The organism is Variovorax glacialis (genome assembly GCF_051216375.1).
Lineage (GTDB): Bacteria > Pseudomonadota > Gammaproteobacteria > Burkholderiales > Burkholderiaceae_C > Variovorax.
The window spans coordinates 275,944-497,855 of record NZ_JBPJZT010000003.1 but is presented as its reverse complement, the minus strand read 5'-3'; the positions used below and the strand labels follow the sequence as shown (position 1 = coordinate 497,855).

Below are 221,912 nucleotides of genomic sequence, written 5' to 3'. Positions count from 1 at the left end.
TCGGCGGCTTGCATGGGTTCAAGTTCTCACTAGATGGCGCGGCGCACCATGAGTTCCTTGATCTTGCCGATCGCGCGGGTCGGGTTCAATCCCTTGGGGCACACGTCCACGCAGTTCATGATCGTATGGCAGCGGAAGAGCCGGTACGGGTCTTCCAGGTTGTCCAGGCGCTCGCCGGTGGCTTCGTCGCGGCTGTCGGCGATGAAGCGGTAGGCCTGCAGCAGGCCGGCCGGGCCGACGAACTTGTCCGGGTTCCACCAGAAGCTCGGGCAACTCGTCGAGCAGCTCGCGCACAGGATGCACTCGTAGAGGCCGTTGAGCTCATCGCGTTCCTCGGGCGACTGCAGGCGCTCCTTCTCGGGCGGCACCGTGTCGTTCTGCAGGTACGGCTTGATCGAGTTGTACTGCTTGAAGAACTGCGTCATGTCGACGATCAAGTCGCGGATCACCGGCAGGCCGGGCAGCGGCTTCAGCACGATCGTGCCCTTGAGCGTGAGCATGTTGGTCAGGCAGGCCAGGCCGTTCTTGCCGTTGATGTTCATCGCGTCCGAGCCGCAGACGCCTTCGCGGCAGGAGCGGCGGAACGACAGCGTCGGGTCCTGCGCCTTGAGCTTCATCAGGGCGTCGAGCAGCATGCGCTCGTGACCGTCGAGTTCGATCTCGATGGTCTGCATGTAGGGCTTGGCGTCCTTGTCCGGGTCGTAGCGGTAGATCTGAAATGTGCGCTTCATCGTGTTGACCTTGTGATGCTTTATCTTGGGCTTAGAACGTGCGAACCTTGGGCGGAACGGACGCGACCGTCAGCGGCTGCAGCTTGACGGGCTTGTACGAGAGGCGGTTGTCCTGGCTGTACCAAAGCGTGTGCTTCATCCAGTTGGCGTCGTCACGGCCGAGCGGCGCGACGGGGTCGTCGGCCGGGCGTTCGTAGTCCTCCACGGTGTGGGCACCACGACATTCCTTGCGGGCGGCGGCCGACACCATCGTGGCCTGTGCCACTTCGATCAGGTTGTCGACTTCCAGGGCCTCGATGCGCGCGGTGTTGAACACGCGCGACTTGTCCTTGAGCGTGACGGCTGCGACGCGCTCGCGCACCGCGGCGATCTTCTGGACGCCTTCGTCCATCGACGCCTGCTTGCGGAACACGGCGGCATGCTGCTGCATGACGGCGCGGATCTCGTTGGCCACGTCCTGCGCGTATTCGCCGCTCGTCGAGCGTTCGAGCTGGTTGAGGCGCTCCAGCGTGCGGTCGGCGGCATCGGCCGGGAGTTCCTTGTGCTCCTTGAGCTTGTCGTTGAACTCGACGATGTGGTTGCCGGCCGCGCGGCCGAACACCAGCAGGTCGAGCAGCGAGTTGGTGCCCAGGCGGTTGGCGCCGTGCACGCTCACGCAGGAGCATTCGCCGACGGCGTAGAGGCCATTGACGATGGCGCTGTTTTCCTCGCCCTTCTGGATCACGACCTGGCCGTTGATGTTGGTGGGGATGCCGCCCATCTGGTAATGGATGGTGGGCACGACCGGGATCGGTTCCTTGGTGATGTCGACGTTGGCGAAGTTGACGCCGATCTCGTACACCGAAGGCAGGCGCTTGTGGATCGTCTCGGCACCGAGGTGATCGAGCTTCAGCAGCACGTAGTCCTTGTTCGGGCCGCAGCCGCGGCCTTCCTTGATTTCCTGGTCCATCGAACGCGAGACGAAGTCACGCGGTGCGAGGTCCTTCAGCGTGGGGGCGTAGCGCTCCATGAAGCGCTCGCCGTTGCTGTTCAGCAGGATCGCGCCTTCGCCGCGGCAACCTTCGGTCAGCAGCACGCCGGCGCCGGCCACGCCGGTCGGGTGGAACTGCCAGAACTCCATGTCCTGCAGAGGAATGCCTGCGCGGGCGGCCATGCCGAGCCCGTCGCCGGTGTTGATGAAGGCGTTGGTCGAAGCGGCGAAGATGCGGCCCGCGCCGCCGGTGGCCAGCAGCACGGTCTTGGCCTGCAGGATGTGCAGGTCGCCGGTTTCCATTTCGAGGGCGGTCACGCCGACCACGTCGCCTTCGGCGTCGCGGATCAGGTCGAGGGCCATCCACTCGACAAAGAACTGCGTGCGGGCCTCGACGTTCTTCTGATAGAGCGTGTGCAGCATCGCGTGGCCGGTACGGTCGGCCGCTGCGCAAGCGCGCTGGACCGGCTTCTCGCCGTAGTTGGCCGTGTGGCCGCCGAAGGGACGCTGATAGATGGTGCCGTCCGGATTGCGGTCGAAGGGCATGCCGAAGTGTTCGAGCTCGTACACGACCTTCGGTGCTTCGCGGCACATGAACTCGATCGCATCCTGGTCGCCGAGCCAGTCGGAGCCCTTGATCGTGTCGTAGAAGTGGAAGTGCCAGTTGTCCTCGCTCATGTTGCCGAGGGACGCGCCGACGCCGCCTTGTGCAGCAACCGTGTGCGAGCGTGTCGGAAACACTTTGGACAGCACGGCCACGTTGAGGCCGGCACGTGCGAGTTGCAGCGAGGCGCGCATGCCGGAGCCGCCGGCGCCGACGATGACGACGTCGAACTTCCGCTTGGTGATTTGTTCTTTGGTATAGGTCATGGGGTCAGGACTCCTGAAACGAAAAGCCTGGGGGCATCACAGCCTCCAGAGCACTTGAATGGCCCAACCCGCGCACGCTACAAGCCAGACGATCGTGAAAACTTGGCAGACGAGTCGGATGCCGACCGGCTGGACGTAGTCCATCCAGATGTCACGCATGCCGACCCAGACGTGATAGAGAAGCGACGCAATCACCACGAAGGTGAGGACCTTCATCCATTGCGCGGCGAAGATGCCGGCCCACGCGTCGTAGCCGATCGGCCCGCGCGTGAAGATCACCTGGGCGAGCAGGATGAGGGTGAATAGCGCCATCAGGGCGCCGGTGATGCGCTGGCTGAGCCAGTCGCGCATGCCGTAGTGCGCGCCGACGACGGTGCGCTTGGAGCCGTAGTTCACAGACATTTCGTGCTCCCTCTTCTCAATACAGGCCGAACAGCTTGGCGCCGAGGACGATGGTCAGCAGGATGCTGATCGCCAGCGTTGCGAGGGCCGAACTGTGGCCGAATTCCTTGCTCACCGCGGCGTGGCTCACGTCCATCCACAGGTGGCGCAGTCCGGCGATGAAGTGATGAAGGTAGGCCCAGATCAATGCGAGGGCGACCAGCTTCAGGAACCAGCCCGGAACGAAACCAAGGCCGCTGTTGAAGGCGGCCTTGAAGCGGGCATAGGAGATCTCGGAGGACACGGAGGTGTCGAACATCCAGATGATGAAGGGCAGCAGCAGGAACATCAGGGCGCCGCTCACGCGGTGCAGGATCGACACGAGACCGGCCGGTGGAAGCCGATAGGTGGTCAGGTCGGTGAAGGCGTTGATGTTGCGGAACTCTCGCCGCGTGGTTCGTGGTGGTGTGGCCATCTCTGTCATGGGGACTTTCGGTTTTTTTCGAGGGGCGGCTTGATCTGTAGCAGAAATGCAAACAACTCAAAATTCTATTGCAACGCAACACGGTTGTTGCTCGCCCCCAGGCTTGCCCACTTCGTGTGGCCGCCTACCCCCTGCCGGGGGCGCTGCCGGCGGTCCGGCGAAGCCGGGTCCGCGGCAGCCCTGGAACAGCGCCGACCTTTTTTAAGGCGTAGGTTCATCCGAGTTCGTTTCTGTAGTGGTGGGTGTCGGTGCGGTAGAGGCCGCGGCGCAGTTCCATGGGGGTGTCGTGATAGGTGTGCGCGACTCTTTCGACGCTGAGGAGTGGTGTCGCGGTGGAGACGGCGAGCAATGCGGCTTGCGCCTCGTCGGGCAGGACGGCGCGGATCTTTTCTTCGGCGCGGACCATGCGCACGCCGAATTCGGTTTCGAACAGCGAGTACATCGGGCCGTGCCATGCGGTGAGGCGCTCTGCGGTCAGGCCCTTGAACTGGGCGCCGGGGAGCCAGAGGTCTTCGAGGATGGTCGGCGTGCCGCGGTATGCCAGCACGCGCCGGACTTGAAGCACCGGGTCGCCGGTGCGCAGTGCAAGCGCGCGTGCCACGTCGGCGGAGGCACGCTGGCGGCGGCAATCGACGATCTCCCGCTCGGCAGGGCCTTCGCTGTCGACGTCACCGCTGTCGGGGACCAGCTTCAGGAATCTGTACTGCACGTGCTGCTCGGCATGGGTCGCGACGAAGGTGCCCTTGCCCTGGCGGCGGACCACGAGGTTTTCGGCAGCGAGTTCATCGATCGCCTTGCGCACGGTGCCCTGGCTCACGCGGAAGCGGGCGGCCAAGTCGATTTCGCTGGGGATCGGCTCTCCCGGCTTCCATTCACCGGCATGCAGGCTCTGCAGGATCAACGACTTGATCTGCTGATAAAGCGGACTGAATGACGGTGTCGAGGGCTCCGCGATGGCGGTGGGGGAGGTGGTCATGGCGTGCAGGGACGCACCGCGAAGGTGCCTTCAGGTCGACATCTTATATAAGACATAAGACAGGCGCCATCGAATCCGCAAATCGGCATAAAATCGAAGACGGCCTGAAGCCCGGGCCACTGTCCCGGGCCGACCTCGTGGCCGCACTCCGCGGCTGTGCACCGTTTCCCATCATTTCCTGGAGTTTTCCCATGAGCAAAAAGCCTGTTCGCGTTGCCGTCACCGGTGCCGCTGGCCAAATCGGTTACGCCCTGCTGTTCCGCATCGCCTCCGGCGAAATGCTTGGCAAGGACCAGCCGGTCATCCTGCAACTGCTCGAGATCCCCGACGAGAAGGCCCAGAAGGCGCTCAAGGGCGTGATCATGGAACTCGAGGACTGCGCCTTCCCGCTGCTCGCAGGCGTGATCCCCACCGGTGACCCGCTGGTCGCCTTCAAGGATGCCGACTACGCGCTGCTCGTCGGTGCCCGTCCGCGTGGCCCCGGCATGGAGCGCGCCGACCTGCTCGCTGCCAACGCACAGATCTTCACGGCACAGGGCAAGGCGCTCGACCAGGTCGCCAGCCGCAACGTCAAGGTGCTGGTGGTCGGCAACCCCGCCAATACCAACGCCTACATCGCGATGAAGAGCGCGCCGAGCCTGCCGCGCAAGAACTTCACCGCCATGCTGCGTCTCGACCACAACCGCGCCGCCAGCCAGATCGCCGCAAAGACCGGCACGGCCGTGGGCGACATCGAGAAGCTCACCGTCTGGGGCAATCACTCGCCCACCATGTACGCCGACTACCGCTTTGCCACTGTCGGCGGCAAGGGCGTCAAGGACCTCATCAACGATCAGGTCTGGAACGCCGATGTGTTCCTGCCGACCGTCGGCAAGCGCGGCGCGGCGATCATCGAGGCGCGCGGCCTGTCGTCGGCCGCCTCGGCCGCCAATGCAGCCATCGACCACATGCGCGACTGGGCCCTGGGCTCCAACGGCAAGTGGGTCACGATGGGCATCCCGTCGGACGGCCAGTACGGCATTCCGAAGGACGTGATCTTCGGCTTCCCCGTCACCACGGAAAACGGCGAGTACAAGTTGGTCGAAGGCCTCGAGATCGACGCATTCAGCCAGGAGCGCATCAACAAGACGCTGAAAGAGCTGCAAGACGAACAAGCCGGTGTAGCCCACTTGCTGTAAACCCCCAGGCTTCGCGCACTGCGTGTCGCTTCGCCAACCCCCTTGCAGGGGGCAACACCTGCGGCCCGGCAAAGCCGGGTCCGCGGTGTTTCACGAAGGGCGCCGTTGCGCAGCCTGCAGACATTGCCCAACCTGACCATGCTCGACTGGAATCCCGCGCTTTATCGTCGCTTCGAGGATGAGCGCACGCGCCCGGCAGCAGAACTGCTGGCGCGGGTACCGCTGACCGAGGCGGCCCATGTGGTCGATCTCGGTTGCGGGCCGGGTAACTCCACCGAGCTGCTCGTGCAGCGCTTCGCCGGCGCTGCCGTTGTCGGCACCGACAACTCCGAGGCCATGCTGGCGAGCGCGCGGGAACGCCTGCCGCAAGCCCGCTTTGAATTCAGCGACATCGCGACCTGGCAGCCCGAGCAGCCGCCCGATCTCATCTACGCCAATGCCGCCCTTCAATGGGTGCCCGACCACGAAGCGCTGATTCCCAGGCTCTTCGCCGCGCTGGCACCGGGCGGCGTGCTGGCGATCCAGATGCCCGACAACCGCCAGGAGCCCACGCATCGCCTGATGCGCGAGGTCGCGGCCGAGGCGCCCTGGGCGATCGCCATCGGCAACGCCGACAAGCTGCGCACGCAACTCTTGTCGATCGACGGCTACTACGACCTGCTCGCTGCCGATGCAGCCAAGGTCGATGTGTGGCGCACGGCATACCAACATCCCATGGCCTCCGCAGCCGCCATCGTCGAATGGGTCAGCGGCACCGGCCTGAAGCCCTTCGTCGATCGCCTGACGCCCGAATTGCGCAGCAGCTACCTCGCCGAGTACGAAAAGCGCATCGCGACGGCCTATCCGCCGCGCAGCGACGGCCGCCTGCTGCTGGCCTTCCCGCGCATGTTCATCGTGGCGCAGCGGAAGGCGTGAGCACCGAATGAGCGCATCCACCTCCCCCAGCCTGCATCCCCGCGAGGTGCTGCTCGGCGCGCGGGCCGGTACCGTCGTGCTGCCCGTCTGCGACCACTACAGCGGCGTCGAAGCACGAATGCGCAAGAGCCTCGCGCTGCAGGCCGAGATGGCGGCCGAGTTCGGCGCCTGCGTCTTCGATGTGACGCTCGACTGCGAGGATGGCGCCCCGGTCGGTGGTGAGGCCGAGCATGCGGCGCTGGTCACCGAACTCGCGCTGTCCGCGGCATCCGGCATGCGCGTCGGCGTGCGGGTCCATCCGGTCGACCATCCCAGCTTTGCCGGGGACGTGATCACGATCGCAGGTCGCGCGGGCCACCGCCTGAGCCATCTGATGGTCCCGAAGGTGGAGTCTATCGACGACGTTCGCGAGGCGGCCGAAGCGCTCGACGCCGCCGGCGCCGAGGCGCTTCCCTTGCATGTGCTGATCGAATCGCCGCTGGCTGTTCATCGCGCCTTCGAGATCGCCGCGCACCCGCGCGTGCAGTCGCTCAGTTTCGGTTTGATGGACTTCGTGTCGTCCCACGGTGGTGCGATTCCCGCCGACGGCATGGGCGCCGCGGGACAGTTTTCGCACCCCTTGGTGGTGCGCGCCAAGCTGGACATCGCTTCCGCCGCCCACGCCCACGGCAAGGTGCCCTCGCACTGCGTGGTGACAGAGTTCAACGACATCGACGCGATGCGCGCCGCGGCACGAAGAGCGGCCAGCGAATTCGGCTACACGCGCATGTGGAGCATCCACCCCAACCAGATCCGCCCCATCCTCGAGGCTTTTGCGCCCGACGACCGGCAGATTCAAATCGCTACAAAAATCACCGCTGCTGCCGCTTCGGCCGCGTGGGCGCCGGTGAGCATCGATGGCACATTGCATGACCGCGCCAGTTACCGCCATTTCTGGCAGGTCCTGGAGCGGGCGCACGCCACGGGCCGCACTTTGCCTCCCGAAGCGCAAGCGTGGTTTGCCCCCTCTTCATCCTGAAACCCAACCCTCGAAAGAACTCCACCATGAAGACAATTGCGCTGATCGCCGCCGCTGCCTTGGCAATCCCGCTGGCAGCAACGGCCCAGACCGCCACGCCGCCCCAGGGCAACAAGCCGAAGGTCACCCACAAGGTGCTGCCCAAGAAGATCGTCAAGAAGCTGGAAGAAAAGCAGCCGATCGTCGAGGAAACCGACGTCACCCTGACGGCCGAGGACCTGAAGGTCGCGGAACGTGTCTACACGGGCATGATCAAGTGCGAGCTCGGTGCGAGCGTCGACATCGTGGCCGACGACAAGAAGCCCGGCTTCTTCACGCTGACGCACGCCAACGTTCGCTATCGCCTGCACCCGGTTGAAAGCCGCACGGGCGCGATCCGTCTCGAGGACCCCCGTCAAGGCGCCATGTGGCTGCAGCTGGGCAACAAGTCCATGCTGATGAGCCAGAAGCAGGGCCTGCGTCTTGCCGACGAATGCCAGGCCGCCAAGCAGGCCGAGTTCGCCGAGGACATGAAGAAGAACCCGCCCAAGAGCCTGTTCGACGATTCGGCGTCCACGACCAAGCAGTAAGTCAAGGCGCGGCTCTTGCTTGTCGCGGGAGCCGCCCGCCCATTTGTGTTTCCGGAGAAAAGAAGATGTTGCAAGCCTACGTTGACCATGTCGCCGAGCGCGCCGCGCTCGGCATCCCGCCCCTGCCGCTCACTGCCAAGCAGACTGCCGAGCTGATCGAGCTCATGAAGTCGCCGGCCGCTGCCGACGCCGAGTTCCTGCTCAACCTGCTGACGCACCGCGTGCCTGCGGGTGTGGACGACGCGGCCAAGGTCAAGGCGAGCTACCTCGCCGCCGTGGCACATGGCACCGAGAAGAGCCTGCTGCTGACGCGCGCCCGCGCGACCGAACTGCTCGGCACCATGCTCGGCGGCTACAACATCGGACCGCTGGTCGACCTGCTTGACGATGCCGAAGTCGGCGCCGTCGCGGCCGAAGGCCTCAAGAAGACGCTGCTGATGTTCGACCAGTTCCACGACGTCAAGGAAAAGGCCGACGCGAACAACGCCAATGCCAAGGCCGTGCTGCAAAGCTGGGCCGATGCCGAGTGGTTCACCAGCCGCCCCGAAGTGCCCCAGAGCATCACCGTCAGCATCTTCAAGGTGGCCGGTGAAATCAACACCGACGACCTGTCGCCCGCGCCCGACGCGACGACGCGTCCGGACATCCCGATGCACGCACTCGCGATGCACAAGAACGCACGTCCCGGCATCGTCCCCGAGGAAGACGGCAAGCGCGGCCCGGTGAAGTTCATCGAAGACCTGCGCGCCCGCGGCCACCTGGTGGCCTATGCCGGCGACGTGGTCGGTACAGGCTCGTCGCGCAAGAGCGCAACCAACTCGGTGCTGTGGTTCACCGGCGAAGACATCCCCTACGTGCCGAACAAGCGTTTCGGCGGCGTCTGCCTCGGCGGCAAGATCGCCCCCATCTTCTACAACACGATGGAAGACTCCGGCGCGCTCCCTATCGAGCTCGACGTCAGCCAGATGAACATGGGCGACGTCGTCGAACTGCGTCCCTATGAAGGCAAGGCGCTGAAGGACGGCAAGGTCATCGCCGAGTTCTCCGTCAAGAGCGATGTGCTGTTCGACGAAGTGCGCGCCGGCGGCCGCATTCCGCTGATCATCGGCCGTGGCCTCACGGCCAAGGCACGCGAAGCGCTGGGCCTGCCGGCTTCGACGCTGTTCCGCCTGCCGGTCAGCCCGGTCGATACCAAGAAGGGCTTCTCGCTCGCGCAGAAGATGGTCGGCCGCGCCTGCGGCCTGCCGGAAGGCCAGGGCGTTCGCCCCGGTACCTACTGCGAGCCCAAGATGACCTCGGTCGGCAGCCAGGACACCACCGGCCCGATGACCCGCGACGAACTGAAGGACCTGGCCTGCCTGGGCTTCAGCGCCGACCTCGTGATGCAGTCCTTCTGCCACACGGCGGCCTACCCGAAGAAGGTCGACGTCAAGATGCACCACGAACTGCCAGATTTCATGGCAACGCGCGGCGGCGTCTCGCTGCGTCCGGGCGACGGCGTGATCCACAGCTGGCTCAATCGCCTGCTGACCCCCGACACCGTGGGCACGGGCGGCGACAGCCACACCCGCTTCCCGATCGGCATCAGCTTCCCCGCGGGTTCGGGCCTCGTGGCCTTCGCGGCCGCCACCGGCGTGATGCCGCTCGACATGCCCGAATCGGTGCTGGTGCGCTTCAAGGGCAAGATGCAGCCCGGCGTGACGCTGCGCGACCTGGTCAATGCGATCCCCCTGTACGCCATCAAGCAGGGCCTGCTGACCGTCGAGAAGAAGGGCAAGAAGAACATCTTCTCCGGCCGCATCCTCGAAATCGAAGGCCTGCCGGACCTCAAGGTCGAACAGGCGTTCGAGCTCAGCGACGCTTCGGCCGAACGCTCGGCCGCCGGTTGCACGGTGCACCTGAACAAGGAACCGATCATCGAGTACATCAACAGCAACATCACGCTGATGCGGTGGATGATTGCCGAAGGCTACGCCGATGGCCGCACGCTGGCCCGCCGGATCGCCGCGCAGGAAGCCTGGTTGAAGGATCCGCAACTGCTCAAGGGCGATGACGACGCCGACTACGCCGCCGTGATCGAGATCGACCTGGCCGACATCCACGAGCCGATCGTGGCCTGCCCGAACGACCCCGACGACGTGAAGACGCTGTCGGACGTGGCCGGCGCCGCGATCGACGAAGTGTTCATCGGCTCGTGCATGACCAACATCGGCCACTTCCGCGCCGCATCGAAGCTGCTCGAAGGCAAGCGCGACATTCCGGTCAAGCTGTGGATCGCGCCCCCGACCAAGATGGATGCACAGCAACTCACCGAGGAAGGCCACTACGGCGTCTTCGGCAATGCCGGCGCACGCACCGAGATGCCCGGCTGCTCGCTGTGCATGGGCAACCAGGCGCAGGTGCGCGAGGGTGCGACAGTGATGTCGACCAGCACGCGGAACTTTCCCAACCGTCTGGGCAAGAACACCAATGTGTACTTGGGCAGCGCCGAACTCGCGGCCATCTGCTCGCGCCTCGGTCGCATTCCGACCCGCGAGGAGTACATGACCAACGTCGGCGTGATCGATGCTTCCAGTGAACAGATCTACCAGTACCTGAACTTCGACAAGATCGACGAGTACAAGGACATTGCTGCGACAGTGGCAGCCTGATCGACTTCCGGCATCCTTCTAAGGCCCCGCCTCGGCGGGGCTTTTTCATGGGCGCTCGCAGCCCACGTTCAGACCACGTCGAGCTTCTTATGCTCTGCCAGGTGCGTCGGCGGCTTGCCGGTGACCGCCGCCGTTGCCATCTTAAGAAGCTGGACCATCTTGCTGTCCTTCACGTCCCAGTATTCGGCGTCGACGATGCGAACGGCGAGCAGACCCAGGTTCGGGTCACTGGCGCCCTTGGGGAACCACGCTTTTGCCATCGCAGTGAAGAGCGCATCCTTCCTGGCCTGGTCTTCGACCAGCGCGGCTTCGCCCGAGATCGAGACATAGCTGTCCGCGTCGGTGTCCGCATAGGACACGTTGACACTCGGGTCGTCGACCACGTGACGGGCGATGTCCCCATCCTTCGGCACGAAGAAGTAGAGCGTGGCGCCTTCGTCGAATTTCTTGTTCTGCGTGGTCAGGGGATGGCTGTGGAGTCGCCCGTCGTCATGGCGATGGGTCAGCATGCCGTAGCGGGTGTCCTTGATCAGGTCCCAGAGCTTGGATTGTTCGTCGGTGGTACTCATGTGCGTTCTCCATGGATGGGATTGGGTTGAAGACTTCAACCTAGGCCCATCGATGCGATGCCAGCGCGCTGGCATGGCGCGTTCGCGTGTCGTCCTGCACCGACGCCGCGGCGTCACGCCGGCGGTTGCGCAGCCAGCGCGGCCAGCGCCTTCGCCGTCTGCGCATCGGCGGGAAAGAACGACTCCACCGCGAGTTCCTGCAGGGTGACGTCGACCGGCGTGCCGAAGATCGTGGTGGTGCTGATGAAACTCAGGAGGCCGCTGGGTGTGACGAGTTGAAAGGGCACGACCACGTTGGCGAGTTCGCCGCCGGCCGCTGGCGCGTCGTGGCTGACGCTCGGCGTCGGATAGGCGGCAAGCTCGTCGTGCAACGCGGACAGCGCGGCATCGCCCGTGGCGGCGATCTGCTGCTGCAGCCGTTCGAGCAGGTGCGCACGCCATTGCGCCAGGTTGGCGATCCGCGAAGCCAGGCCGTCCGGGTGCAGGCTGAGCCGGAGGACGTTGATCGGCGGCTTGACCAGTTCCGGTGCGGCCCCGGCCATCAGCAAGGGAACCAGCGCGTTGTGCGCCACCAGGTTCCAGTGGCGATCCACGGCCAGCGCCGGAAAAGGCTCGTGACCCTTGAGCACGAGATCGACCGCCCGCCGTGCCGACGCCAATGCCGGATCGTCCAGCGAGCGCTGGCGGTACATCGGCGCGTAACCCGCCGCGACGAGCAGCGCATTGCGTTCCCGCAGTGGCACCTCCAGCCGCTCGGCGAGGCGCAGCACCATCTCGCGGCTGGGCTCGGCGCGGCCGGTTTCCACATAGCTGAGGTGCCGCGTCGAAACCTGTGCTTCGTTCGCCAGGTCGAGCTGGCTGAGCCGGCGATGCTGGCGCCAATGGCGAAGATGGGTGCCGAACGGATCGGCCGCGGTCGGCGGGCTGCTTGGGATGCTCATGGCCGCCATCCTAGTGAAGGCCGGCGGAAAGGCCATGACCTCTCACGTCATGCCTGTACCGATGTCATCGATCCCTGCTAATCTTTGAGAAGCTTCCCCGAACCAAAAAGGAGTTTCCTCATGGCCAAAGAACCGGCACACGCCTTTGCCCCCACGCTGAAGACTTTCAAGACCGCATCGGGCAAGTCCGGGAAGTACTGGTCGCTCAAGGAACTCGCCAAGCAATATCCCAATGTCGACAAGCTGCCGGTGTCGATCCGCATCGTGCTCGAATCCGTGCTGCGCAACTGCGACGGCCAGAAGGTCACCGCGGAGCACGTCGAGCAGCTGGCGAACTGGTCGCCCAATGCCGAGCGCACGGACGAGGTGCCTTTCGTCGTCACGCGCGTGGTGCTGCAGGACTTCACCGGCGTGCCGCTCCTGGCCGACCTGGCCGCGATGCGCAGCGTGGCGCAGTCGCTCGGCAAGTCGCCCAAGACGATCGAGCCGCTGGTGCCGGTCGACCTCGTCGTCGACCACTCGGTGATGGTCGACTACTACGGCACGCCGAAGGCGCTCGACCTCAACATGAAGCTGGAGTTCCAGCGCAACAACGAGCGCTACCAGTTCATGAAATGGGGCATGCAGGCCTTCGACACCTTCGGCGTGGTGCCGCCGGGCTTCGGCATCGTCCACCAGGTCAACCTCGAATACTTCGCACGCGGCGTGTACAAGAGCCCGCACGACAATGGCGACCCGCCGGTCTACTACCCCGATTCGCTGGTCGGCACCGACAGCCACACGACGATGATCAACGGCATCGGCGTGGTGGGCTGGGGCGTGGGCGGCATCGAGGCCGAGGCGGCGATGCTGGGGCAGCCGGTCTACATGCTGACGCCCGACGTGGTGGGTTTCGAACTCACCGGCAAGCTGCGCGAAGGCGTCACCGCCACCGACCTGGTGCTGTACGTCACGGCCATCCTGCGGGGCGAGAAGGTGGTGGGCAAGTTCGTCGAGTTCTTCGGCCCTGGGGCGGCCTCGATCGCCGTGCCCGACCGCGCGACCATCGGCAACATGGCGCCCGAGTACGGTGCGACCATGGGCTTCTTCCCGGTCGACGAGATGACGGTCGCCTACTTCAAGGGCACGGGCCGCACCGATGCCGAGATCGAGCGCTTCGAGGCCTACTACAAGGCGCAGGGCTTGTTCGGCATGCCGGCGCCCGGCGAGTTGGAATACACCAAGGTCGTCAAGCTCGACCTGGGCACGGTCTCGCCGAGCCTGGCCGGCCCGAAGCGGCCGCAGGACCGCATCGACCTGGGGCACCTGGCGACCAAGTTCTCGGAGCTGTACAGCAAGCCGAACGAGGCCAACGGCTTCAACCAGCCGGCCGATACGCTGAAGCTGCGCTACCCGCTGACTCAGAGTGGCAGCGCCGGTGAGCAGGAAGCCGCACCCCCGCCGCCCGGTGCGCCCCGGCAGGTCGTCGAGATGGTCGCCAATCGCTCGACCAAGGCTGCGGCGCACGTGGGAGCGACCGCGCCCCCTGCGCCCAAGGGAGAGGTGACCATCGGCAACGGCGACGTGCTGATCGCCGCCATCACTTCCTGCACCAACACCTCGAACCCCAGCGTGATGCTGGCCGCGGGCCTGCTGGCGAAGAAGGCGGTCGAGGCCGGCCTCACGGTGAAGCCGCACGTCAAGACCTCGCTGGCGCCCGGATCGCGCATCGTGACCGAGTACCTGGAGAAGGCCGGCCTGCTGCCGTACCTCGAGAAGCTGGGCTTCTACCTGGCCGGCTATGGCTGCACGACCTGCATCGGCAATGCGGGCGATCTCACGGCCGAGATCAACGAAGTCATTACCAGGAACAACCTGATCGGCGCCGCGGTGCTCTCGGGCAACCGCAATTTCGAGGCCCGCATCCATCCCAACCTGAAGGCGAACTTCCTGGCCTCGCCGCCGCTGGTGGTGGCGTTTGCGATCGCCGGCAATGTGATGGTCGACCTGATGACCCAGCCGGTGGGCAAGGGCAAGAAGGGCCAGGACGTCTATCTGGGCGACATCTGGCCCACGATGAAGGAGATCGACGACAACCTGCGCTTCGCGATGAACGCGAAGGTCTTCCGCCAGAACTATGAGCAGATCAAGGACAACCCGGGCAAGCTCTGGAGCAGCATCAAGGGCACGGCCGGCCAGGTCTACGACTGGCCGAAGTCCACCTACATCGCCGAGCCGCCGTTCTTCGAGGGCTTCAAGATGAAGCCGCACGCAACGGATGCCGGCTTTACCGGTGCGCGCATCATGGCGCTGTTCGGCGACTCGATCACGACCGACCACATCTCGCCCGCGGGCTCCATCAAGGAAAGCTCCCCGGCCGGCATCTGGCTCAAGGCGCACGGCGTATCCAAGGCGGACTTCAACAGCTACGGCTCGCGCCGAGGCAACCATGACGTGATGATGCGCGGCACCTTCGCCAATGTGCGCATCAAGAACCTCATGATCCCCGCCGGGCCGGACGGCTCGCGCGAGGAGGGCGGCCTGACGCTCTTCCAGCCCGGCAACGAGAAGATGTTCATCTACGACGCCGCCATGAAGTACATGAAGCAGGGCGTTCCGACGGTGGTCTTCGGCGGCGAGGAATACGGCACGGGCTCCTCGCGCGACTGGGCGGCCAAGGGCACGCAATTGCTGGGCATCAAGGCCGTGGTCGCCCGCAGCTTCGAACGTATCCACCGCGCGAACCTGGTCGGCATGGGCGTGTTGCCGTTGCAGTTCCGTGGCGCGGATTCATGGGAAAGTCTCGGCCTTACGGGCGACGAGAAAGTCGATGTGGTCATCGGCGGTGAACTCAAGCCGCAGATGGACGTGAAGATCGTCGTCCATCGCCCGGACGGCACCCACCAGGAAGTGACGGTCCGATTGCGCATCGACACGCCCATCGAGGTCGACTACTACAAGCACGGCGGGATCCTGCCCTTTGTGCTGCGGCAGCTGCTTGCTGCGTGAGCCTGCAGGTGCCTTCTTAAAGGCATGGTTTTACCGCCCATTTGCGCTGATTTGCCCGCGGCGCCCAGTTTTCGAGAATAATTCTCATTTTGTCGATCTGGATACGCGGGTGACCACAATGACCGGCGCGGCCTTGGCCGCCATCAGCCTCCATCAGCTTCCCAATCATCAGTGGGCCACCGTGCTTGACGTCGTTCGGCCCGATGCGCCCGAGGATCGCGAACTGGTGCTTCGGCTGACCGAAATCGGGTTCGTTCCGGGCGAGGCGGTGTGCATCGTCGCGAATGGCGTGCCTGGCCGCGAGCCATTGGCCGTGCGCCTCGGGCACACCACGTTCGCCCTGCGCCGCCACGAGGCATCGCTGATTCGCGTAACGCCAGGAGCCGCAGGCCATGGTTGAAGCGACGCTGAACTTCCAGCCCGGCGCCGCCAGCTCGAAAAGCCCGCCGGAGCGCATCGCGTTGCTGGGCAATCCCAATTGCGGCAAGACCGCGCTGTTCAACCTGCTCACCGGCAGTCGCCAGAAGGTCGCGAACTATGCCGGCGTGACGGTCGAGCGCAAGGAGGGCACCTTTCGAACGGCCGCGGGCCGGCGTGTCTTCGTGCTTGACCTGCCGGGCGCCTACAGCCTCAACGCGCTGTCGGCCGACGAGGCGGTCACGCGCGACGTGGTCACCGGCAAGAGCACCGAGGCGCCGCCCGAACTGCTGGTTTGCGTGACCGACGCGACCAACCTGCGCCTCAATCTCCGGCTGGTGCTCGAGGCCAAGCGTCTGGGACTGCCGATGGTCGTGGCGCTCAACATGACCGACATGGCGAAGAAGCAGGGCATCGTGGTCGATGCGAAAGTGCTCGCGCGCGAACTCGGCGTGCCGGTGATCGAGACGGTCGGCGTGCACAGCGGCGGCGCCCGAGGCCTGCTCGAAGCGCTCGATGCGCCTGTCGCCGCCATGGCGCCGAAGCCCTGGCATGCGCCGGGCCTGGAGGATGTGCTCGACACGCAGCGGGAAGTGCGCCGCATCCTCGGACTCGCGGTTCACGAGCCAGTCGGCAGCCTCGCCACCAGCGACCGCATCGACCGCGTCGTGATGCACCCGCTGTGGGGCATGTTGGTGCTGGCAATCACGATGTTCCTGATGTTCCAGGCCGTGTTCAGCTGGGCCGAGGTGCCGATGGACGCCATCAAGGACGCCACCGCCGCGTTCGGCGAACTCATCAAGCGCGTCGTTCCCGAGGGCATGCTGCAGAGCCTGCTGGTCGACGGCATCATCGCCGGCGTCGGCGGCGTCATCGTCTTTCTGCCGCAGATCCTGATCCTCTTCTTGTTCATCCTGGCGCTGGAAGACTCGGGCTACCTGCCGCGCGCGGCCTTCCTGCTCGATCGCGTCATGAGCACCGTGGGGCTCTCCGGCCGCTCCTTCATTCCGCTGCTGTCGAGCTTCGCCTGCGCGATTCCCGGTGTGATGGCCACGCGAACCATCAGCAACTGGCGTGACCGGATCACCACGATCATGATCGCGCCGCTCATGACCTGTTCGGCGCGCCTGCCGGTGTATGCGTTGCTGATTGCCGCCTTCATCCCGGCGCGCACGGTTGGCGGCGTGTTCAACCTGCAGGGCGTGGTGCTGTTCGCGCTGTACGTCTTCGGCATCGTCTCGGCGATGGCCGTGGCCTGGGTCATGAAGCGCTTCCGCGACAGCAAGCAGCATTCGCCGCTCATGATGGAACTGCCAGCCTACCGCTGGCCCAATCTGCGCAACCTCGCGCTGGGGCTCTACGAGCGGGCATGGATCTTCATCCAGCGCGTGGGGACGATCATCCTCACGCTCACGATCCTGCTGTGGTTTCTCTCGACCTTCCCGTCACCCCCGGAAGGCGCGACCGGCCCGGCCATCCAGCACAGCCTGGCGGGCATGATCGGCCGCGGCCTCGAGCACATCTTCGCGCCGATTGGCTTCAACTGGCAGATCTCGATCGCGCTGGTGCCCGGGATGGCGGCGCGCGAGGTGGCGGTGGGCGCCCTCGGGACGGTCTACGCGCTTTCCGCGACCGGCGACGACGTGGCGGGCCAGCTCCAACCCCTGATCGCGAGCAGCTGGTCGCTGGCGACGGCGCTGTCGCTGCTCGTCTGGTACGTGTTCGCGCCGCAGTGCATTTCGACGCTGGCCACGGTCAAGCGGGAGACCGGCTCCTGGCGCTACGTGTGGATCATGGCTGGCTATTTGTTCGGGCTCGCCTACATTGCGTGCTGGATCACCTATCGGGTGACGCTGGCGCTCACAGGAGGATGAGATGACACAACAGATCGTCGTTGCGCTGATCGTCGTGCTGGCTGCGGTCTACGCCGTCTGGCGCTGGATGCCGGGCAATTGGCGCCGCGCGGCGGCCGCCCGCCTTGCCGCGGGTTCGCAACGTGCGGGACTGGTCGACGCGGAGCGCGCGCAGCAACTGGCGGCTTCGCTGGGCAAGACTTCGGGTTGCGGGTCCTGCGACACCTGCGGCAGTTGCTCGACCGGCGCAGGTTCCAGAAAAGACACAGACCGCGAACCGCCCCTGACGCGCTCGCACTGAGAGTGCGCGCTCGATGTCAGCTCACATCCTGATTGCAGGCGGGGGCATCGCGGGCCTGGCAACGGCGCTCGCGCTGGCCCGCCGGCGTCATCGCATCGACCTGCTCGAACAGGCCGTCGCCTTCGGCGAGGTCGGGGCAGGGATCCAGCTCGGCCCCAACGTCACGCGGCGCCTGCAGGCGCTCGGTGTGTCGGAGGGCCTGTTGCGCGTTGCGGCGCGGCCTGAAGCGCTGGTCGTCCTCGGTGCGACCGATGGCCGCGAGTTGGCGCGCATGCCGCTCGGCAATGCGATGCTGCACAGCTACGCCGCGCCTTATCTTTGCGTCCACCGCGCGGACCTGCACGCGCTGATGCTGGCTGCCGTCCGTGGAACGGGCGCCGTCACGCTCACCACCGGCGCCCGCGTGACCCAGGTGGTGGCGCGGGGCGACCTCGTCTGCGCATCGAGCACCGGCACGCGCGCCTGGGAAGGCGATGCGCTCATCGGGGCGGATGGGCTCTGGAGCACGGTGCGTCCCTCCGTGGTCGAAGATCCGACGCCGCCCCGTGCGACGGGCCACACGGCGTGGCGGGCGCTGGTCGAGCAATCGGCATTGCCGGCATCGCTGCGCAGCACGCAGATCCGTGTCTGGCTCGGGCCCCGTCTGCATGCCGTGGCCTATCCCGTGCGTCGAGGGGATGCGCTCAACATTGTCGTTCTCGCCGAATCGGCACCCGTCGGCGATGCGCGGGACTGGGACCAGTCGACGAGCCTCGGCGCCCTCCAGGCCGCGACGGGCCGCACGTGTAGCGGACTTCAGGCGCTGCTCGAAGCGGTGCCCTCATGGCGCGCGTGGACGCTCAGTGATCGACTGCCGCTGACTGGCCCGGAGCAGATGGCCGGCGAGCGCGTGGCGCTGGTGGGCGATGCCGCGCACCCGATGCTTCCCTACCTCGCGCAGGGCGCGGGCATGGCGATCGAGGACGCAGTTGCGCTGGCGGACGCACTCGATGGCGGGGACGCGGCCCAGGTGCCGGACGCGCTGTCGCGCTACGCTGCCGCCCGCTGGGAGCGCAACGCCCAGGTGCAGGCCCGTGCCCGACGCAACGGCGAGATCTTCCACGCGACCGGATTGGTCCGCGTGGGGCGTGATGCCGCGCTGCGGCTGATGGGCACCCGCCTGCTCGACGTGCCCTGGCTCTACGACGCCTGATTCAGAGGCTGAAGCTCCGGAGGTGGTCGACGCGCTTGGTCAACCCGGCGAGGCCCAGGTAGTGCGTCAGCCGGCCCTCGCGCACTTCGATCAGCGAGGATTCGAGGTCGGTCAGGAGCCCGTCGCGGACGGACGCGTAGGCCGTCGGCAGGTCGTCATGGGATTGCGCGTAGGCACTGGCGATCAGTCGTGCGGCTGCGGGCGCGCCACAGGCAACGCATTCGGCAATGGCCGTGGCGCTGGGCTGGGCACCGTGCGCCAGAAGCAGGCTGACGAGTTCGGGCGACACGGCGTTGTCGATGTAGTCCAGGGCATCGGGTGCCACCGGCGCACCGGCCAGGACGAGCGCCGCCGCCGCGGCGTGCGCGCCGTGGCTCAGGGCCAGGTCGGTCGCGATCGCGCTGCCATGCAGTGGACCGTCCAGCGTCACGCCCGCCCCGACCAACCGTCCGATCAGCTCCGCATCATCCGTCGCGACCGCGTGGCGCAGCGCGATGCGCGAGAGCGGGCCATCCTGACCCAGCGTTCCATCGGCCAGCGGGGTCCGCCAGTCGACCATCGCGCGGCGATAGAACGCGACGAGCTTGTCCATCAACTCGATGGTCAGTCCGTGCGCCTGGTGCCGATCGTCGAGATATTCGAGCAGCGTCTGTCCGGTGAAGTACTCGCCCGCCGGGTCCAGCGGGTCCTCGTCGAGATGCAGGGTGTCGAACGCGGCGCACAGGTCGTGCGCGACCGTGGTCATGCCGTCCTCGTGCATCTCGTGGGCCCAGGCCGTCGGCAGGCCTTGTTTCCAGGCGAGGATGTGCCCGTAGTCCGGCCCGGATTCGACGACGGCGTAGATGCGGTCGCAGTCTTCGAGGCCACCGAAAGGCAGGAGGGTCAGCTTGCCGTCCCAGGCTTCATCGCTTTCCTCGGCGGCTTCCTTCGCGCCTTGCAATTCGTGGTCGATCCAGCCTTGCAGGTCGAGGTAGGCGTCGCTGCCGTTCCAGAAGAGTTCGCTCCAGCCGACCGATTCCTCGGTGCCGTTCATGCGCAGGTGGAGGTCGTAGTCGAGGCGGCCGCCCGCGGTAAGCCGCCACAGCGCGAGCAGCTCGGGTGGCAGGGGGCCCGCGCAAACGGCCTGCACCGCCGCGATCTGTTCCGGTGTCATCGGCGGCTGCGCGTCGAAGATGACGCGCCGCGCGAACAGCACGACACCGTGGGCGCGCAGCAGCGCGAGTTCGTCATCGCCGAAGTAGTCGTTGTCCATCGTCGTCTCCTCTTGTCGTGATGGAAGCGGCCCGGCCGGGTGCGGTCTAGAGATCGGTCCGAAGCTTCCAGATCTCGGGAAAGAGCACCACGTCGAGCATCTTTCGCAGGTAGCTTACGCCGCCGGTGCCGCCCGTGCCACGCTTGAAGCCGATCACCCGCTCGACCGTCGTCACGTGGCGGAAGCGCCAGAGGCGAAAGGCGTCTTCCAGATCCATGAGTTCCTCGCCGAGCTGATAGAGCTCCCAGTACTTCTTCGGATCGCGGTAGACCACCAGCCAGGCCTGCTCGACGCCATCGCTGGATTCGTAGGGCCTTGACCAGTCCCGTTCCAGGTGATCGGGCGGCACGTCCAGGCCGCGGCGCGCAAGGAGTCGCAGCGCTTCGTCGTACAGCGAGGGCGAACGCCAGGCGGCTTCGACCTCGGCCAGCAGTTCGGGGCGGTGCGCGTGTGGCTTGAGCATCGCGGCGTTCTTGTTGCCCAGTGCGAATTCGATGCAGCGGTACTGCCAGCTCTGGAAGCCGCTGGAGGCGCCGAGGTAGGGGCGCATCGCGCTGTACTCGGGTGGCGTCATGGTGGCCAGCACATCCCAGGCGTGCACCAGCTGCTCCATGATGCGTGAGACGCGCGCCAGCATCTTGAAGGCGCTGGACAGGTCGTCCTCCGCGACGCAGCGGATCGCGGCGCGCAGTTCGTGGAGCATGAGCTTCATCCAGAGCTCGCTGGTCTGGTGCTGCACGATGAACAGCAGTTCGTCGTGCGCCGGCGAACGTGGGTGCTGCGCGTTGAGGATGGTGTCGAGGCTGAGGTAGTCGGTGTAGCTCATCGAGGCGCTGAAATCGAGCTGCGCCTTTTCGTCTTGGACGATCTGTTCGGTGCTCATCGGGCCATCCCTCAGGTGACTGCCTGTTTCTGATTGAATTCGGCTCGCTTCCATTCCTCGTTCTCCAGCACTTGCACGAGGTGCTCGACCGCGTGCCACACGTCCTCGAAACCGAGGTAGAGCGGAGTGAAGCCGAAGCGAAGGATGTCGGGCATCTGGGCGTCGCCGGCGCGGTAGTCACCGATCACGCCGCGTGCGATCAGGGCCTGCACGATGGCATATGCGCCCGGGCCGCCATCGCTCAGCGCGAGGCAGACCTGCGAGCCGCGCCGTGCGTGATCACGCGGCGTCACGAGCGTGAAGCGGCCGGCGCAACGTGCCTCCACGAGCGTGATGAAAGCATCGGTCAGCGCGAGCGACTTGGTGCGGAGCACCGCCATGCTGCCTTGTCCGCCTGCGAGTGGCTCGGCGGCGAGCACGGTGTCGATCCCGCATTCGAGACCCGCCAGCGCAATGATCGGCTGGGTGCCGCAGAGATAGCGCGCCACGCCGGGAGCAGGCCGGTAGTGCGGCGTGAACTCGAAGGGCGCCGCATGGCCCCACCATCCCGACAGGGGCTGCTGGAACTGTCCGGCGTGGCGCGTATGTACCCAGACGAACGCCGGCGCGCCGGGGCCGCCGTTCAGGTACTTGTAGCCGCAGCCGATCGCGAAGTCGGCATCGCTGTCGTTGAGCGCGACGGGCACCGCGCCCGCGCTGTGCGCAAGGTCCCATACCGTGAGCGCCCCGGCCGCGTGGGCGGCGGCCGTGAGCGCCTTCATGTCGTGCATGGCGCCGGTGCGGTAGTTGACGTGGGTCAGCATCAGCACCGCCACTTCTGCGGTGAGGGCGGCGGGCAACTCGCTCGCATCGATCAGCTTCAGCGTGAAGCCACGCTCGCGGCACAGCGATTCCGCGATGTAGAGATCGGTGGGGAAATTGCTGCGTTCGCTGAGCACCACGCGGCGTCCCGTGCTTGCCGTGGCCTGCAGGACTTGGCTGAGGGCTGCGAACAGGACCTTGTAGAGGTTGATCGAGGTGCTGTCGGTGCAGACGACCTCGCCGGGCGCGGCGCCGATCAGGCGTGCGACCTTGTCGCCGAGGCGCTGCGGCAGGTCGAACCAGCCGGCGGTGTTCCAGGAACGGATGAGGCCCTCGCCCCATTCGCTGGCGACGACGTCCGCGATGCGCGCGGGCGCCGCCTTCGGCAGCACGCCCAGCGAGTTGCCGTCGAGGTAGATGACGCCTTGGGGGAGGATGAACTGGTCGCGCAGGCCGGCCAGGGGGTCTTGCGCGTCGAGGCGCTTGCAATCGTCGAGTGTCATGGTCGTGAAGGGGGGAGTTCACGCAGGATCGCGCGAACGGGGGAGGCATCGGCGCTCACCAGTTTGAGGGGCAGGGCGATGAGTTCGTAGTCGCCCTCGGGCACGTCGTCGAGCACGAGGTTTTCGAGGACGCGCAGGTCGAGGCGGCGGATGACCTGGTGACTGTCGAGCGTCTTGCTGTCGGCCGGGTCGATGCTCGCGGTGTCGATGCCGACCAGCCTGACGCCCAGCGCTGCCAGGCGTTCGATGGTGGCGGGGGCATAGGCTGCGAGCCCGCCGTCCCAGCGGTCGACGGGCGCGCGCTCGTAGGTGCGCACCAGCACGCGCGGCGGAAGGCCATCGACGGCATGTGCGATGTGGTCCCATTCGATCAGCGGACCGGTCGCGATGGCGTGGATCACGCGGCAGGGGCCGAGGTAGGGCGTCAGGTCGACGTCGCCGATGGTCGCGCCCGAAGGGTCGTAGTGCAGGGGCGCGTCGGCGTGTGCGCCGACATGCGGCGACAGGGTGATCTCGCTGACGTTGACGGGACAGCCCGGTGCGATGGTGGCCGCCCAGCGCTGGCGGTAAGGCGTGTCGCCGGGAAAAACCGGCGCGCCTTCATGCACCGGCGGCGATATATCCCAGAGTCGTTGGTTCATGGCGCGAAGTTAGCGCCGCGAACGGGGTCGTGGTGTCGGTTATTTCCAACAGAAAGGAAACACCCCTCCAGGGCTCAGGCCTGGCGGCCCAGCAGGAGGAATTCCATCAACGCCTTCTGCACGTGCATTCGGTTCTCCGCCTCGTCCCAGACGACCGATTGCGGTCCGTCGATCACGTCCGCTTCGACTTCCTCGCCGCGATGCGCCGGCAGGCAGTGCATGAAAAGGGCGTCCGGCCGCGCCACGCGCATCATCTCGGTGTCGACGCACCAGTCGGCGAAGGCCGCGCGGCGGGCCTCGTTCTCGGCCTCGTAGCCCATGCTGGTCCAGACGTCGGTGGTCACCAGGTCGGCGTCGCGGCACGCTTCCATCGGGTCCTTGAACACTTTGTAGCTGTCGGAGGACCGGATGCCCGCGATCGACTGGTCGACCTCGTAGCCGCTGGGCGTGCTAACGTGCACCTTGAAACCGAGGATCTCGCTGGCCTGCAGCCAGGTGTTCGCCATGTTGTTGCCGTCGCCCACCCAGGCCACGGTCTTGCCCGCGATCGAGCCGCGGTGCTCGATGTAGGTGAAGATGTCCGCAAGGATCTGGCAGGGGTGGAACTCGTTGGTCAGCCCGTTGATGACCGGCACGCGCGAGTGCGCCGCGAAGGCCTCGATCTTGGTCTGCTCGAAGGTGCGGATCATCACCAGGTCGACCATGCGGCTGATGACCTTGGCGCTGTCCTCGATGGGTTCCGCGCGGCCCAGCTGGCTGTCGCCCGTGGTGAGGTGCACCACGCTGCCGCCCAGCTGGTACATGCCGGCCTCGAAGCTCACGCGCGTGCGGGTCGACGCCTTCTCGAAGATCATCGCCAACGTGCGGTCCACCAGGGGCTGGTGCTTTTCGTAGGCCTTGAATTTCTTCTTGATCAGCGCCGCGCGCGCGAGGACGTGCGCGTACTCGTCGGCCGTGAAGTCCGAGAACTGCAGGTAGTGCCGGATGGCGGGCGAATCACTCATGGCTGCGGCTCCGCAAGAAAGGCCTTCACCAGCGGTACCAGAATGGCCACGATCTCGTCCGCTTCGGCGATGCTGAGGATCAGCGGCGGCACCAGGCGGATCACGCTGTCTGCCGTCACGCTGAGCAGCAGGCCGGCATCGCAGGCGCGGTTCAGGATCACGCCACAGGGCCGGTCGAGTTCGATGCCGAGCATCAGGCCCTGGCCGCGGATTTCCTTGACGCCCGGCAGGCTGCCGAGTTCGCGCTCCAGGGCCGACTTGAGATGCGTGCCGACGTTGGCCGCGTTGTCGAGCAGCTTGTGCTCTTCCATGATGCGGATCGTCTCGATGCCGGCGCGCATGGCGAGCGGATTGCCGCCGAAGGTCGTGCCGTGGTTGCCGGGGCCGAAGATGTGGGCGGCGCGGGGTCCGGCGACGACGGCGCCGATCGGCACGCCCGAACCCAGCCCCTTGGCGAGCGGCATCACGTCCGGCTTGATGCCCGCCCACTGGTGGGCGAACCACTTGCCCGTGCGGCCCATGCCGCACTGGACTTCGTCGATCATCATGAGCCAGTCGCGATCGTCGCAGAGCTGGCGCACCTGGCGCAGGTACTCCCACCGCATCGGGTGGATGCCACCTTCGCCCTGGATGGTCTCGAAGAACACCGCCACCACGTTCGGATTGCCTTCGGTCGCCTTCTTCAGCGCCTCGATGTCGTTCAGCGGAACGCGGATGAAGCCTTCGACGAGCGGCCCGAATCCCTTCTGGACCTTGGGATTGCCGGTAGCCGACAGCGTCGCGATGCTGCGGCCGTGGAAGGCGGCCTCGTAGACCACGATTTCCGGCCGCTCGATGCCCTTGTCATGGCCGAACTTGCGCGCGAGCTTGAGGGCGGCTTCGTTGGCTTCCAGGCCGGTGCAGCAGAAAAAGGCGTTGGTCAGCCCGGAAAGCTCCGTCAGCTTCGCCGCCAGTTGCTCCTGGCCGGGCACGTAGTAGTAGTTGGAGCTGTGGATCAGCTTGGCGATCTGGTCCTGCAGCGCCGGCACCAGCTCCGGATGGTTGTGGCCCAGCGTATTGACGGCGATGCCGCCGAGCCCATCCAGATAAGCGCGCCCTTCGGTGTCCCAGACTCGGCAGCCCTGGCCGTGCGACAGCGCAATCGGCAGGCGGCCGTAGGTGTTCATGACATGGGGCGAGGAGGGGGCGGCGGTGGCGCTCATGCGGTTCTCCGGAAAAGGGAACGCGGATTCTAGGCGTGTGATTTGACGCCTTCAGTGAGGATTGCGCATCACAGCAATGCCCCTGCGAATGTCGCCCGCGGGACCCCCGGATAGAATCGTTGTGCGCCGCAGCAAGAGCCTGCGCACTCCCCTCGCCAACTGATGGTTTCTCCCAACGCCAAAGAAGTTTTCATCCAGGGCATCACCCAGGATGGCCGGACATTTCGCCCCAGCGACTGGGCAGAACGACTGGCGGGCGTCATGTGCTCGTTCCGTCCGGGCGGCCCGCAACCGGGAAGCCACCTGAACTATTCGCCCTGGTGCGTGCCGACCATCATCAACGGCGTGAAGTGCGTGGTGGTGAACCGCGAACTGCGTGATGCCGAGCCGATGGCCTGGGATTTCTGCCTGAATTTCGCCAAGGACAACGGGTTGCAGGTCGCCGAAGCCTGCCTCGTCCCGGACGCGCCGGTGCTCCCCGTTCCCAGCAAGAAATAGCGCCCCGTCCAAAGCGGCCGCCCATGAAAAAACCGCCCGAAGGCGGTTTTTTCTCTTTGCTGCAGCGCACCCCGATCAAACGGCGGACTGGCGAACCGGTCCGGGCTGTTTGCCTGAAAACGTCAGGCGGCGGCCTTTTCAGGGGCGAGGGCCAGGTTCTTGACCTTGGCCGACAGGCGGCTCTTGTCGCGAGCAGCCTTGTTCTTGTGGAAGATGCCCTTGTCGGCGACGGTGTCGACGATGCTCTGGGCCTTCGCGAAGGCTTCTGCAGCCTTGGTCTTGTCGCCAGCGAGAACAGCCTTTTCGACGTTCTTCACTGCAGTGCGGTATTTGGAACGCAGCGAGGTGTTTGCGGCGTTGAGCTTGACGTCCTGGCGGACGCGTTTACGGCCCGACGCGAGGCGCGGGTTCTTTTTCTTGGGCTTGGTGGATGCCATGGAGGTGATTCCTAAGGTGTCTGGGGATGATGCAGCAAAGCCCTCCATTATAGGGGAAGGGTGACTGGCCGTCTCGGCCGTCCAAGAGAGGGCGCGCGGCCACATACACTTCCGGCCTGTGTCCCTGCTCAAATCCGCCTCCACTGTCTCGCTCCTGACGCTCGCTTCCCGGGTGACCGGGCTCATCCGCGATCTCCTCATGGCATCGGTGTTCGGGGTGAGCGCGCTGACCGACGCCTTCAACGTCGCCTTCCGTATTCCCAACCTCTTCCGGCGCGTGTTCGGCGAAGGCGCGTTCAGCCAGGCCTTCGTACCGGTGCTGGCGGCCACCCGCACGGAAAGCGGCGACGAGGGGGCTCGTCAGCTCGTCGACCACGTCGCGACGCTGTTGACCTGGACGCTGGTCGTGTTGTGCGTGGCAGGCGTGGTCGGCGCGCCGTTGATGGTCTGGGCGATGGCCAGTGGCCTGAAGCAGACCGCGCAGGGCTTCGATGCGGCCGTGGTGATGACGCGCTGGATGTTTCCGTACATCGGATTCATGTCCCTGGTGGCGCTGGCCGGCGGCATCCTCAACACATGGCGCAAGTTCGCGGTGCCGGCGGCCTCACCGGTGCTGCTGAACGTCTCGCTGATCCTCTCGATCCTCATCGGCGCGCCCTGGTTCAGGCGCCACGGCATCGAGCCGATCTATGCGCAGTGCGTGGGCGTGATGGTCGGTGGTGTCCTGCAACTGGCCCTGCAACTGCCGGCCCTGCATGGCCTGGGAATGCTGCCGCGAATCGGCGCGAGCGTGCGTGCCATCCGCTCGGCCTGGGCCGATCCGATCACGCGCAAGATCGTGAAATTGATGTTGCCCGCGCTGATCGGCGTCAGCGCCGCGCAGATCTCGTTGCTCATCAACACGCAGATCGCCTCGCACCTCGCGCCCGGCAGCGTGACGTGGGTCACCTACGCCGACCGCCTGATGGAGTTCCCGACCGCGCTCCTGGGCGTGGCGCTCGGTGTGGTGCTGATGCCCCAACTCGCAGGCGCACGCGCGGCGAAGGACGAGGAACGCTATTCCTCCTTGCTCGACTGGGGACTGCGACTCGTGGTGCTGCTCTCCGCGCCGTGCGCCGTGGCGCTGCTCGTTTTCTCCAAGCCGCTCGTCGCCGTGCTTTTCCACAACGGCGCGTTCAGCGACGTCGACGTGCAGCGGACCACCTCGGCGCTGATGGGCTATGGCGTCGGCCTGATCGGTACCGTCGCCATCAAGGTCTTGGCCCCCGGCTACTACGCGAAGCACGACATGCGCACGCCGATGCTGATCGCCGTCGGCGTGCTGGTCATGACGCAGGTGCTCAACTTCTTCCTCGTACCGGTGCTCCAGCACGCCGCGTTGACGCTCACGATCGGCATCGGCGCAATGGTCAATGCCACCTGGCTGCTGGTCGGGTTGATCCGGCGCGGCAGCTACAAGCCCGTGGCGGGCTGGGGCAAGTTCGTCCTTCAAGTGCTGGTCGCCACGCTGGTGCTGGCCGCGATGCTCGTCTGGGGTGCACAGCACTTCGACTGGATCGCCCTGCGCGCCGCACGTTTGCAACGTATCGGCCTGCTGGCCGGATTGATCGCGGGCGCCGCCTTCGTCTATTTCGCGGTGCTTGCCCTGACGGGTGTCAGGCTGCGAAGTTTCGTACGGCGCTGAACACCGCAGCCTTGACGCTCCGCGTCCGCTCCTCTACAAAGCCACATGACGTTCAGCTTCTCGACGCCCACTGCTCTCGAGTACTTCAATTCACTCGTGGAGAGCGACGAGCAGTTCCCGTTGCTCGAAGCTGCGGCCAGCCTTGCGCAGGACGAATACCCCGAACTCGACGTGCAGCAGGTGCTGGGCGATGTCGACCAGTTGCTCGCACGGCTCAAGCGCCGTTTGCCGGCCGATGCGGCGCCCTTGCAACGGCTGCGGGCGCTCAACCAGTTCTTTTTCCATGACTTGAGCTTCGGCGGGAACGTCAACGACTACTACGATCCCGACAACAGCTACCTCAACGCGGTGTTGCGCACCCGGCGGGGCATTCCGATCTCGCTCGCGGTGCTCTGGATCGAACTCGCGCAAGGACTGGGGCTCCAGGCGCGCGGCGTGGGATTTCCGGGCCATTTCATGCTCAAGGTCACCCTCCCCAAGGGGCAGGTGGTGATCGACCCCTTCACCGGCAAATCGCTTTCGCGAGAAGAACTCAGCGAGCGGCTGGAGCCGTACAAGCGCAGCAATGGGCTGGTCGGCGAGTTCGACGTGCCGCTCGGCCTCTACCTCCAGCCCGCGACGCCGCGTGAAATCATCGGGCGGATGCTGCGCAACCTGAAGGAAATCCACCACGCCCAGGAAGACTGGCAGCGTGCCATTGCTGTGCAGGATCGACTGATCGCCTTGTTGCCCGAAGCCTGGGGCGAGCACCGCGACCGGGGCCTGGCGCATGCGGAGCAGGGCAACTGCGCGCAGGCAGTGCGCGATCTCGAGACCTATCTGGCACACATCGAGGACGCCCTCGACATCGATGCGATCGCCGAGCGCGTGGCTGCGCTTCGCCGGGCAGAGAGCTGATGGAGCCTGTAAAGGCTCCGGCGGTGGACCTCGGTACGCTGCACGAATTCCATGGCATCCAACCCGTGCTGCCGGTCGCGGACGTCACGCGAGCAGCACGCTATTTCCGGGATGTCCTTGGCTTCGAGCTCGACTTCATCGCCGGCGAGCCGCCGAGTTACGCGCGGGTGAAGAAAGGCGACCGGAGCTACGGAGACCCGGTCTACCTGCGTCTGTGGCAATGCGGCCGGCGCGAGGCGAGTCCTTGGCGTGGCGAGATCGTGATCCATGTCGGGCGCGATATCGACGGATTGCACGCGGCCTACGCCAAGCGCGGCGTCACCGTGATCGAGCCGCCCACCTCCCAGCCCTGGGGCTTGCGCGAGTTCGCGATCCGCGAGCCTGACGGCCACATCCTTCGCTTCTGCGGATATCTGTAGCTCGCCCCCAGGCTTGCCCACTTCGTGTGGCCGCCTACCCCCGGCCGGGGGCAACACCGGTGGACCGGCGGAGCCGGATCCTCGGTGTTTCGCGAATTGGCACGTCGGGCTGGTGATTTTCCTGAGTGGAGGGTGAGCCTGGGAGGCCGAACTGGCGCCAGGCTCTGCGGAGTTGCGTGTCGGAGCCGAAACCGGAGATGTCCGCGGCGCGGGTGACGTTGGCACCTGATTGCAGGGCGAGTTGCGCGGTAGCCAGGCGCAGGCGGCGGAGGTAGGCGAGGGGGGCGACGCCGGCATGTTCGACGAACAGGCGCGTCAGGTGCCGGGGCGATGTGTGCGCGACCTCGGCCATTCGGGGGACTGTCCAGTCGGCTTGGGGGTGCTCGCTGACCGCATCCTGTACGCGGTGCAATGCGCCATGCAGGTGGTTGCGGTAGGTCAGAAAAGGGGACAACTCCGGGTCGTGCGGGCCCCTTCGCATCGCGACGACCATGGTTTGCGCCACCCGGGCCGCGAGCGATTCGCCGCAGGTTTCTGCGATGCGATGCAGCATGAGGTCGATGCCCGTCGTCACGCCGGCGCTGCTGTAGATCGGTGGATCGAGGACGAAGACGCGGTTGGCGACCACTTCGCAAAGCGGAGCGGTGCGTTGCAACTCACTCAGGTGATGGTGGTGCGTTGTCGCACGCCGGCCACCCAGCAGCCCGGCGTGCGCCGCGAGCAGGGTGCCGGCGCACACGGTAACGAGTTCCAGTCGGCCGCTTTCCAGCCGCAGCGCGCGCAGCCATTGGAGCAGCTCTTGCGCGGGCGGGTTGTCGACCCCAACGGTGTCTCCCGGAAGGCCCACCAGCACCACCCAGGTGGGACGCTCCCACGCGGACGGCAAGGGTTGCAGGCCTGCGAGTGCGACGCCGACTGAACTCGCCAGCGTCGGTTCGGGGCTTGCGAACACAAGTTCGAAGCGCGCCGGCCGGCCGCCGGCGATCAGCAGTTGGTTTGCGATCCGGAGGGCTTCAGCCGGGCCGGCCCAGTCGAGGACCAGGCTGTGTGGCAGGAGCGCAAAGACGACGCGGATGGGAGCGTCGGACGCTAGGCGGTCCTGGTCCATGCGAAATCCATCTGCCTTGCCGTGCGAAGCGCCAGAGGCTCGCCGGCCAGCCGGGCGACCAGGTGCAGGCTCATGTCGATGCCGGCGGTGATGCCGGCGGACGTGACGATCCGGCCCTCGTCGACCCAGCGCACCCCTTCGTGCACGTCGAGCGATGGGAAGCGGGCGCGCAGGTCCGCAATGTCCTCCCAGTGGGTCGTGACACGCTCGTCGCGCAGCACCCCGCTGGCCGCCACCAGGAAGGCGCCGGTGCAGACCGAACCGGTGATGCGGGCGGCGCGGCTGGCAAGCGCGATCCATTCGAGCGTGGCGGCGCATTGCATCGCGGCGTCAACCACGCCGCCGGGAACGACCAGGACGTCCGCCGGCGGTGCGTCGTCGAACGAATGTCCTGGCAACACGGAGAGTCCGGCGCGCATGCGCACCGGCGCGAGGCTGCGCGCGACGCAAGTCACGTCGAAGGGCGGAGGCTCGTCCGGCGCGGCTCGCAGTCCCATGCGGCTGGCTGTCGTGAAGACCTCATAGGGGCCCGCGAGATCCAGCGCCTCGACATCGTCAAATGCCAGGATCGCGACGCGCAGCGTGGGGTTCATGCCGGTGCCTTCGCGCTTTCCTCAAAGCGCTCGAGTGCCTCGTCAACGCTGCAGACCTTCGCGAACCGGCCATCGAGCACCGTCGCCGTCCGGGCCTTGATATCGGCCGCGGACAGAGGCCTGCCGTCGGGCTGGACCATGTCGAAAGTGAGCGTGGCATCGGGAACAAAGTCGACCTGCCAGCCCAGGTCCGAAGCGTGGCGTGCCGTTGTCTCGCAGCATTGTTCGGTGCGGATGCCGCTGATGACGAGACGGTCGACGCCGTTTTGCGTCAGCCAGTCGTCCAGTCCGGTACCTACGAGGGCGCTGTGGCGACGCTTCGTGAAGGTTGCTGCTGCGGTGAAATCGGCCAGGCCGTCGAGCGGCCGCACGTGGCCCGATTCCACGGCGAACGAATTGCTCGCCACCGCGGGTCCGTCAGTGTGGAAGACGCGGACGATCGGAGCGCCGGCCGCTGCGAATCCGGACACCAGGGCGTTCTGGGCGGCCAGATAGGCGGGAAGCCCGCGCTCGTCGAAATAGGGGCGATGACGGAACGACTCCTGCACGTCGATCACAATCAGACAGGTCTTCATGATGCGCAACTCCTGCGGAAGGATGGATGATGCGCCCGATTTTCAACACAAGCAGCCCGGTTGTCCGTGCCGCCCCGGACCGGATTCGATCAATTCAGGACATGCCGTCGCCTAGACCAGCCCGGCCGCCTTCAGCTCTTTCTTGAGATAGGCGTAGAACAGCGGCGCGGCGACCAGCCCCGCCGGGCCGAATACCGCCTCGGCCACGAACATCACGGCCAGAAGCTCCCAGACCGACATCTGCGTGCGGCTGCCGACCACTTTCGCGTTGATCAGGTATTCGGCCTTGTGGATCAGGATCAGGAATGCGAGGCAGGCCAGCGCGACGAGCGGCGACACCGAAAGACCTACCAGCGCGATCACGGTGTTGCAGACGAGGTTGCCGACGATCGGCACCAGGCCGGCCACGAAGGTCAGCGTGATCAGCGCCGGCGTATAGGGCAATTCCATTTGCCAGGCGGGGAGCAGGAACAGCAGGAAGATGGCGGTCAGAAGGGTGTTGAAGGCGGCAATCCAGAACTGCGCTGCCACGATCTGCCCGAAGGCTTCGCCGAACAGGACGACGCGTTCCTTGAGCAGCTGTGCCAGAGGGCGCCGCGAGGGCACCTGGGTGGCGATGGCGGCCAGCGATCCGATGATCAGGCCGACGTAGGCGAACAGCAGCCCGCCCAGCCACGCCCGGCCGGTCAGTGCGAGCGACCCGGCCTGCGCACGCAGGAAGCCGGCAATGGTCCGTTGGACCTCCGCCGCGCCTTCCGGGAGGTAGGCGGCGATGTCGGGCGGGAGCTTGAGCCGGAACTCCAGCACCGTCCGCGCAACGAAATCGAGCAGTTCCTTGTACTGCTCGGGCGCGTTGAGCACAAACTCGCGCGCCTCGGAAAAGCCCAGGATGAGGAGCCCGATCGGCGCGGCCATCACAAAGGTCGCGGCGGTGATCCGTGGCAACGACGGCACCATGGTCCATGCCGGGTCGTTCGCGCTGACCTTCTGCGATCGGCGAAGGCCCGAATGCAGCACCCGGGCGATCCAGCGCGTGCCGAGGAAGCCGATGCACACGCACAGCAGGCCCGGCAGCAGCCCATGCCACATCACCAGCAGCAGGGTTCCGGCAATGAGCAGGTAGCTCGCCGTGACCAAGGATCGCGACGAAGGGCGGGTGGGCTCGCTCACGCGGCGCAGGCTGTTCAGGCGACGACGACAGCCGCGCCCGCTCCACGTTCGGCGATGACCCCGATCTCGTGCACGGTCTCGCCCTCCGCGCGGAGCGTGGCGGCACAGGCTGCGGCTTCGGCCGCGTCGATCACGACCACCATGCCGATGCCGTTGTTGAAGGTGCGGTTCATCTCGATGTCATCGATGCCGGCGATTTTCTGCAGCCATGCGAAGAGTTCGGTCTGCGGCCAGCTGCCCTTGCGCAGGTGGGCTGCGGTTCCGTCGGGCAGCACGCGCGGGATGTTCTCGAGCAGGCCGCCGCCGGTGATGTGGGCCAGGGCCTTGATCGGATGCTTCGCGAGTGCGGCCAGCACGGGCTTGACGTAGAGACGGGTCGGCGCCATCACCGCTTCGCGGAAGGGCTTGGCGTCCAGCGCGGCCGGTAGGGCGTCACCTGCGCGCTCGATCACCTTGCGCACGAGGCTGAAGCCGTTGGAATGCACGCCGGACGAGGCCAGGCCCAGCACCATGTCGCCGGGCTTGACGTTCTGCCCCGTGAGGATCAGCGCCTTCTCGACGGCGCCGACCGCGAAGCCGGCAAGGTCGTACTCGCCGGCGGGGTACATGCCGGGCATCTCGGCCGTCTCGCCGCCGATCAGGGCGCAGCCGCTGAGCTCACAGCCCCGGGCAATGCCGCCGACCACCGCCGCGGCCGTGTCGACATCGAGCTTGCCGCAGGCGAAATAGTCCAGGAAGAAGAGGGGTTCGGCGCCTTGCACCAGCACGTCGTTCACGCTCATGGCGACCAGGTCGATGCCGACCGTGTCGTGCATGTTCCATTCGAAGGCCAGCTTGAGCTTGGTTCCCACGCCGTCGGTGCCGCTCACCAGCACAGGCTCCTTGTACCGCTTGGGCACCTCGAACAGGGCGCCGAAGCCGCCGATGCCGGCCAGCACGCCTTCGCGCATCGTCTTCTTCGCGAGGGGCTTGATCCGGTCGACCAGCGCATCGCCGGCATCGATGTCGACGCCCGCGTCCTTGTAGCTGAGCGGAGAGGAGGAGTTGGAGTTCATGGCAGGGCCGGACTGAAGGAGGGGAGGGCGGAAGGAGGACAATGAGGCCGGCAACCGATACGGTCGGGCCGATAGAATTCGCGACGATTTTAAGGGCGCTCATCGGCTCCCCCTCCCTCAGGCTTCCTAGTCCTGCCCCATGAACCCTCCTTTCGCGTCCCACGCGTCTCCCCTGCTGCTGCCGGCGGCCATGGCATGAAGCAGCTTGCGCTCGATATCGGCCTGGCCACCGGTCCGACGCTCGCGGGCTTTTTCGCCGGGCCGAACGAGCCTGCGTTGCGGCACCTGACGCTGTGGGTCGGCGATGCGCGCGCGCCCACGCTCCATTCGCCGGTGCCGACCTATCTCTGGGGGGAGAGCGGAAGCGGCAAGTCCCATCTGCTCGAAGCCGTGCGCAGCGCGCTGCGCGAGCAGGGCGCCAGCGTCGGCTGGTTGAGCCCCGCAGTGGCGAACCCGCCCGAGTTCGACGAGCGCTGGGGTGCCGTGCTCCTCGACGACGTGCATCTCTTCACCGCGGTCCAGCAGCACGCCGCATTCAACTGGTTCGTCAACGCGCAGAGCCTGCAGCGCGGTGTCGTCGCGGCCGGCGCCTTGCCGCCGGCCGACCTGCCGCTGCGCGAAGACTTGCGCACACGCCTGGGCTGGGGCCATGTGTTCCACTTGCAGGTCCTGAGCGAGACCGAGCGGCGCGCGGTCCTGCGTCAGGCCGCGGACAGCCGCGGCGTGATGCTTTCGGACGACGTGCTCGACTACATGCTGCATCGATTCAGCCGTGATCTCGGCAGCCTGATGGAACTGCTCACGCAACTCGACGGCTACGCCTTGCAGACGCAGCGCGCGATCACCATCCCGCTGATCCGGTCGATGCTGGAAAATGAATAAGGCGCCGTAGCGCCGTACCCTCCCTCCCAATGATCAAGAAATTCATCGACAAACTCCTCGGCAAATCGGGCGACGCGCCGCTCGGCAAGGCTCGTTTCGGTAAGCGCCAGGAGGTCGCCGCCTCGGTGCACGGCATCGATTCGGCCCTGGTCGATGAGCGCGCCAGGAACGTGGTCACCACCCTGCAGGAAGCGGGCTTCGAGGCCTATGTGGTCGGTGGCGCGGTGCGCGATCTGCTGCTGGGGCTGCGTCCGAAGGACTTCGACGTCGCGACCAACGCCACGCCCGAGCAGGTGAAAGGCCTGTTCCGCCGCGCTTTCATCATCGGGCGGCGTTTCCGGATCGTTCACGTGGTGTACGGCCGCGGCCGCGACCATGAAGTGATCGAGGTTTCGACCTTCCGCGCCTACATGGACAGCGCCGGCGCCGAGCAGGTGGCAGGCAACGAGCGCACCAGCAAGGGCGAACTCGCGGGCATGAAGCACGCGGTGGACGCCAGCGGCCGGGTGCTGCGCGACAACGTCTGGGGCCCCCAGGAAGAAGACGCCGCGCGCCGCGACTTCACGGTCAATGCGATGTACTACGACCCGGCCAGCCAGATCGTGGTCGACTATCACAACGGCATCAAGGACGCGAAGAAGCTCACGCTGCGCATGATCGGCGACCCGATCACGCGCTACCGCGAGGACCCGGTACGCATCATTCGCGCGATCCGCTTCTCGGCCAAGCTGGCTGCGCTGGGTTTCAAGCTGGAGCCGAAGACGGCTGCGCCGCTGGTCGAGTCAAGTCGGCTCCTCGCGGACGTGCCGCAGAGCCGCCTGTTCGACGAGATGCTCAAGCTGCTCCAGACCGGCCATGCGGTCGCGACCGTGGCGCAGCTGCGCAAGCTCGGCCTCGCGACCGGCATCTATCCGCTGCTCGACGTGGTCGTGGAGCGCGCCGAGCAGCCCTTCGTCAATGCCGCCTTGCAGGACACGGATCGCCGCGTGGGCGAGGGCAAACCGGTGGCACCGAGCTTCCTGCTGGCCTGCGTGCTGTGGGCGGACGTGCGCGACGGCTGGGCACAGCGCATCGAAGGTCGGCATGGCCAGCGGCCGCAGGCGTCGTTTCCGGCGCTGCAGGATGCGATCGACGACGTGTTCAACGCCCGCATCGGCGACGTCTCGGGTCGCGGCAAGCTGGCGGCGGACATGCGCGAGATCTGGATGATGCAGCCGCGCTTCGACAAGCGCAGCGGAGCCACGCCGTACAGCCTGGTCGAGCAGGCCCGCTTCCGCGCCGCCTTCGACTTCATGCGGCTGCGTGCCGACGTCGGCGAAGTTGGCGAGGCGATCGCGGAGTGGTGGCAGGAATTCAGCACCGCCGACGACGTGCGTCGGCAGGACTTGATGGACCAGGTGCGCGACGAGCAGCAGAAGCGGACGCGCCAGCGCGTGCCGGCGCGCCCGCCGGCGGAGCCGTCGTCCGGACATCGGACGACGGCGCCCAGGGAGGATACGGAGTCGGACGCGCCGCCGGACGGCGAAGTGACCACCGCGCCGCGCAAGCGTCGCCGCCGGCGCAAGCCGCGCAGCGGCGGGGGTGAGGCCGGAAGCGTCGCTGCGGAATGACCGTCCGGGCCTACGTCGCGATCGGCGCCAACCTTGGCGACGCGCGCGGGACCGTTGAGCAGGCCATGGTCGATCTGCACGCATTGCCCGCAACGCGGGTTAGGGCGCGCTCCTCGCTCTACCGGACGGCCCCCGTCGATGCGACGGGGCCTGACTTCATCAATGCCGTCGTCGAGTTGGAGACGACGCTGGAACCGCATGCGCTGCTGGCGGAACTCCAGCGGTTGGAGGTCGTTGCGGGCCGCGAGCGACCCTATCGGAACGCGCCCCGCACGCTCGATCTCGATTTGTTGCGATATGCCGACGTCGCCTTGGACACCGAAACGCTCACGCTCCCGCATCCCCGGATGAACGAACGGGCCTTCGTCCTCCTTCCACTCGCCGAAATCGCGCCGGATCAGGTCACGCGCGAACAGATCGCCAGCGTCGCGGACCAGCGGATCGAGCGGCTCTGACGGCCCATTCAGGTCCGCCCATTACACTTGCGCGGTTTTTCACGAAGGTGTCACAGACCTGTGCTGTGACGGCCGCGAACCCAGGAGAGCGCCATGTTCGGCAAGCTGCTGCCCCGCGAGGGGAATTTTTTCGAGATGTTCAATCAGCACGCCGATCGCATCGTCGAAGCTGCGCGCGCCTTCGAACATCTGGTCGCCAACTACAACGACCTGCACCTGCGCGAGCAATACAACCGCGATGTCGACAACGCCGAGCGGGCCGCCGATCGCGTGACGCATGACGTCAACCGCCTGATCCACAAGACCTTCATCACGCCGATCGATCGCGAGCAGATCCACAAGCTGATCAACACGATGGACGACGTGGCCGACCTGATCCAGGATTCGGCCGAAACCATGGCGCTCTATGACGTGCGCCACATGACCGAGGAAATCACGCGCCTCACCATGCTCAGTGTGAAGTGCTGCGAACGGGTGAAGGACGCGGTCAAGTTCCTCGGCAAGATCACCGATCCGGCCACCGCCGAAGCCACGCTGAAGACCTGCGAGGAGATCGACCGACTCGAGTCCGACGCCGACCGCGTGATGCGCAGCGCGATGAGCAAGCTGTTCCGCGAGGAGCCGGATGTGCGCGAGGTCATCAAGCTCAAGGCCATCTACGAGCTGCTCGAGACCATCACCGACAAGTGCGAAGACGTCGCCAACGTGATCGAGGGCATCGTCCTCGAGAACTCCTGATCGCACGGGCTTCGAATGGCAACGGTTCAGGTCGCCCTCTGGGTGGTGGTGGTGCTGGTCGCGTTGGCCATCGCATTCGATTTCATGAACGGATTCCACGACGCGGCGAATTCGATCGCCACCGTCGTGTCGACCGGTGTCCTGAAGCCCGGCCAGGCGGTCGTGTTCGCGGCCTTCTTCAACCTGATCGCGATCTTCGTATTCCACCTGAGCGTGGCGGCAACGATCGGGAAGGGCATCGTTCAGCCCGGCATCGTGGACGTGCACGTCGTCTTCGGTGCACTGGTGGGGGCCATCAGCTGGAACCTCGTCACCTGGTACTACGGCATTCCCAGCAGTTCGTCGCATGCGCTCATCGGCGGCATCGTGGGTGCGGTGATCGCCAAGGCGGGCTCGGGCTCGCTGATTGCGTCGGGCATCTGGAAGACCGTGGCATTCATCTTCGTTTCGCCGCTGCTCGGCTTCCTGCTGGGGTCGATGATGATGGTCGTGGTCGCCTGGACGTTCAGGCGTTCCACACCTTCGCGGGTGGATCGATGGTTCCGGCGGCTGCAGCTGGTCTCGGCCGGCGCCTACAGTCTGGGCCACGGCGGCAACGATGCACAGAAGACCATCGGCATCATCTGGATGTTGCTGATCGCCACGGGCTACGCCGCCCCGGATGCGGATACGCCGCCGACCTGGACGATCGTGAGCTGCTACACCGCCATCGCACTCGGCACGATGTTCGGAGGCTGGCGCATCGTCAAGACAATGGGACAGAAGATCACGAAGCTCAAGCCCGTCGGCGGTTTTTGCGCTGAAACCGGCGGGGCTTTGACGCTGTTCCTGGCGACGGCGCTGGGCATCCCGGTGTCGACGACGCACACGATCACGGGCGCCATCGTCGGGGTGGGCGCGGCACAGCGCATGAGCGCGGTGCGTTGGGGTGTCGCCGGCAACATCGTGTGGGCATGGATCTTCACGATCCCGGCGTCGGCTTTCGTGGCTGCGATCGCTTACTGGATCGGCTTCCAGGTGTTTTAGCTCGCCCCCAGGCTGCGCGCACTTCGTGTCGCTTCGCCTTCCCCCGGCCGGTGGCGGGCCGGCCGCTTCGGGCGGCCGGGCGCGGCGGCCCCCTTGCCGGGGTACCTTCGCCCCGGATGGCTTGGTCTTCCTATTGCGAGATTTTTCGGCCGGCTTCGATTTCGTGTTCGAAGTAGCGCTGGAAGCTGAAGGCCAGGCTGGCCATGAGAATGGTGCTGCCGAAGAACAGGGCGAGGACGACGGCGCCGATGGTGAGCCAGTTGGTGTTGCCGGCCGCGGTGTCGGAGCGCCCGGCGTTGTAGCGGGCGTTCCACTTTTCCGGGGTCATCAGGCCGTAGACGATGGCTGTAAGAGCGCAGCCGGAGATCGTGAAGCCGAGCAGGGGGATCAGGGCCCAACTGATGCCGTCGTCGAGGCCGTAGAGCCGCACGCGCTCGACGCCGTAGAGGCCGAGCGCGGTCGGGATCAGCAGAAGCCAGCCGAGGACGCTGGAGCGGCCGCGAAGATAGAAGCAGTGCAGGCCCAGTGGGCCGCCGAGGAAGGCCAGCCACGCGGCCACGGTCTTGTTCTTCATTCGGGCTTGGTGGCGCTGCCTTCGCCCAGCACCTTTTCCATCAGCACGATATCGCGCCACTCGCCGAACTTCCATCCGCAATCCTTGAAGACGCCCACGTGGCTGAACCCTTGCGCACGATGGACGCCGATGGAGCCCGCGTTGGCCGAATCGCCGATGACGGCGATCAACTTGCGCACGCCGACGGATTCGGCCGCCTCGGACAGTGCGGCCAGCAACCTGGCTCCGAGACCCTGTCCGCGGGCGCTGTCGGCGAGATAGATCGAGTCCTCGGCTGAAAAGCGATAGGCAGGGCGTGGCTTGAACCAGTTGCAGTAGGCGAAGCCGAGCAGTTCGCCATCGCGCTCCGCGACGAGGTAGGGGAGCTTCTTCGAAAGGACGTCGGCCCGGCGCTGGGCCATGTCGCTGGCAGTCGGCGGTTCGGTTTCGAAGCTGCCGGTGCCGTGCAGCACGTGGTGGGCGTAGATGGCGGTGATGGCCGCGACGTCTTCGTCGCGGCTGGGTCGGATGAGGGTCATTCGGGAAAGCTTGGCGCGGCCAAGGGATTGGAAATGAGACTGCGGGCTATAATCGAGGGCTTTTCAGCGTGTCGCTGGCCGGGTGGCCATGTCGCGTGTCTCGACGCTGGAAGAACACTGTGGGCGAACCTTGCGGGTTTGCTGCACCACCCGAAGGATAAATCATGGTCGTCATTCGACTCTCCCGCGGCGGTTCCAAAGGCCGTCCGTTTTTCAACATCGTCGTGTCGGACAAGCGCGTTCGTCGCGATGGCCGTTTCATCGAACGCCTGGGTTTCTACAACCCGACCGCCAAGGAAAATGAAGAAAGCATCCGCATCGCGCAGGATCGCCTGACCTATTGGAAGAGCGTCGGCGCGCAAGCTTCCCCCACCGTGACCCGCCTCATCAAGCAGGCCGCGGCTGCGGCTCCCAAAGCGGCTGCCTAAACCGCGGCCGGCGATGCTGCCCACCCTCGAAACCGCCGAATTGCCGGCGGATGCGATCGAAGTGGCGCGCATCGCCGACGCCTGGGGCATCAAGGGCTGGTTCAAGGTCCTGCCCCACAGCGCCCGACCCGAGGCGCTTTTCTCATCCAAGCGCTGGTTCCTGCAGCCCCCGGGCGCATCGAAGGGCCACGCGTTCAGGCTCGCGATCCGTGAAGCCAAGGAACACTCCGATTGCATCGTCGCCTCTTCCGAGGACGTGCCGGACCGCAATGCGGCCGAAGCACTTCGCGGTGCGCGCGTCTTCGTACCCCGGTCGAGCTTTCCGACTGCGGGTGACGACGAGTACTACTGGGTCGACCTGATCGGCCTCGCGGTCGTGAATCGCGAGGGCGTTTCGCTCGGCAGCGTGCGTGAATTGCTCGCCACGGGCCCGCAGACGACGCTGGTCCTGGACGCCCAAGAAGATGGCAAGCCGGTCGAACGAATGGTTCCCTTCGTGTCGGCCTTCATCGACAAGGTCGATCTGCCAGGTCGCCTGATCACGGTCGACTGGCAGCCCGACTACTGATCCGGGCCGAACCGGCGCCTTCATGCGCTTCGACGTCCTCACACTGTTTCCCGAGCTGTTTGCGCCATTCTTCTTGAGTGGCGTGACGCGTCGTGCGTACGAATCGAATCAGGTCGAAGTCGTCCTCTGGAATCCTCGCGACTACGCCGAAGGTAACTATCGGCGAGTCGACGATCGGCCTTTCGGGGGTGGCCCGGGCATGGTCATGATGGCGGAGCCGCTGTCGGCTTGCCTCGATGCGGCACTGTCGGCGCGCGGGGCATCGGCGCCGGTCGTGCTGTTCTCGCCCATCGGCGAGACCTTGCGTCACGACGCGGTCGAAAGGTGGTCCGCTGGCGAGGGCGCGGTTCTAATCTGCGGACGCTACGAGGGCATCGATCAGCGCTTCGTCGATTCAAGAGTCACGCACCAGATCAGCCTCGGTGATTTCGTGCTGTCGGGTGGCGAGATTGCAGCCATGGCGCTGCTGGATGCGGTTGCGCGTCTCCAGCCCGGCGTGCTGGGCGATCAGGCCAGTCACGCGCAGGACAGCTTCAACCCCGCACTCGATGGGTTGCTTGACTGTCCCCACTACACGCGTCCTGAACATTGGCAGGGCGAGGGCGTGCCGCCGGTCCTGATGTCAGGCCACCACGTCCAGATCGAACGCTGGCGTCGGGACCAACGCTTGCTGATCACCCGGGAGAAGCGGCCGGATCTGATTGACGCGGCGCGAGGTGCAGGCCGGCTGACTCCAGCGGACGAGAAAACGCTTCAGAAAAAGCTATAATCTCTGGTTCCCCGATCCTCTGCCCAGCCGCGCCGGCACGCCACGTGCCATCGAAGGCGCCTTTTGTGTAGCGTGGACAAGATCGAAATCAGGAAATCATGAACCTCATCCAGACCCTCGAGCAGGAAGAAATCGCCCGGCTCGGCAAGAAGATCCCCGATTTCATGCCCGGTGACACGGTCATCGTCAGCGTGAACGTCGTCGAAGGCAACCGCAAGCGTGTGCAGGCCTACGAAGGCGTCGTGATTGCCAAGCGCAATCGCGGCCTCAACAGCGGCTTCACGGTGCGCAAGATCTCCAGCGGTGAAGGCGTGGAACGCACGTTCCAGACCTACAGCCCGCTGATCGCCAGCATCGAAGTCAAGCGTCGTGGCGACGTTCGCCGCGCCAAGCTGTACTACCTTCGCGAGCGCAGCGGCCGTTCGGCCCGCATCAAGGAAAAGCTGCCGGGCAAGTCGTCGGCAGCGTCGGCCGCTCAATAAGCAGCGTCCGCTTGTCGCGCAAGAAGCCGCCACTCAGGCGGCTTTTTTCATTGGGGCCTCGATAACGAGGCGTTCGTGATTTTGTTTTGGCGCCGCGTGTCATCCGCATGCCGTCCCTGCATCGTTAACTCAGTAAGCATCTACTTGACTACCCCACCATCGGCCATGAGCGCTTCTCCTGTCGAAACCATCAATGCCGTCCTCCAGCCGGTGTTGCCGTCCTTCGATCCACGCGAGGTGCCGGTGAGCGGAATCGACGTCAATTTGCCGGCTGTCTCCCCTGCCGAGCTCAGCGCGCGCGCGCTGCGCGCACGGTTTGCCACCCCGCCGGAATGGACACCTGAGATGCGCCGGGAGCCGCGGATGTTGGATCGACCGCCGGCGCAGGCTGCCGTACTCATCCCCATCGTGATGAGAGACGAGCCCACGGTCCTGCTGACGGAGCGCACCACGAACCTGTCGAACCACTCGGGCCAGGTTGCATTTCCGGGCGGCCGCGTCGATCCCGAGGACGCCAACATCGCTGCTGCCGCACTGCGGGAAGCATGGGAAGAGGTCGGCCTGTCGGCGGCATACATCGAAGTGCTGGGCGGCCTCCCGACATACACGACCGTCACATCGTTCATCGTGACGCCGATCGTCGCGCTCGTGCAGCCTGACTTCGAGCTGTCGATCAATCCGCATGAAGTCGCGGAGGCATTCGAGGTGCCCCTCGGCTTCCTGATGAACCCGGCGAATCATCGCCGCCACACGTTGGTCGACGACCAGATGTCGCGCGAATGGCTGTCGATGCCGTACCAGGACGGACCCCATGAGCGTTACGTCTGGGGCGCAACGGCGGGCATGCTGCGCAATCTCTATCGCTTCCTCAGCGCCTGACCGGACCCGTGGGTTTCCCTAGGGAGTTCCTCGAAATCGTGCGATCCCGGGGTTCTAGAATCTTCCGATGAGCTTCTTTGCCATCCTGTGTGCGTTGCTGATCGAGCAGGTGCGTCCGCTGGCGTATCACAACCCGGTGTATGGCGGTGTGCTAGCCTGGACCCGCTGGACCAGTCGCAACTTCGATGCAGGCAAGCCCAACCACGGATGGGTCGCATGGTCGCTGGCGGTCTTCGTGCCGACTGTGCTCGTGCTGGCGGTGCACTGGCTCCTGATCCTCACGATCGGGCTGCCCTTCGCGGTGCTATGGAGCATCGCCATCCTCTATGTCACGCTGGGCTTCAGACAGTTCAGTCACCATTTCACCGGGATTCGCGACGCGCTCGATGAGGGGGACGAGGCGCTCGCGCGCTCGTTGCTGGCCCACTGGCAGCATGTCGACGCCGCCGACCTGCCTCGCAGCGAGATCGTGCGGCACGTCATCGAGCACTCGGTGATCGCAGCGCATCGGCATGTGTTCGGCGTGCTCGCCTGGTTTTCGATTCTTGCCGCGGTCGGGCTGGGGCCTGCTGGCGCGGTGTTCTACCGGATGAGCGAATTCGTGTCCCGCTATTGGGCCCACAAGAGCGGCGCATCGACGCAGCCTTCGAGCATCTGGGTTCAGCAAGCCGCGGATCGTTCGTGGAGCGTGATCGACTGGCTGCCTGCTCGCATTACCGCGCTCGGCTTCGCCGTCGTCGGCAGCTTCGAAGAGGCGATCGATTGCTGGCGCAATGACGCCCGGCGCTTCCCCAACGAGAACGATGGCGTCATCCTCGCGGCGACTTCCGGTGCGGTCAACGTCAGGCTCGGCGGCGGCACGCTGAGTGCCGTCCCGGTCACGGACCCGCTGCCGCGCGCGCAGGCCGGCGATTCGTTTGCCGGTGGTCGTGGCCCCGACAGCGGCAGCACCCCCGGACGCGAACCCGAGCCCGCGCACCTGCGCAGCGTGGTCGGCCTCGTGTGGCGTTCGGTCGTGATGTGGATGGTGTTGCTGGCGCTGCTCACCTTGGCGCGCTTGCTGGGCTGAGCCGTCAGGCAGGATCGGACTTGTCCAGCGTTCCAAGGTTCTGCAGTCCACGCATAGCGGCGCTGGAGCCCTATGTGCCCGGCGAACAGCCGCGTATCGCGAACCTGGTCAAGCTCAACACCAACGAGAACCCGTATCCGCCGTCGCCGCGCGTGGTCGATGCCATCTGCAGTGCCGCCGAGACTGCCCTGGAGCGCTATCCGGACCCTGAGTCCACCGCGCTACGCGAGGCGATTGCCGCGCGATACGGCTTGCAAAGCAATCAAGTGTTCGCGGGCAACGGCTCGGACGAAGTGCTCGCCCATGCGTTCTTCGCCTTCTTCCAGCATGCCGAGCCGCTGCTGATCCCGGACGTCACGTACAGCTTCTATCGCGTCTATGCCCAGCTCTACGGCATCGCTTGCGAACTTCAGCCTGTCGATAACGCGCTGCGCATCGATGACGGGGCGCTGGCCGCGCGCGCAGCCGCCGGCTGTGCGGGCATCGTGATAGCCAACCCGAATGCGCCGACCGGCATCGGGATGCCGCTGTCCTGTATCGAGGCATTGGTCGAGGCCTGCCCCGACCGCGTCGTTCTGGTCGATGAAGCCTATGTCGATTTCGGCGGCGAGAGCGCCCTGCCCCTGATCGCCGCTTATCCGAATCTTCTGGTCGTCCAGACACTGTCCAAGTCGCGCTCACTCGCCGGCTTGCGCGTCGGATTCGCCTGCGGGCAAGAACACCTGATCGACGCGCTCGAGCGCGTCAAGAACAGCTTCAATTCCTACCCCCTCGATCGACTCGCCTCGGCGGGCGCGATCGCTGCGTTCGAAGACGAAGTATGGTTTGCCAAAACGCGCGACAGCATCGTCGACACCCGCGAAGGCCTGGCGCTGCAACTGGAGGACCTGGGTTTCGAAGTGCTCCCGTCGCAGGCCAACTTCCTTTTCGTCCGGCATCCAGCGTACGACGCTGGCGAGCTTGCCGCCTCATTGCGCGCGCGGGCAGTTCTCGTACGTCATTTCAGGCAGCCCCGCATTGCGCAGTACCTGCGCATCACAGTCGGCACGCGAGACCAGTGCACGGCACTGGTCGAAGCGCTGACTGAAATCACCGCCGCGCGCTAGGGGCCCTCAAGAAATCGCGCATCCGCATTAGAAATCCCGCGGAGCCGGCTCCGCCGGGCCGCAGGGGTTGCCCCCGGAAGGGGTGCCCGAGCCACACGAAGTGGGCGAGGCTGGGGGCGAACTCAATACTTTGACTCGCTGAGTTCGGCAAACAGCTCGCCGTAGATCCGGTACCGCGAAGCGCTGATCGCGCCCGGACGGGAGGGCGAATCCACCTGCGAAATCACGCCGCACCCCGGTTCGTGAAGGTGCGTGCAGTTGTAGAACTTGCAGTCCGTGGCGTGCGCGGCGATGTCGGGCATCAGGTGCGCCAATTGCATGGGCGCGATGTGATGCAGCCCGAATTCCTGGAAGCCGGGCGAGTCGATCAGCCCCGTGCTTCTCGCCGCGTCGACCCAGTACCAGGTCGTGCTGGTCGTGGTGTGCTTGCCCGAGTTGAGTGCCTGCGAGATCTCGCCCGTCAGCGCGGTCGCGCCGGGCACGAGAAGGTTGATCAATGTGCTCTTTCCCGCGCCCGAGGGGCCGAGCACCAGCGTGGTCTTTCCGGACAGCAGGGTCGTCAGCGTCGCGCGATTCGCCTGGCCGGCGGCCGTGAGGGCCAGAGGCACCACGGTGTAGTCCATGCGACGGTAGGGCGCGAGGCGCGCCCACGCACGCTCGAAAGGGATCGCGAGGTCGCTCTTGTTGAGCGCGATGATGGGTGTGATGCGCTCCGCCGAGGCAGCGATGAGCGCCCGTGTCAGTTGCGTCTCGGAAAACTCGGGCTCTGCCGCAACCAGGATGAGCACCTGGTCGAGATTGGCTGCGAACGACTTCGTTCGTATCTCGTCCTGCCGATAGAACAGGTTCTTTCGCGGCAGGACCTTTTCAATCGTGCCCTCGTCCTCGCTCGCCTGCCACTGGATGCGGTCGCCCACCACGGCATGGCTCTTCTTGCCGCGAGGATGGCAAATCAGCCGGTCCCCCTCTGGTGTCTCGACGAGGCAGTGACGACCGTGGCTGGCGACGACGAGCCCGTCGCGCAGCGCCACGCCGCTGGCCGTGCCGCCGCGCTGCTTAGCCAAGGGCGCGTTCCATCGGTTCAGTCCGCAATCAATGCGTCCGCTTGCGCGGCGCACTCGAAGTCGGTCAACGAAATGCCGCCTACATCGTGCGTGTTGAAGCGCACCACACAGCGGTCGTAGTGCACCGAGAGGTCGGGGTGGTGGTCCTGCCGATGCGCGACCCACGCGAGCGCGTTCACGAAGGCGATGGTCTCGAAGTAGTCGGCGAAGGTGAAAGTCTTCTCGATGGCGACGTTCGCCCCATCACCTGCGAGCTTCCAGCCTTCGAGCCTTGCCAGGCTTGCCACGATCTCGGTGGCGCTCATTGCGCGGCGCGCCTGGGTTTTCCAGTCCTTGGGGTTGAACATGCTAGTCATCGTCGGGCTTCAGGATGAGGCTGCCGTGGCCATGCGCGCCAGGCGCTCGGAGGCGGGGGGATGGGAGTAGTAGAACTTGACGAACACCGGGTCGGGCGTGAGCGTCGACGCGTTGTCCTTGTAGAGCTTGAGCAGTGCCGCCCTCAGGTCGGCGCCACTGGTCTGCGCGATTGCGTAGGCGTCGGCCTCGAACTCATGCTTGCGCGAGATCAACACCGGCAACGGAGCGACGAAGAAGCCGAAGACCGGTACCGCCAGCATGAAGAGCAGGATCGCGAGCGCGTCGTTGGGCGCCGACATGTTGGGTTGCACGCCCAGGCCCGTATAGAACCACAAGTGGGTCGACAGCCAACCCAGCAGGGCAAAGCCGGCCAGGCTCAGCGCGAACATCGCAGCCATGCGCTTCATGACATGCCGGTGCTTGAAATGACCCAATTCGTGGGCCAGCACCGCCTCCACCTCGCCGGCGTTGAGTTGGCGCAGCAGCGTGTCGTAGAACACTACGCGCTTGCTGGCGCCAAAGCCGGTGAAGTACGCATTCGCGTGCGCACTGCGCGTGCTCCCGTCCATGACGAAGAGGCCCTTGGCCGCAAAGCCGCAGCGCTGCATGAGCGCGTTGACGCGTTCCTTGAGCGCAGCATCGTCCAACGGCTGGAACTTGTTGAAGATCGGCGCAATGAATGTCGGGTAGACGAGCATCAGAAGCAGATTGAACGCCATCCATGCGCCCCACGCCCACACCCACCACAAGGCACCGGCCGCACCCATGAGCCACAGGATCAGCGCCGCGATCGGAAGTCCGATCAGCGCACCCAGCAGCACGCCCTTGATCGCGTCGGCCAACCAGAGCCGCCAGGTCATCTTGTTGAACCCGAAGCGCTCCTCCAGCCTGAAGGTCTGCCAGAGCGTGAACGGCAGTTCCAGCAAGCCACCGATCAGCGCGAAAGCGCCGAGCAGGGCGAGTTGCTGCCACATGCCGCCGCCCATCCAGCCGAGCAGCAGGTTGTTGAGGAGGCCCAGTCCGCCGAGCAACGTCCATCCCAGCAGTACCGCTGCGCTCCAGGCCATTTCGACAAGGCCGAAGCGGCTCTTGGCCATCGTGTAGTCGGCGGCCTTCTGGTGGGCGGCGAGCGTGATGGCCTGCTCGAAGACCGCGGGCACCGAATCGCGATGGCGCGCCACGTGGCGAACCTGTCGACTGGCAAGCCAGAACTTCACCACCAGGCCGGCCACCAGCGCGACGGCAAAGGCCAGGGTGAAGGCGAGGGAGGCAGAGAAGGGTGGGGACATGGCGGTCGAGTTTAGCCCGCGGTCCTGGCGCCCGGCGGTCGCCCTGTCGCCGTCAAGGGCGCTTGGAGCGTCGGAAGCCCAGTTGTCCGGAGGGTCATCGACGACAATCCATGAATGCCTGAATCCACCGAACCCGCAGCGCCCGCCCCTGCAGCCACCTTGAAGAAGAGCGACCAGAACCTTGTCTGGCTGGACTGCGAGATGAGCGGCCTCGATCCCGAAAAGGAACGCCTGCTGGAAATTGCCGTGGTCGTGACCGGTCCCGACCTGACACCGCGCATCGATGGCCCCGTGCTGGTCATCCACCAGAGCGACCAGGTGCTCGACGGGATGGACGCCTGGAACAAGGGCACGCACGGCCGCAGCGGGCTGATCGACAAGGTGAAGGCTTCCTCGCTCGATGAAGCGACGGCCGAGCAGGAGTTGCTCCAGTTCATCTCTCGCTACATCCCGAAGAGCGGCTCACCGATGTGCGGAAACACGATCGGCCAGGACCGGCGCTTCCTCGTGAAGTACATGCCCAAGTTGGAAGCGTATTTCCACTACCGCAACCTTGATGTCAGCACGCTCAAGGAGTTGGCCAAGCGCTGGAAGCCGTCGGCCTACAACGCATTCAAGAAGCAGCAGGCGCACACGGCGCTGGCCGACGTCCATGAATCGATCGAGGAACTCGAGCATTACCGCGAGACCTTTCTTCGCATTCAGGATTAGGTAAAACCCCAGGGTCATGCGATAATCGACGGCTTCGCTGTATTGCACAGCGTTTTCTTGCATCTCCCTATCTTGCACATCGCGCCCGAATAACGGGCCGCGGCAAAGACGAAAGTCCTTGCTGAACGTCGTTGGATGGTTGATGTTTTTCACCACCCGACGGAGCACCGCCCACGGCAGTGCTCGCGTATGAGATTTTCCAATGACCGACGCTTTTGAAGCGCAGGGCGAGTTCGCGCCTGTGCAATCCGATGAATTCGCTGTTTCGGGCGAACTCCACACCTCTTCCAACGCTGCGCCGGCTTTCGAGGCACTCGATGCCGTCGAGCCCGTTCAGCCCAAGCTGCCGAATGGCTTCATCAAGCTGGGCCTCGCACCCGAGCTGATCGCCGCGGTCGAAGACCTCGGCTTCACGCAACCCACGACCGTGCAGGAACAGGTGATTCCGCGCGCCATGACCGCCAGCGGCACCGCCGACGGCCCCACGCGTTTTGTCGACCTGATGGTGTCGAGCCAGACCGGCAGCGGCAAGACCGCCGCCTTCCTGCTGCCCGTGCTGCACACCTTGCTGCAACGCCAGGCCGAAGCCGAAGCGGCAGCCAAGGCCGAATTCCAGCGTCTGGCCGCCGAGGCCGCCGCCCGTGGCGAAGCGCCCCCGAAGAAGCCGAAGCGCAAGGACCCGACCAACGCGCGCCACTTCAAGGCAGCGACGCCCGGTGCGCTGATCCTGTGCCCGACGCGCGAACTGGCGCAACAGGTCGCGCACGACGCCATCGATCTGGTCAAGCACTGCCGCGGCCTGCGCATCGCCAATGTGGTGGGCGGCATGCCGTACCAGTTGCAGATCGCCCGTCTCCAGAACGCCGACCTGGTCGTCGCGACGCCCGGCCGCCTGCTCGACCTGCAGCGCTCGATGCAGATCAAGCTCGACCAGGTCAAGTTCCTCGTCGTGGACGAGGCCGACCGCATGCTCGACCTCGGCTTCTCGGATGACCTCGCCGAAGTCAACCAGCTCACCATCGAGCGCCAGCAGACCATGATGTTCAGCGCGACCTTCGCGCCCCGCATCCAGCAACTGGCGACCCGCGTGATGCGCGAGCCGCAGCGCGTGACGATCGACAGCCCGCAGGAAAAGCACGCCAACATCAAGCAGGTGCTGTTCTGGGCCGACAACATGCAGCACAAGCGCAAGCTGCTTGACCACTGGCTGCGTGACACCACCATCAACCAGGCCATCGTGTTCGCAAGCACGCAGGTCGAGTGCGACGGTCTCGCCAACGACCTGCAGCAGGACGGCTTCAGCGCCGTGGCGCTCCACGGCGCGCTGAGCCAGGGCCTGCGCAACCGCCGCCTGATGGCATTGCGCCAGGGCCAGGTCCAGATCCTCGTCGCCACCGACGTGGCTGCGCGCGGCATCGACGTGCCGACCATCACGCACGTGTTCAACTTCGGTCTTCCGATGAAGGCCGAGGACTACACCCACCGCATCGGCCGCACCGGCCGGGCAGGGCGTGACGGCATCGCCGTGACCTTCGCCGAGTTCCGCGATCGCCGCAGGATCTTCGACATCGAGTCGTACAGCCGCCAGCAATTCAAGTCGGAAGTGATTCCGGGCCTCGAGCCGCAACAGCGTTCGCCGCAATCGCGTCCGCAAGGCGACTTTGGTGGCCGTGGACGTGACAGCCATTCGCGCGATCGAAAGTTCGGCGGTGCTGGCGGTCATCGCGGCGGCAATGGCGGTGGCTTCGGTGGTGGCAATGGCGGCGGGTATGCCGGCGCCAGCGGCTTCAACGATCGCAATTCGCGCGGCCCGGGCGCCGGTGCGCCGCGTGGCTTCCAGACGCAGGGCAATGCCAATTTCGGCGGTGGCCGTGATGAAGCCGGCTACGGTCGCAAGCCGGGTTGGGGCGACAGCGCTCCGCGCGGCGGCGCTGGCGGTGGTGCCGGCCGAGGCGACGGTTTTGCGCCTCGCGGCTACGCCGGCGGCGGCAAGGTCTTCGTGCCTCGCGACGCGCAGAAGCGCGGCTTAAAGCCGAGCCGTTGAACGTGAGCGGCCTTGAGCCGCATCCCTATCGAAAGCCCGCATTTCCCAGGAAATGCGGGCTTTGTTCGTTGGGGGCATGGCTCGCGCAGCCCGGCCGGTCTCTAATGGGAAACGCGAATAGGCCTCCTTTTTAGTTGACACCTGAACAGTTGAAAAGTAATGTATTGATGACTCGAGTCCCCCTGGCCCATGCTGGTGGCCGGTTCATCCACTTCACTCTTTCCACTGTCGACCTATGAAAATCGCAATTCTCGGCGGCGGCCACGGCGCCTACGCGGCTGCCGCGGATCTGTCCGAAGCTGATCATGAAGTGCGTCTCTGGCGCCGTGACGCGGCCGCGTTGGAACCGCTCGCCCAGGCCGGTGCCATCACGTTGAAAGATGCTGCCGGCGCGCGCGACGTGCGGATTGCACTCGCGACTGCCGACATCGGCGCCGCGATGCGGGGCGCCGAGTTGATCGTCATCCCGACGCCGGCGATCGCGCAGGAGGACATCGCCCGCGCGATGGCTCCGCACCTGGTCGACGGCCAGGTCGTCTTCCTGCCGCCCGGCACCTTCGGCAGCTATGTCATGGCCCGGATCGTGAAGGACGCCGGCAACCACGCCGACGTCGCATGGGCCGAGACGGGGACGCTGCCGTACCTCGCCCGCAAGCACGGCGAGCGCGAAGTCAACGTGACCATCCGCGCCATCCGGCTGCCGACCGGCGTCTATCCGGCGCGCAAGGAGCGCGAGGCGATCGAGGTCATCCGCAAGGCCTACCCCAGCGTGCATGGCTGCGGCGATGCGCTGTCGGGCGCGCTGATGAATGCCGGCCCCGTCATCCATCCCCCGTTGATGGTGATGAATGCCGCGCCGCTGCAGCATTTCGAGCGCTGGGACATCCATAACGAAGGCACCCAGCGCGCCGTCCGCGACGTCACCGACCGGCTGGATCAGGAGCGCATCGCGGTGCGCGAGGCACTGGGGCAGGGCGCGCCGCACTACCCGCTGGCCGACCACTACAACAACGACCAGTGGATGTATGGCGACGCTCACAAGCAGCTGGTCAAGTCGGGTGACTGGCGCGAGAACATCGACCTCTACGCGCACAGGTACATCACCGAGGACACCGAACTCGGGCTCGCCTTCCTCGCCTCGGCCGCGCGCTATGTCGGTGTGGACGCGCCGATTGCGCATGGCTTGCTGGCCATCGTCGGCGGCTTCCTCGGCCGCGACCTTCGCAAAGGGCCGCGCACGCTGGAAACGCTCGGCCTCGCCGGCCTGACGCCCGCACAGCTCAAGCAGAGGCTGCACGATGGGGAATGAGCTTCCCCGCTTCGCGGCGGTCGGCGCGGGCCGCATGGGGCGCGGAATCGCGATTGCCTTCGCCTACGCGGGGCACCGGATCTCGCTCGTCGACCTCCGCCCGCGCACCGACGAGGCATGGCAGAAGCTGCACGGAGAAGCACTGGCCGAAATCGAAGCCAGCCTCTCAGGCCTTGCCCAACTCGGCGTGATCGATTCCGCGCAAGTACAAGCGATCGCCCGGCGCGTCGACTTCGTGAAGGCAGACGATGCACCCGCCGCGCTGGCCGCCGCGGAACTGGTCTTCGAAGGCGTCCCCGAGACGCTCGAAGCGAAGCGCGACGCGTTCGAGCACATCAACCGCCATTGCCGCGAAGACGCGATCCTCACCTCGACCACCAGCAGCATCCTCGTGACGCAACTGGCCGCGCTGGTGCACCGGCCGGAGCGATTCCTCAACATGCATTGGCTCAATCCGGCGTACGTGATTCCGGTGGTCGAACTCAGCTGCCATCCCGGCACCGATCCCGCGGTCCTCGAACGCACCAAGACCCTGATGGAGTCGATCGGCAAGTTGCCCGTGGTGTGCGGCGCGTCGCCCGGCTACATCGTGCCGCGCCTGCAGGCGCTGGTGATGAACGAAGCCGCCCGCATGATCGAGGAGGGCGCCGCCACCGCGGAAGAGATCGACAAGGCCACGCGCTACGGCCTCGGCCTGCGATTCGCGGCACTGGGGGTGGTCGAGTTCATCGATTTCGGCGGCTGCGACATCCTGCATCACGCAAGCCGCGAGATGGCAGCTTCCATCGATCGCGCACGCTACACCGCGCCCGCCATCGTCGATCGCATGGTCGAAGAAGGCCGGTTGGGGCTGAAGAGCGGCAGCGGCTTCTACGAGTACGAGGGGCGCGACGTCGGCGCCTACAGGCGCGACGTGCTGTCCCGCACGCTGGGCATGCTCAAGCATGCGGGCCTCTGGCAGCCGCCGGCCGACGAGACCCGCAAATGAAGATCCGGCGCGCGTTCGCCGACCTGTCGGTGGGGCAGGTCCACTACGCAGAGTGCGGCGATGTGAACGCGCCGGCCGTCCTGCTGCTGCACCAGTCGCCGCGCAGTTGGGCCGAGTACCGTGAAGTGCTTCCCCTGCTGGGCGCGCACTACCGCGCGATCGCGATGGACACGGCCGGATTCGGTGACTCCGACGCCGGCGATGTCCCGGCCAGCATCGAACAATGGGCCCGCGTGGCCTGCGAACTGCTCGACGCCTTGGGTATCGAGCGCGCGGACGTGGTGGGTCATCACACCGGCGGCGTCATCGCCGTCGAGTTGGCCGCGAGCTTTCCCGATCGCGTGCGGGGACTGGTGCTGTCGTCCACGCCCTTCACCGACGAAGCGTTCCGGCGCGCCCGCGCAGGGCGCCCGCCCATCGACGAGGTCGATCCCCGCAGCGACGGCAGCCATCTGGCGGCCCTGTGGCAGCGCCGCCAGGGGTTCTACCCCGCGGATCGGCCGGACCTGCTCGAAGCCTTCGTTCTCGATGCGCTCAAAGCCAGCGGCGGGCCCGAAGACGGTCATCGCGCCGTCGCGGCGTACCGAATGGAAGACAGCATCCATCGGGTCACGCATCCCACACTCATCCTGCGCGCCCCCGAAGACCCCTTCGCCTCGCCCCATGCCGCCGAACTGTGCGCCCACCTCTCGAACGCGCGCATCGTCGACATCGAGGGCGGCATGGTTCCGTTGCCCGACCAGCTACCCGGTCCCTTCGCGCATGCCGTGCTCGCGTTCCTGGGGACCCTCTCGTGAAAGCCGTGCGTGTCCACGCCTTCGACGCGCCGCCCGTGCTGGAAGAAATCGTCGAGCCCCAGCGCCGTGCGGGCCGCACCCTCGTTCGCATGGAGGCGGCCACCGTCGGGCACATCGACCGCACCGTTTGGCGCGGCAGCTTCCTGAAGCATCCTCCGTTCCCCTATACGCCGGGCGTGGAGGCCGCCGGCGTCGTCGTTGCCAGCGCGAGTCATGCGGAGGGCCAGCGTGTATGGCTTCGCGGCAGCGGACTCGGCACGCTGTTCGACGGTACATGGTGCGAACTCGTCGATGCACCCGACGAAGCACTCGGCTTGCTGCCCGATGCGGTGCCCGCAACCCTCGGCTCGGCCTTCTTCTCGCCGTGCACTTCCGCCTGGGTCGCATTGAACGACGTCGCCCGGCTTCGAGCCGGTGAAAGCATCCTGGTGACGGGCGCCACCGGCGCGGTCGGATCGCTGGTCGTGCAACTCGCGCTCGATGCCGGTGCCGAGGTGACCGTGGCCGTGAGCCACGTCGAGCAGGCCGCCACCGTCCCGGCGTCCGCCAAGGTCGTCGTCCTGCAGGGTGACCTGTCGGCAGCGCTGGAACCCGTGTCTGTCGATTTGCTGATCGATACGGTCGGCGGACCGATCCTCGCCGCTGCGCTCACCCGTGTTCGTCCCGGCGGCCGGGCAGTGCTGGTCGGCTACACCGCGGGCAATTCGCTCGCGCTGGACCTCGCCCACTTCCTGCAGCGGGACGTCGCCTTGCTGCCGCTGAACATGTTCCGTCGTGAAGCGGCGGGCCGCGCAGCCGCGCCCGACCTGCTGGCCCGCCTGGCCGATGGCGGGTTGAAGCTCGACGTGCAACCCTTCGCGCTGGAGGACGCCGCCACCGCCATGGACTGGATCAGCCAGCGCGGCCATCGGGGCCGTGCCGTGCTGGTGCCGTCGCGCTGAGCTCAGGCTTCCGCGTCCAACGCCTCGTCCGGCGCTTCTCCCGGCGCGCGCGCGTGCAACTGGATGATGTGGCGCAGCGTGCTCTTGAGCTCCTCCGCCCGCTGAAGCCCGAAGGGTTCGAGCACCCGCATCTCGTGCTCGCGCGCCAGTTCCATCAGGTGTTCCACCGCCTTCGCGCCCTTGCGCGTGATGCGCACCAGAGTGACGCGGCGATCACTTTCGTGGGGCAGCCGCTCGACCTGTTCGCGCGCCTCCATGCGGTCCAGCAAGCGCGTCACCGTGGGCTGCTTGGTCACCGTGATCTGCGCCAACTGGCCGATGCTGATGGGCTCGCCGCCCGCCAGCGATGCCATCACCCGCCATTCGGACACTGAAAACCCGTGCTGGCGTGCGACCCTGTGGAACTCGGAAGAAATGAGTTGACTGGCCTGCGCGAGCAGCGCGGGCAGGTAGTCGTCGACGAAGCGGAGCGTTCCGTCCGGCGTTTCGTCGGAAAACGGCCCCGGACTCTCGACGGGCACGCTGCTTGCTTGTCTAGGGTTATTCATGATTGTGAATACATTCAGTACTAAACATTATAGAGGCCGAGGTTTCGAGAGGAACCCCACGATTCCTGACAAGAAAGGGCCGCCATGGCTGAGCGATCATTCGTTGAAGAAGTCAAGAAGCTGCGCCTGAAGGGTGGCGAGGTTTTCCGGGGAGAGGGCATTCTGGCAGTCACCAAGGCATTGCTGGAGTCCGGGGTTTCCTATGTGGCCGGCTACCAGGGCGCGCCGATCTCGCACCTGATGGACGTTCTGGCCGACGCGCAGGACATCCTCGCCGAACACGGCATCCGCTTCGAGAACAGCGCGAGCGAAGCCACGGCGGCTGCCACGCTGGCGGCCTCGGTCAACTATCCGCTGCGCGGCGCGGTGACCTTCAAGGCCACCGTGGGCACCAACGTGGCCTCCGATGCCCTCGCCAACCTGGCCTCGGGCGGCGTGACCGGCGGCGCGCTCATCATCGTCGGCGAGGACTACGGCGAAGGCTCTTCGATCATGCAGGAGCGCAGCCACGCCTTCGCGATGAAGTCGCAGATGTGGCTGCTCGACCCGCGCCCGAACCTGCCGAGCATCGTCGACGCGGTGAAACAGGGCTTCGATCTGTCGGAGGCCAGCCACACGCCGGTGATGCTGCAGTTGCGCATCCGTGCCTGCCACGTCCACGGCCAATTCATCACCGGCGACAACCGCCGTCCGAAGTTCACGATCAAGGAAGCGCTGGAGAATCCGCAACGCGACGTCAGCCGTATCGTGCTGCCGCCCGCGAGCTTCCTGCACGAGCAGGAGAAGGTGAAGGACCGCTGGCCCGCCGCGGTGCGCTTCATCGAAGAGCGCCAACTCAACGAGTTCTTCTCGGAAGACGCCGACGACATCGGCATCATCGTGCAGGGCGGCAGCTACAACACGCTCATCCGCGCACTCGAACGGCTGGATCTGGCCGACGTGTACGGCAACACCAAGGTGCCGCTCTACGTGATGAACGTCGCCTACCCGGTGATCGAGAGCGAAGTTCTTCGCTTCTGCGAGGGCAAGCGCGCGGTGATGATCGTGGAAGAAGGCCAGCCCAACTTCGTCGAGCAGAACCTCGCGACCATCCTGCGCCAGGCCGGCTCGACGACCGCCTTGCACGGCAAGGACATGCTCCCGGTCGCTGGCGAGTACACCGCTGCCGAACTGCTCAAGGGCGCGCGCAGCTTCGGCGAGCGCTACGGCCGACTCCAGCCACTCCCGGTGCCCGCCGCGGTGCGCAAGGTCATCCCCCTCACCGAAGTGGCCGAGATCGGCGTCGATGCCGCGCCGGAGCCCGCCAGGCCGCTGGGCGACAGCGTGCACGCCCGCCCGCCCGGCTTCTGCACCGGCTGCCCGGAGCGCCCGATCTTCAGCGCGATGAAGCTGGTGGAGCGCGAACTCGGCCCGCACCACGTCAGCGCGGACATCGGCTGCCACCTCTTCTCGATCCTGCCGCCCTTCAACATCGGCAACACGACCATGGGCTACGGCCTCGGTGGCGCGGGCGCCGCGGCGCTGAACGTGGCCGCGGGCAAGCGGGCGATCTCGATGATGGGCGACGGCGGCTTCTGGCACAACGGCCTGACGAGCGGCGTCGCGAACGCGGTGTTCAACCGCAGCGACAACCTCACGATCGTGGTCGACAACAACTACACCTCGGCGACCGGCGGCCAGGACATCCTCTCGTCCAACGCGATCAACGCGACGCGCAGCACCGGCCACGAGATCGAGCGCGCGGTGCGCGGCGTCGGCGTCAAGTGGGTGAAGACCATGCGCCGCACCTACGACGTCGCCGGCATGCGCGATGCGCTCAAGGATGCGCTGACCACGCAGGAGAAGGGCCCCAAGGTCCTCATCGCGCAATCCGAATGCATGCTCAATAAGCAGCGCCGAGAGAAGCCGATGGTGCGCAACGCCATTGCGAGCGGCAAGCGCATGGTGCGCGAGAAGTTCGGCGTCGATTCCGACACTTGCACCGGCGATCACTCGTGCATCCGGCTGTCGGGCTGCCCGTCGCTGTCGATCAAGCCGAATCCCGATCCGCTGCGCACCGATCCGGTCGCGGCAGTGCTCGACAGCTGCGTCGGCTGCGGCGTGTGCGGCGAGGTCTCGCACGCCGCCGTGCTGTGCCCTTCGTTCTACAAGGCACAGATCGTCAGCAATCCGAACCGCTGGGACCTGATGCGCGAACGCTTCCGCACGCGGATCATCGGCTGGCTCCAACGCGGCGAGGCAAAGCGCCGCGCGGCCTATGCGTTCTGAAAGTTGATTCCGATGCGACAACAACCCATCAAGATTGCCATCCTCGCCATGGGCGGCGAGGGCGGCGGCGTACTTGCCGACTGGATCGTGGAGATGGGCGAGGCCAATGGCTACTTCGCCCAGACCACCTCGGTGCCCGGCGTGGCCCAACGTACCGGCGCCACGATCTACTACGTCGAGCTCTACCCCGAGGCGCAGGCCGAGGCCGACGGCGGCAAGCCGGTGCTGGCACTCATGCCGCTTCCGGGCGACGTCGACGTCGTCCTCGCTTCGGAGCTGATGGAGGCCGGTCGCGCCGTGCAGCGCGGTCTGGTCACGCGTGACCGTACGACGCTCATCGCATCGACGCACCGCGTCTATTCCATCGCCGAGAAGAGCGCGATGGGCGACGGCCGTGTCGACAGCACCGAACTGCTGGTGCATGCCGAGCGCGCCGCCAAGCGCTTCATCCGCTTCGACATGGCGCAGGCGGCGGAAGCCTCCGGCAGCGTGATCAGTGCCGTGCTCTTCGGTGCGCTCGCCGGTTCCGGCGTGCTGCCCTTCGGTCGCGCGCAGTTCGAGGCGACCATCGAGCACGGCGGCGTCGGCGTCAAGCCGAGCCTGAAGGCCTTCGCCGGGGCCTTCGCGCGTGCGCAGGGCGCCCTGGAGCCGGAAGCCCCCGTGGTCGAGACGCCGGCGCCGCAGCCGCGCCATCCGGCCGTGCGTGCGCTGGTGGAGCGCGTGCAGCGCGACTTCCCGGCCTCCGCGCATTACCTGCTGCTCGAAGGCGTGCGCCGGTTGATCGACTACCAGGACGTCGACTACGCCGGCCTCTACCTCGACCGCGCGGCCGCAATCGCCGCATTGCCGGCGCGCGACGAAGGTCGACTGCTGCGCGAGACCGCGCGCCACATGGCGCTGTGGATGTCTTACGAGGACACCGCCCGCGTCGCCGCGCTCAAGACCCGCTCGTCGCGCTTCGAGCGCGTGCGCGGCGAGGCGCGCGTACAGGACGACCAGGTGCTCGCCATCAACGAATACATGCACCCGCGCCTGCAGGAAATCTGCGAGACCTTGCCGGCCGGCTTCGGCCGCTGGCTGATGGATTCGACCTTGCCGCGCAAGCTCGTCGAACGCCTGACCCAGAAAGGCCGCGTGATCCAGACCAGCTCGCTGCGGGGCTACCTGATGCTCAGCACCGTCGCCGCGATGAAGCGCTGGCGCCGGTCGACCTTGCGCTACGCCGAGGAAAACCGCCGCATCGAGGAATGGCTGAAGCGCATCGCCGACACGGCCGCCGGCAACCCTGCGCTCGCAGTCGAAATCGCGCAATGCCAGCGACTCGTCAAGGGCTACAGCGACACCCACGAGCGCGGCCTGCGCAACTACGACACCGTGATGGACGCCGTGCAGCGTGCAGGCTCGGCCATCGCACCCGCCACGCTGCGCGAGCTGCGTGACGCCGCACTCGCCGACGAACACGGCGACAAACTGCGCGCCGCGCTCGCCCAGCACGCGCTCGCCTGAACCGGAACCGCCCATGTCCGCCCAGCCCGCCACCCTGCAATTGCGCGTCGTCGAGGCGCGCGAGCTGAATCCGCTGATCAAGACCTTCCGCCTCGCCGCGGCCGACGGCAGCGTGCTCCCCGGCTATACCGCCGGCGCGCACATCCGCGTCCAGGTCGAACTGCCCGACGGCAAGAAGGATTGGCGCCACTATTCGCTGATCAATTTCACCGCGCAGGCCGACGCCACCGACGCCCCGACGGCCTACGCCATCGCGGTGCGCAAGGAAGACGACGGCCGAGGCGGCTCGCGCTTCATGCACGAGCGCTTGCGCGAAGGCGATCTCGTCACCATCGAAGTGCCGAAGAACGACTTTCCCCTGCACACCGGGCCCGGCGGCACGGTGCTGCTGGCAGGCGGCATCGGCGTGACGCCGCTCGCCAGCATGGCGACGCGCCGCCGCGCCGAAAGCCTGCCCGTGCGCATGCACTACGCGGGACGCAGCCGCGAGCTGATGGCCTTCCTGCCCGAACTGCAATCAGTGCTGGGCGACGACCTGCTCGTTCATTCGGATGCCGAGCGGGGCAGCCCCTTCGACATCGGCGCGCTGCTCGACGGCATCCCCGCGGGCGATCGGCTCTACGTCTGCGGCCCCAAGGTCATGCTCGACGCGGTGCTGGCGCAAACCCAGGCGCGCGGCTGGACGCACGATCGCGTGCACTTCGAACTCTTCACCACGCCCGTCGTGGAGGAGGGCGACCACCCCTTCGAGGTCGAACTCGCCCAGTCCGGCCAGCGCTTCACCGTGCCGGCCGACCAGAGCGTCCTGGACTGCCTGATCGAGCACGGCTGCGACCCGATGTTCGACTGCAAGCGCGGCGAATGCGGCGTGTGCGCGACGCCGGTGCTCGAAGGCGACATCGACCACCGCGACTACGTGCTGACCGCCCGCGAGAAGGCCGAAGGCAACGTGATGCAGATCTGCATCTCGCGCATCAAGGGCCAGCGGCTGGTGCTGGACATCTGAAGGAGACACCCGACATGACTTCGTACCGAGGCAACCCCGAAGCCGTTCGCGCGCTGGTGCAGCCCGACCGCGTGCACCGCGACCTCTACACGAGCGCCGAGCTGTTCGAACTGGAGCAGGAACACTTTTTTGCGAACACCTGGAACTACGCCGGCCACGAAAGCCAGATCCCGAAGTCCGGCGACTACCTCAACACAGAGATCGCCGGCCGTCCGCTGATCATCGTGCGCCACACCGACGGCTCGGTGCGCGCGATGATGAACCGCTGCGCCCACAAGGGCTCGCGCCTGGTGAGCGCTCCCTGCGGCAACACCGGCAAGTTCTTTCGCTGCCCGTACCACGCCTGGACCTTCAAGACCGACGGTTCGCTGCTCTCGATCCCGCTGAAGAACGGCTACGAAGGCACGCAACTGCACGAATGCGAATCGGCCAAGGGCCTGACCACGCTGAAGAACGTGCGCAGCCATCGCGGCCTCATCTTCGTCAAGATCAACGACGTCGGGCCGGACTTCGAGGAGTTCTTCGGCGATTCGCTGAGTTCCATCGACAACATGGCGGACCGCTCGCCGGAAGGCGAACTCGAGATCGCCGGCGGCTGCCTGCGCTTCATGCACCAGTGCAACTGGAAGATGTTCGTCGAGAACCTCAACGACACCATGCATCCGATGGTGGCGCACGAATCCTCCGCCGGCACCGCCAAGACCATGTGGGCCGACAAGCCGACGGACGAACCGAAGCCGATGGCCATCGAGCAGTTCGTGCCCTTCATGTCGGACTACAAGTTCTTCGAGGACATGGGGGTCCGCACCTACGACAACGGCCACAGCTTCACGGGCGTCAACTTCAGCATCCACAGCAAGTACAAGGCGATCCCCGAGTACGACAACGCGATGAAGGCGACCTACGGCGAGGAGCGCACCGCGCAGATCCTCGGCATGGCGCGGCACAACACCGTGTACTACCCGAACCTCACCATCAAGGGCGCCATCCAGGCGATCCGCGTGGTGCGGCCGATCTCCGTCGACAAGACCCTGATCGAGAGCTGGACGTTCCGCCTCAAGGGTGCGCCGCCGGAACTGCTCCAGCGAACGACCATGTACAACCGGCTCATCAACTCGCCGTTCTCGGTCGTCGGTCATGACGACCTGCAGGCCTATCGCGGCATCCAGGCTGGCCTGCATGCGAGCGGCAACGAATGGGTCAGCCTCCATCGCAACTACGACCCTGCCGAGACCGCTGGGGGCGAGATCACGACGGTCGGCACCAGCGAACTCCCGATGCGCAACCAATACCGCACCTGGGCCCGCTACATGACGGAGACGATGTGATGCAGGCCGCCGTGACCCGCCAGGATCTGATCGACTTCGTGGTGAAGGAATCGCGTCTGCTGGACGGGAAGCGCTACGAAGAATGGAACGCACTCTTCACCGACGAGGCCTTCTATTGGGTGCCGCTCGTTCCCGACCAGGAAGACGGCATCAACCACACCTCGCACCTCTATGAAGACAAGCTGTTGCGCGACCTGCGCATCGAGCGCCTCAAGAGCCCGCGCGCGTTCTCGCAGCAGCCGCCCAGCCGCTGCCACCATCTGCTGCAGACGCCGACGGTCGAGGAATTCGACCTGGAGGCGAATTGCTTCGTGGTGCGCACCGAGTTCCACTACACCGAGTCGCAGGGCGACGAACTGCAGTTCTACGTCGGCACCTTCTTTCATCACCTCACGGTGGACGGCGGTGCACTGCGCATGACGCTGAAGCGCGTGAACCTGCTCAACTGCGACGCGGCGCTGCCGGCCGTGCAGCTCTTCATCTAGGCCCAGCATGAACGCATCCGTTCACGACGCCTTCACCGCGAGCGCGCGGCGCACGCCGGGGGCCGAGTTCCTCTTCACCGAGTCGGTCACCGCCGCCGCCTACGGCATCGAGCCCGGCGCCATCGCGTGGGGCGAGGCTGCGGCCGAGGTCGAGCGCCTCCGGCTCGCCTACGCCCAGGCGGGCTACGGCCATGGTCACCGCGTCGGCCTCCTGCTGGAGAACCGGCCGGCCTTTCTCTTCCACTGGTTCGCGCTCAATGCGCTCGGGGTGAGCGTGGTGCCGATCAATGCGGAAATGCGCGCCGCCGAACTGAGCTATCTCATCGGCCACAGCGAGATCGGCCTGGCCGTGACGCTGCCACATCGCGCGGCCGATCTGCGCGCCGCCGCCGAAACGGCAGGCATCGCCTTCGAGACCATGGGCCCGGACGATGCGGTGCCTGCCTCGAAGACCGTCGCGCCCCGTGCCGCGGAGCCGGTCGGGCTCGCGACCGAATGCGCGCTGCTCTACACCTCGGGGACCACCGGCCGCCCGAAGGGCTGCATGCTGAGCAACGAGTACTTCCTGCGTGCCGGGCAGTGGTACGCGGAACTCGGCGACCTCTGCCCCGTGCGCCCGGATGCCGAGCGCATCATCACGCCGCTGCCGCTCAACCATGTGAACGCGATGGCGTTCTCGACCATGGTGGTGCTCCTCGCTGGCGGATGCCTGGTGCAACTCGACCGTTTCCATCCGAAGTCGTGGCTGCAAAGCGCGCGGGAGAGCGGCGCCACCATCGCGCACTACCTGGGCGTGATGCCCGCCATGCTGCTGTCCGCGCCCGCGATGGCGTCGGACCGCGAACACGCCATCCGCTGGGGCTTCGGCGCCGGCGTGGACCGCAAGAACCACGCGCCCTTCGAGGCACGCTTCGGTTTTCCGCTGGTCGAGGCCTGGGCCATGACCGAGACCGGTGCCGCCGCATGCGTGATGGCGAACCACGAACCACGTCATGTCGGCACGAGTTGCTTCGGCCGCCGCGAGGATTTCGTAGAGATCCGCCTCGTCGACGACGAGGGCCGCGATGCCGCCGACGGCACGCCGGGCGAACTGCTGGTGCGCTCGTCGGGATCCGACCCGAAGCGCTACTTCTTCTCGGGTTACCTGAAGGACGAGGACGCCACGCGCGAAGCCTGGGCCGGCGGTTGGTTCCACACCGGCGACATGGTGCGGCGCGACGCGGACGGCAACTACTTCTTCGTCGATCGCAAGAAGAACGTGATTCGCCGCAGCGGCGAGAACATCTCGGCGGTCGAGGTCGAGAGCGTGCTGAACCAGCATCCGGCGGTGAAGACGTCCGCCGTCGCGGCCACGCCCGACAGCGTGCGTGGTGACGAAGTGCTGGCCTGCATCGTGATGCGGGACGACGCCGATGCATCGGCGCCCGAGCAGGTCGCCGCCAGCATCGTCGAGCATGCGCTGGCGCAGCTGGCCTACTACAAGGCACCGGGCTACGTCGCCTTTGTCGATGCACTGCCGCTCACCGCATCGCAGAAGATCCAGCGTGGCCAGTTGCGTGAACTGGCGCATGCGTTGCCGGGGCAGCCGCACTGCATCGACACGCGCTCGATGAAGAAGAGGCAGGGATGACCAGGAAACGGCTTTCCTACGAAGGCGTGGCAGTCGCCGTGCCCGTCACCGTGCCCTACGTGCGCTATTCGACGCGCACCGCGCACTGGTTCCTCGGCCAGGCGATCGAGGCGCTGGTGAAGGCCAGCGGCGTGAAGAAGGAACAGATCGACGGCCTCTGCGTCAGCAGTTTCTCGCTCGCGCCCGACACGGCCGTCGGCGTGACGCAGCATCTCGGCCTGTCGCCGCGCTGGCTCGACCACATGCCTACCGGCGGGGCCTCGGGCGTGATGTGCCTGCGGCGCGCGGCGCGTGCGGTGCAGTCGGGCGATGCCGACGTAGTCGCTTGCGTCGCGGCCGACACCAACCACGTCGACTCCTTCCGGCAGACGCTGGGCAGCTTCAGCAACTTTGCCCGCGACGCGACCTACCCCTACGGATCGGGCGGACCCAACTCCATCTTCGCCTTCATCACCGCGCACTACATGCGGACCTTCGGCGCCACCCGCGAGGACTTCGGCCGCATCTGCGTCGACCAGCGCAGCAATGCGCTCAAGAATCCGAACGCGATGTTCAGGAAGCCGCTCACGCTCGATGAATACATCGATGCCCGGCCCATCTCGGACCCGATCCACCTGTTCGACTGCGTGATGCCCTGCGCCGGCGCGGAAGCCTTCCTCGTGATGAGCGAGGAGCGCGCGCGCGACCTCGGGCTGGCCCACGTGGTGATCCGCGGTGCGATCGAGCGGCACAACGCCTATTCCGAGGATCCGGTGATGATCCGCGGCGGCTGGCGCATGGACCGCGACGACCTCTACGCCCAGGCCGGCGTCGCGCCCGCCGACGTCGACTTCGTGCAGACCTACGACGACTATCCCGTCATCGTGATGATGCAGTTCGAGGATCTCGGCTTCTGCGAGAAGGGCGAGGGCTCGGCCTTCGTGCAGTCGCACACGATGACCAACGACGGCAGTTTCCCCAACAACACCAGCGGCGGCCAGCTCTCGGCCGGACAGGCCGGCGCGGCGGGAGGCTTCCTCGGCATGACCGAGGCCATCCGCCAGCTCACCGACACCGCGGGACCACGTACCGTGCCCGATGCGCAACTGGGCTTGGTCGCCGGCTTCGGCATGGTCACCTACGACCGCTGCCTGTGCACCGGCGCCGTAGTTCTAGGAAGGCCTGAACGATGAACCCCCACGTTTGCCGCATCGCGGCTGCACTGGCCCCCGAGGGGGCCGCGCGCCTGCCTTGGGGCGGCCCGGCGGAGGCGCCATGACCATGCCCCTGATGCGCCCCAAGCGCAAGAACCCGGTCCTTCGCACCCGGCAGATGAACCTGCCGCCGTGGGCGCGTGGACGCGTGGCGCTCGGCATCACCGCCGCCGCCGCCGAAGGCCGCTTCGAACTGCAGACCTGCGAGGACTGCGGCACCGTGCAGTACCCGCCGCGCGAGGCCTGCCACAAGTGCCTGTCGCCCCGCTTGCACTGGCGCGAGCAGAACGGCGAAGGCGAACTGCTCAGCAGCACCACGCTGCATCACAGCAACGACCTGTTCTTCCGCGAACGGCTGCCCTGGCGGCTGGGCCTGGTCCATCTCGATGCTGGCCCGACGCTGATGGTCCACCTCCACGGCGAGGTCGGCGATGCGCCGGCACGCGTGCGCGTCGGCGCGAGGCTCGACCGCGCGGGCCAGGCCGTACTCATTGGATTTCCGAACGAAGGGAGCCCCCACATGGCTGACGACAAGATGCTGAGAGAAATGACGAGCGACCCCAAGTTCCGGAAAGTCCTCGTGACCGACGGCAAGACCGAAGTGGGGCAGGCCATCGTGCGTGCGCTGGTCAAGGCCGGCGCCGACATCGTGTGGGTCGGCCATGCCGAGCCATGGAAGAAGATCGGTGGTCTCGATGACATCGCGGCCCTGCCGCAGGTCACGCTGGTGCCGCTCGACCTGACCAACGGGCGCTCCGTGAGCGAGCTGGCCGGCGAGATCGGCGGCAAGGTGGACATCGTGATCAACAACGCCGAAGTGCATCGCAGCTTCGGCATCGGCGGGCGGCGCGGCACCGACGTGGCCAAGGCCGAGATGGACATCAACTACTTCGGCCTGCTGCGGCTCGCGCAGGAGTTCGGTCCGGCGCTCAAGGGGCGCTCGGCCGACGGCGTGACCGGTGCCACAGCCTGGGTCAACCTGCTGTCGATCTACGCGCTCAGCAACTTCCCGCCGCACGGCACCTTCAGCGCGTCGAAGGCCGCGGCCCATTCGCTTGCCCAGTGCCTGCGTGCGGAGATGCGGCCGGCCGGCATCCGCGTGATCAACCTGTTTCCAGGCCCGATCGACGATGAATGGAACCAGCACACGCCGCCGCCCAAGCTGGGTGCAAGCACCTTGGCCAACGCGATCGTCAAGGCGCTGCGCGATGGCGTCGAAGACGTGTATCCGGGCGACGTAGCTCAGGAGTGGTTGGAACGCTGGCGCGACAACCCAAAAATTCTCGAACGCGAACTCGCAGCCGGCGGGGGCTAGTTGCACACCCCCAGGCTTGCCCACTTCGTGTGGCAGCCCACCCCCTCGCCGGGGGCAACACCGGTGGTCCGGCAAAGCCGGTTCCGCGGTGTTTCTGAATTGAGATCTGGAGCAATGCAATGACGACGACGACTGAACTGATGTCTACCGCGGAGATCCTCGGCGGTTTGGTGAGCGCCATGGCGACGGGCCGTATCCGCGTCATCGACCTCACGCAGACCCTGACGCCCGAGTTTCCGCAGATCGCGCTGCCGCCCGAGATGGGGCAGTGCTGGCCCTTTCGCATCGAGGAAGTCTCGAAGTACGACGAGCGTGGGCCGGGCTGGTACTGGAACAACTTCTCCTGCGGCGAGCACACAGGTACGCACTTCGACGCGCCGATCCACTGGATCTCGGGGCGCGACCTGCCGAACAATTCGGTGGACACCATTCCCGTGCAGCATTTCGTCGCGCCCGCCTGCGTGATCGATTGCTCGCCGCAGGTGAAGGACGATCCCGACTACCTGCTCACCATCGAAGACATAGAGGACTACGAAGCGAAGCATGGCCGCATTCCGAAGGGCGCCTGGGTGCTGATGCGCACCGATTGGTCGAAGCGGCATGACCCCGAGGCCTACCAGAACTTCGACGAGACCGGCCAGCACACGCCCGGCCCGAGCACCGAGGCCGTGCGCTTCCTGGTCGAGCAGCGCGATGTGCTCGGCTTCGGCTCGGAGGCCATCGGCACCGATGCCGGCCAGGGCTACCACCTGCGGCCGCCGTACCCGTGCCACTACTACATGCACGGCGCGGGTCGCTATGGCCTGCAGTGCCTCAGCAACCTCGACCTGCTCCCGCCCTCGGGTGCGGTGCTGATCTGCCCGCCGCTCAAGATCGAGAAGGGCAGCGGCAGTCCCTTGCGTGTGCTGGCGCTGGTTGGAGCCACCGCATGAGCGCCCCGTCGAAGGTCGCCGCCGTCACCGGCGGCAGCGCGGGCATCGGCAAGGCGATCTGCGAAGACCTGCTGGCGCAGGGCTACGAGGTGGTGTCGCTCGCGCGGCGTCCGTCCGACATCGATCATCCGAAGCTGCACAGCATCGAGGTCGATCTGGCGGATCGCGCAGCCACGGCCCAGGCGGTGGCGGAGCTCGTGCGCCGCTTCGACGTGACGACCGTGGTCCACAACGCCGGCGTGATTCGTCCCGCGCTACTGGCAGACGTGAAGCTCGACGACCTCGATGCACTGGTCGATCTGCATCTGGGCTGCGCCATCCAGCTCGTGCAGGCCGCCTTGCCAACGATGCGCGCGCAGCGCTTCGGTCGCGTCGTGCTGCTGTCGTCGCGCGCCGCGCTCGGCCTTGCGACGCGCACCAGCTACTCCGCGACCAAGGCCGGCATGCTCGGCATGGCGCGCACCTGGGCGCTCGAACTGGCGGGTGATGGCATCACGGTCAACGTCGTCGCGCCGGGGCCGATTCGCACCGACATGTTCTACGACGTCGTCGAAGCGGGCAGCGAGAAGGAACGCGCACTCGCCGCATCGGTGCCGGTCAAGCGGCTTGGCGAGTCGGCGGACGTGGCACGGGCCGTGCGTTTCTTTGCCGATCCTGCGAGCAGCTTCATCACCGGGCAAGTCCTCTACGTGTGCGGCGGCACCAGCGTGGGCAGCCTGGCCCTCTAGCGCTCCATCGCATTCATCTCCTCAACTCATCGTTCTCTCCCTTGTCACTGCGCCAAGGTCTCGCTAGCATTCTTGACATCTAAATAGTTCACAAATCATGTGCTTGTTCACCCCCTGGAGGTTTGCATGAAAGTCCTGACCCGAATCTGTGCCCTGGCGGGCATTGCCGCTGGCCTCAGCGTCCTGTCCACCGCGAGCGCATGGGCGGCCGACCTCAAGGTGGGCTTCATCACCTCGCTGTCGGGCCCGGTGTCCTCGCTGGGCATTCCCTATGACAAGGGCATCAAGGCCGCGGTCGCCTACAAGTCGGAGTTGAACGGTCGCAAGATCCAGCTGGTTCAGCTCGACGACGCGTCGGATCCGTCGACGGCCGCGCGCAACGCCCGCAAGCTCATCGACGAGGACAAGGTCGACGTGATCATCGGCACGGCGGGTTCGCCGGGTGCGCTCGCCATCGCTGCCGTTGCGCGCGAAACCAAGACGCCGCTGATCTCCATCGCCAATGCCAACCTGCCGGGCGAAGAAGGCGCGTGGATGGTCACGCTGCCGCAACCCGCGCCGCTGATGGTGAGTGCGGTGGTCGAGCGCATGAAGCAGTCGGGCGTGAAGACGGTCGGCTACATCGGCTTCTCCGACGCCTGGGGCGACCTCGTCTACGACGCACTGCAGAAGAGCGCGGAGCCGGCCGGCATCAAGATCGTCTCGAACGAACGCTATGCGCGCGGCGATTCCTCGGTCACCGGCCAGGTGCTGAAGATCGTCGCGCTGCGTCCCGATGCGGTGATCACCGGCACCTCCGGAACGCCCGGCGCCTTGCCTTACCTCGCATTGGCGGAGCGTGGCTACAAGGGCCAGATCTACGGCATGCACGCGCTCATCAACCCGGACTTCGTGCGCGTCGGTGGTACCTCCGTCGAAGGCCTGCTGGCACCCACGGGCCCGGTCATCGTGGCCGAGCAGTTGCCCGACTCCAACCCGATCCGCAAGGTCTCGATGGACTTCCGGGCGGCCTATCAAAAGGCGAACGGTGCGCCGCCGACCGATGCGTTCTCCGCGTATTCATTCGACGCATGGCTGCTGTTCCTCGATGCGGCTGCACGCACGAAGGGTGAGCCCGGCACGCCGGCCTACCGCGTTGCGCTGCGCGATTCGATCGTCTCCACCAAAGAGCTGGTCGGCACGCACAGCGTCTACAACTTCAAACCCGACAACCGCTATGGCTCGGACGAACGCTCGCGCGTCATCGTCAAGCTCGAAAAGGGCCAATGGAAACTTGTTCCCTGACCCCCAGGCTCGCGCACTTCGTGTCGCTCTCCACCCCCTTCCAGGGGGCGATACCTGCGGACCGGCGCAGCCGGTTCCGCGGTATCCCTGAAAAACCCATGCACAAATCTCGACAATGAAAAAACTCATCGCTTTCCTCGGCGTGTCTGCCGTTGCCATTGCAGCCACACAGGCGCTTGCGGCGGACCTCAAAGTCGGCTTCATCAGCTCGCTCTCCGGGCCGGTGTCGGCGCTGGGCATTCCCTACGAGAAGGGCATCCGCGCGGCCGTCGCCGAGCATCCGGTGCTGGCTGGCCACAAGGTCGAGCTGATCGTGCTCGACGACGCTTCCGACCCGACGACGGCCGGGCGCAATGCGCGCAAGCTCGTGGTCGAGGACAAGGTCGACGTGCTCATCGGCACCTCGGGCGTCCCGGGCGCGATGGCCATCGCGGCGGTGGCGCGTGAACTCAACACGCCGCTGATCTCGCCCACGCCCGTCACCATTCCCGGTCCCGAGGGTGCGTGGACCGTGACGGTGTCACAGCCTTTCCCGCTGATGGTCGCCGCGGTCGTGGATCGCATGAAGAAGTCGGGCGTCAAGACGGTCGCCTTCATCGGCTTCTCCGATGCGCTGGGCGATCTCGCCTACGACTCCCTCATGAAGAGCGCCGAAGGCGCCGGCATCAAGGTCGTTGCGAACGAGCGCTATGCGCGCAGCGATTCGTCCGTCGCCGGCCAGGTGCTGAAGATCATCTCGGCCCGCCCCGACGCGGTGTTCGCCGGCAACTCCGGCACGCCGGGCGCGCTGCCTTACCTGGCGCTTGCCGAGCGCGGGTACAAGGGCCAGATCTACGGCACGCACGGCCTCATCAACGCCGACTTCGTGCGCGTGGGGGGTGCCTCGATCGAAGGGCTGCAAGTGCCCAGCGGACCCGTGCTGGTGGCCGACCAGTTGCCCGACAGCAACCCGATCAAGAAGGTCTCGATGGCGTTCCGCGATGCCTACAAGAAGGCCAACGGCGCGTTGCCGAACGATGCCTTCTCCTCGTACACCTACGACGCCTACCTGCTTCTCGCCGATGCGGCCTCGCGTACCAAGGGCGAGCCGGGCACGCCCCAGTACCGCACGGCGCTGCGTGACGCGATCGTGAGCACGAAGGAGCTGACGGGTACGCACGGCATCTACAACTTCAAGCCTGACAACCGCTACGGCTCCGACCAGCGCGCCGTCGTCATCGTGCGCAGCGAAAAGGGCCAGTGGAAGCTGGTTCCCTGACCTGACTCGATGCCAGGCAGACCCGCGATGAACACCTACAGAAACCGTCCCGACGCCATCCGTGCGCTGGTGCAGGACGACCGCGTCCATCGCGACGTCTACCTGAGCGATGAGCTCTTCGCGCTGGAGCAGGAGCAGTTCTTCGCCAACACCTGGCTCTACGTCGGCCACGCGAGCCAGGTGCCCAACGTGGGCGACTACTGGTCGCTCGACTTCGCAGGCCGCCCGGTGATGATGGTCCGCCAGCCCGACGGTGCGGTCCGCGTGTTCTACAACCGCTGTGCCCACAAGGGCAGCCGGCTCGTCACCGACGAGAGCGGCAACGCCGGCAAGTTCTTCCGCTGCCCGTACCACGCCTGGACCTACAAGCTCGACGGCGCACCGCTCGCCATTCCCCTCAAGAGCGGCTACGAGGGCACGCGTCTGAAGGAGTGCGAGTCGGGACAGGGGCTCACGCCGATCCGGAACGTCCACGTCTACCGCGACTTCGTCTTTGCGCGGCTGTCCGATGAAGGCCCGGACTTCGAGCGCTACTTCGGCGAGGTGCTGCGCGCCATCGACAACATGGTCGATCGCTCGCCCGAGGGCCGCCTGACCGTCGGCGGCGGCGTGATGCGCAACATCATCCATTGCAACTGGAAGATGTACCTCGAGAACATCAACGACACGGTGCATCCGATGTCGACGCACGAGTCGGCCACGCAGGCCGCCGATGCGCTGTGGCAAGGCCGCGCGCCCGACGCGCACAAGCCGATGGCCATGGAGCAGATCCTGCCCTTCGGTTCCGGCTACGACTTCTTCGACAAGATGGGTGGCCGCGTCTTCGCCAACGGGCACAGCGTGCTCGGCGTGAACTTCAGCATCCACTCGAATTACGCGCAGTTGCCGGACTACGAGGAAGCGATGCGCGCCGCGCACGGCGCCGAGCGCGCGGCGGAGATCCTGCAGCGCTCGCCGCAGAACTCGGTGTTCTTCCCCAGCCTGTCGGTGAAGGGCTCGCCGCAGGCGATCCGCGTGATCCGTCCGCTGGCTGCCAACCGCACGTTGATCGAGGCCTGGAGCTTTCGCGCCGCCGGTGCGCCCGATCTGCTCTTCGAGCGTGCGATGAACTACAACCGCCTCGTCTTCTCCCCGATGTCGGTCGTGGCCCATGACGATGTGCATCTGTTCGAAAGCATGCAGCAGGGCCTGCGCGCCGAAGGCAACGAATGGGTGAGCCTGCATCGCAACTTCGATCCGGCCGAACTCACGCAGGACGCCATCACGACCAACGGCACCAACGAACTGCTGATGCGCAACCAGTTCCGCGCCTGGGCGAAATTCATGACCTCGGGCATGGAGACGGTCGCGTGATGGCGCCGGAAGACTTCATCGCCGCCGAGGCTGCACTGCTCGATGCCCGTCGTTTCGACGACTGGCTGGCGCTGTTCACCGAAGACGGCCACTACTGGGTGCCATTGCTCGGCGCCGCACAGGCCGATCCCTACTCACACAATTCTCTGGCGTACGAAGACCGGCTGTTGCTGCAATTGCGCGTCGACCGTCTGAAGAATCCGCGCGCGCATTCGCAGCATCCCGCGAGCCACTGCCAGCACGTGCTGCAGCGTTCGGTCGTCGAAGGCGAAGACGAGGCCAGCGGCGAACTCGTGCTGCGCACGCCGTTCATCTATGTCGAGGCGCGCGGCGAGGACCAGGTCCTGCTCGCCGGTACCTGCCGTCATCGCCTCGTGCGCGCTGCGCAAGGCTGGGCCATCCGGCAGAAACGCGTCGATCTTCTCAACGCCGGGCGTGCACTGCCCGCCATTCAGTTGTTCATCTGAGCGACCCGCTCAACCATTCCACCCCCACCAGGAGCTAAGACATGAAGAGCTTGATGCAGACCTTGACGCGCACCGCGCTGGCGGCCGCACTGGGCGCCGGTTTCGCGATGACCGCGTTCGCTGCCGACCTCAAGGTCGGCCTGAGCGTTTCGCTCTCCGGCCCCAACTCCTCCCTCGGCGTGCCCTACGCCAAGGGCATGCAGGCCGCGCTGGCGTACAAGCCCGAGGTCAATGGCCGCAAGATCCAGCTCATCGTGCTCGACGATGGTTCCGACCCGACCACCGCCGGCCGCAATGCGCGCAAGCTGGTCGAGGAAGACAAGGTCGACATCCTGATGGGCACCTCCGGCGTTCCCGCCGCCATCGCGATGGCGCAGGTCGGCCGCGATGCGAAAGTGCCGATGATCGGCCTCACGCCGATCCAGCTCGACCCGGCCGAGAACGCATGGGTCTTCACCGTCGCGCAGCCGACGCAGCTCATGATCGACGCGGTCGTCCAGCGGATGAAGAAGGACGGCATCAAGACCGTCGGCTACATCGGCTTCTCCGACGCCTGGGGCGACCTGGTCTACAACGCGCTGATGAAGTCCGCGCCCGAGGCCGGCATCAAGGTGCTGGGCAACGAGCGCTATGCACGCGCCGATGCCTCCGTCACCGGCCAGGTGCTCAAGCTCGTCGCGATGAAGCCCGACGCGGTCATGACCGGCGGTGCCGGCACGCCGGGCGCGCTGCCCTTCCTCGCGCTGACCGAGCGCGGCTTCAAGGGACCTGTGTACGGGCAGCATGGCCTCATCAACCCCGACTTCGTGCGCGTGGTCGGTGCCTCCGGCCAAGGTGCGCTGATGCCGACCGGCCCGGTGATCGTGGCCGAGCAACTGCCCGCCGAATACCCGACCAAGAAGATCGCGATGGACTTCCGCGCGGTGTTCCAGAAGGTCAACAACGCGCCGACCAGCGATGCCTTCTCGGCCTACTCCTTCGACGGCTGGCTGGTGTTCACCGATGCAGCCGCGCGCGCCAAGGGCGAGCCGGGCACGCCCGAATTCAGGCTGTCGCTGCGCGACGCGATCGCGAGCACCAAGGAAGTCGTCGGCACGCACGGCGTCTACAACTTCAAGCCCGGCAACCTGTACGGCGTGGATGAACGCGCACGCGTGATCGTCAAGCTCGACAACGGCCAGTGGAAGCTGGCGCCGTGACCCACCCCCAGGCTTGCCCACTGCGTGTGGCCGCCTCCCCCCTGCGAGGGGGCGACGCCTGCGGCCCGGCGGAGCCGGTTCCGCGGCATCCCACGGCCCGCAGCGCCTTGCAAACGGCCTTTTACAACCCCAGAGGAATTCTTCAATGACATGGGACGTGGCGCTCATCCTGGGCATCGACGGGCTCGCCAATGGCGCGGTCTATCTGCTTGCCGGGCTGGGACTGGTGCTGATCTTTTCCGTCACGCGGGTGGTGTTCGTGCCCTTCGGCGACATCGCGGCCTTTGCCGCGCTGACGCTGGCGGCTTTCGAGACCGGGCGTCTTCCGCCCACGATCGGGCTGGTGATCGTGCTGGCCGCGCTGGCGGTGCTGACCGAGGTCGGCAGCCTGATCCGGCGCGGCGAGGCGAAGAAGGTGCCGAAGGCCATCCTGGCCTGGGGCGTGCTGCCGTTGTTGCCTTGCGTGCTGGCGTGGGCCGCCTCGCGCCCCGGCATGCCGGCGGCCGTGCAGATCGCGGTGACGGTGTTGCTGGTGGTGCCGATCGCGCCGCTGCTCGCACGCGTCGTGTTCCAGCCGATCGCCGATGCGTCGGTGCTGGTGTTGCTCATCGTCTCGCTCGCACTGCACTTCCTGCTGTCGGGCCTCGGCCTGCTGTTCTTCGGCCCGGAAGGCTCGCGCACCGCGCCGCTCGCGAGCGGCACCATCGCGCTGGGTGACGGCTTCTCGGTCAGCGGCCAGATCGTCCTGATGGTCGGCTCGGCGATCGTGCTGAGCGGGCTCTTCTTCCTGGTGTTCGAGCGCACCGTGGCAGGCAAGGCACTGCGCGCGACGGCCGTGAATCGCGTGGGTGCGCGGCTGGTCGGCATCCGGCCGGCACGCACCGCACTGCTGGCCTACGGCAGCGCATCGCTGCTTGCAGGTTTGATCGGCGTGCTCATCGCACCCGTGACCACCATGTACTACGACTCGGGCTTCATCATCGGCCTCAAGGCCTTTGTCGCCGCGATCATCGGCGGCCTCGTGAGTTACCCGATGACGGCGGTCGGCGCCCTCGCTGTGGGCGTGGTCGAGAGCTTCGCCTCGTTCTATAGCGGAGCGCTGAAGGACGTGATCGTGTTCAGTCTGCTGATACCGGTGCTGATGCTGAGGTCCTACCTCAGCGTGCACTCCGAAGAGGAAGAAGACGAGGTGGATCAATGAGCACGGCCCGGCCGCCCGAAGTGGCTCGCACCGCAGTGCCTAAGCACGGAGGTTATTCGATGAGCCCGCTCGTCCAACGCAAGCTCTGGATCGGCCTCGTCGTGCTGGCGCTGGCCATCGCGCCGGCGCTGGCCGGCAACTTCACCGTCTCGCTGCTCAACGACATCGGCATCGGCGCGCTGGTCGCGCTCGGACTGGTCCTGCTCACCGGCATCGGCGGCGCCACCTCCTTCGGGCAGGCGGCCTTCGTCGGCATCGCCGCTTATGCGACGGCGTGGCTCACCACGACGCAGGGCCTGTCGCCGTGGCTCGGGCTGTTGTTCGCCTTGCTGCTGACCGGGGTGTCGGCGCTCGCCATCGGCATGCTGACGCTGCGCCTGGGTGGGCACTTCCTGCCGCTCAGCACCATCGCTTGGGGGCTGTCGATCGCGATGCTTTTCGGCAATGTCGACGCACTGGGCCGGCACACAGGTCTTTCCAACATCCCGGCACTGACGATCGGCGGGTGGTCGCTTGCCGACCCGCGCGCGATCTACTACCTGATCTGGGTACTGGTCGGCCTGGCCTTCCTGTTCAGCCGCAACCTGCTCGAATCGCGACCGGGGCGTGCCATCCGCAGCTTGCGCGGTGGCGCGACGCTGCTCGCCAGCGTGGGCGAGGACGCCTACCGCGTGCGGCTGTCGCTCTTCGTCACGGCCGCGCTGTTCGCCGGCCTGGCGGGCTGGCTCTATGCGCACATGAACCGCTTCGTGAGCCCGTCGCCCTTCGACGTGCGCGCGAGCATCGAATACCTGCTGATGGCGGTGGCCGGCGGGCTCGGCCAACTCGCGGGCGCACTGGTCGGCTCGGCCCTGGTGCTGATCCTCAAGAATGGCCTGCAGGACGTGCTGCCAATGCTGACGCAGCGCGCCGGCCAGCTCGAGGCCGTGGCGTTCGCGACGATCTTCATCCTGCTGCTGCACTTTGCGCGCGGCGGCCTGATGGGCTTCGTGCGGCGCTGGACGCGCGGTCGCTTCGCGGCACCGCCATCGCGCGAGCCTTCGACGCCGGTGGAACAGCTGCCGCATCGCACGCTGCCGGACCGCGGGTCGCCGATCCTGTCGGTGACGGGCGCAGTGAAGCGCTTCGGCGGACTGGTCGCAGTCAACGACGTGAGTTTCGACGTGAAGGCCGGCGAGATCATCGGCCTGATCGGGCCGAATGGCGCCGGCAAGTCGACCATGTTTAACCTGCTGACCTGCACGTTGCCGATGACGGCGGGCCAGGTGCGCTTTCTCGGGCAGGACATCGCCGGCCTGCCGCAGCGCAAGGTCGCGCGGCTGGGCCTGGCGCGCACCTTCCAGCACGTGAAGCTGCGGCCGCACATGAGCCTGCTCGACAACGTGGCGCTCGGCGCGCATTCGCGGACCACGACCGGCGTGCTCAAGGCCGGCCTGCGGCTGGACCGCACGGAGGAGCGCCAGATCCTCCAGGAGGCGCAGCGCCAGCTCGACCGCATCGGCCTCGGCGACCGTGCCCACGAGCTGGCGGGCAGCCTGCCGCTCGGCACGCAACGCATCCTGGAAATCGCCCGCGCGCTGGCCGCCGACCCGGTGCTGCTGGTGCTGGACGAACCCGCCGCCGGGCTGCGCCGCAAGGAAAAGATGGCGCTCGGCGACCTGCTGCGCAAACTGCGGGAGGAGGGCGTGACCATCCTCATCGTCGAACATGACATGGACTTCGTGATGAAACTGGTGGATCGGCTGGTGGTGATGAACTTCGGTTCGAAGCTCGTCGAGGGCGTGCCTTCGGCTGTGCGTGCGGATGAGCGCGTGCAGGCTGCGTACCTTGGGAGTGTTGTATGACCGCCATGTTGGAGATCGGCGATCTGCACGTCTCCTATGGGCAGGTCGACGCCGTGCGCGGCGTCACCCTCAACCTGGAGCATGGCCAGATCATCTCGGTGATCGGCCCGAACGGCGCTGGCAAGACCACCTTGCTGGCTGCTGCGATGGGGCTGCTGCCGTGCAAGGGCGTCCTGCGCTTCGAGGGCGAGGATCTGCACGGCCTCGACGTCGAGGCCCGTGTGGAGCGCGGCCTGTGCCTCGTCCCCGAGAAGCGCGAACTCTTCGGCGAGCTCAGCGTGCTCGACAACCTGCAACTCGGCGCATTCTCGCGCCGCCTGCGCAGCGATGCATTGAAGCGCCGCCTGCAATCCGTCTACGACCGCTTTCCCCGCCTGGCCGAACGCCGGGCGCAGCGTGCCGACACGCTCTCCGGCGGCGAGCGCCAGATGCTCGCCGTCGGACGCGCGCTGATGTCCGCGCCCCGGCTGCTGATGCTCGACGAGCCGAGCCTGGGGCTCGCGCCGCTGATCGTGCGCGACATCCTCACCATCGTTCGCAAGCTGCGCGAAGACGGCGTGTCGATCCTGCTCGTCGAGCAGAACGCCCGCGCCGCGCTCGAAAGTTCGGACCATGGCTACGTGCTGGAGACGGGCGAGATCGCCTTGTCCGGCGCATCGCAGGACCTCGCCAGCGATCCGCGCGTCCAGGCCACCTACCTCGGCGGAGGCACCCACGATGACGACTGAAGCCCGCGCGATCCCGCCCGCGCAGCGCACACTGCCCGCACTGCTCCAGCGCCAGGCTGCGCTGTTCGCGGGGCGTCCGCTGCTTCGGATCGCGGGGCGCGCGTGGTCGCATGGCGATGCGGCCGAGGCGGCGGGCGTGCGCGCCGCGGCGCTGGCGCAGGCAGGTGTCGAACGCGGCGACCGGGTTGCCCTGATGTGCGGCAATCGCATCGAGTTTCTCGAGGTGTTCTTCGGTGCAGGCTGGCTCGGTGCGGCGGTGGTGCCGATCAACACCGCGTCGATGGGCCCGCAGATCGAATACTTCCTCGCCAACAGCGAGGCGAAACTGCTGGTGATCGAGGCCGCATTCCTGGATCGATTGCAGACCGCCGACTTCAGTCGCACCCAACTGCGTGAAGTCTGGATCGTCGGCGAAGCGCAGGATGCGTCGGTCTGGCGAGTGCCCGAAGGCCTGCGCTCGACGCCGTATCCGGCCGGCAGTGCGGCGATCCCGCCCGCCACGGTGCAGCCCGGCGAAGCGCTCGCAATCCTCTACACCTCGGGCACCACCGGGCCGGCCAAGGGCGTGATCTGCCCGCACGCGCAGTATTTCTGGTGGGGCGTGAACAGCGCGGAAGTGCTCGGCGTCGGCGCCGACGATGTGCTGTGCACCACGCTGCCGCTTTTCCACATCAACGCACTCAACACCTTCGCGCAGGCCGCGGTCACCGGATGCGAAGTCGTGTTCGAGTCGCGCTTCTCGGCATCGGGCTTCTGGCCTTCGATGCGTGCGAGCGGCGCGACGGTCGTCTACCTGCTCGGCGCCATGGTGCCGATCCTGCTGGCGCAGCCCGAGGGGCCGGGCGAGCGCGATCACCGCGTGCGCATCGGCCTCGGCCCCGGTGTTCCCGCGGCGGCGGGCCAGGCCTTCATGGAGCGCACCGGCGTGCGCCTGCTCGAAGGCTATGGCTCCACCGAGACCAACTTCGCCATTGCCACCGCACCCGATTCGCCGCGCGGTGGTGTGATGGGCTGGCTGCGGCCCGGCTTCGACGCGCGTGTCGCGGACGAGGACGACCTCGAACTCCCGCCCGGCGAGGCCGGCGAACTGCTGCTTCGCGCGGACGAGCCCTACGCCTTCGCGAGCGGCTACTTCAACATGCCGGAAAAGACCGTCGAGGCCTGGCGCAATCTCTGGTTCCACACCGGCGATCGCGTGGTGCGGGATTCGGATGGGGCTTTCCGCTTCATCGACCGGATCAAGGATGCGATCCGGCGTCGCGGCGAGAACATCTCGTCTTTCGAGGTCGAGCAGGTGCTGCTGAGCCATCCGTGCGTGGCTTCGTGCGCGGTCTACCCGGTGCGCTCCGAACTGGCCGAAGACGAGGTGATGGCCGCGCTCGTGGCCCGGCCCGATCGTCGCATCGAGCCGGACGAACTCACGCGGTTCTGCGAGGCGCGCCTGCCTTACTTCGCGGTGCCGCGCTACCTCGACGTGCTTGTCGACCTGCCGCGCACCGAGAACGGCAAGGTGCAGAAATACAAGCTGCGCGAGCGCGGCGTGACGTCCGCAACTTGGGATCGCGGCCCCGCGGGCCGCACGGCGAAAGGCTAGCCATGTTCACGCTGTCCGGACGAACGGCCTTCGTGACGGGCGCGGGGCAGGGCCTGGGCGCGGCCATCGGGCGCGGACTGGCCGAGGCCGGTGCGCGCGTGGCGCTGGCCGATATCGATGGCGCGGCCGTCGAGGCCGTCGCAGCGTCGCTTCGGTCCGCCGGTCACGACTGCATCGCCATGCAACTCGACGTGCGTGACGAAGCAGCCTTTGCATCGTGCTTTGACGCGGCCATGCAGCGCTTCGGCGCCGTCGACGTGATGGTGACCAACGCGGCCCTGACGCCGTCGACTTCGCTCTGGGAGATCCCGGCCGACGAATGGGACCAGGTCATGGCGGTGAACCTGCGCGGCAGTTTCTTCGGCTGCCGCATCGCCGGACGCCACATGCGCGACCGGAAGAGCGGGCGGATCATCAACCTGTCGTCGATCGCCGGGCAACAGGCCAGCGCGGCGACGGGAGTCCACTATGCCGCGTCGAAGGCGGCCATCCTCGCGGTCACGCGGTCCTTCGCGCAGGAACTCGCACCGCACGGCGTCACGGTGAATGCGATCGCACCGGCCGCGATCCGCAGCCCGGTGCTCGATGCAATGGACGAGGACCGTCAGCGCACGGTGAAGGCGGGCATCCCGCTCGGACGCTTCGGCGAGGCGCAGGAGGTGGCCGCTGCCGTGGTCTACCTCGCATCGGACGCCGGTGCCTACACGACGGGTACGACGCTCGACCTCAACGGGGGACGGCTGATGCGGTGAAGTCCGACACGGCCCGTCAGATTCACGCGGATAAAATTATTTAGTTGTCAACCAATTCCAGAACCATGAGACAAGCATTGAACGGGCGGCATGCCGTCGTCACGGGCGCCGCACGCGGCATCGGCGCCGAGATCGCGCGGACCCTGGCCGCTGAGGGCGCGAAGGTCAGCTTGCTCGGCCGCGACCGCGCGGCCCTGCAGCGCGTGCAGGACGAACTGGCCGGCACCGGCCACGGGGTGGTCGTCGCCGATGTGAGCGACGCCGAATCGGTGCGTGCGGCCTTCGAAGGCGCACGCGCGGCCTCGGGCCCGGTCTCGATCCTGGTCAACAACGCGGGCCAGGCGGAGAGCGCGCCTTTCCTGAAGACCTCGGTGGAGCTCTGGCAGCGCATGCTCGCGGTCAACCTCACCGGCAGCTTTTTGTGCGCGCAGGCAGCCTTGCCCGACATGCTGGAACTGGGATGGGGCCGCATCGTCAACGTCGCGAGCACCGCGGGCCAGAAGGGCTACGCCTACGTGGCGGCCTACACGGCGGCGAAGCATGGCGTGATCGGCCTCACGCGCTCGCTGGCGCTCGAAGTGGCGCGCAAGGGCATCACCGTCAATGCAGTGTGCCCGGGCTACACCGACACCGACATCCTCCGCAACAGCGTGGCCAACGTGGTCGGCAAGACGGGGCGCAGCGACGCCGATGCGCTGGCGGAATTCGCCGTCGTCAATCCGCAGAAGCGCATCGTGCAGCCGTCCGAGGTGGCTGACGCGGTGCGCTGGCTGTGCGGCGAGGGGGCCGCTTCGATGAACGGCCAGTCGATCTCGGTCTCGGGGGGAGAAGTCACATGACGGACATCGGCAACGACCCTTCGCACGCGGTGCTGAGCGACGCCGAGGAACTCGGCCACGAGGCCCGTGCCGGCCATGACGACCATGCGGTCCTCAAGCTCTGGCTGCGCATGCTGGCGAGCACGACGCAGATCGAGGCGGAGATCCGCAAGCGTCTGCGCGAGCGATTCGGCATCACGCTGGCGCGCTTCGACTACATGGCGCAGCTCTACCGCTACCGCGACGGTCTCAAGATGCGCGTGCTGTCGCGCTACCTGATGGTGACCGGTGGCAACGTCACCGGCCTCACCGACGAGCTGGAGCGCGAAGGCGTGGTGACGCGGGCGCCGAGCCCCGACGATCGCCGAGCGTGGATCGTGAGCCTGACGGCCAAGGGCCGCCGCTGCTTCGAGGCGATGGCCAAGGAGCACGAGCAATGGATCATGGAAATGTTCTCCGGGCTCGACATGAAGACCGTGCGACAGTTGCACAGCCAGCTCGGCCAGCTCCGCGTGCATGTCATGCGCAGCGAGCCGCCGGCGGAGGAGACGCCGTGAGCGAGCCACAGGCGAAAGAATTCCGCCGCGAGCGGCTGATCCGCTTCTCCGACTGCGATCCCGCGGGCATCGTCTTCTACCCGCAGTACTTCGTCATGTTCAACGGCCTGGTCGAAGACTGGGTGAACGAGGATCTCGGTATCGGCTATCACAAGCTCATCGCCGAACAGCGCATCGGCCTGCCGACCGTGCGGCTGGAGGCCGACTTCCGCGCAGTGAGCCGGATGGGCGACCGGGTGATCCTCGGGCTCACTGTCGAGCGACTGGGCACGCGCTCCCTGACTCTCAGCCTGCACTGCTTCGACCATCAGGGCGAAACGCGCATGCGCATGCAGCAGGTGCTTGTCACAACCTCGCTCGAGAGCCATCGGGCCGTGGAGATCCCGGAGGCGCTGCGCCAGGCGATCGTGCGAGAAGGAGCCAAGTAAATCCGAGCTTGACTGCCCTCCAGGAGCTTGGAGCAAGCGAGCGTCGCAAGGTGCAAGAATATGCACTTGACGGAATATTATTCAGGGGGAATAATTTTGGCTCAATGGGAGATTGAGTACACCGATGAACTCGGCAAATGGTGGGTCGAACTTTCAGAAGCGGAACAGGAATCCATCGACGCGTCTGTGCGACTTCTGGAGGAGCGGGGTCCCAACCTCGGTTTCCCTCACACATCAGGGATAGGCGGATCCAGGCACGCCCACATGAGGGAGTTGCGGATACAGCATGAAGGAAGACCGTATCGGATCCTCTATGCGTTCGATCCGCGTCGATGCGCCATTCTGTTGATCGGTGGCGACAAGACAGGCAACGATCGCTGGTACCACGAGCACGTGCCGGTCGCGGACAAGCTCTACGACGTACACGTCGAGGTGTTGAGAAAGGAAGGGCTCATCGATGGCTAGGAAATTCGGCGAACTGCGCGCCAGGATGTCGTCAGAGGCGCAAGCGCGCGCGGCGGCTCGTGCCGAGGCCATGCTGCTCGAAATGCAGTTGCGGGAACTGCGCAAGTCGCGGCACGTGACGCAGGTGGAGGTGGCCAAGGCCATGAGCGTCGAGCAAGCAGCGGTCTCCAAGCTGGAGCGTCGCGACGACATGTACGTCAGCACACTTCGCGAATACGTCAGAGCGCTCGGCGGCGAACTCAAGCTGGTGGCGTCTTTTCCGGACGCCGAGATCCTGGTGCATCCATTCGTCGTGGCGCGCTGATCGGTAGTTCAGGCCACGACTGTCTCGCGAACGCCCGCAGCCGTATCGGCCGGCGCTGCGGCATCGACGCTGGCGGATACCACATCCGCCTGCCCGTGCACCACCACCGGCTCCCGCCGTGTCTTGTTCAGCCACAGCCGCGTGACATCCGGCCGCGCGTAGTGCCCCGCCGGATCGCCCGCCGCCTTGGCGAGTGAAATCATCCCCAGATCGATGTCAGCGACGACCAGCCCTTCCTGGCCCTCCGGCAGATTGGTTCCGAGCGGCGACCCGTCCGGCCCGTAGATCCGCGCAAAGCCACCGCCCGCGAGCAGCATCTGCTGCTTGCCCGGATCGGTGCACAGCATCTCGTGCATGGCCTTGGACACAGTGGCGCACGGCGCGATCACGAAGCATTGGCCTTCGGCGGCATACACCTGGCTCGCGGCGTTGTTGACCTCCGCACCGAGGGCATAGGCCGCGCCACGATAGAGCGAGAAGCTCGGCCAGGCGCCGCAATGGATCTGCTCGTTCTGCGAGTACATCGCGTACTTGCTGAGCGGCTGCAGGTGCTCCCAGCACGACAAAGAGCCGACGTTGCCGATGGCCGTCTCGATCACGCTGAGGTCGGAGCCATCGCCTTCGCCGAAGACGGTGCGTTCGACGTGCGTCGGCTTGAGCTTGCGCCGTGTCTGCAGCGTGTTGCCCTGGTCGTCGATCAGCGCCTGCGCGATGTAGAGGCTCCCGGCGGCCTTTTCGCTGTAGCCGAGCGAGACCCAGATCCTGTGCTTGCGGGCGGCGTCGCGAATGCGATCGAACTCCGCCGAGCCGACGACCAGCGAGTTGTCGTGGTAGCGCTGCACGTACTGCATGCCCCACGCCGGTGAATCCAGCCAGATCCACCAGGGATAGCCGGGCACCCACGTTTCCGGAAAGGCGATCAGCTGCACGCCCTGGCCGGCGGCCTGCGCCATGAGGTCGATGGTCTTGTCGATGGTGCCGTCGAGGTCGAGAAAGACGGGCGCGGCCTGCACGGCGGCGACGCGCAGGCGGGGATGTGACTTGCTGGGCATGTTGAACTCCTTCGGGTTAGCGCGGTGGCACGCGGGTTGCTTGAAGCGTAAGTTCGCCGCCTGAAAGCGCCTTGTCCGGATTTCGCGGCGTTCTTGATCCAGCGTTGCAAGCCGCGCAACCGCACCTCCAGAGGATCCGCATGGCCCAAGTGCTCAGCACTGACTTCGTTCCGCGCGAGCAGCGGCTCGCCTACTGGACGGACATGATCTGCAATGTCTACGTGCAGCTCGGATGCGATCCGGTGCAGACGGGCCGCACGGGCGATTTCGACGGCAGCATCCAGCAGCACACGCTGCCCAGCCTCGACGTGTCGGTGGTCACCTCGGGGCCGCAGAAAGTCATCCGGACGCCCAGCCACATTGCGCGCTCGTCCGACGATTACTTCCTGGTCAGCATCCAGGCCCGGGGGCGGGGCGTGGTCCGGCAGGACGGACGCGACGCCGTACTGTCGGTGGGCGATTTCGCGCTCTACGACAGCACGCGGCCCTACCAGTTGCTGTTCGACGATGCCTTCGAGCAGATCGTGCTCAAGCTGCCCGGTGAACGCCTGCGCAGCGAGCTGCGCAAAACACAGACGCTGACCGCCACCACGGTGTCCGGGCGCGAGGGCGCCGGCCATCTGCTGCTCGGCATGATCCGCACGCTGCGCGAGGACATCGACGCGCTGCAGCCCGCATCGGCGCTCGCGGTCGCGAACGGCGTGCTGAGCATCCTCGTGGCCGGCCTGCAGACGCTGCCGGCCGCGCGCTCGCCGGCGCTGAGCAACCTGACAACCTTTCATCTTGCGCGGATCAAGCGGCGCGTCGAGGCGCGGCTGGACGATCCTTCGCTGTCCGTGGGCACGCTCGCCGCGGAACTCGGGATGTCGGTGAGCCAGGTCCATCGCGTGTTCAAGACCGAGCCGCTGACGCCATCGCAATACATCTGGGAGCGGCGGCTCGAGGCCTGCAGCCGCGACCTGCTCGACCCGCGCGTGGCCGGCCGCACGGTCGGCGACGTTGCCTACAGCCGGGGGTTCAGCGACGCGGCGCATTTCAGCCGCGCCTTTCGCGAACGGTTCGGTTGCTCGCCGCGCGAGTGGCGCCAGCAAGCCGCGCATTGATCACCGGCGTGGGCGTGCCTTTCACCGCCATCCACGACGTCCGCTGCCGCACGCTGGCGACCGCCCCGTCCGTCAGCTGAACCCGCTGAGCCCGCGCAATTCCGCCGCCTTTCCCTGGCGTCGAATGCAACCCAGAATGAAGGCCGGCAAGGAAACCGGAGCATTCATGGCACGCACGAAGAAGCCCGAGGCGGAACACGAGGACGCCGCGCGGGCACAGGACCTGTCGAACACGTTCACCGCGCGGAAATCCACTGTCGAAGAGCGCATGGCCGCCGGCAAGGCCCTGCGCGACCGCGTCTCCCGCACGAGCCATGGCGCGTTCGAGCGCCCCTCCGGTGTCGACCCGGTGGGCATCCTGCTCGCCCAGGCCCGGACGCGCCTGCCGCAACTGGTACCGGTCCGACACGCCCGCATGCTGCAGTCGCCGTTCGCGTTCCTTCGGGGCTCGGCCGCGGTGATGGCCGCCGACCTCGCGCCCAGCCCGACGACGGGGCTGCGCGTGCAGGCCTGCGGCGACATGCACGTCGCCAACTTCGGCGTGTTCGCGTCGGCCGAGCGGCAGCTCGTCTTCGCGATCAACGATTTCGACGAGACCCAGCCCGGCCCGTGGGAGTGGGACATGAAGCGGCTCGCGGCCAGCGCGTACCTCGCCTCCAGGCACCTGGGCGGCGATCGGGAGGCGCGCGAAGCCGCGGTGCGCTCCGCGGCAACGTGCTACCGGCAGCGCATGCGGCGCTACGCCGGAATGGGCCTTCTCGAAAGCTGGTACGACACCATCCACAGCGCGCGATTGCTGGAGGCGCTGCCCTACTGGTTGCGCGATGGCGCCTCCAACCTGCTCGACAAGGCACGCAAGCGCAACCACCTGCAGGTGCTCGACAAGTTGACCGACCTGGTGGACGACAAGCACCGGATCGTCGAGCAGCACCCTTTCATCGTGCGCGTGACCCACACCTCTGCTGGCAGGCCGGTGGACGATGCGCTGGGGCACTTCCTCGCTGCCTACCTCGATTCCCTCGCGCCGGAGCGCCGCTATCTGCTGTCGCGCTACACGGTGCTCGATGTGGCCCAGAAGGTGGTTGGGGTGGGCAGCGTCGGCACGCGTTGCTACGTGGTGCTGATGCAGGGCAGGGACGAGGACGACCCGCTCTTCCTGCAGATCAAGGAGGCGCAGCCCTCGGTGCTGTCGCCCTACGTGCCCTGGCCCGGATCGAACGGCGGGCCCCTGAACGAAGGGCAGCGCGTGGTGGTGGGGCAGCGGCTCATCCAGGGCTCGCCCGACATCTTCCTGGGCTGGGGTCACCTCGACGGAACCGATTTCTACGTTCGCCAGTTGCGCGACATGAAGGGCGGCATCGAACTGGAAATGGGCCAGACCTCGCCTTCCGCGTTCTCCGAATACTGCGGGATCTGCGGCTGGGCCCTGGCGCTGGCACACGCCAAGTCGGGCGATGCAGCCATGATCGCCGGCTATCTCGGCAAGTCGGAGTCCTTCGACGACGCGCTGGTGCGGTACGCGAGCGCCTATGCGGAGCAGACCGAGCGCGACCATGAGGCTTTCGCCGCGGCGGCGCGCAGCGGGCGGGTCGAAGTCGCTTCTCCGTGAAGGACACGCGCATGCTGGAAGACGAGGCCAATCAAGTCGAGATGGCGAACCGGAAGGAAGCGCCCGCCACGATCGATGCGTACATCTCCGGATTTCCGCCAGACGTGCAAGCGATTCTTCAGAAGATCCGGCAGACGGTGCGGAACGCGGCGCCCGGTGCAGAGGAAGTCATCAGCTACCGGATGCCGGCATTCAGGCTGAACGGAATCATCGTGTACTTCGCGGCCTTCAAGAAGCACATCGGCATCTATCCGCCAGTCAAGGGCGACGCACGCCTCGAAAAGGCCGTCTCGCCCTACGCGGGGGAAAAGGGCAATCTGCGATTTCCGCTGGACGAGCCGATTCCTTTCAAGCTGATCGAGCGGATCACGCAGTTTCGCCTGAAGCAGAATTTGGCGCGCACCGCCGGTCGGCGCGGTACCAGAAAGCGCGATGAGCACACCCCTTGAAGTCCTCTCTCCGATGACTTAGAGCGTGCGCGAGTCGCTGCCCGACGTCGAAGTGCCCTCGCCGATGCTTTCGATCACCAGGTCCAGGAACGCTCGCAGCCGTGCCAGTCCACGCAGGTCCTGGTGATAGGCGAACCACACGTCCCTACCCGGAGGTGGCGGTTGCACGTCGTGTCTTTCGATACCGGGAAACTCGTCACCCAGCAGCGTCGGCAACACGGCAAAGCCCGCTCCCAACGCGCATGTGCGAGCCTGCACATCGCGGTTGTTGCTACCCAGCGCAAAGGTGGCGCCCGGAAACGTGCTTCGCAGCCAGTGCACGTCCGGAAGGTCCTCGAACGCCGCATCCAGGGTGATGAGCCGGGTGCCCATGCCGTCGCCAACCGCAGGCGGAGGCATGCCGGCCGGGCCGTACAAGGCATAGGTCATGTGCATGAGCTGCCGCTGGACAACCTCCGGACTCTCCGAAGGCCGAATGCGAAACACCAGTTCGGCTTCGCGTCGGGCAAGGTCGCGGAAGCGCGTGTCCGTGATGAGATCGATGCGCACCGCCGGATGCAGCGCAACGAATCGGGCGACGATGGGCGAGAGGACATGCAGTCCGAACCAATCCGAGGACGAGACCCGAAGAAGGCCTTGGAGCTCGCCGCCCTGTCCTGCAAGTTGTCGCTCGATGGCAAGCGCCTCTTCTTCCATCCGCTCGGCATGCAGGAGCACGGACGCGCCTTCATCCGTGAGTTGAAACCCGTCGCGCCCGCGCTGGAACAGCCGTTGGCCGGTCGAGTCTTCCAGCGCGCGAACGCGACGTCCCATCGTCGGCTGGGACATCCCCAACAGCTGTGCCGCACCACTCAGCGAACCCGAGCGAGCGACTGCCAGAAAGATGCGGACATCACTCCAGTCCATGGGTATTCACATATGAATAGCGAGAGTTCATTTTTGTGAATTTACATGCAGGGATGAAGGTCGCAAAGTGGAGGCCTGGATTCAATTCATCTCAAAAAGGACTTTCCCATGCCAGACCCAGTCGTTCCCGCCACCATGCAGGCCGCCGTTGTTCGCGAGACCAACGGCCCCTTCGAGATCGTCGACCGTCCCGTTCCGGATGTCCGTCCAGGGCATGTCCTGGTGCGCATCCACGCCAGCGGCGTCAATCCGCTCGACACCAAGATCCGCGCCGGGATGGCAGCACATGCCAGGCATTCGCTGCCGGCGGTTCTCGGGATGGACTTGGCTGGGGTCGTCGTCGGGGTCGGCGCGGGAGTCGCGCGCTTTCAGGTCGGCGATGAGGTCTACGGTCTCGTCGGCGGCGTGGGCGGCCTGCAAGGGACCCTGGCGACGTACGCCGCGGTCGACGCGGACCTGCTCGCGCACAAGCCGAAGAGCCAGTCCTTCCGGGACGCCGCCGCACTCCCGCTGGTCTCCATCACCGCCTGGGAAGGCTTGATGGACCGCGCTCGCACCGGTGCCGGTCACAAGGTCCTCGTTCATGGCGGAGCGGGCGGCGTCGGGCACGTGGCCATTCAGATTGCGCGCGCAGCGGGCGCCGACGTCTACGCGACGGCGAAGCCCTCGCAGTTCGATGTCGTCCGTTCGTTTGGCGCCACGCCCATCGACTACACGGCGTCGACGCCTGCCGACTATGTGCAGGCGCACACGGAGGGCGAGGGATTCGACGTGGTGTACGACACCGTGGGCGGCGCTACGCTCGATGCGTCCTTCGTTTCCGTGCGTCCGTACACCGGCCACGTCGTGAGCGCCCTGGGGTGGGGTACCCATTCGCTGGCGCCGCTGTCTTTTCGCGGGGCAACTTATTCAGGCGTTTTCACGCTGATGCCGATGCTCAGTGGCAAGGGCCGCGCCCACCACGGAGAAATCCTGGCCCAGGTCGCCAGACTGGTCGATGCGAGTCAACTTCGCCCTCTCGTGGACACCCAGAGATTCACGCTCGGCCAAGCGGGCGACGCGCACGCCCGCGTGACGAGCGGTCAAGCGGTGGGCAAAGTGGTCGTCGACATCGCCTGAAGCGCTCGACTCAACGCGTCTCCGCCAGCGCCTCCGAGAGCTGGCGCAACAAGGATGCGCCGTCGCCTTGCCAGGCGCTTCCGTGCATGCATGCGAATGTGCGGGGCGCCTGCTGCGCCAGCTCGGCCAGAAGTTCGGCCGTGCGCGGTGCATGCGCGTAGTAGTCCATCTGGTGTCGAAAGGCCTCGCTCGGCCCCAGGATGTCGGCGTCGGTGAGCGCCTTCTCGCTGTTGCCGGGCTGGGTGAAGAGGTCGCCGCAGAAGAATGTGCGCGTGCCCGTGTCCATCATCAGGCCGCATTCCCAGCCATGGGGAAGGTGCGGCGTATCGAACCAGCGCATCGTGTGGCTGCCGAGCGCGAGTTCTTCGCCATCTGCCAGCGCGCGCGGCGGACGGTCCGCGAGGTCGCCCATCGAGACCATGGCCGCGATGCTCCCGCACAGCGGCACGGCTTGCGGCGCCGCGGCGAGTAACAGGTTCATCGCACCGCACTCGTCGGCCTCGACATGGGACAACCCGATATACCGGAGGCGATCGACGGGCATCACGCTGGCGATGGCCTCGCTGACCAGCGGGAAGAGCTGGCGCGGCCCCGAGTGGAACAACAGCGGCTCGTCGTCCACCACCAGATACTGATTGAAGCTGAACAGGTTGCCGTCGGGCAGCGGCATCGGCGTATTGATGCGGAATATGCCTGCGGCGATTTCCTGGACGTTGGTGCCGGACTGTGGATTCGTGACCATGCATGCCTCCTTTGCAGACGGGGCGAGACCTGGATACGTGTGCAAGGCGCGACGGTACTCCAAATCGATCTGATCGACATCAGAGTCAACCGCCGTCTTTTGCCGAGAAAGGGTTCGGCAGCATCGAGCAGCGGCGCCGGCAAAGGGATAGATTCAGACGGATCGAAGGAGCATAGATGACCGAAGCCCTGGACCTCGAACACCTGCGCAGCTGGATCGACCAGACCGAGACGCGCGACGATCCGCTATCTCCGTGGACGGCCAGCGCAATGGCCGCCACCGTGCGAAACGACGAACGCGAATGGCAGCCCGGCGAAGTCCTGCCGCCGCTGTGGCACTGGTGCTTCTTCCTGCCGGTCGCGCCGCAGAACGGGCTCGGCCCTGACGGGCATCCCGCGCGCGGCGGATTTCTCCCGCCGGTGCCTTTGCCGCGGCGCATGTGGGCGAGCAGCCAGTTCGAGTTCATGACGCCGCTGCGGCTCGCGACCCCGGCGACCAGGACATCGCGCGTGGCCGATGTCAACCTCAAGCAGGGCAAGGGCGGTGCATTGGTGTTCGTGAAGGTGGCGCACGAGGTCCATGCCGGCGGCACGCTGCTGCTGCGCGAGTTCCATGACATCGTCTACCGCGAGGCACCGAAGCCGGGTGAGTCCGCGCCACCGCAGACCCCGCCGGCCGATGCGACCTGGTCGGTCGAGCACCGGCCCGATGCGACGCTGCTGTTCCGCTATTCGGCGTTGACTTTCAACAGCCACCGCATCCACTACGACTATCCCTACGTCACGCAGGTCGAGGGCTACGACGACCTCGTCGTGCACGGCCCGCTGATCGCCACGCTGCTGCTCGAAGCAGCGCAGCAGCACAACCACGGGCTCGCGGTGCGCTCGTACAGCTTCAGGGCCGTCCGGCCGCTGACCTGTGGCAAATTGCTGCGCGTGTGCGGCCATGCGCCGCAGTTCGACGGCGCCGTCACGCTGGGCCGAGGATGCACAGGGCGCCCTGTTGATGCAGGCCAGTGCCAGATTCGAATGAAGCGTCTGTCCCCTGCGAGCCTAAAGCCATGAGCGATCCCAACCCCCGTCACCAGGACATCCGCGATGCGGTGCGCGACCTGTGCGCGCAGTTTCCTAACGAATACTTCCGCAAGGCCGACGAGGCACGCGCCTATCCGGCCGAGTTCGTCGATGCGTTAACCAGGGCCGGCTGGATGGCCGCGCTGATTCCGCAGGCCTATGGCGGCTCGGGCCTGGGCCTGACCGAGGCCTCGGTGATCATGGAAGAGATCAACCGCGCCGGCGGCAACTCCGGTGCCTGCCACGGCCAGATGTACAACATGGGCACGCTGCTGCGCCATGGCTCCGAAGCGCAGAAGCAGCAGTATCTGCCGAAGATCGCCAGCGGCGATTTGCGATTGCAATCGATGGGCGTGACAGAGCCTTCCACCGGCACCGACACCACCAGGATCAAGACGATGGCGGTGAAGAAGGGTGACCGCTACGTCATCAACGGCCAGAAGGTGTGGATCTCGCGCATCCAGCACTCCGACCTGATGATCCTGCTGGCACGCACCACGGCGCTGGCCGACGTGAAGAAGAAGTCCGAGGGCATGTCGATCTTCATCGTCGACCTGCGCGAGGCCATCGGCAAGGGCCTGACCGTGCGGCCCATCCTGAACATGGTCAACCACGAGACCAACGAGCTGTTCTTCGAGAACCTCGAGATTCCGGCCGAGAACCTCATCGGCGAGGAAGGGCAGGGCTTCAGGTACATCCTCGACGGACTGAACGCCGAGCGCACGCTGATCGCCGCGGAGTGCATCGGCGACGGCTACTGGTTCATCGACAAGGTCACGGCGTACACCAAGGAGCGCGTGGTGTTCGGTCGTCCGATCGGGCAGAACCAGGGCGTGCAGTTCCCCATTGCCGAGGCCTTCATCGAGATCGAGGCGGCCGACCTCATGCGCTACGAGGCCTGCCGCCGCTTCGACGCGCACGAGCCCTGCGGCGCGCAGGCCAACATGGCGAAGTACCTCGCGGCCAAGGCCTCGTGGGAAGCGGCCAACGCCTGCCTGCAGTTCCATGGCGGCTTCGGCTTCGCGGCCGAGTACGACGTGGAGCGCAAGTTCCGCGAGACGCGGCTCTACCAGGTGGCGCCGATCTCGACCAACCTGATCCTGAGCTACGTTGCCGAGCACATGCTCGGGCTGCCGAGGAGTTTCTGATGTGATGGGTGTCGATGTGCGAGGATGGCGGCCGGTGCATTGACGGGGTCCGCAGATGCCGAATCCATGGAAGCGTCGCTTCATCCTGTTCGTCCAGCGTTTCTGGCAGCCGACCAGCGCCTGCATGACCTGCATGCCGGGAAGCCTCGGGGACCTGCTGAGCGCCCCTCACTGGGCGCTCGCTCTGCAGACGGGCCTGTTCACCGGCATCCTCGCGGTGCTCCTGACCTTCACGCCTGCCAGCAAGCTGTTCGCCAATCGCTACGGCAATGCGTTGATCGTCGGCCTCCTCACGATGATCGGCGACACCTTTTCGCATCCGGGCCACTACGGCATCCCGCATCTGGAGGCCGTGGTCACCGGGGTCATCTCGGGGCTGCTGGCGCTGGCTGGCTCGTACGTGTTCGAGGACCGCGCCCGAAGGCTGCGGGCGCTCTGGGCGCGGATCCGCGGGCGCGAGCAGCAAGCCCGCTGACCGATTGGATGCGACGACAATCCCACCGATGAACGACGATCTCGACGCTCGAATCCGCTCGGGCCAGGCCCTGAGCGAATCGATGGGCAATTTCCACGTGACCGGCTGGGATCCCGAGCGGAAGGCCCTGAAGGCGGCCTTCACGGTTCGGCGCGAGTACTGCCACACGAATGGCACGATCGCACAGGGCGGCTTCATCACGGCCTGGCTCGACGCGGCGATGGCGCACGCGGTGATCCACGACACCGGGCACGCGCAGACGGTGTTCAGCCTCGAGATCAAGGTCAGCTTCTACGAGAAGGTCGGTCCCGGCGAGGGATGGGTCGAGGGGCGGGTCATCCGGCGCGGCAAGCGCGTGGCGTTTCTCGAAGGTGCGCTCTACAACGCCGACGGCAAGCTGGCGGCGGAAGCGACGTCGACCGGCATCCTTGCGGATCTCTAGAGGCGCGGCGCAGCAGCCACGCTGGTCTTCGGCCGAGTCGGCCTCGGCCGCGAGCCATGCTTCGAAATCGAGCACCCGCTGGGGCACGGGACGGTCCGCACGCCACGCCATGAAGTAGCCGCCGTCGGTCGGCACGCGCAGATGGAAGGGCGCCACCAGCCGGCCGCTGGCGAGGTCGTCGCGCACGAAAGCCAGCAGCGCCACCATCACGCCCAGTTCTTCGCCAGCCGCCTGGTAGGCCATGGCCGCGTTCTCGAACTTCAGGCCGCGATTGCCGTCGATGCCCTTGGTCCCTGCCGCAGCCAGCCAGGTTGGCCAGTCCTGCGGGCGGTTCAGCGAACACAGGAGCGCATGCTGCGCCAGGTCCGCAGGCTCGCGCAGCGGCGGCTCGCGCTGCAGCAGGCCGGGCGCGCAGACAGGCAGCAGCGTTTCGCGGAACAGCAACCGGAAGCCCGCGCCGGTGGGCGGACGCGGCTCGGAATGGATGCTGACGTCGACGTCGTCGCGGTCGAAGTCGGCGGCTGCGCTACTCGTTCGCGCAACCCGCCCATGCGGAGCGCGTGGAAAGCGCGGTGCGGCGGGTGCTCGCCGACGGCTTGCGCACCGGGGACATCTTTCAGTCCGGTTGCACGCGGGTGGGGACGGAGGAAATGGGGGACGCGGTGGTGGCGGCGCTGGGCCGGAAGTAGTCCCTGCCCCGGAGGGCTTTCGCGGGACAATCGGCCCATGTTCCCGCTCGACATCCTCCTCACCTATCTCGCGGCGTGCCTCGTTGTGGTCCTGGCCCCCGGTCCGGACAACATCCTTGCCATCAGCCGCGGCTTGAGCCAGGGACGGGCCGCCGCGTGCCTCTCGTCCGCCGGGGCCGGGCTCGGCATCATGTTCCATACCGTTGCCGCGGCACTCGGGCTGTCGCTGGTCATCCAGGCATCGCCCGTGGCGTTCTGGGTGGTGAAGGCGGCCGGCGGGCTCTACCTGCTGTGGCTGGGCTACAGGGCGCTCTCGTCCAGGGATCTGATCTCCTTCCAGCCGAGCGCGCTCCAGCCCTTGCGCAAGGTGTTCCTCACCGGCCTGTTGTCCAACGTGCTCAATCCCAAACCGGGGCTTTTCGTGCTCGCGTTCCTGCCCCAGTTCGTGAGTGCGGGGCGCGGGTCCGTGACGATGCAGATGCTGGTCTACGGCGCCATCTTCGCGGTGATGACGGCGATCATCTTCAGCATCCTGGGCGGCATGGCGTCACAGTTGTCCGCGTGGCTTCAGCGGCATCCGCGCTTCGGCACCGGCCTGAACGTCGGTGCGGGCCTGACCTTCATCGCGTCGGGGCTGTCGGTGCTGGCGCTGAAGCAGCGCGCGTGACACCGGGGCTTTCAGCGCGTCAGAAGGCGCTCTTGGTGCAGCCGCCGTCGACCCGCAGCGCCGCGCCCGTCGTTCCCGACGACAGCGGACTGGCGATGTAGGCGACCATCGTGGCGATCTCCTCCGGCGCCTCGAAGCGCTTGATGAGCGAGGTGGGCCGCACCTTCTCGAAGAACTCTTTCTCGAAGGCCTCGAAGGTCTTGCCGTCGGCCTTGGCGAGGGTGTCGACGAACTCGCCGACGCCGCGGGAGCGGGTCGGACCCGGCAGCACGCTGTTGACGGTGATGCCGGTACCCGCCAGCGATTCCGCCAGGCCCCGCGCCACGGCGATCTGCGCGGTCTTGGTCATGCCGTAGTGGATCATCTCCGCCGGTATCTGCAGGGCGCTTTCGCTCGAGATGAAGATGATGCGGCCCCAGTTCGCGCGCTTCATCGCCGGCAGGCACAGGCGCGCGAGCCGCACGCCGCTCAGCACGTTCACGTCGAAGAAGCGCTTCCAGTCCTCGTCTGGGATCTCCTCGAAGGGCTTGGGTTCGAAGATGCCGAGGTTGTTGACGAGGATCTCGATGCCCGGGAACTTCGCCGCGAGCGCCTCGGCGGCATCGGGCGTGCTCAGGTCGCCCGCGAAGCCCAGCACCTCGCCGCCTTCCGCGGCCTTGATGCCTGCCACGGCCTCGTCGACGGAGGACTGCGCCCGCCCGTTGACGATCACACGTGCGCCTTCGCCGGCCAGCGCCGCCGCGATGGCATGACCGATGCCCGCGGTGCTGCCGGAGACCAGTGCCAACTTACCCTTGAGTTTCAAGTCCATGGATGACCACCTTTCTGGAACTACCTAAGAAGCGCCGCGCTCGCGCAGCACCAGCGTCTGGACGGCAACGCCGATCGGGCCTTGCTCGTCGTAGAGGCGAGACAGCGTCGTGCCCGCGCCGCCCGCATCGGCTTGCGTCTCGGAGGCGAGCCCGACCCATTCGCCGGCCGGCGGGCGATGCAGGTGCACGCTGAGGTCGGCATTGGCGAACAGGAAGCGCTCGACCGGGAGGATCCAGCTCAGCCCGTTGCCGAAATCAGCCGCCGCGGCGGCGCGCATGGCGGGCGAGGTGGGCACGCCTTGCACCACCGGCACGATGAGCCGGAACCACGCCGCGGCCGGGCCGGGCCGGGACGCGGCGCCATGCGCGACGCGTGATTCGATCGCCATGCGATGGAAATATTCGCCGTCGGGCAGGCCGGGGATGCGGACCTCGTCGCTGCAGTCCTTCGGCAGCGGCGACAGCGTCGACGGGTACCAGCCGGGCAGGCCGGCGGGCAGGGCGAGCGTCTGTGCGCGCACCAGGAGCGCATGCGCACGGGCCACGAGCGTGTCGCCGGCCAGGAGGTCGATGGTCACGCGCGTGGTCGAACGCGAGGACTGCACCGTATGACGCGCGGTCAGCGGCGCGAGGGGCACCGGCCTCACCAGCTCGACGCTCAGCCGCGCCAGCTGCCAGCCGGGCTCGGGCATGGCGCTTTCCGCGATGTGCGCCAGCAGCGCAGCCGGTGCGCCGCCATGCTGGGCACGCGGGTCCCACGGGCCGCGGGCGAGGCCGCCGGGGAGCCACGTGTCGCCGTCGCGGGTGAATACGGCGGGCGAGGGCTCGGCGGGGCGAAGGCTTGCGGTCATCGGTCTCGGCGCTGCGGATGCATTCGTTGGACGTGGGGCATTCTAGGAACAACAGGCGCGATGAACCGCAGGTAACAAATCGCCGCGACGCGAAGAACGCCATTCGCCATTAGCATCCGCCCATGGCCATCCTCGTCGGCACCGCCTCCTGGACTGACAAGACGCTGATCGACTGCGGGCGCTTCTATCCGAAGGAAGCGAAGACGCCCGAGGCACGGCTGCGCTACTACGCCTCGATCTTTCCGCTGGTGGAGGTCGATTCGAGCTACTACGCGATCCCGGATCCGGTGACCTCGCGCAACTGGGTCGAGCGCACGCCCGACACCTTCACCTTCAACGTGAAAGCCTTCCGGCTCTTCACCGGCCACCAGACCGACCCCAAGGTGATGCACAAGGACATCAAGGAAGCCCTGGGGACCACCAAGACGCTCTACTACCGCGGCACGCCGCCCGAGATCCGCGCCGAGTTGTGGCGGCGCTTCATCGAGGCGCTGTCGCCGCTCAGGACCGCCGGCAAGCTGGGGCTGGTGCACTTCCAGTTCCCGCCCTGGCTGATGTGCAATCCCGAGGGCCACGCGCAGGTGGAGCACTGCGTGGAGATGATGGAGGGCCATACCGTCAGCATCGAATTCCGGCACCAGTCCTGGCTCGCCGAGGCCCACCGCGCCGCGACGCTCGATTTCGTGCGCGAGATGAAGGCCGTGCACACGATCGTCGATGGGCCACAGGGTTTCGCCAACAGCGTGCCGATGCTGCTCGAGACGACGCATCCGGATTACGCGCTGCTGCGTCTGCACGGGCGCAACACCGACACCTACAACATCAAGGGCGCATCATCCGCCGCCGAGCGCTTCGACTACGACTACCCCGACGGCGAGATCCGCGAACTGGTCGTCGAGGCGCTTCGCATTGCGTACAAGGTGCGGAACACGCACATCATCTTCAACAACTGCGACGAGGACAAAGGGCAGCGCAACGGCATCACCTTCCTGAAGATGCTGCTGGCGCACGGGTGACAATCCCTATCGCGCTTTCAGGGCAGGTCGCCGAAGGTTCGAGGCTGCTTTCATCGGAGCTTTCGCATCATGTCTGCCGAGCGGGAGGGCATCTACCTCGACTGCCGCGCCTGGCAGTTCACGCCCGCGCGCTTCGCGTCCGTCTTCTCGGTGCTTTTCGAGATGGGGCTGACGGACCTTGCGCTGGAAGCCGTGTACGACACGACGAAGAACCGGAACGAGTTTTGCGCCGTGCTGAATAAGCGGGAACGGCGCCCATGAAAAAAGCCTGCTGCCGTTTCCGGTAGCAGGCTTTTTAGCGTTGGTACGCTGTGTTAGTGGTGGGCCCTGAGTGACTCGAACACTCGACCTACGGATTAAGAGTCCGCTGCTCTACCAACTGAGCTAAGAGCCCCTGATCGACTGGTGTGTCGATTCAGGCAATCCCACGATTATAGCCACAACTTCCGGGCAGTCTGTCACACGCGTTCAAAAATGCAGGCGATGCCTTGCCCGCCGCCGATGCACATCGTGACCAGCGCATAGCGGCCCTGGATGCGCTCCAGTTCGTACAGGGCCTTGACGGTGATCAACGCACCGGTCGCACCCACTGGGTGCCCCAGCGAGATGCCCGAACCGTTGGGGTTGACCTTGGCGGGATCGAGGTCCAGGTCCTTGCTCACGGCACAGGCCTGCGCCGCGAAGGCCTCGTTGGCCTCGATCACATCCATGTCGGAGGCCTTCAGGCCGGCCTTCTCCAGCGCCTTGCGCGACGCCGGGACCGGCCCGATGCCCATGTACGCCGGATCCACGCCCGCGAAGGCATAGGCCACGACGCGCGCCATCGGCTTGAGGCCGCGGCGGGCGGCTTCTTCCTTCTCCATCAGCACGACCGCGGCGGCCCCGTCGTTCACGCCGGAGGCATTGCCGGCCGTCACGGTGCCGTTCTCCTTGAGGAAGGCGGGCTTGAGCTTGCTCATGTCCTCGAGCTTCGCGTTGAAGCGCACATGCTCGTCGGTGTCGAACTGCGTCGGGCCCTTGCGGCTTTCCAGCGTCACCGGAACGATCTGCGACTTGAAATAGCCGGACTCGATGGCTTTCTGCGCGCGCTGGTGGCTGGTGAGCGCGGTCTGGTCCTGCGTCTCGCGGCTGATGCCCCACTTCTTCGCGACGTTTTCCGCCGTGATGCCCATGTGGACGGTCTGGAAGGGGTCGTGCAATGCGCCGAGCATCATGTCGACCATCTTCGTGTCGCCCATGCGCGCACCCCAGCGCGCGGTGAGCGACGCGAAGGGTGCGCGGCTCATGTTCTCGGCGCCGCCGCCCACCGCGACCTTGGCGTCGCCGAGCTGGATGCTCTGGGCCGCAGTCACGATGGCCTGCAGGCCCGATCCGCACAGCCGGTTGACGGTCAGGGCCGGCGTTTCCTGGGCGCAGCCACCTTCGATGGCGGCCACGCGCGCCATGTACATGTCGCGCGGCTCGGTGTTGATGACGTGGCCGAAGACGACGTTCTCCACGTCCTTTCCGTCCACCTTGGCGCGCGCCAGCGCCTCCCGGGTGACGAGCGCCGCGAGCTTGGTCGGCGGGACGTCCTTGAGGGCGCCGCCAAAAGTTCCGATGGCGGTGCGCACGCCGCTGACTACAACCACTTCCTTCATGACAGTCTCCGATGCAAAAAACGAAGCGCCGATCATGCCAGCCAGAGGCCCTTCCGAGTGACGCCGGCGTTACCATCCGTGCCCGAACAAGGAGCCTCTGATGATCGATGCCAACACATTCCGTCACGTGGTTGTGACAGGCGCGGCCGGCGCGCTGGGCCGTGCCGTCGTGCAGCACTTTCTCGACCAGGGCGCCCGCGTGGCCCTGATCGACCATCGGATGGACCACCTCGCGAGCACCTTCCCGGGGCTGGACAACTCGCAGCACCTGCTGATCGAGGCCGATGTGACGTCCGTTCCGGCCATGGCCGAGGCGGCAAAGGGCATCCTCACGGCCTTCAAGCAGGTCGACGCGCTGGTGCACATCGCGGGCGGCTTCGAGATGGGCGAGCCGGTGCACGCCCTGAGCCGCGAGGCGTGGGACCGGATGATGACGCTGAACGCCTGGTCCTTCGTGGCCGTCTCGCAGGCGCTGGTGCCCTCGATGATCGAGCGCAAGGCCGGCAGCGTGGTCGCGGTCACCGCGAAGACCGCCTCACGCGGCGCGGCGGCCATGTCGGCCTATATCGCGTCCAAGAGTGCGCTGCAGCGGCTGGTCGAGGCCTCGGCGGCCGAACTGGCGCCGCACCGCATCAACGTCAACAGCGTCGCGCCGAGCGTGCTCGACACGCCGGCCAACCGGCAGGCCATGCCCGACGCCAATCCTGATTCGTGGGTGTCGACCGGCGTCGCCGCGCAGACCATCGGCTTCCTGACATCCCCTGCCGCCGCGGCGCTGCACGGGCAGCACCTGACGCTCGACGCCTGATCCCCGGCGAAGACCTTCCCTGCTGACAGGTCTTGCGGCGTCCGCTTGCACCAAGGTGCATGCGGCCTTTCACCTTTGGACAAGTGCGCTTTGGCCTCGGCGTGCGCATGCTAGCGGTACGCCTCGACGCGTCGCCCGCATGCGGGCGCGTCTTCGCCCCTGTGCGTCGACGTTGCCGTGCATGAGGCGAATCCACCGTGCACCAACCAAGGAGCTTGATATGGCATCGAAGAAACCGGCGGCAGCCAAGCAGCCCAACATTCTCGTGATCTGGGGCGACGACATCGGCATCACGAACCTGAGCTGCTACTCGGACGGCCTGATGGGCTATCGGACGCCGAACATCGACCGCATCGCCAAAGAGGGCATGAAGTTCACCGATTCGTACGGCGAACAGTCCTGCACCGCCGGGCGCTCGTCGTTCATCACCGGGCAGAGTGTGTACCGCACGGGGCTTTCGAAGGTCGGAATTCCGGGCGCGCCCATCGGCATGAACACCGAGATCCTCACCATCGCTGCGCTGCTCAAGAACCAGGGCTACGCGACTGGCCAGTTCGGCAAGAACCACCTCGGCGATCGCAACGCCATGTTGCCCACCAATCACGGCTTCGACGAATTCTTCGGCAACCTGTATCACCTGAATGCCGAGGAAGAGCCCGAGATGTACGACTACTACCCCGAGAAGGACTTCCCGGATTTCCGGAAGAAGGTCGGCCCGCGCGGCGTCGTCCATTCCTGGGCGACCGACAAGGACGACCCCACAGAGGAGCCGCGCTGGGGCCGTGTCGGCAAGCAGAAGATCGATGACACCGGCCCGCTCACCACGAAGCGCATGGAGACCTGCGACGACGAGTTCGCGGCCGCGGCCAAGGACTTCATCGGGCGCCAGCACAAGGACGGCAAGCCCTTCTTCGTGTGGCTGAACTTCACCCACATGCACCTCTTCACGCACACGAAGAAGGAAAGCCTCGGCCAGGCGGGCCGCTGGCAGTCGCCCTACCACGACACGATGATCGACCACGACAAGAACGTGGGCGAGCTGCTCGACTACCTCGACGAACTGGGCATCACCGAAGACACCTTCGTGATGTATTCGACCGACAACGGCCCGCACATGAACAGCTGGCCCGACGGCGCGATGACGCCGTTCCGCAGCGAGAAGAACAGCAACTGGGAAGGCGCCTTCCGCATCCCGATGGTCGTGCGCTGGCCCGGCAAGATCGCTGCCGGCACCGTCTCGAACGGCATCGTGCAGCATCACGACTGGCTGCCCACCTTCCTCGCGATGGCCGGCGAACCCGACATCGTCGAGAAGGCGAAGAAGGGCATCGACGCGATAGGACGCAAGTACAAGAACCACATCGACGGCATCAACCTGCTGCCCTACCTCACGGGGAAGGAGAAGGAGAGTCCGCGCAAGCTCTTCGTCTACATCAGCGACGACGGGGACGTGCTTGGCATCCGCTACGACAACTGGAAGGTCGTGTTCATGGAGCAGCGCGTCACCGGAACGATGCGGATCTGGGGCGAGCCCTTCGTGGCGCTGCGGCTGCCGAAGATCTTCAACCTTCGAACCGATCCGTTCGAGCGCGCCGACGTGACTTCGAACAGCTACTACGAGTGGTTTTTGTATCACGCGTACATCCTCTACGGCGCCTACACCATCGCGGACCAGTTCGCGGCGACCTTCAAGGAGTTCCCGCCGATCCAGAAGCCCAACACCTTCACGATCGACGACGCGCTCTCGAAGATGGCCGAGGCCGCGGCTGGCGGAAGCAACTGAAGGCTGCATTGCCTTCGAGGAGGACGTCATGACCACCGACGCAGCACTGGCCTCGTGGAACGACGGAGCGGCCAGGCGGACCCTGCTCGACTTCGTCGCCCGGGTGACGAAGGAGGGCGGGCCCGATTTCGTGCCCCCCGCCCAGCGCATCGCCACCTTCGACAACGACGGCACCTTGTGGTGCGAGCAACCGATGCAGGCGCAGCTGTTCTTCGCCGACGATCGTCTCAAGGCCTTGGCGGCGAAGGATCCGACCCTGAAGGACCGCCAGCCCTACAAGGCCTTCCTCGAGCACGACCTCAAGACCATCATGAGCCTTGGCAAGCAGGGCGCCTTCGAGGTCGCGTTCGCCACCCATGCGGGCCTGACGGAGGGCGAGTTCATGGACGCTGCGCGCGCCTGGCTGGCCTCGGCCCGGCACCCCAAGCTGGGCCTGCCCTTCACGCAGTGCGTCTACCAGCCGCAGATCGAACTGCTCGACTACCTGCGCGCCCATGAATTCAAGAACTACATAGTGTCCGGCGGCGGCATCGACCTGATGCGCGCCTTTGCGGAAGAGGTCTACGGCATTCCACCCGAGCAGGTGATCGGCAGCAGCGTGAAGACGCGATTCGAGATGCGTGACGGGCGCGCCGAACTCTTCAAGCTCTCGGAACTGGGCACTTTCGACGACCGCGACGTCAAGCCGCAGAACATCGGCCTGCACATTGGCCGTCGGCCGATCCTTGCGTTCGGCAATTCCGACGGCGACCTGTCGATGCTGCGCTACGTCAAGACGGGCAGCGGCGCGCGGCTGGCACTGTTGCTGCATCACGACGATGCGGACCGCGAATACGCGTACGACCGCGACTTCCGCATCAGCCCGCTGGTCGAGGCGCTCGACAAGGCCGGCGAGTACGGGATCGACGTCGTGAGCATGAAGCGCGACTGGAACAAGGTGTTCGCGGCCTGAGCGTCGCGGCCCCCCAAGAACACCACGAGGAGATGACGATGGCGCACGTGATCCCCCGACCCGACACCCAGATGAAGCTGACCGACGACTATGTGCGTCACGTCGCGCGGGACGCCTTCTTCTGGGCATGGCCGATCGTCAATGTCTACAGCCGCCGCGTCACCTTCGGGCCGCTGCCGCATCCGATGCTGCTCGGTGGCGTTCTGCCGGTCGGGCCGCTCAACTCGGTGACCATGCTCACCGACTACATCGACCCTGCGGAGCGCGCAGTGGCGTGTCCGAACCAGGATGTGGTCTACGGCAACAGCATCCTGGCGCTGGACGTGTCGCCGGTCGTGGTGCAGGTGCCGGATTTCGGCGATCGCTTCTGGGTGTACCAGGTGGTGGATTCGCGCACCGACAGCTTTGCCGAACTGGGCCGGATGTACGGCACCCGACCCGGCTTCTATCTGCTGGCCGGACCGAACTGGGTGGGCACCGTGCCGCAGGGCATCGCGAAGGTGTTCGTGGCGCAGACATGCACCGGCGTGGTCGTGCCCCGCGTCTTTCGCGAAGACACGGCGCAGGACCTGCAGGCGGTGCAGGCGGCCCTCAACCAGATCGGGCTGTACCCGGTGGCCGACTTCGACGGGAGGATGAAAGTCACCGACTGGCGCAAGGTGCCGGTGGTGAAAAAATCTTCGGAGAGTGGCGACGACGCGGAGACCAAGTGGGTCAAGCCGGAGAAGTTCCTGGACATGCTGCCGGGCGCCCTGGCCGATGCAAAGCCGCTGGCGGGGGAATCGGCGCGCTATGCGCAAGTGTTGGCAGTAGTGGATGCGGCCAGCAAGGATGCGCGCGTCAGGGGCGTCTTCAACCAGGCCCTGGCCGCGGCGGAGAAGGAACTGGTCGAGCCCCTCTTCCAGTTTCGCAACTACGGCCGGCAGCTGCCGCACCATTGGTCCACCATCGCCAACGGCGCGAGCTTCGGCAGCGACTACTTCACGCGCACGGCCGTGGCGAAGTCGAACATCTTCGTCAACAAGCAGAACGAGACCAAGTACTTCTACCAGGACCTCGACGCCGACGGCGCGCGGCTCAACAGCGCCAACCGCTACACGGTCACCTTCGCGAAGGGCGCGACGCCGCCGGTCCAGGGATTCTGGTCGCTCACGCTCTACAACCGGCACCACTTCTTCGAGCCGAATCCGCTGGGACGGTACTCGGTCGGCACCAAGAGCAAGTCGCTGAAGTACGAGGCGGACGGCTCGCTCACGATCTACGTGCAGGGCGAGTCACCTGGCGCCGACAAGGAGAGCAACTGGCTTCCGGCGCCCACCGGCGACGCGAGCGAGTTCTCCCTCTACATACGCTCCTACTGGCCGGAGCAGGCCGTGCTCGACGGCCGGTGGACGCCGCCGCCGGTCATGCGCGCCATCCAGGAGGCTTGAATGGCTTACGAAACACCACTGAAGGGCCCGGGGTCGGAGTCCGAACGCATCTCGGTCGAACTGTCCTCGCGGCGGACCGGGATGTCGTTCCAGCGCACCCGCATGAGCGCGGAGCGCACGCTGATGTCCGTGATCCGCACCTCGCTGTCGTTGATCGGCTTCGGCTTCACCATCTTCCAGGTGTTCCAGAAGCTGCACGATGCCCAGGTTCTCAAGAGCAGCGAGGCCGCGCGGCATTTCGGCATCGCCCTGGTCTTGCTGGGCATCGGCATGCTGGTCTCGGGGATCGGCTACCACCTCTCCTTCATGGTCGGACTGCGACGGGAACGCAAGGCGATGAAGGCAGAGGGGCTCGTCCACGCCGAAAGCCAGTTTCCGGTGTCGCTGACCCTGCTGGTCGCACTTCTGCTGCTGCTCATCGGCTTCATGGCGATCGCGAGCATGGTGTTCAACATCGGCCCCTTCGGTTGATGCGGTCGAGGATGGCCCGTCCAAGGAAGGCAAACAGTTGGAATGAGCGCAGATCCTTCGTCATCGAGCGTGCCGTCCGCCACGCTGCAAGAAGCGAATACCGACCGCTCGGTGGCGGAGCGCCGGCAACTGCTTCGCTTCATGTTGCGCCTCGGCCACCTGATGCTGGCCACTGGCGGACCTGTGGGGCTGGTCGAGACGAGCCTGCGGCGCGTCGCCCGCGTCAACCGTGTCGAGCACTTCAACGTGCTGGCACTGCCCACCGTGGTCTTCGTCAATTTCGCGGAAGAGGACTCGCTGCAGATCGAGTTCACGGCGGAGCAGGGGCTCGTGCTGCGATTCGACCAGATCGAGGCCACGCACGAACTCGCGCGCGACGCGGAGCGCGATCCGATCGACCCGGGTGAGGGTTTGAAACGCATCTACGCGATCCTGTCGATGCCGCCCCGGCTCGGGCTGCTCTGGGGCGTGCTCGGGCATGTGCTGGTCACCGTCGGGATCGCCCTGGTGCTGAGGCCCGCGTCCGACGTGGTGGGTGCGGCGGCCTTCTTCGGGCTGGTGGTGGGCGTGCTCAAGGTGCTTGCGCGGAACCGCGGCATCATCACGACGCTGTTGCCGACGGTCGCGGCCTTCGTCGTCGCGCTGGTGTCTTTACTGGCTGCGCAGCATGGCTTCGCGGCCAGTCCTATCTATGTGCTCGTCGCGTCGCTGGTGACCTTCCTGCCCGGCGGAACGCTCGCGATTGCGACGGTCGAGCTCGCCTACGGCGATGTTGTTTCGGGCGGGACCCGGTTCGTGTACGGCTTGCTGCAACTGGTGTTCCTGGTGCTCGGCATGCTGGCTGCGGCATCGCTGGTCGGGCTGCCGCCGGACCGGTTGCTCACGGCGCCGCCGGAAGCCGCCGTGCGTGCCTGGGCGCCCTGGCTGGGCGTTCTGTTGTTCGGCGTGGGGCACGTGCTGCATTACGCCGCGCGTCTGCGGACCTTGCCCTGGATGCTTGCGCTGCTGTGTGTTGCCCAGGCAGGCCAGTTGGTCGGCAATGCGGTATTCGGCGGCTACATGAGCGGCTTCTTCGCCGCGATGCTGATCACGCCCGCCTCGTATTTCGTTCAGTACCGTCTCGGCGGTCCGCCCGCGATGGTGACCTTCACGCCGGCGCTGTGGCTGCTGGTGCCCGGATCGCTGGGCCTGATCGGGATGGCCGAACTCGTCGGCAGCGACCGGCTCGCCGGTGCGGAGAACTTCGTTGCGACGCTGTTCACCATCGTCGCGATCGGCCTGGGCTCGGTGATCGGCACCGGTGTCTACAACGCACTATTCGAGCCGGTTTTCCAGCGGGCCGGCACGATGGCGAACGTCATGCTTCGCTACTTCCGGCTGCGTCGCTGACGTCCGATGCCGTGTTTGGCTGGCTCGGCACGAGGAAGATCCCAGGCAGGCTGGCCTTCTCAATTTTCGGCAAGGAGCCGCACCGTGAAGAAAACCTTAGGTTTGTGCTTGAACGCGATGCTGATCGTCAGCGCAGTAGTGGGGGCGGCCAACGCGTGGTCGGCCGACGACGCTGCGTCCTGCAACGACCCCCGCGTGGATCGGGCGGCCTGCATGCGCGAAGCCGGGGCGGCCAGGCAGGCAAAGCAGCAGGGCAACCTGACGAGCACCGGAGGCTACGAAGAGAACGCCCTGGCCCGCTGCCAGCGCCAGCCGGCGGACGCGCGCGCCGCATGCGAGGAACGTGTGCGTGGGACCGGCAACTCGGAAATCAGGGGCAGCGTGCCAGGTGGGGGCAAGATCCGCAGTACGGAAACGCCGGTGCCGGCGCCTGCCAACTAAAGTCTGAAGATCGAGCCGATGCCTTCAGGCCATCGAGGCCGGACGGTGGCAATGCGACAGGTGTCTTCGGAGGAGATAGGCCACCATTGCCGGGCTCTTGGCCTCGGCGCCCTACAGTCGCCCGGCCTCCAGATCGGCGCGCAGCGCGTCGTTGGCGCGCGTCTGCCAGCCCGGCCCGGTGGCCTTGAGGGCGGCCAACACTTCGGCATCAAAGCGAATCGTGGTGGACACCTTCGTGCGCTCCGATCGCGGACGCCCGCGCTGCGCGACCCGGGCGGCTGCCGCGTATTCGTCGCGCGAGACCTCACGCTCGCCCACGGTCGGCGTGGCGCGATCGAAAAACTCGTCCGTCAGTTCCGGCGCATCGTCAGGGTCAACGGAACCTGCTGGTGTGCCGGGCAATTTCGCGCTCATTGGCATTCCTCATGGAGATAACACGGCGCGCCTCGCCGCGAGGGGTCCACACGACAACCACATGGCGACCATCGAGCAGGCCGAAGCTGATAAAGCGAGCCTCGCCATAGTCGGCCCGATCGTCTGCCAGCGTCAGCACCGGGCCGGCGAACACCTCGCCCGATCGAGCGAAGTCCAGTCTTCGTTCCGCCAATGTCTTGTCGCGCTTGGCGGTATCGAACGTGATCAGCATGCCTCGATTTATTGTAGTAACAAAAATGTCGACAGACAAGATGATCGCTCGCCGGCAAAGAGTGGCTTTTCAAGGTGAGCGGAATGAGAGTGGGGCCATGCGTCGCGCGCGTCCATTGATTCCAGCACCTTCGGGGATGGCCGGCTGCATGGCGAAAGCAAAGAAAAAGGGCCACGAAGGCCCTTGAATTCCAGTTGGTGGAGAGGATGAGGATCGAACTCACGACCTCCGCATTGCGAACGCGGCGCTCTCCCAGCTGAGCTACCCCCCCAACGCAAGGAGAATTCTAACCAGAACCCGCACGACGCTGCACGACGGCCGTGCCAAGATTTGGCCCTCACAAACCCGGAGCAATCAAGATGGAGTCGTACGATCCCGCGTGGCTCGACCGCATGTACAACAACCGCGCGAGGGTCCCGGACCACCCCGCTACTCTGGGGCGATGGGCGACGGATTCCGCGGCGGCCCGTGCTTCCCTGGCCTGTCGGCTCGATGTGCCCTACGGCGACGGGCCCGCCGAAACCCTGGACATCTTCCCGGCATCGGTTCCGGGCGCACCGGTGTTGGTCTTTATTCACGGCGGCTATTGGAGCGCGCTCGACAAGAGTGACCAGTCATTCATCGCCCGGGCATTCACCGATCGCGGCGTGTGCGTCGTCATCCCGAACTATGCGCTGTGCCCCGGCACGCCCACGCAGCCGGTCGGCATCGGGGACATCTCGCAGCAGATGATTCGCGCGCTGGAATGGACGTGGCGCAACGTCGCGGCTCACGGTGGCGATCCTGCGCGGATCACCGTTTCCGGTCATTCGGCCGGCGGGCACTTGTCCGCGATGCTGTTCGCCTGCGACTGCAAAGCCGTGGCGCCGGACCTGCCTGCGAACCTGGTGCGCAGTGCACTGTCGATCTCCGGCCTCCACGACTTGCGCCCGCTGCAGCATGCGCCCTTCATCGAGAAGGCCATCCGGCTCAGCGACGCGGATGCGCTGCGCCTCAGTCCGGCACTGCGGCCGATACCGCAAGCCGGCACCCTCTACGCGGTGGCGGGCGGCGACGAAAGCGAAGAATTCATCCGCCAGAACGCGCTGATCCGGGAAGCCTGGGGGCGCGACGTGGTGCCTGTCTGCGAGGTGCTGCCGGGGCTCGACCACTTCAGCATCGTGGACACGGTGGCCAGCCCGGGCCAGCGGCTGCACGACCTCGCCATGCAACTGCTCCAGGCCTGACCCGCGCTAGCCGCAGCCTCACATCAGCAGGTGTTCGCCCGCGTTGTCCCCGCCCAGGGTGACGTAGTTGACCTTGCGGATGTCCATGAGCTTGCGTCCACCCGCGTAGCTGATGGAGCTCTGGATGTCCTGCTCCATCTCGACCAGCGTCTCGGCCAGCTTGCCCTTGATCGGCTCGAGGATGCGCTTGCCTTCGACGTGCTTGTATTCGCCCTTGTTGAAGTCGCTGGCCGAGCCGTAGTACTCCTTGAAGAGCACGCCGTCGACTTCCACCGTCTTGCCGGGCGATTCCTCGTGTCCCGCAAAGAGCGAGCCGATCATCACCATCGACGCGCCGAAGCGGATGCTCTTCGCGATGTCGCCGTGGTCGCGGATGCCGCCATCGGCAATGATCGGCTTGGTCGCCACGCGCGCGCACCACTTGAGCGCCGACAGCTGCCAGCCGCCCGTGCCGAAACCGGTCTTGAGCTTGGTGATGCAGACCTTGCCTGGGCCGATGCCGACCTTGGTTGCGTCCGCGCCCCAGTTCTCGAGGTCGATCACGGCCTCCGGCGTGCCGACGTTGCCCGCAATCACGAAGGTCTTCGGCAGCTTCTTCTTGAGGTACGCGATCATGTTCTTCACGCTGTCGGCATGGCCGTGGGCAATGTCGATCGTGACGTACTCCGGCACCAGGTTGGCGGCGACCAGCTGGTCGACCGTCTCGTAGTCCGGCTTCTTGACGCCCAGCGAGATCGACGCGAACACACCCTTGGCGTGCATGTCCTTCACGAACTGGACGTTGTCCAGGTCGAAGCGGTGCATCACGTAGAAGTAGCCGTTCTTCGCGAGCCAGGTGCAGATGGTCTCGTCGACCACTGTCTTCATGTTGGCGGGCACCGTCGGGATGCGGAAGCTGTGGCCACCCAGCGTGACGCTGGCGTCGCACTCGGAACGGCTTTCCACCACGCACTTGCGCGGCAGAAGAAGGATGTTGTCGTAGTCGAAGATTTGCATGAGATCCAAGCTCCTTGAAAAGGTCGTCGCCGAAGGATTTCGGCGGCGATGGGGCGCTTGGCTTGTGACCGGATTTGCGGGTGCGCCGTGGCGGCGCGACCGGACCCTGCTGTGCGCAGGCGCAAAAAAACCGGACGTCAAGAAACTTGGGCCCGGTGTCTGATTCTACCCGCGCGCGCCTGCGATGGTCTTCCGTCACTTCGTATAACCCGCATACGCGCTGCTTTCTACAATCGACGGATGTTCACCGACCTCGCGGCTGCCGCAGATTCGCCGCTGCTCCAAAACCTCAACCCGGAGCAGCGTGCCGCCGTGACGCTCCCGGCCGGCAACGCCCTCATCCTCGCCGGCGCCGGGTCGGGCAAGACGCGGGTGCTGACCACCCGCATCGCCTGGCTGCTGCAGACCGGGCAGGTGTCGCCGGGCGGCATCCTGGCCGTCACCTTCACCAACAAGGCCGCCAAGGAAATGATGACCCGGCTGGGCGCGATGCTGCCGGTCAATGTGCGCGGCATGTGGATCGGCACCTTCCACGGCCTGTGCAACCGATTCCTGCGCGCGCACTGGAAGCTCGCCAACCTGCCGTCCACCTTCCAGATCCTCGACACGCAGGACCAGCTCTCGGCCATCAAGCGGCTGATGAAGCAGTTCAACGTCGACGACGAGCGCTTTCCGGCGAAGCAGACGCAATGGTTCATCGCCGGCGCCAAGGAAGACGGCCTGCGACCACGCGACGTCGAGATCCGGAGCGACGACGACCGGAAGAAGGTCGAGCTCTACCAGCTCTACGAGGAGCAGTGCCAGCGCGAGGGCGTGGTCGACTTCGGCGAACTGATGTTGCGCAGCTACGAGTTGCTGCGCGACAACGACCCGGTGCGCGAGCACTACCAGCGCCGCTTCCGCCACATCCTGATCGACGAATTCCAGGACACCAACCGGCTGCAGTACGCGTGGATCAAGATGCTTTCGGGCACGACGACCGACGGCCGTTTCGCGCCGGGCGACAACAGCGTGATCGCGGTCGGCGACGACGACCAGAGCATCTACGCCTTCCGGGGCGCGCGCGTGGGCAACATGGCCGACTTCGTGCGCGAGTTCGATGTGTCGCACCAGATCAAGCTGGAGCAGAACTACCGCAGCTACAGCAACATCCTCGATTCGGCCAACGAGCTGATCAGCCACAACAAGAAGCGGCTCGGCAAGAGCCTGCGTACCGACCAGGGCCCCGGCGAGCCCGTGCGGGTGTACGAATCGACCAGCGATTTCGCCGAGGCGCAGTGGATGGTCGAGGAAATGCGGCAACTGGTGCGCGACGGCATCGACCGCAAGGAAATGGCTGTGCTCTACCGCAGCAATGCGCAGAGCCGCGTGATCGAAACGGCGCTCTTCAATGCCGCGGTGCCGTACCGCGTGTACGGGGGCCTGCGCTTCTTCGAGCGTGCCGAAATCAAGCACGCGCTGGCCTACCTGCGGCTGCTCGAGAACAAGGACGACGACACCAGCTTCCTGCGCATCGTCAACTTTCCGCCGCGGGGCATCGGAGCCCGCAGCATCGAGCAGCTCCAGGATGCGGCCCGCGCGGCCGGCCGCTCGCTGCACGACGCGGTGAGTGCCGTCGGCGGCAAGGCCGGTGGCAACCTCTCGGCCTTCGTCGCCAAGATCGACGTGCTGCGCGAGCAGACGGTGGGGATGTCCCTGCGCGAGATCATCGAGCTCGTGCTCGACCACAGCGGCTTGATCGAACACTACAAGGCCGACCGCGAGGGCGCGGACCGCATCGAGAATCTGGACGAACTGGTGAACGCCGCGGAAAGCTTCGTCACGCAGGAAGGCTTCGGTCGCGACGCGGTCGCGCTGCCGGTCGACGAACTGCGTCAGTCACCCGCCAGCCAGGGCCTCGACCCGAACCGTCCGATCACCGACGAGCCGCTGGCGCCGGACGCCGAAACCGGTGAGACGCTGAGTCCGCTTGCCGCATTCCTGACGCACGCCGCGCTGGAATCCGGCGACAACCAGGCGCAGGCCGGCCAGGACGCGGTCCAACTCATGACCGTGCACGCCGCCAAGGGCCTCGAATTCGACTGCGTGTTCATCACCGGCTTGGAGGAGGGCCTGTTCCCCCACGAGAACTCGATGAGCGACTACGAGAGCCTGGAGGAGGAACGCCGCCTGATGTACGTCGCCATCACGCGCGCCCGCAAACGCCTCTACCTGAGCCATTCGCAGACGCGCATGCTGCATGGCCAGACCCGCTACAACGTCAAGAGCCGCTTCTTCGAGGAACTGCCCGAAGCCGCGCTCAAGTGGCTCACGCCCAAGAACCAGGGCTTCACTCCTTCCGCCTTCGGCTTTGGCGGCGGCTACGCCACCACGCGCGGCGGCGCAGGCGCCTTCAGCAGCAAGGACACCTTCGCCAGCCCGCCCGTCCCACCCCAGAAAGCCGCGCCCTCGCACGGCCTGCGTTCAGGCATGCAGGTGTTCCACAACAAGTTCGGCGAAGGCACCGTGCTGGCGCTCGAAGGCAGCGGCGACGATGCCCGTGCACAGGTGAACTTCCCCCGCCACGGCGTCAAGTGGCTCGCGCTCTCAGTTGCAAAACTCACCCCCGTGTGATCCTTCGGCCGGCGAAGCCAGGCCCCTTCGAAAAACACCGCGGAACCGGCTCTGCCGGGCCGCCGGTGTTGCCCCCTGAAAGGGGGTGCCCGAGCCACACGAAGTGGGCGAGGCTGGGGGTTATTCCTTAAATGAATCCCTGAAAGTAAACCAAGTGCTGGTGAAGAACATCGCTGCCATCACCAGCGCGCCGCCGATCATCACGGCGCCGCCCGCCGCCGATGCGCCTTCGCCGATGCCCATGGCCCCGACGGCCACCAGCAGCGTCGCGAGCAGGCTCAGCACGATGCCGGCGCCGATGAAGACGCCGACCCAGACCAGACCGAACACGGTGAGCGCGCCGAAATTCCTGAAGCAGGCGACGAAGCTGAAGAACAGGCTCTTGGCCGGCGGCACGCGATGCCAGTGCACCAGCGCCGGCGCATGCCAGAAGGCCAGCGACAGCGGCAGGTACAGGCCCATGGCGATCCAGAGCGCCACCTGGAATTCGGTCGTCTCGGCCAGTTCACGGCTGAGCGGCCCGCCGAGCAGGTAGACGCGCGCGAACTGCCCGCCATCGGCCAGGGCGGAAATGGCCATCACGCCGAGAAACAGCGCGGCATACATCGCGCCCAGCATTGCCATGGGCCGCACGTCGGCCCGCACGGCGTTCAGCGCCGCCATGAACACCGTTCCCGCCGGCGGCTTTTCCGGCCCCGCCGCCTGCGCGGCGGCGGCCATCAGGCCCAACGTCATGGTCGGCAGGAGCATCAGCGCCACGGCCGCGCCGATCAGGGGCACCTGCGAGGCGATCGACACCATCGCCATGAAAAGGAAGAAGAGGGAGATGAAGGCCAGCGGCTGCCGTGCGAAAGCCTGGAGGCCGGCCCGGACCCACAGCACACCGGTGCGCGACGGCACGAGATTGAGTTTCATCGGGTCAGGTCAGGCGGCCAGTTCCGCGCCGCGGTCGAATTCGTAACTTGCGTGGGCCCGTTCGCGCAGCACGCGTTCGAAGTGGGTCGGATCGTGGGCCTTGAGCATGCTCGCTTCCCGCGGGAGGTGGTAGTCCCACAGCCGCGAGATCCAGAATCGGAGCGCGGCGGCGCGAAGCATGCCGGGCAGCAGGGCGCGCTCGGGGCCGGTCAGGGGGCGCACGGTGCCGTAGGCGGCCAGCAGTGTGTCGGCACGCGCGGCATCGTGGCGACCGGTCGGGAGATCGATCGCCCAATCGTTCAGGCACACGGCGATGTCGAAAAGCCAGGTGTCGGCGCCGGCGAAGTAGAAGTCGAACACGCCGGTCAGGCGGGGTGCGTCCGCGCTGGCGTGCGCGTCGAACATGGCGTTGTCACGGAACAGGTCGGCGTGCACCGGCCCGCGCGGCAGCGCCGCATAGGCGGAGGATTCGGCGATGTGGTTCTGGTAGGCCAGTTCGCTGCGCAGCAATGCGGCCTGAGAGGCTTCCAGATAAGGCAGGACCACCGGTGCGGTGTCGTTCCACCATTGGAGGCCACGAAGATTGGGCTGGATACGGGGGTAGTTCCGCGCCGCGAGGTGCATGCGCGCCAGCAGGCGGCCGAGTTCGGCGCAATGAGCGGCCGTGGGCACCAGTTCGCTCTTCCCCTTCAGGCGCTGCACGATGGCGGCCGGCTTGCCGGCGACGGTGAGCAGCAGTTCGCAGGGTGCGTTGGCCGGAATGGACAGCGGATGCCCGGTGGGCGGCGCAATGTCCGGGTCGGCGACGGGCTCGGGCACCGGAAGGCCGCGCGCCGCCAAGTGCTTCATTAGGCAAAGGTAGTACGGAAGTTGCTCGGCGCCGAGGCGCTCGAACAGGGTCAGGACGAATTCGCCCGACTCCGTGGTCGCGAAGTAGTTGGTGTTCTCGATGCCGCCCTCGATGCCCCTGAGGTCGGTGAGGCCACCCAGGCCGAGACGCCGAACGAGCGCGTCGGCTTCGTCGAATCCGACTTCCGTGAAAACCGCCACTGCGCGCTCAGAACTTGAAGACGTTCCACCAGACCCGGGAACCGTTTTCGCCGGAACTCTGGTCGGATTGCCCCTGGTTGCGCATGCGTTCGGTTTCGTTGGGCATCACCTGGTAGGACGGGCCCTTGGCCGGCTTCACGGTGATGTTTTCGGTCTGCCCGCCGACACGGAGTTCGTCGACCGTCGCGTTGCGGTCCTCCACGTGGATGCGCTCGATCTTCTGGTTCTGCCGGCCCGCGGCCTTGTCCGGGTCCGGTTGCGCCTGAGCGGGTTCCGGGGTGGGCTGCGGGTTCTGTGCGAAGACGGCAGCGGTCGGCGCGGCGCAGGCCAACACCAGCGATACAAGCCCGGTGCGGCGAACGAGGAGCGTGGAGGAAGACATGAAGAGATTGTAGGTCCGCGTTCATCGAAGGGGTACAACTATGTGCGGTTCTTCGGCGCCATCCGGACGGGGTGTCGCGGCACGGCAAAATGCCCCGATGACCGACAAGAAAACACTGCTGCTCGTCGACGGATCGAGCTACCTCTACCGTGCCTTCCACGCCATGCCGGACCTGCGCGCCGTGCCCGGCGACAACAGCAGTCCCGCCACCGGCGCCATCCGCGGAATGATCAACATGATGCAGGCCTTGCGCCGCGAGGTGCGCGCCGACTATGCCGCATGCATCTTCGATGCGCCGGGCAAGACCTTCCGCGACGACTGGTATCCCGACTACAAGGCGAACCGCTCGCCGATGCCGGACGACCTGCGCAGCCAGGTCGAGCCGATCCACCAGGTCGTCAGGATGCTCGGCTGGCCGGTGCTCTCCGTGCCCGACGTCGAGGCCGACGACGTGATCGGCACCCTGGCGCGCACCGCTGCGAAGCAGGGCGTCGAGGTGATCGTTTCCAGCGGCGACAAGGACCTGAGCCAGCTGGTGGACGAGCACATCACCATCATCGACACCATGAACGGCAAGAAGCGCGACGTTGCCGGAGTGACGGCCGAATTCGGCGTGCCGCCGAACCTGATGATCGACTACCAGACGCTGGTCGGCGACACCGTCGACAACGTGCCCGGCGTCGAAAAGGTCGGCCCCAAGACGGCTGCCAAATGGCTGCTCCAGTACGGCTCGCTCGACGCGCTGATCGAGCACGCGGCCGAGGTCAAGGGCCAAGCCGGCGAAAACCTCCGAAAGGCGATGGACTGGCTTCCGCAGGGCCGCCGGCTGGTGACCATCCGCACCGATTGCGATCTCGACGGTCACGTGAGCGGCCTGCCGGCGCTCGACGCGATCGCCATCGGCCCACAGCAGACGGACGGCCTGAAGACCTTCTACGAGCAGTACGGTTTCAAGAGCCTCGTGAAGACGCTGGAGGCCCACGAAGTCCAGCCGGAGCTGATCGAGGAAAACAAGCGGCGCAAGGGGCCGGAGGGCGGCACCGGTCTCTTCGACGACCCGAGTTTCGAGGCCGCATCGAAGGTGACCAACCTGGCCTACGACACGGTGGTGAGCTGGGAAGTCTTCGACACCTGGCTCGCAAAGATCGAGGCGGCCGACCTGGTGGCGATCGACACCGAAACCAACTCCCTCGACGAACTGCGCGCCGAGATCGTCGGCCTGAGCTTCAGCGTGAAGCCCGGCGAAGCCGCCTACATCCCGGTTGCACACAACTACCCGGACGCGCCCGTGCAACTGCCGCGCGACGAGGTCCTCGCGAAGCTCCGGCCCTGGCTCGAGGACGGCACGAAGAAGAAGCTCGGCCAGCACGTCAAGTACGACCGCCATGTCTTCGCCAACCACGGCATCGAAGTGCAGGGCTACGCGCACGACACCATGCTGCAGAGCTACGTGCTCGAAGTCCACAAGCCGCACGGCCTCGCGAGCCTCGCCGAGCGCCACCTCGGGCGCACCGGCATCGACTACGAGGACCTGTGCGGCAAGGGCGCGCACCAGATTCCGTTCAGCCAGGTGTCGATCGACAAGGCGGCCGAGTATTCGTGCGAAGACTCCGACCAGACGCTGGACGTGCATCTGACCCTGTGGCCCCGGCTCGAAGCCGACGAGAAACTGCGCTTCATCTACGAGCTGGAGATCGCATCGAGCGAGACGCTCTACCGCATCGAGCGCAACGGCGTGATGATCGACGCGCCCACGCTGTCCGCGCAGAGCAACGAACTGGGCAAGCGCATCATGGCGCTGGAGTCGGAGGCGTACGAACTCGCGGGCCAGCCCTTCAACCTCGGATCGCCCAAGCAGATCGGCGAAGTGTTTTTCACCAAGCTCGGCCTTCCAGTCATCAAGAAGACGCCGAGCGGCGCACCGAGCACCGACGAGGAAGTGCTGGAGAAGCTGGCGGAGGACTTTCCGCTGCCCGCCAAGATCCTCGAGCACCGAGGCCTGTCCAAGCTCAAGGGCACCTACACCGACAAGCTGGGCCAGCTGGCGAATCCGCGCAGCGGCCGCGTGCACACGCACTACGCGCAGGCCGTGGCGGTGACGGGGCGGCTGTCGAGCAACGATCCGAACCTGCAGAACATCCCGATCCGCACCGTCGAAGGCCGCCGCGTGCGCGAGGCTTTCGTCGCACCGGCGGGCAGCGTGATCGCGAGTTCCGACTACTCGCAGATCGAGTTGCGCATCATGGCCCACATCAGCGGCGACGAGTCCCTGCTGGGTGCCTTCACGGAAGGCATCGACGTGCACCGCGCGACCGCCGGCGAGGTCTTCGGCGTCGCGGTGGACCAGGTGTCCAACGAGCAGCGCCGCTATGCCAAGGTCATCAACTTCGGGTTGATTTACGGCATGAGCAGCTTCGGCCTTGCGCGCAACCTCGGCATCGAGACCAAGGCGGCCGCGTCGTACATCGAACGCTACTTCGCGCGCTATCCGGGCGTGAAGCAGTACATGGACGAGACCAAGGCGCTCGCCAAGCAGAAGGGCTATGTCGAGACCGTTTTCGGCCGGCGCCTCTATCTGCCCGAGATCAATTCGCCGAACGGTCCGCGCCGCGGTGGGGCCGAGCGTGCGGCGATCAACGCGCCGATGCAGGGCACCGCGGCCGACCTGATCAAGCTCAGCATGGTCAAGGTGCAGGACGTGCTCGACGCCGAGAAGCGCGGCACGAAGATGATCATGCAGGTGCACGACGAACTGGTGTTCGAAGTGCCCGACGCGGAGGTCGAATGGGTGCGCTCCGAGATCCCGCGGCTCATGGCCGGTGTGGCGGAACTGAAGGTGCCGTTGCTGGCCGAGATCGGCTTTGGTCCCAATTGGGACAAAGCCCATTAATCTTGCTCGCCCCCAGGCTGCGCGCACTTCGTGTCGCTTCGCCTACCCCCTGCCGGGGGCAATGCCGGCGGACCGGCTGAGCCGGTCCGCGGCATTTCTGGGAGGGTCGTTTTGATGTTTTTGGAGGTTTTGAGTTGATGAGTACTGCTGTTGTTTTTGGTCGCAAGGCCTTTTTGGTTGCTGCGCTTGCGGGGGCTTGTGCTTGCGTTTTTGCGGCGCCTGATCAACGGGTTGCTTCGCTGGCTGCGAAGGAGAAGCCAGCGTTGCTGGAGACGTTGAAGGAGCTCGTGTCGATCGAATCGGGGAGTCGCGATCTCGAAGGGCTGGACAAGATTGCGAATCTGATTGCCGACAAGTTCCGGGCCTTGGGCGGGCTGGTCGAGCTGATCGATCCTTCGGCGGATGCGTATCGGATGGAGGACACGCCGGAGAAGATCGGCAAGGTGGTGCGCGCGACGTTCAAGGGAACTGGCACGAAGAAGATCATGCTGATCGCGCACATGGACACGGTCTATCAGATCGGCATGCTGAACAAGCAGCCGTTCCGCGTCGAAGGCGACAAGGCTTATGGGCTCGGCATCGCGGACGACAAGCAGGGGATTGCGGTGATCACGCACACGGTCGCCCTGCTGAAGGCGATGGACTTCAAGGAGTACGGGACGCTGACTGTGCTGATCAACGGCGACGAGGAGATCAGCTCGCCGGGCGCTCGCAACCTCATCACGCGCCTTGGCGGAGAGCACGACGTTGTGATGTCGTACGAGGGCTCGTCGGTCAACGAGGACAAGCTGTCGCTCGCGACGGCGGGCATCGCCTCGGTGACGCTGAACGTGACCGGCAAGGCCTCGCATGCGGGCTCGGCGCCGGAGCAGGGCGTGAATGCGCTCTACGAGTTGTCGCACCAGGTCCTGCAGATGCGTGACCTGTCCGATCCGGCGACGGGGCTGAAGATGAACTGGACCATCTCGCGCTCGGGCTCGAACCGGAACGTGATTCCGGCGACGGCCACGGCTGGCGCGGACGTGCGGGTGCTGAAGGTCAGCGACTACGACCGCATCGAGCAGCAGGTGCAGGAGCGCGTGAAGAAGCAGCTCATTCCCCAGGCGAAGGTGGAGATGAAGTTCGAGCGTCGTCGTCCGCCGCTGGAAGCCACGGACGCGTCGCGCGCGCTGGCGCTTCATGCGCAAGGGATCTACAAGGATCTCGGCAAGCAGCTGGGCGCGGACGACAAGGTCGCGGGCGGCGGGACGGATGCGGCCTTCGCGGGCCTGAAGACGAAGGCCGCGGTGGTCGAGCGGTTCGGCCTGCAAGGCTTCGGCGCGCATTCGGCCGACGCGGAGTACGTGCTGGTGGATTCGATCGAGCCGCGGCTCTACCTTTCGGCCCAGATGATCATGGACATCTCGCGCGGCAAGGTCGGACGTCCGGCGCCCTGAGCCGGCCGTCCGTTCCTGCGATGCGCCTTCGTCACATCGAGGTCTTCAACGCCATCATGCTCACGGGGAGCGTGAGTGCGGCGGCGCGGCTGATCAACATCACGCAGCCAGCGGTTAGCCGCAGCTTGCAGCATGCGGAGATCCAGCTCGGTTTCTCGCTGTTCCAGCGAGCCAAGGGGCGGTTGACACCGACGACGGAAGCGCTGGCGCTGTATCCGCACATCGAGCGGCTGTTCGCGCAACTGGACGAGGTGCAACGGCTCGCCGCCAACCTGCGAACGGGCAATGACGCGGGAGAGTTGCGCATCCTGACGGTGCTGGCGCTGAGCTACGAGGTGCTGCCGCGTGCGCTCAAGCGTTTTCGCGAGAACCATCCGGCCATCGCGGTGACGGTCGAGTCGCTGCATTCGCCGCAGATCATGTCGGCATTGCTGCTGCAGGAAGCCGATGTCGGGTTCGCTTTCAGCCCGGCGGTGCATCCTTCGCTCACGCAGGAGTCCGTCGCGGACAGCCGCATGGTGTGCATCGCGCCCAAGGGCATGTTGTCGCGCGCGCTGCTGCGCAACGGGTCGGTGGCGCTGCACGACCTGGTGAACCTGCCGGTGGTGGGGCTGGACAGCCGCGATCCGGTCGGGACGAGCTTGAGCCAGGCTTGTCGTCAAGCGGGCGTCGGATTTCAGCAGGCCGTCGTGACGGTGCAGACGTACCACGCCGCGCTGGCAATGGCGCACCACGGGCTTGGCGTCGCGCTCGTCGATGGGTGTACGGCGAATTCTGCGGATCGTTCTAAGGTGGATGTGTTGACTTTGGAGCCACATATCCCAGTGCCAATTCGGGCGTTGCGGTTTGCGGGGCGGCCTGATTCCGTGGCTGTGCGGGGCATCACTCGGTTTATGCGTGAGGCGATTGAAGAAATGAGTTGACGGGGTTGGGTGGCGTCGTCGGGCGGTGTGCCCTGTGCCGGCCGACGTCACCGGCCGCTTCGCGGCTTCCCTGCGCTGCTCGCGCCAGGCGGGGTCCGCGCAAACTCGCTGCACTTCGTTCCGCTCAGACACGCGCGGCCCTATCCGCCTGTCGCTGCGCTGCGCTGCTCGGCGGTGCCTCAACGGCCGGCACAGGGCACACCGCCCGACGACGCTGGGACGCCGCGGTTGAACTGTCCGCCTCACACTGTGTGTTTACGCGCAGGCTGGCTACGTTCGAGACGCCCACAACCGTTATCCACACACAGAGCCCGGTAGGTGGTGCGGGCCGGACGACCCCTCTACGCCGCCGAAGCGCGCAGCTTCAGGCGGAAAAAGGGCGCCGCGTGTTTGAGCGAAGCGAGTTTGCGCGGACCCCGCCTGAAGCGAGCACTGCAGGGCAGTCCGAAGGACCGGCGCAGCGGGGTCGTCCGGCCCGCACCGCCTACCGGGCGCCCTCCCCAACGAGAGTTGCAACCTTCAGCGCAGACCCAAAAGCCAGCGTAAACCCCAACGCCCCATGCCCCGTATTGAAGACCATGTTCGAAGGCGCCGGCATCAAGCGCCCAACGATCGGAACCCCCGTCGGCGTAGCGGGCCGCATACCAGTCCAAGGATGCAATTCATCCAAACGCCCAGCATCCGGAAAGACAGCGCGCGTAGCCTCCGCCAGCGTCTCGATCCGCGTAGCCGGAATGCTCGCATCGTGCCCCACCAGCTCGGCCATGCCTGCGACCCGTAGCCGTGATCCGATTCGTGCGAACACCACCTTGCGCGCACTGTCCGTCACGTTCACCCGCGGCGCCGCACCCGGCGTCGGATCGACATCCACCGTGATGCTGTATCCCTTGAGTGGATACACCGGCAAATAGGCACCCAACTCGCGCCCGAGGCGGTGCGACGCCGTGCCTAAGGCCATGACGAACGCATCCGCTTCCACATCACCCGCCGCCGTCTTCACCGCCGCAACAACCCCACGGCGCATGTCGAACCCCGTGATTTCCGTATCGAGCACGAATCGAACACCGCGTTCCTGCAGAGCCTGCACCAGCGCCATGCACACCTTGAGGCAATCCGCAGCGCACTCGCTCGGCGTATGGATCGCGCCCACCATCTGCCCGCGATAACTTGCCAGTGCCGGTTCCAGCGCAACGCATTCGTCCGGCGTGACCAGCCGCTGCTCGCTGCCCAGCTCGCGCTGCAATTCGAGCTGCCGCCGCGCACCGTCGAGCGACGATTCGCTCGCATAGAGCACCAGCTTGCCCGTCGCGGAGAAATCGCAATCCGGGGCAACGTCGGCGCGCATCGCTTCGAACGCCGCACGACTCTCCGCCGCCAACGCCAGCAGACGAACCGTCGTCTCCCGCGAAGTCCTGGCATTGCATGCCGCCAGAAAGGCCATGCCCCAGCGCCACTGCAACGGATCGAGCTGCGGACGCAGCTTCAGCGGGGAAGAGGGCGACAGCAGCAGCTTCGGCAACTGCTTCCAGATCGACGGATCCGCCAGCGGCTGAACGTACGAATAGCTCAACTGCGCGCCATTGCCCCCGCTCGCACCGGCGCCCGGCGCGGCACGGTCGATCACGCACACCTCGTGACCGTCGCGATTCAACTGCCACGCCGTGGCCAAGCCCACGATGCCGGCACCCAGCACGCACACGCGCATGACCCTTCCTCCTCTCGAAATTCGAATGCGTCGACTCTAGGCGGGGGAGCGCCCTTGGGGAAATGCCAAAAACAGGGCGCCCCATAGCCAAAGCTCATGGGCGGACCCAGCCATAACTTTTTGACATGGGCTTCGGTGCAAAAGGAATTGTGACGGCCGCGCGTTTGCTTCCTACACTTCGTTTCACTTCAATCCACCGAAAGGGCTCGCATGAAACTCTCCGCATTGACGGCAGCCGTCCTGCTCACCGTCGCCGTGACGGGCGCACACGCCGCCGATACCCTGGCCAAGATCGCCGACTCCGGCAAGATCACGCTGGCCTACCGGGAGTCCTCCGTGCCATTCAGCTACCTCGACGGGAACAAGCCCATCGGCTTCTCGGTCGAGCTGTCCAACGCGGTGGTCGATGCGGTCAAGAAGAAGCTCAACAAGCCCAACCTCGAAGTGGCATTGCAGGCGGTGACCTCGCAGAACCGCATTCCGCTGATCACCAACGGCACCGTCGACCTGGAGTGCGGCTCCACCACCAACAACACCGCCCGCGGCAAGGACGTCGCCTTCGCCATCAACCACTTCTACACCGGCACCCGCCTGCTGGTGAAGAAGTCTTCCGGCATCAAGAACTACGGCGACCTCGCGAAGAAGACCGTGGCCAGCACCACCGGCACCACCAACGCGCTGGTCATGCGCAAGTACAACACCGACAAGAACCTCGACATGGACCTCGTCCTCGGCAAGGACCACGCCGATGCGTTCCTGCTGGTGGAAAGCGACCGCGCCGTGGCCTTCGCAATGGATGACATCCTGCTGTTCGGCCTCATCGCCAATGCCAAGAATCCTGCCGACTTCGAAGTGGTCGGCGACGCGCTGCAGGTCGAGCCCTACGGGTGCATGCTGGCCAAGGACGATCCGGCCTTCAAGAAGCTGGTGGATGACACCTTCATCGGCCTCATGAAGAGCGGCGAGTTCGAGAAGATGTACAACAAGTGGTTCATGCAGCCGATCCCGCCCAAGGGCGTGCCGCTCAATCTGCCGATGAGTCCGCAGCTGCGCGAGAACATCAAGGCGCCGAGCGACAAGCCAGCGACCTAGGCACACCCCCAGGCTTGCCCACTTCGTGTGGCCGCCTACCCCCTTGCAGGGGGCAACACCTACGGACCGGCGAAGCCGGTTCCGTGGTGTTTCTGGAAATTGTTGGATGCGTTGTGGGAGCTTGGCGTGACGCAGGTTGTTGGGATTCTGGGGGGCATGGGACCGGCGGCGGGGGCGGATTTCGTCCGGCTGTTTGTCGATGCCTGTGCTTGCCGGATGCGGGCGCGGGGTGAGGCGGTGCGGGATCAGGGGTTTCCGGAACACTGGCTGGCGCAGGTGCCGGTGCCAGATCGCAGCGGGGCGCTGGAGTCCGACGGGCTCGGTGGGCATCAGCCGCTGGAGCCGATGTTGCAGGCGCTGGGGCGGCTCGCGGCGCTGGGCAGCCGGGCGGTGGCGATTGCGTGCAACACGGCGCATGCATGGCACGGCACGTTGCAGGCGCGCTTTCCGCAGATCGAGGTGCTGCACGTCGCGCGGGAAGTGTCGGCGCACCTGGCTGCGCAGGGCGTGCGCGACGTGGCGCTGATGGCGACCGAAGGGACCTATCGCGTGGGGCTCTATCAGCAGGCCATGGCGGACGCGGGGATGGTGTGCCATCTGCCGCTGGCCGATGAGCGGCAAACCCTCATGCGCGGCATCTACGACGGCGTCAAGGCGGGCGACATGCAACTGGCGCAGGGCTGCTTCAACGAGGTGGCACTGCAGCTCGCACGGCGTCACGGACCGGTGGCGATCGTCATGGGATGCACGGAGATTCCGCTCGGGCTTGAAGGCTCGGCGGCAGTGGACGGACTCCGGCTGGTCGATCCGGCCCGAGTCCTGGCGTCCGCGCTCGCGTCCCGCGCCTACGACGCTTGACACGGTTGATAAGATGAAGGCTGTCCTGGCGACCGGCACGCACGCTGGCCCGGGTTGAGCCAACGGCGCGGCCCGGGCCGCATCCGCCAGCTGCTTTCGATCGAAAGCCGTCCGATGGACGGCTTTTGTTTTGCCACCCTTGCGCAAGCAGTCATGAACTTGTTAGCCATCATCGCCGCGACCCTGGTTGCCGGCATCGGAAGTGTCTGGATCGCCGCGCTCCTGTTGCGCGTGGGCGTGCGCAGCGGCTCCGGCGGCGTGAATCCGCAGCACCTCCTGAGCCTCGCCGCCGGCGCCCTGCTGGCGACGGCCTTCATGCACCTGCTGCCCGAAGCCTTCGAAAGCCGCATCGAGCCGGCCGTGCTGTTCGGCGTGCTGCTGTTCGGGCTGGTGTTCTTCTTCCTCCTCGACAAGGCGGAGCTGTGGCATCACGGCCATGAACATCATCAGGAGGAGGGCGGTTCCGACCATGCCCATGCGCACGGGCATGACCATGGCCACGCCCACGCCCACGCCCACGCCCATTCGCATGCGCAGGCCGAGACCGGCAAGGGTGGCGGCTGGGCCGTGCTCACCGGCGACAGCGTGCATTGCTTTGGTGACGGCATCCTGATCGCGTCGGCCTTCATCGCGGACATGCGCCTGGGTCTGGTGGCCGCGATCGCGGTGCTCGCGCACGAGGTGCCCCACCACATCGGCGACCTGGTCGTGCTGCGGCAGAGTTCGTCCAACCAGCGTATCGCGCTGGTCAAGGTGTCCCTGGCCGGGACCATGACCGCGCTCGGCGGGCTCGTGGGCTGGTGGCTGGTCGACCAGTTGCACGCTTGGCTGCCGTACTTCCTGGTGCTGGCGTCCAGCAGCTTTGTCTATGTCGCGCTGGCCGACCTGATCCCGCAACTGCAGAAGCGGCTGCCCGCGCGCCAGACGGCCCTGCAGATCGTGTGGCTGGCGTTCGGCATCCTGCTCGTCACGCTGGTGAGCCAGTTCGCGCACGCCGGCCACGACCATGCGCACGACGAAGCCGGACATGACCCGGCGCACGAGGCGTCCGACCACAGGCACTGAGTGGACATACGAGGCACTTTCTGACACGCTTGTTGCCCCTTCGCCGAAGTGGCTGATCCGGCGCGGACCCACACTCGGGGTGCATCATGCGAACCATCAGTCAGCCAGGAGCCCGATCATGACCAGCGCCGACCCCCCTCTGCGTTCCGGAGAAGCCGCAGACGAACCCGAGATCGACGAGACCGAGGACACCTTGCCCGAGGACGCCGAAGATGAGTTCGAAGACGAGGAAGCCGAAGCCACCGACGAGTTGTCGGAGGAAACCGGCATCGACCTGACCGACGCCAGCGAACTCGACGCAGACAACGTGCTCGCCGACGAAGAGTTCGACCGCGTGATCCAGGCGCCGGATTGAGCTCGCCCCCAGGCTGCGCGCACTTCGTGTCGCTTCGCCTACCCCCTGCCGGGGCAATACCGGCGGCCCGGCGGAGCCGGTTCCGCGGTATTTCTGGAATGGGTGCGCGTTGGGCGGCTAGTCCTCCAGGGTGAAGCCGACTTTGATTGTCACTTGCCAGTGCGCGACCTTGCCGTCGGCCACGTGGCCGCGTGTTTCCGTCACCTCGAACCACTGGATGTTGCGGACCGATTCGCTGGCTTTGGCGATGGCGCGCTGTACGGCATCGTCGCTGCTCGTGGGTGACGAACCGGTGAGTTCGAGGAGCTTGTAGACGTGATTGGACATGGAGGTCTCCTGTCGCGGAGGGCGTGCGGATTGCACTTGCCCGCCGTGCCATGTTGGCACGTTGCGAGCGATCGTGGGGCCTAGTTGAAACCCGGGGCTCACGGCGCGTGTCACGCATTTGCTTGTGAGCGTATGGGCGTGAAATATGCTTCTCTCCGCCCTTCAACTCCCATCTTGAAACAATGAATCAACGTGCTCACGGCGCCCTTTCTTCCATCGCGCTGGCCTGCGGACTGATGTTCGCCGCCGCGTCGGCCCAGGCCGCTCCCGATGCCAAGCTTCTCGCGGCCGCTGAAAAAGCGCAGCCCGCGGTGATCGACAACCTCAAGGAGATGGTGCTGATCGAATCAGGCAGTCTCAATGTCGACGGCCTGCTCAAGATGGCGGACGTGGTCGAAGGCCAACTCAAGGGCATCGGCTTCAAGACCGAGCGTCGCAAGGCCACGGCCGGTGCGGGCGCCGACATCGTCATCGGCACGCTCAAGGGCACGGGCAAGCGCAAGATCATGCTGCAGGCGCACATGGACACGGTCTACGCGCAAGGCATCCTCGGCACGCAGCCATACAAGGTCGACGGCAACCGCATCTACGGACCCGGCATCGCGGACGACAAGGGCGGCATCGCGGTGATGCTGGCCTCGCTGAAGATCCTCGCCGATGCCGGCTGGCGCGACTACGACACGCTCACGGTGCTGTTCAACACCGACGAGGAAGTGGGCTCGGTCGGCTCGGGCGAACTGATCGCCACGATGGCCGAGCAGCACGACACCGTGCTGTCCTTCGAGCCGACTGCCGCGAAATCGGTGGCGAAGGGCGAGTCACTGCTGCTGGGTGCCGCCGGCATCGCGACGGCGACCCTCAACGTCACGGGCCGGGCAGCGCACGCGGGTGCCGCGCCCGAACTGGGCCGCAACGCGCTCTACGAACTGGCCTACCAGATGCTGCAGACGAAGGACATCCCGAAGGACACGCCTGGTGCCACGCTGAACTGGACGGTGGCGAGCGCCAACGGTCCGCTCAACCAGATCACCGCGAAGGCACAGGCGCTCGGCGACATCCGCATCACACAGCCCGGCGCGGAGAAGAAGCTCGAAGCCGCGCTGCAGAAGAAGATCGCCAGTGGCAAGCTGATTCCCGACACCGAAACCACGCTGAAGGTCGAAGTGGGCCGCCCGGCGTTCCTCGCGGGCGAAAAGGGCGCCGCGCTGGGCGCGAAGGCCCAGGCCATCTACAAGGAAATCGATCGTGAACTGGGCCTGGCGCCGATGACTGGCGGCGGCACCGATGCCGGCTTCGCAGGCCGCTCGGGCAAGGCCACGGTGCTGGAAAGCTTCGGCCTCGCGGGCTTCGGCTACCACGCGAAGGACGAGTACATCGAAGTCGATTCGATCGTGCCGCGCCTCTACCTCGTCACGCGGCTGCTGACCGAGATCGGCAAGCAGTAACCACTGCTCTTTAGCCGCGTTGATAACCCGTACAGCGCCTTCATGACGAAGCCGCTGTAGCGGGTCGGTCGCGTTACTTCGCGCCGCCGGTGTACTTGGTGACGCTGTCGGCGGTGACGTGGTAGCCGCTCACGCCCATCATCGAATCGTTGCGCAGGGTCTGCAGCTTGCCGGTGACCCACACGGTGTCCATGGCGCGGAACTTCGCACCCTGTTTCGGACGCACGTGCAGGATCTGGTTGGCCGGCGGGGGCGGGGTGTGGATGCAGGCGCCGAAGTAGGGAACCAGGAGGAACTCGGTGACTTCGCCCTTGTTCTCTTCGAGCGGCACGATGAAGCCGGGGATCTTCACCTCGACGCCGTTCATCGCGGCGTTGGTCGGCGCGTTGTTCGACGCGTCCTGGAGCTTCATGAGCATCTCGTTGGCGCGCGGGTCGCTGTCGTCGAGCTTGCTCAGGTCCATGCCCTTGAGTTCCTTCATCGGATCCCAGTCTTTGGGCACGAGCTCTTCCCACGAAATGACGCGAGGCTGGCCCGGCGCGGCCTTGGCATCCGCTGGCTTGCCGCCGAGCGGGTTGGTGGGCGAGGTCGCCTGCGGCGAAGGTTCGGCCGCGAGCGCACTGCCGGCGATGACGACCGCGAGAAGGAAGGAAACGGGAAGGCGCAAGGTCATGTTCATATCCTGGGTGAAAGCCCATCCGCCAGGGAGAGGCGATAGGCGCGAATGCCAGGCAGCAGGCTGGCCACCCAGCCGGCGACCAGAAGGCTCGCAATCAAGGTCCATTCGTTCAGTGTAGGTTCGGACAGGTGGAGCGCGAGTCCGAACTGCGATTGAAGCCAGGGCGAGAGCAGGGCGATGCCGAGCACGGCGAAGACGAGGCCGATCGCCACGCCCAGCAGCGTGACCAGGGCACCCTCGAGCGCCAGCAGCGCGAGCACGTGCCGCAGGCTCGCGCCGACCGCGCGCAGCACGGCCAGCTCTCGGCGCCGCTCGTTGAGGCTCGCCATCACCACCGACACCAACCCTGCGAGGCTGACGAGCGCGACCAGCGCCGACATCAGCAGCAGCGCGTTCTCGCCGATGCCGATCACGCTCCAAAGCTCGTCGAGCGCGACGCCCGGGAGGATGGCCATCAAGGGCTCGTCGGCGTAAGTGGAGATCCACCGCTGCACCGCGAACACGGCGGAACGGTTCTTCAGGCCGACCAGCGCGGCCGTCACGTTCTTCGGCGTGAGGTCGAACTTGCGCACCTGTTCGGCGGGGATCTTCACGCCCGGCATTGGCGCACCGCCGACCCATTCGAGGTGGATGGCTTCCATCGCCGAAAGCCCGATGTGCACCGTGCGGTCGACCGGGGTGCCGGTGCGCGCGAGCACGCCCACGACCGTGAAGGGCTTGTCGGCATGTTCGGAAACGTTGAGCTCGCCGCTGCCGTGTGCCAGCGTGATCTTCTGGCCGACGTGATAGCCCAGCTTGTCGGCCACCTCGGCGCCGACGACTGCGTCGAACAGATCGCTGAAGGGCTTGCCCTCGCGCAACTGGAGCGTCTGGCGATTGCCGTAGTGGAAGTGCTCGAAGTAGGCGGGCGTGGTCGCCAGCACCGAGAAGCCGCGGTGCGAGTCGCCCAGCGACAGTGGCACGACCCAGTCCACCCCGGGGTGCGCGGCGAGTGCCTGCACGCTCTTCCACTGCATGTTGTTGGTCGCAGCGCCGATGCGGAACACGGAATAGAGCAGCAACTGCGTCGAGCCGGTGCGCGCGCCGACGATGAGGTCGGTGCCCGACACCGACGACGAGAAGTTCTCGCGCAGTTCGGTGCGGATGCGTTCGACGCCGAGGAGCAGGAAGGTCGACAGCGCGATCGACAGCACGGTGAGCGCGAGTGTGAAGCGCCGATTCCATGCGCTGCGCCAGGCGATGCCGAAGAGGGCCCTCATCAGCGAGCCTCCCCGGAAGCGGCGCGATTGATCTCGGGCAGCAGCACGTGGCGCGAGAAGCGCTCGGCGATGCGCCGGTCATGGCTCACGAACACGAGTGCGCTGTGGTTCGTCTCGCACGCCGAAAGCAGCACGTCGAGGAAAGCCTCGCGGCGGTCTTCGTCAAGCGCCGAGGTCGGCTCGTCGGCGATCACCACTTCGGGATGGCCGATGAGCGCGCGCGCGGCGGCCACGCGTTGCTGTTGGCCGACCGACAGTCGCATCGCCTGCCGATGCCACAGGCTGGCATCGAGGCCCATCTGGCCCAGCAGCGCTTCGGCCTGCTCGCGCGCCGTGCCGTCGCGCGAGGCCCGCGCCATGCGCCGCTCCGAGAAGCGGCAGGGCAGCAGCACGTTGTCGAGGACGCTGAGATACGGCAGGAGGTTGAACTGCTGGAAGATGTAGCCGACATGCGCGACGCGCGACCGGTCGCGCGCGGCGCCGGACTGTGCGGCCCAGTCATGTCCGAGCAGGGTGATGCGCCCCGAGTTCGCCACCAGCACACCGGCCAGCAGCGACAGCAGCGTGCTCTTGCCGCAGCCGCTCGGGCCGTGCAGGAAGACGGCTTCACCGGCCGAGATGTCGAGGCGTTCGATGTCGATGCAGGGCGCGCTGGTACCCGGCCAGGCAAAGCGCAGCGACTCGGCAGAAAGAACGAGGCTCACGTGCGAATCACTTGCTCCAGGTCAGTCGCGTGGCCGGCCGTTTCAGCGTGCGCTTGAACTGGCCCTGCGGCGAAGCGATCTGCGCCTCGATCTGGCGTGGCCCCTTGAAGGAGTTGAAGAGATCGATCTCGATGAACTTCGCGGCCGAGGCATTGGTGCAGTTGAACGCGAAGGTGCCGTCGAGGTCGGCATGACCTTCGGCGGCATTGGCCTCGGGCTTGCCCAGGCCCAGCGCCGCGGAGCGCAGCGTGACCGGGCCGAGCTTGCAGTTGGCCGTGGGATCGATCTGGAAAAGGCGATCCGCTGCGCGCAACTGCGCGACGGCATCGTCGACCGTCTTCTTCTCGGCATCGGTGCGGGGCGCGCGCTCGAAGCCGACGAAGTTGTCCAGCGGCGATTCCATTTCGATCACGACGGTCGGGCCTTCGATCACGACGTCGAGCTTGACCTGGCCATGCACGTGGGCGCGCTGGACTTGCTGGGCCGAGGCGGTGAAAGGGAATGCGGAGAGGGTGAAGAGAGCGGTCAGGGCAAGGGTCGGGATCAGCCTGCGCGTCAGGATCATGGTTGTGCGCCTTGCCGGGTCGGCAGCCCCGGCGTGTTGCTCCACTCGCTCCAGCTGCCGGCATAGAGCGCGGTCGGCCCGAGTCCCGCGATCTGCATCGCGAGAAGATTGGGCAGCGCGCTCACGCCGCTGCCGCAGTGGTGGACGACCGTGGTGGGATCTCGGCCCGCCAGCAGTGATTCGAATTCAGCGCGCAATTGCGCGGCCGGCTTGAACTTCCCGTCGGGACCGAGGTTCTCGGTAAAGGGCCGGTTCAGGGCCCCCGGGATGTGACCGGCGATCGGGTCCAGAGGTTCCACCTCGCCGCGATATCTTGCAGCGGCGCGCGCATCGATCAGCGTCTGGTCAGATTGCGCCAGATGCGCCAGCACCCGCTTCGTATCGGCGAGCAGGAGCAGCGGCTCGCCGGTCACGAAGTTCGACTGGAAATGCGAGGGCTCCTCGCCGCTGGCGATCTTGCCGCCCGCCGCCTGCCAGGCCTGCAGGCCGCCGTCGAGCACGGCCACGGCATCGTGACCCATCCACTTGAGCATCCACCAGAGGCGGCCGCAGTAGTTGGCGCCCTTGCGGTCGTAGACCACCGCCTGCATGTTGTTGGCGAAGCCGACGCTCGACAGCCAGCCAGCGAACTTCTCGCGGCTCGGCAGCGGATGGCGGCCGCCTGAAGCGGGCGGCCCGTCGTCCTGCGCCACGACCACGCCATGCGCACCGGCCACGCCGTGCTTCGCGCTGAGGTCGGTGTCGAGGTTGGCGTACACCGCGCCGGGAATGTGTGCCGCGCGGTACTGCTGGGCGCCGGCGTCGGGCTTCGTCAGGTCGAAGGTGCAGTCGAAGACCATCCACGGCGTGTCGCTCGCCTGCAGGGCCATCAGCGCTTCGGCGGAAATCAGGGTCGTGTCCATTCGAATTCCTTCAGTGTTCCTCGGCCGGGGCCTTCGGCAACGAGCGTTGACGCAACACCGTGGCCGCGATGCCGCTCGCGACGATCAGCGCCATACCGAACCAGCCTCCCGCATCGATGCGGTCCCCGAAAAGCAGCACGCTGTACATCGCGGCAAAGACAATGCCCGAATACTGGAGATTGGCAACCACCAGCGTACCGCTTTCGGTCTTGGCGCTCGCATAGGCGCGCGTCATGCAGAGCTGGCCGAGCGCAGCCAGCACGCCGACGGGCAGCAGCCAGAAGGCGTGGGCCAAGGTCCACTCGGCCCACGGCGTGGACTCGCCCAGCGCCGTACCAAGGCCGCCTGCGACAGCCGATCCCACTGCGAAATAGAACACCGTGCGCGCTTCGGGCTCGCCAAGGCGCGAGAGCGCCACCACCTGCATGTAGGCGAATGCGGCCGTGAGCCCCGACAGCAGACCCATGAGGCCCGCGAAGCCCTGGTTGTCGCCGACGGTCGGCTTGAGCATCAGCACGACACCGCCGAAGCCCGCGAGCACCGTGAGGACCAGCGGCCCCTGCAGGGGCGGACGCGGCACGCTGCCGTCGCGCCCCGGCACCGGCACCCAGGCGAGCAGGGCGCCGCCAACCAGGAATGCCGCGATCCAGACGCTGCTCATGTAGTTCAGCGTCATCGCGGTGGCGAGCGGCATATGAGCGATGGCGTAGAACCACGCGCCCAGCGACACCACGCCGATCATGCTGCGCCATGCATGCATGCCCGGGTATTTCGTCGCGAGCGTGACGCCGCGGCTGCGCGCGAGCAACCACAGGAACACGATGCCGATCAGGCCGCGATAGAGCACCAGCTCGGCGCTCGAAAACCAGGCCGAGGCGATCTTCACGCACACGCCCATGGTGGCGAAGATCAGTGCGCCCAGCACCATCCAGAGCGCCTGCACTTAGCTCATCTCGCGGCGGTACCACTCGTGGAACTGCTGCATGCCGTCTTCCATCGGGCTCTGATAGGGGCCGCTCTCGTCGTCCCCGCGCAGCATCAGGGCGCGGCGCCCGGCATCCATGCGTTCGGCGATCTCGTCGTCCTCGACGCAGGTCTCCATGTAGGCGGCCTGCTGGGCCTCGACGAATTCGCGTTCGAACGCGACGATTTCCTCGGGGTAGAAGAACTCGACCATGTTGAGCGTCTTCTGCGGCCCGATGGGGTGCAGCGTCGAGACGGTCAGCACGTGCGGATACCACTCGACCATCACGTGCGGGTAGTAGGTGAGCCAGATCGCGCCGTACTTCGGCGGCTTGCCCTCGCGGTACTTCAGGAGTTGCTCCTGCCAGCGCTGGTAGACCGGGCTGCCCGCACGGCCGAGGCGGTTGGCGACGCCGACCGTCTGCACCGAGAAATGCCGGTTGAATTCCCAGCGCAGATCGTCGCAGGTCACGAAGCTTCCGAGCCCCGGATGAAACGGGCCCACGTGGTAGTCCTCGAGGTACACCTCGATGAAGGTCTTCCAGTTGTAGTTGCACTCGTGCAGCTCGACGCGGTCCAGCGCGTAGCCCTCGAAATCCAGGTCCGCGCGCGGGCCGAGGCTGGCGAGGTCGGCTGCGACGTCACGGCCCTTGCCATCGGCGTTCTTCTCGAACAGCAGGCCGTTCCACTCGGTCAGCGGGTAGTTGTGCAGATTGAGGCAGGGGTCCTGCTCGAAGTGCGGTGCACCGATCAACGTGCCGGTGGAACGCGGGTCCGCCGCCGCATAGGTCCACCGGTGCAGGGGGCAGACGATGTTGCCGCCGGTGTTGGCGTCGAGTTGCCCGCGGTCCCTGAGGATCAGGGCCTGGCGATGCCGGCACACGTTCGAGATCAGTTCCACGCCCTTGGGCGTGTGGACCAACGCGCGCCCTTGCTGCTCCTGCGGCAAGGTGTGGAAGTTGCCCGCTTCGGGCACCGCCAGCCGATGGCCGACATAACGCGGCCCGGCCGCAAAGAGCGTTTGCATCTCGCGGGCATAGAGCGCCTCGTCGAAGTACGCGGAAACTGGGAGTTGGCTCGAAGCCTGCTGCAGTTGAAGACTTAAATCAGACATGGGTGACCTGACCAAGCTCCCCACAGGGAGAGAAAGAGAACGGAAGGCTGCCGTCGAAGAAGAGGACGACCCGAAGATTGCGCCGGCTCCTGCCGGCCAAAGAGGGCGGATTGTACCCCGGAGAAATGTCCGCGTAGCCCCGGATCGGTATTCACCAGAGCTGCCGCGGACCCGGCTCCGCCGGTCCGCCGGCAGCGCCCCCCCGGAGGGGGGGAGGAGGCCACACGAAGTGGGCAAGCCTGGGGGAATCTAAAATGCCAGGTTTCACCCACGTCTCAGCGCATGCCCAAGGTGCCATCCTCCTCCGCGTCGGCCTCGCCGGACGCACCCGATACCGGTGCGCTGCCCGCGACCTACGAAGCCGGCCTCCAGGAGCTCGAACAACTCGTGACCGAACTCGAATCCGGCCAGTTGCCGCTCGACCAGTTGCTCGGAAGCTACCAGCGTGGCGCCGCCCTGCTCGCGTTCTGCCGCGACAAGCTGCAAGCGGTCGAAGACCAGATCAAGGTGCTCGACGCGGGCAGCCTGAAGGTCTGGGCAGGCGAATGACGGTCGCCGACACCCTGCGTTGGGATTCCGCCCGACTTGCCGCCTGGAGCGAGCCCAAACTGGCCCGCGTCGAAGCCGCGTTGTCCGAATGGGTCGGCGTCGACGCGCCGGTCGAACTCGGCGATGCCATGCGCTATGCCGTCCTCGACGGCGGCAAGCGACTGAGGCCGCTGCTGGTCTTCGCTGCGAGCGAGGCCGTCGGCGGTCACGCCGAAGCCGCCTTGCGCGCGGCGTGTTCGGTCGAACTGATCCATGCCTATTCGCTGGTGCACGATGACCTTCCGTGCATGGACAACGACGTGCTGCGTCGTGGCAAGCCCACGGTGCATGTGAAGTTCGGCGAAGCCGACGCACTGCTGGCCGGCGATGCGCTGCAGGCGCTGGCCTTCGAATTGCTGACCCCCGAAGACGACGACATCGTGCCGGCCGTGCAGGCGAAGCTGTGCCGCCTCCTGGCGCGCGCGGCCGGCAGCCAGGGCATGGCAGGCGGCCAGGCGATCGACCTGGCGAGCGTCGGGCTCGCGCTCGACGAAGCCCAACTGCGCGAGATGCATCGCATGAAGACGGGCGCCCTGCTGCAGGGCAGCGTGGAAATGGGCGCCGCCTGCGGCGATGTGCTCGCGCCCCAGGTGCTCGCAGCGTTGCGCGAATACGGCGCGGCCATGGGCCTCGCCTTCCAGGTGGTCGACGACATCCTGGACGTCATCGCCGATTCCGAAACGCTCGGCAAGACCGCAGGCAAGGACGCCGCGAGCGACAAGCCCACCTACGTGTCGCTGCTCGGCCTCGACGGCGCCCGCGCGCAGGCGCGCGACCTGCTCGCTCAGGCGCTCGCTGCCCTGGACAGGAGCACACTGGCCGATACCGGCGCACTGCGCGCACTGGCCCACATGGTCGTGGACCGCGATCGATAGAGAACAACAAACTTCCCCATGGCTCCGCTGCTTCCCACTATCCACGATACCTCCGTCCTGCGTCACTTCGACCGCGCCCAGCTCAAGCAACTGGCCGACGAGGTGCGCACCTGCGTGCTTGACAACGTGTCGCGCACCGGCGGGCATCTCAGCTCGAACCTCGGCACGGTGGAGCTCACGGTTGCACTGCATCACGTGTTCAACACGCCGCACGACCGGCTGGTGTGGGACGTGGGCCACCAGACCTATCCCCACAAGATCCTCACCGGCCGACGCGAGCGCATGCCCACCCTGCGGCAGCTCGGCGGCATCTCCGGATTTCCGCAGCGCACCGAAAGCGAGTACGACACCTTCGGCACCGCCCATTCGTCGACCAGCATCTCGGCGGCTCTCGGCATGGCCATGGCCGCGCGGCAGAAGGGCGAGGACCGGCATGCCGTCGCGATCATCGGCGACGGCGCGCTCACCGCTGGCATGGCCTTCGAGGCGCTGAACAACGCAGGCGTCTGCGACGACTGCAAGCTGCTGGTGATCCTGAACGACAACGACATGTCGATCAGCCCGCCGGTCGGCGCGCTCAACCGCTACCTCGCGCAATTGATGAGCGGCAACTTCTACGCCGCCGCCAAGAACGTCGGCAAGAGCGTGCTGCGCGCGGCACCGCCGCTCTTCGAGCTGGCCAAGCGCTTCGAGCAGCATGCCAAGGGCATGGTGGTGCCGGCTACGCTGTTCGAGCAGTTCGGCTTCAACTACGTCGGGCCGATCGACGGGCACGACCTCGATTCGCTCGTGCCGACGCTCGAGAACCTCAAGCACCTGCAAGGGCCGCAGTTCCTGCACGTGGTCACGAAGAAGGGGCAGGGCTACAAGTTGGCCGAGGCCGACCCCGTGGCCTATCACGGTCCGACCAAGTTCGATCCGGCCGTCGGTCTGGTCAAGCCGGCGACCGCGCCCAAGCAGACCTTCACGCAAGTGTTCGGCACCTGGCTGTGCGACATGGCCGCGCAGGATGGACGCCTCGTCGGCATCACCCCGGCGATGCGCGAGGGTTCCGGGCTCGTCGAATTCGAGCAGCGCTTTCCCGGTCGCTACTACGACGTGGGCATCGCCGAACAGCATTCGGTGACGTTCGCGGCAGGCCTCGCCTGCGAGGGCCTCAAGCCCGTGGTGGCCATCTACTCGACCTTCCTGCAGCGCGCGTACGACCAGCTCATCCACGACGTCGCGATCCAGAACCTGCCTGTGGTGTTCGCGCTCGACCGCGCCGGCCTCGTGGGCGCGGATGGCGCAACGCATGCGGGCGCGTACGACATCCCCTTCCTGCGCTGCGTGCCCAACATGAGCGTGGCATGCCCGGCGGACGAAGCCGAATGCCGCCAGCTGCTGACCACGGCCTACGAACAGAACCATCCGGTCGCGGTGCGTTATCCGCGTGGCGCCGGGGCCGGCGTCACGCCGCATCTCACGCTCGATGCACTGCCCTTCGGCAAGGGCGAGATCCGTCGCGAGGGCCGTCGCATCGCGATCCTCGCGTTCGGCACCTTGCTCTATCCCGCACTCAGGGCGGGCGAGGCACTCGATGCCACGGTGGTCAACATGCGCTGGGCCAAGCCGCTCGACGTCGAACTGCTGTTGAAGGTCGCCGGCACGCACGATGCGATCGTGACGGTCGAAGAGGGCGCCATCATGGGTGGTGCCGGCAGCGCGGTGCTGGAAGCCCTGCAGGCCGCCGGGATCCAGAAGCCCGTGCTGCAGCTGGGCCTGCCCGACCGCTTCATCGAACATGGCGATCCGGCCAAGCTGCTCGCCAGCATCGGCCTTGACGCGGAAGGCATCGAAGGCTCCATCGCGCAGCGCTTCGACAGCCTGGTTTCCGCAGGGAAAACCCGCCCCGGTGTCGTGTAAGCACTTTTTACAATGTTGCTCGACTAACCTAGTCAGCAACGCGGCCACAAGCCGCGTTCTCGTTTTTCCCAAGCACCCGGAGTGATTTCAATGGATCGTCGTTCCCTCATCAAAAACGCAGGCATTGCCGGCGTTCTCGCCGCCGGCATCGCGCCTGCTGTTCATGCGCAGGCCGCAGTCCGCTGGCGGCTGGCCTCGAGCTTCCCCAAGTCGCTCGACACCATTTTCGGAACGGCCGAAACTTTCTCCAAGAGCGTGAGCGACATGACGGGCGGCAAGTTCCAGATCTCGGTGCATGCCGGTGGTGAACTGATGCCCGCATTCGGCGTGGTCGATGGCGTGCAGAACGCTTCGGTCGAAATGGCACACACCGCACCCTACTACTTCTACGGCAAGGACCCGACCTTCTGCCTCGGCTGCGCAGTGCCCTTCGGCCTCAACACCCGCCAGATGAATGCGTGGATGTACGAAGGCAACGGCCTGAAGCTGATGCGTGACTTCTACGCCAAGTACAACATCTACAACCTGCCGGGCGGCAACACGGGTGCGCAGATGGGCGGCTGGTTCCGCAAGGAAATCAAGTCGGTCGCCGACTTGAAGGGCCTGAAGTTCCGCACGAACCCGTTCGCCGGACGCGTGCTCGAACCCTTCGGCGTGATTCCCCAGTCGATCCCCGGCGCCGACCTGTACCCCGCACTCGAAAAGGGCACCCTGGACGCGCTCGAATGGGTCGGACCCTACGACGACCAGAAGCTCGGCTTCAACAAGGTCGCGCCGTTCTACTACTACCCCGGCTGGTGGGAAGGTGGTCCGCAACTGGACTTCTACATCAACACCAAGGCCTGGGAAGGTCTGTCGGCCGAGTACAAGGCCATCGTCACCGCCGCGGCTGCACAAGCCAACATCGGCATGACGGCGAAGTACGACGCACGCAATCCGATCGCGCTGAAACAACTGGTGGGTTCCGGCACGAAGCTGCGTCCCTTTACGCAGGACGTGATGAACGCGGCCTTCAAGTCGTCGCAGCAGATCTATTCCGACCTCAACGCCAGCAACCCGGAGTGGAAGAAGGTCTACAGCGACTACGCGAAGTTCCTCGCCGACCAGAACGCCTGGTTCCGCTTCACCGAAGGCACCTTCGACCGCTTCATGCAACAGCAGAAGCTGTCGTAAGAGGGTCTCCGGCGCAAGCCGGTGTCCAGAAGCACAAGCCCCGCTGGCGACAGCGGGGCTTTCTTTTGCGCCTACGGCTCTTGTTGCTGGGACTTGTGCGGAAAGCTGCGCGCCGCAACACGCTCGGCAAAGCCGGTCAGCAGGCGCGCGTCCGCCGAATGGATCCATGTGACCGCGCCATTGCGACGACGCACCAGCAGGCGCGGCGCGATGACGCGTTCGAGCCAGCGCCAGTGCACGAGCTTGAGATGCGCGACGTCGGCGGCATGCTCGCGCTTGTTCCACAGCCAAGTCTGCGTGAGCACGTCGCCGTCGAGGCGCGTCCGGCTGTTGACGATCCAGTAGCCCATCCAGGCGATGCACACCGCGGCCAGGCCGAACAGCACGAGGCTCCCGGTCGACCACGATGCACCGCTGAGCGCAGGCACGCTCCAGATCCCGAAACCGATCAGGTCGATCACCACGATGATCGCGAGGATGCGGACGAAGGTCGGATAGGCCGGGCTCTCGAGCGCGACCGCCGGCTCGCCTTGCGTGCCGGGGTCTCCGACTTCGGCGGTGCTCACTGCTTGGGCGCTTCCGGCTCCGCGGGGGCGGGCGCCGGCTCCTCGGGCGTGGCCTGTTTCTGGTTGCCGAACGGGTCTTCCATGTTCATGCCGCTGTTGTCCGACCCTTGCGATTCGGCCGGCATTTCAAGCTGCACCTTGTCCACGTCGACCACCACCTTCTTGTCGAGGAACACGGTGACGGTCTGCGGGAAGAAGATCACGATTCCCACCAGCAGCAGTTGCAGACCGACCCACGGAATCGCGCCGAGGTAGATGTCGCGCGACTCGATCTTCCGCGGCAGCGCGCCGTTCTTGAACAGCGTGTCCGCGATGCCGCGCAGGTAGAACAGCGCGAAGCCGAAGGGTGGATGCATGAACGAGGTCTGCATGTTCACGCACAGCAGCACGCCGAACCAGACCATGTCGATGCCGAGCTTTGCGGCGACCGGGCCCAGCATGGGCAGGATGATGAAGGCGATCTCGAAGAAGTCGAGGAAGAAGGCCAGGAAGAAGACGAAGATGTTGACGACGATCAGGAAGCCGATCTGTCCGCCCGGCAGGCCGGAGAGCATGTGCTCGATCCACTTCGCGCCGTCGACGCCCTGGAACACCAGCGAGAACATCCGCGAGCCGATCAGGATGAACACCACCATGGCTGTCAGGCGCATGGTTCCGTCCATCGCGTCCTTCAGCATCCGCCAGTTGAGCCGGCGATGGATCGCCGCCAGGATCAGCGAGCCCACGGCACCCATGGCGCCGGCCTCGGTCGGCGTCGCGATCGCGTGGTCCATGAAGGGGAGGCCGCCCATCGAGCCGAGCACCGCGAAGATCAGGATCGCCGACGGGATGATGCCGCGCAGGCACTTGCCCCACAGCGCCCAGCCGCTGAGCGTGCGCGCCGAAGCCGGCACGCCCGGCACGTAGCTGGGACGGATGCGCGCCACCAGGAAGGTGTAGATCGCGAAGATCAGCACCTGCAGGATCGACGGACCCCAGGCGCCCTTGTACATCTGCCCGACGTCGGTGCCGAGCTGATCGGCCATGACGATGAGCACCAGCGACGGCGGCACGAGCTGCGTGATGGTGCCGGAGGCCGCCAGCACGCCGGTCGAATAGCGCATGTTGTAGCCGTAGCGCATCATCACCGGCAGCGAGATCATCGCCATCGCGATCACCTGGCCCGCCACGGTACCGGTGATGGCGCCGAGGATGAAGCCGACGATGATCACCGAGTAGCCCAGGCCGCCGCGGATCGGGCCGAAGAGCTGGCCCATCGAGTCGAGCATGTCCTCGGCCAGGCCGCACTTCTCGAGCACTGCGCCCATCAGCGTGAAGAACGGGATGGCCAGCAGCGTTTCGTTCGACAGGATGCCGAACACGTTCAGCGGCAGGTTGGCCATGAAGCCGGCCGGGAACCAGCCCATCTCGATCGCGAAGAAGCCGCTGAAAAGTCCCAGCGCGGCCAGCGAGAACGCGACCGGAAACCCGATCAGCATGATCACGACCAGCCCCGCGAACATGATCGGGGCGAAGTTTTCCATTTCCATTTTTCTTATCCTGCGAAGCGATGCGAGAGGCGGTCGGGGCTCGTGGAGGCGGCGCTCATTGCACCGGCTTCTCGTAGTGCGTGTCCATCTCGATCAGTCCGCGCAGGTAGGCGATGCGCTTGATGATTTCAGCCACGCCTTGCAGGAACATCGCGCCGAAGCCCAGCGGCATCATCAGCGCGGCCGGCCAGCGGATGAGGCCGCCGATGTTGCCGGAGATCTCGCCCGTGCGCAGCATGTTGAGGAAGAAGGGGAGGGTCAGCCAGAAGAGCAGGCCCATCACGGGCAGCAGGAAGAACACCAGGCCGAAGAGATCGACGTAGACGGGACCGTTGCGCTTGAGCTTGCCGTAGATGATGTCGACGCGCACGTGTTCATTGAGCTTCAGGACGATTGGCGCGCCCAGCATGACGGTGGCTGCGAACAGATACCACTGGATCTCGAGCCACGCGTTGTTGCTGAGGTCCAGGCCGTAGCGGATGACTGCATTGCCCGCCGAGATGACCGAAGCGGCCAGCACGGCCCAGGCGGCCACCTTGCCGAACTGGGCGCTGATCCAGTCCATGGCGAGTGTGAATTTGAGAAATGCGGGCAATTGCTTGTCTCCCTGCGGGATGAAAACGGTCAAATCGATATTGGCGCGCGCGGCGCAAAGCCCGCAATGGTAACGCTCTGTTGCCGAGACGCTCCTTGGCGCGGGTGCCCGGGTTTACCCGATGGGCGCCGCGTCGGCGGGGCTCTGCGAGCGGGTCTCGCCATAATGGCCCATGCCTTCGAGTCCGCCGTCATCGACGCCATTCAGCACGTCCGGCCACCCGCATTCGATCGACTCGCAGGACATGCGTCGTGCGGGGCGCGAACTGCTGTCGCTGGCGCTGATCGATGCGCGCAATCACACGCTGCATCTGCTCGCCCTGTACGAACAGGCGCTCGGCTCGGCCGTGCTGGCCGTGCCACGGGTCGAGGGTGTCGATCCGCCGGTTTGGCTCGCCGGCCACATCGGGTGGTTTGCGGAGTGGTGGATCGCGCGCAACACGCAGCGGTCGTTCGGCGCGGCATGCCCGGTGCGGCCGACGCGCCTCGCCGCGATCGAGCCCTACGCCGACGCCTGGTGGAACCCCTCGCAAAGCGATGTGCAGGAACGCTGGTCGCCCGAGATGCCCGATCTGGCGCAGACCAAGGCCTACCTGCTCGAAACGCTGGAGAGCACGCTCGAACTGCTCGAGCATGCGGCGGAGACCGACGCCGGCCTCTACTTCTATCGTCTCGCCTTGTTCCATGAAGACCTGCGCGGCGAGCAACTGGTCGTCATGGCGCAGACGCTGGGCCTGCCGCTGGGCATCGAACTGCCACCAGCCGCCGTCACGCGAGAGCCGCTGCTCGTGCCGTCGACGCCATGGGCGCTCGGGTTGTCCGATGCGGGATTCGCCTTCGCGCAGGAGCGTGGCCAGCAGCAGGTCGATGTGCCGGAGTTCGAGATCGATGCGCAGCCCGTGACCTGGAGCCAGTACGTCGAGTTCGTCGACGACGGCGGCTACGACCGAGTCGAACTGTGGCGCCCCGAAGGCCTGCAGTGGCTGGCGGAGCAGGCAGAAGGGCGTCGCGGCCCGCGACACGTCGAGCAGATCGGCGCGGCTCGCCATGGCACCGGCGGCTCGGTGCTGCAACAGCATTTCGGCCGCACCGTGCGCGCCGCGGGCAACCAGAGCGCGGTGCACGTGAGCTGGTGGGAGGCGGATGCATGGGCACGCTGGGCGGGTCGCCGCATCGTCACCGAGGTCGAATGGGAGATCGCGGCGCACACTGCCGGGCGACGGGGCTTCCGCTGGGCCGACGTCCACGAGTGGTGCGCGGGCACCCTGCAGCCCTGGGAAGGCTTCGCCGCCGACCCCTGGAGCGAAGGCAGCGAGTTCGATCCGCAAGCGGCTTTCGGCCGGGCGCGCGTGCTGCGCGGCGCGTCGTTCGCCACGCGCGCGCGGCTTCGGTCGCCCAAGCGACGCAGCTTTGCGCTGCCCGGGCGCGACGACGGCTTCTTCGGATTCAGGACCTGCTCGCTGTAGCCCGATGCCGCAGGGCAGCGGGGTTCATCGGTCCATCGGGAGGTAGAGGCTCTCCTTGACTTCTTCCATCACGATGTAGCTGCGCGACTCCGCGGTCACCGGCAGCTTCTTCAGCAGGTCGCCCAGCAGGTTGCGGTAGTCGCTCATCGCCCGCAGGCGGGCCTTGATCAGGTAGTCGAAGCCGCCGGAGACCAGATGACATTCCATCACTTCCGGCACGTGCAGCAGCTCCTTGCGCACCTTGTCGAAGACATCGCCCGACTTGGACGACAGCGTGATTTCGACGAACACCAGCAGCGTCTTGCCGATGGCCTGCGGATCGATGCGCGCGTGGTAGCCGGTGATGACGCCGTCGCGCTCCATGCGTCGCACGCGCTCGGAACAGGGGGAGGTGGACAGGCCGATCTGCTCGGCCAGATCGGTCATCGAAATGCGGCCCTGGCGCTGAAGGATGTCCAAGATTTTCCGGTCGGTGCGATCGAGATCGATCATTTCACTTCTCCAGGCCCCTATGGGCTTAAAATTTAGAAGAAACCACTGCCAAGAGGCCGAAGTTCGGTGGAGTTTGCGGCGAACGGTTGAATATGCTTGACCTGTTTCCTGCACACAAGGGGTTTTTCGATGAAAGTGATCGTTCTCGGCGGCGGTGTCATCGGTGTCACGACCGCTTATTACCTGGCCCGCGCCGGCGCCGAGGTGACCCTCGTCGATCGTCAGGAAGGCCCGGCGCAGGAAACCAGCTTCGCCAATGCCGGCCAGGTGTCGCCCGGCTACTCGACGCCATGGGCGGCGCCCGGCATTCCGCTCAAGGCACTGAAGTGGATGTTCCAGAAGCACGCCCCCCTGTCGATCCGGCCTGACGGCACGCTCTTCCAGTTGCGCTGGATGGCGGCCATGCTGAAGAACTGTTCGCCCGAGCGCTACGCCGTGAACAAGGAACGCATGATGCGCGTCGCTGAATACAGCCGGGACTGCCTGCGCGAATTGCGCGCGGAGACCGGCATTCGCTACGAGCACCGCACGCAGGGCACGCTCCAGCTCTTTCGCACGCAGGCGCAACTCGACGCCGTGCAGCGCGACGTCGCCGTGCTGCAGGAATGCGGCGTGCCCTATCATTTGCTCGATCGCAGCCAGCTCGCATCGGTCGAACCGGCGCTGGCGCACACGGGCGACCTGCTTGCCGGCGGCTTGCGCCTGCCGAATGACGAGACGGGCGATTGCAATCTCTTCACCCGCGGCCTGGCCGACATCGCGCGCGGGCTCGGCGTCGACTTCCGCTTCGAGCAAAGCGTGGATGGCCTGATCACGGAGGGCGGCCGTATCGCGGGCGTTCGGTTGGGCGGCGGGTCACGCGAAGTGCTGAAGGCCGACCGCTACGTGCTCGCCTTCGGCAGCTATTCGCGCGACTTCATCGCACCGCTGGGCCTGGACATTCCCGTGTACCCGGTCAAGGGCTACTCGCTGACTGTGCCGCTGGTCGATGCGTCGGCCGCGCCGCAATCGACCGTGCTCGACGAGACCTACAAGGTGGCGGTCACGCGCTTCGACGACCGCATCCGCGTGGGCGGCATGGCCGAGCTGGGCGGCTTCGACCTGCGGCTGAACCCGCGCCGGCGCGAGACGCTGGAGCGCGTGATCACCGACCTGTTCCCCTGCGGCGACCTGCCCCGCGCCACCTTCTGGACGGGCCTGCGTCCGATGACGCCGGACAGCACGCCCATCGTGGGTGCCACCCCCTACGCCAACCTGTACCTGAACACCGGCCACGGCACCCTGGGCTGGACCATGGCCTGCGGCTCCGGCAAGGTGGTGGCCGATCAGGTGATGGGGCGCCGGCCGGACATCCGCACGGACGGGCTGTCGGTCGATCGCTACTTCGCGCCTGCTTCGGGTTCGCGCGGCGCTTCGTTGCCGGTGGGTGCGCCCGCCTGATCCTTGTCCGGAATTGCCGGTCGGCCAAAAGGTCGCGATGATCGGCGGCTGCATTCGTATTCTTTGCACCTATGAGCCTCACTATTCCCGACATCGTCCAGTTGTTCGAAACCAAGGGCCACGCCCAGTACGACGGCGAGCCGGTCACGCAACTCGAACACGCCCTGCAGTCCGCGCATCTCGCGGAACGAGAGGGTGCGAGCAGCGCCCTGATCACCGCATCCCTGCTGCATGACCTGGGTCATCTGCTGCACGACTTCGGCGGCACGCCGACGCAACAGGGGCTGGACGATCTCCACCAGTACCGTTGCCTGCCTTTTCTCCGCCCGCTGTTCGGCGACGCGGCGGTGGAGCCGATCCGCCTGCACGTGGAAGCCAAGCGCTTCCTGTGCGCCCGCGTCACGGGCTATCTCGAAGCGCTGTCGCCCGATTCGAAGCGCAGCCTCGCGCTGCAAGGCGGCGTGTTCGACGAGGCACAGGCACAGGCCTTCGAGGCCTTGCCCTTCGCCAGTGACGCGGTCCGACTGCGCCAATGGGACGACACCGCCAAGTCCGCCGACGCCGTGGTGCCGGACCTCGTGCACTTCGTCCGCCACATGGAAATCTGCGCCGCCGATCATCGGCGCGCGGTGGCCGCCTAGCCCTTCGTTCCGGGAGAGCCGCGGCGGAGGCGCATGACCTCCCGCGTCATCGACCCGCGGCACGCTCGCGGCGACCATTCATTCACCCCGCGCTGTTGCGGGTCGTGACCACTGAAAGGATTCGCCATGAACACCGCCACTCCCGAAGCCGACCGCGTCGCCGAGCACTACATCGCCGTATGGAACGAGACCGATGAAGCCCGCCGGTTGAAGATGCTGGAAACCCATTGGGCCGCCGATGCGCGATACGTCGACCCCGTCATGCAGGGCAGCGGCCACACCCAGATCAGCGCACTGGTGGGTGGCGTCCACCAGCGTTTCCCGGGATTCCGTTTCTCACTGAAGGGCCGACCCGACGCCCATGGCGATCAGCTGCGTTTCTCCTGGACCCTCGGCCCGAGCGGCTCCGAGGATCTCATCGAGGGCACCGACTTCGCGCAGTTGGAAGCAGGCAAGCTGCGCGCTGTGACAGGCTTCTTCGACAAGCTTCCGGACGCGGCCTGAAGCGTCGCGCGCCCGTCCGGCCTCAGCGTCCGGTGCCTTGCGCCTGTTCCAGTTCCTGCCGGATGAGCGAGGCGCTCCCGGGCCGCACCAGCCGCCCGACCTCCTGCCCATCCCGCATGAAGATCAGCGTCGGCCACAGCTTGACCTGAAACGACCGCCCCAGAGGCCGCCCGCTCCCATCCTCGATCTTGAGATGACGCAGCGGCGGCCCGCCCGCCAAGGCCTCCGAGATCAGCGGCTGCGCCGCTTTACAGAAGCCGCACCAGTCGGTCCCGAATTCGACCAGCGTGAGACCGGAGAGAGCGTCGACCTCCGCGCGAGACGGAGCGACAGTTGCATAGCTTTGATTCATCACAAGATTCTGCGCGACCGCCGCCACCTCCGCTTGCCCCGGCCGGCGAAGCCAGGCCTGCCGGTGGAACACCACGGAACCGGCTTTGCCGGGCCGCCGGTGTTGCCCCCGGTAGGGGGTGGGCGTCTACACGCAGTGAGAGAGCCTGGGGGCGAGCGTCAACTGATCAGCCTTCCATTGGCACTGATCACCGCCACGTCCACGAACTGGTTGCCTTCGCGATTGCTTCGCCCGAAATTGATCTTCACGCCGCCCATGTCGAAGGATTCGATGCGTTCCAGGCCCTGCATCACGGCAGCGCGCGTCGGCGCCGGCCCCGCGCGGCGCAGGCCTTCCGCGAGCACGAGGGCGTCCATGTAGCCTTCCAGGCTCGGCAGCGAAAAATCCTTGGCGCCGCTGGCCAGCATGTCGGCCTGGTAGCGGCGGACGATCTCGAATTTCGTCGCGTAGGGCGAGGGCACGACGATCGCGAAACCCAACCCATGCGCGAGGTCACCCATGGCGCCGAGCGAACCGGCCGTGATCGACAGGCCGTAGGCGCTGCTCTTGCCCCCCGCCGCGCGGAATGCGCGCACGAAGGCCGGCGCGGTGCCGGCCAGGCCGATGATGACGATCTGCGGCTTGGCGGCGGCGATCTGCTGCGCCGCGGGCTCCACTTCCATGCTGGTGGTGCCCGGCGTGCTGGCGATCACCGCCGGCTCGAGCTTGACCTTGGCGAGCGAAGCCTTGAACCCGGCAAGCAGGGACTGCCCCAGCGGGTCGTTCGAGTACACGATGCCGATGCGCGACTGGCCGAGCACGGCCGCGGTGGCGATCAGCTTGTCGATTTCCTGGTCGTAGTTGGCGCGCACCCAGAAGGTGTTGGGCGAGGCCTTCTTGCGCAGCGACACCGTGCCGGTGTTCGGCCCGACCACCGCCATGCCGGGGACCGCATCGCTCACTTCCGCGGTCTGGCGCGTGCCGAGCGGATGCACCATCGCGAGGACCGAGTTGTCGGCGTAGAAAGCCTGCGCGTTGGCCTTGGCGTTGTCCGGCTTGAACTGGTCGTCCGCCATCACGAGTTCGACCTTGGTGCCGTTGATGCCGCCTGCACGGTTGACGGCGTTGAAGTACGCGGTCGATCCCAGGAACAGGCCCGTCCCGTTGGCCTTCTCGACACTGCTGTTGTCGAAGGTGGCGCCGATGCGGATGGTCCTGGCCTGCTGCGCGAACACGGGCAATCCCATGCTGGCCGCTGCTGCGACGCCGGTCATGCGCGTCAGGACCTGGCGACGGGTCGGTTTCGGCGACAAGGAAAAGGTACGGGCCTCGGATGCGCTCATGGTCAAACGTCCCAGTCATGCCGCCGAACCGGCGCGCAGGTAGTTGCAGACAAAGAATAGCAACGAAATGTAAGGGAGACCTGCGCGGAAGGAAAGCGACCTGTGGCGAACAGCACGAAGCCCGGCGTGAGATTTCTGACGCGGGGAGGTCCGAAGGGGGCTTCAGGACGGTGACCGGGGGCTGCGGGGTAACTTGCGATAGACGGTTGCGCGACTGATGCCCAGCGTGCGCGCGGCTTCCGCCACGTTGCCGCGCGCATCGTCGACCGCCTTGCGGATCAGCGCGGTCTCGACGTCGCGCAGGCGTGGCCGGGATGCGGCCGGTGTGGATGCCGACACGGGCACCGACACCGACGAATCGACGAGTTGGGGACGCGCCTGCACCCGCAGCCCCGACCAGAGCGGCACTTCGACGACCGCATCCCCCCGTCGCGCCGCATCGAACAGCATCTGCGGCGGCAACGCGAAGAGATCGTTGCAATGCAGCGCCGGATGGGCGCCGAGCGGCTGGTGCAGCATGTGGCGCGCCGCCGCATTCGCGCCGGTCACGTTGCCGTCGGCGTCGATGCACAGCAGCCCTTCGGTGTCCGCACCGGTCGCGCAGCCCGGCCAGCCGATCCGCAGCAGCAGGTCGCACGGATGGCGTTGCACCAGCGCGTTCTCGATGCTGCGCGCCGACAGCGCAGCCAGATGTCGCAGCTCGGGTCGCTCGACCACCTGCACGCCGGTCAGGTCCAGCATGCCGATGCAATCGCCCTGCGGTCCGAACAGCGGTGCGCCTGCACAGCTGTAGATGCTGGTGTCGTCGAAGAAATGCTCCCCACGATGCAGCCACACCGATTCACGTTCGGCGAGCGCCGCGCCGATGGCGGTGGTGCCCACCGCGCGCTCGGACAGGTCCACGCCGATCCGCGCGATGTCGCGTGCGTGCCGGGCCGACGTTTCGCTGCCGCCGGGCACGGCGCCCACATCGACCACGATGCCGTCCGCATCGGTCAGGATGGCGAAGTACCGTGTGTCGGCGATCGCGCGGGACAGCCGGTCGAGCACCGGCCGCGCGGCGGAGATCAATGCGCGGCTGCGCTCGGCGGCGCGCCCTGCGCCTTGCGCCGATACCGCATCGAAACTCACGCGCTCCCGGGGTCCGTGGCCGGCCGCCAGGCAACGTTGCCATGACCGCACGAGCCAGGGTTCGACCCATTTCCCCGGTGCGCCGGACGGTAGCTCGCCGTCGATCCATTCGCGCCGCGCCCGGGCGATGGAAACAGAGCGCTCGGGCAGGGGCGAAGGAGAGGAGAGATTCATCGTGTGGTTCGGGCCTGAAGCGGCGCCGGATCGGCGCCTCGTCGAAAGGCGGGCTGTTTCATTTTGAGAATTTCAGGAGCAAGGCGCAAGCGCCTAGGGTTTTGCCTAGCATGATGGTCAGGTCGCGCGTCCAAGATTCAAAGCGCCGAAAACAGCCATCACCTACAACGGAGACAGCCACATGCAGGTTCTTTTCACGGTCAACGGCCGCGAGGTCACGGTCGACGCGCCGCCCAACACCTTCCTGGTCCACGCGATCCGCGAGCATCTCCATCTCACCGGCACGCACGTCGGCTGCGACACCGCGCAGTGCGGCGCCTGCACCGTGCACGTCAACGGACGCGCCATCAAGTCGTGCAACGTGCTGGTGGCGCAGGTGGCTGGCGCGAACATCACCACCATCGAAGGCATCGCCCAGCCCGACGGCACGATGCATCCGATGCAGGCGGCTTTCAAGGAGTGCCACGGCCTGCAATGCGGCTTCTGCACGCCTGGCATGGTGATGAGTGCCATCGACCTGTGCACGCACCATCCCAAGTCCAGCGAGACCGAGATCCGCGAACTGCTCGACGGCAATCTCTGCCGCTGCACCGGCTACCAGAACATCGTGAAGGCCGTCCAGATGGGCGGCGAAGCGATGGCCGCCGCGCCCGCCAAGGTAACGGCTTCGGCCTGAGGAGCACGACATGGGTGCATCAGACTTTGCCGGCCTCCCGCACATCGGAGAGGCCCTCCGGCGCAAGGAAGACTATCGCTTCCTGACAGGCGCAGGCCAGTACACCGACGACGTGACGATGGCCAACCAGAGCCATGCCGTCTTCGTGCGTTCGCCGCACGCGCACGCGAAGATCAAGTCCATCGACATCGCAGAAGCCTCGAAGATGCCCGGCGTGGTCGGCATCTTCAGCGGCAAGGACATCGAGGGCAAGATGGGCGGCCTGCCTTGCGGCTGGCTCATCAACAACCCCGACGGCACGCCGATGAAGGAGCCGATGCACCCGATCCTCGCGATCAACAAGGTGCGCTATGTGGGCGATCACGTCGCGATGGTGGTGGCCGAGACGGTCGAGCAGGCGAAGAACGCCGCCGAGGCCGTGGTGGTCGACTACGAGGTGCTGACGCCGGTGGTCAGCGTGGCCGACGCCGCGAAGAAGCAAAGCGGCGTCACCATCCACGATGAGGCGCCCGACAACCAGTGCTACAAGTGGGCGATCGGCGACAAGGCGGCGGTGGATGTTGCCTTCGCCAAGGCGGCGCACGTCACGAAGCTCGACCTGGTCAACAACCGGCTGATCCCGAACCCGATCGAGCCGCGCGTCGCCATCGGCAACTACAGCCGGGGGAACGACGAGTACGTTCTCTACGTCGCCAACCAGAATCCGCACGTCGAACGGCTCCTGATGACGGCCTTCGTGCTCGGCCTGCCGGAGCACAAGGTGCGCGTGATCGCGCCGGACGTGGGCGGGGGCTTCGGCTCCAAGATCTTTCTCTATGCAGAGGATGTCTGCCTGACCTGGGCCGCGAAGCAACTCAACCGCAGCATCAAATGGACGGCCGAGCGCTCCGAATGCTTCCTTTCCGACGCGCATGGCCGCGATCACGTGAGCCATGCGGAGATGGCGATGGACGCGCAGGGCAAGTTCCTTGCGATGCGCGTGCACACCGATGCCAACCTGGGCGCCTATCTCTCGACCTTCGCAACGGCGGTGCCGACCATCCTCTACGCGACCTTGCTGGCGGGCCAGTACACGACGCCGCAGATCTACGTCGAGGTCGACGCCTGGTTCACGAACACCGCGCCGGTCGATGCCTACCGCGGCGCGGGCCGCCCCGAAGCCACCTACCTGCTCGAACGGCTGGTTTCTCGTTGCGCATGGGAAATGAATCTCGGCCAGGATGAGATCCGCAAGCGCAACTTCATCACCACCTTCCCGTACCAGACCCCGGTGGCGCTGCAATACGACACGGGCGACTTCCATGCCTGCATGGACAAGGCCCGGGTGCTGGCGGACGTGGCCGGTTTCGCCCAGCGCAAGTCGGCCAGTGAGGCCAAGGGCAAGCTGCGCGGCATCGGCTACTCGAGCTACATCGAGGCCTGCGGCATCGCGCCATCGAACATCGCGGGTGCCCTCGGCGCGCGCGCGGGCCTGTTCGAGTGCGGCGAGATCCGCGTGCATCCGACGGGCAGCGTCACCGTGTTCACCGGCTCCCACAGCCATGGGCAGGGCCACGAGACCACCTTCGCGCAGGTCGTCGCGGCGCGGCTCGGCATCGCCGTGGACGCGGTCGACGTGGTGCACGGCGACACGGGCCGGGTGCCCTTCGGCATGGGCACCTATGGCTCGCGGTCGATCTCGGTCGGCGGCGCGGCGATCATGAAGGCCCTCGACAAGATCGAAGCCAAGGCCAAGAAGATCGCGGCCCACCTGATGGAAGCGAGCGATGCCGACATCGAGTTCGCCAATGGCGAGTTCACCGTCAAGGGCACCGACAAGAAGATCCCCTTCGGCCAGGTGGCGCTGACGGCCTACGTGCCGCACAACTACCCGCTCGACAAGCTGGAGCCGGGCCTGAACGAGACCGCGTTCTACGACCCGACCAACTTCACCTTCCCCGGCGGCACCTACATCTGCGAGGTCGAGATCGACAGGCAGACCGGCGAAACGAAGATCGACCGCTTCACCGCGGTCGACGACTTCGGCACCATCATCAATCCGATGATCGTGGAAGGCCAGGTGCTCGGCGGGCTGGTGCAGGGCATCGGCCAGGCGCTGATGGAAAACTGCGTCTACGACAACGAGACCGGCCAGTTGCTCACCGGCAGCTTCATGGACTACGCCATGCCGCGCGCCGAGGACTTCCCGATGTTCAAGCTGGACACCGTGTGCACGCCCTGCACGCACAACCCGCTCGGCACCAAGGGTTGCGGCGAGGCGGGCGCCATCGGTTCGCCGCCCGCGGTCATCAACGCCGTGCTCGATGCGCTGGCGCCGCTGGGCGTCAAGGACTTCGACATGCCGGCCTCTCCGCACCGTGTGTGGGAGGCGATGCAGAAGGGCAGCGTGAGCCCGACGCAGCAGCCGCAGCAGCCCTCGCTGGCCGCCAGCACCCAAGGCCGTCCGGCTCGCTGAACACGGAAGGAACCAACACCATGTACGCCTTCACCCTCGAACGTCCCACCACCCTGGCCGACGCCGTCAAGCTGGCCGCTGCGGGCGCCAAGCCGCTGGCCGGCGGACAGACCCTGCTGGCCTCGATGAAGCTGCGCCTCTCGGCGCCCGAGCAACTCGCCGACCTGAGCGGCATCAAGGAACTCACCGGCATCACCAAGGAAGGCAATGCCTTCCTGATCGGCGCGATGTCGCGGCATCTCGATGTCGCGAACAACGCCGACATCAAGGCCGCCTACCCGGCGCTCGCCGATCTCGCGTCGCGCATCGGCGACCGGCAGGTGCGTGCCATGGGCACCATGGGCGGATCCGTCGCCAACAACGACCCCGCGGCGTGCTACCCCAGCGCGGTGCTCGGGTCGGGCGCGACCATCGTTACCACGCAGCGGGAGATCGCGGCGGATGATTTCTTCCTCGGCCTTTTCACCACCGCACTGACCGATGGCGAACTGATCAAGGCGATCCGCTTCCGGATCCCGAAGCGGGCGGCCTACGAGAAGCTGCGCCAGAAGGCGTCGAACTTTCCGCTGGTCGGCGTCTTCGTCGCGCAGTACGACGGCGGTGTGCGCGTCGCGGTCACCGGCGCGGGCAATGGCGTGTTCAGGCACGCGGGGCTGGAAGATGCGCTGACGAAGAGCTTCACGCCCGAGGCGGCAGCCGGCGTGAAGATCGATTCCAGCGATCTCAACAGCGACCTGCATGCGACCGCCGCTTACCGCGGCAATCTCATCAGCGTACTCGCACAGCGGGCAGTCAAGAAAGCGCTCGGCTAAAGGGATGGCCTCCACGGGCCGGCCCGGCGCCGGCCCGGTCGCTATCCTCTCGCAATGACCGATACGCTCGAAGCAACCCCGTTCCCCACCATCGACGCGGTCGTGCAGGCGCTCCAGGGCGCCGGCTACTACGCCGATCGGCGGCTCGCGACGGCTGTCTACCTCGCGCTCAAGCTCCAGCGGCCCTTGCTGCTGGAGGGCGAGCCGGGTGTCGGCAAGACCGAACTGGCCAAGGCCCTTTCCACCGCCTTGCAGCGCGAGCTGCTGCGGCTGCAGTGCTACGACGGCCTCGAGCAGCGCGAGGCGCTCTACGAATGGAACTACGCGGCGCAGCTCCTGCACATGCGCGCGGCCGAAGCGCACGGCGCATCGAGCGACGTCGAGTCCGAGGTCTACCAGCCGCGCTACCTGATCCGTCGCCCGCTGCTGCAGGCGCTGCAGGCCCCCGCACCCGGTGCCGTGCTGCTGATCGACGAGGTCGATCGCGCCGACGAGCCCTTCGAGGCCTTCCTGCTCGAATACCTCGGCGAGTACCAGGTCAGCATTCCCGAACTGGGCACGGTGCGGGCACTGGTGCCGCCCGTCACGCTGCTCACCAGCAACCGCACGCGCGAACTCAACGATGCCGTGAAGCGTCGCTGCCTCTACCACTGGCTCGATTACCCCGAGCGCGATCGCGAACTGGCCATCGTTCGCGCGCAGGTGCCGCAGGCGGGTGATGTGTTGTCCGAGCAGGTCGCGGCCTTCGTCGGACGCCTGCGCAGCGCGCCGTTCGCGAGCGCATTCCAGCGCGGGCCGGGGATCGCCGAAAGCGTCGAATGGGCCAAGGCGCTGGTGGCGCTCGACACGCTGGAGCTCGATCCAGAGATCGTGGTCGACACCGCCGGCATCCTCTTCAAGCAGCGCGACGACGTCGCCGCCCTCACGCACGAGCTCGCCTCCGATCTCCTCAAGCCCGAGGAGGAGGCTGCGCCTTGAGCACCCGGGTCCAGCAACTGGGCGACGCGCGGCGGGGCAAGCTCGCGGGCAACATGCTGGGCTTCGGCCGGGCGTTGCGACGCGCCGGCGTGCGGACCGATTCCATGCGCATTGCGCTCGCCGCCGAGGCAGCAACGCTCGTCGGCGTCGACGACCGGCTCGACCTCGCAGCGGCGATGGAGGCCGTGATGATCAGCCGCGAGGAGGACCGCATGGTCTTCCGCGAACTCTTCGATGCGTGGTTCCGCGACCCGGAGCTGGCCAACAAGCTGCTGGCGCAGATGCTGCCGAGCGCCGAAGGCAAGGCCGAGCCGTCGAAGCGGCGTCCCCGCGTGCGCGAGGCACTGGCCGCGCCACGCGATTCGGTCAAGCCGGCGCAGACCGACCGCGAGGTCGACTTCGACGCGGCCATGACCGCGAGCGACCGGCAGCGCATGCATCACGCCGACTTCAATGCGCTCGGCGCTTCGGAATACCGCTTGGTCGAGCGCCTGGCCCGCGACATTTCGCTGCCGATACCGACGCTGCCCGCGCGGCGGCTGCGCGTGACCGGCGACGCCGGTGCCCATTCGCGCATGCACTGGCCCGGCGTGCTGCACGAGGCGGCGCGCACCGGCGGCGAGATCATGCGGCTGCCGCGCTGGTCGCGCCGCAAGCAGCCTTTGCCGCTGCTGGTGCTCGTCGATGTGTCCGGCTCGATGGAGCGCTATGCGCGATTGCTGCTCGCCTTCCTGCACGCGTCGACGCGGCGCTCCGGACGGCGCGACGTGTTTGCATTCGGCACCCACCTGACCGACCTGACGCCGGCCTTCCGCATCGCCGACACCGACGCCATGCTGGCCGCAGCCGGCGAAGCCATCGATGACTTCGCCGGCGGCACGCGCCTGGGTGCATCGCTCGGTGAACTGCGCCGCCGCCATGCCCGTCGGCTCACCGGCCGTCGCACGCTGGTGCTGGTGATCAGCGACGGCCTCGACACCGGTGAACCCGAAACGCTGGAGAACGAGTTGCTCTGGCTCAAGCGTCATTCGCGCCGCGTGCTGTGGCTCAATCCGCTGCTGCGTTACGAAGGCTATGCACCCCTTGCGCGCGGTGCGGCCATGTTGCACCGCCATGCAGACGCGATGCTCGCGGTCCACAATCTCAGTGCCCTGGAACAACTGGCCGCGAGTCTGGCCAAGTTGATGCGGTCCGGCCGATAGCGGCCGCACCCGCCGGAAACAACATCAAAGGAACCCACCATGGAAATGCTCGGCAACCGCAGGCTCGGCGTCACGCAGCAGCAGGCATGGGAGGCACTGAACGACCCTGAAACGCTCAAGAAGTGCATTCCCGGCTGCGACAAGTTCGAGCTGACCGGCGACAACCAATACACCGTCGCGCTCGCGGTGAAGGTAGGCCCGGTGTCGGCCAAGTTCAACGGCAAGGTCTCGCTGGCGGACATCATGCCGCCCGACAGCTACAAGCTCTCGTTCGAAGGCCAGGGCGGCGTGGCGGGCTTCGCGAAAGGCTCGTCGAGCGTGTCGCTGAAGCCGGTCGCCGACGGCGCCGAGGGCTGCGAACTCGACTACACGGTGCAGGCGCAGGTGGGCGGCAAGATCGCCCAGCTCGGCCAGCGATTGATCGACGGCGCCGCCAAGTCGACCGCCGACGACTTCTTCAAGCGATTCGAAGCCGAGATGCAGAGCCGCTACGGCCCGCCGCCAGCCGAGGCACCCGCTGCGGAGGCGGCAGCCGCGCCGGCTGAAAAGTCAGGCGCCATGGCGGGCTTCATGCGCAAGCTCGGCATCGGCGGGAAGTCCGACAAGGACGAAGAGAAGACGGACGACAAGCCGGGCGAGAAGCCGGCCGAATAGCATGGAAAACCTCGACGTCATGGTGCTTCGCACCCTGCGCGACTGGCGACTTGCCGGGCGCCGCGCGCTGCTCTGCACCGTCGTGCGCACCTGGGGATCGTCGCCCCGACCCATCGGATCGATCATGGCGCTGGCCGAGGACGGCGCGGTCGTCGGTTCGGTGTCGGGAGGCTGCATCGAAGACGACCTGATCGTGCGCTACAGCCGTGCGCACGGCGGCGACGGTGCGATGCCCACGGGTGCGCCGTCGCTCGTCAAGTACGGCATCACGGCCGACGAGGCGCATCGCTTCGGGCTCCCCTGCGGCGGCACGCTGGAGCTGCTGCTCGAATACGACCCCGAGGCCGCCTCGCTGGCGACGCTGGTGGCGGCGCTCGAAGAGGGCCGGCTGATGCAGCGCACGGTTTCCCTCGCCGACGGCACGATCAGCCTGGCCGAAGCGGCATCGCCGGCCGAGCTGTCCGTCAACGACACCGAATTGGTCAACACCTTCGGCCCGGAATACCGCATGCTCCTCATCGGCGCCGGCCAACTGGCCGAGTACCTCGCGACGATGGCGAAGTTCAGTGGCTTCGCGGTCACCCTGTGCGACCCGCGCTCCGAGTACCGAACCGGCTGGACCCTGCCGGGCGTCACGATCACGACCGAGATGCCCGACGATGCCGTGACCGCTTTCAAGCCCGATCGCAGGACTTGCGTGGTAGCGCTCACGCACGACCCCAAGCTCGACGATCTCGCATTGCTCGAAGCCCTGGACAGCGAAGCCTTCTACGTCGGCGCCATCGGCTCCCGGCGGAACGCCGAGGCTCGGCGCGAACGGATGATCGATCATTTCGACCAGACGGAAGCCTCGCTGTCGCGCCTGCGCGGCCCGATCGGCATCTACATCGGCAGCAAGACGCCACCGGAAATCGCGGTGAGCGTGATGGCGGAGATCCTGGCGGTGAAGAACGCGGTGGCCTTGCCGCGCGAGGCGGCGGTCGCGGTGGCCAAGGCGGCCGTCGAATAGATCGGGAAGATCAGCGCTTGCTGGAATGGAAGAGGCCGGCGAGAAAGGTGGTGTTTCGCCCCATCTCCCTCTGGATCCTCTTCGACTCGCGCGCTTCGGTCCTGGCTGTCGAGAAGATGAAGAACAGCGTCACGAGGACCACGCAGATGCCCAATGCGATTGCGAGCCCCAACAGCGATCCGAAATAGAAAGCGACGGCAAGGACGCCGAAGTTGGCAAGCAGACAGAGGGTGCGCATGGCTGGACAGGCTATCAGAGATGGTGTGGCGTGCGGCGTGAAATACTGCACAGATCGCCTTGAACTACTCCCTGCTATTCGGCGGCGCCGGCATGGCTCGCGGCCGGTCCGTCGAAGGCGCGGAGGAGCACCGGCGTGAGTTCATCCATCGCCATGCGCGAGGTCTTCTCTGGAATCAATCCGGGCGTGAAACCGGCGGCCTCGAAGCGCGCGAGCAGTCTCGTATCGGCGCTGATGATGTGCACGGGCACGTCCCACGACGCATCACGCCCGCTCACGCTCGCCAACGGCTGGTGGTCGCCGATGACGATCGTCAGCATGCGCGGCGGCGCGCGGCCTGAGAGGTAGTCGCCCAGCCATTCGAAGGTGTAGGCCAGCGAATCGAGATAGGCGGGGACCGGCGCGAGCCACGACAGGGGCTCGGCCACCGCGCGCGCGACCTCGGCCTGTGGGTAGGCCTCGGCGCCGAGCAACCGGTCCCAGTCGGCCACGTAGGGCATCAGCGGCCGGAAAGGCGCATGGCTGGCCAACGTCGGAAAGACGATCAGGCGCGGTGCACGCGTGCCGGGTACGCCCGACAGCTCCTGGGCCTGCAGCAGCGCCACCGACGCCTGGTCCGGGATGCGCCAATGGCCGATCGGCGGTCCGCGATAGCCCATGTTGTTCGCATCGACGTAGCGGTCGAAGCCGTAGAAGCTGCCTTCGGGCCAGGGCTTCTGGAGGCCCGGCATCCAACTCACCGTGCGGTAGCCGTGCGCCTTGAAGTGGTGCACGAGCGTGTTCCGCTCGGTGGCGAGGAGCAGTTCGTAGTCGCCCGGCTTGCGCGTGTCGACACCGCTCAGCAGCGCCGCGTGCGCGAACCATGAGGCGCCGCCGTAGGTCGGCGAGCGCACCCGCGCCGACACGACCTGGCGCCCGCCGGCGCGAAGGGCTTCCGCCAGGCGAGCACGGTGCGGGGCCAGCGCCGCGGCCTGCGCTGGGTCGTCGAGCGTCGTGACGCCGTAGGACTCCGCAAAGATCACCAGCACGTCGGCGCCGCCAAGTCCGCCGAGGTCGCCCTCGAAGGCCGGGCTGGCCGGCAGGCGCGCGGCGACATTGCCGGGCCACAACTGGCCCGCGAGCAGGTCTGCCTGGCGGGCGATGATCGGCATCACCGGCATCGAGAAGAACCAGCGCGTGTCGCGGCCGCCGATGCCGTGCGCCGCAAAAGTCGCGAGCAGAAGCGTGCCGATGACGCCGATCGCAGGGCGTGGCCGATGCCAGGCCAGTTCGCGCGCGATCGATGCCCAGCATCGACGGGCAATGCCGTACACCAGCCACACGACAGCCGCGATGGCGACGGCACCCAGTGCCATCTGCCAAATCGCCACGTTGCCCATGCGGAGCACGTCGAACACGTGCCGGCCGTCCCAGTACAGGTTGATCTGCCGCCCGAACACGGCGGATGCCGTCACCTCCACGTAGCGCGTGACGACCCACACGGTCGTGAGCGCCGCCAGCGTGCGCTGCACCCGGACGCCCGCCGTGCCGCGCACAGCCAGCCAGGCCATGACCGCGAACGTCGCCATGCACAACTCGAAGGACAGGCGCAGTGCGGGACGCGCCCACAGCGTCGGCCAGACGTTCTCCAGCGTGAACATGGCGTTGAGCACCATGAACGGCAGCCCGAATCGCAGCAGCCACCGCGTCCATCCGGGCCATGGCACTGGGGTCATTTGCGCTGCGCTTCGAATTCGATGATGAGCGGAATCTCGTCGCCGACCCACTCGTTGCTCACGCCGTAGTTCATGCCGTAGCTGCTGCGCTTGAAGCTGCCGCGCGCCGACACGCCCATCGTGTAGACCTTGTCGATGGGCGACGGGCCGCTCTTGTTCCACGTGGCCGTGAGCGTGAGCGGTAGCGGCCGGCCCAGCAGTTCGAGCTGCCCGGGGATCTCGAAAGTACGCTCCCCGGTGCGCTTCGCGCTGGTCGCGGTGAACACCATGCGGGGGAATTCGACGCTGTTGAGGAAGTCGGCGCTCTTCAGGTGCCGATCGCGGTTGGCGTAGTTGCTGAACACGCTTTGCGTATCGACTTCGATCCGCACGTTGTTCAGCGTGGCCGTGGTTTCGTCGAAGCTGAAGCTGCCACGCGCCGCGCGAAACATGCCCAGCACCTTGGCGTAGCCGAGATGGTCGACCATGAAGGCGACGGTGATGTGATTCGGGTCGAGTTCGTAGTTCGCCGGTTCGCCCCGTGCCGGCAGGGCGAGGAGCGAGATCAGCGGGATCACCGAGATCAGCGCGATGCCCTGGCTCCGCATCGATTGAGCATTCATGGCGCGACCTCCGAACGAGCGTGGCGATGGCGGGACAGCCAGACAATGTCCGTCGCGAAGGATGCCGTGAGCGCAGCGAGACTGCCAGCCGCAATGGCCTCGCTCCATCCGACCGGCACGATCGGGACCAGGCACACGATCAGGCTCGTGATCTGCGCAACACAGATCGCCTTGCGCCGCTGGCTCGGCGGCAACGGGCGAGCCAGCCAGGGCCATGCACTGGACGACAGGACGAAGACATAGCGCATGAGTCCGGCGGCCAGGATCCACGCGCCGGCCTTGTCGAAGTGAAGCACCAGCAGGCACAGGACCAGCACCATGAGGGCATCGGTCTCCATGTCGAAGCGCGCGCCGAATTCGCTGGCGAATCCACGGGCCCGCGCCAGGGGGCCATCCAGCGCATCGAGCAATGCGGCGGCCGTGGCGATGGCGACGACCGCCCACGCGATCGCCGCATCGGGGGAAGCTTCGCCGATGCCGGCGGCGAGCAGGGCGATGAGCGCCAGCCGCACCAGCGTCACGCGATTGGCCAGGCCGAACCGTCGATTCGGCGAATGGCCGGGAAGCCCCGTCTGGGCGATCGCGAACGCGGCCACGAACACGCAGACCGCCTTCACCTGGAACCACGGCCCCAGACCCGCCAGCACCCCCGCGCCGCGCGCGAGCAGCATCAGCAGCACGAGACAGCCCAGCGCCTCGCGCCACGCATCGCGCCGCAGCGCTGCCGCATGCGCCAGGGGAAATCCACGACGGTCGTTGGAGGACTGCGAAGTCATCGTCTTAAGATCGGCTTCCATCGGCTTGAACAGGATCGCTCGCGGGCAGCGGGCGCTGAAGGCAGCATGCCAGCATATCCGTCTCGCGCAGTCTCAGGTGATCAAAGGGCTTGCTGGGTCGAGGCACCCGGCCGGGCGGCGATCCGCAGCGCCGAGCTGCGGCCGCCGGGCCCCGGCGAGGTGCTGGTGCGCGCGCTGCACAGCGGCATCAGCCGCGGCACCGAGATGCTGGTGTTCCGCGGCGAGGTGCCGCCCACCGAGTTCCGGCGCATGCGAGCGCCGTTCCAGGAGGGCGACTTTCCGGGGCCGGTGAAGTACGGCTATGCCAGCGTGGGGGTCGTGGAACTGGGGCCTGATGCGCTGGTGGGACGCACCGTCTTCTGCCTTCATCCGCACCAGACCCGCTACGTCGTCCCGGCCGATGCCGTCCATCCGTTGCCCGACGGATTGCCTCCGGCGCGTGCCGTGCTCGCCGCGAACATGGAAACCGCCGTCAATGCCCTGTGGGATGCCGCCCCGCGCATCGGCGATCGCATCGCGGTGGTGGGCGGCGGCGTGGTGGGCCTGCTCGTTGCATGGCTTGCGGGTCGCCTGCCGGGTTGCGAGGTCGAACTGGTCGATGTGCGGCCATCGCGTCGCGAGACGGCGCAGGCCCTGGGCGTGGGCTTCGCGACGCCGCAGGATGCGAAGCCGGAAGCGGACCGCGTGCTGCATGCGAGCGGCAACGCCCAGGGGCTGGTCACCGCGCTGGGCCTCGCGGCGTTCGAGGCCACGGTGATCGAGATGAGCTGGTATGGCCGGCGCGAAGTGGCGCTCCCCTTGGGCGAGGCCTTCCACGCGCGACGGCTCACGCTGCGGAGTTCGCAGGTCGGCCATGTCGCCGCTGCCCAGCGCGCGCGCTGGAGCCATCGGCGTCGGCTCGCGCTGGCCCTGTCGCTGTTGCGCGATCCGGTACTCGATCTGCTCGTCACCGACAGCGCGCCTTTCGACGACTTGCCCGAAGTGCTGGCCCGTCTCTCTTCGGGCTCCCCGGACACCCTGTGCCAGCGCATCGATTACCCCTGACTCCCTCCATCGGAAAGACCACCATGTACAGCGTCAATGTCCGCGACCACTTCATGATCGCCCACAGCTTCCGCGGCGAAGTCTTCGGCCCCGCCCAGCGATTGCACGGCGCGACCTACGTGGTCGACCTCGAACTGCGCCGCGCCGAACTGGATGCCGACGGCGTGGTCGTCGACATCGCGCTCGCAACCGAGGTGTTGCGAAGCGTGCTCGGCGAACTCAACCTTCGCAACCTCGACGACGATCCGGCGTTCAACGGAAAGAACACGACCACCGAGTTCATGGCGCGGGTGATCTTCGACCGGGTCGCCGCGCGCATGGCGAAGGGCGAACTTGGCGCGCATGCGGGTGGCCTGTCGTCGATGCGCGTGCGGCTCAACGAATCGCATGTGGCCTGGGCCGCCTACGAGGGCGCCCTGCCGGCGAGCGCGGGTTGACCGCCCGTTGCAGCTTCCTCGTGCCGGGCGACCTGAACACCCGGACAGGCGGCTACACCTACGACCGGCACATCATCGACGGGCTGCGTGCGTTGCAGTGGCAGATTGACGTGCAGTCTCCCGGCGAAGGCTGGCCGATGCCGGCCGCCTCGTCGGAGGCGTTGGCGCGCGGCATCGTCGAGGCGCTGCCTGACGACGAACTCACCGTGGTGGACGGCCTTGCATTCGGTGCGATGCCGGCGTTGGCCGAGGCCCATGCCCGGCGTCTTCGTTGGGTCGCGCTGGTTCATCATCCGTTGTCGATGGAAACGGGGCTGTCGCCCGAGGTGCAGCACAGCCTCTTCGAAAGCGAGCGGCGGGCATTGGCTACAGCACGAGGCGTGATCGTGACCAGCCCGTCCACCGCCCGCGCGCTCGCGGCGTTCGACGTGCCGGCGAGCCGCATCGTGGTGATCGAGCCGGGGACGGAGCCGGCGCCGCTTTCGGCCGGATCCGGTACGGACGGCCTGGCACTTCTTTGCGTAGCGACTGTGACGCCGCGCAAGGGCCACAGCCTGCTGATCGAAGCCCTTGCCGGATTGGACGACCGGCGCTGGACACTGCATTGCGCGGGCAGTCTCGCGATGGATCCTGCCTGCGCGGCCGCACTCGTCGAGGCCATCGAACGCCACGGTCTGCGTGACCGGGTCGTGCTCCACGGCGAAAAGGACGAGACCGGCCTGAGGGCGCTCTATGCCTGTGCCGATGCGTTCGTGCTGCCGTCCTTTCACGAGGGCTACGGCATGGCGCTGGCCGAGGCATTGGCGCACGGGCTGCCGGTCATCAGCACCAGTGCGGGCGCCATTCCCGACACGGTGCCTGCGGATGCCGGCTTGCTGGTTCCGCCGGGAGACCCCATCGCATTGCGCGCCGCCTTGCAGCGGCTGATGGATGACGCCGGCTGGCGCGCGCAGTTGTCCGAAGGCGCGCGCAGGGCCAGGCAGTTGCTGCCCACGTGGGCGGACAGTGCGGCACGCTTCGCATCCGCACTGCGCGACTGGCAGGACGAAGCGCGCCCATGACCGGTTTCAGCGCCGATTGGCTCTCGCTGCGCGAGCCCTTCGATCGGGAGGCACGCGGCATGGCGGCTGCATCGCTCGCGTTGGATGCGCTCGCTTCACGCCTGCGTGGCGATGATCCGACGCTCACCGTGCTCGACCTGGCTTGTGGAACGGGCGCGAACTTGCGTGAACTTGCGCCGCGCCTGAAGGGTCCGCAGCGATGGACCCTGGTAGATCACGATCTTCGGCTCTTGCAGGAAATCCCCGAAGCGATCGCAGCGTGGGCGAAGGCTGAGGGGTTCATCGCGGAGACCGGCGACGGATCCATCCGGATCGAAGGTCCCGACTGGAAGGCACGCGTGCAGACCGCATGCGTCGACCTTGCGTCGAACCTCGACGCCGTGCCTTTCGCCGGAACAAGACTGGTCACTGCTTCGGCGCTGCTCGACCTGGTGTCAGACCGGTGGGTCAAGGCATTGGTCGAGCAGGTTCGCTCGGCGGACGCTGCAATGCTCTTTGCATTGAGTGTGGACGGACGCGTCACGTGGGATCCACAGATGGACGGTGATGAGGAAGTGGACCGACTTTTCGCTTCGCACCAACGTCGCGACAAAGGCTTCGGTCCTGCACTCGGCGTCGAAGCTGTGGACTTCGCCGCACGTCATCTTGAAGGGTGCGGGTACGACACTGTCCGAGCCACCAGCGACTGGCGCATCGAAGGCGCAAGCGCCCATGCGATGCTGACCGCCATGGTGCAGGGCATGGCTACCGCATCGCTCGAACAGGATCTGACGGCCCGCAGCCGGGTGACCGACTGGATGCAGCGACGCCTCGATGTCATCGACCGGACCCGATTGCGCATCGGGCACCAGGAGATCCTCGCGACCTAGTCTCACGCCGTGGCGGCTTGCATCGTCCGCAGGTCGAGGTCCCAAAGCACATCCGCGCCCATGCGGAACACCCGTCCCGAAGGCCGCATGCAATCGCGCATCGCGAGACTCCTCGGCAGCTGCAGGCCGGGTCGTCCGGCGCCGATGATCACGGGCGCCACGCTGAGGTGGAGCCGGTCCAGGCACCCCTGGGCGATGAAGCGCGACACCGTGACGCCGCCGCCCTCGACGAACAACACGTGCAGGCCGCGTGCCTCCAGTGCCGTCGTCAGCGCCTGCAGATGGAGCACGCCATCGGCGCCCGTCAGGTCCGGCACGCCCAACACCTGATCGGCGCCCACGCGCTCCACCGCTTCGTTCGCACGCGAGGCATCGCACACAAGCAGGGTCGCGGCATGGCCGTCCGAGAAGACGCGCAAGGTCGGCGGAAGACGAAGGTCCGGGTCGAGAAGCACGCGCACGGGATGCGCGCCGGTCACATGGCGCGTCGTGAGCTGCGGGTTGTCGATGGCCGCGGTGCCGGCGCCCACGATGACCGCATCGCACAGGGCGCGCAGGCGATGCAGGTGCACGAGCACCTCCGGGCCGTTGACGTAGTTGGAGTCGCCGCCGTGCGTGGCGACGCAGCCGTCGAGGCTCTGGCCGAGCTGGCCGATCAGCCAGGGGGTGCCTTGACGCGGGCGGTCGAGCAGGGGCTTGAGAAGGTCGAACAACTCGACCGCCTCGTCATTCCAGACGCCGCGCAATGCGAAGCCCTGCGACGCATCCCATGCCAGGGGCGAGCGGGCGTTCCATTGCTGCGGTGCAGCGAGTCCGCGGCGTTGCGCGACGATGTCCAGGCACAAGGGCCAGAGGGCGTCGACGCCGGGGACGGAAGAATGGTTGGGCATCATGGAAGTCGATCCGTGTGTCTTGCCACTTCTACCATCGCGGCGTGTAGTAGGGGTCGTCGTTGCCACCGGCGGGCATCTTGGCATCGTCTCTCAGCGCCAGCGCGACGGCGCCCGTCACCCAGACCGCCGCCACCGACGCGGCGACCAATGCGCCGATCCACTTGCGTGTCGACGGAACGGGCGGAACGCGCCGGCGCCATCGGCCTGCCCAGTGCACGATCGGTCCGGACAGGAAGGCGCAAGCCAGCAGCAGGAGCACCAGCGGCTGCACCGGCGACAGCAACGCGATGCCTTGCGCCAGCGCGAGCCAGGCGATCACCGAGACCACGGCGCCGCAGGAGCCGAAGGCGATACGGGCCGTGGGCCAGAGCCAGAGCGCACAGCCGGCCACAGCGGCCGCGATGGACAGGCTCAGTTCGAACAGCAGTGCCGATCCGCTGATCAGCGCAACGGCCGCCAGGCCCAGCCCGGCGACGACAAGACTGGCCGACGCATGCGCGCTCTCCGCGGGTTGGCCCAGCACGGCGGCGATCACCGCGGCGCCGACCAGCCACGTCACGGCCTGCACCGAGAGTGACTGGTCGCTCAGCCCACCGAGCACGAGCGTCCAGAGCACACAGGCCGCGAGCCAGGTGGTGCGCCGGCCGGCCCGCATGGCTTCCAGGCCGACCCCTAGCAGCGCTCCGGCCGCATAGATCCAGGGCAGTTCCTCGGTCAGTGTGCGGGGCCACATGTCCCATCCGAGGACCCACACGGACCCGGCGACGATCGCGATCCCCACGCCGGCGGAAGCCCAGCGTCGCCCGTGATCCGGTCCCAGTGCGCCCCGCAGCACGCCCGTGGCCACGAAGGAAAGGACCAGCGGCAGCGCAAGGCTCTGGAAGAGCGGGTGGTGGAAATCCATCCTCGCGGTTATGCAGCCGCGCGGGCATTTCAGTCAATGGCGGCACTGCGCGGCGACAGGCCTTGTGCCAGCGCCGCGTCATGCTGCGCGGCCATGGCGCGCCTGAAGCCATCGCGCTGCTGCATGCTCTCCCAGTACGCTGCGACTGCGGGCGGAAAGCGCGAGACCAGGTCGATCTCTCCAGCGAGCATCAGCGCGTAGCTCACCGAGATGTCCGCGGCGGTGAAGCGGTCGGCACAGAGGAATTCGTGCTTCGCCAGCACCGCCTCGATGCCGCGCAGGCGCGAGATGAACCACTTGCCGTAGTCCTCGGCGGCCTGCGGCAGCTTGCGTTCGTCCGGCTCGAAACGGCCGTAGCGCAGCACGATGGTCTGCGGAAAAGTGAGCGTGGCCTCGCCGTGATGCAGCCAGTTCAGCCACGCGCCGAAGGCGGGTTCGTCGGGGCGAACGCCGAGGCCGCTTGCGTTGTCGGGGTCGCAGCGCTGCGCGAGGTACTGGCACATCGCGGCGGACTCGGTCATGCGCGTCTCGCCGTCGATGAGATAGGGCACGGTTCCCAGCGGGTTGATTTCCAGATAGGAGCGCTGCAGCGCGCGCGGCGGGAAAGGCAGCATGCGCAACTCGTACGGCGCCCGCAATTCCTCGAGCATCCAGAGCGGACGAAACGAGCGGGCACTGACGCAGTGATAAAGCGTGATCATGGCTCGCCCCCAGGCTGCGCGCACTTCGTGTCGCTTCGCCCACCCCCTGCCGGGGGCAACACCAACGGCCCGGCAAAGCCGGATCCGTGGTGTTTCATGCAGAGGTCGTCTGCGTTCATGCGGTGTGTCATACGAGGCGTTCTCTGAGTTCGCGCTTGAGGATCTTGCCGACCGGGCTGACGGGAAACTCCTCCATGATCTCCAAGCGCTCGGGCAGCTTGAACGATGCGATCTTCTGCTGGCGCAGGTAGGCGATGAGTTCGTCGAAGGCGAGCGTGGTGCCGGGCTGCAGGATCACGCAGGCGCAGGCCTTCTCGCCGAAGACCGGGTCGGGCAAGCCGACCAGCGCGACGACCTTCACCTGAGGCAGCCCGAAGATGAGGTTCTCGATCTCGTCGCAGCTGATCTTCTCGCCGCCGCGGTTGATGAGGTCCTTGCGGCGGCCTTCGGTGAAGACGTGGCGGCCGCGCTTGCGCACGATGTCGCCCATCCTGTAGAAGCCGTCGGCCGTGAAGGCTTCCGCGTTCTTCCCGGGTGCGTTGTAGTAGCCGCGGATGGTGTACGGGCCGCGTGTGACGAGTTCGCCCGTTTCGCCGTCGGGCACTTCGCGATCGTCGTCGTCCAGCACCTTGATCTCGTCGAACTCGCTGACGGGCGCACCGGAGCTTTCGAGCAGCAGGTCGTCCGGGTCGTCGAGGCGCGTCATGTTGATCAGGCCTTCGGCCGTGCCGTAGATCTCCTGCGGCGTGCAGTCGAACTGCTCGCGCAGGCGCATGCGCAGCTCAGGCGCGAGTCGCGCGCCGCCGTTCTGTACCACCTTGAGCGACGAGAGGTCGTAGCGCTTCGGCACGTCGCTGTTGAGCCAGTTCGAAATGAGCGGCACCACGCTCGCGATGGCCGACACGCGCTCGCGCTCGACGGATGCGAAGGTGGACTCGATGTCCGTGCCCGCTGCAATCACCACGGTGCCGCCCGCATGGAAGGTGCCGAGCAGGCCCGGCGAGGCGAGGTTGTAGTTGTGGCCGAGCGGCAGGATGGCCATGAAGACTGTGTCCCGGTCGAACCCTGCCGCCTGCGCGCAGAGGCGGGCGTTGAGCACATAGTCGTTGTGTGTGCGCGGGATCAGCTTCGACACCGAAGTCGTACCGCCGGAGAGCAGCATGGTCGAGACGTCGTCCGGCGAAGGTCGTACCGCGGCGAGACGGGCCAGCACGGTGTCGTCATCGAACTTTCCGCCATCGATCAACGGATCGAGTGACCGCTGCCCGGGTGCCGGCTCGCCCGCGACGATCACATGGCGCAGGAAGGGAAACTCCGCAACCATCTCGGCCGCCATCGGCCGGTAGTCGAAGTTGCCCACCACGTCGGGCACGAAATAGGCGGTGGCGCCCGAGGCGCGAATGAAGTGGTGCACTTCGGCGTTGCGATGCGCACGCAGCGCCATCACCGGGATCGCGCCCATCCAGTTGAGCGCGAGGTAGGCGATGACGAACACCGGCATGTTCGGCAACTGCACCACCACGCGGTCGCACGGCTTCAGGCCCAGGTCGAGCAGGGCGACTGCGAGTCGCCTCGAACTGCGCACCAGTTCCGCGTAGCTGATGCGCCGGTCGTTGAAGACGATCGCGGTCTTGTCCGGTGTGCCGCGCATCGTGCGCTCGACCATCTGGGCCACGGTGATGTCTTCCCACAGGCCGAGCTTGCGGAATCTCTCGGCGTCTTCCGGGGGCCAGGGAACGCAACCTTCGAGCATGGTGGATTCCTCCGGTTCAGAACGCGAGTTCGGGATGCAGCTTCTCGTAGGCGGCCGCGAGTTCGGGGTCGCGCTTGCGCACGTCGGCGTGGTCGACGCGGCCGCTGCGGGTGACGTAGTCGTACGCGAAAGAGATCGGATCGAGCGGCAGCTTGGGCCCGAGGTTCTCGTACCACTCGGTGCTCCTGATCGCGGCCTTCTGCAGCGAATCGGAGCCCGGCTGGCGGATGCGGACGAACTCCTCGAGCATCTTCGGCACGTCCGCGCCGCAGGTCTTGAAGGCGTCGAAGAGCGCGATCGAGTCCTGCATCGCGAGCCGCGTGCCCGATCCGACGGACGGGTGCCCCGTGCGCAGCGCATCGCCGATCAGCACGATGTTGCGGTAGTGCCAGTGGCGGTTCTTCACGATGGTGTAGCGGAACCAGTTCGACTTGTTGGACAGCAGCTTGTGCCCCTGGAGGTCGTCGGCGAAGACCTTCTCGCACCACGCGAGGCTCTGCGCTTCGCTCATCCGGTCCAGGCCCGACTTGCGGAAGGTCTCGGGATCGACCTCCACCAGGAAGGTGCTGTGCGTGCGGCTGTAGCGGTAGGTGTGCGCGATCGCCAGCCCATCGGGGGTCTGGCGAAAGATCAGCGACAGCGGGTTGAAGAGCTGCGTGGTGCCGTACCAGGCCAGCAGGTTCGGCCGCTCGTCGAGCGTCGGGCCGAAGTGTTCCTGGTAGCGCGTGCGGATCGCGCTGTTGGCGCCGTCGGCGGCGACGATCAGGTCGGCATCGGCGAAGGCCGTGACATCGTCGAAGCGCTGCTCGAACGCGATGACCACGCCGACCTTGCGGCAGTGCGCGTGCAAGGCCTTCAGCAGGTCGATGCGCGCCATGCGGTGGAAGGTGTTGTGGGCCAGCGTGACATGCACGCCCTGGTGGACGACTGCCATCTCGTCGAACACCTCCTGGTTGTGCGTCATGGCTTCGTAGAGCTCCGGCGCCAGGTCGCGCACGAAGGCGAGCGCCACGTCGGAGAAGACCACGCCCCAGCCGTAGGTGGCGCTTTCGGGGTCGCGCTCGTGGACGCGGATGTCGTGCGACGGGTCGTCGCGCTTCATCAGGTAGGCGTAGAAAAGGCCGGCGGGGCCGCCGCCGATGATGCGAATCTTCATGGGCTTGTCTCGATGTTGTCCTGGGCGTCGAAGTCCGCCGTTGCCGAGGCTACAGTGTCGGGCTCGATCCCCGCATTGTGGGGATCACCGACGGCAACGGAACACTTTCATCATGAACTCGAACATCGTCATCATCGGCGGCGGCCATGCGGCCGCGCAATTGTGCGCAGGCCTCGTGGAAGCGGGCCAGGGCGCCCGCGTGCACCTGGTCTGCGAGGAAGCCGCGATTCCCTATCACCGTCCGCCGCTTTCCAAGACCTTCCTGAAGAGCGCGGGGGAGGTGCCGCAGGCGCATCGTGCTGAGACGTGGTACGGCGAAGCCGGCATCACCATGCACATGGGCGATCCGGCGGTCTCCATCGATCGCGCGGCGCATACCGTCACGCTGCGCTCAGGCAAAGTGATCGACTGGGAGCGGCTCGTGCTGGCCACCGGCACGCGTGCGCGCCGGCTGGCTGCCCTGGCCGGGCTCGACAACGTGGCGCTGCTGCGTGCCGTCGACGAGGCGGCGCGTCTTCGCGCCCAGATCGGGGCGGCGAAGCACGTCACCGTGCTGGGTGGCGGTTTCATCGGGCTCGAAGTCGCAGCCACGGCACTCGGGCTCGGCAAACAGGTCGTGGTGCTGGAAAGCGCGCCTCGGCTGCTGAGCCGTGCGGTGTCGCCGGAGCTGTCCGCGCACGTGCTGGCGACTCACCGTGCGGCTGGCATGGATGTGCGTGTCGGCGTGCAGAGCGGCGCGATGCAGATCGATGGCAAGCGGCTGGCATCGATCGAGGTCGATGGGCAGCCGCTACCCATCGACCTGCTGCTGCTCGGCATCGGCGCGGTGCCCGAGACGGCCCTGGCGGAGGCGGCCGGCCTGGAATGCGTCGACGGCATCGTGGTCGACGCCTTCATGCAGACCAGCGACGAGGCTGTGCTGGCCGTCGGCGACTGCACGCGTTTTCCGGACCGCCGTGCCGGGCAGCCACTGAGGCTCGAATCGGTGCAGAACGCGAACGATCAGGCACGCACGGCGGTGGCGACGCTCACCGGCGCGCCGCGGCCGCACGACGCGGTGCCGTGGTTCTGGTCCGATCAGGGCACGCTTCGTCTTCAGATGGCAGGGCTCGTGCCGGCCGAAGGCACGCCGGGCGCGGTCACGGTCCGGCGCCCCGGTGCCAACGCCGCGTCCTTCTCGCTGCTTCACTATGTCGACGGACAACTACGCTGCGTCGAATCCGTGAATGCACCGGTCGACCACATGATGAGCCGCAAGTTGCTGGAAGCGGGTCGCAGCCCGGAGCCCGCGGTCGCGGCCGATCCGGCCGTGCCGCTGAAGACGCACCTCGCCTAGCCGGACACGCTGTCCCGCTGGGACGCGGGCGCCATGTTCTTGCGGATTTCGGCGTCCATCATCCGCGTACCGGCCGCGAGCGCGGCCTCGTAGGTGTCTGCGCCGTACTCGGCCGCTCTCACGACCTTCCGAGGCACGCCGCTGGCGTCGGTTTCGAGCAGCGTCCAGAGAAAAGACCCGGGCGCCGGCTCGTCGATGACGAGTTTGATCGGATTTTTCATGCGTTGATGGTGGGCGCCTGCGAGCGGAATTTATGTAGGCCAACACCTACGTTTCCGCCGGAATCAATTGGCTTCGGCCGCGCCGATCGCCGTGTCGTTTCGCAGGGCTTCGCCACCCGGCTTCGTGCGAAGGAGCGCGGCCGCGAGCAGCGCGGCCATCCCCGCGAAAACGGCGCCGGCCAGGAAGGCGATGTGGTAGCCGCCGTTCAGCGCGACCATCGGCGGTGAACCCAGCGCGAGCAGCCTGTCGGTCCTGGCCGCCGCAAGGCTGGCGAGCACGGCCAGCCCGAGCGCGCCGCCCATCATGAAGGCCGTATTCACCACGCCGGACGCGAGGCCGGATTCGGTAGGCGCCACATCGCTCATCGCCACGAGGAGCAGGGGGTTCAGCGCCATCCCCGCGCCGATGCCGAGCAGCGTCATGCCGGGCAGCACGTCGACCAGGAAACTGCCGTCGATGGGCGCGCGCACGAACAAGGCCAGCCCTGCCGCGGCGAGCAGCAACCCGAGCGAGAGCGGCGCCCGGTTGCCGAAGCGCATCACCAGCTTCGCCGATAGGCCGAGCGAGAAGGCCGCCATGATCAGATTGGCCGGCAGGAAGGCCAGCCCGACCTGCATTGGGCTGCGGCCCAGCACCAGTTGCAGGTACAGGGCGGAGATGAAGAACCACGCGAACATCGCGGCGGCCCACAGTACGCCGATCACGTTGGCCGTCGCGACATTGCGCAGCCTGAACAGCCGCAGCGGCATCAGCGGGTGTTTCACCCGTGCCTCGATCGCCAGAAAGGCGGCGAAGAGCAGCACCGACGTGCCCAGCAGAAGCGTCGTCTGGCGCGAGGTCCAGCCGGCCTCGTTGCCGTTGACGATGGCGTAGACGGCCAGCATCAGGGCGGTGGTGACCGTCAATGCGCCGCCGATGTCGAGGCGCTCGCCGGCCGCGTGGCCGTCGGCGTCCGGCAGCAGCGCCAGGCACAGGGCATAGACCGCGATCCCGATCGGCAGGTTGACCAGGAAGATCCAGTGCCAGCTCAGCGCGTCGGTCAGCAGGCCGCCCAGCAGCACGCCGATGCTGCCGCCGCCCGCGCAGACGAATCCGTAGATGCCCATCGCTTTTGCGCGCTCGGCAGGTTCGGTGAAGAGATTCATGATCAGCGACAACGCGACCGCGGAGACCACCGCACCGCCGAGCCCCTGCACGGCACGGGCCGTCACCAGCAGCGCCTGCGAGTTCGAGAGGCCGCAGCCGAGCGAGGCGAGGGTGAAGAGCGTGATGCCGAGCAGGAACAGGCGCCGGTGGCCGAACAGGTCGCCCAGCCGCCCGCCCAGAAGCAGGAAGCCGCCGAAGGTCAGCATGTAGGCGTTGACCACCCAGACAAGCGAGGTTTCGGGGAAGCCCAGATCTTCGCGGATCGAGGGCAGTGCGACGTTCACGATCGTGGTGTCGAGCACGATCATCAGCACGCCGAGGCAAAGGACCATGAGTGCGAGCCAGCGGTGCGTCATCGTCGTCAGTCCACCAGGAAGCCGCAACTCAGGTTAGCGACAGTGCCGGTGATCGCGCCGGCGTGGCGGGATGCGAGGAACACGGCCGTGTTGGCGACTTCGTCCAGTGTGGGCAGGCGCTTCAGAATCGTCCCGGCCGCTGCACCGGCTAGCATCTGGTCAATGGTGATGCCTGCGCGGTCTGCCATGGGTTTTAAGACTTGATGTCGGAGGCGACGGCGTCCAGCCTGGATCGGGTTCGGCCTGCGAGGAAGACCCTCTCGCCCTCTCGCCCTCTCGCGCCCTCGCGCGCGAAGGCACGGGCCACGGCGCCGCCGATCGCGCCGCCTGCGCCGTAGACCACGGCGCATCTGTCAGCGAGCAGCATGGATCTCTCCTGGCTTGTGTACAGCATCCACAAACCTTAGCAGAGAGAATGGACGGTGTCCACATAGCCCCTGGACACCATCAGCTGCGGCGCTGACGTTCAGTAGCGGTAGGGATTGTCCGGGCGCGAGTCGTAGCGGTTGGGCACGCCGTCACCGTCGCGATCGCGGTCGTAGCGATTGGGGATGCCGTCATGGTCGCGGTCTCCGTAGCCGCGATGGTGACGACCGTCGTAGCCGGGGCCGCGCTGCACGTAGCCCGGTTGCACATAGGCATAGCCAGGCGTCACGATGTACCCCCGCGATGGCGGCGGCGGTGCCGGCACGACGTACGCGCGGTCCGGATAGGGCTGCGCCGAGGCTGGCGCGCTGAGCGTCGCGATGGACAGCAGGGCAATGGTGCCGAGGGCGAGTGCAATCTTCTTCATGGCGGGACTCCTGATGGAAGGAATCTCCATGCTGGCCCTGCCATGTGAACCCCCGGTAATGGCGAAGCGAAATCTTGTGTAGTGTTGCGTCGCTTGCGTGTGTCGAAAACACGCGCAAGAGCTTGTGAGTAGCGGTGTAAGTGTAGTTAAAATGTATTACATGAACACCGACAGAGATAACTTTCACGACTGGGCACGAGACAAGCCGGACTCCACTTCCTTCTCTGGCCTCCAACGGAGCGATTTGTCCGGCATGTCGAACCAGCCCTCGGTGCGCTGGGGCCGCCTGGGTTTTCTGGTGGTCCTCGCGATCGTGCTGATTGTCGGCGTCAAGCACTTCGTCGGCCGGTGATCCCGGCAACGACGGTTCAGCCCATCATCCTCAGTCCGTCGAGCGCGCCGCGCTGGCGGCTGGCGCGCAAGCGGATCACCTGCACGGTAGCGCCGATCAGGAACAGCACGAACAGGACGCCGATGGCCGCCTGCAGGCCGGGCGATGCGTCACGATCGGCCACCAGCGGGGCGCCCAGCGGCAGGCGCGTGGATGTTTCGGTCGCGCCCGGAATCATGTGGAAGAAGAAGGTCAGCGAATAGCAGACAACGGCCACATAGGCCGACAGCTTGCCGAAGGCTTGCGAGCGTTCCGCCAGCATCGCGATGCCCAGGACCACCAGCGTCACGATGCCGAGGACGTGCGGCGGGCCGAACCCACCGTGCTGGAAGATGCCGAAACCGGTCAGGCAGGTGAGCACGGTGGCGATGACGTAGATCCGGCCGGCGCGCGTGGCCAACGTGATCTCCTTGTAGCGGACGAGCGCGATGAATCCGGCCACCACGGCCACGAGGCTGATGAGGGTGTGGACGATGCCGAGAGGGGTCAAGCCGTAGTACATGCGTGCTCCTTGCGATGGGAGATCGGGAAAGCAAATCGAAGGCCAGGGCGCGTGCGGCGCCCTCGCGAGTCGTTGCGTGGAGCCCTGAGTGTTCAAGGGTGCAATCGCCGATGACACTGCCTGTGGGGTCCTCCCCGGCTACCTCCAAAGGCTTGCCCGCGCATCACAAGGATTCACACCGCTTAATTTGCCGCCCGAAGGCTGCGCACCGATCATTTCCTCCCAACCAGCCTTGTGAGGAGTCAGCATGCCTGCCAACGACACCGTCCGCGTTCTCGTGATTCATGAGGATCCCATCATGGCCGCAGGCCTGGCCGCGGTCCTCGGCAACCGCCCCGGCCTGACCGTGACCGTCGGGCGTACCTGCGTCGACGGCGAGGTGCATTCCGCGGACCCGACGGGCGATGAACGCGACATGCCCGATGTGGTGGTGGCGGACTATCGCAGCGGCCTCGAATTCCTTGTCGACGCCAAGGCGGCCAGGAGCGCCCGGCGCCATCGCGGCCCCAAGGTGATGGTGGTGACGCCGATCGATCGCGAGTGGGAGATCCGCTCGGCCATCAACGCCGGCATCCACGGCTATCTCCTGCAGGGCTGCCAGATCGACGAACTCATCGATGGCGTGACCGCGCTGAGCCAGGGCCAGCGCTACCTAGCCCACTCCGTGTCCCGACGGATCGCCGACAGCCTGACCCGCGAGCGGCTCACCACGCGCGAGACGGAAGTGCTCAACCTGCTGACCACCGGCTCCTGCAACAAGGCGATCGCGAAGGAACTCGGCATCGCGGTCGGCACCGTCAAGGTGCACGTCAAGGGGATTCTCGAAAAGCTCGACGCGACGACCCGGACGCACGCCGTGATCGTGGCGGCGCAGCGCGGGCTGGTCAGCCAGGGCCTGCGGGAGGCGCCGGTGCAGGTGCGCACCCCAAGCGGTCGCGCGACGGTCACGCCGCTGTTCCAGGAACAGGGGCGTGTCCAGTACGCCTAGCGTCCGTCCGCCAGTTGCCGCAGCACGAGCCGCGCGCTCGCCACGTTCGTCGCGCAAGGCACGTCGTGAACGTCGCAGGCGCGCACCAGGGCGTTGATGTCCGGTTCGTGCGGCTGCGCCGTCATGGGGTCTCGCAGGAAGATGACCACGTCGACCCCGCCCGTGGCGAGCCGTGCGCCGATCTGCAGGTCGCCGCCCTGAGGCCCGCTCAGCAGGCGCTCGACCGTGAGGCCGACTTCGGCCGCGAGCCTTGCGCCGGTGGTGCCGGTCGCGCAGAGCTCGCACTGACGCAGCAGCGGCTCGAATTCGCGTGCCAGGGCGAGCATCGCAGTCTTCTTGCCGTCGTGGGCGATCAGCGCAACGCGGCGTCGCGGGGGCGTGGGGATCTCGGCCATGGGGTTCCTCCTGGTGGTCGCTGCCAGCGTAACAGCCCCCGATTGTCCTGCTGCCTGTTTCGCAGGCAACGCAGCGGGAACCCGCATGGGGCCAGCCCCCGTGCATGGGCCTCCACGCGCTACACACAACGTTATCCACAGAAGCGCGGCACAAGTCCGCGACGCGACCGGATGGACTCTCACTCTGGCGTACGATCGCCGCCGAAGGGAAATCAGTCTTGAAGAGCAATCAAACGCAGGGCGACCACGACGACCTGGAGGAATGGGCATCCCGGATCGCCGCGATCACCGCGGAGACCGGCGTCGGTGCGGACGGCAGCTTCACCGAGCGGTGCATCGGGAGCCTTTTGCGCGTGGTTCGCGAACAGCTCAATCTGGAGGTCGTCTTCGTCGGCGAGTTCGTCGACCAGAACCGGGTGTTCCGCCAGATTTCCGCCAAGGCGTTGAAGGCGATCGTCGAATCAGGGGATTTTCATCCGATCGCGGAGACCATCTGCCAGCGGATCGTCGACGGGCGCATGCCCTGCCTGGTGCCCGACGTGAAGAGCGTGCGGGTTGCCAACGGCCTGCCCGAGTACTACGACGGGCTGGGTGCGCACATCGGGGTGCCGGTGCGGTTTTCGGACGGCAGCCTCTACGGCGTCCTCTGCGGATTCAGCTTCGAACCCCGCGCCGAACTCGACGAGCGCGACGTGAAGCGCATGGAAATGGCGGCGCAGGCGACTGCCCGGTTGCTGGCGCAGGCCGACGGTCGCGACGTCACGCGCCCGGCCTGAGCTACTTGACGCGCTGCTTCACGAGCTTGCGCGCGAGCGTGCGCCGGTGCATGCCCAGCCGGCGCGCGGTTTCCGAAATGTTGAAGCCGGTTTCCGCGAGGGTCTCGTGGATGCGCTCCCATTCGAGCGTCTTGATCGACGTGGAGCGGTTGGTCAACTCGACTTCGGCATCGCCTTCCGCCTTGCCGAACGCGGCCTCGATGTCGTCGGTGTTCGATGGCTTGGCCAGGTAGTGGCAGGCGCCGAGCTTGATGGCCTCGACCGCGGTGGCGATGCTCGCGAACCCGGTCAGCACGACGATCAGCATCGCCGGATCGTGCTGGTTGAGCGTCTGCACGCAGGCGAGACCCGATGCATCGCCGTTGAGCTTGAGGTCCACCACCGCATAGCCCGGTGAATGCGCCTTCAGGATGACCGACACCTCGTCCAGGTTGGTGGCGAGCATCACCGTGTAGCCGCGCCGCTCGAACGAGCGCCCGAGCGTGCGCGCGAAAGCCGCGTCGTCCTCGACGATGAGCAGCAGTCGTTCAGCTTCCATGTCCTTCGCTTTCCTGTTCGTCGACTTCGTCCTCTTCGAGCGTGATCGCCGCGAGCGGCAGCGTCAGCGTCACGGCGGCGCCGCCTTCCGGCCGGTTGCGCGCCTCGACCCTGCCGCCCAGCGTGCGCGCCACGTTGACGACCAGGAACAGGCCCAGGCCGGCACCCGGCCGACCCTTCGTCGACTGGTAGGGCTTGCCGAACTGCGCGAGCATTCCGGAGGCGAATCCGGGGCCGCCATCGGTGACGGTCAGCGTCAGGTCGTCGCCGTCGTGTTCCGCCACGAGGGCGACCCACTGGGGCGAGGCCTCCAGGGCATTGTCGAGCACGTTGCAGATCATCTGCTTCAGCGCCGAATCCGAAACCATGGGCAAATCGTGGCCGAAGCGGTTCTCGTAGGTAAAGGAGATCGCCGGGCGCGTGGCGCGCCACTCTTCGACCAGATCATCGAGAAAGGTGCTGACGGTGGTTTCCACCGAGTTCTCGCCGCGTGCCTCGCCGGCCGACAACAGGATGCCGCTCAGGATGCTCTTGCAGCGCTGCACCTGCGCTTCCATTTCGCTGACCTCGGCGAGCAGCTCGGGGTCGGAGGTGAAGTGCGGCAGGTGCTGCCAGTCGCCGAGGATCACCGCCAGCGTCGCGAGCGGCGTGCCGAGTTCGTGGGCGGCGCCTGAGGCCAGCAGGCCCATGCGGACGAGGTGTTCCTCCTCCGCGGCGCGCTGCCGAAGGGCCGCGAGGCGCGCATCGCGGCCGCGCAGGTTGCGGCTGATCCGCGTGATGAAGATCACCAGCAGCGCCGCGATGAGCGCGAAGCAGATCAGCACGCCGAGGATGTAGGGGCTGAGCAGGCCGCGATCATGGTTGAACGGAACCGTGAGCGGCCCGGAGAAAAGGGCCAGGCCGGCGAAGCAGGCCGTGGTGACGCCCACCAGGGTCCATGTCGACCAGGCTTCCAGCAGCACCGCCGCCAGGATGACCTGCAGCAGGTAGAGAAAAACGAACGGATTCGTCGCGCCACCGCTCAGGTAGAGCTGCGCGGTGAGCATGCCCACGTCCACCAGCAGCGCGACGAACAGCTCGGCGTTGGAGACGTCGCGGTGGATGCGCCAGCGAAGCTGGCCCGCGGCATTGAACGCGGCGAGACAGGCCAGCACGGCCAGCATCTGGTCGAGCGGCAGCCGGATCCCGAAGCCGAAATGCACGACGAGGATGGTCGCGATCTGACCGACCACGGCGATCCAGCGCAGCTGGATCAGCTGCTGCATGTTCTTGAGGCCGGTCGCGTCGCCGTGGCCCGCGACGTGGGCGAGATCGGATCGCGGGACCGGGGCGATCGCGGTGACTTCAGTCATGCGCGCCATCTTCGTCCATGCGCCCCTGGTGTTGACGCAGCTCGTCACGCGCCACGTAGGCGGCGGCAGCGGCGACCATCAAGGCGAGCGCGAACCAGGTGAATGCGTAGACCAGATGGTTGTTCGGGAAGCTGATGACCGTCAGGCCGCCCGCCGGCCACGCGCGAGGCGTGTTGGGCCCGGTCGCCTCACGGCGCTGGGGCGGTGCCTCGGCATCCACGAAGAAGGGCGCGACACCTCTGAGCCCACGCGCCGTCGCGATCGCCTGGACATCGCGCGAGTACCAGCGGTCCGCGGCCGGATCGTTCCGGCGCAGGAAACTGCCGCCGGGCTCCGTGACCCGCAGCAGCCCGGTCACTGTCGACTCGCCTTCGCTCTCGGTGGCGCGGCGCGCCGCGCGCTCGCGGGCATCGGGCGGCACGAAGCCGCGGTTGACCAGCAGGACGCCGCCATCGGCCGCGCGCAGCGGCGTCAAGACCCAATAGCCGGCGCCGAGTTCGGTCGTGGCCTGGACGAGGGTTTCACGGTCGTGCAGAAAGGTGCCGGTCACGCGCACGCGGCGGTACGCATCGTCGGCCGCGTTGACCTTCGGCCATTGGTCGGCTGCGGGCGGCGCAACGGCCGGGCCGTGCACGCGCTGGTCGACCCGGGCAATGAGGTCGAGCTTCCATGCCCGACGCTCCACTTGCCAGATGCCCAGCGCGACGAATCCCGAGAAGGCGAGGAGGGCGCAGAGCGCCAGCGCGACGAGGACGGCGCTGGAGCGGGGCTGGGTCAAGGCACCTTGTGGGTGTAGTCGTGCATCATGCCCGGCATCATGTTGTGGTTCATGTGATACATCACCCACAACGAGCCGCTCAGCGTGATCCCGACCACCACCACCGTGAAGATCAGCGCCAGCATCGACCAGCCGTGCTCGGCCTTGGCGTTCATGTGCAGGAAGTAGATCATGTGCACGACGATCTGCACGGCAGCGAAGGCGAGGATGACCAGCGCGGTGGTGCTCGGCTTCTCGAACACGTTGCCCATGACGATCCAGAACGGGATGGCCGTCAGGATGACGGACAGGACGAAGCCCGTCATGTAGCCCTTGAAGGTGGCGTGGGGCGCGCCGTCGTCGTGGTGATCGTCGTGCGCACCGTGGTCGGCGCCGTGGGCAGTGGTTCCGGTGTTTGTGCTCATGGCAGTGTCCCCATCAGGTACACAAAGGTGAAGACGCCGATCCAGACCACGTCCAGGAAGTGCCAGAACATGGAAAGGCACATCAGGCGCCGGCGGTTCTCGGGGATGAATCCGTGGCGCGTCACCTGGGCCATCAGCACGATGAGCCAGATGATGCCGAAGCTCACGTGCAGGCCGTGCGTGCCCACCAGTGCGAAGAACGAAGAGAGGAACGCGCTGCGTTGCGGTCCGGCGCCTTCGTGGATCATGTGCGCGAATTCATAGAGCTCGATGCCGATGAACCCCGCGCCCAGCAGGCCCGTGACGACCAGCCAGATCAGGGTCGCGCGCACCTTGTTGCGCTGCATCTCCAGCATCGCGAAGCCGTAGGTGATCGACGACAGCAGCAGCAGGGACGTATTGAGCGCGACCAGCCGCAGGTCGAACAGGTCGGCACCCGAAGGCCCCGCGGCATAGCTGCGGCCGAGCACGCCGTAGACCGCGAACAGCGCCGCGAACACCAGGCAGTCGCTCATCAGGTAGAGCCAGAACCCGAGCAGCGTGCCGTTCTCGGGGTGGTGCTCGCCGCTCAAGTAGTAGCGGGCGCTCGGGTTGGCGCCGATGGCGCCTTGTGGGGAGAGGGCGGAGACGTCAGACATGGGCAGCCAGAAGGCGAGTGCGGGCGCCTTCGGTGCGGACGACCTCGTCCACCGGAACGTGGTAGTCGCGCTTGTAGTTGAAGGTATGGATGATGACGGCGGCCAGCATCGCGATGAAGCCGGCGCCTGCGATCAGCCACATGTGCCAGATCAGGGCGAAGCCGCACACCGCGGCCAGGCCGGAGATGATGAAACCGGCGCCGGTGTTCTTCGGCATGTGGATCGGGATGAAGCCTTCCTGCGGACGCACGTAGTGGTGCTTCTTCATGTCGGCCCAGGCGTCGTTGTCATGCACGTGCGGCGTGAAGGCGAAGTTGTACGCGGGCGGCGGCGAGGAGGTCGACCATTCGAGCGTGCGGCCATCCCACGGGTCGCCGGTGGTGTCGCGCAACTGGTCGCGGCGGATGTAGCTCACCACGAACTGGATGATGAGCGAGGCAATGCCCAGCGCGATCAGCACGGCGCCGAAGGCTGCGATCTGGAACCAGATCTGCAGCGACGGATCCTCGAAGCGGCTCAGGCGGCGCGTGACGCCCATCAGGCCCAGTACGTAGAGCGGCATGAACGCGAAGTAGAAGCCGACGACCCAGAACCAGAACGAGCACTTGCCCCAGAAGGGATCCAGCTTGTAGCCGAAAGCCTTGGGGAACCAGTAGGTGATGCCGGCCAGCATGCCGAAGAGCACGCCGCCGATGATCACGTTGTGGAAGTGGGCGATCAGGAACAGGCTGTTGTGCAGCACGAAGTCGGCCGGCGGAACCGCCAGGAGCACGCCCGTCATGCCGCCGATCACGAAGGTGACCATGAAGGCGATGGTCCACATCATGGGCAGCTCGAAGCGGATGCGGCCCTTGTACATCGTGAAGAGCCAGTTGAAGATCTTCGCGCCCGTCGGGATCGAGATGATCATCGTCGTGATCCCGAAGAACGAGTTCACGCTGGCACCCGAGCCCATCGTGAAGAAGTGGTGCAGCCACACGAGGTACGACAGGATGGTGATCACCAGCGTGGCGTAGACCATCGACGCATAGCCGAAGAGGCGCTTGCCGCAGAAGGTCGCCACCACTTCGGAGAAGATGCCGAAGGCCGGCAGGATCAGGATGTACACCTCCGGGTGGCCCCAGATCCAGATCAGGTTGACGTACATCATGGCGTTGCCGCCAAGGTCGTTGGTGAAGAAGTTCGTGCCGACGTAGCGGTCCAGCGAGAGCAGGGCGAGCACGGCGGTCAGCACCGGGAATGCAGCGACGATCAGGATGTTGGTGGCCAGCGCGGTCCAGGTGAACACCGGCATCTTCATCAGCGTCATGCCCGGGGCGCGCATCTTCACGATGGTCGCGATGAGGTTGACGCCTGAGAGCAAGGTGCCCACCCCCGCGATCTGCAGGGACCAGATGTAGTAGTCGACCCCGACGTCAGGACTGAACTGGAGTCCGGACAGCGGCGGATAAGCCAGCCATCCGGTGCGGGCGAATTCGCCGACGAACAGCGACGCCATCACGAGCCCGGCGCCGAAGGTGGTCATCCAGAAGCTGAAGTTGTTCAGGAAGGGGAAGGCCACGTCGCGGGCGCCGATCTGCAGCGGCACGACGTAGTTCATCATCCCGGTGACCAGCGGCATCGCCACGAAGAAGATCATGATCACGCCGTGCGCCGTGAAGATCTGATCGTAGTGGTGCGGTGGCAGGAAGCCCGCCTCGTTGCCGAAGGCGACGGCCTGCTGCGCGCGCATCATGATGGCGTCGGAAAAGCCGCGCAGCAGCATCACCAGACCGAGGATGATGTACATGACGCCGATCTTCTTGTGGTCGATGCTGGTGATCCAGTCGCGCCACAGCGTGCCCCATACCCGGAAGTAGGTGATCGCGGCAAGGAGCGCCACGCCGCCGAGGGCCACGGCGATGAAGGTCACAAGGAGAATCGGCTCGTGGAATGGGATCGCGTCCCAGGTGAGGCGGCCGAAGATGAGCCTCGTCAGGTCAGGATGGTCAGGCATCTTTACTCTTGGATGCGAAGGTTGCTACGCGGAACGGACATGCCGGCGGGATCATCGACCGTGCACATTGCCGTGACATAGGTTCGGATCGGAGAATTCTTCTGGTCAGCCTGCCAGGGTTTCGAGGCGATGTTGTACGCGCCCACCGGGCCGCTCAGGCCGCCGCTGGCGTCGATGGCCATCATCTGCTTCATGCACATCTTGTTCCGGTCGACGCAGCGGTTGAGGATGGCGTCATACAGGTCCGGCGCGACCGCGGCGAAGCGTTGCACGGGATGGCGTTCACTGGGGCGCTCGAGTTCGGTATAGCCCTCGCGTGTCAGCTCGCCGCCGCCCGCCTTGGTCTTCTGAACCCACTGGTCGAAGTCGGCGTTGCTCAGGCCGTGAAACTTGAAGCGCATGTCCGAGAAGCCTGCGCCGCTGTAGTTGGCGGAAAAGCCTTCGAACTCGCCCGGCTGGTTGATGACGGCGTTGAGCTTGGTCTCCATCGCGGGCATGGCGTAGATCTGGCCAGCCAGCGCCGGGATGAAGAAGGAGTTCATCACCGACGAGGCAGTGATCTTGAAGGTGATCGGGCGATCCACCGGCGCGGCCAGTTCGTTCACCGTGGCGATGCCTTGCTCCGGATAGATGAACAGCCACTTCCAGTCCAACGCGACGACCTCGACCGTGAGCGGCGTCGTGCCTTCGGGCACCGGGCGCTGCACATCGATGCGACGCAGGGGCCGGTAGGGGTCGAGCGTGTGGGTGCTGATCCAGGTGATGGCGCCGAGGGCGATGATGATCAGCAGGGGCGCCGCCCAGATGGCGAGTTCCAGCTCGGTGGAGTGGTCCCATTCCGGCGAGTAGGTGGCCTCCTTGTTGGACTGCCGGTACTTCCACGAGAAGAAGGCGATCAGTCCCAGCACGGGCACGATGATCAGCAGCATCAGGACGGTGGAGATGACGATCAGGCTGCCCTGCTGGCGGGCGACGTCGCCTGACGCGTTCAGCACCACCGTGTTGCAGCCCGCCAACATGGCGAGCGGGAGCAGGAGCAGTCCGCGAAGGTTCTTGAGGGGAGGCATGCCGGAGGATGAGCGTAGGGGGCGCAAAAGAGACCACAATCTACTTGGTTTGGGCCGTGGCGGATATTGGACGTTTTGTCCTATGGCGGCAATCCGCAATCAATGAGACGCTTGGATTGTCATGACACACGAATCGCAGTAGAAATGATGATGTCCGGCATCAGCCCCTCCAGTACCGAGTCTCCGTTGCACGAAACCCTCCACGAGGGCTCCGACTCGGATCACGCGCACGTCACGCCCTCGGAGATCGCCGTCGGCGTGGTCATCGGCCGCGCTTCCGAATACTTCGACTTCTTCGTCTACGGGATTGCGTCGGTCCTGGTGTTCCCGGCGGTGTTCTTCCCCTTCGAGAACCGCCTCGAAGGCACGCTCTTCGCCTTTACCATCTTCTCGTTCGCCTTCATCGCGCGGCCCTTCGGCACGGTGATCTCCATGGCCGTTCAGCGGCGATTCGGACGAGAGGCCAAGCTGACGATCGCGCTGTTCCTGCTGGGCATCTCGACCGCGGGGATGGCCTTCCTGCCGGGCTACGCGAGCATGGGCTTCACGTCGATCGTGCTGCTGTCCATCCTGCGCGTGGGGCAGGGGCTGGCACTGGGCGGTTCGTGGGACGGCCTGCCCTCGCTGTTGGCGCTCAACGCACCGCCCAATCGTCGCGGTTGGTACGCGATGCTGGGGCAATTGGGTGCACCGGTCGGCTTCTTCCTGGCCAGCGCGCTCTTTGCGTACCTCTATTCCAGCCTGACCACCGAGGATTTCCTCGACTGGGGATGGCGTTACACCTTTTACGTTGCGTTTGCCATTAACGTGGTCGCGCTCTTCGCCCGGCTGCGCCTCGTGTCGACCAACGAGTACGACCGGCTGCTCGAGGCGCGCGAACTGCAACCGACCAATGTGGTCGAGCTGACGCGTTCGCAGGGCTACAACATCGTCATCGGCGCGTTCGCGGCGCTGGCGAGCTATGCGTTGTTCCACCTCATCACGGTGTTCCCGCTGTCCTGGATCACCTTGTATTCGAACCAGTCCATCACCGAATTCCTGGTGATCCAGATGGTCGGCGCCGTGCTCGCGGCGATCGGCATCGTCGCGTCGGGCCTCATTGCCGACCGTGTCGGCCGGCGCCAGACGCTGGGCAGCCTGGCTGCGCTGATCGCGGTCTTCAGCGGGTTCGCCCCCACGCTGCTGGACGGCGGCCGGCTCGGGCAGGACGTGTTCATCCTGCTGGGCTTCGTGTTGCTGGGCCTGTCGTACGGCCAGGCGGCCGGTGCCGTCACGGCGAACTTCGAGGCGAAGTACCGCTACACCGGCGCCGCCCTGACCTCCGACCTGGCATGGCTGCTGGGCGCGGCTTTCGCGCCGCTGGTGGCGCTCGGCCTGTCGGCCAATTTCGGCCTGGGCTACGTGAGCGTCTACCTGCTGTCCGGCGCGGTCTGCACGCTCGTTGCGCTGCGGATCAATCGCGCGCTCGAAGTCCGCGACTGAACGGGAGCGGTGGCTGTTGCGCGGCTCATCGCCGGGCGCGCCACTGCGCGAACACCGCGACGGCCAGGGTGATGACGAGCCCTGCGACGATCAACTCGTGCTCGTGAGGACGCAGGCGCCCGACGAACGCATGGACCCAACCTGTGAGCTTCAGCCCGAACAGGCTCACCAGCGTCGCCCACACGACGGCCGACACCGCGTCCAGCGCGGCATAGACCGTCGCTGACATCCGGCCCATGCCCAGCGTGGCCGGCAGCGCAATGCGCAATCCCCAGGCAAAGCGCATCAGGAAGATCGTCGCCACCGGGTGACGCGACACGAATCCGTTGACCCGCGCGATATGGGCCCGGAGTTTCGGGCGACTCTCCAGCAGGTCCATGCCCTTCCGTCGCCCCAGGTGGAAGTAGAACTGGTCCGTCAGGAAGGCCGCCGCCGCACCGCAGGCAATCAGCGGCACCAGCGAGAGATAGCCCTGATGAACGGCGAAGGCACCGAGCATCAGGATGGTTTCGCCTTCGAACAGGCCCGCGATGAAGACGGCGGCGTAGCCATATTGCTGGAGCAGTTCGGAAAGATGCATGCGCGCCATCATGCCGGGATGCGCAGGCAACTGTCAGGATGGCGCAGGACTCGTTCGTCAAAATGACTGCATGGGCCATCTCGCCGTGATCCGTGACATGGGCGTCGGCATGCTCGACGAAGCGAGGGCGTTTTCGTTTCGCAGTCCGCGTGTGCTGCTGGCGCTGCGGCCGGTGCTGTCGGTGGCCATGGCCGTGACGGCCGCGCATGCGCTGGGGCTGCAAGACACGTGGTGGGCCGCGATCAGCGCCTTCGTCGTCATGCAGGAGGACTTCGGCGCGTCCCTGTATCGGGGCGTGCTGCGCATCGTCGGCACCCTGGCCGGGGCGGGTATCGGGTTCGTCCTGGGGCCGGCGCTGGCCGGGCATCCCGTCGCCTTCGTGCTGCTGATGGCCGTCGCCGCTTGGGGGGGACTGTTCGCGGCGCTTGTGTTCAAGCACAGCTATGCGTGGGTGCTGGCCCTGGTGACCTTCGTGATGGTGATGTGCGAGGCGCTGAACCTGCGCGCCGACCTGGCCGGTTTCGCGCTGGAGCGCGTCGCCAACATCGGGCTCGGAACCGTGGCCTGCGTTGCGGTCGCGGGCCTGACCGAACGGCGATTCATCGCGGCGTTGTCCTGGCGACGGCGGCCGTCCCCGCAGGCCGGATCGGCGGCCTCGCCGGGCCCCGCACCACCGGCGCAATCCGCACCGCCTGACCGGCGTACCGCCGCGCTGCATGCACTGCATGGCGCGTGCGCGGTCGCCTTGCTCGCGGTCTTCGTGCTCCTGCAGGAACTGAGCGCGTTTCCCCAGGCGCTGGTGACGGCGATAGCCGTCCTCGTCGTTCCTGTCGGCGCGAACGTCGACGAGGCGCAGGAGTCGGTGACGAATCGCATGGTGCAGCGCTTCGCGGGCTGCCTGCTCGCGGGCGCCATCGCCATCGCCTTGCTTCCGTTGATCGAGCAAAGGCCCTTGTGGTGCCAGCTCGTACTGGGCATCGGGGTGTGGCTGGGCGCGTACCTGCAGGCTGGCGCCGCCAGCGTCCGGTATATGGCCGTGCAGTTCAGCGTCGCCTTCCTGATGGTGTTCGTCCAGGACGGGGGATGGACCGTGCACGACGGGCCCGCCCTGCTGCGCCTGGGCGGCGTATTCGCAGGTATCGTCTCGCTCTCTCTGGTCCTTTTCGCTTCTAGCCTGATCAGGAAGGCCGCGGCCCGCAGCCCAGCGCGACACATTCCATGACTGAAGTCCTCCAGTCCGCCAGCGGCACCGGGAGCGCCCTGCATTTCGGCCCCTTCCGGCTCGTGCGCGCCCAGAAGCTGCTGCTCGAAGGGGACAAGCCGCTGCGCCTTGGCAGCCGCGCCTTCGACATCCTGACGGTGCTGGCCGAGCGGGCGGGCGACGTCGTGAGCAAGGACGAGTTGATCGCCCATGCCTGGCCGGACACGGTCGTGGAAGAGAACAGCCTGCGCGTGCACATTGCCGCCCTGCGCCGGGCGCTCGGCGACGGACAGGAAGGCCTGCGCTACATCACCAACGTGCCGGGCCGGGGCTATTGCTTCGTCGCGCCGGTCTTCCGGCCTTCCGAGCGCACTGCGGCGGCGAGCGAGTCCCGGACCTCGGCAGACCGGCCGATGCACAACCTGCCCGTGCGCCTCACCCGGATGATCGGCCGCTCGCAGTTCGTCGAATCGCTGGCGGAGGCCTTGCCGCGCCATCGATTCGTCAGCGTGGTGGGGCCCGGCGGCATGGGCAAGACGACGCTGGCGCTCGCGGTCGCGGAGGACACGCTGGCGAACTATCCGCACGGCGCCCGCTTCGTCGATCTGGCGCTGCTCGCGGACCCGCAACTGGTGCCGAGCGCCCTGGCCGCGGCGCTCGACGTGTCGGTCGCCATCGACGATCCAGTCTCGGGCCTGGTCACGCATCTTCAGGACAAGCGGCTGCTGATCGTGCTCGACAACTGCGAGCATGTGATCGAGGCCGCCGCCGCGCTCGCGGTGCGCGTGCTCAAGGCGGCGCCCGGCATCCACCTGCTCGCGACAAGCCGCGAGCCGCTGCGGGCGGAGGGCGAACGGGTGGTCCGGCTCGCCTCCTTGGCGGCGCCACCCGAATCGGCCCAGCTCACTGCCGCCGCCGCCCTGGCTTTCCCTGCCGTCCAGCTCTTCGTCGAACGCGCCGTGGCGACGCTGGACAGCTTCGAACTCACCGACGCCGACGCACCGCTGGCCGGCGAGCTGTGCCGGCGGCTCGACGGTCTCCCGCTGGCGATCGAACTCGCGGCGGCCCGCGTCGGCTTCTTCGGCATCCGCGAACTCGTGGCGCGGCTGGACGATCGCTTCCGCTTGCTCACCAGCGGTCGGCGCACCGTTCTAGCGCGGCACCAGACGCTGCGTGCCCTGCTCGACTGGAGCTATGAACTGCTGTCCGACAGCGAGCGGGTGACGCTTCGCCGCCTGTCGGTCTTCAAGGGCGGCTTCACGCTCGAATCCGCCGGTGCGGTCGCGGTCGACGGTTACGCCGGTGCGGTCGATGTGCTGGGCGATCTGACCGCGCTGGCGGCGAAGTCGCTCGTCACGGTGGATGTGAACGACGAGGTCACCCGCTACCGGCTGCTCGATACCACGCGCACCTATGCACTGGAGAAGCTGGTCCGCAGCGACGAGGGGACGAAGATCTGCCGCAGGCATGCGGAGCACCTCTGCGAGCTGCTCGTTGCCACCGACGTCGATTCGCCGGCGACCGTGCGCGCGCAATGGCTCGCGACCTATGGCCGACTGATCGACGAGGTGCGCGCCGCATTGGACTGGGCCTTTTCACTCGCCGGCGATCCGGCGCTCGGCGTGCGATTGACGGAGGCTTCCACCTCGTTGGCGTACCAACTGTCCTTGCTCGACGAATACCGTGTCCGCGTCGAGCGTGCGCTCGGCGACATCGCGTCCCTCGATACGCCACAGCCGCTGGTTGAACTGCGCCTGAATGTCGCTCTCGGTGCCTTCGCGGACCAGACGCGCGGCGAGCACGAAGTGGCGGCGCGCGCGTTCCGGCGCGCCTTCGAATTGGCGGAGCAGACCGGCCAGACGCAGCACAAGATCGAATCGCTGTTCGGCCTGTGGCTCGGCGCCTTCACTGCCGCGGACTATGCCGAGTCCCTTCGCGTCGCCGACATGATGGCCGCCGCGGCAAAGGCCGACGCCGACGCCGTGGCCATGCTGGTCACCGACAGGATGATGGCGCAGACGCAGCACTCCCTCGGCCATCACGCGACGGCGCGCGACTATGTCGGGCGCGTGCTCGAACGCCCGCTGGGGCAACTCCAGTTCGTGAAGAGCAAGCTGCCATCGGTGGATCGCCGCGTGTCGATGCGGATCATCCTGGCGCGCATCCTGTGGATTGAAGGCCATCCGGAACAGGCCGCGGCCATGGCCTGCGAGGCGCTGGAGTTCGCGCTGTCCGACGTGGCTTTCGGCGTCTGCCATGCGCTGGCGTGGGCGGCTTGCCCGGTGGCGCTGTGGTCGGGCGATCTCGTCGTTGCCGGGCGCATGGCCCAGGCCTTGCGCGAGCAATCCACCAAGTACGCGCTCGAGTACTGGCAATCGTGGGCGCACAACTACGAACGGGTGATTGCGCATCGGACGCCCTTCGTCGCGGCTTCCGATCACAAGCAGTCGGACATGCTCGGCACGATCGTCGCGACGCACGTGGGCGCCAGGAGTGTCGAGCGCGTCGAGAGCGGCAAGGTCGGCTGGTGCGCGCCGGAGATTCTTCGGGCCCATGGCGAAAACCTCAAGGCCCGCGGCGTCGCGGCGGGCGAGGTGGAGGCGCTCTTCGAGCGGTCGATCGAGATGGCGCGCCGCCAGGGCGCCTTGTCATGGGAGCTGCGCACCGCGACCAGCCTTGCCCGCCTGTGGCAGGAACGGGGGCGTGTGGCCGCTGCGCGCGAGTTGCTGGGATCGGTGAGAGCGCGCTTCACCGAGGGCTTCGGCACCACGGACCTGCAGGCGGCCGATGCCTTGCTGGCCCAGTGGGCGCCACCGCCGTCTCAGTAGCTCTGCTCGCCCTTGGCCTTGATCTCGCCGGACTTGTTGGCCTGCGCGGCGGTCGACCGGCGCGACTTGCGGGCCGAGGCGCGTTCGGCGCTTGACACCTTCGGCTCGGCCTGCGGGATGGGGTCACCTTCACCCATTTGCGGGCCCCGGGCCGCTTCCGCACCGACCGTCCTGCGCTCGGCGCGGGCAGCGGAACGTTGCTTGGCCGTGGTCTTTGGCGCGGGGGCGGGGATCGGCTGGCCTTCGCCCAACTGCGGTCCGCGCGCGGCTTCCGAGCCTTGGACCCTTCGCTCGGCGCGGGCAGCGGCCTTGTCGTCGGTGCCCATCACTTGCGCATGCGCGCTCAGGGCGAGCAACTGGCCGACGGCCAGTGCGGCTGTCAAAACAAGGACCTTCTTCATCTGGAACTCCGGGAAAACATCGAACAAGCGTCGCATGATCCTCCTTCGCGTGGTGGAGGCCAAGCGCCCGAGGTGAGAGTGGGGACTATCCCTCGCGGCCGATGCATCAGGCCAGGAAGCGGATCAGTTCCGCATTCACTTCCGGCGCGTGGGTCCAGAGCAGGCCGTGCGGCGCATCGTGAAGCACCACCAGCCGGGCGCCTTCGATGCCTTGCGACAGCGGCAGCCCCGTGAGTTGCACGGGATGCACGCGATCGGCGTCGCCGTGGATGACCAGCGTCGGCACGTCGATGCGACGCAGGTCGTCCCGGAAGTCGGTCAACCACGCCGCGAGGCCTTCGCGGGCGCCGACGGCCGAGGTATGGAGCGCGAGCTGCCAGTGGGCGCGAATGCTGTCTTCGCTCACGCGCGTGCCGGCGAGTTCATCGAAATTGTGGGCCTGTTCGAGGAAGGTCCTGAGGAACGCGGGGCGATCCTCGCCAAGCGCGGTGCGCATGTCGTCGAGGCTGGCTCGATCGGGCCCTTCGGAGGCATCGTCCGCCTTGAAGAGCCGCGGCGGCAGCGCAGCGACCAGCACCGCCCGGCGCACGCGGTCCGAGCCGAAGGTGCCCAGGTAGCGCGTGACTTCGCCGGCGCCCATGCCGTAGCCGATGAGCGCGGCGTCGTGCAGGTCGAGCACTTTCAGCAGACGATCGAGGTCTTCGGCGAGCGTGTCGTAGTCGAAGCCGCTGACGGTGCGGCTCGACCGGCCGAAGCCCCGGCGGTCGTAGGCAATGACGCGATGGCCGGCGTCGAGCAAGGCATGCGTCTGCTTCTCCCAGCAATCGCTGCCGAGCGGCCAGCCGTGAATGAGCACGACGGGCGACCCGGTGCCGTGGTCATCGTAGTGAAGCTCGATGGGCTTGGAGTTTTCGCGTCCGACGAGGATGCCTGCCATGGGGATTCCGATCAGCGGCGTCTGCCGATCGGATACTCCTCCCGTCCGCCGGGAGGTGGTAGGCCCATTGGGACCGGTCGAACCTATACCGATGGACGAGGCGGCGACCCTCCAGAAAGGTCGCTAGGGCCGTGGGCGATCGGGCGAGGGGACATCGCCACCTTTCTGCCGCTCCCGAAAGAGGGCAGCGCGCATCAGGAAGATCGTCGTCACCGGCGCCGTGAGCGCGACGAAGAGCGCGATCAGCGACGCGTGGAGGAAGAGGCTGCCGCCCTGCACCGAGAAGTAGACGATGGTGGCGATCGTGGTGCACCAGACGCCGACCGTGGCGCCCAGCGTCGGCGCATGGATGCGCCGGAAGAAGGTGGGAAGCCGCACCAGCCCGAACGAGCCGATGGCGGCGAAGGCAGCGCCGACCACCGCGAACACGGCGGTCAGGATCTCCGCCCAGAGCGGCAGCGGGCCCACGATGAAATCGGTCATGACCTTGCTCTCCGCGTCATTCGATCACCTCGCCGCGCAACAGGAACTTCGCGAGGGCCGTCGAGCCGACGAAGCCGAACAGCGCGATCAGCATCGCGGCTTCGAAGTACACGTTGCTCGCATACACGATGCCGAGCACCAGCATCATCAGCATGCCGTTGATGTAGAGGCAGTCGAGCGCCATCACGCGGTCTTGCGCGGTGGGACCGATGAGCAATCGCGTGACGGCGCACAGCATCGCCACCGCCAGCAGCAGCAGCGCGAACTTGAGCGCCCAGAAGAGGACAGGCGTCATGATTCGTAGATCTCCATCAGCGGGCGCTCGTAGCGCGACTTGATCAGGGCGATGAAGGCCTGCTCGTCCTCCACGTCGAAGACGTGGATCAGCAGGCTCGACCGGTCGAACGAGATCTCGCCCCAGGCCGTACCCGGCGTGAGGCAGAGGATCATCGCCAGCGCGGCGAGTGCATTGGGGTCGCGCATATCGAGCGGCACGCGGACGAAACGCGGCTTCATGTCGGCGCCACGCCGGGTGAGCAGCAGGCGCGCTACGGTCAGCGCCGAATGCACAAGGTCGTAGAGGACGACGCCGGTGAGTCGAAGCGCAAGGCCCGGCCGCCGTATCTTTATGGATCGCGCCGGACGCAGCGACTGGGTCAGCAGCGGCACTGCGATGGCGAATATCGCCGCGACGAGCAGCGTTGCGGCGTCCAGCGCCTGGTTCAGCAGCAGCCAGACGACGAAGAGACCCATCGACAGCGGAGGCGACGGTATCCAGCGCTTCATTTCGCTGCCCCCGGCTTCGGGGCGGGACTGGGCACTTGCCGGGCTCCGAGCACCGCTTCGCGGTATGCGGTCGGCGAGCGCAGCCCTTCCGCCGTGGCGGCGGCGTGCTGCATCACGGGCCCGGCTTCCCAGGTGAGCGCGAAGCAGGCGGCCAGGAGCGCCGCGACCGGCAGCACTTCGAGGGCGGGCAGCGCGGGCATGGTCGCGTGCACCTGCGTCCAGAAGTGGCGGATGCCCGTGCGGCCCAGGGCCAGCAAGGTGAAGAAGCCGGAGACGAGCAGCAGCGCCATGAAGGTCCATCCGGCAGGCGAGACCCGTTCGGCGCCCAGCAGGCCCGACAGCATCGCGAACTTGCCGACGAAGCCGGACAACGGCGGCAGGCCCGTGAGCAGCAGCGTGCAGCCGACGAAGCTGAGGCCGAGGAAGGCCACGCCGGCCGGAATGGCGCGTCCGTAGAGCGCCTGCGCGTCGTCGTCGAGATTCACGTCGTCGAGCCGTCGCAGGTCTTCGGACAGGAAGGGCGCATCGCCCGCCGCCTCGTGCGGCGCGATGCTCATGCCGGCATTGCGCCAACGTTCGATCATGTCGATCAGCAGGAAGAAGGCGCTCGCCGCCAATGTCGAGTTCAGCAGGTAATACAGCGCACCGGCCCACACGTCCGGCTGGCCGAAACCCACCGCCGCCAGCAAGGTGCCGGCGGAGACCAGCACGCTGTAGCCGGCGAGGTTGGACAGCCTCTGCGTGCCGAGGATGCCGAGCGCCGCGACGAAGAGCGTGGAGAGGCCGACCGTGACCAGCACCCACTGGCCGAACTGCGCCGATGCCCCGGTGTCCGGCGCGAAGAGCAGGGTCCACAGGCGCAGGATGGTGTAGATGCCCAATTTGGTCAGCAGCGCGAACACGGCGCCCACGGGCGACACGGCGGAACTGTAGGCCGGCACGAGCCAGAAGTTGAGCGGCCACGCGCCCGCCTTGGCGAAGAAGGCCGTCGCGAGGATGGCGGCCGCGGCATGGACCAGTCCGCGGTCGGCAGGCGCGAGCTCGGCGATGCGCACGCCGAGATCGGCCATGTTGAGCGTGCCCGTCACGCCGTAGAGCAGCGCAGCGCCGATCAGGAACAGCGACGACGCGGCCAGGTTGATCGCCAGGTAGTGCAGGCCGGCCTGTACACGCAGGCGCCCGGAGCCGTGCAGCAGCAATCCGTAGGAAGCGGCCAGCATCACCTCGAAGAAGACGAACAGGTTGAACAGGTCGCCAGTCAGGAAGGCGCCGTTGAGTCCCATCAGTTGGAGTTGCAGGAGCGGATGGAAGTGCACGCCCGCGCGGTCCCAGCGCGAGGTCGAATAGATCGACGCAGCGAACGCGACGACGCCGGTCAGCGCGACCATCATGGTCGACAGCCGGTCCGCCACCAGCACGATGCCGAAGGGCGCGCGCCAGTTGCCAGGCAGGTAGACGCCGATCGAGCCGGGCCCGCTGCCCGTGTCCGCCGCGTTCACCCAGTGCAGCAGCGCGAGCGCGGTCAGCAGGCCGATCAGGCCCGACACCACGCTGAGGGCGGACTTGGTGCGGCGACGCTGCTCGCCGAGCAACAGCATCAGGGCTGCGGTGAGCATCGGCACCAGGATCGGCACGGCCACCAGGTGCGGCATGCTGAACTCGAGCAGCCGGTCGAGCAGGCTGGACATGTCGGTCATTCCTGCTGCCCCCGCCGTTCCTCGCCATCCACATGGTCGGTGCCGGTGAGCCCGCGCGAGGCCAGCAGCACGACCAGGAACAGGGCGGTCATCGCGAAGCCGATCACGATCGCCGTGAGCACCAGCGCCTGCGGCATCGGATCGGCCGTGTTGGCCAGCGTGGCCTTGAAGCCGGGGATCAGCACCGGCTCGCTGTCGACCTTCAGGCGGCCCATGCTGAAGATGAAGAGATTGACCGCGTAGGAGATCAGCGTGAGACCCATGATCACCTGGAAGGTGCGCGGGCGCAGCACGAGGAACACCCCCGAGCCGGTGAGGACGCCGATGGCGATGGCGAGGACGATTTCCATCAGGCCGCACCCTCCGCTTCGGCCGCGAGGCGCTCGGCTTCCTTCTCGGCCTGCTCGTCCACCCAACGGTGACTGCGGATCGACTGGTGGGCGAGCGCGGTGAGGATCAGCATGGTCGCCCCCAGCACCAGCGAGAAGACGCCGATGTCGAAGAACAGCGCGCTGGGCACGTGCACTTTGCCCAGCAGTGGCAGGTGCAGATGCGCGGTGTGCGTGGTGAGGAAAGGGTAGCCCAGCGCCACGGCGCCGCCGCCGGTGGCCAGCGCGAGCAGCAGCCCGATCGCGATCCAGCGCCGGGGATAGATGCGCAGGTGCTCTTCGACCCACTCGGTGCCCGAGACGATGAACTGCAGCAGCAGGGCCACCGACATCACCAGCCCCGCGACGAAGCCGCCGCCCGGCTGGTTGTGGCCGCGCATGAAGAAATAGACCGACACCAGCACCGACAACGGCAGCAGCAGCCGGACCAGCACGGCGGGCACCATGAGGTAGCCGACGGCGGTGTCCTTGGCGCGGCGCGGATTGAGCAGGTCGCTGACGCCCTCGTCGGGCTGGATGCGCTGCTGCGGCGGCAGCGCCATCGATTCGGGCGCCGGACGGAAGCGCCGCAGCAGCGCATACACCGTGAGCGCGACGACGCCCAGCACCGTGATCTCCCCGAAGGTGTCGAAGCCGCGGAAGTCGACGAGCATCACGTTGACCACGTTGGTGCCGCCGCCCAGGAACAAGGCGTTGTCCAGGAAGAACGGCGAGATGCTCTGCGGGAAGGGACGGGTCATGACGGTCCACGCGAGCCCTGCCATGCCGGCGCCGGCCGTGACCGAGACGACGAGGTCGCGTCCGCGCCGTCCCCAGGGGCGCAGCAGCGAACGGACGGGCTCCGGCTTGGCGGTGCGCATCGGCAGCCAGCGCAGTCCGAGCAGGATGAGCACCGTCGTCACCACCTCGACCACCAGCTGGGTGAGCGCGAGGTCCGGTGCCGAGAACCAGATGTAGGTGATGCAGCACACCAGTCCGGCCGCCGATGCCAGCATCAGGGAGGCGAGGCGGTGGAACTTGGCCTGCCATGCGGCGGCGATTGCGCAGACGCAGCCGATGAGCCAGATCATCGAGAACATCGTCGAGAACGGGAGCAATTCGCGCGAGCCGCGCGCCGCCGGCGTGAGCCAGAGCGAAGCGCCCGCGCCTGCCACCGCGACCGCGACGAGCAGCAGCAACTGCGTCTGCAGGCGCCGCGTGCCCAGCAGGCGCCGGCTGCGGCGTCCGGCTTCGCTCATGCGCGCGAGGACGTTCTCGAAAACCCGCTGCCCGTCGAGACCGTGGAACAGCGGCGTTCGCTCCAGTTGACCGCGCTTGCGGCTGCGCCGCTGCAGCAGGTAGAGCAGCCCACCGCCTGCCAGTGCGATAAAGCTCATCAGCAGCGGCAGGTTGAAGCCGTGCCACAGCGCGAGGCTGTAGTCCGGCAGGTCGCCGCCGACGACGGGCGTGGCGGCGGTGGCGAGGAAGGCGCCCACCGACCACGCCGGCGCGATGCCGACCACGAGGCAGATCAGCACCAGCAACTCGACCGGCACGCGCATCCAGTGCGGCGGCTCGTGCGGCTGCTTCGGAACCTCCGGCGGACCGCAGGGCGGGCCGAAGAACACGTCGAACACGAAGCGCGCCGAGTACGCGACGCTGAAGATGCCCGCGATGGTCGCGATGACAGGCAGGCTCCTGTTGACCCACGGCGACGACTGGATGAAGACGGTCTCCGCGAAGAACATCTCCTTCGACAGGAAGCCGTTGAGCAAGGGCACGCCCGCCATCGACGCACTCGCGATGATCGCCAGCGTGCCGGTGATCGGCATCAGCTTGAGCAGCCCGCTGAGCTTGCGGATGTCGCGCGTGCCGCTTTCATGGTCGATGATGCCGGCCGCCATGAACAGCGATGCCTTGAAGGTCGCGTGATTCATGATGTGGAAGACCGCAGCGACGGCAGCGAGCGGGCTGTTGAGTCCGAGCAGCAGCGTGATGAGCCCGAGGTGCGAGATGGTCGAGTAGGCCAGCAGCGCTTTCAGGTCGCGCTGGAACATCGCCACGTAGCCGCCGAGCAGCAAGGTGATGGCGCCCGCGCCGCCGACGAGCCAGAACCATTGTTCGGTGCCCGAGAGAACCGGCCACAGGCGCGCCATCAGGAAGACGCCGAGCTTCACCATGGTGGCCGAGTGCAGGTAGGCCGACACGGGCGTGGGCGCGGCCATGGCACGCGGCAGCCAGAAGTGGAAGGGGAACTGCGCGCTCTTGGTGAAGGCGCCGAGCAGCACCAGCACGAGCGCGGCGGGGTAGAGCCGATGCGCGCGGATCAGGTCGCCCGAGGCCAGCACCACGTCGAGCTCGTAGCTGCCGACGATGCGCCCGAGGATCAGGACCCCAGCCAGGAGGCACAGGCCGCCCGCGCCGGTGATCACGAGCGCCATGCTGGCACCGCGCCGTGCATCGCGCCGGTGGTGCCAGTAGCCGATCAGCAGGAAGGAGAACAGGCTCGTCAGCTCCCAGAACAGCACCATCTGCACCAGGTTGCCCGAGAGCACCACGCCCATCATCGCGCCCATGAAGGCGAGGAGGAACGAGAAGAAGCGCGGGACCGGATCGGACGCCGACATGTAGTAGCGCGCATAGAGCACCACCAGCGCGCCGATGCCCAGCACCAGCATGCTGAACAGCCACGCGAAGCCGTCCATGCGGAAGGTGAGATCGAGGCCGAGCGCAGGCAGCCACTCGATCTCCTGCCGGATCACGTTGCCCTTGGCGATTTCCGGAAAGAACAGGGCCGCCTGGATCGCGCATCCCAGTGCAACGAGACCGGCCAGCGTCGATTCTCGATTGCGCGCGTTCGACGGCAGCAGGGCCGCGAGCACGCTGGCGATGAAGGGAAGTGCAACGAGGAAGACAAGGGGCATCGCGATCGATTCTATCGACCACCCCTCGGACGCCTACTCCGTCAAAAACTATGCGACGAAATGCTGCACCGTGCGAAAGCCGAGCCAGGTCAGCAGCAGCGAACCGCCCAGATGCATGGCCGCGGTGCCCAGCGCGAGGCCGGGACGCCCGCCGACGAGCATGCTGACGACCTCTGCGGAGAAGCTCGAGAAAGTGGTCAGCGTGCCCAGGAATCCGGTGATCACCAGCAGGCGCCAGGTGGGGTCGATGTCCGGCAGGGCGGTGAACCCCGCGACGGCCACGCCGACGAGATAGCCGCCGATCAGGTTCACCGCGAGCGTGCCCCACGGAAGCAGACCGCCCGGGTTGAGCCACATCTGGAAGCCCCAGCGCAGCAGCGCGCCGACGCAGGCGGCAGCGCAGATGACGACGACGTTGATCAGCATCGGGCGATTATCTTCAGCCGGCGCTCGGGCTACTTCTCGGCGCCCATCACGAGGTCGGGCAGGATCGTCACGATGCTCGGGAACACCGTGATGAAGCCGATGCAGAGCACCAGGCAGAAGAAGAACGGGATCGCGGCCTTGGCGATTACGTTGCTGTCCTTGCCGGTCATGTTCTGCAGCACGAACAGGTTGAAGCCGACCGGCGGCGTGACCTCCGCGATCTCGACCAGCAGCACGATGAAGATGCCGAACCACACCAGGTCGAAGCCGGCCTTCTGGATCATCGGCAGCACGACCGCGCTGGTCAGCACGATCATCGAGATGCCGTCGAGCGCCGTGCCGAGCACGAGATAGACCAGCACCAGCGCACCGATGAGCGCATAGGGCGACAGATGCATGCTGTCGACCCACTCGGCCAGTTCGCGCGGGATGCCGGTGAAGGCCATGGTCTTCGTCAGGAACGCGGCGCCGGCGAGGATGAACATGATCATGCAGCTGGTGCGCGTGGCGCCCATGATCCCGTCCTTGAAGTTCTGCCACGTGAGACTTCTGCCCCATGCTGCGATGGCCAGCGAACCCAGCACGCCGAAGGCCGCGCATTCCGTGGCCGTCGCCCAACCCGCGACCAGCACCCAGACGATGAAGATGATCAGCAGCGCGCACGGAAACAGATTGCCCGACAGGCGAATCTTTTCCATGAAGCGCGTCGGCGGATCGGCCGGCGGCACCTGGTCCGGATGGCGCAGGCTCCACCAGCCGATGTAGCCCGAGAACAGCACCATCAGCAGCAGCCCCGGCAGGAAGCCCGCGAGGAAGATGCGGATGATGGACGCATCGGCGGCGACGGCGTAGACGACCATCGTGATCGAGGGCGGGATCAGGATGCCCAGCGTGCCGGCGGTCGCCAGCGAGCCGATCGCCAGCTTCTCGTTGTAGCCGCGGCGCACGAGTTCGGGCAGCGCCACCTTGGCGATGGTGGCGCAGGTCGCTGCGGACGAACCGGACACCGAGCCGAACACGCCGCAGCCCAGGATGGTCGTGTGCATCAGCCGGCCGGGCACGCGATTGAGCCACGGGCGCAGGCCCTCGAACATCTCTTCGCTCAGCTTGGTGCGGAACAGGATCTCGCCCATCCAGATGAAGAGCGGCAGCGCAGCCAGCTCCCAGGAGGCGTTCGATTCCCAGAAGGACGAGAACAGGTTCTTGGCCGGCAGGGTGTTGGTGAAGAAGGCCTGGCCGACCCAGCCGACGATGGCCAGCGTCATCGCGATCCAGACGCCGCCGGCCAGCAGGACCAGCATGATGGCGAGCAGCAGCGCGCCCATCAGAAGGGTTTCGAGCATGGCTTGCCTTCTAGACGTCGGAGGAGAAATCGCCGGCGGCGTGCCGCTCTTCGACGGCGCGCTGGTAACTCGGCTTCTCGCCGCGCACGACGCCGACGAGTTCGTCGACCATCGCGATCAGCAGCAGCCAGCAGCCCAGCACGAAGGTTGACTGCGGAATCCAGATCGGTATGACGACGAGGCCCGTCGCCATCTCGGCGAACTCGTAGCTCTCCCAGGTGAAGCTGGTGGCAGAGTAGGCAAGATAGGTCACCGCCACCGCCGCGATCAACAGGCAGGTGACATCGAGCGCGCGCCGGGCCTTGGGGGACACGGCCTCGAGCAGCAGCGTGACGCGGACGAAGTCGCCGTGCCGGAAGGCATGGGCCATCGCGAAGAAGGCTGCCGCGGCGCACAGCCAGGCGACCACGTCGTTGAGCCCGCTGACGTGCCAATTCATCTGGCGTCCGACGCCGGCGACGATCATCAGCACGAAGATCAGGAACACGCAGAACGCAGCGAGCGCGCCCGCCCCGTCATAGAGGCGGTCGAGGAAGCGGCGCATCGCCTAGTTCTTCTTGTAGGTGGCGACGATGGCCGAGCCATCGGCGCCCGCAGCCTTGAGCCAGTCGGCCTGCATGATGCCGCCGACCTGGCGCATGTCGGCGTCGAGCTTGGGCGAGGGCTTGTGGATCTTCATCCCGCGTTCGGCGAGCAGGCGCTTGTATTCGTCGTTCTTTTCCTGCGCGACTTTCCAGCCACGTGCTTCCGCATCGGCGGCGGCCTTGGTGACGGCCGCCTTCGTCGCCGGGTCGAGCGCGTCGAAGGCCTTCTGGTTGACGAGCACCGCGTTCTTCGGAATCCACGCCTGGGTGTCGTAGAAGTTCTTGATGCTCTCGTAGGTCTTGGTGTCGTAGCCCGTCGAGCCCGAGCTCATGTAGCTTTCGATCACGCCCGTCGCCATCGCGGCGCTGAGCTCGGCCTGCTGGATCTGCACCGGCTGGGCGCCGATGAGTTCAGCGATCTTGGCCGTCGCAGGGCTGTAGGCGCGCCACTTGATGCCGCGCAGGTCGGCCACCGAGCCAATCTCCTTCTTCGAATAGATGCCCTGCGGTGCCCACGGCACCATGAACAGCACCTTGATGCCCTGCGCCGCGAGCAACTTTTCCATCGCGGGCTTGGAGGCGTCGTACAGCTTCTTCGCTTCGGGGTAGGTGGTGGCCAGGAAGGGCACGCCATCGAGCGCGTAGATCGGGTTCTCGTTCGCAAAGTTGGCCAGCAGGATTTCACCGGCCTGGGCCTGGCCACTCTGGACGGCGCGCTTGATCTCGGGGGCCTTGAAGAGCGACGCGTTGGCATGCACCGTGACCTTCAGCTTGCCGCCCGTCGCCGCATCCACATCCTTCGCGAACTGCGTGATGTTCTCGGTGTGGTAGTTGGTCGCAGGGTAGGCCGTGGGCAGGTCCCACTTGGCCTGGGCGAAGGCGGCTGCGCCGATGGTGAGGCCAGCGAGTGCAATGCCGAACTTGTGATTCATGGGCTCTCCAGAACGTCGAAAGTAAAAAGGCGTCGGGGAGCATACGTGCAAATATCGGGCCATCGCTCGGGCATTTCCCTGCCACGGACGCGGGCCGGTTCGCGAACGACGGAAACGAAAAAGGCCGCCCATGGCGGCCTTTGAACTGGCACGGTGCGGCCCTCCGCATCCGCGCAGTGGGCGGACTCAGTGCTTGGCAGAAGCCTTGTCGGCTTGCTTGGCCTTGGGCGCTTCGTCGGCCTTCTTCGGCTCGGCGGTGGAGACATTGCTCAGTGCCGGCGCGTCGTTGAAGCTCTTGCCGTTGACCGTCAGGCCTTCGGCCGACAGCTTGGCTGCCGCCTTTTCCTTCACGCCCTTGACGCGGCTCATGAAGTCGGGCCAGTCCTTGAACTCGCCTTCCTTGCGCGCGTCGATGATGCGTTTGGAAAGTGCCGGCCCGACGCCCTTGAGCGAATCGAGTTCGGCATCCGACGCCTTGTTGGCATCGACGGCCGCCCACGAGGCGACAGCAAACAGCATGGCCGTGACGGCCAGAATCTTCTTCATCATACAAACTCCCTGACATTTGTTTTATGAGAAACGCCGAAGCATTCCGCCGCGCGCCCTGTGCGCATCGGCGCGGAAATACTAGCGGCGAATCGATTTTGTGCAAGCGGTTCGATTTGTCCGCGGCCGGTCAGAGTTCCTCGACGCGCCGGGGCGGGTAGCTGTCCCAGGCCTGGCAGCCCGGGCAATGCCAGAAGTACTGATGGGCCTCGAAGCCGCATGCCGCGCAGCGGTAGCGCATGAGAGGGCGGGTGGCCTGGTCGAGGGAGCGCTGCACTTGCGGATGGAACTGCTCGTGCTCGAACCGCTCCCCGCTGAGCCAACGCGATGCGGCCACGAGCGACGGGTGGTGCGCCAGATGGGCGATGTAGCCGTCGCGTGGTTCGGGCACCGCGAGGGCCGCGGAATGTGCGTCGTCTGGCAGGGCGGGGGTGCCGCCGAGCGCAATGATGGCTTCGAGCACGTCGATCGACGGTGATGCGACGTAGCGACGTTGCAATAGCGCAAGGGCTTCGCCCGAACGTTGCGATCCAACCGCTGCCTGCTGCAGCATCGCCGCGTAGAGGGGCAGTGCCAGCGGCGCTGTTTCGCTGAGCGCTTCAAGCGTGTCGAAGGCGGCGGCGGAATCGCCGGTGCGCATTTGAAGGGTGGCCGTCTCGATGGCTGGCCGGGGCGCCTGCGGCGCCAGCGCGACGGCGGCCTGCAGCAGCGCGGCCGCCCCGTCGAGGTCGCCGGCCGCCACGCGCTCGTTGGCCTGCTCGCAGAGATGATGGGCCCGCCGCGTGCTGTAACTCGCCTGTTCGGATTCGTCGAGCTTCTGCGCCACGGCAGCAGCCTGTGCCCATTCGCGCGAACGCTCGTAGATGGCAAGCAGCGAAAGCCTGGCCTCGTTTTCGTAGCGCGTGCCTTCGAGCTTCTGCAGCGCGGCTTCGGCGCGGTCGAGCAGGCCGGCGCGCAAGAAGTCCTGTGCCAGCGCATGCTGGGCGCGGTCGCGGTCGGCGCGGCTCAGGTCGCCGCGTCCCAGCAGGTGTTCATGCACGCGCACGGCGCGCTGGTATTCGCCACGCCTGCGGAAAAGGTTGCCGAGCGCGAAGTGCAGCTCCTGCGTGTCGGGGTCGTTCTGCACCGCCTCGATGAAGGCATCGATGGCCTGGTCCTGCTGTTCGTTGAGCAGGAAGTTGAGTCCGCGAAAGTAGGCCTTGGGGGCTTGCCGGTTCTCGATCTTCAATTGACGGAGGTCGAATCGCGATGCGAGCCAGCCGAGGACGAAGGCGATGGGAATGGCGAGCAGCAACCAGCTGAGATCAAAGTCCATGTTGGCGTACGGCGGGTAGGTCGGTCGTGACAGCCGGCTGCGTGGGCGCGGCAGGTGCGGTGCCTGTCGGCGCCGGCGGCGTGGCGGGCAATTGCGCTGCCGCGCTGCGATGCTTCCACCACCCGGGCAGCATGCCGAGCGCGCCGACCACGAGTCCGCCCGCGAAGGCCGCGAGCACCACCAGCACGAGCGGGGCGCGCCAGGAGGTGCCGAAGAAGAAGTAGACGGTTGCGTCGTGCTGGTTGTTCAGCGCGAAGGCAAAGAGGGTAAAAAAAATGGCTGCCTTGAGCAGCCACAGGAGGTATTTCATGCGCGTCCCCGTTGGCGGGGGAATTCTATGCCCGCATGTCGCGGACCCCAATCGCCTCAGCCGCGCTTCTGCTTGGCGGCGTCGAGCTCGACGGTTCGTGCATCGACCGCTTCGCGCAGGGCCTTGCCCGGCTTGAAGTGCGGCACACGCTTCTCGGGGATCTGCACGCTCTCGCCCGATCGCGGATTGCGCCCGATGCGCGGGGGGCGCCGGTTCACGGTGAAGCTTCCGAATCCGCGGATCTCGATCCGGTGCCCGCGCACCAGTGCATCGCTCATCGCATCAAGAATGGTCTTGACGGCGTATTCGGCATCGCGGTGCGTCAGCTGCGCAAAGCGCGCTGCAAGTTCTTCGACAAGGTCGGAGCGGGTCATGGATCAGGCAAAAACGGAGACGAAAAAAAAGGACAGAGCGGCCTTGGAGCCTGCTCTGTCCCCGGACACAGCTTACTTGTCGCTGTTGTCCAGCTTGGCGCGCAGCAGGGCGCCCAGGCTGGTCGTGCCCGCGTTTTCGCGTGCCGACTGCTGGCTCAGGCTCTGCATGGCTTCCTGCTGGTCGACCATGTCCTTCTGCTTGATCGACAGCTGGATGTTGCGGGTCTTGCGATCCACATTGACCACCACGGCAGTGACTTCGTCGCCTTCCTTGAGCACGTTGCGTGCATCTTCCACGCGATCGCGGGAGATTTCGCTGGCGCGCAGGTAGCCGATGATGTCTTCGCCGAGGTCGATCTCAGCGCCGCGGGCGTCCACGGTCTTGACCTTGCCGGTGACGATCTGGCCCTTGTCGTTCACGGTGGTGAACGTCGTGAACGGATCGCTGTCGAGCTGCTTGATGCCGAGGCTGATGCGCTCGCGGTCGACGTCGACGGCCAGCACGATCGCTTCGACTTCCTGGCCCTTCTTGTAGTTGCGAACGGCGGTTTCGCCGGCTTCGTTCCACGAGAGGTCGGACAGGTGAACCAGGCCGTCGATACCGGCAGCCAGACCCACGAACACGCCGAAGTCGGTGATCGACTTGATCGGGCCCTTGACGCGGTCGCCGCGCTTGGTGTTCTGCGCGAACTCCTGCCACGGGTTGGCCTTGCACTGCTTCATGCCCAGGCTGATGCGGCGCTTGTCCTCGTCGATTTCGAGGACCATGACTTCGACTTCGTCGCCCAGGGCAACGATCTTGTTCGGAGCGATGTTCTTGTTGGTCCAGTCCATCTCGGAGACGTGCACCAGGCCTTCGATGCCGGGCTCGAGTTCGACGAACGCGCCGTAGTCGGCGATGTTCGTGACCTTGCCGAACAGGCGGGTGCCTTGCGGGTAGCGGCGCGAAACGCCCATCCACGGGTCGTCGCCCATTTGCTTGAGACCCAGCGAGACACGGTTCTTCTCGGTGTCGAACTTGAGGATCTTGGCGGTGATTTCCTGGCCGGCCTGGACCACTTCGCTCGGGTGGCGAACGCGGCGCCATGCCATGTCGGTGATGTGCAGCAGACCGTCGATGCCGCCGAGGTCGACGAACGCACCGTATTCGGTGATGTTCTTGACGACACCGCGCACGACTGCGCCTTCCTTCAGGGTTTCCATCAGCTTGGCGCGTTCTTCGCCCATGCTGGCTTCGACCACGGCGCGGCGCGAGAGCACCACGTTGTTCCGCTTGCGATCGAGCTTGATGACCTTGAATTCGAGGGTCTTGTTCTCGTAGGGGGTCAGGTCCTTGATCGGACGCGTGTCGATCAGCGAACCCGGCAGGAACGCGCGGATGCCGTTGACCAGGACCGTGAGGCCGCCCTTGACCTTGCCGCTCGTCGTGCCGGTGACGAAGTCGCCGGATTCGAGGGCCTTCTCGAGCGCGAGCCACGAAGCCAGACGCTTGGCGGTGTCGCGCGAGAGGATGGTGTCGCCATAGCCGTTTTCAACGCTGCCGATGGCAACGGAAACGAAATCGCCGGCCTGGACTTCGAGCTCGCCCTTGTCGTTCTTGAACTCTTCGATCGGCACGTAGGCTTCGGACTTGAGGCCTGCGTTGACCACGACGTGGTTGTGTTCGACACGCACGACTTCGGCGGTGATGACCTCGCCGGTGCGCATTTCGGAACGCTTCAGGGATTCTTCGAATAGGTCGGCAAAAGATTCAGACATTGTGTTTTCCTTCCGTCACGCAGGGTTGGCAGACGCTCATGCGAAATTGCTTGCGGCTGGCTTTGGTCTGGAGACGGCGGTTGTTTGGGCTTGGGCCCGGTTGAGGTTGAACAACCAGCAGGCCAGTGCGCTGTCGCGCGGCGGGGACCTGCTGGACCGAAACGCCGATCAAGAAGACTTGAAAGGCTGTACTTGCTGCCACCAGTCCAGCACCTGTTCGACCGATTGCTCGACCGAAAGGAAGGAGTTGTCCAGGAGGCGGGCGTCAGGCGCCGGTTTCAGTGGCGCGACGCTGCGGGACGAGTCCCGGAGGTCACGCGCTTCCAGGTCGGCGCGAAGACTGTCGATTGTAGTGGAAATACCCTTTGAAATCAATTGCTTATAGCGCCGCTCGGCCCGGTGGGCGGCGCTCGCGGTGAGGTAGACCTTGAGCCTCGCGTCGGGGAAGATCACGGTCCCCATGTCGCGCCCGTCGGCCACGAGGCCCGGCAGGCGGCGGAAGCTTCGCTGGAGGGCGAGAAGAGCAATCCGCACGGCCGGAAGCGCCGAGACGCGAGAGGCGTCCATGCCGGCGGATTCGGTGCGGATGGCGTCGCTGACGTCCTCGCCGGCCAGCAGCACGTTGCCTTCGTTGAAGCTCAGTGGCAGGGCGCGGGCCAGTTCGGCGATCCGGGCTTCGTGTTCCGGCGTCGCGTCCAGGCCGATGCGGCGCATCGCGAGGCCGGTCACGCGGTAGAGCGACCCGGAATCGAGATAGTGGTAGCCGAGCCGCCGTGCCACTTCGACGGTGAGCGTGCCCTTGCCGGACGCGGTGGGACCGTCGATGCAGACGACCGGAACGTCGACCGCCTCTGCGACCGAGAACAGGGTCTCGAAGTAATCCGGAAAGGTCTTGGCGACGCACTGCGGATCAAGGATGCGCACCGCCACGCCGGCCGGGTTGAAGGCCGCCAGCGAAAAGCACATCGCGACCCGGTGGTCGTCGTAGGTGTGGATGCTCGCCGCGCGCCAGTCCGTCACGGCCAGTGGATGAACCCGGATGAAATCCGGGCCGTCCTCGACGGTGGCGCCGAGCTTGCGCAACTCGTTGGCCATGGCGTCGATGCGATCGGTTTCCTTGACGCGCCAGCTGGCAATGTTGCGCAGGGTGGTGGGGCCGTCGGCGTAGAGCGCCATCACGGCGAGGGTCATGGCCGCATCGGGGATGTGGTTCGCGTCGATGTCGATCGCCTTCAGCGGCCAAGTGTCACGCGAGATCGCGAGCCAGTTCGGACCGCTGTCGATCCGGGCCCCCATCTGCCGCGCGGCCTCGACGAAGCGAATGTCGCCCTGGATCGAGTCGGCGCCCACGCCTTCGATCCGGATTCCCGGACCGCTGGCGATGGCACCGAGCGCGATGAAGTAGCTCGCGGACGATGCGTCCGCCTCGACGTGGATGTCCCCTGGCGAACGGTATTCGCTGCCCGCGGGAATCGTGAAGCGCTGCCAGCCGTCACGTTTCACCTCGATGCCGAAGCGTGCGAGCAGGTTGAGCGTGATCTCGATGTAGGGCTTGGAGATGAGCTCGCCGACCACGTCGATCACGATGTCTCGCCGCGCGGCCAGCGGCAGCGCCAGCAGCAAGGCCGTGAGGAACTGGCTGGAGACGTCGCCGCGCACCCGGATCGGCGCGTCGAGCTGGAGCGAGTCCAGTGCGACCGGATGAATCCGAAGAGGTGGATAGCCCGGATTGCCAAGGTAGTCGATGTGGCAGCCGAGCTGGGTCAGCGCGTCGACCAGGTCGCCGATCGGGCGCTCGTGCATCCGGGGCACGCCGCGCAGTTCGAATTCGCCGCCCAGCAGGGCAAGTGCCGCGGTGAGCGGGCGCATCGCCGTTCCGGCGTTACCCAGGAACAGCGAGGCTTCGGGCGTTCGCAGTTTCCCGCCGAGTCCGTCTATGCGAAGGGTCGCGCCTTCCCGGTCGATGCCGCAACCGAGTGCGGCGAGCGCATCCAGCATGACCCGTGTGTCGTCGGAATCGAGCAGATCGTGCACGGTCGTCGTGCCGGCGGCGAGCGCCGCGAGCAGTAGAACGCGGTTGGAGATGCTCTTGGAACCCGGCAGGCGGACGGTGCCCGCGGCCGCTGCGAGTGGCGGAATGTCGAGGAAGGGGGTCGAGAACATTGTCAGTCGGGTGAAGCCGCCACACCCGGCTGCCATTGGGCGCGGATGCGGCTGGCGGCGGCAATCGAATCTTCGAGTGCCTGCGCATTGCCCGAGGCCACCATCGCTTCGAGCTGCGTCAAGGCATCACGAAAGGCTTTCGACTGGAGCAGCACCTGTTCGCGATTGGCAAGCAGGACGTCGCGCCACATGGCCGGATCGCTGGCCGCGATGCGCGTGAAGTCGCGAAAGCCGGGGCCGGCCAGCTCGAGGAAACGCTCGCCCTGAGGCTGTGCGGCAATGGCATTGGTGAAGGCGAAGGCGAGCAGATGGGGCAGGTGGCTCACGGCCGCGAAGGCGCTGTCGTGCGCCTCGTGCGTCATCGTCACTACCTTGGCGCCGATGCCGGTCCAGACCTGCGTGGCCCGCTGCACGTTGGAGCGGAGCGTGGACTTGATCGGCGTCAGTACCACCTGGCGCCCGTTGTAGAGGCCGGCTTCCGCATGCTCGACGCCGGCCACTTCCTTGCCGGCGATGGGATGCGCGGGAACGAAAGCGCCAAGCTGGTCCTGTAGCCCGCGGCGTGCGGCGTCGATCACGTCGCCCTTGGTCGAACCGACGTCCATCACCAGCATCTGCTCGGTGATGCCATGGCGGATGGCCTTGAAGGTCTGTTCCGAAGCACCCACCGGCACGGCGATCAGGACCAGGTCGGCACCCGACACCGCGAGCAGCGCGGAGGGCGCCGCGACGTCGATCACGCCGAGCTGCTTCGCGCGTTCGGTCGTGGAAGGCGACTTGCTGTAGCCGACGACACGCTTGACCAGTCGGGCGCGCTTGAGCGCGAGGGCGAACGATCCGCCCATCAATCCGCAGCCGATCAGACCCAACTGTTCAAACATCGTCGATGGGCCTCAGGCGGTGACAGGGTAGGCGCCGATGACCTTGTAGAACGCGCACAGCTTGCGCAGTTCGGCAAGCGCGGCGGCAACGTTGGGCTGCGAGGGATGCCCGTCGAGGTCGATGTAGAAGTAGTACTCCCACTGGCCGGTGCGCGCAGGGCGCGACTCGAAGCGGGTCATCGACACGTTGTTGTTCTTGAGAGGTACCAGCAGGTCATGAACCGCGCCGGGGCGATTCGGCACCGACACGACGAGGCTGGTGCAGTCCTTGCCCGAGGCGGGCGGCATGGCCAGCGTCTGCGGCAGGCAGATGACGGCAAAACGCGTGCGGTTGTACGAGTCGTCCTGGATGGCGTGCGCGACGATGTGCAGTCCGAAGCGGGTGGCAGCGCGCTCGCTCGCCAGCGCGGCCCAGGCGGGATTCCCGGCCGCGAGCCGGGCGCCTTCTGCATTGCTGGAGACCGCGCGACGCTCCGCGTGCGGGAGGTGCTTGGAGAGCCAGATCTGGCACTGCGCCAGCGCCTGCGGGTGGGCCAGCACCGCCTCGATGCCGCCCAGTTCGTTGCTGGTGCGCAGCAGGTGATGCCGCACGAGCAGGCTGACCTCACCGACTACATGGGTGGGCGAGTGCAGGAACAGGTCGAGTGATCGGGTGACCACCCCTTCGGTCGAGTTCTCGACGCCGACCACGCCGTACTGGGCGCTGCCCGCGGCCGTGGCGTGGAAGACCTCGTCGAAGCTTGCGCAGTAGATCAGGTCGGCCGCACCGCCAAAATACTCGATGGCGGCCTGCTCGGTGAATGTGCCTTCGGGGCCCAGCACGGCGACCCGCTGCGGCGACTCCAGCGCGAGGCAGGCCGACATGATCTCGCGCCAGATGGCTGCAACGTGCAAGTCCTTGAGGGGCCCGCCGTTGCTTTGCTGCATCTTCTCGATGACTTGGGCGACGCGATCGGGGCGGAAGAAGGGCGTGCCCTCGCGCTTCTTGACCTCCCCGACCTGCTCGGCGACGTGCGCGCGCCGGTTCAGGAGATCGAGAAGCTGCTGGTCGAGCGAGTCGATCTGCACGCGCAGATCGGCCAGGCTGGAGGAAGTGTCAGGGGCGGAAGGCTGTGGAGCGGGTGCGGTCATCGTTGAGGTACGCAGCATCTAGGCTTGCGACCGCTCGAATTCTCGCATGTAGTCCACGAGCGCCTGCACCCCGGCAAGAGGCATGGCGTTATAGATGCTGGCGCGCATGCCGCCGACGGACTTGTGGCCCTTGAGTTGCAGCAGCCCCGCCTCTCGCGCGCCCGCGAGGAACGCGTCGTTGCGGCTTTCGTCGCGCAGGGAGAAGGGGACATTCATGCGTGACCGGCATGTGGTGTCGACCTTGTTGTCGTAAAACGCCGAACCGTCGATGAAGTCGTACAGGAGGCGTGCCTTGGCGCTGTTGCGTGCTTCCATTGCCGCAATGCCGGTGAGCGTGCCCTCGGTCTGCTGTCGAAGCCACTGGAAGGTGAGTCCGGCGATGTAGATGCCCCAGGTGGGAGGCGTGTTGTACATCGACTGGTTGTCGGCAACCGTCTTGTAGTTGAAGGCGCTGGGGCAGATCTCGAGGGCGTGGCTGAGCAGGTCGTCCCGCACCACCACGATCGTCAGGCCGGCCGGCCCGAGGTTCTTCTGGGCGCCGCCGAATGCGAGGCCAACGCGGCGCCAGTCCACCGGGCGCGACGCCACGTGGGACGAGAAGTCCATCACCAGCGGCGCCTTGCTGCCGAGGGCAGCGAGGTCGGGCAATTCCTGGAACTCGACGCCGTTGATCGTCTCGTTGCTGCAGATATGCACGTACGACGCATCGTCCGACAGTTGCCAGGTCGACGGATCAGGCAGGCGTGTGTGCTGGTCCGCCGCATTGGTCGCGACGATGTTGGCCTTGCAGTAGCGCTGCGCTTCCTTCTGGGACTTGATGCTCCAGCTGCCGGTGATCACGAAATCCGCGCTGGTGCCGCGCGAGAGATTCATCGGCACGATGGCGTTCTCGCCCAGCCCGCCCCCTTGCATGAAGAGGACGTGGAAGTGTTCCGGCACAGCGAGGAGTTCGCGGATGTCGGCTTCGGCCTGCCTGCAGATCGCGCCGAACTCCTTGCCGCGATGGCTCATCTCCATCACGCCCATGCCGCTGCCCTCCCAGTCGAGCATCTCGGCTGCGGCGCGCTGCAGCACCGCCTCCGGCATGGCTGCCGGACCGGCGGAGAAGTTGTAGGGGCGCGGACCCGCTGGCCGCGTCACTTCTTGGCGGGCGCCTTGGCGGGCGCTGGCTTGGCTCCGCCCGCTGCCGCGGCACCGCCGGTCGGCGCGCCCAGGGCCTTGGCGACACTGCTGTCCAGGGCGACCATCTTCGGCTCGATCGTGGCGCGGGTCTCCGCAACCAGCTTTTCCGTCAGTGCGGTCTGCAGCTTGGGATTCATTTCCTGGTACTTCTTGCTCAGCGGCGAGTTGATCCAGGCGAGGAGCTGGCGCATTTCGTCTTCGCTGAAGTTCTGTTCCATGATCGGGGTCAGGGCGCCCGGTGCGAGCTGGAGGGCCTTGTCGCGAACGATGGGGTAGGCGTCATCGAAGTACTTTTTGAGTTCGGCGTCGGCGGCCTTGGCTGCCGCTTCGCGCTTGTCGGCGGGCACCTGCGTCTGCAGATACTGGGAGCCTGCCTGGGCGATCGGAGCGCTCGACTGCTCGACCAGACCTCGCGCGAGTGATTCGATGCCGGGCTTCTGCAGGTCGATGAACTGCTTGATGAGCGCGGACTTGTCCTGGGCCATGGCCAGCGTGCTGCCGGCAAGCGCGACCGTCAGGAGCGCGAGTTGGATTTTTTTCACTGAGGATTCTCCGTTGAAGATGATGAGGAAGTGTCGTCGGCGCCGGACTCGTTTTCGACGTTCGCATCGTTCTCGACGATGCGCTGCAAGCCGCTGAGTTTGGCACCTTCGTCGAGTCCGATCAGCGTGACGCCCTGCGTCGCGCGACCGAGTTCGCGAATTTCGGCGACCCGGGTGCGCACGAGCACACCCTTGTCGGTGATGAGCATGATCTCGTCGTCGGCATGCACGAGGGTCGCGGCCACCACCTTGCCGTTACGTTCACTTTGTTGAATAGCGATCATGCCCTTGGTTCCCCGGCCATGCCGCGTGTACTCGGTAATGCTTGTTCTTTTTCCGTAACCGTTTTCGGTGGCGGTCAGCACGCTCTGCTCTTCGTCCTCGGCGACCAGCATGGCGATCACGCCCTGGCCGTCCTCGAGCGTCATGCCGCGCACGCCGCGGGCGTTCCGGCCCATGGGCCGCACGTCGTTTTCGTCGAAGCGGACCGCCTTGCCACCGTCGGAGAACAGCATCACGTCATGGGCGCCGTCGGTCAGCGCGGCGCCGATCAGGTAGTCGCCCGGATCTAGGTCGACGGCGATGATGCCGGCCTTGCGCGGGTTGCTGAACTCGTCGAGCGCCGTCTTCTTGACGGTGCCCATCGACGTCGCCATGAACACGTACTGGTTGGCGGGGAAGGTCCGCTTCTCGCCAGTCAGCGCGAGCACGACGTTGATCTTCTCGCCCTCCTGGAGCGGGAACATGTTGACGATCGGCCGGCCCCTGGAGCCGCGCGAACCGGCGGGCACTTCCCACACCTTGAGCCAGTAGAGCCGGCCACGGTTCGAGAAGCAGAGGATGTAGTCGTGCGTGTTCGCAATGAAGAGCTGGTCGATCCAGTCGTCTTCCTTGGTCGCGGTGGCCTGTTTGCCGCGACCGCCGCGCTTCTGGGCCCGGTACTCGCCCAGTGGCTGGCTCTTGATGTAGCCGCTGTGGGAGAGGGTCACGACCATGTCGGTCGGCGTGATCAGGTCTTCGGTCGAGAGGTCGAAGGCGCTGTGCTCGACCTGGCTGCGGCGCACGCCCAGCTTGGTCTGGCCGAACTCCTGCTTGATGGTGGTGAGCTCGTCGCCGATGATCACCGAGACGCGCTCGGGCTTGGCGAGGATGTCGAGCAGGTCGTCGATCTCGGCCATGACTTCCTTGTACTCGGCGACGATCTTGTCCTGCTCGAGGCCGGTCAGGCGCTGCAGGCGCATCTGCAGGATTTCCTGGGCCTGCGTGTCCGACAGCTTGTAGAGGCCGCTGGCGCTCATGCCGAACTCGCGCTCCAGGCCGTCCGGCCGGTAGTCGTCGGCATTGATCACGCCGCCGTCGGCGCGCGTGCGGGTGAGCATCTCGCGCACCAGCTTGCTGTCCCAGGCGCGGCTCATCAGCTCGGCCTTGGCGACCGGCGGCGTCGGCGCGTTGCGGATGATCGCGATGAACTCGTCGATGTTGGCGAGTGCGACGGCCAGGCCTTCCAGGACGTGGCCGCGTTCGCGCGCCTTGCGCAGGTTGAAGACCGTCCGGCGTGTCACGACCTCGCGCCGGTGCTGCAGGAAGACCTCGATCAGGTCCTTCAGGTTGCACAGCTTCGGCTGGCCGTCCACCAGGGCCACCATGTTGATGCCGAAGGTGTCCTGCAGCTGCGTCTGCTTGTAGAGGTTGTTGAGAACGACTTCCGGCACCTCGCCACGCTTGAGTTCGATCACCAGGCGCATGCCCGACTTGTCGGACTCGTCCTGGATGTGGCTGATGCCTTCGATCTTCTTTTCGTGCACCAGCTCGGCCATGCGCTCCTGCAGCGTCTTCTTGTTCACCTGGTAGGGGAGCTCGTCGACGATGATGGCCTGCCGCTGGCCGCGGTCGATGTCCTCGAAGTGGCATTTGGCGCGCATCACGACCTTGCCGCGGCCGGTGCGGTAGCCGTCCTTGATGCCGTTGATGCCGTAGATGATGCCCGCCGTCGGGAAATCGGGCGCCGGCACGATCTCCATCAGGTCGTCGATGCTGGCCTCCGGATGGCGCAACAGGTGGAGGCAGGCGTCGACGACTTCGTTCAGGTTGTGGGGCGGAATATTCGTCGCCATGCCGACTGCGATACCGCCGGCGCCATTGACCAGCAGATTCGGCAGTTTGCTCGGCAATACCAATGGCTCTTTTTCGGAGCCGTCGTAATTCGGGCCGAAATCGACAGTTTCCTTGTCAATATCTGCCAGCATTTCATGGGCAATTTTTGCAAGCCGAATCTCGGTATAGCGCATGGCTGCCGCCATATCGCCGTCCACGGAACCGAAATTACCCTGACCGTCCACCAGCATGTGGCGCATGGAGAAGTTCTGGGCCATCCGGACGATGGTGTCGTAGACCGACTGGTCGCCGTGCGGGTGGTACTTGCCGATGACGTCGCCGACGATACGGGCCGACTTCTTGTACGGCCGGTTCCAGTCGTTGTTGAGCTCGTGCATTGCATACAACACTCGGCGATGCACCGGTTTGAGGCCGTCCCGGGCGTCCGGAAGGGCGCGGCCCACGATCACGCTCATGGCGTAATCAAGATAGCTGCGGCGCATTTCCTCTTCGAGGCTGATGGGTAGTGTTTCTTTGGCGAACGAGGTCATGGGCAGCAGGCTGGCGGGCAAGGAGGCGAAATTTTACGCTGTGGGGGGTGTCGCACCGCCGCAACACAAGGCCGGTATTCCGCCTCCGTCCTACGCTTCCGGGGTGTCCGTCGGGCTGTTTGCCAAAGACCCTATGGCACAATCGCCTCAACGTTTTGGGTGGTGGTCACTTAAAGCGTCCTTGATTCGCAGCGCGGCTGCGGCTTTTTCCCCAAGAGGAGAACCATGAAGAAACTGAATAAAGTGGCGATGATGTTTGCAGTCGCTGCGCTCGCCACTGCCGCCGGCGCGCAGAACCGTGTCACCGCTGCGAATGGCGGTCCGGTGATCGACAACTGGCAAAACGGCACCGGCGAACTGGTTTGGAAGAATGGCACGAATGAGCTGTGCTGGCGCGATGCCAACTGGACGCCCGCAACGGCCGCCGCTGGTTGCGACGGCGCACTCGTTCCCGCTCCGCCTCCTGTGGCAACGCCTGCTCCGGTTCCCGCACCTGTTCCCCCGGCAGTCGCTGCTTCGAAGGTCACCTTCGCTGCTGACGCATTCTTCGACTTCGACAAGTACGTCCTGAAGCCGGAAGGCCGCGCCAAGCTGGACGACCTGGTCTCGAAGATCAAGGACGTGAACCTCGAAGTGATCATCGCTGTCGGCCACACCGACTCGATCGGTACCGTTGCCTACAACCAGAAGCTGTCGGTTCGCCGCGCTGAAGCCGTCAAGGCCTACCTGGTGTCCAAGGGCATCGAAAAGAACCGCGTGTACACCGAAGGCAAGGGCAAGAGCCAGCCGATCGCTGACAACCGCACCGCCGAAGGCCGCGCCAAGAACCGTCGCGTGGAAATCGAAGTGGTTGGTACCCGTCCCAACAAGTGATTCGCAAGAATCGCTAAATGAAACCCCGCCTCGGCGGGGTTTTTTTATGGCCGATCCACACGCAGGCGATAGCGCGCAGGCGCGATTCGGCAATTCCGTCGATTCATAATCAGCGGATGACCGATACCGTGAATGCCGATCCGGCCGAGCTCGCCAAATTTTCCGAGCTGGCGCACCGATGGTGGGATCTTGAAAGTGAATTCCGTCCGTTGCACGAAATCAATCCGCTCCGCCTGGAATGGATCGATGGCATCGCACCGATTGCGGGGCAAAGAGTGCTCGATGTCGGCTGTGGCGGCGGGATCCTCGCCGACTCGATGGCGCGCAAGGGTGCGGAGGTGCTCGGCATCGACCTGGCCGACAAGGCCCTCAAGGTGGCGCAACTACACGCGCTCGAAGCCGGGACGCGCGGGGTCAAGTACCGGTCGGTGAGCGTCGAGGCGCTGGCTGCCGAACAGCCAGAGAGTTTCGATGTTGTGACCTGCATGGAGATGCTCGAACATGTTCCGGAGCCCGCATCGGTCGTGAAGGCCTGTGCCGACCTCGTCAAGCCCGGCGGATGGGTCTTTTTCTCGACCATCCACCGGAATCTCAAGTCCTTCCTCCTGGCCATCGTGGGCGCGGAATACGTCCTGGGGATGCTGCCGCGCGGCACGCACGAGTACCAGAAGCTGATCCGACCCAGCGAACTTGCCGCGCATTGCCGGGCCGCCCAGCTCGATCTGCGCCACACGCGCGGGCTGGAACACAACCCCGTGACGCGCCGCTATTGGCTCAGCGACGACACCAGCGTCAACTACATGTTCGCGACCCAGAAGCCGGCGGTGCGACAGTGATGGGGGCTGGTGCAACGCAAGCGGTCCTCTTCGACCTGGACGGGACGCTGATCGACAGTGCCCCCGACCTCGGCGCCGCGGCCGACCAGATGCGCACGGACCGGGGAATGCCGTCGCTTCCGTTGGAGCGTTATCGGCCAATGGCCGGCGCCGGCGCGCGGGGCATGCTGGGCGTGGCGTTCGGAATCACGCCCGACGCCCCCGAGTTTGCGGCGCTGCGGGAAGAGTTCTTCGTCAAATACGAATCCAGGATGCTCCGGAACACGCAAGTCTTCGATGGCGTGGCCGAACTGGTCGAGGCACTCCGTGCACGCGGGCTGCGTTGGGGCGTCGTCACAAACAAGTCGGTGCGATTCACAGGGCCGCTCACGCGCTCGATGCCGTTGTTCGAAACGGCCAGGGCGATCGTCAGCGGCGACACGACGCCCTACTCGAAGCCGCATCCCGAGCCCCTCTTCGAGGCGGCGCGGCGACTCGGTGTGCCGCCAGAGGCCTGTGTCTACGTCGGCGACGACGAGCGGGACATGATGGCCGGCCGCGCCGCCGGCATGCGGACGGTGGCGGCCACCTACGGCTACATGGGCGAGCAGGCCGAAGTCGCGCGCTGGGACGCGGACGCGGCCATTGCTTCGCCGATGGAGCTCTTGCAGTTGCTCAAACAGGCCTAAAATGAATCGCTTGGGGCTGCACTGGTTTCGACGCGGGTTCGGAATCGCAGCGGGGCATGTCGAGCTGAATGCGCTCGTAAAACAGATTCAAACAAACTAACTGCAAACGACGAACGTTTCGCACTCGCCGCTTAATTGCCGGTGAGCTTTGCAACAGCAGGCCGATGGGCTGGGCAAGGGGGCGCTAGAGCAATCTGACGCCTCCCGGCTGCAAAGATAATCTACATGGGCTGGCTCCGATCCGGGTACCTTGGGTCGGGACGAGAAAATAGGGTACTGGCGGCCGGTGTAGCGTGCGACTGCGCGACACCGGTGGCGAGATCCAAATCAGACCGCTAAACATGTAGATCTGCGCGAAGAAGGCTTGCGGACGGGGGTTCAAATCCCCCCAGCTCCACCAAATACCTGAACCGGCGTCGGCAAAAGCCCGGCGCCGGGCTCGCAACCCCGGCCGCCACGCGTCCGGCGGCGCACTTCCCACCATTGCCTGCAGCCCTCCGGGCTCTTCCGCTGACCCCTGAGGCTTCGGGGAACACGTGTCCGTGCATGCGCGCGCTATAGTCGCTGTCGCTTTGGCACACAGCTTCATCGAGATGCTCGCGATCGCCGAGACATTCTCTGAAGGACACACGACATGAAAACACTTGAATGGACCTCGGTGCTCCGCACCACCGTCGCCGCTGCGCTCGCGCTGGCCGGCGCTGCGCAACTTCACGCCGCCTCCCAGGCGCCCGTGGCCGCCGAAAGCGGCATGGTCGTGAGCGCACAGCATCTCGCCACCAAGGTGGGTGTCGACGTGCTCAAGCGCGGCGGCAACGCCATCGATTCGGCCGTCGCCGTCGGCTACGCGCTGGCCGTGGTCTATCCGGCGGCGGGCAATCTCGGCGGCGGTGGGTTCATGACCGTGCAACTGGCCGACGGACGCAAGACCTTCTTCGATTTCCGCGAGAAGGCGCCGCTGGCGGCGACCGCCAACATGTACCTCGACAAGGATGGCAACGTCATCAAGGGCCTGAGCACCAACGGCCATCTTGCCGTCGGCGTCCCGGGCACCGTGTCCGGCCTCGAACTGGCGCGCGAGAAGTACGGCACCATGAAGCGCGCCGCCCTGATTGCCCCGTCGATCAAGCTCGCCGAGCGCGGCTTCGTCCTGGAGCAGGGCGATATCGACATGCTGGCGACCGCCACAGCCGACTTCGGGAAGGACCCGGTCTCCGGCGCGATCTTCCTGAACAAGGGCGAGCCCTTCGCAGTCGGCCAGAAGCTGGTTCAGAAGGACCTGGCCAAGACGCTTAAGACCATCAGCCGCAATGGCACCGACGGCTTCTACAAGGGCCCCGTCGGCGCAGCGATCGTGGCTTCGAGCCAGGCCGGTAAGGGTCTCATCACGCAGGCAGACCTCGACCAGTACAAGACGCGAGAACTTGCTCCGGTCGAATGCGACTACCGGGGCTACCACGTGATCTCGGCGCCGCCGCCGAGCTCGGGCGGCGTGGTGATCTGCGAAATGCTCAACATCCTCGAGGGCTATCCGCTCAAGGACCTCGGCTATCGCTCGGCGCAGGCGGTCCACTACCAGATCGAGGCCATGCGTCACGCCTACGTCGATCGCAACAGCTACCTCGGTGATCCCGACTTCGTGAAGAACCCGCTCGACCGGCTGCTCGACAAGGAATACGCCGCGAAGATCCGCGGTGCGATCGACCCGTCCAAGGCAGGCGTCTCGAAGGACATCAAGCCCGGCGTCGCGCCGCACGAAGGCAGCAACACCACGCACTACTCGATCGTCGACCAGTGGGGCAATGCGGTGTCTGTAACCTACACCCTCAACGACTGGTTCGGCGCCAAGGTGACGGCCGCCAAGACGGGCGTGCTGCTCAACAACGAGATGGACGACTTCACCTCGAAGGTCGGCGTACCCAACATGTACGGCCTCGTGCAGGGCGAAGCGAATGCCATCGCGCCGGGCAAGCGTCCGCTGAGCTCGATGAGCCCGACCATCATGACCAAGGACGGCAAGCCGGTCTTCGTCGTCGGCACGCCGGGCGGCAGCCGCATCATCACGGTGGTGCTTCACTCCATCCTCAACGTGGTCGATTACGGAATGAACGTGCAGGAAGCGGTCGACGCGCCGCGCTTCCATCAGCAATGGCTGCCGGACGTGACCAACGTGGAGACCTTTGCGCTTTCTCCGGACACGCGCAAGATCCTCACGGACATGGGCCACAACCTGGGCGTGCCGCAACCGGCCAACCACGTGGCGGCGATCATCGTGGGCGCGCCATCGCTTGGCGGCAAGCCGGTGGGCGCCAACCGCTTCTATGGCGCCAACGATCCACGTCGCAACACGGGGCTGGCGCTGGGCTATTGATGCGGATCGAGGAGATTCTCTACACGCAGGGATTCGGGACGCGGCGCGTTTGCGCGGGGCTGGTCCAGCAGGGCTTCGTGACGATCGAAGGTTCCGTGGTCAAAGACCCCGGGGCCGATTTCGAGACCGAGGCCTTGCGTTTCACGGTGCAAGGCGTCGAGTGGGAGTACCACGAAAAGGCCTACCTGATGCTGCACAAGCCGGCCGGCACGGAGTGTTCGCAGAAGCCGTCCACCTACCCGAGCATCTACACCTTGCTGCCTTCGCCGCTGCGGCTGCGTCCGAACAAGGGCGCCGTGCAAGGCGTGCAGGCAATCGGGCGGCTCGACCAGGACACCACCGGCTTGCTGCTCCTCACGGACGACGGCCAGTTCATCCACCGCATGGGTTCGCCCAAGCACCATGTGCCGAAGGTGTACGAGGTCACGACCAAGCATCCGATCGACGATTCCCAGGTCGCGCGCCTGCTGGCCGGCGTGGTCCTGGACGATGACCCGAAGCCGGTGCGGGCCGCGGCCTGCGAGGTCCCTGGTCCGCTGCACCTGAGTCTCACGCTCACCGAAGGCAAGTACCACCAGGTCAAGCGCATGCTGGCGGCGGTAGGCAACCGGGTCGAGGCCTTGCACCGTTCGCGCATCGGCAGCCTCGCATTGCCCGACGACCTGGCGCCCGGCCAGTGGCGCTGGTTGCGCGCGGAGCAGGTCGAAGCGCTGAGAAACGCACGTGGCGGTCAGCCTGCAGCGGGAGTCGATCGTTAAAATCGTGAGACCTCTTCCGGAATTCCTCCCTTGCGCCCCTTTCCCTCCCTGACAGGCCGCCTTGCGGCCTTTTTGTTTGTGTGCGCGACGCTTCCGTCGCATGCTGCCGAACCACCCCCGGTCTTCGTGCTCAACTCGCTCGACGCAACGGTCAGCGTGATCGATCCGGGCAACTGGACCGAGAAGCAGCGCATCCCGACCGGCAAGGAGCCGCATCACCTCTACCTGGCGCCGGACGAGACGTCGCTGATCGTGGCCAACTCGGCCGGTGATTCGCTGACCTTCCTGAACCCGCGCACGGCCGAGGTCCAGCGCGTCGTCTACGGCATCATCGATCCGTACCACCTGCGTTTTTCACCGGACATGAAGTGGTTCGTCACGGCGGGCAACCGCCTGAACCACGTCGACATCTACCGCTGGGACGGCAAGGAGCCCAAGCTCGTCAAGCGCATCCCGACGGGCAAGACGCCCAGCCACATCTGGATCGACGGCAAGAGCACCACCGCCTACGTGACGATGCAGGACAGCGACGAACTGATCGCCGTCGACATTGCTTCGCAAACCATTCGCTGGCGCATCGCGACAGGCCCAATGCCCGCCGACATCTTCGGCATTCACGACGGCAAGACCCTGCTGGTCGGCCTGACCGGCGGCGACGGCGTGCAGGTGTTCGACGTGGCGGGCGCGCAGCCCCGGCTCGTCGGCAAGATCGCGACCGGCAAGGGCGCCCATGCGTTCCGATCCGCCGGCGACGGCCGCAGCGTGTTCGTCAGCAATCGCGTGGCCAACACGATCAGCCGCATCGACATACAGACGCTGCAGGTCACCGACACCTACCCGGTGCCGGGCGGCCCAGACTGCATGGATGTCTCGGCCGATGGCAAGACGCTTCTCGTGACCTCGCGCTGGGCCAAGAAGCTCAGCGTGGTCGATCTCGCCAGCCGCAAGGTGGTCCAGCAGGTCAACGTCGGTCGTTCGCCGCATGGCGTCTGGACGCTCGCGCATGCCAAGCCTTAAGACCTCGGCCGCATCGCTGCTGGCGTCGGCGTGCGCGGTCGCCGCCGCATGGCCCGGCGCCGCCATCGCCCAGGGCACCTGCAGCAAACCCGTGTACCTGACCTTCGATACAGGCCACATGGGCGTCGCGCCGCTGGTCGCCGAAGTGCTGAAGCGACAGGATGTGCGCGTCACCTTCTTCGCCGCCGCCGAACGCACCCAGACCGATGGCGACAGCCTCGACAACCACTGGGCGCCATGGTGGAAGGCGAGGGCGGCGGAAGGCCACGAATTCGCATCGCATACCTACGACCATGCCGTCTGGCGCGGCGATCTGCCGGGTGTCGAGCCCCGCTTTCGCATCAAGCCGACGGCGGGCGCGTTCGCCGGCCGGGAGTTCACCTGGGACGCCAAGCAGTATTGCGCCGACGTCGCCAAGTCGTCCGAACGCCTGCAGGACATCACCGGCAAGAAGCCGCTCCCGCTGTTCCGGGCACCGGGCGGGAAGACCTCGCCGAAGTTGCTGGCGGTCGCCAAGGCCTGCGGTTTCGAGCATGTCGGCTGGGCACCCGCGGGATTCCTGGGCGACGAACTTCCGAGCGAGAAGTTCAGCAACGAGAAGCTCTTGCAACAAGCGCTCGACAGGATCGAGCCTGGCGACATCCTGCTGGCCCACCTCGGCATCTGGTCGCGCAAGGATCCATGGGCGCCGGCCGATCTCGAGCCGCTGATCGTCGGCCTCAAGGCCAAGGGCTTCTGCTTCGAAACGCTGCGCCAGCATCCGGCCTACCGCGCCTGGATCGCTGCGCATCCCTGAACCTTCCGGCGTCGTCAGGGGTCGCACGCCTATGGATTGGCTCACTGATCTTTTCGCGAACCTGCAGCAGTGGCTGTTCGAAACCATCGTGCAACCGGCGGTCTTCGCCGTCGGACTTGGCGGCTGGGTCGAGGATGCGTTCGACGCCACGGGCTGGCTGCTGGTCGGGTTGATCCAGATCGCGGTGCTGGTCGCCGTGATCGGCCCGTTGCAGCGCTGGCGGCCGGCCGAGCCCGTGGTCGACCGGCGCGCGATCCGCACCGACGTGATCTACACGCTGATCCACCGGCTGGGCCTGTTCCGGCTGGCGATGTTCCTCGCGCTCCAGCCGCTTTTCGACGACGTGCTGGGCTCGATGCGCGCCGCGGGCTGGGGCTCCTTCCATCTCGACGAACTCTGGCCCGGCGTCACCGACGTGCCGTGGATCGCCTTCGCCATCTACCTCGTCGTGCTGGACCTGGTCGAATACCTGATCCATCGTGGGCAGCACCGCTTCCAGTGGTGGTGGGCGCTGCATTCGCTGCATCACTCGCAACGTCAGATGACGATGTGGAGCGACAACCGCAACCACCTGCTCGACGACGTGATCCACGACACCATCATCGTGATCGTCGCGCAACTCATCGGCGTCGCGCCGGGGCAGTTCATTGCGATCGTGGCCTTCACGCAGCTCAGCGAAAGCCTGCAGCATGCCAACCTCCGGTTGAGCTTCGGCGCGATCGGCGAGCGGCTCTGGATCAGTCCGCGCTTTCATCGCGTGCACCACAGCATCGGGATCGGGCACGAATCGAAAGGGCCGAAGACCCTCGGCGGACACAACTTCGGAGTGCTGCTGCCGTGGTGGGACATGCTGTTCAGGACCGTCAACTTCGAACATCGCTACGACCCCACCGGCATCCGCGACCAGGTCGAGCCTGACGAACGCGGTCGCGTCAAGGACTACGGACTCGGCTTCTGGTCGCAGCAATGGCTGGGCCTCAAGCGCCTGGCCGGCAGGGGTTGACGGCGCCTTGACGCGCTGGCGTTATCCTCGGCGTCGATGCGGCTCCTCCTCGATTCATTCTGGCGTTCGGTTGCCTATTGCATGCACCCTCGGGTGATCGTGCTTTCCCTCCTGCCGCTGGGGCTCATGGTGGTGCTCGCGGCCGTCTTCGGCTATTTCTACTGGGACGCCTCCGTCGCCTGGACGCGCCAGGCACTCGACGCATGGCCCCTGCTGTCCAGCTTCTGGGGCTGGATCGGCCGCCTGTTTTCGGGCGATGTCACGGCCATGCTGGCACCGCTGCTGGTGGTGTTCGCGGCCACGCCGCTCATCGTGGTGGTGTCGCTGCTGATCGTCGCCGGGTTCATGGCGCCGGCGCTGACCCGCCTGGTGGCCGAGCGGCGCTTTCCCGCGCTCGAGCAGAAGAAGGGCGCGTCCTTCTTCGGCAGCGTGGCCCGCTCGCTCGGGCTGACGGTTCTGGCGATGCTGGCGCTCGTCGTGTCGATGCCGCTCTGGCTCATTCCGCCGCTCGTCCTCATCCTGCCGCCGCTCATCTGGGGCTGGCTGACTTATCGCGTGATGAGCTTCGACGCGCTCGCCGAGCATGCGAGCCCGGAGGAGCGCGACGAACTCCTGCGCAGGCATCGTCTGCCGCTGCTCGGTGTCGGCGTGCTGTGCGGCTACCTCGGCGCGGCACCGGCCATCGTGTGGGCGTCGGGCTTGCTCTTCGCTGCCGCCTTCTTCGTGCTCGTCCCCATCGCGATCTGGATCTACACGCTGGTGTTCGCCTTTTCGGCGCTGTGGTTCGCCCACTATTGCCTCGATGCGCTCGCGCAACTGCGAATGCAGCGTGCGGCCGCTGCTGTTTCACCACCCGCGGTCGAGTTGGCGGATGCCAACGCGGCCGCAAGCCAATGGGGTGCCCCATGAGTCGTTCATTCGGTTTGATCGTCGTCGGCGACGAAATCCTTTCCGGCAAGCGCGTCGACAAGCACATGCCGAAGGTCATCGAGCTGCTCGCGGCGCGCGGGCTGGAGCTCGGATGGGCCGAATACGTGGGCGACGTGCCCGTGCGCATCACGGCGGCGCTCGCGCGTGCCTTCGCGTCCGGGGACATCGTGTTCTCCACCGGCGGCATCGGCGCCACCCCCGACGACCACACGCGCCAGTGCGCGGCCGCGGCGCTCGGCGTGCCGCTCGGCCTGCATCCCGAGGCCGAGGTGCTGATCCGCGAACGCATGCAGGACACGGCGCGCGAGCAGGGCACCGTCTACGAGCCCGACCGGCCGGACAACGTGCACCGGCTCAACATGGGCGTCTTCCCGCTCGGCGCGAAGATCATCCGCAACCCGTACAACAAGATCCCCGGCTTCAGCGTCGGCGACGTGCATTTCGTTCCGGGCTTTCCGGTGATGGCTTGGCCGATGATCGAATCGGTGCTCGACGAACGCTATGCCGATCTCTTCGCGCGCGGGCGCGCCGCCGAACGATCGGTGATCGTCTACGGTGCCATGGAAGCCACGCTGACGCCGCTGATGGAGGCCATCGAGCGGGCCCATCCGGGCATCAAGGTGTTCAGCCTGCCGAGCGTCGATCATGCCGAACATGGCCGGCATATCGAGCTCGGCGTCAAGGGTGATGCCGACCGCATCGGGGCCGCCTACGCGCAGCTCCTGGCGGGCTTGCACGGCTTTAATGCGCGCCTTGGCCCCGAAATGGTGCGCTGATTTGGTGCGCACCAATTTGGTTACAACTCGCCTGTTTTTGGGGTCTGGCGGCTGCGCCAAACCCCCCTCGGCTGCAGTGACAATGGCACAGAAACTGCATTCCGGATTACCCGTACTTCCAACCACTATCCAAACCAGGAGAACCTGATGGCAAAGACCGTCGCCGATGTACTCAAACTCGTCAAGGAAAACGAGGTCAAGTTCGTCGACTTTCGCTTCACCGACACCCGCGGCAAGGAACAGCACGTGACCGTGCCGGTTTCCGCGTTCGACGAGGACAAGTTCACCGCGGGCCACGCCTTCGATGGTTCGTCGATCGCCGGTTGGAAGGGCATCGAAGCGTCGGACATGCAGCTCATGCCCGACCCGAATACGGCCAACATCGACCCCTTTTTCGAGGAAACGACGCTGATCCTGACCTGTGACGTGGTCGACCCGTCGGACGGCAAGCCCTACGAGCGCGACCCGCGTTCGCTCGCCAAGCGCGCCGAGGCCTACATGAAGGCATCGGGCCTGGGCGACACCGCCTACTTCGGACCGGAACCCGAATTCTTCGTGTTCGACGGCGTGCGCTGGCAGAACGACATGTCCGGCTGCTCCGTGAAGATCGAGTCGGAAGAAGCGGCCTGGAACACCGGCAAGGAATTCGAGCACGGCAACACGGGCCACCGCCCGGCCGTCAAGGGTGGCTACTTCCCCGTGCCCCCGGTCGACAGCTTCCAGGACATGCGCTCCGAAATGTGCCTGGTGCTCGAATCGCTCGGCATCCCGGTCGAAGTGCATCACCACGAAGTGGCGAACGCAGGCCAGATGGAACTCGGCACCAAGTTCAGCACGCTGATCCAGCGCGCCGACTGGGTGCAACTGCAGAAGTACGTGATCCACAACGTGGCCCATGCCTACGGCAAGACCGCCACCTTCATGCCCAAGCCGATCGTCGGTGACAACGGCTCCGGCATGCACGTGCACCAGTCGGTCTGGAAGGACGGCAAGAACCTGTTCGCAGGCGACGGCTATGCCGGCCTGAGCGAGTTCGCGCTGCACTACATCGGCGGCATCATCAAGCACGCCCGTGCGCTGAACGCCATCACGAACCCCGGCACCAACAGCTACAAGCGCCTGGTGCCTGGCTTTGAAGCGCCGGTGAAGCTGGCCTACTCGGCCAAGAACCGCTCCGCCTCGATCCGCATTCCGTTCGTGGCCAACCCGAAGGGCCGCCGCGTCGAAGCGCGCTTCCCGGATCCGCTGATGAACCCGTACCTCGGTTTCGCGGCGCTGCTGATGGCCGGCCTCGACGGCGTGGAAAACAAGATCCACCCGGGCGAAGCCGCCAGCAAGGACCTCTACCACCTGCCACCGGAAGAAGACGCGCTGATCCCGACCGTGTGCCACAGCCTCGACCAGGCACTGGACTACCTCGACAAGGACCGTGCCTTCCTCACCAAGGGCGGCGTGTTCACCGATGCCTACATCGACGCGTACATCGACCTCAAGATGCAGGAAGTCACCCGCTTCCGCATGGCGACGCATCCGGTCGAGTTCGACATGTACTATTCGCTCTGATGCTCGCCCCCAGGCTGCGCGCACTTCGTGCGGGCTTGATGCTCACCCCCAGGCTGCGCGCACTTCGTGTCGCTTCGCCTACCCCCTGACCGGGGGCGGGCCGGCCGCTTCGGGCGGCCGGGCGCGGCGGCCCTTGCGAACGGGATCGTCGCGGTGCATGGGGCGTTAAAAAGGACGGCTTTTGCCGTCCTTTTTCTTTTTGTACGGGTAGGAACACCAGCACGGCACACGTATCGATTTGCACGAAAATGCCGCTTTGCCGGGCACTCCTCCATGACCATGAAGACTCTCTCCGTTTTGCTGCTGACCGCCCTCGCTGCGGTCGGCTTTCACGTGCAGGCACAGGCGCAGGAGCGCGTCTGGCGCTGCGGCAACGAATACACGAACAACGCCGCCCAGGCGCAACAGCGCGGGTGCAAGCTGATGGAAGGCGGTAACGTCACTGTCGTGCAGGGCGCCCGGCCGATCGCTTCCGCGGCGTCGAACAGCGCGGTTCGCTCTTCCGCCACCAGCCCGGCGGGCAGTCCGCGCGTAGAGGGTGTCGACCAGCGCGCGCGGGACGGCGAAGCCCGCTCGGTGCTCGAATCCGAACTCAGGAAGGCACAGGACCGCCAGGCCCAGTTGCTGAAGGAATACAACAACGGCGAGCCCGAGAAGCAGGGCAGCGAGAGCAAGAACTACCAGAAGTACCTCGACCGCGTGGCCGAGATGAAGGCAGAGCTCGCGCGCAACGAGAGCGACATCGCCGGCATCCAGCGCGAGATTGGCCGATTGAAATGATGCTCGCCCCCAGGCCGCGCGCACTTCGTGTCGCTTCGCCTACCCCCTGCCGGGGGCAACGCCGGTGGACCGGCAGAGCTGGTTCCACGGCGTTTCGGGAAGGGGCTTGCGCGCGTGGCTTTTGGTAAATCTGCCGGGGCTGGCAAGCGCTTTCAGGCCTTCGATCTTCTCTCGACGCTGATTGCGGTGGTGCGCATCGACGGGTCGGTGCTGTTTGCGAACTCCGGCCTCGAGGATGCGCTTGGGACCTCGCGCCGCACGCTCGAGGGCTCGCAGTTCGGCGCTTGCTTCCATGAGCCGCAAGTGCTGCGTACGGCCATCGACGGCGCGCGTAGCAACGACTTCGCGACGCTGCGCTACGAGGCGCTTCTGCGCCGCGTGAATCACGAATTGATGCCAGTGCAGGTGACGCTCGCGCAGAGCGACAAGGCGGGCGAACTCATCATCGAGATGTCTCCGCTCGAACAGCAGGTGAAGCAGGATCGCGAAGAGCGACTGCTCGACCAGGCGCAGGCCAACAAGGAGCTGATCCGCAATCTCGCGCACGAGATCAAGAATCCGCTCGGCGGCATCCGTGGCGCGGCGCAACTGCTGCAGATGGAAGTCGAGTCGCGCGACCTCATCGAATACACGCAGGTC

The 221,912-nt window shown here is 66.3% G+C and carries 225 protein-coding genes, 2 tRNA genes, 1 other RNA gene and 2 pseudogenes (2 of these 230 only partly in view); 126 read left to right on the top strand and 104 right to left on the bottom strand.

The genetic code is table 11. The features are described 5' to 3' along the window. The 6 genes from ACSFBL_RS11065 to ACSFBL_RS11040 form a co-directional block, all read right to left on the bottom strand. Positions 1–14 carry the 5' end (the start) of an FAD assembly factor SdhE gene (locus ACSFBL_RS11065; protein ID WP_435515806.1) on the bottom strand. 289 nt of this gene lie to the left of the window's left edge, so 14 of the gene's 303 nt are visible here — the first part of the coding sequence; its start codon is at positions 12–14; its stop codon lies beyond the left edge, outside the window. A gap of 15 nt (positions 15–29) precedes the next feature. Further along, on the bottom strand, positions 30–731 hold the full coding sequence (locus ACSFBL_RS11060) for a succinate dehydrogenase iron-sulfur subunit (protein ID WP_435515805.1): 702 nt from the start codon (positions 729–731) through the stop codon (positions 30–32). A gap of 31 nt (positions 732–762) precedes the next feature. Continuing rightward, positions 763–2,571 carry a succinate dehydrogenase flavoprotein subunit gene (gene sdhA / locus ACSFBL_RS11055; RefSeq protein WP_435515804.1) on the bottom strand — a complete coding sequence of 603 codons (1,809 nt, stop codon included), beginning with the start codon at positions 2,569–2,571 and terminating at the stop codon, positions 763–765. A gap of 36 nt (positions 2,572–2,607) precedes the next feature. Further along, positions 2,608–2,973, bottom strand: a complete 366-nt coding sequence (sdhD, locus tag ACSFBL_RS11050) for a succinate dehydrogenase, hydrophobic membrane anchor protein (RefSeq protein WP_435515803.1) — start codon at positions 2,971–2,973, stop codon at positions 2,608–2,610. A gap of 16 nt (positions 2,974–2,989) precedes the next feature. Then, on the bottom strand, positions 2,990–3,436 hold the full coding sequence (gene sdhC / locus ACSFBL_RS11045) for a succinate dehydrogenase, cytochrome b556 subunit (protein ID WP_435515802.1): 447 nt from the start codon (positions 3,434–3,436) through the stop codon (positions 2,990–2,992). A 214-nt stretch (positions 3,437–3,650) separates the two neighbouring features. After that, entirely contained in the window at positions 3,651–4,412 is a 762-nt protein-coding gene (locus ACSFBL_RS11040; RefSeq protein ID WP_435515801.1) for a GntR family transcriptional regulator, read from the bottom strand. 191 nt (positions 4,413–4,603) lie between these two features. Between ACSFBL_RS11040 and ACSFBL_RS11035 the strand changes: the two genes are divergently transcribed. From ACSFBL_RS11035 to acnB, 5 genes are all read left to right on the top strand, one after another. Continuing rightward, positions 4,604–5,590 (top strand): malate dehydrogenase, encoded by a 987-nt coding sequence (locus tag ACSFBL_RS11035; RefSeq protein WP_435515800.1) that lies wholly within the window; start codon positions 4,604–4,606, stop codon positions 5,588–5,590. 138 nt (positions 5,591–5,728) lie between these two features. After that, the gene (gene tam, locus ACSFBL_RS11030; protein WP_435515934.1) at positions 5,729–6,505 is read left to right on the top strand and encodes a trans-aconitate 2-methyltransferase; all 777 of its coding nucleotides are present in this window, start codon (positions 5,729–5,731) and stop codon (positions 6,503–6,505) included. A 7-nt stretch (positions 6,506–6,512) separates the two neighbouring features. Continuing rightward, positions 6,513–7,523, top strand: a complete 1,011-nt coding sequence (locus ACSFBL_RS11025; protein ID WP_435515799.1) for an HpcH/HpaI aldolase/citrate lyase family protein — start codon at positions 6,513–6,515, stop codon at positions 7,521–7,523. 26 nt (positions 7,524–7,549) lie between these two features. After that, on the top strand, positions 7,550–8,092 hold the full coding sequence (locus tag ACSFBL_RS11020) for a hypothetical protein (protein ID WP_435515798.1): 543 nt from the start codon (positions 7,550–7,552) through the stop codon (positions 8,090–8,092). A gap of 65 nt (positions 8,093–8,157) precedes the next feature. Next, positions 8,158–10,743 carry a bifunctional aconitate hydratase 2/2-methylisocitrate dehydratase gene (gene acnB, locus ACSFBL_RS11015; RefSeq protein ID WP_435515797.1) on the top strand — a complete coding sequence of 862 codons (2,586 nt, stop codon included), beginning with the start codon at positions 8,158–8,160 and terminating at the stop codon, positions 10,741–10,743. A gap of 68 nt (positions 10,744–10,811) precedes the next feature. Here acnB and ACSFBL_RS11010 read toward each other — a convergent pair whose 3' ends face one another. Next, positions 10,812–11,312, bottom strand: a complete 501-nt coding sequence (locus tag ACSFBL_RS11010) for a pyridoxamine 5'-phosphate oxidase family protein (RefSeq protein ID WP_435515796.1) — start codon at positions 11,310–11,312, stop codon at positions 10,812–10,814. A gap of 113 nt (positions 11,313–11,425) precedes the next feature. Then, positions 11,426–12,262, bottom strand: coding sequence for a helix-turn-helix domain-containing protein (locus tag ACSFBL_RS11005; RefSeq protein ID WP_475539793.1), 837 nt, complete (start codon positions 12,260–12,262; stop codon positions 11,426–11,428). A 111-nt stretch (positions 12,263–12,373) separates the two neighbouring features. On the opposite strand from ACSFBL_RS11005, the gene ACSFBL_RS11000 reads away from it, so the two are divergent. From ACSFBL_RS11000 to ACSFBL_RS10980, 5 genes are all read left to right on the top strand, one after another. Further along, positions 12,374–15,241: an aconitate hydratase gene (locus ACSFBL_RS11000; RefSeq protein WP_435515794.1), complete on the top strand. Its 2,868-nt coding sequence runs from the start codon at positions 12,374–12,376 to the stop codon at positions 15,239–15,241. A gap of 118 nt (positions 15,242–15,359) precedes the next feature. Then, a complete protein-coding gene (locus ACSFBL_RS10995) occupies positions 15,360–15,641 on the top strand; it encodes a FeoA family protein (RefSeq protein WP_435515933.1) in 282 nt (93 codons plus the stop codon). Beyond that, positions 15,634–17,532 carry a ferrous iron transporter B gene (gene feoB, locus ACSFBL_RS10990; RefSeq protein WP_435515793.1) on the top strand — a complete coding sequence of 633 codons (1,899 nt, stop codon included), beginning with the start codon at positions 15,634–15,636 and terminating at the stop codon, positions 17,530–17,532. Before ACSFBL_RS10995 ends, feoB begins: the two co-directional genes overlap by 8 nt. A gap of 1 nt (position 17,533) precedes the next feature. After that, complete coding sequence (locus tag ACSFBL_RS10985) at positions 17,534–17,812, top strand: DUF6587 family protein (RefSeq protein ID WP_435515792.1); 279 nt, start codon at positions 17,534–17,536, stop codon at positions 17,810–17,812. A 13-nt stretch (positions 17,813–17,825) separates the two neighbouring features. Then, positions 17,826–19,004 (top strand): FAD-dependent monooxygenase, encoded by a 1,179-nt coding sequence (locus ACSFBL_RS10980; RefSeq protein WP_435515791.1) that lies wholly within the window; start codon positions 17,826–17,828, stop codon positions 19,002–19,004. A 1-nt stretch (position 19,005) separates the two neighbouring features. Here ACSFBL_RS10980 and ACSFBL_RS10975 read toward each other — a convergent pair whose 3' ends face one another. The 6 genes from ACSFBL_RS10975 to ACSFBL_RS10950 form a co-directional block, all read right to left on the bottom strand. Continuing rightward, positions 19,006–20,256, bottom strand: coding sequence for an SMI1/KNR4 family protein (locus ACSFBL_RS10975; protein WP_435515790.1), 1,251 nt, complete (start codon positions 20,254–20,256; stop codon positions 19,006–19,008). Between the two features lie 46 nt (positions 20,257–20,302). Next, positions 20,303–21,139 (bottom strand): tryptophan 2,3-dioxygenase, encoded by an 837-nt coding sequence (gene kynA / locus ACSFBL_RS10970; RefSeq protein ID WP_435515789.1) that lies wholly within the window; start codon positions 21,137–21,139, stop codon positions 20,303–20,305. 11 nt (positions 21,140–21,150) lie between these two features. Continuing rightward, positions 21,151–22,443: a kynureninase gene (gene kynU, locus ACSFBL_RS10965; protein ID WP_435515788.1), complete on the bottom strand. Its 1,293-nt coding sequence runs from the start codon at positions 22,441–22,443 to the stop codon at positions 21,151–21,153. After that, entirely contained in the window at positions 22,440–23,084 is a 645-nt protein-coding gene (kynB, locus tag ACSFBL_RS10960; RefSeq protein ID WP_435515787.1) for an arylformamidase, read from the bottom strand. Before kynB ends, kynU begins: the two co-directional genes overlap by 4 nt. 74 nt (positions 23,085–23,158) lie before the next feature. Next, positions 23,159–24,088 (bottom strand): ornithine carbamoyltransferase, encoded by a 930-nt coding sequence (argF, locus tag ACSFBL_RS10955; RefSeq protein WP_435515786.1) that lies wholly within the window; start codon positions 24,086–24,088, stop codon positions 23,159–23,161. Beyond that, a complete protein-coding gene (locus tag ACSFBL_RS10950) occupies positions 24,085–25,290 on the bottom strand; it encodes an aspartate aminotransferase family protein (protein WP_435515785.1) in 1,206 nt (401 codons plus the stop codon). The genes argF and ACSFBL_RS10950 overlap by 4 nt, the downstream gene beginning before the upstream one ends. A 162-nt stretch (positions 25,291–25,452) precedes the next feature. Here ACSFBL_RS10950 and ACSFBL_RS10945 point away from each other — a divergent pair, with 162 nt between their 5' ends. After that, positions 25,453–25,788 carry a DUF3579 domain-containing protein gene (locus ACSFBL_RS10945; RefSeq protein ID WP_435515784.1) on the top strand — a complete coding sequence of 112 codons (336 nt, stop codon included), beginning with the start codon at positions 25,453–25,455 and terminating at the stop codon, positions 25,786–25,788. Positions 25,789–25,910: 122 nt separating this feature from the next. Here the strand turns inward: ACSFBL_RS10945 and rpsT are convergent, their stop codons facing one another. Further along, positions 25,911–26,225, bottom strand: coding sequence for a 30S ribosomal protein S20 (gene rpsT / locus ACSFBL_RS10940; RefSeq protein ID WP_435515783.1), 315 nt, complete (start codon positions 26,223–26,225; stop codon positions 25,911–25,913). Between the two features lie 118 nt (positions 26,226–26,343). Between rpsT and murJ the strand changes: the two genes are divergently transcribed. Genes murJ through ACSFBL_RS10925 form a run of 3 tightly spaced genes read left to right on the top strand, consistent with a single transcriptional unit; the run spans position 26,344 to position 29,225 of the window. Further along, positions 26,344–27,909: a murein biosynthesis integral membrane protein MurJ gene (gene murJ, locus ACSFBL_RS10935; RefSeq protein ID WP_435515782.1), complete on the top strand. Its 1,566-nt coding sequence runs from the start codon at positions 26,344–26,346 to the stop codon at positions 27,907–27,909. A 45-nt stretch (positions 27,910–27,954) separates the two neighbouring features. Beyond that, entirely contained in the window at positions 27,955–28,806 is an 852-nt protein-coding gene (locus ACSFBL_RS10930; RefSeq protein ID WP_435515781.1) for a SirB1 family protein, read from the top strand. Further along, positions 28,806–29,225: a bleomycin resistance protein gene (locus ACSFBL_RS10925; RefSeq protein WP_435515780.1), complete on the top strand. Its 420-nt coding sequence runs from the start codon at positions 28,806–28,808 to the stop codon at positions 29,223–29,225. Before ACSFBL_RS10930 ends, ACSFBL_RS10925 begins: the two co-directional genes overlap by 1 nt. Positions 29,226–29,259: 34 nt before the next feature. Here ACSFBL_RS10925 and ACSFBL_RS10920 read toward each other — a convergent pair whose 3' ends face one another. The 5 genes from ACSFBL_RS10920 to purM all read right to left on the bottom strand — a co-directional run bounded on the left by ACSFBL_RS10920 (position 29,260) and on the right by purM (position 33,726). Continuing rightward, complete coding sequence (locus ACSFBL_RS10920; RefSeq protein ID WP_435515779.1) at positions 29,260–30,333, bottom strand: GlxA family transcriptional regulator; 1,074 nt, start codon at positions 30,331–30,333, stop codon at positions 29,260–29,262. Then, on the bottom strand, positions 30,315–30,926 hold the full coding sequence (locus ACSFBL_RS10915; protein WP_435515778.1) for a DJ-1/PfpI family protein: 612 nt from the start codon (positions 30,924–30,926) through the stop codon (positions 30,315–30,317). Before ACSFBL_RS10915 ends, ACSFBL_RS10920 begins: the two co-directional genes overlap by 19 nt. Next, positions 30,923–31,501 (bottom strand): isochorismatase family protein, encoded by a 579-nt coding sequence (locus tag ACSFBL_RS10910; protein ID WP_435515932.1) that lies wholly within the window; start codon positions 31,499–31,501, stop codon positions 30,923–30,925. The genes ACSFBL_RS10915 and ACSFBL_RS10910 overlap by 4 nt, the downstream gene beginning before the upstream one ends. A gap of 111 nt (positions 31,502–31,612) precedes the next feature. Continuing rightward, positions 31,613–32,671 carry an AI-2E family transporter gene (locus ACSFBL_RS10905; protein WP_435515777.1) on the bottom strand — a complete coding sequence of 353 codons (1,059 nt, stop codon included), beginning with the start codon at positions 32,669–32,671 and terminating at the stop codon, positions 31,613–31,615. A 14-nt stretch (positions 32,672–32,685) separates the two neighbouring features. Further along, positions 32,686–33,726: a phosphoribosylformylglycinamidine cyclo-ligase gene (gene purM, locus ACSFBL_RS10900; RefSeq protein ID WP_435515776.1), complete on the bottom strand. Its 1,041-nt coding sequence runs from the start codon at positions 33,724–33,726 to the stop codon at positions 32,686–32,688. 195 nt (positions 33,727–33,921) lie between these two features. Here purM and hda point away from each other — a divergent pair, with 195 nt between their 5' ends. The 5 genes from hda to ACSFBL_RS10875 all read left to right on the top strand — a co-directional run bounded on the left by hda (position 33,922) and on the right by ACSFBL_RS10875 (position 38,437). Continuing rightward, positions 33,922–34,608 (top strand): DnaA regulatory inactivator Hda, encoded by a 687-nt coding sequence (gene hda / locus ACSFBL_RS10895; protein WP_435515775.1) that lies wholly within the window; start codon positions 33,922–33,924, stop codon positions 34,606–34,608. 29 nt (positions 34,609–34,637) lie between these two features. After that, entirely contained in the window at positions 34,638–36,218 is a 1,581-nt protein-coding gene (gene pcnB, locus ACSFBL_RS10890; protein ID WP_435515774.1) for a polynucleotide adenylyltransferase PcnB, read from the top strand. Further along, the gene (folK, locus tag ACSFBL_RS10885) at positions 36,215–36,673 is read left to right on the top strand and encodes a 2-amino-4-hydroxy-6-hydroxymethyldihydropteridine diphosphokinase (protein ID WP_435515773.1); all 459 of its coding nucleotides are present in this window, start codon (positions 36,215–36,217) and stop codon (positions 36,671–36,673) included. Before pcnB ends, folK begins: the two co-directional genes overlap by 4 nt. A 93-nt stretch (positions 36,674–36,766) precedes the next feature. Further along, complete coding sequence (locus ACSFBL_RS10880; RefSeq protein WP_028248672.1) at positions 36,767–37,411, top strand: DUF47 domain-containing protein; 645 nt, start codon at positions 36,767–36,769, stop codon at positions 37,409–37,411. A gap of 15 nt (positions 37,412–37,426) precedes the next feature. Continuing rightward, positions 37,427–38,437: an inorganic phosphate transporter gene (locus ACSFBL_RS10875; RefSeq protein WP_435515772.1), complete on the top strand. Its 1,011-nt coding sequence runs from the start codon at positions 37,427–37,429 to the stop codon at positions 38,435–38,437. A gap of 130 nt (positions 38,438–38,567) precedes the next feature. On the opposite strand, the gene ACSFBL_RS10870 is transcribed toward ACSFBL_RS10875, so the two are convergent. Both ACSFBL_RS10870 and ACSFBL_RS10865 read right to left on the bottom strand, forming a co-directional pair. Next, positions 38,568–39,011, bottom strand: a complete 444-nt coding sequence (locus ACSFBL_RS10870; RefSeq protein WP_435515771.1) for a TM2 domain-containing protein — start codon at positions 39,009–39,011, stop codon at positions 38,568–38,570. Continuing rightward, positions 39,008–39,529, bottom strand: a complete 522-nt coding sequence (locus ACSFBL_RS10865; protein ID WP_435515770.1) for a GNAT family N-acetyltransferase — start codon at positions 39,527–39,529, stop codon at positions 39,008–39,010. Before ACSFBL_RS10865 ends, ACSFBL_RS10870 begins: the two co-directional genes overlap by 4 nt. Positions 39,530–39,693: 164 nt before the next feature. Here ACSFBL_RS10865 and rpsP point away from each other — a divergent pair, with 164 nt between their 5' ends. From rpsP to hisC, 7 genes are all read left to right on the top strand, one after another. Beyond that, positions 39,694–39,957: a 30S ribosomal protein S16 gene (gene rpsP / locus ACSFBL_RS10860; protein ID WP_028248676.1), complete on the top strand. Its 264-nt coding sequence runs from the start codon at positions 39,694–39,696 to the stop codon at positions 39,955–39,957. Positions 39,958–39,970: 13 nt separating this feature from the next. Then, on the top strand, positions 39,971–40,525 hold the full coding sequence (rimM, locus tag ACSFBL_RS10855; protein WP_435515769.1) for a ribosome maturation factor RimM: 555 nt from the start codon (positions 39,971–39,973) through the stop codon (positions 40,523–40,525). A 22-nt stretch (positions 40,526–40,547) separates the two neighbouring features. Beyond that, positions 40,548–41,294, top strand: a complete 747-nt coding sequence (gene trmD, locus ACSFBL_RS10850) for a tRNA (guanosine(37)-N1)-methyltransferase TrmD (RefSeq protein ID WP_435515768.1) — start codon at positions 40,548–40,550, stop codon at positions 41,292–41,294. A 98-nt stretch (positions 41,295–41,392) separates the two neighbouring features. Then, a complete protein-coding gene (rplS, locus tag ACSFBL_RS10845; protein ID WP_435515767.1) occupies positions 41,393–41,776 on the top strand; it encodes a 50S ribosomal protein L19 in 384 nt (127 codons plus the stop codon). A gap of 165 nt (positions 41,777–41,941) precedes the next feature. Next, positions 41,942–42,655, top strand: coding sequence for a CoA pyrophosphatase (locus ACSFBL_RS10840; RefSeq protein ID WP_435515931.1), 714 nt, complete (start codon positions 41,942–41,944; stop codon positions 42,653–42,655). 67 nt (positions 42,656–42,722) lie between these two features. Then, the gene (locus ACSFBL_RS10835; RefSeq protein WP_435515766.1) at positions 42,723–43,724 is read left to right on the top strand and encodes a CobD/CbiB family protein; all 1,002 of its coding nucleotides are present in this window, start codon (positions 42,723–42,725) and stop codon (positions 43,722–43,724) included. 20 nt (positions 43,725–43,744) lie between these two features. Further along, on the top strand, positions 43,745–44,830 hold the full coding sequence (hisC, locus tag ACSFBL_RS10830; protein WP_435515930.1) for a histidinol-phosphate transaminase: 1,086 nt from the start codon (positions 43,745–43,747) through the stop codon (positions 44,828–44,830). A 122-nt stretch (positions 44,831–44,952) separates the two neighbouring features. Here the strand turns inward: hisC and rsgA are convergent, their stop codons facing one another. The 3 genes from rsgA to ACSFBL_RS10815 are packed head-to-tail and all read right to left on the bottom strand — an operon-like array spanning position 44,953 to position 47,540. After that, a complete protein-coding gene (gene rsgA, locus ACSFBL_RS10825; protein ID WP_435515765.1) occupies positions 44,953–45,894 on the bottom strand; it encodes a ribosome small subunit-dependent GTPase A in 942 nt (313 codons plus the stop codon). A gap of 17 nt (positions 45,895–45,911) precedes the next feature. Next, the gene (locus ACSFBL_RS10820; RefSeq protein WP_435515764.1) at positions 45,912–46,250 is read right to left on the bottom strand and encodes a 4a-hydroxytetrahydrobiopterin dehydratase; all 339 of its coding nucleotides are present in this window, start codon (positions 46,248–46,250) and stop codon (positions 45,912–45,914) included. Positions 46,251–46,259: 9 nt separating this feature from the next. Further along, positions 46,260–47,540, bottom strand: coding sequence for a M48 family metallopeptidase (locus ACSFBL_RS10815; protein WP_435515763.1), 1,281 nt, complete (start codon positions 47,538–47,540; stop codon positions 46,260–46,262). Positions 47,541–47,654: 114 nt separating this feature from the next. On the opposite strand from ACSFBL_RS10815, the gene orn reads away from it, so the two are divergent. The 6 genes from orn (at position 47,655) to ACSFBL_RS10785 (ending at position 54,330) form a co-directional block, all read left to right on the top strand. After that, positions 47,655–48,251 carry an oligoribonuclease gene (gene orn / locus ACSFBL_RS10810; RefSeq protein ID WP_435515762.1) on the top strand — a complete coding sequence of 199 codons (597 nt, stop codon included), beginning with the start codon at positions 47,655–47,657 and terminating at the stop codon, positions 48,249–48,251. Positions 48,252–48,453: 202 nt separating this feature from the next. Next, positions 48,454–50,295, top strand: a complete 1,842-nt coding sequence (locus ACSFBL_RS10805) for a DEAD/DEAH box helicase (RefSeq protein WP_435515761.1) — start codon at positions 48,454–48,456, stop codon at positions 50,293–50,295. Positions 50,296–50,530: 235 nt separating this feature from the next. After that, positions 50,531–51,604 (top strand): NAD/NADP octopine/nopaline dehydrogenase family protein, encoded by a 1,074-nt coding sequence (locus ACSFBL_RS10800; RefSeq protein WP_435515760.1) that lies wholly within the window; start codon positions 50,531–50,533, stop codon positions 51,602–51,604. Then, entirely contained in the window at positions 51,594–52,592 is a 999-nt protein-coding gene (locus tag ACSFBL_RS10795; RefSeq protein WP_435515759.1) for a 3-hydroxybutyryl-CoA dehydrogenase, read from the top strand. Before ACSFBL_RS10800 ends, ACSFBL_RS10795 begins: the two co-directional genes overlap by 11 nt. Then, positions 52,589–53,389: an alpha/beta fold hydrolase gene (locus ACSFBL_RS10790; protein ID WP_435515758.1), complete on the top strand. Its 801-nt coding sequence runs from the start codon at positions 52,589–52,591 to the stop codon at positions 53,387–53,389. Before ACSFBL_RS10795 ends, ACSFBL_RS10790 begins: the two co-directional genes overlap by 4 nt. Beyond that, entirely contained in the window at positions 53,386–54,330 is a 945-nt protein-coding gene (locus tag ACSFBL_RS10785) for a quinone oxidoreductase family protein (protein ID WP_435515757.1), read from the top strand. Before ACSFBL_RS10790 ends, ACSFBL_RS10785 begins: the two co-directional genes overlap by 4 nt. A gap of 2 nt (positions 54,331–54,332) precedes the next feature. Here the strand turns inward: ACSFBL_RS10785 and ACSFBL_RS10780 are convergent, their stop codons facing one another. After that, a complete protein-coding gene (locus ACSFBL_RS10780) occupies positions 54,333–54,851 on the bottom strand; it encodes a MarR family winged helix-turn-helix transcriptional regulator (RefSeq protein WP_435515756.1) in 519 nt (172 codons plus the stop codon). Positions 54,852–54,962: 111 nt separating this feature from the next. On the opposite strand from ACSFBL_RS10780, the gene ACSFBL_RS10775 reads away from it, so the two are divergent. The 25 genes from ACSFBL_RS10775 (at position 54,963) to ACSFBL_RS10655 (ending at position 81,521) form a co-directional block, all read left to right on the top strand. Then, positions 54,963–57,146: a thiamine pyrophosphate-dependent enzyme gene (locus tag ACSFBL_RS10775; protein ID WP_435515755.1), complete on the top strand. Its 2,184-nt coding sequence runs from the start codon at positions 54,963–54,965 to the stop codon at positions 57,144–57,146. Between the two features lie 12 nt (positions 57,147–57,158). After that, complete coding sequence (locus tag ACSFBL_RS10770; protein ID WP_435515754.1) at positions 57,159–58,652, top strand: indolepyruvate oxidoreductase subunit beta family protein; 1,494 nt, start codon at positions 57,159–57,161, stop codon at positions 58,650–58,652. Between the two features lie 13 nt (positions 58,653–58,665). Then, a complete protein-coding gene (locus tag ACSFBL_RS10765) occupies positions 58,666–59,658 on the top strand; it encodes a PDR/VanB family oxidoreductase (RefSeq protein WP_435515753.1) in 993 nt (330 codons plus the stop codon). Between the two features lie 14 nt (positions 59,659–59,672). Further along, on the top strand, positions 59,673–60,986 hold the full coding sequence (locus tag ACSFBL_RS10760; protein ID WP_435515752.1) for an aromatic ring-hydroxylating dioxygenase subunit alpha: 1,314 nt from the start codon (positions 59,673–59,675) through the stop codon (positions 60,984–60,986). Further along, positions 60,986–61,471 carry an aromatic-ring-hydroxylating dioxygenase subunit beta gene (locus tag ACSFBL_RS10755; RefSeq protein ID WP_435515751.1) on the top strand — a complete coding sequence of 162 codons (486 nt, stop codon included), beginning with the start codon at positions 60,986–60,988 and terminating at the stop codon, positions 61,469–61,471. Before ACSFBL_RS10760 ends, ACSFBL_RS10755 begins: the two co-directional genes overlap by 1 nt. Positions 61,472–61,478: 7 nt before the next feature. After that, positions 61,479–63,101: an AMP-binding protein gene (locus tag ACSFBL_RS10750; protein WP_435515750.1), complete on the top strand. Its 1,623-nt coding sequence runs from the start codon at positions 61,479–61,481 to the stop codon at positions 63,099–63,101. After that, on the top strand, positions 63,098–64,273 hold the full coding sequence (locus ACSFBL_RS10745) for a thiolase family protein (protein WP_435515749.1): 1,176 nt from the start codon (positions 63,098–63,100) through the stop codon (positions 64,271–64,273). Before ACSFBL_RS10750 ends, ACSFBL_RS10745 begins: the two co-directional genes overlap by 4 nt. Before the next feature lie 82 nt (positions 64,274–64,355). Next, the gene (locus tag ACSFBL_RS10740) at positions 64,356–65,609 is read left to right on the top strand and encodes an SDR family NAD(P)-dependent oxidoreductase (protein WP_435515748.1); all 1,254 of its coding nucleotides are present in this window, start codon (positions 64,356–64,358) and stop codon (positions 65,607–65,609) included. Between the two features lie 119 nt (positions 65,610–65,728). Beyond that, positions 65,729–66,541, top strand: a complete 813-nt coding sequence (locus tag ACSFBL_RS10735) for a cyclase family protein (protein ID WP_435515747.1) — start codon at positions 65,729–65,731, stop codon at positions 66,539–66,541. Continuing rightward, entirely contained in the window at positions 66,538–67,269 is a 732-nt protein-coding gene (locus tag ACSFBL_RS10730; protein ID WP_435515746.1) for an SDR family oxidoreductase, read from the top strand. The genes ACSFBL_RS10735 and ACSFBL_RS10730 overlap by 4 nt, the downstream gene beginning before the upstream one ends. Before the next feature lie 126 nt (positions 67,270–67,395). Beyond that, complete coding sequence (locus ACSFBL_RS10725; protein WP_435515745.1) at positions 67,396–68,553, top strand: ABC transporter substrate-binding protein; 1,158 nt, start codon at positions 67,396–67,398, stop codon at positions 68,551–68,553. 115 nt (positions 68,554–68,668) lie between these two features. After that, entirely contained in the window at positions 68,669–69,811 is a 1,143-nt protein-coding gene (locus ACSFBL_RS10720; protein WP_435515744.1) for an ABC transporter substrate-binding protein, read from the top strand. A 27-nt stretch (positions 69,812–69,838) separates the two neighbouring features. Then, entirely contained in the window at positions 69,839–71,164 is a 1,326-nt protein-coding gene (locus ACSFBL_RS10715) for an aromatic ring-hydroxylating dioxygenase subunit alpha (RefSeq protein ID WP_435515743.1), read from the top strand. Continuing rightward, on the top strand, positions 71,161–71,631 hold the full coding sequence (locus tag ACSFBL_RS10710; RefSeq protein WP_435515742.1) for an aromatic-ring-hydroxylating dioxygenase subunit beta: 471 nt from the start codon (positions 71,161–71,163) through the stop codon (positions 71,629–71,631). The genes ACSFBL_RS10715 and ACSFBL_RS10710 overlap by 4 nt, the downstream gene beginning before the upstream one ends. A gap of 41 nt (positions 71,632–71,672) precedes the next feature. Continuing rightward, positions 71,673–72,830, top strand: a complete 1,158-nt coding sequence (locus tag ACSFBL_RS10705; RefSeq protein WP_435515741.1) for an ABC transporter substrate-binding protein — start codon at positions 71,673–71,675, stop codon at positions 72,828–72,830. 145 nt (positions 72,831–72,975) lie between these two features. Further along, positions 72,976–74,031: a branched-chain amino acid ABC transporter permease gene (locus tag ACSFBL_RS10700; RefSeq protein ID WP_435515740.1), complete on the top strand. Its 1,056-nt coding sequence runs from the start codon at positions 72,976–72,978 to the stop codon at positions 74,029–74,031. 59 nt (positions 74,032–74,090) lie between these two features. Continuing rightward, positions 74,091–75,875: a branched-chain amino acid ABC transporter ATP-binding protein/permease gene (locus ACSFBL_RS10695; RefSeq protein WP_435515739.1), complete on the top strand. Its 1,785-nt coding sequence runs from the start codon at positions 74,091–74,093 to the stop codon at positions 75,873–75,875. Then, positions 75,872–76,603 (top strand): ABC transporter ATP-binding protein, encoded by a 732-nt coding sequence (locus ACSFBL_RS10690; protein ID WP_435515738.1) that lies wholly within the window; start codon positions 75,872–75,874, stop codon positions 76,601–76,603. Before ACSFBL_RS10695 ends, ACSFBL_RS10690 begins: the two co-directional genes overlap by 4 nt. Then, positions 76,593–78,197, top strand: a complete 1,605-nt coding sequence (locus ACSFBL_RS10685) for an ATP-dependent acyl-CoA ligase (protein ID WP_435515737.1) — start codon at positions 76,593–76,595, stop codon at positions 78,195–78,197. Before ACSFBL_RS10690 ends, ACSFBL_RS10685 begins: the two co-directional genes overlap by 11 nt. 2 nt (positions 78,198–78,199) lie before the next feature. Beyond that, the gene (locus ACSFBL_RS10680; protein ID WP_435515736.1) at positions 78,200–78,949 is read left to right on the top strand and encodes an SDR family NAD(P)-dependent oxidoreductase; all 750 of its coding nucleotides are present in this window, start codon (positions 78,200–78,202) and stop codon (positions 78,947–78,949) included. Between the two features lie 65 nt (positions 78,950–79,014). Further along, a complete protein-coding gene (locus ACSFBL_RS10675; protein WP_435515735.1) occupies positions 79,015–79,788 on the top strand; it encodes an SDR family NAD(P)-dependent oxidoreductase in 774 nt (257 codons plus the stop codon). Continuing rightward, on the top strand, positions 79,785–80,324 hold the full coding sequence (locus tag ACSFBL_RS10670; RefSeq protein WP_435515734.1) for a MarR family winged helix-turn-helix transcriptional regulator: 540 nt from the start codon (positions 79,785–79,787) through the stop codon (positions 80,322–80,324). Before ACSFBL_RS10675 ends, ACSFBL_RS10670 begins: the two co-directional genes overlap by 4 nt. Beyond that, positions 80,321–80,752, top strand: a complete 432-nt coding sequence (locus ACSFBL_RS10665) for an acyl-CoA thioesterase (protein WP_435515733.1) — start codon at positions 80,321–80,323, stop codon at positions 80,750–80,752. Before ACSFBL_RS10670 ends, ACSFBL_RS10665 begins: the two co-directional genes overlap by 4 nt. A 66-nt stretch (positions 80,753–80,818) precedes the next feature. Beyond that, positions 80,819–81,217 (top strand): type II toxin-antitoxin system RelE/ParE family toxin, encoded by a 399-nt coding sequence (locus tag ACSFBL_RS10660; RefSeq protein ID WP_435515732.1) that lies wholly within the window; start codon positions 80,819–80,821, stop codon positions 81,215–81,217. After that, on the top strand, positions 81,210–81,521 hold the full coding sequence (locus ACSFBL_RS10655) for a helix-turn-helix domain-containing protein (RefSeq protein WP_435515731.1): 312 nt from the start codon (positions 81,210–81,212) through the stop codon (positions 81,519–81,521). Before ACSFBL_RS10660 ends, ACSFBL_RS10655 begins: the two co-directional genes overlap by 8 nt. An 8-nt stretch (positions 81,522–81,529) precedes the next feature. On the opposite strand, the gene ACSFBL_RS10650 is transcribed toward ACSFBL_RS10655, so the two are convergent. Then, positions 81,530–82,573: a carbon-nitrogen hydrolase family protein gene (locus tag ACSFBL_RS10650; protein ID WP_435515730.1), complete on the bottom strand. Its 1,044-nt coding sequence runs from the start codon at positions 82,571–82,573 to the stop codon at positions 81,530–81,532. Between the two features lie 140 nt (positions 82,574–82,713). Here ACSFBL_RS10650 and ACSFBL_RS10645 point away from each other — a divergent pair, with 140 nt between their 5' ends. From ACSFBL_RS10645 to ACSFBL_RS10635, 3 genes are all read left to right on the top strand, one after another. Then, positions 82,714–83,676 (top strand): AraC-like ligand-binding domain-containing protein, encoded by a 963-nt coding sequence (locus tag ACSFBL_RS10645; protein ID WP_435515729.1) that lies wholly within the window; start codon positions 82,714–82,716, stop codon positions 83,674–83,676. Between the two features lie 166 nt (positions 83,677–83,842). Then, a complete protein-coding gene (locus ACSFBL_RS10640; RefSeq protein ID WP_435515728.1) occupies positions 83,843–85,285 on the top strand; it encodes a DUF2252 domain-containing protein in 1,443 nt (480 codons plus the stop codon). A gap of 11 nt (positions 85,286–85,296) precedes the next feature. Next, positions 85,297–85,734 (top strand): iron chaperone, encoded by a 438-nt coding sequence (locus ACSFBL_RS10635; RefSeq protein WP_435515727.1) that lies wholly within the window; start codon positions 85,297–85,299, stop codon positions 85,732–85,734. An 18-nt stretch (positions 85,735–85,752) separates the two neighbouring features. Here the strand turns inward: ACSFBL_RS10635 and ACSFBL_RS10630 are convergent, their stop codons facing one another. After that, the gene (locus ACSFBL_RS10630) at positions 85,753–86,640 is read right to left on the bottom strand and encodes a LysR family transcriptional regulator (protein WP_435515726.1); all 888 of its coding nucleotides are present in this window, start codon (positions 86,638–86,640) and stop codon (positions 85,753–85,755) included. Positions 86,641–86,748: 108 nt separating this feature from the next. Between ACSFBL_RS10630 and ACSFBL_RS10625 the strand changes: the two genes are divergently transcribed. Next, the gene (locus ACSFBL_RS10625) at positions 86,749–87,759 is read left to right on the top strand and encodes a zinc-dependent alcohol dehydrogenase family protein (protein ID WP_435515725.1); all 1,011 of its coding nucleotides are present in this window, start codon (positions 86,749–86,751) and stop codon (positions 87,757–87,759) included. A 10-nt stretch (positions 87,760–87,769) separates the two neighbouring features. Here the strand turns inward: ACSFBL_RS10625 and ACSFBL_RS10620 are convergent, their stop codons facing one another. Continuing rightward, a complete protein-coding gene (locus tag ACSFBL_RS10620; RefSeq protein WP_435515724.1) occupies positions 87,770–88,501 on the bottom strand; it encodes an oxygen-binding di-iron domain-containing protein in 732 nt (243 codons plus the stop codon). A gap of 176 nt (positions 88,502–88,677) precedes the next feature. Here ACSFBL_RS10620 and ACSFBL_RS10615 point away from each other — a divergent pair, with 176 nt between their 5' ends. Genes ACSFBL_RS10615 through ACSFBL_RS10600 form a run of 4 tightly spaced genes read left to right on the top strand, consistent with a single transcriptional unit; the run spans position 88,678 to position 91,639 of the window. Then, positions 88,678–89,565 carry an HTD2 family dehydratase gene (locus ACSFBL_RS10615; protein WP_435515723.1) on the top strand — a complete coding sequence of 296 codons (888 nt, stop codon included), beginning with the start codon at positions 88,678–88,680 and terminating at the stop codon, positions 89,563–89,565. Next, complete coding sequence (locus tag ACSFBL_RS10610; RefSeq protein ID WP_435515722.1) at positions 89,562–90,722, top strand: acyl-CoA dehydrogenase family protein; 1,161 nt, start codon at positions 89,562–89,564, stop codon at positions 90,720–90,722. Before ACSFBL_RS10615 ends, ACSFBL_RS10610 begins: the two co-directional genes overlap by 4 nt. A gap of 55 nt (positions 90,723–90,777) precedes the next feature. Continuing rightward, on the top strand, positions 90,778–91,197 hold the full coding sequence (locus tag ACSFBL_RS10605) for a hypothetical protein (RefSeq protein WP_435515721.1): 420 nt from the start codon (positions 90,778–90,780) through the stop codon (positions 91,195–91,197). 28 nt (positions 91,198–91,225) lie between these two features. Then, complete coding sequence (locus tag ACSFBL_RS10600) at positions 91,226–91,639, top strand: PaaI family thioesterase (RefSeq protein ID WP_435515720.1); 414 nt, start codon at positions 91,226–91,228, stop codon at positions 91,637–91,639. Positions 91,640–91,693: 54 nt separating this feature from the next. On the opposite strand, the pseudogene ACSFBL_RS10595 reads toward ACSFBL_RS10600, so the two are convergent. After that, positions 91,694–92,143: pseudogene (locus tag ACSFBL_RS10595) on the bottom strand (LysR substrate-binding domain-containing protein); the annotation flags it as partial. Positions 92,144–92,160: 17 nt separating this feature from the next. Here ACSFBL_RS10595 and ACSFBL_RS10590 point away from each other — a divergent pair. Beyond that, a pseudogene (locus ACSFBL_RS10590) lies at positions 92,161–92,328 on the top strand (isocitrate/isopropylmalate family dehydrogenase); the annotation flags it as partial. A gap of 37 nt (positions 92,329–92,365) precedes the next feature. Then, positions 92,366–92,995: a LysE family translocator gene (locus ACSFBL_RS10585; RefSeq protein WP_435515719.1), complete on the top strand. Its 630-nt coding sequence runs from the start codon at positions 92,366–92,368 to the stop codon at positions 92,993–92,995. Positions 92,996–93,014: 19 nt separating this feature from the next. On the opposite strand, the gene ACSFBL_RS10580 is transcribed toward ACSFBL_RS10585, so the two are convergent. Continuing rightward, entirely contained in the window at positions 93,015–93,806 is a 792-nt protein-coding gene (locus ACSFBL_RS10580) for an SDR family NAD(P)-dependent oxidoreductase (protein WP_435515718.1), read from the bottom strand. A gap of 24 nt (positions 93,807–93,830) precedes the next feature. Beyond that, complete coding sequence (locus ACSFBL_RS10575) at positions 93,831–94,658, bottom strand: thioesterase family protein (RefSeq protein WP_435515717.1); 828 nt, start codon at positions 94,656–94,658, stop codon at positions 93,831–93,833. 122 nt (positions 94,659–94,780) lie between these two features. Between ACSFBL_RS10575 and ACSFBL_RS10570 the strand changes: the two genes are divergently transcribed. Both ACSFBL_RS10570 and ACSFBL_RS10565 read left to right on the top strand, forming a co-directional pair. After that, positions 94,781–95,674, top strand: a complete 894-nt coding sequence (locus tag ACSFBL_RS10570) for a DUF72 domain-containing protein (RefSeq protein ID WP_435515716.1) — start codon at positions 94,781–94,783, stop codon at positions 95,672–95,674. A 69-nt stretch (positions 95,675–95,743) separates the two neighbouring features. Continuing rightward, positions 95,744–95,935, top strand: coding sequence for a hypothetical protein (locus ACSFBL_RS10565; protein WP_435515715.1), 192 nt, complete (start codon positions 95,744–95,746; stop codon positions 95,933–95,935). A gap of 57 nt (positions 95,936–95,992) precedes the next feature. Here ACSFBL_RS10565 and ACSFBL_RS10560 read toward each other — a convergent pair. Beyond that, positions 95,993–96,068 (bottom strand) — tRNA-Lys (locus tag ACSFBL_RS10560). A 64-nt stretch (positions 96,069–96,132) separates the two neighbouring features. Then, entirely contained in the window at positions 96,133–97,314 is a 1,182-nt protein-coding gene (gene bktB, locus ACSFBL_RS10555) for a beta-ketothiolase BktB (protein ID WP_435515714.1), read from the bottom strand. Between the two features lie 100 nt (positions 97,315–97,414). Between bktB and ACSFBL_RS10550 the strand changes: the two genes are divergently transcribed. The 7 genes from ACSFBL_RS10550 to ACSFBL_RS10520 all read left to right on the top strand — a co-directional run bounded on the left by ACSFBL_RS10550 (position 97,415) and on the right by ACSFBL_RS10520 (position 104,588). Beyond that, positions 97,415–98,122, top strand: a complete 708-nt coding sequence (locus ACSFBL_RS10550) for an SDR family NAD(P)-dependent oxidoreductase (RefSeq protein ID WP_435515713.1) — start codon at positions 97,415–97,417, stop codon at positions 98,120–98,122. Between the two features lie 220 nt (positions 98,123–98,342). Beyond that, on the top strand, positions 98,343–99,905 hold the full coding sequence (locus tag ACSFBL_RS10545; RefSeq protein ID WP_435515712.1) for an arylsulfatase: 1,563 nt from the start codon (positions 98,343–98,345) through the stop codon (positions 99,903–99,905). 28 nt (positions 99,906–99,933) lie between these two features. After that, positions 99,934–100,857 carry an HAD family hydrolase gene (locus tag ACSFBL_RS10540; protein WP_435515711.1) on the top strand — a complete coding sequence of 308 codons (924 nt, stop codon included), beginning with the start codon at positions 99,934–99,936 and terminating at the stop codon, positions 100,855–100,857. Positions 100,858–100,895: 38 nt separating this feature from the next. Next, the gene (locus ACSFBL_RS10535; protein ID WP_435515710.1) at positions 100,896–102,287 is read left to right on the top strand and encodes a DUF1254 domain-containing protein; all 1,392 of its coding nucleotides are present in this window, start codon (positions 100,896–100,898) and stop codon (positions 102,285–102,287) included. Beyond that, positions 102,288–102,758, top strand: a complete 471-nt coding sequence (locus tag ACSFBL_RS10530) for a YidH family protein (RefSeq protein WP_435515709.1) — start codon at positions 102,288–102,290, stop codon at positions 102,756–102,758. A 42-nt stretch (positions 102,759–102,800) separates the two neighbouring features. Next, the gene (locus ACSFBL_RS10525; protein WP_435515708.1) at positions 102,801–104,147 is read left to right on the top strand and encodes a threonine/serine exporter family protein; all 1,347 of its coding nucleotides are present in this window, start codon (positions 102,801–102,803) and stop codon (positions 104,145–104,147) included. 84 nt (positions 104,148–104,231) lie between these two features. Beyond that, the gene (locus tag ACSFBL_RS10520; protein WP_435515707.1) at positions 104,232–104,588 is read left to right on the top strand and encodes a hypothetical protein; all 357 of its coding nucleotides are present in this window, start codon (positions 104,232–104,234) and stop codon (positions 104,586–104,588) included. Positions 104,589–104,699: 111 nt separating this feature from the next. Here ACSFBL_RS10520 and ACSFBL_RS10515 read toward each other — a convergent pair whose 3' ends face one another. The 3 genes from ACSFBL_RS10515 to ACSFBL_RS10505 all read right to left on the bottom strand — a co-directional run bounded on the left by ACSFBL_RS10515 (position 104,700) and on the right by ACSFBL_RS10505 (position 105,505). Continuing rightward, positions 104,700–105,002 (bottom strand): BrnA antitoxin family protein, encoded by a 303-nt coding sequence (locus ACSFBL_RS10515; RefSeq protein WP_435515706.1) that lies wholly within the window; start codon positions 105,000–105,002, stop codon positions 104,700–104,702. Next, on the bottom strand, positions 104,962–105,234 hold the full coding sequence (locus tag ACSFBL_RS10510) for a BrnT family toxin (RefSeq protein ID WP_435515705.1): 273 nt from the start codon (positions 105,232–105,234) through the stop codon (positions 104,962–104,964). The genes ACSFBL_RS10515 and ACSFBL_RS10510 overlap by 41 nt, the downstream gene beginning before the upstream one ends. A 195-nt stretch (positions 105,235–105,429) precedes the next feature. After that, positions 105,430–105,505 (bottom strand) — tRNA-Ala (locus ACSFBL_RS10505). A gap of 88 nt (positions 105,506–105,593) precedes the next feature. On the opposite strand from ACSFBL_RS10505, the gene ACSFBL_RS10500 reads away from it, so the two are divergent. After that, entirely contained in the window at positions 105,594–106,460 is an 867-nt protein-coding gene (locus tag ACSFBL_RS10500) for an alpha/beta hydrolase (RefSeq protein ID WP_435515704.1), read from the top strand. 18 nt (positions 106,461–106,478) lie between these two features. Here the strand turns inward: ACSFBL_RS10500 and ACSFBL_RS10495 are convergent, their stop codons facing one another. Continuing rightward, positions 106,479–107,456, bottom strand: coding sequence for a GMP reductase (locus ACSFBL_RS10495; RefSeq protein WP_435515703.1), 978 nt, complete (start codon positions 107,454–107,456; stop codon positions 106,479–106,481). A gap of 240 nt (positions 107,457–107,696) precedes the next feature. On the opposite strand from ACSFBL_RS10495, the gene ACSFBL_RS10490 reads away from it, so the two are divergent. Next, entirely contained in the window at positions 107,697–110,069 is a 2,373-nt protein-coding gene (locus ACSFBL_RS10490) for a UvrD-helicase domain-containing protein (RefSeq protein ID WP_435515702.1), read from the top strand. Positions 110,070–110,189: 120 nt separating this feature from the next. On the opposite strand, the gene ACSFBL_RS10485 is transcribed toward ACSFBL_RS10490, so the two are convergent. From ACSFBL_RS10485 to ACSFBL_RS10475, 3 genes are read right to left on the bottom strand one after another with little or no spacing between them, the layout of a single operon-like run. Beyond that, complete coding sequence (locus tag ACSFBL_RS10485) at positions 110,190–110,984, bottom strand: BPSS1780 family membrane protein (RefSeq protein ID WP_435515701.1); 795 nt, start codon at positions 110,982–110,984, stop codon at positions 110,190–110,192. 9 nt (positions 110,985–110,993) lie between these two features. Then, positions 110,994–112,034, bottom strand: a complete 1,041-nt coding sequence (locus tag ACSFBL_RS10480; protein ID WP_435515700.1) for a homoserine kinase — start codon at positions 112,032–112,034, stop codon at positions 110,994–110,996. A gap of 7 nt (positions 112,035–112,041) precedes the next feature. Continuing rightward, positions 112,042–112,416 (bottom strand): hypothetical protein, encoded by a 375-nt coding sequence (locus ACSFBL_RS10475; RefSeq protein ID WP_435515699.1) that lies wholly within the window; start codon positions 112,414–112,416, stop codon positions 112,042–112,044. 97 nt (positions 112,417–112,513) lie between these two features. Here ACSFBL_RS10475 and polA point away from each other — a divergent pair, with 97 nt between their 5' ends. From polA to ACSFBL_RS10460, 3 genes are all read left to right on the top strand, one after another. After that, positions 112,514–115,306 carry a DNA polymerase I gene (polA, locus tag ACSFBL_RS10470; RefSeq protein ID WP_435515698.1) on the top strand — a complete coding sequence of 931 codons (2,793 nt, stop codon included), beginning with the start codon at positions 112,514–112,516 and terminating at the stop codon, positions 115,304–115,306. 137 nt (positions 115,307–115,443) lie between these two features. Further along, entirely contained in the window at positions 115,444–116,742 is a 1,299-nt protein-coding gene (locus ACSFBL_RS10465; protein WP_435515697.1) for a M20/M25/M40 family metallo-hydrolase, read from the top strand. A gap of 20 nt (positions 116,743–116,762) precedes the next feature. Next, on the top strand, positions 116,763–117,665 hold the full coding sequence (locus ACSFBL_RS10460) for a LysR family transcriptional regulator (RefSeq protein WP_435515696.1): 903 nt from the start codon (positions 116,763–116,765) through the stop codon (positions 117,663–117,665). A gap of 484 nt (positions 117,666–118,149) precedes the next feature. Here the strand turns inward: ACSFBL_RS10460 and ACSFBL_RS10455 are convergent, their stop codons facing one another. Beyond that, positions 118,150–119,370, bottom strand: coding sequence for a D-amino acid dehydrogenase (locus ACSFBL_RS10455; protein ID WP_435515695.1), 1,221 nt, complete (start codon positions 119,368–119,370; stop codon positions 118,150–118,152). Between the two features lie 210 nt (positions 119,371–119,580). Here ACSFBL_RS10455 and ACSFBL_RS10450 point away from each other — a divergent pair, with 210 nt between their 5' ends. From ACSFBL_RS10450 to ACSFBL_RS10435, 4 genes are all read left to right on the top strand, one after another. After that, on the top strand, positions 119,581–120,462 hold the full coding sequence (locus ACSFBL_RS10450; RefSeq protein ID WP_435515694.1) for a transporter substrate-binding domain-containing protein: 882 nt from the start codon (positions 119,581–119,583) through the stop codon (positions 120,460–120,462). Positions 120,463–120,573: 111 nt separating this feature from the next. Beyond that, on the top strand, positions 120,574–121,320 hold the full coding sequence (locus tag ACSFBL_RS10445; RefSeq protein ID WP_435515929.1) for an aspartate/glutamate racemase family protein: 747 nt from the start codon (positions 120,574–120,576) through the stop codon (positions 121,318–121,320). 153 nt (positions 121,321–121,473) lie between these two features. After that, positions 121,474–122,385, top strand: coding sequence for a ZIP family metal transporter (locus ACSFBL_RS10440; protein WP_435515693.1), 912 nt, complete (start codon positions 121,474–121,476; stop codon positions 122,383–122,385). Between the two features lie 118 nt (positions 122,386–122,503). Then, positions 122,504–122,740 carry a hypothetical protein gene (locus ACSFBL_RS10435; RefSeq protein WP_435515692.1) on the top strand — a complete coding sequence of 79 codons (237 nt, stop codon included), beginning with the start codon at positions 122,504–122,506 and terminating at the stop codon, positions 122,738–122,740. A gap of 117 nt (positions 122,741–122,857) precedes the next feature. Here the strand turns inward: ACSFBL_RS10435 and ACSFBL_RS10430 are convergent, their stop codons facing one another. Further along, a complete protein-coding gene (locus ACSFBL_RS10430; RefSeq protein ID WP_435515691.1) occupies positions 122,858–123,067 on the bottom strand; it encodes a dodecin in 210 nt (69 codons plus the stop codon). A gap of 182 nt (positions 123,068–123,249) precedes the next feature. Here ACSFBL_RS10430 and ACSFBL_RS10425 point away from each other — a divergent pair, with 182 nt between their 5' ends. Next, entirely contained in the window at positions 123,250–124,512 is a 1,263-nt protein-coding gene (locus ACSFBL_RS10425) for a glutamate carboxypeptidase (RefSeq protein WP_435515690.1), read from the top strand. A gap of 73 nt (positions 124,513–124,585) precedes the next feature. Here the strand turns inward: ACSFBL_RS10425 and ACSFBL_RS10420 are convergent, their stop codons facing one another. From ACSFBL_RS10420 to ACSFBL_RS10390, 7 genes are read right to left on the bottom strand one after another with little or no spacing between them, the layout of a single operon-like run. Continuing rightward, on the bottom strand, positions 124,586–125,185 hold the full coding sequence (locus tag ACSFBL_RS10420) for a DUF3299 domain-containing protein (RefSeq protein WP_435515689.1): 600 nt from the start codon (positions 125,183–125,185) through the stop codon (positions 124,586–124,588). A 2-nt stretch (positions 125,186–125,187) separates the two neighbouring features. Next, positions 125,188–126,450 (bottom strand): ABC transporter permease, encoded by a 1,263-nt coding sequence (locus ACSFBL_RS10415; RefSeq protein ID WP_435515688.1) that lies wholly within the window; start codon positions 126,448–126,450, stop codon positions 125,188–125,190. Next, positions 126,450–127,154 (bottom strand): ABC transporter ATP-binding protein, encoded by a 705-nt coding sequence (locus ACSFBL_RS10410; protein WP_435515687.1) that lies wholly within the window; start codon positions 127,152–127,154, stop codon positions 126,450–126,452. The genes ACSFBL_RS10415 and ACSFBL_RS10410 overlap by 1 nt, the downstream gene beginning before the upstream one ends. Positions 127,155–127,161: 7 nt before the next feature. Beyond that, positions 127,162–127,719, bottom strand: coding sequence for a DUF2796 domain-containing protein (locus ACSFBL_RS10405; protein ID WP_435515686.1), 558 nt, complete (start codon positions 127,717–127,719; stop codon positions 127,162–127,164). Then, positions 127,716–128,621 carry a sulfurtransferase gene (locus ACSFBL_RS10400; RefSeq protein ID WP_435515685.1) on the bottom strand — a complete coding sequence of 302 codons (906 nt, stop codon included), beginning with the start codon at positions 128,619–128,621 and terminating at the stop codon, positions 127,716–127,718. Before ACSFBL_RS10400 ends, ACSFBL_RS10405 begins: the two co-directional genes overlap by 4 nt. A gap of 10 nt (positions 128,622–128,631) precedes the next feature. After that, complete coding sequence (locus tag ACSFBL_RS10395) at positions 128,632–129,549, bottom strand: DMT family transporter (protein WP_435515928.1); 918 nt, start codon at positions 129,547–129,549, stop codon at positions 128,632–128,634. Between the two features lie 15 nt (positions 129,550–129,564). Continuing rightward, on the bottom strand, positions 129,565–130,698 hold the full coding sequence (locus ACSFBL_RS10390) for an aromatic ring-hydroxylating oxygenase subunit alpha (protein ID WP_435515684.1): 1,134 nt from the start codon (positions 130,696–130,698) through the stop codon (positions 129,565–129,567). A 282-nt stretch (positions 130,699–130,980) separates the two neighbouring features. Here ACSFBL_RS10390 and xseB point away from each other — a divergent pair, with 282 nt between their 5' ends. The 4 genes from xseB (at position 130,981) to ACSFBL_RS10370 (ending at position 135,239) form a co-directional block, all read left to right on the top strand. Beyond that, positions 130,981–131,247, top strand: coding sequence for an exodeoxyribonuclease VII small subunit (gene xseB / locus ACSFBL_RS10385; RefSeq protein WP_435515683.1), 267 nt, complete (start codon positions 130,981–130,983; stop codon positions 131,245–131,247). Next, the gene (locus ACSFBL_RS10380; protein ID WP_435515682.1) at positions 131,244–132,161 is read left to right on the top strand and encodes a polyprenyl synthetase family protein; all 918 of its coding nucleotides are present in this window, start codon (positions 131,244–131,246) and stop codon (positions 132,159–132,161) included. The genes xseB and ACSFBL_RS10380 overlap by 4 nt, the downstream gene beginning before the upstream one ends. 18 nt (positions 132,162–132,179) lie before the next feature. Further along, positions 132,180–134,066: a 1-deoxy-D-xylulose-5-phosphate synthase gene (dxs, locus tag ACSFBL_RS10375; protein WP_435515681.1), complete on the top strand. Its 1,887-nt coding sequence runs from the start codon at positions 132,180–132,182 to the stop codon at positions 134,064–134,066. A gap of 90 nt (positions 134,067–134,156) precedes the next feature. Then, the gene (locus tag ACSFBL_RS10370) at positions 134,157–135,239 is read left to right on the top strand and encodes a TRAP transporter substrate-binding protein (RefSeq protein ID WP_435515680.1); all 1,083 of its coding nucleotides are present in this window, start codon (positions 134,157–134,159) and stop codon (positions 135,237–135,239) included. A 71-nt stretch (positions 135,240–135,310) separates the two neighbouring features. On the opposite strand, the gene ACSFBL_RS10365 is transcribed toward ACSFBL_RS10370, so the two are convergent. Genes ACSFBL_RS10365 through ACSFBL_RS10355 form a run of 3 tightly spaced genes read right to left on the bottom strand, consistent with a single transcriptional unit; the run spans position 135,311 to position 137,929 of the window. Next, a complete protein-coding gene (locus tag ACSFBL_RS10365) occupies positions 135,311–135,805 on the bottom strand; it encodes a hypothetical protein (RefSeq protein WP_435515679.1) in 495 nt (164 codons plus the stop codon). Beyond that, on the bottom strand, positions 135,802–137,334 hold the full coding sequence (locus ACSFBL_RS10360; protein WP_435515678.1) for a TRAP transporter large permease: 1,533 nt from the start codon (positions 137,332–137,334) through the stop codon (positions 135,802–135,804). The genes ACSFBL_RS10365 and ACSFBL_RS10360 overlap by 4 nt, the downstream gene beginning before the upstream one ends. Before the next feature lie 55 nt (positions 137,335–137,389). Next, positions 137,390–137,929 carry a TRAP transporter small permease subunit gene (locus ACSFBL_RS10355; RefSeq protein ID WP_435515677.1) on the bottom strand — a complete coding sequence of 180 codons (540 nt, stop codon included), beginning with the start codon at positions 137,927–137,929 and terminating at the stop codon, positions 137,390–137,392. 172 nt (positions 137,930–138,101) lie between these two features. On the opposite strand from ACSFBL_RS10355, the gene ACSFBL_RS10350 reads away from it, so the two are divergent. Next, positions 138,102–139,394 carry an SUMF1/EgtB/PvdO family nonheme iron enzyme gene (locus ACSFBL_RS10350; RefSeq protein ID WP_435515676.1) on the top strand — a complete coding sequence of 431 codons (1,293 nt, stop codon included), beginning with the start codon at positions 138,102–138,104 and terminating at the stop codon, positions 139,392–139,394. A 24-nt stretch (positions 139,395–139,418) separates the two neighbouring features. Here the strand turns inward: ACSFBL_RS10350 and ACSFBL_RS10345 are convergent, their stop codons facing one another. After that, positions 139,419–139,886: a winged helix-turn-helix transcriptional regulator gene (locus ACSFBL_RS10345; RefSeq protein ID WP_286599676.1), complete on the bottom strand. Its 468-nt coding sequence runs from the start codon at positions 139,884–139,886 to the stop codon at positions 139,419–139,421. A gap of 129 nt (positions 139,887–140,015) precedes the next feature. On the opposite strand from ACSFBL_RS10345, the gene ACSFBL_RS10340 reads away from it, so the two are divergent. The 3 genes from ACSFBL_RS10340 (at position 140,016) to ACSFBL_RS10330 (ending at position 142,471) form a co-directional block, all read left to right on the top strand. Beyond that, a complete protein-coding gene (locus ACSFBL_RS10340; protein ID WP_435515675.1) occupies positions 140,016–141,326 on the top strand; it encodes a D-amino acid dehydrogenase in 1,311 nt (436 codons plus the stop codon). A gap of 71 nt (positions 141,327–141,397) precedes the next feature. After that, positions 141,398–141,967, top strand: coding sequence for a phosphonate degradation HD-domain oxygenase (locus ACSFBL_RS10335; RefSeq protein WP_435515674.1), 570 nt, complete (start codon positions 141,398–141,400; stop codon positions 141,965–141,967). Between the two features lie 126 nt (positions 141,968–142,093). Then, a complete protein-coding gene (locus tag ACSFBL_RS10330; RefSeq protein ID WP_435515673.1) occupies positions 142,094–142,471 on the top strand; it encodes a nuclear transport factor 2 family protein in 378 nt (125 codons plus the stop codon). 22 nt (positions 142,472–142,493) lie between these two features. Here ACSFBL_RS10330 and ACSFBL_RS10325 read toward each other — a convergent pair whose 3' ends face one another. The 3 genes from ACSFBL_RS10325 to ACSFBL_RS10315 all read right to left on the bottom strand — a co-directional run bounded on the left by ACSFBL_RS10325 (position 142,494) and on the right by ACSFBL_RS10315 (position 145,450). Then, positions 142,494–142,823, bottom strand: a complete 330-nt coding sequence (locus ACSFBL_RS10325) for a thioredoxin family protein (protein WP_435515672.1) — start codon at positions 142,821–142,823, stop codon at positions 142,494–142,496. 158 nt (positions 142,824–142,981) lie between these two features. Next, positions 142,982–144,145, bottom strand: coding sequence for an ABC transporter substrate-binding protein (locus tag ACSFBL_RS10320; RefSeq protein WP_435515671.1), 1,164 nt, complete (start codon positions 144,143–144,145; stop codon positions 142,982–142,984). Between the two features lie 162 nt (positions 144,146–144,307). Beyond that, positions 144,308–145,450 (bottom strand): helix-turn-helix domain-containing protein, encoded by a 1,143-nt coding sequence (locus ACSFBL_RS10315; RefSeq protein WP_435515670.1) that lies wholly within the window; start codon positions 145,448–145,450, stop codon positions 144,308–144,310. 181 nt (positions 145,451–145,631) lie between these two features. Between ACSFBL_RS10315 and ACSFBL_RS10310 the strand changes: the two genes are divergently transcribed. Genes ACSFBL_RS10310 through ACSFBL_RS10280 form a run of 7 tightly spaced genes read left to right on the top strand, consistent with a single transcriptional unit; the run spans position 145,632 to position 153,236 of the window. Then, on the top strand, positions 145,632–146,126 hold the full coding sequence (locus ACSFBL_RS10310; protein ID WP_435515669.1) for a (2Fe-2S)-binding protein: 495 nt from the start codon (positions 145,632–145,634) through the stop codon (positions 146,124–146,126). Between the two features lie 10 nt (positions 146,127–146,136). Next, on the top strand, positions 146,137–148,581 hold the full coding sequence (locus tag ACSFBL_RS10305) for a xanthine dehydrogenase family protein molybdopterin-binding subunit (RefSeq protein WP_435515668.1): 2,445 nt from the start codon (positions 146,137–146,139) through the stop codon (positions 148,579–148,581). Positions 148,582–148,601: 20 nt separating this feature from the next. After that, entirely contained in the window at positions 148,602–149,393 is a 792-nt protein-coding gene (locus ACSFBL_RS10300) for an FAD binding domain-containing protein (protein WP_435515667.1), read from the top strand. A gap of 54 nt (positions 149,394–149,447) precedes the next feature. After that, entirely contained in the window at positions 149,448–150,371 is a 924-nt protein-coding gene (locus ACSFBL_RS10295; protein ID WP_435515666.1) for an AAA family ATPase, read from the top strand. 53 nt (positions 150,372–150,424) lie between these two features. After that, a complete protein-coding gene (locus ACSFBL_RS10290; protein WP_435515927.1) occupies positions 150,425–151,573 on the top strand; it encodes a vWA domain-containing protein in 1,149 nt (382 codons plus the stop codon). 39 nt (positions 151,574–151,612) lie between these two features. Then, on the top strand, positions 151,613–152,227 hold the full coding sequence (locus ACSFBL_RS10285) for an SRPBCC family protein (protein WP_435515665.1): 615 nt from the start codon (positions 151,613–151,615) through the stop codon (positions 152,225–152,227). A 1-nt stretch (position 152,228) separates the two neighbouring features. Then, positions 152,229–153,236, top strand: coding sequence for an XdhC family protein (locus ACSFBL_RS10280; protein WP_435515664.1), 1,008 nt, complete (start codon positions 152,229–152,231; stop codon positions 153,234–153,236). A 10-nt stretch (positions 153,237–153,246) separates the two neighbouring features. On the opposite strand, the gene ACSFBL_RS10275 is transcribed toward ACSFBL_RS10280, so the two are convergent. From ACSFBL_RS10275 to ACSFBL_RS10260, 4 genes are all read right to left on the bottom strand, one after another. Next, on the bottom strand, positions 153,247–153,474 hold the full coding sequence (locus ACSFBL_RS10275; RefSeq protein ID WP_435515663.1) for a hypothetical protein: 228 nt from the start codon (positions 153,472–153,474) through the stop codon (positions 153,247–153,249). 74 nt (positions 153,475–153,548) lie between these two features. Beyond that, positions 153,549–155,189, bottom strand: coding sequence for an alkaline phosphatase family protein (locus ACSFBL_RS10270; RefSeq protein ID WP_435515662.1), 1,641 nt, complete (start codon positions 155,187–155,189; stop codon positions 153,549–153,551). After that, positions 155,186–155,791: a YceI family protein gene (locus tag ACSFBL_RS10265; protein WP_435515661.1), complete on the bottom strand. Its 606-nt coding sequence runs from the start codon at positions 155,789–155,791 to the stop codon at positions 155,186–155,188. The genes ACSFBL_RS10270 and ACSFBL_RS10265 overlap by 4 nt, the downstream gene beginning before the upstream one ends. Next, positions 155,788–156,567 carry a CDP-alcohol phosphatidyltransferase family protein gene (locus tag ACSFBL_RS10260; protein WP_435515660.1) on the bottom strand — a complete coding sequence of 260 codons (780 nt, stop codon included), beginning with the start codon at positions 156,565–156,567 and terminating at the stop codon, positions 155,788–155,790. Before ACSFBL_RS10260 ends, ACSFBL_RS10265 begins: the two co-directional genes overlap by 4 nt. 66 nt (positions 156,568–156,633) lie before the next feature. On the opposite strand from ACSFBL_RS10260, the gene ACSFBL_RS10255 reads away from it, so the two are divergent. From ACSFBL_RS10255 to ACSFBL_RS10240, 4 genes are read left to right on the top strand one after another with little or no spacing between them, the layout of a single operon-like run. Beyond that, the gene (locus ACSFBL_RS10255) at positions 156,634–157,632 is read left to right on the top strand and encodes a zinc-dependent alcohol dehydrogenase (protein ID WP_435515659.1); all 999 of its coding nucleotides are present in this window, start codon (positions 156,634–156,636) and stop codon (positions 157,630–157,632) included. A gap of 23 nt (positions 157,633–157,655) precedes the next feature. Further along, positions 157,656–158,069 carry a 6-pyruvoyl trahydropterin synthase family protein gene (locus ACSFBL_RS10250; protein WP_435515658.1) on the top strand — a complete coding sequence of 138 codons (414 nt, stop codon included), beginning with the start codon at positions 157,656–157,658 and terminating at the stop codon, positions 158,067–158,069. Continuing rightward, positions 158,066–159,130, top strand: coding sequence for a glycosyltransferase family 4 protein (locus ACSFBL_RS10245; RefSeq protein WP_435515657.1), 1,065 nt, complete (start codon positions 158,066–158,068; stop codon positions 159,128–159,130). The genes ACSFBL_RS10250 and ACSFBL_RS10245 overlap by 4 nt, the downstream gene beginning before the upstream one ends. Then, entirely contained in the window at positions 159,127–159,999 is an 873-nt protein-coding gene (locus ACSFBL_RS10240; RefSeq protein WP_435515656.1) for a class I SAM-dependent methyltransferase, read from the top strand. The genes ACSFBL_RS10245 and ACSFBL_RS10240 overlap by 4 nt, the downstream gene beginning before the upstream one ends. A gap of 2 nt (positions 160,000–160,001) precedes the next feature. Here the strand turns inward: ACSFBL_RS10240 and ACSFBL_RS10235 are convergent, their stop codons facing one another. The 5 genes from ACSFBL_RS10235 to ACSFBL_RS10215 form a co-directional block, all read right to left on the bottom strand. Beyond that, on the bottom strand, positions 160,002–160,892 hold the full coding sequence (locus ACSFBL_RS10235; RefSeq protein WP_435515655.1) for a RibD family protein: 891 nt from the start codon (positions 160,890–160,892) through the stop codon (positions 160,002–160,004). 28 nt (positions 160,893–160,920) lie between these two features. After that, complete coding sequence (locus tag ACSFBL_RS10230; protein ID WP_435515654.1) at positions 160,921–161,796, bottom strand: hypothetical protein; 876 nt, start codon at positions 161,794–161,796, stop codon at positions 160,921–160,923. Between the two features lie 29 nt (positions 161,797–161,825). Further along, complete coding sequence (locus ACSFBL_RS10225) at positions 161,826–162,497, bottom strand: glutathione S-transferase family protein (RefSeq protein WP_435515653.1); 672 nt, start codon at positions 162,495–162,497, stop codon at positions 161,826–161,828. 127 nt (positions 162,498–162,624) lie between these two features. After that, positions 162,625–164,250: a (2,3-dihydroxybenzoyl)adenylate synthase gene (locus ACSFBL_RS10220; RefSeq protein WP_435515652.1), complete on the bottom strand. Its 1,626-nt coding sequence runs from the start codon at positions 164,248–164,250 to the stop codon at positions 162,625–162,627. 16 nt (positions 164,251–164,266) lie between these two features. Further along, on the bottom strand, positions 164,267–165,406 hold the full coding sequence (locus ACSFBL_RS10215) for an FAD-dependent monooxygenase (RefSeq protein WP_435515651.1): 1,140 nt from the start codon (positions 165,404–165,406) through the stop codon (positions 164,267–164,269). A 112-nt stretch (positions 165,407–165,518) separates the two neighbouring features. Here ACSFBL_RS10215 and ACSFBL_RS10210 point away from each other — a divergent pair, with 112 nt between their 5' ends. Further along, positions 165,519–166,742 (top strand): NAD(P)/FAD-dependent oxidoreductase, encoded by a 1,224-nt coding sequence (locus ACSFBL_RS10210; RefSeq protein ID WP_435515650.1) that lies wholly within the window; start codon positions 165,519–165,521, stop codon positions 166,740–166,742. On the opposite strand, the gene ACSFBL_RS10205 is transcribed toward ACSFBL_RS10210, so the two are convergent. The 5 genes from ACSFBL_RS10205 to ACSFBL_RS10185 all read right to left on the bottom strand — a co-directional run bounded on the left by ACSFBL_RS10205 (position 166,739) and on the right by ACSFBL_RS10185 (position 169,259). Beyond that, positions 166,739–166,963 (bottom strand): hypothetical protein, encoded by a 225-nt coding sequence (locus ACSFBL_RS10205; protein ID WP_435515649.1) that lies wholly within the window; start codon positions 166,961–166,963, stop codon positions 166,739–166,741. The genes ACSFBL_RS10210 and ACSFBL_RS10205 overlap by 4 nt on opposite strands. 63 nt (positions 166,964–167,026) lie before the next feature. Further along, positions 167,027–168,466: a DHA2 family efflux MFS transporter permease subunit gene (locus ACSFBL_RS10200; protein ID WP_435515648.1), complete on the bottom strand. Its 1,440-nt coding sequence runs from the start codon at positions 168,464–168,466 to the stop codon at positions 167,027–167,029. 5 nt (positions 168,467–168,471) lie between these two features. After that, the gene (locus ACSFBL_RS10195; protein WP_435515647.1) at positions 168,472–168,654 is read right to left on the bottom strand and encodes an SDR family oxidoreductase; all 183 of its coding nucleotides are present in this window, start codon (positions 168,652–168,654) and stop codon (positions 168,472–168,474) included. Between the two features lie 5 nt (positions 168,655–168,659). Beyond that, a complete protein-coding gene (locus tag ACSFBL_RS10190; RefSeq protein ID WP_435515646.1) occupies positions 168,660–168,833 on the bottom strand; it encodes a hypothetical protein in 174 nt (57 codons plus the stop codon). A 99-nt stretch (positions 168,834–168,932) separates the two neighbouring features. Then, a complete protein-coding gene (locus ACSFBL_RS10185; RefSeq protein WP_435515645.1) occupies positions 168,933–169,259 on the bottom strand; it encodes a thrombospondin type 3 repeat-containing protein in 327 nt (108 codons plus the stop codon). 160 nt (positions 169,260–169,419) lie between these two features. On the opposite strand from ACSFBL_RS10185, the gene ACSFBL_RS10180 reads away from it, so the two are divergent. Next, positions 169,420–169,611, top strand: coding sequence for a hypothetical protein (locus ACSFBL_RS10180; RefSeq protein WP_435515644.1), 192 nt, complete (start codon positions 169,420–169,422; stop codon positions 169,609–169,611). Between the two features lie 16 nt (positions 169,612–169,627). On the opposite strand, the gene ACSFBL_RS10175 is transcribed toward ACSFBL_RS10180, so the two are convergent. After that, entirely contained in the window at positions 169,628–170,152 is a 525-nt protein-coding gene (locus ACSFBL_RS10175; protein ID WP_435515643.1) for a DUF2306 domain-containing protein, read from the bottom strand. A gap of 247 nt (positions 170,153–170,399) precedes the next feature. Here ACSFBL_RS10175 and ACSFBL_RS10170 point away from each other — a divergent pair, with 247 nt between their 5' ends. Beyond that, complete coding sequence (locus ACSFBL_RS10170) at positions 170,400–171,140, top strand: LuxR C-terminal-related transcriptional regulator (RefSeq protein WP_435515642.1); 741 nt, start codon at positions 170,400–170,402, stop codon at positions 171,138–171,140. On the opposite strand, the gene ACSFBL_RS10165 is transcribed toward ACSFBL_RS10170, so the two are convergent. After that, positions 171,137–171,535 (bottom strand): methylglyoxal synthase, encoded by a 399-nt coding sequence (locus ACSFBL_RS10165; protein ID WP_435515641.1) that lies wholly within the window; start codon positions 171,533–171,535, stop codon positions 171,137–171,139. The two genes, ACSFBL_RS10170 and ACSFBL_RS10165, sit on opposite strands and share 4 nt — an antisense overlap. A 218-nt stretch (positions 171,536–171,753) precedes the next feature. On the opposite strand from ACSFBL_RS10165, the gene ACSFBL_RS10160 reads away from it, so the two are divergent. Further along, complete coding sequence (locus ACSFBL_RS10160; protein WP_435515640.1) at positions 171,754–172,311, top strand: GAF domain-containing protein; 558 nt, start codon at positions 171,754–171,756, stop codon at positions 172,309–172,311. 1 nt (position 172,312) lies between these two features. Here the strand turns inward: ACSFBL_RS10160 and ACSFBL_RS10155 are convergent, their stop codons facing one another. Genes ACSFBL_RS10155 through cyoA form a run of 7 tightly spaced genes read right to left on the bottom strand, consistent with a single transcriptional unit; the run spans position 172,313 to position 179,083 of the window. Next, positions 172,313–172,849 carry a response regulator transcription factor gene (locus ACSFBL_RS10155; RefSeq protein ID WP_435515639.1) on the bottom strand — a complete coding sequence of 179 codons (537 nt, stop codon included), beginning with the start codon at positions 172,847–172,849 and terminating at the stop codon, positions 172,313–172,315. Then, positions 172,839–174,209 carry an ATP-binding protein gene (locus ACSFBL_RS10150; RefSeq protein WP_435515638.1) on the bottom strand — a complete coding sequence of 457 codons (1,371 nt, stop codon included), beginning with the start codon at positions 174,207–174,209 and terminating at the stop codon, positions 172,839–172,841. The genes ACSFBL_RS10155 and ACSFBL_RS10150 overlap by 11 nt, the downstream gene beginning before the upstream one ends. Continuing rightward, positions 174,193–174,978: an SURF1 family protein gene (locus tag ACSFBL_RS10145; protein ID WP_435515637.1), complete on the bottom strand. Its 786-nt coding sequence runs from the start codon at positions 174,976–174,978 to the stop codon at positions 174,193–174,195. Before ACSFBL_RS10145 ends, ACSFBL_RS10150 begins: the two co-directional genes overlap by 17 nt. Continuing rightward, on the bottom strand, positions 174,975–175,382 hold the full coding sequence (gene cyoD / locus ACSFBL_RS10140) for a cytochrome o ubiquinol oxidase subunit IV (RefSeq protein WP_435515636.1): 408 nt from the start codon (positions 175,380–175,382) through the stop codon (positions 174,975–174,977). The genes ACSFBL_RS10145 and cyoD overlap by 4 nt, the downstream gene beginning before the upstream one ends. Further along, positions 175,379–176,020, bottom strand: a complete 642-nt coding sequence (gene cyoC, locus ACSFBL_RS10135) for a cytochrome o ubiquinol oxidase subunit III (RefSeq protein ID WP_435515635.1) — start codon at positions 176,018–176,020, stop codon at positions 175,379–175,381. Before cyoC ends, cyoD begins: the two co-directional genes overlap by 4 nt. Beyond that, on the bottom strand, positions 176,013–178,016 hold the full coding sequence (cyoB, locus tag ACSFBL_RS10130; RefSeq protein ID WP_435515634.1) for a cytochrome o ubiquinol oxidase subunit I: 2,004 nt from the start codon (positions 178,014–178,016) through the stop codon (positions 176,013–176,015). The genes cyoC and cyoB overlap by 8 nt, the downstream gene beginning before the upstream one ends. A gap of 2 nt (positions 178,017–178,018) precedes the next feature. Then, on the bottom strand, positions 178,019–179,083 hold the full coding sequence (gene cyoA, locus ACSFBL_RS10125) for a ubiquinol oxidase subunit II (RefSeq protein WP_435515633.1): 1,065 nt from the start codon (positions 179,081–179,083) through the stop codon (positions 178,019–178,021). Positions 179,084–179,227: 144 nt separating this feature from the next. On the opposite strand from cyoA, the gene ACSFBL_RS10120 reads away from it, so the two are divergent. Next, positions 179,228–180,565 carry an MFS transporter gene (locus ACSFBL_RS10120; RefSeq protein ID WP_435515632.1) on the top strand — a complete coding sequence of 446 codons (1,338 nt, stop codon included), beginning with the start codon at positions 179,228–179,230 and terminating at the stop codon, positions 180,563–180,565. 25 nt (positions 180,566–180,590) lie between these two features. On the opposite strand, the gene ACSFBL_RS10115 is transcribed toward ACSFBL_RS10120, so the two are convergent. Further along, a complete protein-coding gene (locus ACSFBL_RS10115) occupies positions 180,591–181,145 on the bottom strand; it encodes a DedA family protein (protein ID WP_435515631.1) in 555 nt (184 codons plus the stop codon). A gap of 70 nt (positions 181,146–181,215) precedes the next feature. Here ACSFBL_RS10115 and ACSFBL_RS10110 point away from each other — a divergent pair, with 70 nt between their 5' ends. Further along, positions 181,216–182,367 (top strand): FUSC family protein, encoded by a 1,152-nt coding sequence (locus tag ACSFBL_RS10110; RefSeq protein ID WP_435515630.1) that lies wholly within the window; start codon positions 181,216–181,218, stop codon positions 182,365–182,367. After that, a complete protein-coding gene (locus ACSFBL_RS10105; protein WP_435515629.1) occupies positions 182,364–185,174 on the top strand; it encodes an ATP-binding protein in 2,811 nt (936 codons plus the stop codon). The genes ACSFBL_RS10110 and ACSFBL_RS10105 overlap by 4 nt, the downstream gene beginning before the upstream one ends. On the opposite strand, the gene ACSFBL_RS10100 is transcribed toward ACSFBL_RS10105, so the two are convergent. The 23 genes from ACSFBL_RS10100 to gyrA all read right to left on the bottom strand — a co-directional run bounded on the left by ACSFBL_RS10100 (position 185,168) and on the right by gyrA (position 208,902). Then, complete coding sequence (locus tag ACSFBL_RS10100; RefSeq protein ID WP_435515628.1) at positions 185,168–185,611, bottom strand: hypothetical protein; 444 nt, start codon at positions 185,609–185,611, stop codon at positions 185,168–185,170. The two genes, ACSFBL_RS10105 and ACSFBL_RS10100, sit on opposite strands and share 7 nt — an antisense overlap. A gap of 70 nt (positions 185,612–185,681) precedes the next feature. Continuing rightward, the gene (locus ACSFBL_RS10095; protein ID WP_435515627.1) at positions 185,682–186,512 is read right to left on the bottom strand and encodes an alpha/beta fold hydrolase; all 831 of its coding nucleotides are present in this window, start codon (positions 186,510–186,512) and stop codon (positions 185,682–185,684) included. A 123-nt stretch (positions 186,513–186,635) separates the two neighbouring features. Beyond that, positions 186,636–186,995: a monovalent cation/H(+) antiporter subunit G gene (mnhG, locus tag ACSFBL_RS10090; protein ID WP_435515626.1), complete on the bottom strand. Its 360-nt coding sequence runs from the start codon at positions 186,993–186,995 to the stop codon at positions 186,636–186,638. 16 nt (positions 186,996–187,011) lie between these two features. After that, positions 187,012–187,290, bottom strand: coding sequence for a K+/H+ antiporter subunit F (locus ACSFBL_RS10085; RefSeq protein WP_435515625.1), 279 nt, complete (start codon positions 187,288–187,290; stop codon positions 187,012–187,014). Then, positions 187,287–187,781, bottom strand: coding sequence for a Na+/H+ antiporter subunit E (locus tag ACSFBL_RS10080; protein ID WP_435515624.1), 495 nt, complete (start codon positions 187,779–187,781; stop codon positions 187,287–187,289). The genes ACSFBL_RS10085 and ACSFBL_RS10080 overlap by 4 nt, the downstream gene beginning before the upstream one ends. Further along, complete coding sequence (locus ACSFBL_RS10075; protein WP_435515623.1) at positions 187,778–189,478, bottom strand: monovalent cation/H+ antiporter subunit D; 1,701 nt, start codon at positions 189,476–189,478, stop codon at positions 187,778–187,780. Before ACSFBL_RS10075 ends, ACSFBL_RS10080 begins: the two co-directional genes overlap by 4 nt. Next, positions 189,475–189,828 carry a Na+/H+ antiporter subunit C gene (locus tag ACSFBL_RS10070; protein ID WP_435515622.1) on the bottom strand — a complete coding sequence of 118 codons (354 nt, stop codon included), beginning with the start codon at positions 189,826–189,828 and terminating at the stop codon, positions 189,475–189,477. Before ACSFBL_RS10070 ends, ACSFBL_RS10075 begins: the two co-directional genes overlap by 4 nt. Next, positions 189,828–192,770, bottom strand: coding sequence for a monovalent cation/H+ antiporter subunit A (locus ACSFBL_RS10065; protein WP_435515621.1), 2,943 nt, complete (start codon positions 192,768–192,770; stop codon positions 189,828–189,830). Before ACSFBL_RS10065 ends, ACSFBL_RS10070 begins: the two co-directional genes overlap by 1 nt. 48 nt (positions 192,771–192,818) lie before the next feature. After that, the gene (gene crcB, locus ACSFBL_RS10060) at positions 192,819–193,196 is read right to left on the bottom strand and encodes a fluoride efflux transporter CrcB (RefSeq protein WP_435515620.1); all 378 of its coding nucleotides are present in this window, start codon (positions 193,194–193,196) and stop codon (positions 192,819–192,821) included. 29 nt (positions 193,197–193,225) lie between these two features. Beyond that, the gene (locus ACSFBL_RS10055; protein ID WP_435515619.1) at positions 193,226–194,539 is read right to left on the bottom strand and encodes a TRAP transporter large permease; all 1,314 of its coding nucleotides are present in this window, start codon (positions 194,537–194,539) and stop codon (positions 193,226–193,228) included. A gap of 10 nt (positions 194,540–194,549) precedes the next feature. Continuing rightward, positions 194,550–195,083, bottom strand: a complete 534-nt coding sequence (locus ACSFBL_RS10050) for a TRAP transporter small permease (protein ID WP_435515618.1) — start codon at positions 195,081–195,083, stop codon at positions 194,550–194,552. Positions 195,084–195,086: 3 nt separating this feature from the next. Then, positions 195,087–196,055 (bottom strand): TRAP transporter substrate-binding protein, encoded by a 969-nt coding sequence (locus ACSFBL_RS10045; RefSeq protein ID WP_435515617.1) that lies wholly within the window; start codon positions 196,053–196,055, stop codon positions 195,087–195,089. Positions 196,056–196,241: 186 nt separating this feature from the next. Further along, positions 196,242–196,604: a ComEA family DNA-binding protein gene (locus ACSFBL_RS10040; protein ID WP_435515616.1), complete on the bottom strand. Its 363-nt coding sequence runs from the start codon at positions 196,602–196,604 to the stop codon at positions 196,242–196,244. Between the two features lie 127 nt (positions 196,605–196,731). After that, positions 196,732–197,916 (bottom strand): lipopolysaccharide assembly protein LapB, encoded by a 1,185-nt coding sequence (gene lapB, locus ACSFBL_RS10035; RefSeq protein WP_435515615.1) that lies wholly within the window; start codon positions 197,914–197,916, stop codon positions 196,732–196,734. Further along, positions 197,906–198,226: a LapA family protein gene (locus tag ACSFBL_RS10030; protein ID WP_435515614.1), complete on the bottom strand. Its 321-nt coding sequence runs from the start codon at positions 198,224–198,226 to the stop codon at positions 197,906–197,908. Before ACSFBL_RS10030 ends, lapB begins: the two co-directional genes overlap by 11 nt. 56 nt (positions 198,227–198,282) lie before the next feature. Further along, a complete protein-coding gene (locus ACSFBL_RS10025) occupies positions 198,283–198,600 on the bottom strand; it encodes an integration host factor subunit beta (RefSeq protein WP_286567171.1) in 318 nt (105 codons plus the stop codon). Between the two features lie 72 nt (positions 198,601–198,672). Further along, positions 198,673–200,358 carry a 30S ribosomal protein S1 gene (gene rpsA / locus ACSFBL_RS10020; protein ID WP_028248813.1) on the bottom strand — a complete coding sequence of 562 codons (1,686 nt, stop codon included), beginning with the start codon at positions 200,356–200,358 and terminating at the stop codon, positions 198,673–198,675. Between the two features lie 168 nt (positions 200,359–200,526). Beyond that, positions 200,527–202,521, bottom strand: a complete 1,995-nt coding sequence (locus tag ACSFBL_RS10015) for a bifunctional 3-phosphoshikimate 1-carboxyvinyltransferase/cytidylate kinase (RefSeq protein ID WP_435515613.1) — start codon at positions 202,519–202,521, stop codon at positions 200,527–200,529. Positions 202,522–202,523: 2 nt separating this feature from the next. After that, positions 202,524–203,402, bottom strand: a complete 879-nt coding sequence (locus ACSFBL_RS10010; RefSeq protein WP_435515612.1) for a prephenate dehydrogenase — start codon at positions 203,400–203,402, stop codon at positions 202,524–202,526. Between the two features lie 12 nt (positions 203,403–203,414). After that, a complete protein-coding gene (gene pheA, locus ACSFBL_RS10005) occupies positions 203,415–204,533 on the bottom strand; it encodes a prephenate dehydratase (protein WP_435515926.1) in 1,119 nt (372 codons plus the stop codon). An 18-nt stretch (positions 204,534–204,551) separates the two neighbouring features. Next, positions 204,552–205,619: a 3-phosphoserine/phosphohydroxythreonine transaminase gene (gene serC, locus ACSFBL_RS10000; protein ID WP_435515925.1), complete on the bottom strand. Its 1,068-nt coding sequence runs from the start codon at positions 205,617–205,619 to the stop codon at positions 204,552–204,554. A gap of 50 nt (positions 205,620–205,669) precedes the next feature. After that, positions 205,670–206,257 carry a DUF2059 domain-containing protein gene (locus ACSFBL_RS09995; protein WP_435515611.1) on the bottom strand — a complete coding sequence of 196 codons (588 nt, stop codon included), beginning with the start codon at positions 206,255–206,257 and terminating at the stop codon, positions 205,670–205,672. After that, positions 206,254–208,902 carry a DNA gyrase subunit A gene (gene gyrA / locus ACSFBL_RS09990; RefSeq protein ID WP_435515610.1) on the bottom strand — a complete coding sequence of 883 codons (2,649 nt, stop codon included), beginning with the start codon at positions 208,900–208,902 and terminating at the stop codon, positions 206,254–206,256. Before gyrA ends, ACSFBL_RS09995 begins: the two co-directional genes overlap by 4 nt. A 225-nt stretch (positions 208,903–209,127) precedes the next feature. Between gyrA and ompA the strand changes: the two genes are divergently transcribed. The 14 genes from ompA to glnL all read left to right on the top strand — a co-directional run. After that, the gene (ompA, locus tag ACSFBL_RS09985; RefSeq protein WP_435515609.1) at positions 209,128–209,775 is read left to right on the top strand and encodes an outer membrane protein OmpA; all 648 of its coding nucleotides are present in this window, start codon (positions 209,128–209,130) and stop codon (positions 209,773–209,775) included. A gap of 116 nt (positions 209,776–209,891) precedes the next feature. Beyond that, the gene (gene ubiG / locus ACSFBL_RS09980; protein WP_435515924.1) at positions 209,892–210,611 is read left to right on the top strand and encodes a bifunctional 2-polyprenyl-6-hydroxyphenol methylase/3-demethylubiquinol 3-O-methyltransferase UbiG; all 720 of its coding nucleotides are present in this window, start codon (positions 209,892–209,894) and stop codon (positions 210,609–210,611) included. Then, on the top strand, positions 210,611–211,279 hold the full coding sequence (gph, locus tag ACSFBL_RS09975; protein ID WP_435515608.1) for a phosphoglycolate phosphatase: 669 nt from the start codon (positions 210,611–210,613) through the stop codon (positions 211,277–211,279). Before ubiG ends, gph begins: the two co-directional genes overlap by 1 nt. A gap of 12 nt (positions 211,280–211,291) precedes the next feature. Beyond that, positions 211,292–211,679: a transfer-messenger RNA gene (ssrA, locus tag ACSFBL_RS09970) on the top strand. A gap of 234 nt (positions 211,680–211,913) precedes the next feature. Beyond that, complete coding sequence (gene ggt, locus ACSFBL_RS09965) at positions 211,914–213,650, top strand: gamma-glutamyltransferase (RefSeq protein WP_435515607.1); 1,737 nt, start codon at positions 211,914–211,916, stop codon at positions 213,648–213,650. Next, positions 213,650–214,408: a pseudouridine synthase gene (locus ACSFBL_RS09960; protein ID WP_435515923.1), complete on the top strand. Its 759-nt coding sequence runs from the start codon at positions 213,650–213,652 to the stop codon at positions 214,406–214,408. Before ggt ends, ACSFBL_RS09960 begins: the two co-directional genes overlap by 1 nt. Before the next feature lie 48 nt (positions 214,409–214,456). Further along, positions 214,457–215,425, top strand: a complete 969-nt coding sequence (locus ACSFBL_RS09955) for a YVTN family beta-propeller repeat protein (protein WP_435515922.1) — start codon at positions 214,457–214,459, stop codon at positions 215,423–215,425. After that, positions 215,391–216,221, top strand: coding sequence for a polysaccharide deacetylase family protein (locus ACSFBL_RS09950; protein ID WP_435515606.1), 831 nt, complete (start codon positions 215,391–215,393; stop codon positions 216,219–216,221). The genes ACSFBL_RS09955 and ACSFBL_RS09950 overlap by 35 nt, the downstream gene beginning before the upstream one ends. A 31-nt stretch (positions 216,222–216,252) precedes the next feature. Continuing rightward, positions 216,253–217,224 carry a sterol desaturase family protein gene (locus ACSFBL_RS09945; RefSeq protein WP_435515605.1) on the top strand — a complete coding sequence of 324 codons (972 nt, stop codon included), beginning with the start codon at positions 216,253–216,255 and terminating at the stop codon, positions 217,222–217,224. Positions 217,225–217,260: 36 nt separating this feature from the next. Then, complete coding sequence (locus ACSFBL_RS09940; protein WP_435515604.1) at positions 217,261–218,133, top strand: EI24 domain-containing protein; 873 nt, start codon at positions 217,261–217,263, stop codon at positions 218,131–218,133. Further along, on the top strand, positions 218,130–218,930 hold the full coding sequence (locus ACSFBL_RS09935) for a competence/damage-inducible protein A (protein WP_435515603.1): 801 nt from the start codon (positions 218,130–218,132) through the stop codon (positions 218,928–218,930). Before ACSFBL_RS09940 ends, ACSFBL_RS09935 begins: the two co-directional genes overlap by 4 nt. Positions 218,931–219,077: 147 nt before the next feature. Further along, positions 219,078–220,493, top strand: a complete 1,416-nt coding sequence (gene glnA, locus ACSFBL_RS09930; RefSeq protein ID WP_435515602.1) for a type I glutamate--ammonia ligase — start codon at positions 219,078–219,080, stop codon at positions 220,491–220,493. Positions 220,494–220,772: 279 nt separating this feature from the next. Continuing rightward, positions 220,773–221,273 carry a hypothetical protein gene (locus ACSFBL_RS09925; protein WP_435515921.1) on the top strand — a complete coding sequence of 167 codons (501 nt, stop codon included), beginning with the start codon at positions 220,773–220,775 and terminating at the stop codon, positions 221,271–221,273. Between the two features lie 114 nt (positions 221,274–221,387). After that, positions 221,388–221,912, top strand: the start of a protein-coding gene (gene glnL, locus ACSFBL_RS09920; RefSeq protein WP_435515601.1) for a nitrogen regulation protein NR(II). 552 nt of this gene lie beyond the right edge of the window; 525 of the gene's 1,077 nt are visible here — the first part of the coding sequence; the start codon lies at positions 221,388–221,390; its stop codon lies off the right edge, out of view.

Coding starts and splice junctions, on each gene's coding strand:
- ACSFBL_RS11035 (WP_435515800.1), top strand. CDS start 4,604: ATGAGCAAAAAGCCTGTTCGCGTTGCCGTCACCGGTGCCGCTGGCCAA.
- ACSFBL_RS10235 (WP_435515655.1), bottom strand. CDS start 160,892: ATGATGCCCAACCATTCTTCCGTCCCCGGCGTCGACGCCCTCTGGCCC.
- ACSFBL_RS10975 (WP_435515790.1), bottom strand. CDS start 20,256: ATGGACAACGACTACTTCGGCGATGACGAACTCGCGCTGCTGCGCGCC.
- ACSFBL_RS10610 (WP_435515722.1), top strand. CDS start 89,562: ATGAGCGATCCCAACCCCCGTCACCAGGACATCCGCGATGCGGTGCGC.
- ACSFBL_RS11040 (WP_435515801.1), bottom strand. CDS start 4,412: ATGACCACCTCCCCCACCGCCATCGCGGAGCCCTCGACACCGTCATTC.
- ACSFBL_RS10465 (WP_435515697.1), top strand. CDS start 115,444: ATGAGTACTGCTGTTGTTTTTGGTCGCAAGGCCTTTTTGGTTGCTGCG.
- serC (WP_435515925.1), bottom strand. CDS start 205,619: ATGCCGGAGGCGGTGCTGCAGCGCGCCGCAGCCGAGATGCTCGACTGG.
- rimM (WP_435515769.1), top strand. CDS start 39,971: ATGCTGCCCACCCTCGAAACCGCCGAATTGCCGGCGGATGCGATCGAA.
- ACSFBL_RS10820 (WP_435515764.1), bottom strand. CDS start 46,250: ATGACTAGCATGTTCAACCCCAAGGACTGGAAAACCCAGGCGCGCCGC.
- ACSFBL_RS10725 (WP_435515745.1), top strand. CDS start 67,396: ATGAAAGTCCTGACCCGAATCTGTGCCCTGGCGGGCATTGCCGCTGGC.
- ACSFBL_RS10180 (WP_435515644.1), top strand. CDS start 169,420: ATGAACACCGACAGAGATAACTTTCACGACTGGGCACGAGACAAGCCG.
- ubiG (WP_435515924.1), top strand. CDS start 209,892: ATGACCGATACCGTGAATGCCGATCCGGCCGAGCTCGCCAAATTTTCC.
- ACSFBL_RS10695 (WP_435515739.1), top strand. CDS start 74,091: ATGAGCCCGCTCGTCCAACGCAAGCTCTGGATCGGCCTCGTCGTGCTG.
- ACSFBL_RS10265 (WP_435515661.1), bottom strand. CDS start 155,791: ATGAATGCTCAATCGATGCGGAGCCAGGGCATCGCGCTGATCTCGGTG.
- sdhC (WP_435515802.1), bottom strand. CDS start 3,436: ATGACAGAGATGGCCACACCACCACGAACCACGCGGCGAGAGTTCCGC.
- ACSFBL_RS10490 (WP_435515702.1), top strand. CDS start 107,697: ATGTTCACCGACCTCGCGGCTGCCGCAGATTCGCCGCTGCTCCAAAAC.
- ACSFBL_RS10720 (WP_435515744.1), top strand. CDS start 68,669: ATGAAAAAACTCATCGCTTTCCTCGGCGTGTCTGCCGTTGCCATTGCA.
- ACSFBL_RS10165 (WP_435515641.1), bottom strand. CDS start 171,535: ATGGCCGAGATCCCCACGCCCCCGCGACGCCGCGTTGCGCTGATCGCC.
- ACSFBL_RS10510 (WP_435515705.1), bottom strand. CDS start 105,234: ATGCTGATCACGTTCGATACCGCCAAGCGCGACAAGACATTGGCGGAA.
- ACSFBL_RS10285 (WP_435515665.1), top strand. CDS start 151,613: ATGGAAATGCTCGGCAACCGCAGGCTCGGCGTCACGCAGCAGCAGGCA.
- ACSFBL_RS10360 (WP_435515678.1), bottom strand. CDS start 137,334: ATGGAAATGGAAAACTTCGCCCCGATCATGTTCGCGGGGCTGGTCGTG.
- hda (WP_435515775.1), top strand. CDS start 33,922: ATGAAGCAGCTTGCGCTCGATATCGGCCTGGCCACCGGTCCGACGCTC.
- ACSFBL_RS10250 (WP_435515658.1), top strand. CDS start 157,656: ATGTACAGCGTCAATGTCCGCGACCACTTCATGATCGCCCACAGCTTC.
- ACSFBL_RS10015 (WP_435515613.1), bottom strand. CDS start 202,521: ATGTTCTCGACCCCCTTCCTCGACATTCCGCCACTCGCAGCGGCCGCG.
- ACSFBL_RS10310 (WP_435515669.1), top strand. CDS start 145,632: ATGCAGGTTCTTTTCACGGTCAACGGCCGCGAGGTCACGGTCGACGCG.
- ACSFBL_RS10790 (WP_435515758.1), top strand. CDS start 52,589: ATGAAGATCCGGCGCGCGTTCGCCGACCTGTCGGTGGGGCAGGTCCAC.
- ACSFBL_RS10650 (WP_435515730.1), bottom strand. CDS start 82,573: ATGCCCAGCAAGTCACATCCCCGCCTGCGCGTCGCCGCCGTGCAGGCC.
- ACSFBL_RS09925 (WP_435515921.1), top strand. CDS start 220,773: ATGAAGACTCTCTCCGTTTTGCTGCTGACCGCCCTCGCTGCGGTCGGC.
- ACSFBL_RS10630 (WP_435515726.1), bottom strand. CDS start 86,640: ATGGACTGGAGTGATGTCCGCATCTTTCTGGCAGTCGCTCGCTCGGGT.
- ACSFBL_RS10875 (WP_435515772.1), top strand. CDS start 37,427: ATGGCAACGGTTCAGGTCGCCCTCTGGGTGGTGGTGGTGCTGGTCGCG.
- ACSFBL_RS10565 (WP_435515715.1), top strand. CDS start 95,744: ATGTCTGCCGAGCGGGAGGGCATCTACCTCGACTGCCGCGCCTGGCAG.
- gyrA (WP_435515610.1), bottom strand. CDS start 208,902: ATGACCTCGTTCGCCAAAGAAACACTACCCATCAGCCTCGAAGAGGAA.
- ACSFBL_RS10170 (WP_435515642.1), top strand. CDS start 170,400: ATGCCTGCCAACGACACCGTCCGCGTTCTCGTGATTCATGAGGATCCC.
- ACSFBL_RS11010 (WP_435515796.1), bottom strand. CDS start 11,312: ATGAGTACCACCGACGAACAATCCAAGCTCTGGGACCTGATCAAGGAC.
- ACSFBL_RS10840 (WP_435515931.1), top strand. CDS start 41,942: ATGAGCGCTTCTCCTGTCGAAACCATCAATGCCGTCCTCCAGCCGGTG.
- ACSFBL_RS10025 (WP_286567171.1), bottom strand. CDS start 198,600: ATGACCCGCTCCGACCTTGTCGAAGAACTTGCAGCGCGCTTTGCGCAG.
- feoB (WP_435515793.1), top strand. CDS start 15,634: ATGGTTGAAGCGACGCTGAACTTCCAGCCCGGCGCCGCCAGCTCGAAA.
- ACSFBL_RS10205 (WP_435515649.1), bottom strand. CDS start 166,963: ATGAAAAATCCGATCAAACTCGTCATCGACGAGCCGGCGCCCGGGTCT.
- ACSFBL_RS10105 (WP_435515629.1), top strand. CDS start 182,364: ATGACTGAAGTCCTCCAGTCCGCCAGCGGCACCGGGAGCGCCCTGCAT.
- ACSFBL_RS10625 (WP_435515725.1), top strand. CDS start 86,749: ATGCCAGACCCAGTCGTTCCCGCCACCATGCAGGCCGCCGTTGTTCGC.
- ACSFBL_RS10585 (WP_435515719.1), top strand. CDS start 92,366: ATGTTCCCGCTCGACATCCTCCTCACCTATCTCGCGGCGTGCCTCGTT.
- cyoC (WP_435515635.1), bottom strand. CDS start 176,020: ATGTCTGACGTCTCCGCCCTCTCCCCACAAGGCGCCATCGGCGCCAAC.
- ACSFBL_RS10295 (WP_435515666.1), top strand. CDS start 149,448: ATGACCGATACGCTCGAAGCAACCCCGTTCCCCACCATCGACGCGGTC.
- ACSFBL_RS10450 (WP_435515694.1), top strand. CDS start 119,581: ATGAAACTCTCCGCATTGACGGCAGCCGTCCTGCTCACCGTCGCCGTG.
- ACSFBL_RS10460 (WP_435515696.1), top strand. CDS start 116,763: ATGCGCCTTCGTCACATCGAGGTCTTCAACGCCATCATGCTCACGGGG.
- ACSFBL_RS11000 (WP_435515794.1), top strand. CDS start 12,374: ATGGCCAAAGAACCGGCACACGCCTTTGCCCCCACGCTGAAGACTTTC.
- ACSFBL_RS10270 (WP_435515662.1), bottom strand. CDS start 155,189: ATGACCCCAGTGCCATGGCCCGGATGGACGCGGTGGCTGCTGCGATTC.
- ACSFBL_RS10345 (WP_286599676.1), bottom strand. CDS start 139,886: ATGATCGATCTCGATCGCACCGACCGGAAAATCTTGGACATCCTTCAG.
- cyoD (WP_435515636.1), bottom strand. CDS start 175,382: ATGAGCACAAACACCGGAACCACTGCCCACGGCGCCGACCACGGTGCG.
- kynU (WP_435515788.1), bottom strand. CDS start 22,443: ATGACACTCGACGATTGCAAGCGCCTCGACGCGCAAGACCCCCTGGCC.
- ACSFBL_RS10540 (WP_435515711.1), top strand. CDS start 99,934: ATGACCACCGACGCAGCACTGGCCTCGTGGAACGACGGAGCGGCCAGG.
- kynA (WP_435515789.1), bottom strand. CDS start 21,139: ATGAGCACCGAACAGATCGTCCAAGACGAAAAGGCGCAGCTCGATTTC.
- ACSFBL_RS10675 (WP_435515735.1), top strand. CDS start 79,015: ATGAGACAAGCATTGAACGGGCGGCATGCCGTCGTCACGGGCGCCGCA.
- ACSFBL_RS10380 (WP_435515682.1), top strand. CDS start 131,244: ATGACGGTCGCCGACACCCTGCGTTGGGATTCCGCCCGACTTGCCGCC.
- ACSFBL_RS10500 (WP_435515704.1), top strand. CDS start 105,594: ATGGAGTCGTACGATCCCGCGTGGCTCGACCGCATGTACAACAACCGC.
- ACSFBL_RS10120 (WP_435515632.1), top strand. CDS start 179,228: ATGATGATGTCCGGCATCAGCCCCTCCAGTACCGAGTCTCCGTTGCAC.
- ACSFBL_RS10910 (WP_435515932.1), bottom strand. CDS start 31,501: ATGAAGACCTGTCTGATTGTGATCGACGTGCAGGAGTCGTTCCGTCAT.
- ACSFBL_RS10680 (WP_435515736.1), top strand. CDS start 78,200: ATGTTCACGCTGTCCGGACGAACGGCCTTCGTGACGGGCGCGGGGCAG.
- ACSFBL_RS10815 (WP_435515763.1), bottom strand. CDS start 47,540: ATGTCCCCACCCTTCTCTGCCTCCCTCGCCTTCACCCTGGCCTTTGCC.
- ACSFBL_RS10765 (WP_435515753.1), top strand. CDS start 58,666: ATGTCCGCCCAGCCCGCCACCCTGCAATTGCGCGTCGTCGAGGCGCGC.
- argF (WP_435515786.1), bottom strand. CDS start 24,088: ATGAGTGATTCGCCCGCCATCCGGCACTACCTGCAGTTCTCGGACTTC.
- ACSFBL_RS10700 (WP_435515740.1), top strand. CDS start 72,976: ATGACATGGGACGTGGCGCTCATCCTGGGCATCGACGGGCTCGCCAAT.
- ACSFBL_RS10615 (WP_435515723.1), top strand. CDS start 88,678: ATGACCGAAGCCCTGGACCTCGAACACCTGCGCAGCTGGATCGACCAG.
- sdhA (WP_435515804.1), bottom strand. CDS start 2,571: ATGACCTATACCAAAGAACAAATCACCAAGCGGAAGTTCGACGTCGTC.
- ACSFBL_RS10835 (WP_435515766.1), top strand. CDS start 42,723: ATGAGCTTCTTTGCCATCCTGTGTGCGTTGCTGATCGAGCAGGTGCGT.
- crcB (WP_435515620.1), bottom strand. CDS start 193,196: ATGCTGATCAACGTCGTCGTCATCTGCGCTGCCGCCTGCGTCGGCGCG.
- ACSFBL_RS09960 (WP_435515923.1), top strand. CDS start 213,650: ATGCGGATCGAGGAGATTCTCTACACGCAGGGATTCGGGACGCGGCGC.
- ACSFBL_RS10735 (WP_435515747.1), top strand. CDS start 65,729: ATGACGACGACGACTGAACTGATGTCTACCGCGGAGATCCTCGGCGGT.
- ACSFBL_RS10040 (WP_435515616.1), bottom strand. CDS start 196,604: ATGATGAAGAAGATTCTGGCCGTCACGGCCATGCTGTTTGCTGTCGCC.
- ACSFBL_RS10530 (WP_435515709.1), top strand. CDS start 102,288: ATGGCTTACGAAACACCACTGAAGGGCCCGGGGTCGGAGTCCGAACGC.
- xseB (WP_435515683.1), top strand. CDS start 130,981: ATGCCCAAGGTGCCATCCTCCTCCGCGTCGGCCTCGCCGGACGCACCC.
- ACSFBL_RS10880 (WP_028248672.1), top strand. CDS start 36,767: ATGTTCGGCAAGCTGCTGCCCCGCGAGGGGAATTTTTTCGAGATGTTC.
- ACSFBL_RS10075 (WP_435515623.1), bottom strand. CDS start 189,478: ATGACCGACATGTCCAGCCTGCTCGACCGGCTGCTCGAGTTCAGCATG.
- ACSFBL_RS11060 (WP_435515805.1), bottom strand. CDS start 731: ATGAAGCGCACATTTCAGATCTACCGCTACGACCCGGACAAGGACGCC.
- ACSFBL_RS10030 (WP_435515614.1), bottom strand. CDS start 198,226: ATGAAATACCTCCTGTGGCTGCTCAAGGCAGCCATTTTTTTTACCCTC.
- ACSFBL_RS10255 (WP_435515659.1), top strand. CDS start 156,634: ATGCCAGCATATCCGTCTCGCGCAGTCTCAGGTGATCAAAGGGCTTGC.
- ACSFBL_RS10390 (WP_435515684.1), bottom strand. CDS start 130,698: ATGTCTGATTTAAGTCTTCAACTGCAGCAGGCTTCGAGCCAACTCCCA.
- ACSFBL_RS10405 (WP_435515686.1), bottom strand. CDS start 127,719: ATGATCCTGACGCGCAGGCTGATCCCGACCCTTGCCCTGACCGCTCTC.
- ACSFBL_RS10430 (WP_435515691.1), bottom strand. CDS start 123,067: ATGTCCAATCACGTCTACAAGCTCCTCGAACTCACCGGTTCGTCACCC.
- ACSFBL_RS10225 (WP_435515653.1), bottom strand. CDS start 162,497: ATGATCACGCTTTATCACTGCGTCAGTGCCCGCTCGTTTCGTCCGCTC.
- ACSFBL_RS10240 (WP_435515656.1), top strand. CDS start 159,127: ATGACCGGTTTCAGCGCCGATTGGCTCTCGCTGCGCGAGCCCTTCGAT.
- ACSFBL_RS10730 (WP_435515746.1), top strand. CDS start 66,538: ATGAGCGCCCCGTCGAAGGTCGCCGCCGTCACCGGCGGCAGCGCGGGC.
- ACSFBL_RS10055 (WP_435515619.1), bottom strand. CDS start 194,539: ATGCTCGAAACCCTTCTGATGGGCGCGCTGCTGCTCGCCATCATGCTG.
- ACSFBL_RS10280 (WP_435515664.1), top strand. CDS start 152,229: ATGGAAAACCTCGACGTCATGGTGCTTCGCACCCTGCGCGACTGGCGA.
- ACSFBL_RS10420 (WP_435515689.1), bottom strand. CDS start 125,185: ATGACCTTGCGCCTTCCCGTTTCCTTCCTTCTCGCGGTCGTCATCGCC.
- trmD (WP_435515768.1), top strand. CDS start 40,548: ATGCGCTTCGACGTCCTCACACTGTTTCCCGAGCTGTTTGCGCCATTC.
- ACSFBL_RS10770 (WP_435515754.1), top strand. CDS start 57,159: ATGCGACAACAACCCATCAAGATTGCCATCCTCGCCATGGGCGGCGAG.
- pcnB (WP_435515774.1), top strand. CDS start 34,638: ATGATCAAGAAATTCATCGACAAACTCCTCGGCAAATCGGGCGACGCG.
- ACSFBL_RS10925 (WP_435515780.1), top strand. CDS start 28,806: ATGGAGCCTGTAAAGGCTCCGGCGGTGGACCTCGGTACGCTGCACGAA.
- sdhD (WP_435515803.1), bottom strand. CDS start 2,973: ATGTCTGTGAACTACGGCTCCAAGCGCACCGTCGTCGGCGCGCACTAC.
- ACSFBL_RS10065 (WP_435515621.1), bottom strand. CDS start 192,770: ATGCCCCTTGTCTTCCTCGTTGCACTTCCCTTCATCGCCAGCGTGCTC.
- kynB (WP_435515787.1), bottom strand. CDS start 23,084: ATGAACCAACGACTCTGGGATATATCGCCGCCGGTGCATGAAGGCGCG.
- ACSFBL_RS10215 (WP_435515651.1), bottom strand. CDS start 165,406: ATGAAGATTCGCATCATCGGCGGCGGCCCCGCCGGCCTTTTCTACGCC.
- ACSFBL_RS10750 (WP_435515750.1), top strand. CDS start 61,479: ATGAACGCATCCGTTCACGACGCCTTCACCGCGAGCGCGCGGCGCACG.
- ACSFBL_RS10325 (WP_435515672.1), bottom strand. CDS start 142,823: ATGAATCAAAGCTATGCAACTGTCGCTCCGTCTCGCGCGGAGGTCGAC.
- ACSFBL_RS11020 (WP_435515798.1), top strand. CDS start 7,550: ATGAAGACAATTGCGCTGATCGCCGCCGCTGCCTTGGCAATCCCGCTG.
- dxs (WP_435515681.1), top strand. CDS start 132,180: ATGGCTCCGCTGCTTCCCACTATCCACGATACCTCCGTCCTGCGTCAC.
- ACSFBL_RS10950 (WP_435515785.1), bottom strand. CDS start 25,290: ATGAGCGCCACCGCCGCCCCCTCCTCGCCCCATGTCATGAACACCTAC.
- ACSFBL_RS10455 (WP_435515695.1), bottom strand. CDS start 119,370: ATGCGCGTGTGCGTGCTGGGTGCCGGCATCGTGGGCTTGGCCACGGCG.
- cyoA (WP_435515633.1), bottom strand. CDS start 179,083: ATGCCTCCCCTCAAGAACCTTCGCGGACTGCTCCTGCTCCCGCTCGCC.
- ACSFBL_RS10645 (WP_435515729.1), top strand. CDS start 82,714: ATGGCCCAAGTGCTCAGCACTGACTTCGTTCCGCGCGAGCAGCGGCTC.
- ACSFBL_RS10335 (WP_435515674.1), top strand. CDS start 141,398: ATGAGCCTCACTATTCCCGACATCGTCCAGTTGTTCGAAACCAAGGGC.
- ACSFBL_RS10800 (WP_435515760.1), top strand. CDS start 50,531: ATGAAAATCGCAATTCTCGGCGGCGGCCACGGCGCCTACGCGGCTGCC.
- pheA (WP_435515926.1), bottom strand. CDS start 204,533: ATGACCGCACCCGCTCCACAGCCTTCCGCCCCTGACACTTCCTCCAGC.
- ACSFBL_RS10775 (WP_435515755.1), top strand. CDS start 54,963: ATGGCTGAGCGATCATTCGTTGAAGAAGTCAAGAAGCTGCGCCTGAAG.
- ACSFBL_RS10705 (WP_435515741.1), top strand. CDS start 71,673: ATGAAGAGCTTGATGCAGACCTTGACGCGCACCGCGCTGGCGGCCGCA.
- ACSFBL_RS10495 (WP_435515703.1), bottom strand. CDS start 107,456: ATGCAAATCTTCGACTACGACAACATCCTTCTTCTGCCGCGCAAGTGC.
- ACSFBL_RS10600 (WP_435515720.1), top strand. CDS start 91,226: ATGAACGACGATCTCGACGCTCGAATCCGCTCGGGCCAGGCCCTGAGC.
- ACSFBL_RS10620 (WP_435515724.1), bottom strand. CDS start 88,501: ATGGTCACGAATCCACAGTCCGGCACCAACGTCCAGGAAATCGCCGCA.
- bktB (WP_435515714.1), bottom strand. CDS start 97,314: ATGAAGGAAGTGGTTGTAGTCAGCGGCGTGCGCACCGCCATCGGAACT.
- ACSFBL_RS10400 (WP_435515685.1), bottom strand. CDS start 128,621: ATGGACACGACCCTGATTTCCGCCGAAGCGCTGATGGCCCTGCAGGCG.
- tam (WP_435515934.1), top strand. CDS start 5,729: ATGCTCGACTGGAATCCCGCGCTTTATCGTCGCTTCGAGGATGAGCGC.
- ggt (WP_435515607.1), top strand. CDS start 211,914: ATGAAAACACTTGAATGGACCTCGGTGCTCCGCACCACCGTCGCCGCT.
- ACSFBL_RS09945 (WP_435515605.1), top strand. CDS start 216,253: ATGGATTGGCTCACTGATCTTTTCGCGAACCTGCAGCAGTGGCTGTTC.
- mnhG (WP_435515626.1), bottom strand. CDS start 186,995: ATGACCGATTTCATCGTGGGCCCGCTGCCGCTCTGGGCGGAGATCCTG.
- ACSFBL_RS11025 (WP_435515799.1), top strand. CDS start 6,513: ATGAGCGCATCCACCTCCCCCAGCCTGCATCCCCGCGAGGTGCTGCTC.
- ompA (WP_435515609.1), top strand. CDS start 209,128: ATGAAGAAACTGAATAAAGTGGCGATGATGTTTGCAGTCGCTGCGCTC.
- ACSFBL_RS10115 (WP_435515631.1), bottom strand. CDS start 181,145: ATGCATCTTTCCGAACTGCTCCAGCAATATGGCTACGCCGCCGTCTTC.
- ACSFBL_RS10175 (WP_435515643.1), bottom strand. CDS start 170,152: ATGTACTACGGCTTGACCCCTCTCGGCATCGTCCACACCCTCATCAGC.
- ACSFBL_RS10985 (WP_435515792.1), top strand. CDS start 17,534: ATGACACAACAGATCGTCGTTGCGCTGATCGTCGTGCTGGCTGCGGTC.
- ACSFBL_RS10155 (WP_435515639.1), bottom strand. CDS start 172,849: ATGGAAGCTGAACGACTGCTGCTCATCGTCGAGGACGACGCGGCTTTC.
- ACSFBL_RS10185 (WP_435515645.1), bottom strand. CDS start 169,259: ATGAAGAAGATTGCACTCGCCCTCGGCACCATTGCCCTGCTGTCCATC.
- ACSFBL_RS10415 (WP_435515688.1), bottom strand. CDS start 126,450: ATGAGGGCCCTCTTCGGCATCGCCTGGCGCAGCGCATGGAATCGGCGC.
- ACSFBL_RS10535 (WP_435515710.1), top strand. CDS start 100,896: ATGGCGCACGTGATCCCCCGACCCGACACCCAGATGAAGCTGACCGAC.
- ACSFBL_RS10305 (WP_435515668.1), top strand. CDS start 146,137: ATGGGTGCATCAGACTTTGCCGGCCTCCCGCACATCGGAGAGGCCCTC.
- ACSFBL_RS10475 (WP_435515699.1), bottom strand. CDS start 112,416: ATGTCTTCCTCCACGCTCCTCGTTCGCCGCACCGGGCTTGTATCGCTG.
- ACSFBL_RS10715 (WP_435515743.1), top strand. CDS start 69,839: ATGAACACCTACAGAAACCGTCCCGACGCCATCCGTGCGCTGGTGCAG.
- ACSFBL_RS10575 (WP_435515717.1), bottom strand. CDS start 94,658: ATGACCGCAAGCCTTCGCCCCGCCGAGCCCTCGCCCGCCGTATTCACC.
- ACSFBL_RS10300 (WP_435515667.1), top strand. CDS start 148,602: ATGTACGCCTTCACCCTCGAACGTCCCACCACCCTGGCCGACGCCGTC.
- ACSFBL_RS09935 (WP_435515603.1), top strand. CDS start 218,130: ATGAGTCGTTCATTCGGTTTGATCGTCGTCGGCGACGAAATCCTTTCC.
- ACSFBL_RS10330 (WP_435515673.1), top strand. CDS start 142,094: ATGAACACCGCCACTCCCGAAGCCGACCGCGTCGCCGAGCACTACATC.
- rplS (WP_435515767.1), top strand. CDS start 41,393: ATGAACCTCATCCAGACCCTCGAGCAGGAAGAAATCGCCCGGCTCGGC.
- ACSFBL_RS10930 (WP_435515781.1), top strand. CDS start 27,955: ATGACGTTCAGCTTCTCGACGCCCACTGCTCTCGAGTACTTCAATTCA.
- ACSFBL_RS10435 (WP_435515692.1), top strand. CDS start 122,504: ATGACCAGCGCCGACCCCCCTCTGCGTTCCGGAGAAGCCGCAGACGAA.
- ACSFBL_RS10315 (WP_435515670.1), bottom strand. CDS start 145,450: ATGAATCTCTCCTCTCCTTCGCCCCTGCCCGAGCGCTCTGTTTCCATC.
- ACSFBL_RS10655 (WP_435515731.1), top strand. CDS start 81,210: ATGGCTAGGAAATTCGGCGAACTGCGCGCCAGGATGTCGTCAGAGGCG.
- ACSFBL_RS10580 (WP_435515718.1), bottom strand. CDS start 93,806: ATGGACTTGAAACTCAAGGGTAAGTTGGCACTGGTCTCCGGCAGCACC.
- ACSFBL_RS10440 (WP_435515693.1), top strand. CDS start 121,474: ATGAACTTGTTAGCCATCATCGCCGCGACCCTGGTTGCCGGCATCGGA.
- glnA (WP_435515602.1), top strand. CDS start 219,078: ATGGCAAAGACCGTCGCCGATGTACTCAAACTCGTCAAGGAAAACGAG.
- ACSFBL_RS10195 (WP_435515647.1), bottom strand. CDS start 168,654: ATGGCAGACCGCGCAGGCATCACCATTGACCAGATGCTAGCCGGTGCA.
- ACSFBL_RS10570 (WP_435515716.1), top strand. CDS start 94,781: ATGGCCATCCTCGTCGGCACCGCCTCCTGGACTGACAAGACGCTGATC.
- ACSFBL_RS10290 (WP_435515927.1), top strand. CDS start 150,425: ATGCTGGGCTTCGGCCGGGCGTTGCGACGCGCCGGCGTGCGGACCGAT.
- gph (WP_435515608.1), top strand. CDS start 210,611: ATGGGGGCTGGTGCAACGCAAGCGGTCCTCTTCGACCTGGACGGGACG.
- ACSFBL_RS10425 (WP_435515690.1), top strand. CDS start 123,250: ATGAATCAACGTGCTCACGGCGCCCTTTCTTCCATCGCGCTGGCCTGC.
- ACSFBL_RS10745 (WP_435515749.1), top strand. CDS start 63,098: ATGACCAGGAAACGGCTTTCCTACGAAGGCGTGGCAGTCGCCGTGCCC.
- ACSFBL_RS10670 (WP_435515734.1), top strand. CDS start 79,785: ATGACGGACATCGGCAACGACCCTTCGCACGCGGTGCTGAGCGACGCC.
- ACSFBL_RS11005 (WP_475539793.1), bottom strand. CDS start 12,262: ATGGCGGCCATGAGCATCCCAAGCAGCCCGCCGACCGCGGCCGATCCG.
- ACSFBL_RS10635 (WP_435515727.1), top strand. CDS start 85,297: ATGCTGGAAGACGAGGCCAATCAAGTCGAGATGGCGAACCGGAAGGAA.
- ACSFBL_RS10150 (WP_435515638.1), bottom strand. CDS start 174,209: ATGGCGCGCATGACTGAAGTCACCGCGATCGCCCCGGTCCCGCGATCC.
- polA (WP_435515698.1), top strand. CDS start 112,514: ATGACCGACAAGAAAACACTGCTGCTCGTCGACGGATCGAGCTACCTC.
- ACSFBL_RS10045 (WP_435515617.1), bottom strand. CDS start 196,055: ATGAATCACAAGTTCGGCATTGCACTCGCTGGCCTCACCATCGGCGCA.
- ACSFBL_RS10640 (WP_435515728.1), top strand. CDS start 83,843: ATGGCACGCACGAAGAAGCCCGAGGCGGAACACGAGGACGCCGCGCGG.
- ACSFBL_RS10485 (WP_435515701.1), bottom strand. CDS start 110,984: ATGAAACTCAATCTCGTGCCGTCGCGCACCGGTGTGCTGTGGGTCCGG.
- lapB (WP_435515615.1), bottom strand. CDS start 197,916: ATGGACTTTGATCTCAGCTGGTTGCTGCTCGCCATTCCCATCGCCTTC.
- ACSFBL_RS10070 (WP_435515622.1), bottom strand. CDS start 189,828: ATGGAAATCGTCCTCGCCATCGCCATCGGCGTCCTCACCGGCTCGGGG.
- ACSFBL_RS10865 (WP_435515770.1), bottom strand. CDS start 39,529: ATGACCCTCATCCGACCCAGCCGCGACGAAGACGTCGCGGCCATCACC.
- ACSFBL_RS10690 (WP_435515738.1), top strand. CDS start 75,872: ATGACCGCCATGTTGGAGATCGGCGATCTGCACGTCTCCTATGGGCAG.
- ACSFBL_RS10550 (WP_435515713.1), top strand. CDS start 97,415: ATGATCGATGCCAACACATTCCGTCACGTGGTTGTGACAGGCGCGGCC.
- ACSFBL_RS10545 (WP_435515712.1), top strand. CDS start 98,343: ATGGCATCGAAGAAACCGGCGGCAGCCAAGCAGCCCAACATTCTCGTG.
- ACSFBL_RS10870 (WP_435515771.1), bottom strand. CDS start 39,011: ATGAAGAACAAGACCGTGGCCGCGTGGCTGGCCTTCCTCGGCGGCCCA.
- ACSFBL_RS10340 (WP_435515675.1), top strand. CDS start 140,016: ATGAAAGTGATCGTTCTCGGCGGCGGTGTCATCGGTGTCACGACCGCT.
- rpsA (WP_028248813.1), bottom strand. CDS start 200,358: ATGTCTGAATCTTTTGCCGACCTATTCGAAGAATCCCTGAAGCGTTCC.
- ACSFBL_RS10805 (WP_435515761.1), top strand. CDS start 48,454: ATGACCGACGCTTTTGAAGCGCAGGGCGAGTTCGCGCCTGTGCAATCC.
- ACSFBL_RS10010 (WP_435515612.1), bottom strand. CDS start 203,402: ATGTTTGAACAGTTGGGTCTGATCGGCTGCGGATTGATGGGCGGATCG.
- cyoB (WP_435515634.1), bottom strand. CDS start 178,016: ATGCCTGACCATCCTGACCTGACGAGGCTCATCTTCGGCCGCCTCACC.
- ACSFBL_RS10760 (WP_435515752.1), top strand. CDS start 59,673: ATGACTTCGTACCGAGGCAACCCCGAAGCCGTTCGCGCGCTGGTGCAG.
- ACSFBL_RS10100 (WP_435515628.1), bottom strand. CDS start 185,611: ATGCGACGCTTGTTCGATGTTTTCCCGGAGTTCCAGATGAAGAAGGTC.
- ACSFBL_RS09950 (WP_435515606.1), top strand. CDS start 215,391: ATGGCGTCTGGACGCTCGCGCATGCCAAGCCTTAAGACCTCGGCCGCA.
- rpsT (WP_435515783.1), bottom strand. CDS start 26,225: ATGGCATCCACCAAGCCCAAGAAAAAGAACCCGCGCCTCGCGTCGGGC.
- ACSFBL_RS10085 (WP_435515625.1), bottom strand. CDS start 187,290: ATGACGCCTGTCCTCTTCTGGGCGCTCAAGTTCGCGCTGCTGCTGCTG.
- ACSFBL_RS10350 (WP_435515676.1), top strand. CDS start 138,102: ATGCCTTCGAGTCCGCCGTCATCGACGCCATTCAGCACGTCCGGCCAC.
- ACSFBL_RS10395 (WP_435515928.1), bottom strand. CDS start 129,549: ATGGTGCTGGGCGCACTGATCTTCGCCACCATGGGCGTGTGCGTGAAG.
- ACSFBL_RS10995 (WP_435515933.1), top strand. CDS start 15,360: ATGACCGGCGCGGCCTTGGCCGCCATCAGCCTCCATCAGCTTCCCAAT.
- ACSFBL_RS10920 (WP_435515779.1), bottom strand. CDS start 30,333: ATGGACCAGGACCGCCTAGCGTCCGACGCTCCCATCCGCGTCGTCTTT.
- ACSFBL_RS10260 (WP_435515660.1), bottom strand. CDS start 156,567: ATGACTTCGCAGTCCTCCAACGACCGTCGTGGATTTCCCCTGGCGCAT.
- ACSFBL_RS10370 (WP_435515680.1), top strand. CDS start 134,157: ATGGATCGTCGTTCCCTCATCAAAAACGCAGGCATTGCCGGCGTTCTC.
- ACSFBL_RS09940 (WP_435515604.1), top strand. CDS start 217,261: ATGCGGCTCCTCCTCGATTCATTCTGGCGTTCGGTTGCCTATTGCATG.
- orn (WP_435515762.1), top strand. CDS start 47,655: ATGCCTGAATCCACCGAACCCGCAGCGCCCGCCCCTGCAGCCACCTTG.
- acnB (WP_435515797.1), top strand. CDS start 8,158: ATGTTGCAAGCCTACGTTGACCATGTCGCCGAGCGCGCCGCGCTCGGC.
- ACSFBL_RS10095 (WP_435515627.1), bottom strand. CDS start 186,512: ATGGCAGGCATCCTCGTCGGACGCGAAAACTCCAAGCCCATCGAGCTT.
- ACSFBL_RS10050 (WP_435515618.1), bottom strand. CDS start 195,083: ATGCGCCGCTTCCTCGACCGCCTCTATGACGGGGCGGGCGCGCTCGCT.
- ACSFBL_RS10190 (WP_435515646.1), bottom strand. CDS start 168,833: ATGCTGCTCGCTGACAGATGCGCCGTGGTCTACGGCGCAGGCGGCGCG.
- ACSFBL_RS10605 (WP_435515721.1), top strand. CDS start 90,778: ATGCCGAATCCATGGAAGCGTCGCTTCATCCTGTTCGTCCAGCGTTTC.
- ACSFBL_RS10525 (WP_435515708.1), top strand. CDS start 102,801: ATGAGCGCAGATCCTTCGTCATCGAGCGTGCCGTCCGCCACGCTGCAA.
- ACSFBL_RS10220 (WP_435515652.1), bottom strand. CDS start 164,250: ATGCTCGAAGGTTGCGTTCCCTGGCCCCCGGAAGACGCCGAGAGATTC.
- ACSFBL_RS10945 (WP_435515784.1), top strand. CDS start 25,453: ATGGTTTCTCCCAACGCCAAAGAAGTTTTCATCCAGGGCATCACCCAG.
- ACSFBL_RS10320 (WP_435515671.1), bottom strand. CDS start 144,145: ATGAGCGCATCCGAGGCCCGTACCTTTTCCTTGTCGCCGAAACCGACC.
- ACSFBL_RS10275 (WP_435515663.1), bottom strand. CDS start 153,474: ATGCGCACCCTCTGTCTGCTTGCCAACTTCGGCGTCCTTGCCGTCGCT.
- ACSFBL_RS10795 (WP_435515759.1), top strand. CDS start 51,594: ATGGGGAATGAGCTTCCCCGCTTCGCGGCGGTCGGCGCGGGCCGCATG.
- ACSFBL_RS10915 (WP_435515778.1), bottom strand. CDS start 30,926: ATGAACCCCACGCTGCGCGTCGCGATCCTGGCATTTGACGATGTCGAG.
- ACSFBL_RS10755 (WP_435515751.1), top strand. CDS start 60,986: ATGCAGGCCGCCGTGACCCGCCAGGATCTGATCGACTTCGTGGTGAAG.
- ACSFBL_RS10740 (WP_435515748.1), top strand. CDS start 64,356: ATGACCATGCCCCTGATGCGCCCCAAGCGCAAGAACCCGGTCCTTCGC.
- folK (WP_435515773.1), top strand. CDS start 36,215: ATGACCGTCCGGGCCTACGTCGCGATCGGCGCCAACCTTGGCGACGCG.
- rpsP (WP_028248676.1), top strand. CDS start 39,694: ATGGTCGTCATTCGACTCTCCCGCGGCGGTTCCAAAGGCCGTCCGTTT.
- ACSFBL_RS10210 (WP_435515650.1), top strand. CDS start 165,519: ATGAACTCGAACATCGTCATCATCGGCGGCGGCCATGCGGCCGCGCAA.
- ACSFBL_RS10110 (WP_435515630.1), top strand. CDS start 181,216: ATGGGCCATCTCGCCGTGATCCGTGACATGGGCGTCGGCATGCTCGAC.
- ACSFBL_RS10685 (WP_435515737.1), top strand. CDS start 76,593: ATGACGACTGAAGCCCGCGCGATCCCGCCCGCGCAGCGCACACTGCCC.
- ACSFBL_RS10515 (WP_435515706.1), bottom strand. CDS start 105,002: ATGAGCGCGAAATTGCCCGGCACACCAGCAGGTTCCGTTGACCCTGAC.
- purM (WP_435515776.1), bottom strand. CDS start 33,726: ATGAACTCCAACTCCTCCTCTCCGCTCAGCTACAAGGACGCGGGCGTC.
- ACSFBL_RS10980 (WP_435515791.1), top strand. CDS start 17,826: ATGTCAGCTCACATCCTGATTGCAGGCGGGGGCATCGCGGGCCTGGCA.
- ACSFBL_RS10200 (WP_435515648.1), bottom strand. CDS start 168,466: ATGACGCACCGCTGGCTCGCACTCATGGTCCTTTGCCTCGGCGTGCTG.
- ACSFBL_RS10230 (WP_435515654.1), bottom strand. CDS start 161,796: ATGGATTTCCACCACCCGCTCTTCCAGAGCCTTGCGCTGCCGCTGGTC.
- ACSFBL_RS10080 (WP_435515624.1), bottom strand. CDS start 187,781: ATGAAGCGCTGGATACCGTCGCCTCCGCTGTCGATGGGTCTCTTCGTC.